Source organism: Rufibacter roseolus, from assembly GCF_017916365.1.
Lineage (GTDB): Bacteria > Bacteroidota > Bacteroidia > Cytophagales > Hymenobacteraceae > Nibribacter > Nibribacter roseolus.
In genome coordinates this window covers 230358-461043 of sequence record NZ_JAFMSU010000003.1, presented here as the reverse complement: position 1 = coordinate 461043, position 230686 = coordinate 230358, and the positions used below count along the sequence as shown (strand labels likewise).

The following is a 230686-nucleotide window of genomic DNA, read 5'->3' as shown; positions in this document are numbered from 1 at the left end:
GGGACTGCTTGTCGAAGTAATCCACGCTCAGGTTCACCATGCCCTGGAACAGCGAGGCGTCCAGCCCTACGTTGGTCTGCTCGGTGGTTTCCCATTTCACATCGGGGTTGCCTAGGCTGATGGGCTGCAACACGCCGTTGGAGGTGGAGTACAGCGTAGCAAACGGGTACAACCCGATTTCTTGGTTGCCCAACTGGCCCCAGCTGGCGCGCAGTTTCAGATCCGGAAGCCAGGTCACGTTCTGCATGAAATTCTCCCGCGCCAAATTCCAACCCACCGATACCGATGGGAAATACCCGGTGCGATTGTTCTCGCTGAAGCGGGAGGAGGCATCGGCGCGGAGGTTGGCGGTTAAGAGGTATTTTTCCTTAAACGCATAAGAAACGCGCCCGAAATAGGACATCAAGGCCCATTCTTCCTCCACGCCGCTGCTGAACTGCTGCCCCAGCCCGAAGTCCAGGTACTGCAGATCCGGGTTGGCATCGGTGCGGTTATCGTAGCCGTTTCGGGCCGCCGAGAGGTAATCCACCTTGAAGGTGACGTACTCGGTGCCCAGGGTGAAACCTACGTCATGGGCCTCGTTGAATTTATGGTTGTAGTTGAGGGTGTTGGTCCAGTTGAGGGTGTAGTACCGGTGCCGGAATTTGTCCAGGGACTTGTCTTTGTCAGTGAGGGTGGTGCGGTCGCCGGGGATCTGGCCGTTGTACTGTTGCTGTTCCTGCAATGAGAAATCAAGGCCGGCATCGGTGCGCAGGCGGAAATCTTCCAGGAACTTGACCTCGACGTAAATGTTGCCCACGGCCCGGTAGCGGTCCAGCGCCCGATTGCGGTAATCAGCGATGGCGAGCGGGTTTTTGGCATCGCCATAGAAAATAGGGTTCTGGTAGAGCGAGGCCGGCGGCAAATCGGTGTAAAATCCGGTAACGGGGTCATAAACGGGAATGGCGTTGGGCCGCAGCAGCGCGTACCGCACCACGCCGGGCAAACTACCGGGCCTGCCGCCATCGCCGGAGGCACCCAGCGCTTTGGTGTAATCATAGGTGAGGTTCAGGTTCTCGCCCACAGTGAGCCATTTGCGCACGGTGCTGCTCACGTTGGACCGGAGGCCGTAACGCTTGAACTCTGAGCTCTGGATGGTGCCTTCCTGGTTCACGTGGTTGCCGGAGAGGTAGTACCGGGTCACGTCATTGCCGCCGGAGAAGCTGAGGTTGTACCGCTGGATGGCGGCGGTCCGGAAAACGGCATCGAGCCAATCGGTGTTGGGGAGCGTGGCGGCGTTGTCATTGTTGCGGGTGGTGGCCCCGTCATTGGTAAAAGCCTCGTTCTGCAGCTCAATAAACTCGGCGGTGCTCACCATGTCTGGCAAGCCGATGGCACTGGCCAGTCCGTAGGCCGCCTCCACAGCAATCTCATTTTTACCGGCCTTGCCGGATTTGGTAGTTACCAGCACTACCCCGTTGGCGGCCCGGGCCCCATAAATGGCCGAGGCGGCGGCGTCTTTCAGCACCTCAATGGATTCTATGTCATTGGGCGAGATGGTGTTCAGACCTCCGGTCACGGGCACCCCGTCTATAATAAAGAGCGGATTGCTGTTGTTGAGCGTACCAATTCCCCTGATTCTGATCACGGCCTCGGTACCGGGCGCGCCGGTTGGGGAGGTGACGTTTACGCCGGAAGCCTGGCCCTGCAGCGCCGTGCTCAAATCCACCGCCTGCGTTTGAGCCAGACTGGTCCCTTTTATGGACGAGATGGCCCCCGTCACCTGGCTTTTCTGCTGCGTGCCGTAGCCCACTACTACTACTTCATCCAAGGCCTGTTGGTCGGTGGCCAGCGTGACATTGATGGTGGAGCGGTCATTGATGGCGACTTCCTGCGTCTGGAACCCAATGTAGGTGAACACCAACGTACCGCTTCCGCTGGGCACATTTAAAGAGTAGCTGCCGTCTGAGTTTGTGGCTGTGGCGGTAGTGGCACCTTTTAGTTGCACTGTAACCCCGGCCAATCCGGTGCCGGTATCATCGCGCACCACGCCGCTTACCGTGAATGTCTGCCCAAAGGCTTGTCCAACCAAAAACAGGCAGAGCAGCAACATTCCTAGGAAGCGCAACTTCCAGCGCCTTGCTCCCGGGAACGTCTTCTGAGGGTGGGGCAGTTGCCCAAAAGTAGATGTTCTATGCATGTTGTCTGTTAGTAAATGGTACATGAATGGGTGTGTTCCTTCCTGGTACTTCTCGCCCAGCAAAGGCCGCCGCAGCGGTTGGAATGTCTCTTCAGGATGGTTGTTGCCCTGTACTTTCCTGCTTCTGCCGGGCTTATGGGAGTTGATTCAAATGTAAAATTTACCTAACCCTGGGCTATGTACTGGAGTCACAATGTGATGTACTATAGTATCAATCGTTGATTTAAGCTGTTTTGAGTTAGTTTTCAGGAACCTGTTGCGCCAAGGATTTCCGTCTATCTGAATCGTTCCTTTTTAAGGTGTATGTTGACTGAAGGCAGAAATCCGGGAAAATCTGTTTTGAGGCCGTTTTCTGAAAAATAGGCCAAAAACAGGATTCCAGGAGTAGGTGTCTGGCTTCGTTCAAAAGAGGCAAGGTCCGGGTGCGTGCCTGATGTTACTCCCAGGTTTTATGAGATTGCGTTTATAGGCTCTTTTTTGAAAAACAGCTTCAAAACGCCGGGTCAGGCCTGGATGCGGTGGTGGGCGCGGTATTCATTGGGAGAGCAATCGTAGCGTTTCCTGAACTCCCGGAAAAAGTAAGATTGGTTGTTGAAGCCGGTTTGGTAGAAGATCTCAGACACGCTCAGGTTGGTGTTCTGCAACAGGGCCGCCGCTTTCTGAAGGCGCACGTGTTTGATGAACTCGGCGGGTGTCATGGCCGAGAGGGCTTTGAGTTTGCGGTAGAGCTGCATTTTGCTCAGCATCAGTTCCTTTTCCAGCAGGGCGGCGTTCAGGTCGGGGTTGTCCAGGTGCGCCTCAATGCGGTTGAGTACATTGGACAGAAATTCCTTGTCGGTGTTTTCCAGTTGGTCCTCTTCTAGCGAAATAGAAAAGCTGTCTTTCTGGAACAATTGGTGCAGCCGGTTCTTGTATTCCAGCAGTTTGCGGACCCGCACCAGCAGATGGGCGGTGTGGAAGGGCTTGGGAATGTAGGCATCGGCTCCGGCGTCATAACCTTCCACTTTCTCCTCCAAGGTGCCCCGGGCGGTGAGCAGCACCACCGGAATGTGGCACGTCTCCGGCGTGTTTTTCACGCGGGAGCAAAGTTCCAGGCCGTCCATCACAGGCATCATGATGTCTGAGATGATCAGATCGGGGAGGGTTTTGGCCAGCAGTTCCAAAGCTTGCTGACCGTTTTCGGCTTCAAAAATCAAAAACTCCTCTTCCAGCAAGTCGCGCAGGAGGTAGCGGATATCGGCCTCGTCTTCCACTAGCAGAATGGCAGGTTTGTGGCTCGGGTCTAAGCTCCGGAGCAGAGCGTGTTTGTTGTTCTCAGAGACGGGCTGCGGATTTTGTTTCTGGGGCGGACGCGTGGCGGCGTGCAGGAGCGGGGAGGGTTTGTCATGCAGCACATTGTCTTTGGTGAGCCCCGTCACGCCCGGAATGGCGGAAATGGGGAGCGATGCAGTAAACGTCACCCAGTCGTCTGTGCTCTGCACGGTAATCTGCCCGTTAAGCAAAGAAACCAGTTCCTGTGTGAAGGCCAGCCCAATCCCGAAACTGAACTTGTATTTTTGCGTCCCGTCCAGCACGAAGAACCGATCGAACAGCTTTTGCAGTTGCTCCGATGATAGGTTACTGCCCGAGTTAGCCACCGTGATCTGCACCTGGTGCGAGGCGGCATCCTCGGTCACGTTCAGGATCACTTCCTGGTTAGGACCGCTGTGCTTGAAGGCATTGGACAGCAGGTTGAAGACAATCTTCTCCAGCTTGTCTTTGTCAGTCCAGCCCAGAATGGCCGGGCTGATGTGGACCGTGAACCTGAGTTTTTTCTGCTCCTGCAGGGGCGAGAACAGTTCGGCGATATTGGCCAGCAGCGCCGAGACGTTCACATAGCTGTAATGCACCTTCAAGTGCCCTTCCTGCGCTTTCCTGAACTCCAGAATCTGGTTCACCAGATAATGCAGCCGCGAGGTGTGCTGCTGCACCAAAGACAGGAAGTAACCACTGTCACCCGACTTTGCCTGCGGTTCCTTTTTCTGGAGATAGCGTTCCAGAGAGCCGGTGATGAGCGTGAGGGGCGTCTGCAATTCATGGGCGATGTTGGTGAAGAAACTCAGCTGTTCTTGGTGCACTTCCTCGTCCTTCAGCCGCAGCCGGTGCTCCAGTTCTAGCTGGTTTTTCATTTCCAGGCGGCTCCGGCGGTAAGATGAATAGGCATAAATGGAGACCACCACCACCACGAAATAGAAGAGGAAGGCCTGCCAGCTAAGCCAAAGGTACTGGTCCACAGTAACCCGAAACAGCACGGCTTCCGGCGTCCATTTGCCTTCGCCATTAGTCCATTTCACCTTGAATGTGTAATTGCCGGGTGCCAGGTTGCGGTACGAGATCCGGCCGTTTGTGTTGGAGTACACCCAGGCCTGGTCCGACCCTTCCAACAGGTAGGCGTACTGTGATTTCTCCGATTTCTGGAAGTCAATGGCCTTTAACCGCACATCAAAGAAGCCTTCGCGGCGAGGCACCGTAAAATTCTCCGCCTTTTGGGATTGACCGGGCCGAAGCACCAGTTGGCCGTAGGCGTTGCGGTAAATCTTGCTACCCAATTGCAGATCAGACACCAGCAGGTTCACCTGGCGATTACTGGCCTGGATCTGGTCTGGGTTCACGTAATTGAACCCGTAAATTCCCCCGAAAAAAAGCATGCCCTGCGCATTCTTCCACACTGCCCCATCGCTGAACTCATTGCCCTGCAAGCCATCCTCGGCTTGGAACCGGTCTACCTGAAGGGAGGTGGGGTTGATGCAGGCCAAACCGTTGTTGGTGCTGACCCAGATGTTACCTTTGCCGTCCTCGGAGATGCCGTGGATGGAGTTGTTAGGCAACCCTTCCTCAGTGGTCAGTTTCCGGAAGATTACTTTTTGTTTGAACGCCTCGTTCTCTTTGACCCAGTTCAATCCATAGCTGGTGCCAATCCAGAGGTGGTTCTGGCGGTCTTTGTACAGGGAAAGGACATCGTTGTGCGACAGGCCCTCGGCCTCAGAGAAAGCCTTGAAGTGCCGGAATTTGCGGGTTGCTTTATTGAATAAGCTCAGCCCTCCGTTGCGGCAGCCCAGCCACAGGTGACCGTTTGCGCCGGGCAGAAGTGAGAAAATGACATTGCTGGCTGGACCAGTGTCATCACCATGGAAAGGAAACCGCTCCAAGTAATGCACTGCCCATTTCCCGGAGCCCTTGGCCCGCAGTTTCAGATGCACCAGCCCGTAGCCGCTGGTCGCCAGCCACACGGAACTGTCTTTTTCTGGCAACACGGCGTATACCGAGGCGAACGCCGGGTGCTGGTGGCTGCCTTCCACTTCCTTCCATTTAATGAATTTTTTGGTGCGGGTATCGTACAGCGTGATTCCGGGACCATCGGTGCCCAGATAAACCAGCCCTTCCTTTCCGGTTTGAGTAGCGTAAACCGCGTTGTTCTCCAATTGCTGGGGAGCCGAGTAGGAGTGAGGCTCCGCTTCCATTTGCTGCCCGTTTGGGCTGTTCTTAAACCGAAAAATCCCGTTCCCCTTGGTGCCTACCCAAATCTCCTGGCCCACCTCGGCAAAGGCCCGCACCGCTTTGAAAGGCGCTCCGTTGGGCAGTTCCGATACGCTGTGGAAGTACCGGTGGTTGGGCGCAATCTTCAGGATGCCGTTGCCATCCGTCCCTACCCAGAGAGTTTGGTCTTTGGAAGTCCAGAAGGAAGTGGCGGAAATGTTGCGCAGGAGTTGGAGCTCTTTGCCCAAGGCTAGAGGTTGAAAGCGGTGATCAAAGCTCCCGACTCCGCCGCTAGCCCAAGCCACCTGAAAACCGGAAGGCACGTGTGCCAGAGCTTTGATTGGCTCTGAAAAACGGGCCACGGCTTTCGATTGCAAGGTTTCAGGAGAGATTTCCCACAAGGTATGCGTGCCGGGTTCCTGGAGAAAGATCTTTTTTCCTAGCACGAAGAGTTTCTCGGCCCGGGGGTTGGCCAAGGTTCGGTCAATTCTCTTGAACGTCTGGCTCTGGAGAGAATAAGCTTCTACCTGGTCTTGGTTCAGGACCCAAAGCCTATCCTGACTGTCAAAAGTAAATTCGGTGACGTGGGATAAGTTGAATGGGAAGCTGAAAGGCTCAAAGGTTTGGGTTTGGGGATTGAAGCATTTTCCGGCTGGTTTTCCTTTTTCCTGCGCTAAACAGAATACCCCGTGCTTCAGGCTGATGGCTAGAACCTGCACCTCTACCTGCCGGCCATCCTCATAAAAGTAGTTGGAAAACTCACCGGTTCGCTTGCTGTAGCGGGATATGCCTTCGCTGGTCTCAATCCAGATGTTTTTGGCGGCGTCCTCGGAAATGTTGGTGATGACGTTGTTCCCAATGCTCTTGCCCTTGCCTTTCTGGTGGTAGTTGAAAATATGGAAACTGGAGCCGTCATAGACATTCAGGCCATCGTACGTGCCTATCCACAGCAGATCGTCACTGTCCTGGTAGATGGCGTTGACGCAACTGTTGGAAAGGCCGTTTCGGCTGTCCAGTTGCTGCACCGCGAGGAACCGGCCTTCCAGATGCTGCCCGACAGCCGGATTCATCCAGTAGAGGAAGGTCAGTAAGAGCGACAGGCAAGACCGCAGCATAATCTATCGTTTTGGCAGGGCAGATCCGAGTTCTGAGTTCTATTCTTCAGGCTAGTTGGCCATAAAGGCCATTGGTAGGATATACTGTTTTAAACGAGGTGTTATTTAATGAGCTATCAAATAGCAACGTGTTAATATGTGTGTCTAATTTAATTATTTTTTATCACGATTGTAAACTGATATCTACTTGAATGGAGCTTCTTAACCAGCAAATATCCGTAGGGGAAAGCGCAATAGCTTTTTTGTGGTCTCAGCTATTTGAGCCTGTTTTCTGAAATAAGGTCCGGAAACTGAATCAGAAATTATAGCCACTTCAGCCCATGTTCATGTTTGAAATATCGTTCTTCAATTCTGAAACAAAGGATTGCAGCAGGCCCGAGGAAAAGCAATCACTTAAGTAAAAACCAGCCCTTCCGTTTTGGGCCTGTTCAAGAGAAAACAGGACCAAAACGGAAGGGCTGGTTCTTCAAAGCAAAACTGGGAAATGTTCAGGGTTTGTATAACCGATACCCGAATAGGAAAATGACGGCGTAGCAGAGGATGGGCAGGTAGTAGGCCTGCGCTACATCCTGGTTTGCGATGAGGCCCATAAGCGGAGGGAACACGGCACCGCCCACCACGCCCATGACTATGAAAGAGGAGGCTTGCTGCGTGTGAGGACCCAGGTCTTTCAGGCCCAAGCTGAAAATAGTGGGAAACATGATGCTGAAGAAGAAATTGAGCATCAGGAGGGCGATAAAAGAGGGCCAGCCCCAGCTTTGGGCGATGATCAGGCACATGCCCATGTTGGCAAGCGCAAAGGTGGCCAACAGTCTATTGGGGGCAATAAACCGCATCAGGTACGTCCCTATGAAGCGGCCCAGCATCATCATGACCATGCTCAGGGAGAAGTAATAAGAGGCGGTCTCATCGGTGAGGCCCATTTTCTCCACGCCGTAGTTGATGAAAAAGGCCCAGGTGGCGCCTTGGGCACCCACGTTGAAGAACTGTGTGATGAACGCCCAAACAAAGTGCCGGTGTTGGAACAGCTTCTTGGGTGCCTTCAGGTCCTGGGGCGTAACGGGAACCTCATAGGCATCCAGGTCAATGGCGTGGGCATCTTTCAAGGCCGGCACTTTCACGAAGGAGAAAGCAATCGCAATAAGGGTAATCAAAACACCGATGCTCAGGTACAGCGTCTTGACAGAGTTCAGTCCTTCCTGGGAATCGCCGCCCACGCGCAAAATAAAGTAGCCTCCAATAAGCGGCCCGATCACCGCTCCCAGACCGTTGAAGCCCTGCGCAAAGTTTAGGCGTTGGTCACTGGTGCGTTCATCGCCCAGTGAAGCGACAAAGGGGTGGGCTACCGCCTCTAACGTCGCCAAGCCACAGGCCAGCACGAACAGGGCAATCCGGAAGAACCCGAACGACTCGGCATTGGCGGCGGGCAGGAACAGGAAAGCGCCGCAGGCGTAAAGCGTGAGGCCCAGCAGAACCCCATTTTTGTACCCGAAGCGCTTCATGAACAATCCGGCCGGGATGCCCATGACAGCATACGCCCCGAAGATGGAGAACTGCACCAAGCCAGATTGGGCCTTAGAGACATTCAACACGTTCTGGAAATGGCGGTTGAGCACATCGCCCATGGTAATGGCAATACCCCAAAGCATGAAAAGCGACACCACGAACGCAAATGTCACAAAGTATCGCCTCTCGGTGAAATTTGCCTTTCCGTGGAGGAGATTGGCGGGTTCTGTGGTAGCTGTCTGTATCATACCTCAATTAGTTAAGGGTAAATACTTCTCTTAGTTAAGGGTAAATACTTCTCTGCATTTAAAGGGTAAACAGTCCCCTGCATTTTGGAACTTCCTGCAGAGATACGTTGCCCAAAACTAATCGGTAGCCTAGCATGACCTATGTACTATAGTAACAAAGTAGTGTAGTGTAGGTCAAGGCGTGGCGCCACAACCTGGCAATGCTTTTTTGCTAGGTTGTAGCCTGTATCAGAGGCCAATCAAAAATTGTTTTTTTCACCTAGAGGCTGGGGAAGAAGGAGCAGGTTGTTCTTCCGGATATAGGCGGTTTGGTCATTCCACTCAATCCGGTACCAGATGTCCTGCTCGCCCAGGATATTCACTTTATGACCCAGGCTTACGGTAGCGATGAGTCCCGCGCCTGCTGAGGGGGCCGCCATGATGGGCACGTTGCTGTTTTGGATGATGCCTTGCTGGTCTAGGCTCAGGAAGTTGGCAAAGTAAAAGACAAACGCCAGGTAGATGAGCACCATGAATTTGGTTTCTGGGCTGATGGATTTCTTCTTAGTCCAGTTTACCAAAAGGAGTGTGATGGCAATAACAGCCACCACCAGCAGCAATTCCAAAATTTGGGTATAGTACTTATAGAACTGCGTTTTAAAGAAGTTCCAGTCGGTGTACTGGTAACCAGACAGATGTTGCTGCAGGCCTACCTCCTCCATTTTGCGCAGGACAGACCGGCTGGGGTGCTTGCTGTAGTAGAGTTGCAGATAATGCATGGATTGGGTGTATTGCTGAAGCCCTTCATGGATGTAGGCCATCTTTAGAAGCATCTGCGGCGAGTAAATCCGCTTTTGGGAGAGCAACTGCTCATAAATCTGGAGGGCTTGGGTATAGCGGTGCTGGTTAAATAAAGAATCTGCTTGGACTAGTTTTTCGCTAGACGATTGAGCCATAACGGGTTGTATCCAAAAGAGGCCCACAGCATAAAAAAGGAGACAGAATTTGCGAAAAATGTTTGGCATTTTCAGAAAGGGGTTATACTTTTGCATCGCAAATGAGGGTAACGCCCTCCCAAGCAAAGGTAGTAAAAAGATTCTGTAGCTCAGCTGGTAGAGCAATACACTTTTAATGTATGGGTCCTGGGTTCGAATCCCAGCGGGATCACAGATTGCCAAAAGCCTTTCCGGCCTTCACGTCGGAAAGGCTTTTTTACCACCTTTTAAGTACCTGATTCTGTAGCTCAGCTGGTAGAGCAATACACTTTTAATGTATGGGTCCTGGGTTCGAATCCCAGCGGGATCACTTGGTTAAGCCTCTCATTTTTAATGAGGGGCTTTTTCTTTTTAATGCCTCAGTGTTCCTGGGTGCGCTCTATAATTCCAGACAGATTGTAGAGGTAAATATTAGAAGGTGCGCTGTCGGGTATGCTTAGCGGTTGTTTAGCTACAAAGCCCTTTTCTAAGGTGAACGTACCAGATTAGGTATCCAATGTTAGGAGTAAGGACTGATGTTTTCTCTTTGATGCCATAGGCTCCGTCAGGTCCAAGTCATTTTTTAGGGGCGGGCCGTGTGTCTTTCATTTGTATGTCTTCCTAAGCCTTTAATTCTTTACTGCTGCTTTGAAGTACTCTTTACTTTGAAGCAAAAGCCCTTCAAGCAGGCTTAAAAGCCGCTGCTAAAAAATAGTACATTGGAATATAAGCCCGAATGGGGAAAGCCTTTCCTTAGATAAGGAAAAGGGTTAGGAGACGTAGCTTGATTTTAATGTTAAAGTTGAAACCTTTTGTATATGCGCCGTTTATAATTGTCTGCAACTTCCTGTTCCTTTGGGTGATAGGATGAGTTTAATCTGTTTGATGAAGCAAGGTCAACGGTGGCTTTGTGTTTGCGCAGTGAAAGAATCAGTCCTTTATTGCCACTTTAATTTACCAAATGGCCTTTTGTTTATTTTAATAATCAACAGGTTAAGGCAATGCTTTAAATAAGCCATTGTTGATTTGTTAATCACATGGTCTTCATTAGCTAAGTAAACGCAATTATTTAAAGCAAAATGCAGGATATCAGATAAACTATCAAAAAGTAGGGAAAAGTATCAAGAAGATTTAATGATGCTATTTATATAAATAAATTTATAAGTATCGTTAAAATGTGTACAAATCAAATAATTAATTCGAATAAAATTTAAAAATAATATGTAAAAACAAAACTTAACTAATAATTTATTGTATATTTGGTTTAGGGAATAAGTAAATGAATTGTTTATGAAGTCTGCTCCAATCATCGTAGAAGAATCTCAGAGCTTGAATGAGTGGCAGTCCTTGCAATTCCCAAGAACTGACAACAATACTTTGTATTCAAAGCATTTAGAAGGAATAGACACGCTTTTTAGAGTTCCGCCTTCGTTCTTAACGACCAGCAATTTCAAGGAATTTATAAAGTCCTTTTTTTCTGCCGTGAAGGAACAGTGGTTTGCTGTGCTGACCCACTCCACTGATAAGCTCTGGAAAAGGAGAATCATGGGTGTTAATGAAACCTTCCCGGTAGGAATGGCTTTCCAGGAGGTTTCTAATTCTAATACCGGTTTTTACGTTTTCAGAGATTATTCCCTACGGCACAATGAAAGGGGAAGTGCCTTTGGTAACCCCACTTCTGTGACTGTGCCAACCCAATATTGCTTCCAGCATTTTGAAGGAGCCCAAACCTTGCCTTTTATTTCTTTCCACAAAAGCTTAAATAGGGGGCAGTTGCAGACTATTGCTCGCCGCAAGCTGAGTCATTTGCAGCAGGTAGGTGCTTTGGGTGCAGAGGTAGGGTCTTTGTTAGAAGCAGGCTTCTGGGAGTATGCACCAGACTCAGGGGCTTTTTCTTGCTCTGAATTTGTATATGAATTATTGAATATTCCAGCTTCCGTTACCTTAGGAGGCTTTGATGCCCTCTTGCCTTTTCTTAGTGAGCAAGGGCAAGCGGATTTGACCAAAGCCTGGGAAAGCCTGGTGACGAATGGTGAGGACCTCAATTGTTTGATGGAGGTGCCCAATAACGCCAAGGCCGCCTGGGTAAGAATAAAAGGCAAGGCGATTGCCAGAAACCAGAGAGGAACCAAAATCATAGGGACCATCCAAGACGTAACCGAGTTTGTCCTTAGGGAGAAAGCCCTGGTCTCTGAAAAAATAGCAGCAGAGCATACTGCCCAGTTGAAAGCAGAGTTCGTTTCCTATATGAGCCATGAGGTCCGGACCCCACTCAATGCCATTATGGGGCTTACCTACCTTCTGTTGCAGGAAGACGGCCTGAAAGAAGAACATAAGGAAAATTTAAATTCCATTCATTTCTCTTCCCAAAGTTTGCTGGCCTTGATCAACAACACCCTTGATTACTCTAAGATAGAAGCAGGGAAGGTTGAGTTGGAGAAGGTGAACTTCCATTTGAAGGACCTGCTGAAAAACACGCACCAGGCGCTTTGCCTGCGGTCTATGGAAAAGAAAATCAGCTTTGACCTTTCTATTGATCCACGCACGCCTTCTGAAGTGGCGGGAGATCCTGTTAGGTTGATGCAGATTCTTAATAATCTATTAGGGAACGCCATTAAATTCACTGACCACGGCTCTGTAAAGTTAGGGGTGGAGGTTATTTACCAGAATAACCAGGAGTGGGTATTGGAATTCTCTGTTACAGACACCGGCATTGGAATCCCCTTAGATAAGCAGGAAAGTATATTCGAAAGCTTTACCCAAGTAAACTCTTCTACCCACAGACAGTATGGTGGTACAGGTTTGGGCTTGTCTATTACCAAGAACCTGGTAGAACTCCATAAAGGCAGTATACAGGTGAAAAGCGTGCCGGGAGAGGGTTCCAAGTTCTCAGTTAGGTTAAGGTTTGTGAAGCCACAGGCCTCTTTGGTGACCTTGCCTAAAACCGGGGGCAGTAAGATTCCATTCTCCAAGCTCAGAGGGGTGAAGATTTTAGTTGTTGATGACAATGTGATGAACAAAACGGTTGCAACTAAACTGCTCACCAACTGGCACGCGGAAGTTGACACCGCAGAAGACGGCTTAGCGGCTTTAGGTAAAATGGATTCTTCCGCTTATGACCTTATCTTGATGGATCTTTACATGCCTAACCTGGATGGTTTCCAGACTGTGTCAAAGCTGCGGAAATTAGGACATCAATTACCGGTGATTGCCTTAACCGCCAACGCAAGTGAAGGTGAACGCAAAAAGATATTTGAGGCAGGAGTGAATGACTACCTCACCAAGCCTTTCGTGCCTCAGGACCTGTTCAACAAGCTGCTCCAACACCTGGACTCAAGTAAAATCCTTAATTAAGGGTTGCGAAGCCTCTCAGGTGAACCGCCGATAGTAGCTACCTGGGCTAGGCGCCCTGGTGTTCGGATTTTCGCCTGCCGCAGTATGGAACGCTTCGGATAGTTTGTCAATCCGTCACCCTACCATGTAAGATGTTCCTATGGTATTACCTGAGTAAAACAACCTTGAGCATGAGGATGCAAGCTTATTCCTCAATACAAGGAACCATCCAGCGCGAGCATTTAAAAACCCGACCCTTCTCTTCCTGCTTAAACCAACCTTTTCTAAGTCCATAGCAAAAATTGCAACCGCTGTTAACTGGGGCAATAGATAAAAGCAGTTGATGGAGCCATATAGATTAAAATAAACGGAATGATGCAATAGTACATGTCGCGGTAAATACGGTTTGTGTAGAGATTTGCCTTAATGAGGATGTATGATGCAAATACAGTTAACTATAATCCAAATTCTTTCTTAAATTGGCATAAGATGGTAGTTAATTGATATTATTCAATGTTTATTCCCAAGCCTCATGTCTAGCCTGCAAAATGACTCTTCAGAAAAGATCTTTGTGCTTGAAGATGATCTCTGGTACTCACAGTTCCTGAGTTATCACCTTTCGGCCAACCCAGATCATAAAGTAGAAGTATTTAATTCAGTGGAGGACTTTCTGAGCCGTTTGACAGAAACGCCTTCCATTATCACGCTTGACTACCATTTGCCCACTGTAACCGGGGAAGAGGTTTTGCTCAAGATCCTGGAAAAGAGCCCTAATTCATACATCATCATCATCTCTGGGCAGGAAGATATCAGAAAGGCGGTAAGCCTGATGAAGTTAGGTGCCTATGATTACATCGTGAAAAACGAAGAAACCAAGGAGCGGCTTTGGAGTATCGTTGAAAAGATAAAACACAACAGAACCCTTAAGCAGGAGATTGAGGTACTCAGGAAGGAAGTAAAACAAAAATATGCCCTGGGGAGTGACCTGGTGGGGTCTTCTGAGGCGATAAAAAAAGTCTACCAGCTCGTTGAAAAAGCAGCAGCCAATAATATCAACGTGACGGTGACCGGAGAAACCGGTACCGGAAAAGAGCTCATCGCCAAAGCAATTCACCTGAATTCGCGCAGAGCTAAAATGCCGTTTGTGGCCGTGAATATTGCCGCACTGCCATCTGAACTACTAGAGAGTGAGTTGTTTGGCCACGAAAAAGGGGCATTCACGGGTGCAACTTCCCGGAGGGTGGGCAAGTTTGAGGAAGCAAACGGTGGTACCCTTTTCCTGGACGAAATTGGGGAAATGAGCTTTAACCTGCAGGCTAAGTTACTGCGCGTTTTGCAGGAAAGGGAAGTTACCCCTGTTGGTTCAAATAAAAGCATCCCGGTGGAAGTAAGGATCATTACGGCTACCCACCGGAACCTGCTGGACGAAGTGAAAAAAGGCAACTTTAGAGAAGACCTTTTCTACCGGTTGCTGGGTATTCAAATCCATTTGCCACCGCTGCGGGAAAGAGGCCATGATATTCTCCTTATTGCCAATAAGGTATTGAAGGATTTCTGCCAGCAAAACGACATGGAAGAAAAATCCTTCAGTTCAGATGCTCAGAAAAAGCTCTTGGGTCACCTTTACCCGGGAAACGTGCGGGAATTAAAAGCTGTAGTAGAGCTGGCTGCCGTACTCTCTGATTCAAAAGTGGTGACTGATGACGATATCCAACTCCAAAAGACAGTCTCGGCGCCTTCTTCAGAGGAAAAAACACTGGATGAGTATATCCATGAGACCGTCCAAAAGTATTTAGATAAGTACAATTACAACGTGGTGTATGTGGCAGATAAGCTTAAAGTTGGGAAGTCCACTATTTACCGGATGATTCAAAAAGGGGATGTCCTTATTCCAGAACAGAAGAAATACTGATTCTGAAAAGAGGATTGATTTAAAGCCAGAGCTATTCGAGGAGCAAAGCTAAAAAGCATTAACGGTTGATCTTAACTACAATAAAATGAGTTGATTTTCAATAAGCATAGAGTACAGCCTGTTTGCCAATCGTTACCATTGTCAACAGGCTTTTTAAGTGAATTCAAAAATGTTTAGGCATAGTTTTTCCGGTTAAGGATTGCTATAAAGAGGGGATGGGGAAATTGTTGTTAAAAAGTTATGCAATTTATTTATCAAGTTTTCCAGGAGAGCCCCAACCCTACCTATATAAAGGATTCAAAAGGGAAAATCATCTGGGCAAACGAAGCGTATGCCCTTTTACACGGTTCCAGTTTACCCCAGATTTTGGAAAAAGGAGCCATAGACTTTGACTTCTCTTATGAAAGGGATTTGGAAGTGCTTGGCTCCAATGAGGTGAATGAAATTGAGGAGTTCTTTAAACTGGAAGACGGAAGGGGCGTTTGGTACCTTACCGTCAAGAAAACAGTTGAACAGGAAAACGGCGACCGCTGTTTATTTTCCACCTCCACAGAAATAACCAATCTTAAAGAGACAATCCAGGTTGCAGAAGACTCATTTGCTGCTAAAGAGAAGTTTTTAGCAGATGTGAATAGAGAACTGGAAGCTCCCATCAATGCCATTATTAGCTTGGTCAGGCTTTTGAAGCAGACTTTTATAAGCAAAGACCAAAAACGGTATCTTAATTCTGTCCTGTCAATCTCAGATTACATTTTAGATGTTCCTAAGGACGTTTTAGAGTACGCCAGGGTAGAGGCGGGAATAGTGGATTTAACCACAGAAGTGGTGGATGTCGTAGCGTTTACCAATGGCATCGTTCAATCACTGATTTCTAAAGCGGCTGAGAAAGACGTAGCCATTAGTTTTGTAGAGCCCTCTACAAAGCTGCCTCCCATTGAGATCAACCCGGTTTATTTGAACCTGGTATTAGTAAAGGTGATCAGGTGTGCCATCAGGTATACTAAGACCAAAGAGGTTGTATTCTCCATTCAGCAGAAACAAAGAATAGAGAATATGCTATATTTGCAATTCTCTATCAGGAACATCGGTTTGGATCAGAATTCCGAGCTATTATCTAAGCTGTTTGACTCAGAAAGCAATTTCTACGGCAACGAAAAATATAAGCGAAGTGGTGTTGACCTAGGGGTTTATACCTGTAAGAAACTAATTGAGCTGCAGGGTGGTAAGGTTTGGTTAGAAAAGGCAACCAACCAGGGCGCCAGCATTGAATTCACGCTTTCTTTCCCCATCGTGCAAAGCCAAGCACAGGCACTAGAGAAAAGCGAGGTCTCTAATCCTGATAGAAGCATTCACCCTGAGCATTCTGTTGAACTTAAGCTGCTTTTGGTGGATGATAACCAAAGTAGCCAAACCTTGGTGAAACACCAAATCCAAAATTGGGACACCAAAATTGACATGGCAAGCACTGGAGAGGAGGGAATAAAACTTGCCTCTGAAACCATTTATGACTTGATATTGATGGATATTGAATTGCCTGGTATAGATGGCTATGAAGCGGTTTCCGTTATCCGGAAATCAGAAGGGCCAAACCAGCATACGCCTATTGTGGCCTTTACCACCAATCCGGGCAACATGGACCTGGAGGAGTTTAAGGCAGTAGGCTTCACAGATTTCCTCAGGAAGCCTTACCATGCCTTTGATTTGTACTTGTGTATCTCCAGGAACACGGGACATTATGCCAGAGAGCAACAAAGGAACACCAAGGAAGAAGGCGAGGAGGAGCAGTTGTTGTATGATTTCTCAGGCCTGGGTAATATGGCAGAAGATGCCGTGTTCATCAAGAAAATGCAGAAGCTTTTCATAGACCTGGTGCCAGGGCAAATCTCAAAGCTATCCCATGCTATTCAACAAAGAGACTGGGACACGGTAGCGCTCCTCGCACACAGCCTTAAATCTACCTACGGCAATATCAAAGTCATGAAAGCTGCTGAGGCGATGAAGAAGATTGAGGAGATTTCTCAATCCAGAACCAATCTATCAGAAATCAACAGGTTAATGGGAGTTGTGAAAGAGACTACCCAGAAAGTGGTGGAAGTCTTTTCCAGAGAGCTTGATATAGCATAACCAAGGTATCAGACCAGCAGATTTCTTTGCTGTTATGAGTACCCCTAACCACACTTAACTGTCCATAGTTCCATTTCAGGGCCGTTTTCTTAAAAACAACCCTGAAATGGGACTTGTGCCCCAGCCAGTAAGCGTTTATGGCCTGCTTCATGGCTAATTTCTAAGTAGAGGTATAGCCTTTACCTTCTTATTTCTTTTCTATAAAAATCCTGAAAAATCAGTTTGTTCCCACTTTGGAACATGTTTTCCCAAAATGGGATGAGAAACTGTGTATGGTTTATCTAATTATACTCTTTTGCTATTTTTTAATACATTATTTAGTTTGGCATGGTAATTTCATAATTAATATAAAAAAGATAAAATGAAACAGTGTATTTTAATTGTGGACGATGAGCCTACTATAGGATTGATACTGGAACATTACTTTTCCAAGGCATACCAGGTGGTGGTTAAATCAAATGGAAAGGAAGCCATGGCCTGGTTAGAAGAAGGGCATCATATAGATGCTATAGTAGCTGACTTTGAAATGCCTTTCATGAATGGCCTTGACTTCATCAGACAGCTTAGGGCCAGTACTCTCTTCAAGGATATTCCATTAATCATGTTGTCTGGCAAAGAAGAGTCCAGAAACAAAATCCTCTGCCTCAAGAGTGGAGCAGATGATTACATGATCAAGCCTTTCAATCCAGAGGAATTGGAGATAAGGATAAAGAATGTTCTAAAAAGAGTAAAAATCTCTTAACACGGCAAAACCATGAGGGTTGTTTATCTTTCACCGGACGTTCAGGAAGCTAATGCATTTGAGTCAGAGTTTGGCCCAGGTATAGAGATAAAGCATTTTGATAACCCTAAGCTTTTCTTAAGATCCCTAGAGAAAGGCGACCGCTACGACCTTATTATCAATGCCGCAACGCCAGGTTCTCCCTTAGGCATCAATTTGCTGAGAACGATCAAGGAAAAGTTTGCTTCCGCAACTCCCGTGATTTGGTTAGCGCACGGCCCCGTTCCTCCCTCTTTGCAAAGAATGCTGATGGCCGCCGGGATCTCAGATATATTCTATCAAAAGCCAGACAAAGAGAAGTTGACCACCAGAATAAACTATCTGGCCAAGGCAAACAAAATGGACGCAAATTCCAGACCTCACAGTGTCTTCGCCTACAAATACCCTTTGGGGAAAAGAGTATTTGATATTGTGGTGGCATCCACGGCTCTGATATGCCTTTCTCCCATTTTGTTATTAATTACCCTGCTCATAAAACTTGAGTCTAAAGGCCCGGCCTTCTACTATTCATACAGGGTAGGAACCGGCTTTAAAATCTTCAAATTCTGGAAGTTCCGGTCTATGCGCCATGATGCAGACCAGATGCTTGACTCCATCAAGGTGTTCAACCAGTACCAGGCTCCCGCGAGTAAGTCTGAGGAGCATCATTTCTCACTCTGTGCCACCTGCGAAAGAGAAAGCACAGAGTGCATAAACAAATTGATAGATGAACAGGGGCAAATCATCTGTGAGCACCAATACATAGAGAGAAAGAAAAACAAAGTAGGGCCCGCATTTATTAAAATAGCCAATGACCCCAGGGTTACCCGCTTAGGCCTGTTTCTCCGGAATACCAGTATTGATGAATTGCCCCAACTATACAATGTGCTGAGAGGGGACATGTCAATAGTCGGGAACCGGCCTCTTCCCATCTACGAAGCGGAGAAAATCACCACCGATGAGTACGCCGCCCGCTTTATTGCTCCTGCCGGCATAACAGGCCTGTGGCAGGTAAGTAAACGCGGCAAAAAAAACATGTCTGAGGAAGAACGGAAGGCCCTGGATATTGAATATGCCCAGAAGTTCTCCCTGAAGAAAGACCTCTACATTCTGCTCAAGACAGTACCGGCTATGTTTCAAAAAGAAAATGTTTAACCAAAATGAATATGAAAAAACTTTCGCTTGCACTTTTATTAACCCTGTATGGCCTGGTAGCTTCTGCTCAGACTGCTCCTGCCAAAGAAGCTGATTGGGAAAAGAAGCTCTTTAATTCTGAATATGCCCTGCCTATTCTAATTGAAACAGCCCTTGCCAACGCCCCAGAGTTAGAGAATGCAGATGCCGCAAGATTGGCCTCCATTGAACAAAGAAAGATTATCCGTAAAAACTTCTATAGTGGTTTCTCCATCAACTCCTCTTACACATACGGCAGTATGAATAACTGGAACACCAACGGCGAGCCAGTGAATTCCTTCAACGCCTTTGATGCCCCGTTACGCGCCAGGTATACCATGGGCTTGTCAATGTCTCTGCCTTTGGGCCAGCTCTTAAGCCGTCACAACACCATCAAGAACCAGGATTTGGCAGTGGTTCAGGCCGAGGGCGGCAAGAAGCTAACTGAAAAGGCGGTAAGAATGCGGGTGATCAACCTGTACCAAAACCTCAAGATGGCCAAAAACCAGCTTGAACTGCAGCAGCAGGCTTACCAGACCGCAGTTGTAAGCCAGGAGATCGCTAAAAAACAATTTAAGAGCGGTGAGATCATGATAGACGCCATGTCTAACGTGCAGCAGGCTTACACCAGCGCTGCCACTGCACTACAAACAGCGAAGGTCAACTATGAGACCCAGCTTTTAATGATGGAAGAAACAATCGGAACTAGACTAATCGACTTAATACAAAGCAAATGAAACCTTCAGAAATCTTTAGACTTATAAATCGGAACTGGTTCCTACTGGTGGCAATCACCACGGTAACAGCGGCTTCTATCTTTTTCTTTACCCAGGACCAGGTAGATGAATATAAATCTGGTACCACCATATACACAGGTATCGCGTCTGGTTACAACATCAGCGACGTTACGGAAAGCAGCACCCAGTACAAGGTCGCGAAGGACGGTTTCGCCAACCTGATTTCTGTTCTGGATTCAAGAGACCTTAGAGATGAATTGGGTTTCCGCCTGCTGGCTTCGCACCTCATGTTAAAGAAACATGATCCAAATATCATTGGGGAAGAAGCCTATAACCAACTGAAAGAACTTGTACCGGCTTCTTTAAGAAGTAAGTTGGTGGGAGCAACTGTAGAGGAAACCGCCAAAAACCTCTCTACCTACTTCAATGCCACACCAAGCAACCCTATTCGGGATGTGATTTACAACAGTGACCTGGGTTACTCTGAGAACGCGCTAAGTTCAATAGAAGCCAAGCGGATGGGCGATAGTGACCTGTTGTCTATCACTTATACTTTCAGAGATCCGGCACAAACGAAACACACCCTGGATATGCTTACCAAGCTGTTGTTTGAAAAGCATAGAACCTTGTTTACTGCTCAATCAGAATCGGTTGTGAAGCATTTCGTGGAGGCCACCAATAAGGCCCAAGAAAGATTGAAGAATGCTGAGGAAAGCCTGCTGCGTTTCCAGCAGACCAATGGGATCATTGATTACAATGTGCAGGTAGGTAGCACCACCACAGAAAAGAACACCTTAATGGCCAAGGCAAATGACCTTGACATTGAATATGCAGGAGCCTCCGCCACCTTGAGATCATTGGAGCAGAGCCTGAAAGACAGAGGGGTGCCCAACCTGTACAGCCAGGAAGTACTTCAGTTGAAAAACAGACTTTCTAAGGTTACCACAGAAATTGTTGAATTAGAACTGTTGAACAAAGGAAACGCAAACGGCGCCCAGGCAGGTAGACTGAACTCTTTGAAAAAGGAAGCCGATGATCTCTCTAAAAAGATGATGGGCTCCGTGGATAAGCACTTCACCAACACCCATACTGTTCAAGGGTTGCCAACGACCAATCTGCTTAACGACTGGGTGAGAGCCACTTTCCTGCTGGAAGAGTTGAAGAGCAAACGCAATCTGGTGAACAAGCAAAGATCTGATTACGCCCAGGAATATGAAAAGCTCATGCCGCTTGGCGATGAAAACAGAAAGCTTACCCGTGAAGTTACCATGGCTGAAAAGGAATACCTTGCCCAGCTGGATGGACTGAACCAAAGTAAACTGAACCAGCAGAACATTGAAATGGCGTCGCAGCTGAAGGTGATTGACCCGCCTTACATGCCAGGAAGCCCAACCAAGCTTACCCGCATCCTGCTGATTCTCTTCGGTTCCATTGGGGTGTTCCTGCTAACCTTCGGGGTGTTGCTGGCGCGTGAATTGTTGGATGATTCTTTGCGGAAACCATCAGTAGCCGTCAAAAAGATAGAATACCCAATCTTCGGGGTACTGCCCGCCACCCACAGCACCAGCCCTAAACAACTGCAACTGGCCCAAAACGCGGAAGACCAACTAGCCAGACAACTGATCCTCAAAATGAAACAGAAGGATACTGCTTACCCATATGTGGTGGGTGTGCTGAGCAGTATGTCTGGAGAAGGTAAAACAGCACTCTGCCGCGCTTTGGCTAATAACCTGATCTCCATGGGAATTGAAACCCAGGTGTTGCACCCGGAAAGCCATAAAGGCATGGTAAGCCCAGATGCCCACAACACATTCTATTCTCCTTTGCAAGGGGTGTTAACGGATGCTACGGTTGCGGATCTGGCCGGCATGGATTACCTGAACAATGCGGTAGTGCTGGTAGAATTCCCGGCAGTGCTGGAAGAAACCTACCCTGTGTCACTGTTCAAGCACCTGGATCTGGTACTGTTGACCGTGAGATCAAACCGGGTTTGGCAACAGTCAGACAAGACCATGTTTGAGAATGTTCAGAAAGTCACTAACGCACCAATTGAAACCGTGCTGAGCGCTGTTCGCCCAGACGATGCCAAGGAAATGGTGGTGGTAAGACCAAGACAGGTGCTTCAGGATCAGAAAGTACTGCCTTCCCACAAAGACTTCCCTGCTTTAGAAACGGTGTAATACCCGCCTCTGAGCCAGCCTTCTCAATGATTTTCAATGGAGTCCTTCTCTCGCTTCTAGTCAAATAGAAGCTGAGAAGGACTCAAAAAAACAGAGCATTGACCTCCTCAGTGCAAATGCGGACAAACATGAGTCAACTTCAGATCTCTTCAGATAGAAAAGCATTCAACCTGCTCATACCTTTCATTGCCTTATTGGCGATTGGTATAGGCTGGTTAACGGCCCAATTCGGGTTTTGGGTGCCGGGCATCATGCTCAGCATTTTACTTGTTCTGCCTTTTGTGTTTTCGGTTTTCCAGCAGCCTAAGGTAGGAGTCGTTTCTTTGATCATCTACTCTTTTATCTTCAACCTGCTTGCCAGGGAGATCGGCCACTTCCCTTACATCTATGTGGTAGAGGGGCTGCTGGTGCTTACCTGGCTAGCCATTATTTTCCATAACAGAAGAGAGTATGACTGGAGCAAGCTCAACAATGAGATAGTGATTTTGGGCGCCCTCTGGACGTTGATTTACATTCTGGAGCTTTTCAACCCGGCCGGTTCCAATATTTTCGGGTGGATGCTGGACTTCAGGTATCCCTTGCTCTGGATTTTGGTGATGCCGCTCTGCCTCATGATCTTCACCACCAGAAAGGACCTTGATTTCTTCCTCATCCTGATCATGGTCATGTCCTTGCTGGCCACCCTGAATGGGGTGAAGCAGGTGAAGTTTGGTCTCTCTGCCGCTGAGCAAACCTGGATGACCACCTCCGGGTACATGACGCACATGATCTTCGGGGAGTTGCGCGCCTTTTCGTTCTACACAGATGCGAGTCAGTTTGGGGCTTCCCAGGCCCACTTATTTGTAATAGCCCTGGTGCTGGCTTTTGGACCATATAAAATCTGGAAACGGTTGTTGTGCGGTTTGGCTGCCATGGCCTTCCTGTACGGGGAGTCTATCTCCGGAACCAGGGGCGCCTTGTTTACCATCTTTATCGGGTTAGGCGTGGTGGTATTCATCACCAAGAACTTCAAGGTAACCACTATTGCGCTGACCGTTCTGGTGGTAGGGTTCTGCTTCCTGAAATTCACTTCCATTGGCCAGGACCACTTTGAGATCAGACGGATGCGCTCTGCCTTAAGACCCCACGATGCCTCCTTCAACGCCCGTCTTACAAACCAGATGAAAATTGAGAAATACCTCAGCGGCCACCCCTTCGGTGGTGGGGTAGGGGCCATTGGGTTTACCGGCCGGAACTACAACAGAGGTACCTATCTGGCCTCTATTCCGCCCGACAGTTACTGGGTGAAGATCTGGGCAGAGATGGGGACCCCGGGCTTCATCATCTGGATCAGCATGATGATGTACATCATCGGGAAAAGTTGCGGGATTGTCTGGAACACGAAGGATAGGGGACTCAAGTTCAAGCTTACGGCCCTGACGGCAGGCTTTACCGGGATTATCATTAGTAGTTACAGTAATGAGATCATGAACATGATGCCTTCTTCCATGATCATTTTCGTGTCCTGGGCCTTCATTTTCCAGGGGCCCAAATTGGATAGAGAACCGCAGCCCGCTGAAGTCCATGCATAAACCTTTGGTATCGGTTATTTCGGTGAATTACAACCAGGCGGCGGTTACCTGTGAGATGGTCTCGTCACTTAGGAAGGTTACCTACCCAAACATTGAGGTGATTGTGGTGGACAATGCCTCGCCCAGTCATGACCCGGGCATCATCAAGGAACTGTACCCGGAGGTGAAACTGATCAGGTCGGCCGTTAACCTTGGATTTGCCGGGGGCAATAACCTGGGCATTGCGCAGGCTCAGGGCGAGTATCTTCTTTTCCTGAACAATGACACCGAGGTAGCGCCTGATTTTCTGGAGCCATTGGTAGCGCTTTTCGAGCGGGATAGCCGCGCCGGGATTGCGTCTCCCAAGATCATCTACTACGGAACGGACCGGATGATTCAGTACGCCGGCTCCAAAGGCATTAATCCCTGGACGGGCCGCAGCATCACCATCGGGCAATATGAGCAGGACAATGGGCAACATGATGTCTCTACCTCAACCGTGCTCGCGGACGGCGCCGCCATGATGGTGCCCATGCGGATCATAAAGGAAGTGGGGCTAATGCCAGAGCTATATTTCCTCTATTATGAAGAACTGGATTGGTGTGAAATGATTAAACGGGCGGGATATACCTGCCATTACGTGGCTTCCTCCGTGATCTATCACAAAGAGTCTGTTTCGGTGGGAAAAGCGTCTGTGCTCAAAACCTATTACATGAACCGGAACCGGCTACTATTCATCAGAAGGAACATCCGGGGATTGGCACTCTGGACCAGCATGCTGATTTTCCTTTTGGCTGCTATTCCCAAAAAAGCCCTCGGATTCGGCCTCCGCATGGAGGGAAAACACCTGAAGGCCTTAGGGCGCGGATTGTGGTGGAACCTGACAGCCCGCCATATCCAGGATAACCGGTTTCCTTCCAGAAGTAAAACTGCGGAACCGGAACTGGCCATGCCATGAGCTAGGCCAAAAACTAACCTGAATAAATGAATCTGGGATGGTCACCGGCCATCCTCTGAAATAAGAGGGCAAGAGTCAGTTGATTTTAGTCCTGTTTTATAAAAACAAGCTTAAAACACTTATGGCTTTTATAGAATCCACAGCGAGTATCATTCTTCTAGTGATTGGGGCTTATCTCCTGTTCAACTGTTGCTACCTGCTGTTTTTCTCTTTGGTAAGCCACAAGAAAGCCAAACCCTTACAGGAACTGCTGCCATTGGACCGGCGGTTTTGCGTTCTTATTCCCACTTACCGGGAGAATGAGGTGATTCTGGAAACGAGTAAAGCCGCCATCAACCACGCTTACTCCGGAGACTTTGATGTGTTCGTAGTTGCCGATGGCTTGAACCCGGAGACCATCCAGGAACTGAAAACCACGGGAGTGGGCGTTTTGGAGGTGTTTTTTGAAAAAAGCACCAAAGGCAAAGCGCTGGCGGCGGCCTTGGAGGCATTGCCTGAGGATGCCTATGACGTGGTGGCCATCCTGGACGTGGATAACATCATGGGTCAGGGATTCCTGCAGGAGGTGAATCGGGCTTTCTCTGCCGGCTATAAGGTGGTGCAGGCCCATAGAACGGCCAAAAACATAGACTCTTCTTTTGCTCTGCTGGATGCCTGCAACGAAGAGATAAACAACTCCATTTACCGGAAAGGACATTATGCCATCGGGATGTCCTCGGCTTTGATCGGGTCTGGGATGGCTTTTGACTTTCTGTACCTAAAAAAACTGTTGACGGGTATTGGTGAGACCGTGGGCGAAGACAAAGAGTTGGATTTCAGGATCGTCAAAGACCAGGAGAAGATCTGCTACCTGGACAACGTGTTCGTTTATGACGAGAAAATAGAGAATGCGAAGGTATTTACCCAGCAGCGCACCCGGTGGATCGCCGCCCAGATTGAGTTTCTGAAGAAGTATGCTTTTGAGGGATTTGTTCAGCTTTTCCGGAGCGGCAATTTCGAGTTCTTCAATAAGGTGGTCCAGGCTTTTCTGGTGCCTCGGATATTGCTCATAGGTGTGCTGGGCTTCTTTTTTCTAGCCTCTTTGGTTTTGCCCGTGGGACCGTCTCCTCTGTTCTGGGCAACGTTGCTGCTGATGTTGAGCGCGGCATTGCTTATTGCCTTGCCAGGGAAGTTTTACCGGAATAGACAGCTGTGGAAAGCGGTGGTCCAGCTTCCTTACGCGCTACTGTGCATGGTGAAAGCCTTGTTCCAGATAAAGAAAGCAAAGAGTTCCTTCATGTCCACGCCCCACACTGCCAAGGCAGTTTCAAATGAAATTTAAAAACTAACCAACAAAAACATGCCATTCGAGATTTTTGCATTCCCCGCCATTGTTTTCCTGGTCATTGGTTTCTTCAGCGGCCTTAATTCCTTCCGGAAGGACCAGTAATCCACTCTAAAACCTATTTGCTATGGATGTTCTGGAAGTGAGCCTTTGGGTAGCGATTGCCATTGTATTTTATACCTATGTAGGGTATGGATTAGTGGCGTGGGCTTGGGCGAAAGCGATTGCCAGGAAAGGCAAACCTACCCTTTTGATGGGCTTTGAGCCAGAGGTGACGCTGGTGGTGCCGGCTTACAACGAAGCCTTCATCCTGGAAGATAAGATTGAGAACTGCCTGGCTTTGTCTTACCCCGAGGATAGGCTGAAGATTGTTTTCATTACCGATGGGTCAACGGATCATACTGCTGAGGTATTAGCTGCCTATCCGCAGATAGTCCACCTTCACTCTCCCGTGAGAGGCGGGAAGGCAATGGCCGAGAACAGAGCCTTGCAGTATGTGGACACTCCGTTTGTCATCTTCACAGACTGTAATTCCTTTCTGAACAAGGAAGCGGTGCGGGAACTGGTGAAACACTACCAAAACCCCGAGGTAGGCGCTGTCTCCGGGGAGAAGAAAGTCATGGCTTTGGAGTCTGCCCCCGGCGCCGGAGAAGGATTGTACTGGAAGTATGAGTCCTTCCTTAAGCGCTGCGATTCTGATATCTACAGCCTGATGGGAGCGGCCGGTGAACTGGTGTCTTTTCGGTCCTCTTTGTTTGAGCCTCTGGAGGAAGACACCATCCTGGATGATTTTGTGCAGTCCCTCAGGATAGTGGAGAAAGGATTCAAGGTGGTTTATGAGCCCTTGGCTTTCGCCTCGGAAACGCCTTCCACTTCCATCCATGAGGAAATGAAACGGAAGGTAAGAATCTGTGCCGGTGGGTGGCAGTCAATGTTCCGCTTGGGTGGGCTTTTGAATCCATTTCACCAACCTATTGTCACGTTTCTCTATGTTTCGCATAGGGTGCTGCGTTGGAGCCTGGCACCTTTGATGCTGGCGATTCTAATCCCACTCTCCTTTGCCTTGGCCTGGCGGGGAAATGGATTTGGCGCCCTACTCTTTGGGTTGCAGGTGCTGTTCTACTTCATGGCCTGGATGGGCTGGCAGGCAGAATCAAGGGGGGAAAAGTCAAAGCTGCTTTTGCTCCCCCTTTATTTTACCATCATGAATGTGGCGGTGTTCCTGGGCTTTTTCCGGTTTGTAAGAAAATCTCAGCCAGCAGCCTGGGAGAAAGCCAGCCGGGCAGAGGCTCCGGCTATCCTGGTTCAGCAGAAAGATGTAAGCGAGGTGATCTGAACGGTTTGGCAGAAAACGAAAGGTGTAAGTACATTATAAAGTCAGAACAAAGTGAGCATCGTACAGAAGATAAAGACAGATCCCCGGCTGAAAGCACTGGCGCTATACCTGCTCATGCCTAAAAACCAGGCAAAACCCCGGTGGTGGGTGCGGCAGTTCATGAATCCTTTTTACCACAAAAAAGAACACGATGCGGTCTTCCAGCCCAAGGCCCGACTGGATGTGCTGCCTTTCAACCAGTTCACGGTGGGTAAAAGCTCCGTGATAGAAGATTACGCAGTCATTAATAACGGAATGGGTCCTGTGCACATCGGGGCGAACACCTTTGTAGGGCTCTTCGATGTGGTGATTGGGCCGGTGACCATTGGGAACCATGTTATCATCGCCCAAAATGTGGTCATTTCGGGTCTTAACCATGGCTACGAAAAGGTAGGTATGCCCATCAAAGATCAGCCTTGTACGGTTGGAGAGATCGTGGTGGAAGATGAATGTTGGATTGGGGCGAATGCGGTCATCACGGCGGGCGTACGAATAGGTAAGCATTCTGTAGTGGCTGCCGGAAGCGTAGTAACCAAAGATGTGCCTCCTTACTCAGTGGTAGGGGGGAATCCCGCGAAAATCCTCAAGCGATATAACTTTGACACGGCCCAATGGGAGAAACAACAGACACTGCAGAAACCAGTACTTATCTAGAACAATGGTTAGAATTAGAACAAGTGGAATTCATTGAAATGGATAACTCTAAACATTATTTTCATGAAGTAACCCTATTAGTGACCCATTACAATAGAAGTAGTTCCCTGGAGCGGCTTCTCAGGTCTTTTCAGGAGCTGAATTGTGTTTTTGAAGACATTGTGGTGTCTGATGACGGCAGCAGGCCAGAGCACTTGGAGCCGTTAAAGCAACTGCAAATGCAATATGGCTTCCAGCTGATTACCAGTCCGGTGAATAAGGGACTAGGCCACAACATGAACAAAGGCCAGAGCGCGGTGAAAACCGCCTACACCTTATATGTGCAGGAAGACTTTGTACCCAAGCCAGCCTTCCCGGCTCATTTCAAAGATGGCCTGAAGATCCTGCAGCAACAGAAGGAAATAGACCTGGTGCGGTTTTACGCTTATTTTAAATATCCGTACCTGAAACCATACAAAAAGGGATTTTCAGAAATGGTGTTCAAGGGGCAACCGTGGTTCTCCAACCATTTGAAATTCTACCAATACAGTGATCACCCGCACTTAAGGCGGAGCAACTTCTTTGAAAAATTCGGGAGGTATGTGGAAGGGAAAAAAGGCGATATCACGGAGTTTAAGATGTGCCTTTCTTTTATTAAGAACGGAGGGAAAGGCGTGTATTTTGAAGATTTCACCTCCCTTTTTGAGCAGAAGAATTCTCCGGAAGAACCCAGTACCATGAAGCGGGTAAACTGGCGGCAGCAACAGGTTCCGGTGGTGCTTTTCCTGAGGTGGTGGTACCTCAAAGGCCGGATTATAAAAAATGACCTTGCCTTGGCTTTTACCCAGAGGTGCTTGAATAACAAGCTCTGAAAAATGCCCTGCTGGTATTTGATGTGCAAGGAAAAGTAGCTTGCAAGTCGCTCCAAAGCAGGAAAAGATCCTGCTCAGAGCCTCTAATATATAAAAGTGTTATATTTTCTGATTATTTATATGCTGAATAAAAGAAAATATTTAAATTTATGGAGATAAAGTTCATCCTGTGAACCAAAAAGAAGTTTCTCATGAGAGTTATCAGCAATCCAGATTGGATAAATCATCTCAAGTTTGATTATGAAAGCTATGAGCAAATTCCTGCCAGGGTATTTGACGAGATAAACGCCGACTTGGATAGGGTACAAAGCAAAAGGCCACTGGTGAGCATTCTTATCTCTGCTTGGAACGAAGAGGTGAACATTCTCAGATGCGTGGCCAGTCTGTCAAAGATGAAAACCAAAATCCCTTTTGAGATCATTGTCATCAACAATAACTCTAAAGACAGAACCCAGGATACGGTAGACAGGCTTCATGTAAGGTCCTTGTTTGAGGCAAAACAGGGTTGCGGCCCGGCCCGGCAAACGGGTCAGAAGAATGCGGCCGGGGAGTATATTCTGTTGGCAGACGCAGATTGCTTTTATCCTTCCTGCTGGGTTGATGAAATGATGAAGGTTCTGGTGAAACAAGATGTGGTTTGTGTTTACGGGCGGTATTCATTTATCAGTGAGCCAGGTTTCCCCAGGTGGAAACTCTATATCCTGGAATCATTGAAAGATGTGATCTCGGAGATCAGGCAGCTTAAACGGCCCTACTACAATGCCTATGGGCTCAGCATGGGGTATGTGAAAGAGTTTGGCTTGAAGGTGGGCTTTATTGAGACAAACTTCTGGGGAGATGATGGCCAGCTTTGCCTGGGTCTCATGAAATACGGGAAGATCAGGCAGGTGAGGTCAAACAAAGCACGTGCCTGGACCAGCCCCCGTACTCTGCAGCGAACCGGTAATTTCTCACAGGCGCTCAATGCCAGGATTATGAAAGAACTGAAGCGCTTCAAAAACCACTTCAACACGCGCATGCCCAAGAATATAAGCATGACGAACAAGTAAATCCCCGGGATTCTGAATAATGAAGTAAGAAATGGGAATTTACAACATACGGTAATAGGCCTTTAGGCGCTGACAGGATTAAGTAAATGCAACGGTAAATGATATGTATACCTTCAAAGAAGTAACTTTATTAATTACCCATTATAATAGAAGTTCTTCTTTAGAACGACTGTTAAAAAGTTTCCGAAGTAATAACTGTGTGTTCGGGGGGGTTGTAGTGTCTGATGACGCAAGCAAGCCAGAACACCTGGCAAAACTTTATGAACTTCGGGAGGAATTCAAATTTAACTTAATCACTACTCCGGTAAATAAGGGCTTAGGTAACAACATCAATAAAGGGCAGGATGCCGTGACCACCCCTTATACCCTTTATGTGCAGGAGGATTTTGAGCCGCAAAAAGGCTTTTTCAGAAAGCTGCAGGAGAGTCTGGAGATAATGGAGGAGGATAAAGGGCTGGATATCATCCGCTATTATTCTTACCTCCTTTATCCTTATTTAAAGCCTTATGGCAATGGTTTTTCAGAGATGTACATTTTCCCGTTTGCCCCTCAATACAAGAAAGTATATTTCTACAGTGACCACCCGCATCTGAGGAGAAGCACTTTCCTTGAGAAGTTTGGAAGGTATAAAGAAGTAGGCAGTATTGACAAATGCGAATACGCCATGTGCGTGTCTTTTATCCGGAAAAAAGGACGAGGCTTATTCTACAATGATTACCAATCATTGTTTGTCCAGAATAACACAGCGCAGGAGCCTAGTACCTTAATCAGAAGTGACTGGACAAAGAGCAAGAACCCCTTAATTGTCTTGGCGAGAGATGTTTACAGGCAGGTGAAATACAATTTTGACCTGCATCTTGCTAGGTAGACTCCTTCTTAAATTATGAAATCTGTGGAGGGATTCCACCCCTTTCTTCTTATAGCCTAATACCTATGAATTTCGTTTTTGTCAGCCTACAGAGAATCAATACAGACAGAGAGTCAACTTCTACTTGTCTGGCTAAAGAATTGGCGAAAAACCATAGGGTTTTGTATGTGAATTCCCCCATTGATAGAAGAGCCACGCTTACTTCGCATAATGATGAGTTTGTGACGGCTCACATTGAGGCGATCAAGAATAAGAAAGAGCCTTTGGTGCAGTTAGACACCAACCTCTGGATGTTGAACCCTTCTCGCATCATTGAGTCCATTAACTGGGTGCCGTTTACCCCGGTGTTCTCTATGTTGAACAGGCTGAACAATGAACGACTGGGAAAAGACATCCAGGAAGCCTTGGATGTGTTGGGCTTTGAGGATTTTGTATTGGTCAACGACAAAGACATTTTCAGGAGCTATTACCTGAAGGAAATTCTGCGGCCTACGAAGTATGTTTATTTAGACAGGGACTATACCCTGGGGCTGGATTACTGGAGAAAACACGGCGCCAGCCTTGAACCTAAACTGATGCAGAAGTCAGACGCGGTGGTGTGTAATTCGCTTGATTTCACAAAAAGGGCCAGGAAATACAACCGCAATAGCTATTACATAGGCAATGGCTTTGATGCGAGCCAGTATACCTCAGAGAAAATAAGAACCATCCCGCAGGATTTGACAGGAATACCCGGACCCATCATCGGGTACGTTGGCGCCCTGATCACGCTGAGGCTAGACTTGCGTTTAATGACCGATTTGGCCAAAGAAAGGCCAAACTGGAGCTTTGTCTTTATTGGAAAAGAAGACGATGAATTCAAGGCCAGTGAGTTGCATGGGCTGCCCAACGTGTACTTCCTAGGCTTGAAACACACCAAGGAAGTGCCAGCCTATCTAGAGGGCTTTGATGTGTGCATTAATCCCCAAATCTTGAACGATATCACCAAAAGCAATTTCCCTTTGAAGGTGGTAGAGTATCTGGCCATGGGCAAACCAGTGGTGGCTACCTCCACCAATACCATGCAGGAGGTGTTTCAGGAGCATACGTACCTGGCTAATGGAAAAGATGAATTCATCACCCAGATAGAAAAGGCCCTCCGGGAAAATACAAGCTCCCAGGAAGAAAGAAGAAAAGACTTTGCGAGAGAATTTACCTGGGAGAACGTGGTTTCCGTTTTTCTGAGATCCATTTACCCTGAGTTGGAAAGCGTGCCGCAGCAAGGTCCAGATGCTGTGATTCATTGAGAGAGTACTGTTGCCTGTTGCTTCCATGAAGCATTTTGCTTCTGGATAACTGACAGAATATTAGATTAAAGTCCCCAATTATTATGACTGGATCTGTTCCAATTTCAATTGTAGTAGTTTCTGATGATCACTATGTGATCTTATTGGCTGCTTTGATCAAGTCTATTGAAGTCAATCATACCTCAAAAGAACCGTTGCATTTCTATGTGATAGAAGATGGGGTGAAAGACAAGACAAAACGGAAGTTGCAGGCCTCTGTGAATACAGAAACCACTACTTTGTTTTGGATTCCCATGGAAGACGCAGCTCCCTCGGGAATAGAGCTGCCGCTAGATAAAAGCTCCTGGCCGTTGAACATCTATATGCGGCTTTTTATTTCCTATTTCCTGCCCCAAAATGTGGAAAGGGCCATTTACTTAGACGTGGACATGATTGTGCAGAAGGACATCAGCCTGCTGTGGAACATAGATATCCAGGATAAGATTATTGCGGCCGTCACCGATTCAAGGATCAGGACCATTGACTGCCGGTGGGGCGGGGTTGTCAATTACAAAGAACTAAACCTGCAAGGCAGTGCGAAGTATTTCAACACCGGCCTGCTCATGATTGATATAAAGAAATGGAAGGACGCAGACATCACTTCCAAGGTGCTGGAGTGCATCAAAGTGAACAAAGACTTTGCGAATTTCCCCGACCAATACGGTTTGAACGTGTTATTGGCCGATCATTGGCTGGAACTGGACGGGCTCTGGAATTACTTTGCCGAAGGCGATCACACAGACCCCAACATCATCCATTTCATGTCTACAAAACCTATCTATAAATCCTATAACTATAACCACCATTACCAGGAGCTGTTCTACCACTATTTGAGCCAAACCCCCTGGAACGGTGAAAACCAGATAAGCTCCTCCAGAATCTATTATGCCAAGGCCAGAAATAAAGTCAGGAAAATCATGAAGAAGTTCTTTGCCAAAAACGTGCTCATTTACCCTGGCCATTAAAGCTTTAATTAAAATATAAATACCCGAAAGGCATTCATTTATGTGCCTATGATCCCGGGAGATGGAAGAAGTTCTCGCTTCTCTTTATCCCTGCAAAAGAAGATATACCATTATGTTTCTATCTGAAAGAATAAAGAGAAGGCTGGCTTTCTCAAAGCCCGCTGAGACCGTATCCAGAGACCTGAATTTCAACCACGTAAAACTCTACTATTGGAAGCCTCTGGATGGCAGCCTCAATTTTGGAGACCACCTGTCTAAGGTGATTGTGTCCAAAATCCTTGCGGATAGAAACCATTTGCTGGACGAGGAAACCAAGCGGCAGCGTACCATGCTGGCGATCGGTTCGGTGCTGCATTTCGCCGGTGACAATGACGTCATCTGGGGTACTGGCGTCAACGGGAAGGTAGATGTAAGCGAACATACCTTTACCAACCTGGATGTGCGGGCGGTGCGCGGACCGCTTACTCGTGAGTTTCTGATAAACCGGGGGATCTCGGTACCGGAAGTATACGGAGACCCGGCCTTGCTACTGCCTCACCTGTTTCCAGGCCGTTTTCAGAAAAATCCGCAGAAACCATATGTGGTGGTACCCAATTTACATGATCTGAAGATTGTGAAGGCCTTGCGCCTGGAGAATGTTATTTCACCTATCTGGGGCTGGAACAAGTGCGTGGAAGAGATCCTGAAGGCCGAGTTTGTGATTGCCAGTTCCTTGCATGGTTTGATCATTGCCGAAGCCTATGGCATACCGGCCTGCTACATCAGGTTCACCGAGACGGAAAACCTGTTCAAGTACAATGATTACCTCATGGGCACCGGCAGGGGTGAAGTTCAATTCGCTACCACCGTGGCCCAGGCGTTGGAAATGGGCGGCATGCCGGCCCCAACCTTTGACGCGGCTAAATTATTAAGTGCATTCCCAATTGACCTTTGGGAGAAATAGGAAGTTAAATGGCCGAGAATTCAGGTAAAACTTTTTTAAAAGGAACAGTTTGGGCTATAATAGATAACTTCTTTCGGCAGGCTATTACTTTGTCGGTATTTGTGGTTTTAGCCAGGCTGCTGGAGCCCGAGATATTTGGCCTGCTCTCCTTTTCCTTTGTTTTCGTCAACATTTTCGTGGCGGTCATCAACGATGGCATTGTCACCGCCATCATAAGAAAAGAGAATCCGGTGGAAGCCGATTATAATACCGGGTTCTGGCTGTGCGTGGGCTGCTCCATTCCGGCGTTCCTGTTCCTGTTCTTTACCGCTGATTTTTTTGAGGACTTGACCTCGTCAAAGGGTTTGGCCATTGTGATGCGGGCCACCAGCTTCATCATCTTAACCACCGGTCTTTCAAGTATCCATGAAGTCTGGCTCCGGCGCCGGATGGACTTCAAAACCATCGCTATCCGGTCTATCATCTCGGTAGGGCTGGGAGGAATGGTAGGGGTCTTTCTGGCGATGAAAGGCTATGGGGTTACGAGCGTGCTGGCCCAGCAATTAACCACTGCCCTCAGCCAATTGCTGATGCTCTGGTTTACTACCGCCTGGCGCCCGGGCCTGAATGTATCCAAAGCCTCTGCGAAGGAAATCTTCCATTTCAGTAAGTACATTGCCTTAACCAACCTCAGCAACGCCGCCAACCAGAACAGTGACGTCTTTTTTGTCACTTATTACCTGGGGCCGGTCTCAACTGGTATCTACACCACTGGCAAACGTATTTCAAGTACGTTGAATACCGTTATTTCCACCGCTTTGCTTCGGGTATCGTTGCCTGCCTTCTCCAAACTGCAGAACAATGACGCAGAGCTTGCCAAAATCTACCTGCAGTCCACTACTTTAACGGCTATGGTGACGGCCCCAATTTTTGCCGGTATTGCGGTTCTGTCAAAGGACATTACCCTGCTGATTTTAGGGGAAAAATGGCTAGAATCAGTGCCTATCATGCAGGTGGTGACCATCATCGGGTTTTTGACCTCCATAGGATACTATAACCAGAGTATTATGGTGGCCAAGAACAAACCCCAGTGGCAAACCAGGCTCACCTTGCTATATGCCATCTCCAACGTGACAGCCTTTGTAGTGTTCACCCGGTTTGGGCTTTTGGCTACGGCTTTGGCTTTTGCCGGACGGGCCTTGTTGCTTTACCCGGTTTCTGTCTGGTGCGCGCTTAAACTTACGGGCCTGAACTGGACGCAGTACGTGAAATCATTGCTGCCGGCGCTATTGGCGGCACTGCTGATGGTGATTGCCTTGGTGGAGGCTACTTCCTTTCTGCTGCAAATTCCCCTGGTATTTAGATTAGTGGTGCTGGTGCTTTTAGGGGCCGGTACCTATTGCTCTTTGCTCTATGTTTTTATGCCCGGAATGTATAGAAAGTATATGGTGGATACCGTGCAGGGCAAGGTATTAAAAAGAAAAAAAGTTTATAATTAATGAAAAGGTTTGGGATACTTGCCTGCCCTGCATGGTCAACTAAAGCTGGGAATCCATACAACTATATTCTGTATAGCAATATGGAAAAACAAGGTTATCCTATCTATGAATTTGATTTTGCGGTAAGAAGCAGTATCAAATATGCCTTGTCAAACAATTACAAGATCTTCCATATTCATTGGCCTTCTAATGTGATCTTTGGGGAGAGTGAAGCTAGGGCTAACCTCAGGCTGAATATTTTCTTTGCTTTTATTAATTTAATTAAGCTTTTTAATAAGAAAATAGTTTGGACCGTCCATAATCTGGAGGATCATGAAGGCAAATTCCCGGCTTTGCAAAAAAAGCTGAATGATTTCATGTACAAGAAAGTGGATGGTTTTATTAGCCTTAACCAATCGGGTTTAGAGCTTATAAAGCAGAAAACAGCCGGAAACCGCCATAAGAAAACCGCGCATATTTACCATCCTCACTATAGAAACTATTACAAGAATGAAATAGGGAAAGCCCTGGCCCGCGAGAAATTAGGGGTGCCCATGGACAAGTTCGTATTCCTGTTTCTAGGGCAAATAAGGGCTTATAAAAATGTAACCGGGCTGGTGGAGGCTTATAAGGCTTTGAATCACCCCAATGCTTTGCTGCTCATTGCAGGTAATGTGCATGAAGATATCAGGGATGAATTACAGAAGCATTTAGAGAATGCAGCGGATATAAAGTTTGTGAATTCCTTTGTGAAAGACGAAGACCTGCAGCTGTATTTTAACTGTGCTGATGTGGTGGTGACACCCTACAATAAAATCTTTAATTCTGGTTCTGCTTTGCTTAATTTAAGTTTCGGGAAACCAACCTTGGCCCCAGATTTGTGGGCTTTAAAAGAACTGAGAAATTTAGTGGGTCCCCAATGGATAAAAACCTACCAGGGCCATATTTCAGCGGAAGTTTTGGAAAAGGGGATGGCAGAAATCAGGCAGGAATCAGTGATTTCTGCTGAAAATGGCCCGGATATTTCTCGCCTGGACCCCGAATCAGTTTCTCGGGAGACCATCGCTTTTTATGAATCTCTTTTAGCTTAAAATATTTACCTGTATTTGAATTTGCTGGGTTTTCTAAAAATCAGGCAGGAAAAAATATGGAGAGCAATCAGTCGAAATTGATAAGAGTTAATTAAGTAGCCACATTGTAGTTTGCTTTTCTGCGCTTTTAAATTGTTTAAAACTGTAAAAGAAAGAATATGAAGAACGTTGTCTTGCTGTGTTATGGTAAAGAAATTGAATTCAAAAGGACGCTTTTTGCTGTTTTAAGTTTTTGGAGCTGGTATGAGAACAGTAAAGGAGATGTGCGGATCATCATCTACACCGATAATCCTGACTACTTTAAGCCCTATCTGGTTGATTTCAATATAACCTATGTTCTGGTTCCTATATCGGAGATTGAGGAGAGCACAAAGAAGTCCGGGCTTATTTACCGTTTTAAAATCTCGGTGATTGACAAGGCCTTACAGCAATTCCCCAATGAGGATGTTCTGTATATTGACACAGACACCTTCTTCATCGCCAATCCGCAGAAACTTTTTAGTGCCTTGGTGCCCGGGCAATGCTTCATGCACCTGCGCGAGCAAACCTATGAGGAGATGGTGGAGGTCTACAAGTGGTTGAACACCGCCACCCTGGATGCCCAGGAGTTTCCCCGCTCTTTTTTACGGTTGATTGAAAGTAAGTCCTTTTCCGTGGGCGGGAAGCAGGAGCAGTTCAACCGTCTGCAACACGTCTGGAACGCAGGCGTCATAGGGCTGCCTAACTCCATGAAAAAGTATATCCCCGATGTATTTGCGCTGTCAGATGAGTTCTTCCTAAATACCAAGTGGCGTATTAGCGAACAATTGGCTTTTACGGCAGTCCTGAACGCGACTTCCAAGATATTGCCCTCAGGCGATGTAATTAATCATTATTGGCACTACAAAGATAGGGTAGACCCCAGGTTGAATGAGCTTTTTACGCTTGGTTTTAAGAAACTAAACAAAAACCGGAAACTGATAGCGGTTAGAAGAATCACGCAAAAACTGGATAAGCTTATCTACCATGAGCAGATGATGACAAATACCAAAAATTATCTGCGGGAAAAAGATTATAAAAACGGCTTTAAATACGCTTTCAAAGCCTTAAAGGGGATGCCCCTGAATGATGACTTTGTGAAGATAATCAAGTACAGATTTTCAAAAGTGGCCTCTTAACCAAAGAGCGTTAACCCTTGCAGGCCAATGCGCCTGGCTTTAATGTAGAAAGAAGTTTAACCTTTTAATGGACCTCCCTGATATGGAATACTTTTATCACTTGAAATCTGGCGTAGTGTTTAAGTTCTTACTGAAGGTATTCCTGTTGCTTTTTGTGGTTAACCTGCTGGTCATTTCCCTGGAGTTTTATCTGGATAACTATACCAGCTCAAACCTTTCCTCAAGGTACACTTTCCAGTACTACGTAACCGGCATGTTTTATTTTGACGGGGAGCGGAACATTCCCACCTACTTTTCAACCCTGAACCTGCTGTTTTGCGCCGGGCTTCTTTTCCTGATCTCCAATTTTGTGAAAAAAAGCAGCACACCACTGTTCCATAGAAAGTGGTATTGGATGGGTTGGGTATTTGTCTGGCTGGCTACAGATGAGTTGTTCGCCCTGCATGAAATCACGGCTAAGCCCATGCGGACCATGCTGCAACATCTGTTTCAGCAGGAAAACATTGGTCTGCTCCATTTTGCCTGGTTTGTGCCTTATGCGATGGTGCTAGCCTTCGTTGGTTTTTACTTCTTGCGGTTTATCTTGTCACTGCCTGGAAAAACCCTGTACCGGTTTATCTTATCTGGTCTTTTATTCCTGGCCGGCGCCGTTGGAATGGAAATGGTAAGTGGCCTGATTGTGAGCAATAACCTCTTATCCATCTATAAACTGATTACTACCCTGGAAGAGTCTTTTGAGATGATAGGCGTTATATTCTTCATCTACTCGCTTATCAAGTACCTTGAAGACCAGAAGGAATTGAATAGGGTGGTGCTGGATGTCATTATTGATAAAACCACACCAACTGAACCTACCAACGCAGTTCCTATGGAAAAGGTGAAGGATCAACAGAAATCAATATTAACTTATTAATCGCTGGAAATTCCCTCCAAAACCATAACCAAGTTATTTTCATTACCAGGAATAAACGGACCGCACATGATTTCATTTATACAGCGAATAGACAAGCAGGAGAAGCTGGCCCAGATGATTAAGTTTGTCCTGGTGGGTGGCCTGTGTGTTGTATTTGACATGCTGGTTTTTGTGGTGCTCTTTGACTTCTACCATGTCAATTACATGGTAGCCAATTTCAGTTCAACCATTCTGGCGATCCTTCTGAACTACTTTATCTCCAAGGTTTGGGTATTCAAGGCAGGCAAGTATTCTTCCAGGGTTGAGTTTCTGGCTTTTATGTTCTTCTCCCTTGCGGGTTTGCTCATCAACCAGGGCCTGTTGTGGCTGTTTGTGGAGAAGATGGCGCTGGAACCTAAATCAGGTAAATTCCTGGCCATTCTTTTGGTAGCCGCTTTTAATTTTATCACCAAAAAAGTATTCGTGTTCAAAGGCTGAGGCCAGAATAAATAACCTTGGTGTAACGGTGAACAACAAAAGAAGAAACCACCTCTTAATCGGAAAGATCCTTTCCAGCATTTCCAATAATTTGCGAAGGAAACTGCTACTATCGTTTCCAACCCGTTTTCCATATATCCAGCCTGAAGAAGGTGAAAGGCTTCAGCAACTTGCCGTTGCTACAATGTAGCCCATCAATAGAACGCAAGTCATCCTACTCAAACAATAAAGCCTTTCCCGGAAACAAACTTTGGGAAAGGCTTCATTGTTTAAGTAGGTCAGTTTCCTGATTAGATCAGATGTGTACTCCTTTCCTTTACAACTGGGGGCGCTACTTTAGCTTTCAGAGCCTTTTTTTTGTTTTCCCTGAAATCAAAGGTGACGGTAATGGAGTCCTGGATTGTTTTTAAGTACTCCAAAAGTGATTTGATGAAGTAGATGATGCCCAGCATCTCAAAAGATTCTTCCAGGTTGGTGGCTATCTTGTAGGGAAGGCTGTATTTGCCATAAGCGCCAATGATAAGCTCTCCAATCATTTCAACACCTAGGGCGCCAAAAACCAGCAGTGACCCAGATATGATGAAGCCGATCATGGTTTTGCCGGGTAAGGCTAGAAACCAGGGCAAAAAGTAAAAGGAGGAAATGATCAAGACCAGAAAGTACGGGATGAAGCCCGTGAACCTCACCAAGGCAATGTCATTCCCCTGGTTAAGATACTTGATCAAGGCTATAAAAGGCAATCCCATGACTTCATGCAGCATCAGCAATTCATCCAGAGCCAGGAACATGAACAGAAAACCCAAGAGATACCATCTTTTGTAAAACCTTGGCTTCTCTGACGCTCTTATTTCTTTACCGATGACAAACAACAAACCCGCGCTGATGGCCAGGTTCAGGAATGAAAAGTAAGTTGGGATGTTCTTTTCTCCGTTGGCGTCAAACATGCCCACCACGTAGGTCCTGAAAGTGTAGCTAGACGCAATGGAGTTGTTGCTGGCGATGTTCTTGAAGTAATGGTCAAGGGATACGGCTACCATACTTAAAGTGATCACCAGCAAGAAAAGCTTAAGAAGAATGGCAAAGACCTTTGAGGGGTTTACGCTGGATGTATGTTCCATTGAAAGCTGGATGTATACTTTACAGTTTAAGGGTGATTTTTGAAAAACAAGCCAATAACGCTTTTAATCGGGGTTTCCAAAAAGGATTTCCTTCTTTCGGACACAAACCCTAAAGGGAGGCAATCCTGGTTGTGAGTTAGGCAAATTGATTTCCTTAGTGGGCGCACTCCTGCATGCCGCTTTTGTTCCAGTATCGGTACATCATCAGTTTCTCCAGGAGGTAGTTGTCTTTCTGGAACAACTCATCACTGGCAGTGGCCTTACTCAGGACAAACGTTTTCAGAACCCCGTTGCGCTTGTAGGTGACAAACTCCGGCCTTTCTGTTCTTACAAACCTCTTGAACTGGAAGAAAGTCATGAGTTTATCTGCCTTGGCCACGTTTTGCAAGTGATATTCAGAGGTAGACACAATCTCCACCACGTCTTTCTGATAGTCAAAGATCTGGGCACTTACCGGAATAATGTAGTGGTTAGAGATGCCGGCCTCGGTTCTTAAGTTGGAGAACATGGCGTAGGAAGACTCAGTTTTGAGTCCCAAGTAGGGGCAGAGACCGTTGAGGAAAACCAAAACCGGGAAGAAGAGAAGCGTGTAATGCGCCACTGAAAAAGCTTTTGGTTCATTGGTTTTGTCCTTCACGTTCATTGACATGATAAAAACCGTGATAAACCCAATGCCATAAGCGGTCCAGACTATGTGCCGGAAATAGTCCTGGAACACTTTGTTGTAGTAGTAGATCAGGAACAGGAAGAACACGATGGATACTGTGAACAGCACAAAGTTGATGATATTGAATTCAAGCAGATGCTTTTTCAGGACCGTTTTCCGCTTGATGAAGTTATTGTACAGAGTGTTTATCTTCTCACTGAAAGCGGTGCTGGTAAACAGGAAGTAAAGCGCAAACACCGCCGAGGAGAAGTCATAGAAACCGTTGATGGGGTTGTAGGCAATTATGAAGTGGAAGACCAGTCCTACCAAAATACCCCAATAGCGGGTTCTCCGGAAACAGATCAGAATTGGGATTATGGCTTCAAAGAACAGCGTCGCGTAGATGTTGAGCGCTAACAGGGCTTTGTCTGAGGGCAGAATATTGTAGTAGTTGTTCTGGGCCAATATGAACCTAACGGCGCAGCTGGAGTCCAAATCAAAAAAGCCGGCGTTCAGTTTATGGAAAACGGCATAGAAATAGAGCACAATCAACTCAATCTTCACCAGTGGCGCAAAGGTGTTGAGGAACTCTACTTTGTCAATGTAAAAGCTTTTCCTTTTGATGATCAGGTAGATGAAAGAATGCAGGATGGTGATGTTGACAAAGGCCGTCAGAATCCAGTGGTTACTAATGCCCGGTAGATCCAGGCATGCCTGGAACATCTGCATGGAAATGAAAATGAGCAACCGGGGAATAGAAGAAGGCTTGGACATGAGCGCGATGGCCGCGCTGGTAAGCAGAAAGAAGGTAAGGTTGAGGGTGAACCCGTTGTAGTTTGCCATGTGGAAGATAGAGGCAATGGGCCACACGCAGCAGAAGATCTTGTATTTCAGAAGAGAGGCTTTATACTTCTCTGGTGAGGTATACTCATTTAAGAAACTGTAATAGTTGATGTCTCTTGCAGTAAAGGCTTGTCTAAAGGAAAGCGAGGGAATGCTCATATGTGCATTGATTATGAGTGTATAATTTCTTCTATATGATAAGTTTTAAATTGCCCTTTTTTGCAGTACTGCCATCAGCAGCTATCATCAGTTTCTCACAGGAGGCATTTGAGTAAAGCATTCCTTACCTTTGGTGTATCCTTTGTGCCTTGGTGACAAGCCCTTTATGCAGCCCGCAATCTTTGCGTCCGCTACACAGTTGCCGGAGGGTAGTAGAAAGAAGAAAATGGGTTGGAGCACGGCATTTTGTAGGATTTATTCACGCCAATGTATTTCACGGTTTTGCTCTCATCCATTTTGTTTATGAAAAAATCTGTGGAGACGATATAATTATGCACCAGCTTTGACAGCAGCCTAGACTCATTGGCGTCAACCCCCAGGTAATAGCAAGACTTCAGGTTGATCTGCGTTTTGAGGCTACTTTGGATATAATGGCCCTTAAAGTAATCGTCCACGAACTGCTCCACGCCTTTCTTATCCAGTTTAAGGTAGCTCAGTTCTTTGGTGATGATGCCAACTGCCGCGTCTTTGATAGAAGTAGACATAAAGCCCAGGCTTGGTAAAGCCACCAGAGCTGCCCCGGCCAGACCGGTTATTCTTAGAAAGTTTCGTCTGTTCATATCGGTAAGTGTTATGCTCTTTGCGCCTTGCTTATTAGTCTTTCAGGGGTATTGAGGTTAAAAGCTTTTATCGGCGGCATGTAAGGACAAGGCCGACAAGGTTAGCGTTGGGTTGGCCGGCGTGTAGGTGGTAAAACTGCCGCTCCCCAACACAAACACGTTGCGGTATTGGTGGTGGATCAGGTGTTTGTCAATGACACCCTCGGCAGCGGTTTTGCTCATCCTGGTGGTACCTAAAATGTGGGCTTCGGATTCAATGAGCGGTGAGTACTCAATCTTCTCCACGGGCAGGCAGGCCAGGATGGAGGGCAACTTGGCTTTCATGTGCTCCACCCCTTTAAGCGTGTACTCAGAAGGTCCTTTGTGGGTAATAGCCGGCTTCATGCGGTCCTGGGACTTGGCCACAAAGTTTCGGGCTTCAGGCAGGTCCTCAAAGATCATCCGGAAGTTGATGAGATGGCGCCATTTTCCGCGCTCCAGCCGAATGTAGGGAGCATTGTTAGACTCCATGAGACAAGCCGCGGAATCCTTGCGGTGGTCGCCGTCATACAGCATGTAGCCGTTGGCGTTCACCCAGGTGCTTCCGCCCACATTCTCCAGGTTGTCCAGGTACACCGATGCCTCCAGCGCCACTTGTTCTCCCAAACCTTTGCCGGTAAAGGCGTTTGTGTCCCCGGAATTCAGCAGAATGTTGGAATTGAAGATAGCATTGGTGCCCAGCGCGAAGATGTCGGCGGCTACATGGTACTCTTTCCCGTCTTTGAAGTAATTCGCTTTCCGGGCTTGGTTCTGCTCCAGGTCCAGGCTGTACACCTGGGCGCCGTACACGGTTTCCACCCTCGGGTCTTCGTACACGCCAATTTTTGAGTTTTCAATAGTAAACTTCGCGTTGACCGGGCAAACATGGCAGACCGTGCTGGCGCAGCAGGCATTGCGGCCGTTTACGGCCACGCTGGCCCGGGCGGTAGGCTGATTGATATACAGGTGCCCGTATTCTTTGTGCAGAATCTTGTCTACCGTAGTAAACAGATGGGGTGGGAGCGGGTACTTGGAGGTTTTAGGGAACGGAGTTATTTCGGGGCCCGAGATAGACATCAATTCCTCCACCTGTGAATAATAGGGATCCAGGTCGTCGTACTGCAGAGGCCAGTCATTGGCAACGCCGTACAGAGACTTCATTTTGAAATCTGATGGCATGAACCGCGGCGTACAGCCGTACCAGCAATTGGAACTGCCCCCAAAGCCTTGCGTAAACATCCACCGCTTCTCCGGAGTGAGGTTCTCATAAGTCTCCTGTGCGTCTGGGTTCAGCTTGGCATAAGCAGTTTTTTCTCCCCTTCTTTCCTTCACTCTCTCTGCATGCGGAAATAAGTGCCCTTTTTCCAAAACCAGAACTTTGGCGTTGGCCGGGGCTTTACTCAGGTACTTATACAAAAAAAACGTTGATGCGAAACCAGTGCCTATTACCACCAGATCGTAAGACGTGTATTTCATCAATTCAAAAGGTTAAGTGCTTTGATCAGTTTCAAAAGGGTATGTAAACCTGGGGCAGTAGCTTGCTAAAAAGACTGTTTCAAGAACCAGTTCAGGGCAGGAATATCAAAGTAAACCAAGGCCATGAGCAACGCAGTGAACAACACCACATAAAGCATGAAAGAGGTTTCTTTGTGTAGCTTCTCAGGGCCTTGCACCACCGAGTCTTTGCGCAATCCAATCTGCAGATACCAGGCAAACAGCAAGGCGAAGAATGGGAAGCTGATCAGGAGCTCAATTTTGTTTTTGATCAGGAAGATACCCAGGAAAAAGGCCGAGGTGATGGCGTAAAAGAACATGGAAATAAGCAGGCTGTTCTCTGTGTAACGTTTGAATGATTTCCGATACAGACCCGCTAATTCCGGGTTGTTGATGTAACGGTACTCAGCAAACCGTTTAGTGGCCATCAGGAAGGCGCCTCCCATCCAATAGGCGACAATGATACTGCTTGGCGGGATAAAGGCCCAAACTGGGTTCAGGATGCTTTCTGGCAGCAGGGCGGTGGGCACGAAAATGAACCATCCCAAGGCGAGCCTGATGGGGTTGTTCACCGATTCAGATAAAACATCCAGGTAAACCCGCTCCTTTGTGCGGAACGGTCTTACGTTGTACATGATGCCCATAAAAAGCAGGAAGGCCTCCAGTGCCAGGAAAGGCATGGAGATGAAATACGAGAGGCTCAGGCCCAAAACCACCAGCAATGCATACTCTGTGTACACGTAGAGCGGGCTCAGTACAGTCACTACCGCAGATCTCTTCTTTTTCTCTGGGTGGAACCGGTCAAACTCGGCATCCAGGTACTCATTGATAGTGTAATTCGCTGAAGCAATCAAGCAAGTGCTCACAATCCCGATGACTATTCTGAGCAGTAGGGTAAGATCCAAGGAAGTGTCATAGACCATAAAGGCGAAGAGCATGCCTGGTAACATAAAGATGTTCTTGAACCAATGGTCAGGCCGGGCAATGGCAACGTACTCCTTAAAGCCTGCGGGCTTTAAAACCACTTCTGGATTGGAGGCTTCTGGTAGGGTAGCAGCTTGTGACATAGTTTCTCTGTATGTTATTGCGTTCTATATAAAATGTTTGAATAAGGATAGTTGCAGTTGAATTGATTGGTCTGGAGAGGGTACTCCATAAGATTATATATTCTTTCATGGTTAAAACCATGCCAAGATTTAATTGAATAAAACTTATAGATTAAATATTTGAATAGGCTTATTTTGGTAATAAATTATACTATTTCGCCCTGGTTTTTGTAATATCTGATGTTAACCTTAATTAAGCAGTATTCCCAAAATGAGAATTATTGTCCCAAACTGAAAAACAGTAATGGCATAGAAGGTATGGCTAATAGTGACCTGCCATTTAAATGCTCTTCTTGTATATGAAAAGGAGTAAACGTGAAGGGAGTCTACTTTCGGTTAGATTGAAGTTGGTTTGATTGTTATATGGCGCTTCATGACCAAGTGCGTGAATCCAAAAGTCTTGTTGGGGCAAGAAGCTGACTAAGTCACCGGTAAATGTGGGCAGGGCTTTGCTTTCCCTACAATCTAAACAAACTCAGGCTTTGCTTTGCTGCTTTGGAGTTTCTTTGTGAGGACATGGTAAAAGTCGAACTCGTTGAAAGGCTTTTTGTCCACGATGAGGTAAGGCATGCCAGCGCTTTTGGCGCACTCTCCGTCCAATTCTTCCCGATCCCCAATAAACAAGCATTCTTCTGGTTTAACGCCCAGTTTTTGGGTAATATATAAAAGACCTTCTGGGTTGGGTTTCAGGCGGTCCACGTCTTTATGGGTGGAGGAAATAACCAGGTCAGCGGCCAAGTCCATGGCATTTAATTTCTCAACCGCTTCATAATCAGAGTAGATTCCAATTCTGATGTTGTTTTCCCGAAGCACTTTGAAGAAGCTTTTCACCCCTGGATACGTACAGGCAGCCAGGTACTTAGTGGGGAACTGAAACATCCAGTGGTTGACTACCTGCCTTATTCTGTCTAAAGAGAAGTTTCCTTTAGCGGCGCACCAATCATACTGTGCCATTTCCAGATTACCGCACGTTGCGCCAGCCATTTTCTCTCTCTCTGCCCTGAAATGATGTAAGATCAGGACGTCTTTCAATTTCCAGGGTCTTATGGCGTAGTAGCGTAGCAGCGCCACTGCCATTTTCTTGCGCAACCTGGACTGGTCATACAAGGTGCCATCAACATCAAAAATGATGGTGGTAATTTTATTTAAATCAATGGTAGAATTACTGTGCATATCAAATAAGCTTATGAATCACGTTTATTTGTTTTACATCTCGTTTTTGGAAAATAGGCCCAAAATGGGAATTGCAGTTGGTGTCTAAAGTAGGTGCATCATTCCTCTTTGATGGCTTATGAAAACTGCAGGACGTATTTGGTAGGATCTTACGTAATGAAGGCCTTACAAATTCCTTCTGTTCCATCCAGTATGCCTCCTTTGTAAATGTATATACTTTCTTATGAGAATAATAATGTAAACTTTATAAATAAAATAAAAGTTATACAGAATTAAATTTTACTGGTATTATTGTTGAATAGTGTTAAATATTTTGGGCAAAGATTCAGCCAATTGAAAGCATAGATTGCTTTTATGGCCCATTTTCCAAAAATATGGCGTAAACCATTCAAGCCAGAAATGAGGCGGAATGCGTGAGGAGAGGGGTTAATTCCTTATAAGATAGTTAGGCAGAATTAATACTGCTTTCAAGAAAAACGCGACTCAATCAGATAAACTAATCAGATTACGTATGACTCTGCCATCCCCTAGCGCTCCCGTGCTCCACCCTGAAGAGGAGCTGGTTCTTCCGTTAACCGGGCGCCGTAGTGCTGCCGAGAGGCTTATTTCTTTATTTACTTCCCTGGTCGTTACAGCCGGTATATTGATAAGGATCTTCCACTTCTTTGATAACCGATCTCTTTGGCGGGATGAGCTTTACCTGGGCATTAGCCTTATCAAAATGAGCTTCTGGGAGTTGGCCACCCAGCCTTTGGCCTATGAACAGAAGGCACCCTTGGGTTTTCTGTGGGCGGAACGCCTGGCAGTAGAGGTCCTGGGCAAAGGGGAGATGGCCCTTCGGCTGTTCCCCTTGCTGTGCGGCATTGCGGCTTTGTTCGCGTTTGTGCCGGTGGCCCGGTACTTCCTCAAACCTTGGGCGGCTATGTTGGCGGTGGCGCTGTTGGCCCTGGCTTCGCCGGTTGTGTATCATTCAGTGGAAGCCAAGCAGTACAGTACTGAGTTGCTGGCTTCGGTTCTGGCGCTGCTCTTGTATGTACGCTTTCACCAAAAGCGCAGTCTGAAGGCCTTGTTTGTGTGGGGATTGGCCGGGGCGTTACTGCTCTGGTTTTCATACTCCGTTATCTTCGTACTGGCCGGGATAGGGATGGCTGTGACCCTGAAAATGCTGCGTCAGGAAGGCTGGAAAGCTCCCCTCCGGTACGTTCCCGCCTTTGGCTTATGGGTATGCAGCTTTGCGGTGACTTATGTGCTGTTCCTGGGCCGCTACCAGGATTCACAGTGGCTTACGGTTTTCTTTGAGAAGTATTGCCAAGCTTATCTGCCGGTATCTTTTTCCCCAACGGCCTTGCCTAAATGGCTTTTCATGAAAGCCAATGAAATAGTGAAGAATCCGCTGGGGCAGACCTTCAAATTCGCGGTGGCTTCTCCGGCCGCTTTTATTGTTGTTCGCTTTTTCCCGTTGGCTTTGCTGGGTGCGGGCATGCTACTATTTGCCAGGAAAAGCTTTTCTAAGTTCAGTGTTTTGGTGTTTCCGCTTTTGCTGGCGCTTTTGGCTTCTGGTCTAAAGCAGTATCCTTTTTATGAGCGCTTGGTCCTGTTTCTGGCACCCATGTTCATCATGTTCATCTGTTACGCTGCCCAGGAGATCCTGGCCCTCTTATTGGGGAGAACCGCGGTAAAGCTTCTGTTAGCCACATTGCTCCTTGCCCCGCCCATGTACAACGCTGTAAGAGAAATAACCAACCCAGACTATTTCCTGAACAAGGAAAAAGGCCGGGAGGCGCTCTTGTATATCAATGACCAATTCAAGCAGGGTGATGCAGTGTACGTCTACTGGAATATGTGGCATGTGTATGACTACTACAAAGAGGCCTACAACCTTAAATTCACTGCCTTGAAAGGAGAGGACCTGAAAACAGTATCTGAAGACGAGGACACGTACCTCCGGAAACTATCTCCAGGCATCAGCCAAGTTAAGGGACACAATCGCTTGTGGTATCTGTACGACTCCTATCTAAGGGTAAACATTGGCGGCTTTGTAGAGCAGCCCGCCTGGTATTTCCATAAAGATTACCTTCCCGGGCAAACCCCCAAGGCGGCATTCTTCAATCTAGGCAAGGAAAGAGAGGAGAAGTTTATGGGGAAAGATGCAGTGGTCTTATCATATCAACTGGCCCCTTGAATTTGCCGATAGGCTGTTTTAAGGCCATTTTCCTGGAATAGGGTATAAAGTACCGGACTTTAAGGCTCTTTGGACACGACTTCTCAACTCAAAAGCGGAAGGCCTTACACCTGTTGTTAAACAGTATAAGATCTTTTGCTTTGTAAGGATGATGGGAGAGAATTAGGGCTGAAGAAAGACGGATTACCTAATCCTTAGAACCAAAGCTGAGCTGAAATGATAAAGCCTCTGGTAGCAGATGGAGCAGGTTCTGGGTTTATCTCAATTAAGACCTAATCTGTATTTTCCTTATTTCCAGAAAAACGGCTAATAATCGGCTGCAATGGTTTTGTGCCTGAGCAAGAGATTAGATCAGTTCTAGGCAGCGGGGCCAGTGAGTAAACTTAGCTTAGCTCTTCCCATCCTGGGAAAGCTAAATGAGGTTATGCTTTAACTCCTGTGGTAGAAAAGCCGATTCACCCTTTGTGGTTGTCTTCAGTCTGAGATTTTCATTTTTGAACTGCAGCAACCGATGGAAGTTCTTCCGCACCTTGAAATATTTCCGGTAGCCCAGCAATCTGGTTTTGTAGCCTAGAAGGAGAAGGCTGTTGATTTTGGCCTGGTCAGAGGCGGGATCAAGGGCGCCTTGCTTCACTACCAGCCTAAGAAGCTCCTGAACGTAGTATAGGAACCCCTTCAAAAAGCGGTAGTTGAAAGCCAGCTCAGACCGACTTCCCTGGTTTACCAGGATATTGTAGGCATCCAGAACCTCAAAGCAAGCCGAGCTTTCCTTCAGGTACCTAAGGTAATAGCCCCAGGTTTGTCTCTCCTTTTTCATGAAATGCTTAAAGGCGAGCCGCTCATCATACCAAATGTCGTAGCCCAGAAGGGCCAGGGCATAGCAGATCTCATAGTCCCCGCCAGAGCTCAAAGCCGAGGCCAGTCTGTCGGTTAGAATGGGTTGGTACCCGATGCGGAAAAGATGGTCATAAGCCGATTTCCTGAGGACACAACCGGCCCCGTAAACAGTGTTCTTGGCCACTTTCCCAGACTCAGGGGCCTGGTGCCCGTTGGCAAACAGCCGGACCTGCGTCGCAAAGTAGGGTGGTTCCTCCTCGTAAACCAAGTCGCCGTACCCACCCAAGACCCCGATTTTGGGATTCTGTTCCATCAGATCAAAGGCCAGGGTCACGTAATCTGGGCTGAGCCAGTTGTCGTCATCGCAGAGGAGAATGTACTCAAATTGCGCATGCGTATATCCCAGCTCCCGAGCAAAGGTCAGGCCGGGTTTAGGTTGGTGCAGTAACGAGAAACGGACCGGAACATCATACTTCTCCCATTCCTCGCGCACTACCGCCGAGGTAGCGTCTGTGGAAGCATTGTCCACGATGATGACCTCCCAGGGCACATCCGGCCGGACCTGCTGCTGGGCAATATGGCGCAGGGTTTCAGGCAGAAGCTTTTCGCCATTGTATGTGCAGATGACAATAGAAACGCCGGCTTTCATGTAATATTAAAGGTCATTTTAAAGTAAACTTTAGCAGTGCCCCAAAGAAGCTGCGGATCAAAATGCATGCCCCAAGCATACCTGATTTGGGCTTTCACTCCCTCCTTGCTCTGCACCGAATGCCAAACCTGGTTAGCCACCCTTATACCGTAATGGGCATAGAATTTCTTTGATTTCTGGAGAATTTCCTTTCTGTGTTCGGGGGGGAGTAGGTCCTGAATCATCGCCATCACTTTAAGCATGTCCTGGGAGTTCTGGCCCGTCAGGAACGTGTTGCTGGAGATGGAACTGAGGTGTTTGCGGTAATCAGCCAGGATGTCGGGGGTGTAGGCTACCGGGAAGTGTTTGGCAATCCTTACCCACATTTCCCAATCCTCGCCGTAGGTTAAGCCATAGAAACTGCCCAGCCTCTCGTAGACCTCACGTTTTACCACGGTGGCCGCGTACTGCGAAGGGTTTCTAACGGCTACCCTGGTCAGCCAATCCTTAAGGATTCCGTCTTCTTCCATTTCAAGGGTCTGGTCATAAAGCCAGCGGCCCTTTTCATCCACGTACCGGAAGCGACAGAGAGCAGCCCCTGCTTGTGGGTATTTCTGGAACAGGGATCCCATTTTCTGGTAAAAACCTGGGAGAACCCGGTCGTCTCCGTGCAAAATATGTACCAGAGTTCCTGTAGCGCGGTTGATACAGGTCTCAAAATTGCGAAGACTCCCTACGTTCTCCGGCTGCCTGAAATACTTGATTCTGCCCTTTCCAATCCTTAGCACCAGATCCTCTACCTGGGCATCGGAGCTGGCATCATCAATTACTTCTATCTGCATCTCCTGCTCCGGCATTGCCTGGTTTATCACACTTTCCAGGGTCTCGGGTAGGTAGGCCGCACAGTTATATACCGGAATCATCACCGACCACAAAGGTCTCGCCCCCCTGGTGGAAACCGGCGGTATAACAGGTGGCGATGATGGAATTCTTGGAAGCACGGCTTGCGTTTGAAGTATAAAAGCAGTTATAAAATCAAAAAGGTCTATCCCGTAGATCCTGGATAAAGCAGAAAGGCGTTTTGCCCTTGTTTTCTCAAAACGGGCCAAAAGACCACCTGACTTTGCAGCAATCAGTTTTCAGTTATTTTATTTTTTAGCACCTATTACCTGTAGTCTTTGCCAAGGTATAAACGACAAAAAGCCGGGCCTGTCTTTGAGCTGGAGGAAAGGCTTTTCTACAAAACGCCAGCTAGCATAGGCCGCTAATACCGTGGTGGCCAGAGAAAGTAGAAATAAGCTGAACAAGCTCAATTCCCTTCCAATGAATAGCATGAACAGTTGCTGGACTGGCCAGGCATACAGATATATTCCGTAAGAAAAATCCCCATGTTTGGTGAATCTCGGAAAGTTGAAACGAGGGAAGTAGGCCAGGTAGAAAATGAGGTACGTTAAGGCAAAAGGAGCCACCAGGTTGAAACCTTTAAACCAAACGCAGGAAATCACCAAGCCCAAAATTGATAACGCCACCAAACCAAAGCTTCTTGCTATCTTCTCCCTGAACAAATAAAAGCAGGCCCCCGCCAGAAAGAAGGCAAAGAACCGGGGCATGTAGAGCGGGTGGCTGATAATTTTACCCTGATAGCTTTCCCAGAGGAATATCCGCGCGAAATCTTGCAGGGCCAGCACCAGGTAAGCCAAGGCGAACAAAGCTAAAGCCACCCACCTTTTCTTGAAAATTCCCACATACGCGAAAAGCGGCACCGCTAAATAGCAGATGAACTCATACTGGATGGTCCACAAAGATTCATTTATCTGGTTGGGTAGCGGGGAGGTCATAAAGCACCTGATAGCAAAAGGCGCTTGCATGGTGAAAAGGTTTAGCAGGAAAAGCTTCTTTCTGATGGAGTGGAAATACAGGAGTAAGTTCCCTTGGGGGTGGTCAACGTCAAAGGTGCCCAAGGGGCCTAAAAGGAGCATGCTGATGATGAAAGCCACGAAGAACCCCGGGTATATTCTGAGTACCCTTTTCTTTAAATAGGCCCAAAAGGAAGAACTATGCTTATAGCTATGTATGATTAGAAAGCCACTGATGATGAAAAAGCCATTTACCGCCACACTGCCTAAATCAATCTGATTCCTAGAGAAAATCATAAAGGGTTCTGTGTCAATGCCCTTTCCGTAATAGATAACAAACCAGTGACTGAAGATCACCGTGACGGCAAGCAGGCATCTGAGTAAATCAAAGTTGTTTACTTTGAGGTCCGGACCGATTAACAATTTATTTTCCAAGGTGTCTGTTTTTTTTACTGGTTCCTAAAGCTTCCTGGCCTTTGGCCTTGCTGCAGAACCATACTGAAGTTAAGGCATGATTTTTTAAAAGGCAGCCAAAACGCTCTTCTGGGCCTGCTGGCTTTGCTATGCCTTAGAAACCAGGACCAGGTGTTTATTTTGAATGACAATGAAGGTTAGAGGTGGTGCGGTTGCGTTTTTGGGTGATCCTTCCTTTTCAAATCCATGCATTCGCGTGGCCGTGGCACCGTCAACTAAGGAAACCTTTGTTTTGCCCAAGGGCGGCAGATTATCCTCAGAGGTTGATAGTATAGATTGTATAGTTACCTATAAATAGGCGTTCAGAACTTCTTTGTTTTTGTTTGTATAAAACTCCTAAAAAATTGCAAGGTTTAAGCCTTGGTTTAAAAATAAGGATGATTATTTAATTTTAACAATAAAAAATTATAAAATTATGGCTTATGGCTAAGAAGTTTAGAGGAAATTAACTGCTTTAGCATCCTCATCTTTCCAAGGCTTAGGAGAAACAAGACTGCTTTGTGTCTGGGAAGTTGCCTTACCAAAGCTGAAACAATAAACCTTTCTTTGTAATAAGCTGCCTCCGCCATGGCCTTTGGGTCAGCGTTGATGTTCTCTTTGGCCAAAATCTTTTGGTTTAGAAAGCGTAGTTCTTTGATGCATTGGTACAGGCTGCTTACCCTTTGTTCCTGCAACAGAGAAGTAAAGTCATGTTGGAGGCACTCCAGGTATTTATCTGGGAGGGTATAATCTTCGCCGGCATAGTACCTGAAATTTCTGAGGAGCTGTTCTTTTTGCGCCTGGTCGTACTCCTGCTTCTTTAAAACCTGGTGCAGGCTTTGGTTGGTGATGCGGTAATCAAGTAAGGCCTCGGGCAGGTTGTGAATCTTATGGTTTCTGGCCAGTTGCCAGAATAGCTCAAAGTCTTCTGAGTAAGCCGCCGTGTACATGCCCACTTCCTGAACGGCGCCTTTCCGGTACATCACCGTGGGGTGATAAATCCAGCAGACAAAGTTGAGGTTGTAGTAGAAGTACCGGCTGTCAAACTGATCCTGCCGCAGGAATTCCCCGGTCTCAGACACCACCCTCACCAAAGAGGAAACCATGGCACAGTCTGGGTTGGCTTGCATGTAGGCGTACTGTTTCTCAAGCCGGGTAGGGTGACAGATATCATCAGCGTCCATGCGCGCGATCAGTTCCGTTCTGGCCAGTGTGATTCCTTTGTTCAGGGTAGGGGAAATGCCCAGGTTCCGCTCGTTGTGCAGGAACCTGATCCTGGGATCTGCATAAGACCGGATGATTTCCTGGCTTTTGTCAGTGGAGCCGTCATCAATGATCAGGAACTCAAAATCATGGAAGGTCTGGTCCAGGATGCTTTCAATGGCCTGTGCCAGGAACCTTTCAGAATTAAACACGGGCATTAAAACAGTGAGCGCAGGCATAGTGTGGGCGGTTATCAGATCTATGCTTTACAATCTGCTCAGCTTCCTGAGAAGCTTACTGGAGAGTAAATGCAAGCGGGGGTATTTGTAAGGGAACAAGGCCCTTTGCAGCAGTGAGTGGGTGGTTTTGTCTGTGATATTTTCTTTCTGGAGGTATTCCTGCAGCCACAGTAGGAAGTAATTGCGCACAGCGTGGTACTTGCCGTCGGCATGCACACTGGAGACAATAGATTCGGGGCGTTGCCGGTACAGGTTGTTGCAGGCCGAGGAGACATACACCTGCTCGTTCAGGTATAACTTGCTCAGGAAAGCCTGGTCTTCATACAGCCCGAATTCCTTTCTGAAGGAGTCTTCGAAGCCACCTAGTTTCTGGAAGGCCGCTTTCTCTATGATCAGGCCAGACGGCACAGGCGCAGCCCCGGTACCCAGTGGGTATAGGTGCTCCATTAATTTAAGGGCCGGGTACACCTGATCCTGCAGGGCGCCCACTAAAATGGTGACGTTCTCTTTTTGCGGGTCTGCCCAATCATACCAATAGACAGAGCCTTCGGCCACCATGGCTACCTCTGGGTGCTGCCGGAAGATGGCTACCTGGTTTGCCAGTTTGCCCGGTAACCACACGTCATCGGCGTCTAAGATGGCAATGTACTGGCCCTGGGCTTTACCCAGCCCGAAATTCCTGCTCGCGCTCAGTCCTTTGTTCCCGTGGCCTTCGTGCTCAAGGTAAAAGACCTTGCCTGGGTATCGGCTGGCGAAATCTTTGGCAATGCCGGTGCTACGGTCTGTGGATCCATCGTCTATCAGGAGCAATTCCCAATGGGTATATTCCTGCCGAAGTACGCTTTCTATGGCCTGGGGCAGAAAACGCTCCTCGTTTAAAAAGGCGATAATGACAGAAACCAAGGGTAAGGAAGCGGTACTCATGTGAATAGGTTCAATATTGGAATTACCATGGATGAAAGGTGGAACTCAATTCCTGGAAAGGCAGATTCTTCACCTGGTATCTACCCAGCCGGTACCGGTTAGCCTGTTTCTGAATGCGGTTCTCCTCGGTGGTGAAGGCAGCTTTGAATTTGAGGCTTGCCACCGAGGAGAGGGTTTCCTCATTGTAATTGCCATAGGGGTAAGCTAACAAACTCACTTCCTGGCCGGTTACCTCCTGCAGAAAGGTGCGGTTCTGCGTTAGTTCCCGTCTCTGGTAATCTGCGGTGTGAAACGCCAGGGCTGGATGCGACACCGTGTGAGCCCCTATGGTAAAGAGGGCGTTTTGCCCAAGGTCCTTTAGTTGCTCCAGCGTCATGCTTTTTAGCTCCGGCTTGGTCTCCCCGGTAAAGCCTGCCCATTCCCTTATCCGCTGCATGTGTTCTTGTTGTTCTGCATAGGTAAGAGGTTTCAGTTGCTGCCAGAGTTTAAAAAACAACTTGGCCCGCAAGGTGGGTGGTTTCTCTTCACAGGCTCTCCAAGAGGTGTGCTTATGCCGCAAAGTACTGGAGAGGAACTGCACCTCTTTCAGGTCTATTTCGCTCTGACCTTCTAAAGTGAAAGTCTGGGGCAAGCGCACCGTGAACAAGATCAGTTGCTCCAGTTCATCCCACCAAAAAGGCGTTTCCTGCCCAATATTCCCGGAAGAGACAAAAAACGTGGCGGGCAGGCCGTACTTCTCCAGCAGGGGTTTGGCCTGCAGGTAATTGTCGGCGTATCCATCGTCAAAAGTGATGGCAATGCTGTTCCTTTTTATTTTGTTCGCGGCCAATCTGTCCACCATTTCCTGCAGCGGAATGACGTGGTGATGCGCTTTCAGGTATTGGAGTTGCTGCTCAAAGTTGGCGGGGCTCACGGCTATTTCCCAGATATCTGCCTCCGGATCACAGATACGGTGGTACATTAAGACTGCCGCCTTGGGCGCCAGATACCTGCGGACCGCTGAAACCAACCTTCTCATTACTCAACCGCTGCTTTGGTGGCCTTTACCGTGATAATAACCTGAAAATGGGGATCGTGGTGGTCTAACTGATGCTTGGGTACTTCGGGTAGGCCCATGCCGTACAGAAAGGCGGTGGCCACGTAAACATTGCCGTACGTATTCACTTGTATTTCTCCTTTAGGAAAGGCTTCGGCCATGAGGCGGGTCATGGCCTTGTCGGTGAAGGACCAATACCAGATGTCTTTCCACTCGCCGTGGTCAATAGGCGTGATGCCGGGAACGGTCAACAGTAAAGTGCCGCCGGGTTTTAAGATGCGGTGGATGGTCTGGAGCGCTCCCTTGAAGTCATAGATCAGGTGCAGGGTCTGCGTCAGGACAATACAGTCAAAGGTATTGTCAGGCAGCTGCGGGGCATTGCTGATGTCGCCAATGAAGGTAGCCTTGGGGTTGGTTTCATCTATGTGCAGGACATCGGCTTGGGTCACCTTGGCGCCGCCAAAGCCTAAAGTATACTCATTGTCGCCAATCTCCAGGGCCCGGCCTTTGATCACGCCGGCTTCGGCGCGCAGAAAGTTTTCTATGTAATAGCGGTCTACGGGGCCCCCGCGGTCATAGCCAAACTGGGTGCTGAAAGGCCTTACCTGCCCAAAGTCGCCGGGTACCACCTTGTTCACTTCGGGGATGTAGTTTTTCAGGAACCCGTTTCTCTGCAAGAATCTGAGGCCGAACGCAGGGGTATACTTTTTAATCTGTGATTTCATGACACTAAACTTTTAACTATAAACTTCAGCAATAGAATGGGCCTGTATTGGAGCAGGGTTCGGGTGGCCTTCACGGAAGCAGGGGCTTTTCCCGTGATCAGGCTTTTGTAAAGCTCATCGCAGTAATATTCTTTCCAGATCTCATGACCCCTACTAAAGGCCTCTTTTTCCTGGTGGGTCTTTAAACAGGTTTGTTGCCGGTCCAGGACATCCAGAGTGGTGGACAGCATGCCCGGAATGTTGCCCGACATGTTAGTGGTATGGAGCCGGTAAGCCGCTATTTTGCCGGTATGGTGCAGGACCGGATGTTTTCTGGCAATGCGGAGGTACAGGTCATAATCCTCGCAGCGTTTGAGCGAGGTGTCATACGTCATCTCCTCAAAAACCCACCGGCGGTACATGACTGTGGCGTGCATGCCTATGTAATTGCCTTGTAGCAGATGCAGGTAATGGTTTGCGGTGACCTGGGTAACCTCTTCTTTCGTAATGCCTTCTTCCTCAAACACCTTGTCGTGCCCACCGGAAACAAAGGCCAGTTTATGGTCCTGCTTCAGCAGTCGCACGTTCATTTCCAGGGCACCGGGCAGAAGCCAGTCATCGGCATCCAGAAACACCAGGAACTCGCCGTGGCTGTGCCTGATTCCAGTGTTCCGGGCGGAGGACAGGCCCTGGTTTTCCTGGTACACATAGATAACGCCGGGCAGGGCTTCCGCAACCTGGCGGGTATTGTCTACTGAACCGTCATCCACCACAATAATCTCGGTGGCCGGATACCCTTGCCTCCAGATGCTCTCCACCGCCTCCTGCAGGTATTTGCCATGGTTGAAACAAGGAATCACCACCGAAACCAGGGGCATAGCAGGCTGCGGCTGCCCTTGGGGGCTGCGCTTGGTCTCTGTCTCCGGTTGAAAGGTAATTTCCATGGTTTTTGGGAAAGGCAATTTCAGTTATCAGGTCGTGAGTTCTTGTTCCGGTTGCAGTTTAGGGGCAGGTTCTTCGCGGCGGAATTGCGTTTCAGGGTCGTTTTTCCGGTTTTTGAGGTAAAACGCGTAGCCCGAAAGAATGCCTGTGATCTCTTCCCAAAGGGTTCTGTTCCGGAAGCGGTAGCGGGGGAAGCCCCTGGTCACCAACCTGAGGTAATGTTTGGGGTACTGCCTGAACAAACGGTTCCTGTAGTTGGCAGGAGGGTAGTGGTCTTGCTGCACCAGAACCGCCATGGTAAACCCACGCATATAGGCGAAAATCTGCTTTCTAAGGCTGCGCAAGTCTTTTCTGTGGGCATGGAATACCGCAGCTTTGGGGTAGTAGAGAATACTGTGTTTATGCAGCAGAATCCGGTACCATACCTCCGAGTCCTCACTGCAACCAGAGGCTCCGGCCCCTAACCGCACGTCAAACAAGCCTATTTCTTCAAAGATCTCTTTCCTGAATGCCATATTAGCCCCAGCCCCGATCTCCCAGACCGGAGGACCTAAGGGCAGGTTCTTGTTGAAATAGTTTTCATCAAAAAGGATGTTCACGTATCCCCGGTTAAAGCTCCAGCACCGCTCAAAAATGAGCTGGGTTTCGGTCTGAAGCTCGGCCGCCAATACCAGGCCGGCCATGGCCGCTACCTTGTGCTCGGTAAAGGCTTCCCATACCCTGAAAACCCATTCCGGATGCACAATGACGTCGTCATCCGTGAAGGCGATGATGGAGTTGGAGGCTTTTTTGACGCCGGTGTTCCTGGCATGGGAAAGCCCAGGCACGGGTTCCTGGAAGTATTTAACGCCGGCAAAGGTTTCCACCAGCTTCTCAGTATGGTCGTTCTCCCGGGCATTCTCAATAATGATGATCTCCGCTGGCTGGCAAACCGATTGGCGCAAGGACTCCAGGCATAGTTTCAGGGCGGCAGGTCGGTTACGGGTGCAGATCACTACCGAGACCGGAACCCTGGCGGGAATAACCCGGGAGGTGCTCTCGGAGAATAAAGAATCCATGGCCTTCCTGAACCCTGGGAAATCCCGCAATTGCAGCAGTTTCTGAAAATCAGGAATCTTTTGCCCCGAGGCATAGAAGTCTAGCGCGGGTTTTATAGCCTGGCCAAGTTTGAGGTAATACTGCTCTTCAGTGACTTTCTCATGCGGTTCCACATACAATTCTCCCAGGGCAATGGAGTGCCACCAGAAAACGAGGTAGTTTCCCTGGTTTTTCTGATTCAGCGTTGGCATCTGCAGGAATTCATGCAGGTGAACGTGGGTAATATGATAGGGGCTAAATTCCTTCATAACAAGCTGACCTTACTTTGGGGGCTATACAAGCTCCAGTTCTTTTTGCTCCAATCTGAAAGGAAACGAGGGGCGTACGGCCCCCATCCACTTGCCAAACCATTTGATATCACCCCGGTAGTCTTCAATCTCAAAAGACAGGCACTCTTCATAGTAGAACAGGTCAACCGAGGTGTTTTTTACCACGATGAGCGAAATGTAATAGGAGCCATCATTCAGGAAGTTGCCCGGAATGGTACACTCGCCTTCCACAAGGCCTTTTTTGCATTGGAAGGAGGGAGAAGGGACATCAAAGATGCATTCGCCGCCATAAGAGAACAGATGCAGCCCTATGCTCAGGTCCTGGTCTTCTACCAGGTTCCAGAACTCAAACTCCAGGGTTAGGGGAGTACGAATGTCAAGCGGGGCATCTGGCTCACTAAACCGGGGCGTGAGCCGGATGCTTTTGAACCGGACGAATTCGTTACCTGGGGCCTCTACCAGGTTGTCCCAGGTGCGGTGCAGCTGTGATTTCTTGACTCCTTTGATGTAATTGTTGATAACGGTGGTGGCTTTGCCAGCCTCCATGAGCCTGCCTTTCTGGAGCCAAAGCGCATGGTTGCATAAATTGCTAACCGCCTGCATGCTGTGGCTCACAAAAAGAATGGTGCGGCCCTCGCTTCTGGATACGTCCTTTACTTTGCCCAGACATTTCTTCTGGAATTCAGCGTCTCCCACAGACAGCACCTCGTCCAGGATGAGGATATCGGGTTCCAGGTGAGCGGCTACCGCAAAAGCCAGGCGTACGTACATGCCCGAGGAGTAGCGTTTCACGGGCGTATCCAGGAATTTCTCAATCCCGGAGAAATCTACAATCTCGTCAAACTTGGCGGTTATTTCCTGTTTGGTCATGCCCAGGATATAACCGCTCATGAAGATGTTCTCGCGGCCGGTAAGCTCCTGGTTGAAGCCGGTGCCCACCTCCAGAAGACTGCTGATCTTGCCTTTGCCCCGCACCACGCCCTTGGTGGGTTTTACAATGCGGGAAATGATTTTAAGCAACGTTGACTTGCCCGCCCCGTTGTTACCGATGACGCCCCACACCTCGCCCTGCTTTATCTCAAAGGAGAGGTCCTGCAGAGCCCAGAAAGCCTTCTGGTTCTTGTCCATCGGTTCCTGGTTCTCAGAGAGCTGCGGATAGTAGAAAGGATCGTCTTTCTTGAGTACAGACGTATTCCACCACCGCGCCAGATCCTGCCTTAAAGATCCGGAGCCAATGGTGCCCAGCCGGTAAACTTTGGACAACTCCTCTACTTGGATAACTACGTCTCCCATAAGCTTACACTACGTCTATGAGTTTGTCACCCTGCTTGTTGAAAATACCAATGGAGATGACCAGGAGGATTAAAGTAAATACCAGGCTATATCCCAGGCTCTCCGGAGAGATGACACCTTGCCCAAGCAGGGCCCGCCGGAATAACTCAAAATAGGAGGTGAGCGGATTGAACTGAACAACCCACCGTACATTCTCCGGTACGTAGTTGACCGGGTATAGGACTGGCGTAAGAAACATGAGCAGCCGCACCCCAAAAGTCACCAGGTTGATGATATCACGGTATTTAGCAGTCACCACTGAGAAAATAAGCCCCAGGGAAAGGCCGGTCAGGCCCACCAGGATAATGACCAGCGGGAGGGTAACCGCCAAAAAACTAGTGGGCAAGGTGTAGTTCTTAAACAGGGCATAAAAGGCCAGCATGGCCAACAGAAGGGTAAACTGAATACCGAACCGGAAAATCTGGGTGCCCATCTGGGAGATAGGAATGATTAACCGGGGAAAGTATACTTTACTGAAGAGCTGGGCATTTTCCCTAAAAATGAAGGAAGTGCCCATAAAAGTATCATTGAAGAAATTCCAGAGGACAATACCAGAGAGGTAAAACAACACTGGCGGTAAGCTGCCGGTAGAAACCCCTATCAATTTATTGAATACCAGCACATAGGTGCCCAGGGTTAGAATAGGTTGTACCAGCAGCCAGAAGGGGCCCAAGACCGTTTGCTGGTAGTTTAACAGGAAATCTCTCCGAACTAAACTCAGGGATAAATGGCGGTAATGCCATAACTCATGAAGGTTTAACCCCCAATACCGGGTTCGTCCGTTAATCTCCCACTCCCAATGGTTGGTAACCTCCTTACTTTCAAGCATACTTTTAAAGCGTATTGGTAAAGTTATATTATAAAGCTAATAAATTTTATTAGGGGAGGTTGTATTGAACTTTATATTGTTTCAATATACATAATCTAATTATGTAAACATAATTTTTTGCGGGTTAATCATAGGTGACTTTCAGATTGTCTGATTTAAGAGGCTTAAAGGCCCGCTGGTAAAAGTGTCTATTTTTCCTGACCTAAAAACTGCCCGCCCCAAGGTTTAGATCTCTACTTCACTTGCCTCTTTTCTTCCAAAGCACAACTTAAATAAAAGTCAATTTTGAGGCTTACCAGATGAACCCTCGGTAAGCCTTGGGAAAGGGCACCTGCCTTCCCCTCACCACCGCGGTTGATGACGAAAGCATCTGCTATAGAGAGTAAGTACTTATCTCATTGGAGGAATGGATGGGTAGTGTGCTAAGCCAGCTTTGCGTTTGATTTTTGGATGGAGCAGGGCCTTTGCCACAATTAAAGTGGGGGTAGAATAAGCGGAAGGTGCACAGCGGAATGGACACGGCTAGCTGCAGAGTGCCCTCTTAAGAAGGTTACAGCAAGAGGGTAAAATCTGCAAAAAGTAGGAGAGGATAATCGTGGAGACATTCCTGCTTTACCTGCCAATTCAGAAGAACAGGCTGGAAATGCTATAGGTGGCAAAAACGGCAAGTCTGCGCTGAGCGCGGGTATAACCAAGGACAGGCAGGAAACAGTACCCGTTTGGAGTTTGTTTAGCGGATGTTTTTACAAGGTAGTGCTTAAAACAAGCTCCTACCTACGGGGTAGAACCTCCGGGGCAGAGGATTCCCTGCTCCAAGACTCAGTTGGGGTATATACAAGATATTGGCTCTTTTTTGCCCAAAGGTTCTTTTGCTAAAACGTAAGGCGCACCGTTTAAAAAGCCTGAAGCCGTAAGGGCCTTACTCATCCTGTTGCTCTGTTCTGACCACCTTCGCCGATTGGTTTACCTGCAAGTTCATCTTTTGGGTTAGCTCGGCTACCTTCTGCTCCAGTTTCTCGTTTTCCTTCTTTAAGTCTTCTACTAGCTTTCTATGGGCTTGGCGCTGCTTGAGTTCTTCCACGGCAGACTCCATGATATTCTTTAGGTTCTCTTTGTCCCAAGGTTTTAGGATATACCGGTAAATCTTGCCACTGTTAATGGCATCCAAAATAGAGGCGGTATCTGAGTGGCCAGTCAGGATGATCTTGATCAGGTCTTTGTCTTCCGGCAGGCTCTTCAGAAACTGAACGCCGGTGATTTTAGGCATCCGTTGATCAGTGATAACCAGGGAGATGGGCTCATTGGACAGAATCCTTAATCCTTCCTCACCAGACATAGCCGTGAATACCTTAAAATATTTTCTGAAGGTAGACTTGAATACAACCAGATTGTCTTCTTCATTATCAATGTAAAGGATACTTGGCTTTTCAGCTGCTTCTTCTGAAGGGTGAGTGGTATGGGTAGGAGTGGTGTAATCCATGCCTTTTGTGCTGATTATATTGCGTGTTTGTGTCGTATAGGTTGTACTTTCTCGCGTGCGCTTGATAAGGTCAAAGAGGCTATCCTGCTGCTTTAAGGTTTCATCCCAAGCCCAGGGCCTTTTAAGTTCAGTTTTATTCCAGAAGTGCCTCCCGCCGGTGATCCGCCAATTAGCCTGTAAAAGGTTTTCTAAGCTTTCAGAAAAGACGTTGGGCTTTTTGTTTCAGGTAACCTAAAGCCAGGGGCCGGACCATAAAAACTGCCTTTCTGATGTTTAAACGTATTATCCTTCTTTATTCTTACAGGAATAACTGACAAAATTGAGGAGCCTTAGCCCCTGCTTTCATTATGGCTAATATGGTATACTGATGTTTTATTATATATAAAGGTAACAGTAAAAAACTTAATGTTGTAATAAAGTTGTGCAAAATATTATAAAATTTATTCAATTATATAAATAAAGCTGATCATTTTTAATCATTTGTCAGCATCCGGAGAGAAGAAAACCCATTCCTAAGCCAAGCCGCTTAGCTATAACTGAATAGTGGCCATATGGTTTAGGAGTCTTTTATAAAGATATCAGGTCTTTTAAAATTGAGCAGTAGGCTGATGAATAGACCATCCTCCTCTTCCAGGTTAGAAGTACGTGCAAAGGTCCTGCGCAACTAAAAGAGTTTTCCATAATTTTTGCCTTTTTCAGAAAATAAGCCCTGAAACAGAGATTTTTAATTCTGTAAGAATTTGATTTGAAGTGAGTTGGTGGCTGAGTTATGGTCAGGGAAAGAGGGTTGCTGATTTTTGGCATGTGGTTTGAATAAGAGGAAGAAACCTAGCCTTACAAGCCAAGGCTTAGGCAAAAGAAGAAAACCCTTTATAAGAGAAGAGAGATGAAAAAGATATTTGTGATGCTTTCCCTGGGATTACTGTTAACCGGAACCACCTTTGCGCAGGAAAAAACCAGCCAAGAGAGAAAGCCCAGAACTGAGCGGGTAGGCAAAGACGGCGTGAAAAAACAAACCAGAACTCCGGAGGAAAAAGCCGCTCAGAAAGCCCAGAAGCTGACGGAGAAATACAGCCTCACCCAGGCCCAGCAAACCAGATTGCAGACGCTGTTCCTGAGACAGGCAACTGAAACCTCAGCTCTCAAAGCCCAAAGCCGCGCGGCCGAAGGTGCCAAACCACAGGAGCGGGAAGCTTATAAAGCCCGAAAGGCACAGTATGAGGCTGAGCTGAAAAGCATTCTAACCCCAGAGCAGTATGCCCAGTATCAGGCAGACCGAAAGGAAAAGGCCAGCCACCAGGATGGGAAATCAGGTAAGAAAGCCCACCCCTTAAAGACCAAAGAGCAAAAGAAATTGCAGAACAGCTAAGGCTTCTGCTTCACTTTAGGAGACCCGTAACGCGGGTCTCCTTTTTTGTGCCTTATCTGTAATGAAAGTAACCCAAGAACCTCACACCAACGCTCTGGCCACTTACCCATCCAAACCATTTTAGGGTTGTTTTATAGAAATCAGGGCAAAAATGGGGGGGCTTTAAAGTGAATTCCTGACCAATCAGCCGGTTACCATTCCTGCTTCTTCTCCGCCGTGCGGGCTCTCAGGCGCTGGGTCATGACGGGCGAAACGCCGCGCAGCAAATGAACAGTAGTACCCTGTTCCCGTGCGAACCTGGTTTCTATGGCCCCAATCCGGGTGACAGAGTTGAAAAAATGTTTCTCTTCTTCTTGGAGAGGCTCCTCTCCGGCGCTTTTGATGAGAATGATGTTCCGGATGTCCATCTCCATGGGGTACCAGTACACGTAATCGGCGTTGAAGGAAACGGCGGGAGGCAGGGTTTTGCTTCCGTAGAAATTGAGGGCGCCGGCCTGTCCGTAGTTATCGCAGATCAGGAGCGTGTGGGGTTTCTCGGCCTCAGGGATCTGCTGGTAGGCCTGCTGCACTTTATCTGTGAGTTCCTGCCAGCCCAGCATATCCGCGAAATCCTGGGGGAGCGGGTGGTCTTTGCCGTCTTCCCATTTCAGGAGGTTGAATTTCTTGAATTTGGCGGCTTTGGCCTGGATCTCGGCCGGGGAAAGGAGCGGGAAAACCACGTTCACCAACGGCAGAAATAAACCAATGTTCAACAGGATCCACAAGGGGCGGAGGTAACGGTTCCAGCCCGTCCTGAACAAGTGCTCCCAGTACACGCTGCCAAACGCCAACAGCACCGGGTACAGCCCCAGGGTGTAATAGCTTTTCGCCCGCAGGTAAGTGAACACGGCCATGGTGAATAGGTAGCCCAAGCCTATAAACCGGTACTCCTTAAAAGGCGCATATACCGCAAAAGCCACCAACGCCCCGATGATGAGGTACACGGACCCGAAGAAGAACAGGAATTGGTCTAGCCAGAAATCAGCGGGGTTCACATTCACCAGTTGGGTGGCCTGCAGTTCCTCCATGTGGTGGATTACCGGGAGCCCGTGTGATAACTGCCAGACCACGTTAGGTGACACCAACAAGGCCGCCAGCAAAACCGCCAGATAGAAGTTCCGGTCCCGGAAAATCCTGCCGTGCCCCGTGAGCAGCAAGGCCGGCAGCAACCCGATAAGCAGAAACAGGATGTTGTATTTGTTAAGAAAACCCAAGGCCACTACCAGGCCCAGGTAAAGCAAATTCCGGCCGTTTTGCGTCTTCAGGTAGCGAATAAGGAAGTAGTAGGTGAGGGTCCAGCTCAGGATGTCAAAAGAGTTAGGCTGGAAGAGCATGTTCACGCGAAGCAGCGCCGAGACCAGTACCGCCATGCCGGCCAGGATTTTGGCGTAAAGCCCACCGCCCAGCTCCTCCACCATCTTCCAGGTTACCAGCAGCGTCAACGCCCCGAACAGCGCCGGGAAAAACCTCACCCAGAATACTGAGTTCCCCAGCAGTTTAATAACCCAGGCCACCCAGGACGTAAACGGCGGCACCGACAGGTAACCGGGAGCAAGATGGTTTGCCTGGTCCAGGTGCAGGTACTCGTCCCGGTGCAAGTCATACGCCGGGTCAACCAGCACATAGTGCAGCAGGATCTTGAGAAAAATCAGGAGACCTAAAAAAAGCAGATCGGGGTTTCTGGTAAGAGATGGGCGCATTGCTGGTCTTCTGGATTGGCGCCTCAAAGTAAAGATTTTACCTGAAAAAATATCAAGCCCTAGAGGCTTCCTCGGTGTAGTAGAAAGGCACCTTCTGCTCCCTGAGCGTTCATCAGCCCCATCTTCTTTTCTTTAACACGGTGAAAACATTTACAAGCCGATTTTGCAAAATCGGCCCCTAAACACTCGGTTCTTGATATTCTTGTCAGGAAATGAACTGAAAGATGAGGAGCAGAAGTAAAATGAGGGCCGCGATGATGATGTGTGGGATATAGGTAATATTGCCTTCGTAAGCGAGCCGCGCCACCGTGTCACGCTCGTTGTCTTCCTCTTCCAGGGCCTGGTTTACTTTGGCCTCGGCCTGCCGCAGGTAAAGCCAATTTCCCAGAAAACCCACCAGCAAACTCCAAAACAAGGTGGAGAGATTGTTCAGCAGTTTGGCGTTACCGTCAGAGATTTTGTAGTACTCAATGGCCATGCCCAGCAGGTAAGACTCCAGGGTGAGGGCTATGATTACCATTATACCCGCTATGTACAGCTTGCGGTAGAGCATCCAGAATATCCCAAAGAAGAAGGCCCCAATGTTAAAGGTGATTTTGGTGCCGGCCCGGTACTGCGCCAGTTTGCGGAGGTAATAGTCGGCGTCAACCCCGAAGTAAGCGCGGTAATAGGCTTCCTGGTGATCAGTCTCTGGAGATTCTGGTGATTCTGGAGAGGGTAACATAGGGGTTGTTTCAAGTGACTCGGTAGGCAATGCGCTGTAAAGGTACAAGAAAGACCTGGCTTCTTTAGGCTGATCCAGCTTAACGGCTACCCGGCAATACAACCATCATGGAGCGTGCCGGTTGTTTTATAGATCTTTGATAAAGCCTGGCTTTTCTGTTTCTGCGGTGTTTCCGAGAAAACGGCTGTGAAACCTCTGGTGCCTGGCAGCATAGTTTCGTATTACAGAACAGAAAGGGCGGAAAGAATGAGGAAGCTTAATTTAAGCTTTGGGGAGGGGAAACCAGTTACTTTCTGGTTATGTGCGTAGAAGGTTGCGGATTAAGTCTTTTGCTGTGGAACAAACCGCTAAAAATAGGTCGAAAAGGAAGAAGTACCTGGTAGGGGGCGCCTCGGTGCTGCTGGTGGTTATGGTGCTGCTGCTGGTGGTATCCCGCAACCTCAACTCCTGGGCCGAGCAGAAGCTGCAGAAGCAGATCGCCACGCAATCTAAAGGGCTGTATTCCCTGGAACTGGACAAGCTGGAGGTGTCGCTGCTGGCGGGATCTGCCCGGTTGGATTCCCTGCGCCTGGTGCCGCACGAGGCCGTCTGGAAACAGCTGCAAAAGTCTTCCCCAGCCCAGGCTCCGGCCAGCATCTCAGACCTCACCGCCCATCGGGTGCAGGTGCAGGGCATCAGTTACATAAAACTATTGTTTGGCGGGGCATTCAGCCTGAGTTCAATCCAGCTGGACCATCCGCAATGGGTTTTGCGGCAAATGAAAGAAGACACCACCTCGCAGCCGCTACACAAAACCGTAGGTGAGCAGTTCCGGAAGATGGGCATAAACGAGATTAGGGTTAAAGACGGGGCGTTCCGGTTCAAAAACAAACCTGGCAGTCAGGCCGAGCTTTTCTCCGTGTCTGGGGTGGAGTTGGAAGCTGAGGGTATCAAGCTGGACAGTGCCGCTTTCCAGGATACCGCCCGCGCGTTTTACAGCAAAAATATCACAGCCAAGGTGAAGGAGGCCTCGTTTTGGCTGCCCAACGGAAACTACAAACTCAAAGTCGGTCCCTTGCAGGCCTCTACCCAAAAGCGGGAATTTACTTTAACCCGCCTGAAGCTAATCCCTTTGGCCAGCGCCGCCCAGATGTCCAGGAAAGCCGGGGCGGCCGTTACTAGGTTCAGCGTGCAGGTACCGGAGTTGAGGTTGAGTAACGTAGACTTCGGGACTTTATCGCGGAACTCCAACGTGTACATCGGGTCTCTGGTAGCTTATAAGCCCCAGGTGAATGCCTACAAAGACGGGAAGAACTATCCAGCCAAAGGCTCGGGCCTCATGCCCCATGACCTGGTGCAGAAACTCACCTTCGGGGTGAACATCCGCACGGCCAAAGTGCGCGACATGTACGTGCGCTACGAGGAACTGGCCGAGAAAGCCTTTAAAACCGGTTATGTCACAGGCAGCAACATAGACCTCACGCTCACCAACCTCACCAATGACAAAAACCTCATCTCTAAGAAGCACCCGGCGGTGTTGAAGGGCAGCGGGTTGCTCATGGGCAAGGCCCCCATGCAGGCCACCATACGGCTGGCTTTGCTGGACCCCAACGGCTATCATTCCATGGAAGGCACCATTGGGAAGGGTTATCCGGCCATCCTGAACCCCATGATGGAGCCCAGCATGTTTGTGCGCGTAAAAAGCGGAGTTCTGCAGCGGGGCACGTTCAAGGTAGAACTAACCAAGACCTCGGCGCAAGGCTCCATGCAACTGCAGTACGATGACTTCAAGATTGACCTTCTGAACAAGAAAGAGGAAAAGAAGAAGCAGGGACTAGGGAATAAACTAAAGTCATTGGTGGCGAATACGGTGGTCTTGAAATCTGAGAGTGAGGAAGACGGCAAAGCCCCGCGTGAGGGCAAGATCCAGGTCAAACGCCGCAGCGAGCGCTCTTTTCTCACCTACTGGAAAGACTGTCTGGCCAACGGTGTGCTCTCCATCATAGGGGCACCAATGTAGCAGAGGTGAATCAGATATTAAAGGCACATATTAAAGGCACAAAAAAATCGGCCCCTTACAGTTTTACCTGCAAAGGGCCGATTGGTATTCAGCTAGAAGAAGGCCTTTGTTTTTGCCTTCTTTTGATGAAAATGGCTTACAAACTCACCGGAGTCAGACCACGCTTCTTGAGCAAAGGCTGGATGCTGGGCTCAGCGCCTCTGAACTTCTTGTAGAGTTCCATTGGATCTGCAGTGCCGCCTTTCTCCAGAATGTTCTTTCTGAAGGACTGGGCATTCTCTTTGTTGAACAGACCATTTTCCTTGAAGACCTGGAAGGCATCGGTGTCCAGCACGCCAGACCAGATGTAGCTGTAGTAGCCCGCTGAGTATCCGCCGGAGAAGATGTGGCTGAAGTAGGTGCTTCTGTAACGCGGAATGATCTGCTCAGGCAAACCAACTTTGCTCATAGAGGATTTCTCAAACTGGTTGATGTCATCGGTCAGGTTCTGGGTTTGGGTGTGGTAGGCCAAATCCAGCAAAGAAGCCGCCAGGTACTCCGTGGTCTCGAAGCCTTGGTTAAAAGTACCTGCTTTCTTCATTTTCTCAATCAGCTCATTGGAGATCAGTTGACCGGTTTTGTAGTGCGTGCCGTACATTTTCAGGACCTCGGGCTCGGCGGCCCAGTTCTCCATGATCTGCGAAGGCAGTTCCACAAAATCGCGCGGAACGGAGGTACCGGCCATGCTCTCGTAGGTCACGTTAGACAACAGGCCGTGCAGGGCGTGGCCGAACTCATGGAAGTAGGTGGTTACCTCGTCAAAGGTCAACAGGGCAGGAGCATCGCCGGTTGGTTTGGTGAAGTTGCAGACAATAGACACCACCGGGGCCAGGCGTTTGCCTTTCTCGGTTTTCTGGCTGCGGTAAGAAGTCATCCAGGCACCGCTTCTTTTGGAGGCGCGCGGGAAGAAGTCCATATAGATCACACCTACCAACGTTCCATCCGCCTCAGATACCTCGTAGGCGGTTACGTCCTGGTGGTATTTAGGCAGGTTGGGCAGCTCTTTGAACTTGAGGCCGTAGAGTTTCTCCGTCACAGTGAAAACGCCCTTGCGGATGTTCTCCAGGCTGAAGTACGGTTTCAGTTCCTGCTCATCCAGGTCAAAGCGCTCCTTCCGGATTTTCTCGGTGTAATAACGCCAGTCGTACGGTGCCACTTTGAACTTGGCGCCGGAGGCATCAATCATTTTCTGGATGTCGCGCTCTTCCTGCTTGGCTACCGCCAGGGCTGGGGCCCACAGTTGGTCCAGCAGTTTGTTCACGTTCTCCGGAGACTTGGCCATGGTTTCCTCCAGCACGTAGTGCGCGTGGGTTTTGTAGCCCAGCAATTGCGCTTTCTCGCGGCGCAGGTTCACAATCTTGCGCAGGGTTTCTTTGTTGTCGTTGGCGTTGTTGTTATTGCCCCGGAGGGAATACGCCTCCCAGATCTGCTTGCGCAGTTCACGGTTATCGGCGTACTGAAGGAACGGCATCACGCTGGGGTTGTGCAGGGTGAAAACCCACTTGCCCGGTTTGCCGGCTTGTTTGGCGGCATCAGAGGCGGCGGCAACTAAACCTTCCGGCAAGCCGGCCAAGTCTTTCTTGTCGTCAATCACCAGTTGGTAGGCGTTCGTCTCGGCCAGGATGTTCTGCCCGTACTGCAGGCTCAAAAGCGACAATTCGCCGTTGATTTTCTTCAGCTTATCCTTGTCGGCATCGTTCAGGTTGGCGCCGCTGCGCACAAATGACTTGTAAGTCTCTTCTAACAGCTTCTGCTGCTCTGCGGTCAGTTTCAGGTCCTTTTTGTTATTCCAGACCGTTTTCACCCGCTCAAACAATTTCTTGTTCAGGATGATGTTGTCGCTGTGCGCCGATAGCTCAGGGGCAATCTCGCGGGCTATTTTCTGGATCTCCTCGTTGGTGTTAGCCGAGTTGAGGTTGTAGAAAACCGTTGACACGCGGCCCAACAGCTGGCCGGCGTTTTCCATGGCCACAATGGTATTCTCAAACGTGGGTGCCTTGGGATTGTTGACGATGGCGTCAATTTCCTGCTGGTTTACCCTGATGCCTTCCTGCAGAGCGGGTTTGAAGTGCTCATTCTTGATCAGGTGGAAAGGCGGTACCTGGTAGGGGGTGCTGTACTTCTGTAAAAGGGGGTTGTTCTTGTCTTTGGCCTGACCCGCCGCTTGTTCACTGGCCAGTAGTCCTATAGCCATAGTTGCGAGAACGCAGAGTGTTTTTGTAATCATTTTACTTTTTAAATACTTAAAATAAAGCCTCCTTCCTTGATTGGGGAGAAAGGAAGCTCAAAATTAAGCATTTAACGCGGGAGGGTAAGTTTTCTGTATACTTTAATCTGCCTTTGGGCAGGCTTTTGCAGTTTAGTTCAGGTACTTACAGGCATCGGGCCAGCCAGGAAGTGGAGTTTGCCCTGACTGGCCCGTTGCTGCTCACGCGACGTGTGGACGGCGAGGAAGAGTGAATGTAGCCGGCACAGACAATTGCGCCAAGGCGTAGGCACCCACGGCCATCACTAGGTCCCGCACAGCCACATCCAGGTAGTGTCCAGTCATAATCAGATTCAGGGCGATGGCAATAAGCCAGCCCATGACCAAATAGCCGCCAATATGAGGCCGGATAAAGACCAGCAGACCGGCTACAATCTCAATGATGCCCACAATGGACATAAAGGTGCCGGCAGAAAAGGGCAGCAGATCAGTAACGAACGGGCTGAGGTAATGGGTCCAGTTGGTGAGCAGGTTGGTGAATTTGTCCAGCCCGGCAATGATGGGCACCAGGCCATAGGTATAGGTCAGGACCTGCTGAACCCTGGAGGTGTGTTGCATACTTGCTTCCATGGCTTTTTTCGTTTTTAGGTTGTAAACATAAAATGGTTTTTCGCGCGCTGTACCCATTAGATAGGCAGAGGGTCAGGAGGTTACAAAAAAAATAGCGGGTTCTTTTTGTAACCTTTGGCCGCCTGGAACCTCCAATACATAGACGAGCAGATTAGATGGAAACAAGAGAAACATTGGTAGCCAGCGCCATCCCAGACCAGGAGATCATTACCCGGGTGCTGCACGGCGAAAAAGACCTCTACGCTATTCTGGTGCGCCGGAACAACCAGCGGCTTTACCGGGTGGGCATGAGTATCCTGGACGATGAAGAGGAAGTGGAGGAGATGATGCAAACGGCCTTCGTGAAAGCCTATGAGCATCTGCCTACGTTCGGGTTCAAGTCGGCTTTCTCTACCTGGCTCACCCGCATTCTCATCAATGAATGTCTGCTGCGGGCGAAGAAACGAAAACTGGCGTGTGCGATGAGCGATGAGAAAGTAGACCAAGAAGTAAACCTGAGATCAGAGGAGCACATTCCTACGCCTTTGACCAAACTGCTGTCCTCAGAACTGCAGGTGGTGCTGGAAGAGGCCATCCGGCAACTCCCCGAGAAGTACCGCACCGTCTTTGTGATGCGCGAAATTGAGGGGATGAACGTAGCCGAGACCACGCATTGCCTCTCCATCAGTGAGGCCAACGTGAAAGTAAGGCTGAACCGGGCCAAGGCCTTATTGCGGAAATCCCTGAGCCATCTCTACAAAAAAGAAGACATCCTGCAATTCCACCTCAGCAAGTGCGACCGGATCACCGAGCACGTGATGCGGCAGATTGGAGCCAGGTGATTTCGGCTCGTTTTATTTCGGCTCGTTTTTAGGAAAAAAGCCCTAAAACAGCCCGTGAATTGCGGAAGTAATCCAGAGAGAAAACCAATCTCCAGATAACTTTTAGCTTTCTACTCATGCTTTTTGGCTGCTGCAGGTTTTCTCTGCGCCCACTCTTCCGAGGTCATCTCAAACTTGATTTCGCCTTTGCCGTGGGTACCCACTTCGCGCCAGCCGGCGGTACGGTAGAAGGCCGCAGCCCGGGTGTTGAGGGTCGTGCCTAACCAGACTTTCTCCCCAGTCTGCCCGAAATACCAGTCCAGCATCAGGTCATGCAGCTTTCTCCCGATGCCCATTTTTTCATAGGCGGGGTCTATAAACAGCGCCCAGATGCTGTGCTCCTGCAGATCTGCGATGGAGAAGCCCACTACCTGGTTTTCTACCTCGGCTACCCAGCCTTTTCCCCGTTTGGTGATGTATTCCTCCACCGCAGCATCAGTGACCAGGGCGGGGTTGGAAAGTACGTTCTCTTTCACGGCGTGGCGTACTACCTGCATCTGCGGGATGTCTGCCACGATGGCTTCTCTAAAGGTGGGAATCATCAGTCGGGTTTTGGGTGCGTTTTCCTGAAAGTAAGCCCAAAATAGCCTTTCCTCCAACAACTGAGCGGCAAAAAGAGGACAGGGCACAAAGCAAAATCAGCCGGAGATCTGCATCTCCCGGCTGATTCTTGCCTCGTTTTTAGTAAAACGGCCCTGAAACAAAAACCTATTGTGAGGCATCGGTGTCCTGGCTATTTCCTGATCACGTACCAGAGATTCTGGATGTCATGGGGCAGTTTATGGGTCTGGATGTTGGTGAAGCCAGCGCGGTTGAGGTAATCCATGGTCACCTCCTCGCCCCACATGGCGCCCAGGCCTTCGCCGTGCTGCGCGAGCGATACGGTCATGCAGTGCATAGTGGAAATGGTGTACAGAAACGGGGCGATGGGGTGTTTCATGTCTTCTTCCAGGTGACTGGTGCCCCCAATTTCCTGCATGAGGTACACGCCGTCTTTCTTGAGTGCTTTGTGAATGCCTCGCAGCACGTTGAGCGGTTGTCCCTGGTCATGGATGGCGTCAAAGGTGGTGATAAGGTCATATTTCTCCTCCGGCGCATCGTGGTGGAAATCAGATAGGTCTTTAAGCTTGAAATGGACGTTCTCCAGGCCCAGAGCGGCAGTCTGGGCGTTGGCATCAGCGATGGCGTCTGAGGAGAAGTCAATGCCGGTGAAATGGGACCGGTGGAACATGGAGGCCAAGCGGTTGATGATTTTACCCGAGCCGCAGCCCACGTCCAGCACGTGAATGCCTTTCTCCAGTTTCTCCCGCAGGTCCGGCACCAGCGGCAGGATATGGCTCTCCAGAGAAGCCAGCACCGACTGCCCGCTGTCCTCGGCCATGACCTCATGGAACCGGTGGAATTCTGCATAAGGCACGCCGCCGCCGTGTTTGAAGCATTCCACTATTTGGTTTTCAACCTGGCCCATCACGGCGCTGTACTGTGCAAACACCGCCAGGTTATCAGATCCGGCCTGGCGGGTAAGGTAAGCGGCATGCTCTGGGGGCAGGTAATAGGTGCGGGTTTCGGGGGCGTAGATGACAATGCCGCCGGTGACCATGGCGCCCAGCCACTCCCGCACGTAGCGCTCATCCAGGCGGGCCCGCTCGGCAATGTCCATGGAACTGGCAAAATCCATCTGGCTCATGATGTCAAACAAACCTACCCGGTGCCCGATGGAGATCATGAAGGAGAGGGCGCTTTTGTTCATGGTGTCTACCAGGGCATTCTCAAACGCCTGGGCCCGGGAAGTATCAAATTCCTGATCTACTCTCATAATGGTACGCTTAAATGATGCTACATCCACCAGGTCAAAGTCAGCAGCCCTGTCTTACGGTTGTAAAGGAGGGAATGGGAATTCTTTCGGGCTGTTCTAAGGGAGCGTACGTGGTTGGTATTCTATTAAGTAGTTATACGCTTTTTACCGATTTGGGTAACTCAAAAGAAAAGGCGTTTAAGGTCCGTTTTTCAGAATCAGCCTTGAAAGAGGGGAAAGAACAGGCCAAGGGTTCAGGGCTTTAAAGAGAGCTAGCTAAATAGCGATCTTTTAGGTTGGTGATATTGTAAGTGACTGATAAGCAATAATTAGACTGTTTGATAAGATGAAATTTTTAACCCTTGAACTAGAAAATCTGTCAGCCGCATACACCAAACGATTAGGGGCTGTTTTTTTGAAAACAGCCCCTAATCGTTTCTATCTGAAAAGAGAATTGAACTTGTTGTACAACAGAAGCTGGCTAAGTGCCTGCTGCAAGTGGCGGCTCAGAAATGGCCCGTGAAACGTGTGTGCCTCGCCTGGGTTTACATCCTCGTGCCAATGCCCGCCACTCTTCCCCTGGGTAGCATTCCTGCCAGAAAGATGACAATCCCCAAGGCCACATGCAGGTAATTATCGGCGCCGTTCACAGGTAAGAAACCCAGCAGCCTGGTCATACCGGAATCCCCGATGGTAAGGAACCCGATCACCCCTAACAATAGGTAAACTACCCCAAATACTTTCATAAAGGTTGCAGCCTGGCCGGGTGCGGCAAGGGCCACCAGAATAAACAATACCCCGCTTATGATGTGCACCATGTTATGCACCGCATCGGCGTGGAAAATGGCACTGTGGGTATCACCCACTATGGGATTGGGTACGAAACCCAATAGGCCCACCGCCAGGAAAGTGAATCCAATGAGGAGAGAAGCAGTTTTTGTGGTCATAGTGCATGAAGTGGTTGGTTTATAAGTATCTACGGAATTTTCATAATTTTAGATGGTATTGTTATAAAATGATTTTTCCTATTTTAAGAAATCGCCTCCCTTTAATTTATTGCAAGCTAAGAACCTAGTGCAGCACCTGAACTGGGGTTTTCTAATAAACAACAGAAGCCCATTCTACCTAAAAGGCAAGATGGGCTTCTGCTGTTTTGAGGCTGTTTTCTGAAAATCAGTCCCGGAACAGGAAGTTGCTGAAATGGAGTAGCATAAGCAGCTTCAATTGTTCAGCAGGCCAGGATATTTATTTCCACCGGGTAATTGCCCAGGCTTTTTGCTGATCTGGGGAGAGGAAAGTCCAGGCGACAAGACGGCTGGTTTTGTTCCCCTGGCTCATGGTAATGGTTTTCACGTCTACCGCTTGGGCTTGCCGCAGGGCTTTGTAGGCGCCTTTTAGGTTGGCGCTTTTAGAGACCAGCGTGGTGAACCAAAGACAGGATTGGGCAAATTGTCGGCTCTGCCTGATCATATCCCCGATGAAGCGTTCTTCGCCGCCCTCGCACCACAATTCATTCTTCTGCCCGCCGAAGTTGAGGGTAGGCTTCACGGCCTTCTGTTGTTTCAGGTTCCTGAGTTTGCGCACGGTGCCGGCCTGCGCGTCTGCCGCCGAGGCGTGGAAGGGCGGATTGCAAAGGGTCAGGTCGAAGCGCTCATCTGGTTGGATAATGCCCCTGAAAATGTCTTTGGGGTTTGACTGCAGCCGGCATTCTATACCGCCTTGCAGCGAGGGGTTCTTCTCAATGATCTGGTTCGCAGACTGAATGGAAACCGGGTCAATATCCGCGCCTACAAAAGCCCAGCCGTACTCCTGGTGCCCGATGATGGGATAAACGCAGTTGGCGCCCACGCCAATGTCCAGACACTTGATGCGGTTGCCTTTGGGTACTTTGTTCCCTTTAGGGTTCAGGCTGGCCAGCAGATCCGCAATGTGGTGGATGTAATCTGCCCTGCCGGGAATAGGCGGACACAGGTAGTTCTTGGGGATGTCCCAGTAACTGATGCCGTAGAAATGCTTCAGCAGCGCTTTGTTCAGCGTTTTCACCGCCTCGGGGTTAAAGAAATCAATTGATTCATCCTTGAAGTCATTCACCCGCACAAAAGGGCGCAACTCGGGGCAACTCGCGATCAGCTTCTTGAAATCATAGCGCTCACGGTGCTTGTTGCGGGGGTGTAAACCCGCTTTCTCTTTGGGGTGCTCTTTCTTTTTCGGAAGCATGAAACGGTAAAATCAAAAACAGTGCTGTCGCCTGGGGCAAAGTTACCACAAATGGGCACGCCATAGGGCAACAGCACTGTTTTCCTTTATTTCAACCAATCTGGTTTGGTGGTGTTGATCCTGGCTCTGAGTTGGTTGAGCAGGCTGTACAAGCCAAAATAGGTTCTGTTCACAAAAAGACCGTGCCTGGAGCCGCGGGCCTGCCTGGATTGCCTGAACATCTTGTCCCTGGCCACTCTGTCGCCTAGCGCGTAAATCTGATTGAAGTAAGCCTCATCCGCGAAATCAAATGTTTCAGAGTGGAAAGGCCGGCCCAGCAATACCATCATTTCCTTGAAAACACCCTTGAAATAGGCTTGCTCTGCCGGGGAGTCCTGGTCGCTGAGGAAATCCAGCTGGAAGAAGATCTGGTTTAGTTCCGCCTCGTTCAGATGCGCGTTTCTCTTCAATAGCGAGAAGTAACCCCGGTAGAAATCCTCCGGAATCTCTTTCACGCACCCGAAATCAATGACACCCAAGGTCTCCTTTTCCTGGACAATGAAGTTACCCGGGTGCGGATCGGCGTGGACCTGTTTGAGGTTGTGCACCTGGTGGTGGTAGAAATCCCACAATGCCTGCCCAATCTGGTTCCGGGCTTCTTGCGAGGGGTTCGTCTGGAGCCATTCCTTCAGGTGATCGCCTTCCAGCCAGTCCATGGTGATGATGCGCTCACTGCTGAATTCTGGGTAATACACCGGGAAGTTCAGGTGCGGAATATGACGGCAAGCCTGCGAGATCTCGGTGGACCGTTTTACCTCCAGTTTGTAGTCGGTTTCCTCCAGCAGTTTCTCTTCTACCTCTTCCATGTAGTGGCTTATTTCCTTTTCGTTCATGTTCAACAACCGGTGGGCAAACGGCTTCACCATGCGCAGGTCTGAGGTAACGCTATCGGCCACGCCGGGGTACTGCACCTTCACTGCGAACGTTTTGCCGTTTTTGGTGGCTTTGTGTACCTGCCCGATGGACGCGGCATTCACCGCCGAAGTAGTGAACGTATCAAACATCGCCTCTGGTGCTTTCCCAAAGGACTTCTGGAAGGTTCTCACCACCAAGGGGTAGGAGAGCGGTGGCGCGCTATACTGCGCCATGGTGAACTTATCCTGGTACGCCCGGGGTAGGATGTTCTTGTCCATAGATATCATCTGGGCCACTTTGAGGGCGCTGCCTTTCAGCTCGCTTAGGGAAGCGTAGATGTCCTCGGCGTTGCTGGTGTGTAGTTCCTCTTTGCTCAGAGATGGGTTCACCATCTTCTTGGCGTAATGCTTTATGTAGTTCCCGCCCACTTTGGCGCCGGTACCAATGAACTTGGTGGCCCGTTGTACTTTGGAGGTAGGGATATGGTTTTGCTCTGGTTGGGTACTGCTCATGAAGGTTATTTAGACTGGTAAAGGAATTTGGCCAGATCAACGAATGAGTCCACGGCGGTTCTCCCAATCAGGTCGAAGGCCAGCCGTACGGATTTCTCAATGGCCACATCGGTTTTCTCGAAGGAGACGGAGTTGTCTCTGAGCCAGAACTGGAAGATGAACAGCGTCTCCAGCCACAGGGCTTCGTCATACTTGTCAGAGAGGTACTTGCGGTCCACGATCTCACCTTCGGCTTTGCCTTCCTGGATGATACCTTTGGCGAAGGTTTTGAATTTGTCTCGGAAGCTTCTCACCTCCTGGGGCGTTACCTTCTTGAAGTCTGCGTGGCTTTCATATAAGGCGAGCAGGTAGCTTCGATTCTTCTTCAGGACCTCTACCCAGGTGTAATAGAAAGCCAACAACTTCTCTCTGGCCGAGTAAGATTGGTATACCTCCTGGGCGCGCATGGTGGCGTAGGTTTCGTCAAAGATGCGGTCCCACACCGCGCCTTTCACCCCTTGAAACGAGGTGAAGTAGTTGTAGAACTCCTCCTCCGGAATACCCAGGCTCTGGGCAAACTTGTACACCGATACCGGCTGTTTCCCGGTCTCCAGCACATGCTCTATGAAGGCGTCAATGATTCTGTTTCTGGTCTCAGCCTGCTGATTTGTATTGAAATCTGTGTTTTCCATCTTCTTCTGCTTGTCTATTATTCAAACAAACGGAAGCGGGTAGAGGTTTAGTAAATCCAGAATATTTCACAAGTTTCTGAAAATAAAAGCACAGCTTCGGGGCCACTGTTGGAGGCAATCTTTTTGGGTGAAGCTTTCCTAGTAGCTGAACTTGATTTCATAGATGTTAGGCCACAATTTGCCAGTTACATACACTTTGCCAGCGGTACTGTCATAGGCAATTCCGTTCAGCTCAAGGGCATCCGGTTTCTTGGATTTGGCGTCCTGCTCCAGAGAGGTCAGGTCCAGTTTCCCGATTATTTTTCCAGAACTAGGATCAATCTTGAGGATGGTGTTGGTGGTGTACACATTGGCGTACAGGAAGCCTTTAATGTATTCTAACTCATTGATGTTTTCCACTTGACCGTTTTGGTCATGAACGGCAATGGTTCTCTCAACTTTGAAGGTGGTAGGGTTGAGGTACGTTATTTTGCTGGTGCCATCACTCATGATCAGGTGGGTACCGTCTGTGGTCATGCCCCAGCCTTCTTTGCTCTTAAAAGTGAATTCACCCGTCCGCTTGAAAGTATTCACGTCATACACAAACCCGACCTTGCTTAAATAGGTGAGCTGGTATAATCTGTCCTTCAGGATAGCGATTCCCTCCCCGAAGTACTTGTTTCGGTCTAGCTCTACTTTTACATCCATCTTCCCCGTGGCTAAATCCACTACGCCAATGAGTGATTTAGTTTGGGTAAGATCTGCCGGAGAACCCGTGCTTTCATAAAGTTTGCCTTCGTGCACCAGAAACCCCTCAGTGAAAGCAGTGGTGTCATGCGGGTAAGCTTTTACCACGCCGTAATTGATGAGGGCAGGTTCAGAAGCGTTACTATTCTGGGCGTTCTTCTGGGCACCGGTTTCTGTTTTGGCATTGCCACATCCTGAAACATTTAGAAGCAGGGCAAAGGATAGAAGAATCTTGTTCTTATTTCTAAAAGTCAGTCTCAAGGTTCTAAAAGTATTAATTTCCTCCCACTTATTCAGAAGGCTCTAGGGAAGGTAGAAAATACTTATATGTTTTGCCCCTGTTTTTGTGAAAAGACGCTAGAAACAAGGTCTGTTCCTAAGCAGTTTTAGAAGTCCGGTTCATGGCCAGAATTGCGGAGAAAGCTGCAAGAATTAGGGTGATGGGGGTGAAGATGAGCTTCTCCAGTTGACTGTTTGAAAACAGGTTGCCCACGGTGTTCAGCAGGAAAATCCCGAACATGACCCAAAGCACAGCGGTTAATATTCTAGAGGGTACCCTCAGGTGCAGATAACCCGCCTGCACCAGGGCAATGAACAGGAAGAAGATGTTCAGCAGCAGGGCCGTTGTCTCCAGTTGGTACATCTCCGTTTGGCTTGTGATCCTGCCGCCACCTACAATGGTAAACGGAATCACCGAGGTGAGAACCAGCAGGTGGAAAATAACAATGGCAGCAAAAATGAGGACCATGCCTTTAGCTGCAATCCTGCTCATACGGGTTGTTGAGGTTAAGTTGGAATTGAAACAAGGGGGCTCCGAAAATAGTCAATCCATGCAATATTAGCAAAGGGCTATATCGGTGGCGGCGGAAGACTACAAAACCAAAATGGCCATGCATTCTGGCAGATGGTTGTAACGCAACCTACCAAAAAGCACGGCCATTTTAGGCATTCTAAGCTGTTAAAGTTTGAAGCTCACCTTGAAGGTACTTCCTTTTCCTTTTTCGCTTTCCACTTCAATTTTTCCGCCGCTGTTGTCTATGATCTTCTTCACGATGTACAGTCCAATTCCCGTGCCTTCCACGTGGTCATGCAGGCGCTGGAACATGGCGAACAACTTGTCTTGCTGAGAGGCATCAATTCCTAAGCCGTTATCTTCTACGGTTAAAACGCAGAAATCCCCTTCTTTTCTGGACATGATCCTGATCAAAGGAGTACGCTGCGACGAGCGGTACTTAATGGCGTTGGAGATAAAGTTGTAAAGAACGCTTCTGAGGTTCTTTCTGGAAAACTGCAGTTCAGGGTGTTGGCTGAAGTCAATTTCCAGAGTGGCCCCGGATTGTTGGATGGGGTCTTTCAGGTCCTGGCAAATTTCGTCTAACACTTCCTGAAACGGTACTGTGCTCACATCTTCGCTGCTTTGGCGCTGCAGCTTGGTTAGCTCAGTGAGGTCATTGATGGTGTTTTTGAATCTGCAGATGGAATCCCCGATAAGCGAAATGATGGGCGCTATCTCAGGTGTTTCCAGGATGTCATGGGGCAGGTCCATGACCAGGGTATTCACCAGGCCCTCAATGTTGGTGATGGGCGCTTTCAGGTCATGAGAGGCGGTGTAGATGAAGTTGTCCAGGTCGTTGTTCGTGCGCTGGAGTTCTTCGTTTCTCCGCTTCAGGGTTTCCTCGGCCTGTTTACGGTCTGTGATGTCCCGGGCCACGGCAAACATGTGGGGCTGACCGTCCAGTGTAATGCCGCCCATGCTTACCTCTACCGGATAGATGGTGCCATCCTTGCGTTTGTGAAGGGTTTCAAAAGTAGGAATAGCGCCTTGTTCCTGCGCCTGGGCGAAAGTGGCGTTAAACAGCTCTTCCTGGTAGATTGGGTCTACATCAGGTACTCTCAGAGAGGCTGCTTCTTCCTGGGTATAACCCCAGCGTTTCAGGGCCAGATCATTGAGGTAGGCAAAAGTGCCGTCTTTCCGCATGAGAATGAAGGCGTCAAAGGCATAGTCACTGATGATCTTGAACTTGCTTAACTCGCCTTCGGCTTTCTTCTGCTCTGTAATGTCTGTGTTGGTGCCAATCCAGCGGACAACGTTGCCGGCTGCATCTTTGACCGGAACGCCCCGGGTCAGGAACCACCGGTACTCGCCATTGCTACCTTTCAAAGGCAGGGTCATTTCCCAGGTTTCCTTTGTGGCCCAGGCCTCTTCCACGAATTTTACCACCCAGCCATGATGGTCTGGATGCTGGATCTTTTCCCAGCCCCAGCCCTGCATTTCTTCAAAGTTGGTGCCGGTGAAATCATACCAGCGTTGGTTGTACCAGGTAATCCAGCCATCGGGGTTGGCCACCCAGGCCAGGTTCTGGATGTTGTTGGCAAACGTTTTAAACCACTCTTCCCTTTCCTCCAGGGCTTCCTGGTTTTTCTTGCTCTCGGTTACGTCTACGCAGGAGCTGATGTACCCGGCAAAGGTACCATCTGGGCCAAACCTGGGCGATACCACGGCATATTGCCAGCGGTATTCCCCTTCTTTGTTCAGAAGCCGGAATTCGCGCTGCAAAACTTCCCTTTTGGCAAAGGCATGCTGGTACGCCTCTATAAAGCCCGCGCGATCATCTGGGTGGAAGAACTCGCCCCAACCGTAGTTGAGGAGTTCCTCAGGGGTACGGCCGGTAAGGTTCATCCATTCCTGGTTGAAGTAGATGGCGTTTCCCTCCAGATCGGTTTGGGCAATGAGCAGGCCAGAGGCCTCGGCCATGGTCCGGAAGCGCTCTTCGCTTTCCGTTAAAGCAGCCTCTGCCCGCTTGCGGTCTGTGATGTCTGGGCTTACGGTGGCAATGCCCAACACCTCTCCGGTTTCGGGGTCTTTTACTGCAAACTGGTTATAATCTACTTCAATGTGCTGGCCTGTTTTGAAGTGACGGAACCGGAATTCGCCTTTCCAGAAGCCAGCTGTGTTCTGGGCTGGTAAAATCACCTCCTGCACAAAAGGTTTGTCTTCGTCAGAAAAGTAATCTGTGACCTGGGTCTGTTGGGCTTCCTCCAGGCTGTCCAGGCCTACCATCCTTCGGCCGGTGGGGTTCACGTAAAGAACTTTCCCTTTTTGGTCAGCTATGCCTATGAAATTGGTAGAGTTCTCGCTCATGGCCAGGAAAAGCTTCTGGTGTTTTTCGGCCATTTTCCTTTCAGTTATCTCGTGGCAAACGGCAACCACAAAGGAGGGGCCCCCGCTTGAGTTCTTTGCCACCGAGACATTGTTGTGCACCCAAACCTCAGTGCCATCTGGTTTGACATAGCGTTTTTCAATGTCAAAGGGTGTTCCGTTTTTGATGGCTTCCTTGAACAGCACCGTATTGTGCGGAAGGTCTTCCTGGTGGCTGATGTCCTGCATGCGCATCTGGTAAAGCTCCTCTTTGGAACGACCCACCATCTCACTAAACCGGTCGTTCACCAAGATGAATTTTCCGGTGAAATCACATTCTGCTATGCCCACAGACTTCTGGTTGAACACCCCGCCCAGCCGCTCTTCGTGCTCAATCAAGGCCTGGTCGGCTTTAACTTTTCCGGTTATCTCATTGGTGATAATCAAGGTGCCAGCCGGAAGGCCATTATCCCCCAGGATAGGGCTGCAATCCAGGTCCAGCCAGATGTCTTCGGCGGTGTTGTTCCTGAAAACCGTGAAAGGCAGTTTCCGGTAAGTAAGGGCTTTGCCTTGTAGCGTCCTGGAGATTACCTCTGTCACAAAATCAGCGGTTTCGGGCCAGCTCTCAGAGAACCTGATTCCCAGCATGTCCGGGTGCCTTTGTCCGGCCAGGGCGCGGTAAGCATCGTTGTAGAGCACCGTGCCGTCCTGGCCCCATAGCATCACCATGGGGGTAGGGGACTGCAGGATAAGGTTTACGGCCATGCGCAGGCTTAGACTCCATTCCGCAATGGGGCCCAGGAGCGTGGAAGCCCAATCATGCCTCCGGATAAGGTCTCCTAATTCGCCTCCCCCAATAATAGACAGGATCGGAGCTTGGGGCTCGTCCTGAATGGGGTGTATGATATCTTCCATGTATCGTTTGTGAAATTGGGGTAAACAAGCACTTGCTTTCGCAAGCGAGCCGGGTCATTTAAGCTGTCGTTTGCGGGGGAGCTTAAGCGAAAGCAAATTTAACTTTTTTTCGTTTGCAGGAATATAGAAGCACGTTAGCCTGCGCGGGTAACGGTTTCCGTGGATTTAAGTTTTTAAATATTGGAAGATTTGCCTTTAGTCAGTTTTCCCGTTGTGGTACTTCCTGCACAAAAAGCCCCTTTTCAGAATTGGGCATATTTTCTAAAAAGGGGCCGTAAAAAGGAAATGGCTGGCAAGCAGACGAACCTTTAACTAGTTGATTTAAAAAGAACAACCTTAGGTTCTGTAGCCATAAAGGCTTGTGTTTGACTTGAGGATCAAAACCGACCGAGAGCTGGTTCTGGAAGGCTTTATTTTTTCTTCTGTTGGGCCATCTTGTTGCCCACGTGCATCAGCAACTGCCTGTACTCTTCCTGAGGGCTGAAGTCAATAAACTTGGCGTCTTTTAAAACCACACCAGTATGGGGAGCTGGCCAGTAAAAGACCTCACCCTGGTTGACTGTTTCCTCATGACCATCGGCGTACTTAATCCTGATGGAGCCTTCCAGAAGGTAGCCCCAATGCGGCGAAGGACACATGTTTTGCGGCAATCCCTCAAGAAGCGGGCTGAAGTCTGTGCCAGCGGGTACTTCCACATAGCCCGCGTGCATGCCGCCCAGCCCGCCCTGGTGCCGGAAGGAGGTTTTCTCGTCTACCGGCAAGTTTTCTTTTCGCTGGTGGAAGGATACAGCCTGTGCCTGATTACTTTCTTTTGGCTGATCATAAGAAGAGGTCAGAATCACGTTGGCATGCACTATTTTCCACTGGTCGTCTACTTTTCTGAGGGTGCGCGATTCTTTCTTCTTCTGGCCTTCAGTTCCTCCCCAGTTATCATACTGGTCAAAACTCACAAAGGCCACTTTGTCTCCTATGGTGTAATGGTAATTGTCGCGTTTTAGGTTGAGCTTAAACGGTCTGGCCCCTCTTCTGAAATTAGCATTAATGCTGTCCCAACCGTTGAGTTGCCATATACCCCGTACCGAGGTCATGATAAACTGGGCTTCATCTGTGTTAACCCAGCATTTGGCCCAGTTCACAGTATCTGCGGCTGCAATAAAGTAACTTTCGTCATCAATGAGTTTGGTGATGGTGGTTTTTTGGTTCTCCATGCTCATGGGCCTGGTACAGGCAGCGCAGAACAGAATCAGAAGGTAAAGGTAGTTTTTCATGGTAATCATAGGTTTGGTGCATTACTTCTCCTGGAGAGGCTTGGTGTGCCCTCACTGCCAAATCAAAAGGACTGCTTCTGGGGTAAGTTCCGGAACCTGGATGATGAATGTCCATGGGGTTGCCTTTCCCAGGCTGTCCTTCTCCGTGAATCGTTTCAAGAATGTATTCTGAGTCCAATATATGTCCGTGGAGGAGGGTGCCGCAGCAAGAGAATGGGTGCTCTGCTTATGGCCCACGAGAAGGGTCGCAGGGGGGAAGGCGATCAGCAAGGGGCTGGGAGGAAAACCAGGCAGGCTGTTTCCTGTAGGATGCCAGGGAAACGGTGTTTTCGTTACCGTTTATTTAAGATAATCATTTCAAAAGAAAGATAGAAGGTTTGAGGGCTGTTTTCTCCAAAAGAGGCCCTAAACGCAAATCTCGGGCGGGAACCCTCCCGTTCACTGAAAACCCAGAAAGAAATCGCACCTTTGCAGAAGGTTTTGGCTTGTGCTTCGTACAAGGAGAAACCGCTTTTCTTATCGGCCGAGGCCGAAACATCCGCGATCATGAAATTCGAAGATTACCATATCAACCCCGCCATCAAGAAAGCCCTGGACAAACTGGGCTTCAAGAAACCCACCGATATCCAGTTCAAGGCCATTCCGCCTATCTTGAGAGGAGAGGATGTGCTGGCCATTGCGCAGACGGGTACCGGTAAGACGGCGGCCTTTGCCATTCCGGTGCTGCACATGCTGCACGAGCGCAAGCAGTACGCTCGCCAGGACGGTATCAAATGCCTGGTGATGGTGCCCACCCGCGAGCTGGCCATCCAGATCACCGAGGTGTTTCATACCCTGGGCAAGCACACCCGCGTGGAGACCATGACCGTTTTTGGGGGCGTGGAGCAGGCGCCTCAGATCACCAAACTGGAAGACGGCATTGATGTGCTGGTAGCTACCCCGGGCCGGATGTTTGACCTGGTGAGCCAGGGCCACATCAGGCTGGAACGCGTAGAGATTTTGATCCTGGACGAGGCCGACCACATGCTGGACCTGGGCTTCATCAAAGACATAAGAGACGTGTTGCGCCACCTGCCCCGCAAGCGGCAGACGCTGTTCTTCTCAGCGACCATCAACGAGAAAATCAAAGACCTGGCCTACTCGCTGGTGACTAAACCTATCCGCATCCAGATCTCGCCCAAAGACCCGGTTTCCAAGAACGTAGACCACTCGGTGGCCTACATCGGCATGGATGACAAGCGGTTCTTCCTGGAGCGCGTGATCAAGGAAAACGAGGGCAGTAAAATCCTGGTGTTCGTGCGCACGAAAGTGCGGGCCGAGCGGGTGCACGCCGCCATGGAGCGCGTGGGCATCAAAGCCGATACCCTGCACGGCGACAAAGATCAGAAAGACCGCTTGGCCGCGTTGAACCGCTTCAAGAAGGGTGAGGTGAAAGTGCTCATCGCCACTGATGTGAGCTCGCGCGGGATTGACATCCCCAGCGTGGAGTACGTGGTGAACTATGACCTGCCCGATGTGCCTGAGAACTACGTGCACCGCGTGGGCCGTACCGGCCGGGGTACCCAGAAAGGAAAATCCGTGTCTTTCTGCAGCCCTGAAGAAAAAGAAATCCTGAATGAGATTGAAGGCTATCTGGGCAAGCCCATCAAGGTACTGGACATTGAGAAACAGGATTACACCGCCACCATTGACTTCTCCGCAGAGGTAAAACCCGACCTGAAATCCCTGTTGAAAGAGGTGCAGGATTTTGAGGAAGCATCAAAGAAAAAGAAGAAGCCTAAGGGCAAAAAGTAATCAGTTAGAGCTTCGTCTATACTCAAAGAAACTCTGTCAGATAAGTGGGAAACCCCTGTGGAAAGGATGTTTTTCTGAAAACATCCTTTCCACAGGGGTTTCCTTTTTCCTGGCTACTTAGAAAAATGTCCCTGCTTGTTCTGTTTAGGGCCTACTTTTCAGAAAGAAAGGGAAAACGGCAGCGAAGCTGAAAGTATCTGATTAATAACCGCTTCATATTCATTTTAATACCCTTACACCCCGTATATACATAAATGATGGATTTCCAATTTCCCGAAGGATCAACCGTGTACGCAAATGCTAAACCTACTCAGAAATTAGTAGTTAGAAGGTATGCGAAACGCGTCTATTATTGTACCGTCCCAGAAAACCCTTCCCAAAAGGATTTGGTGTTCTACGGACGAGAGCTGAGTTCTGGCCCAGAAAAACTAGGTTAGTAAAAAGTAGTAGTTTAAAACAAAGAAAGCCGCGGTTCCATCCGCGGCTTTCTTTGTTTTATAGAGTTTGGGGTAGCTACGCTTTTGCTTTCGTTAACTTACAAGCTGCAGGGTTTTGGTCTGGTCCTGATAAGCCTCTTTGCCCAGCTTTCTTAAGATGCGGTAATGGGACAGCAAGGCCGCTTTGAAGCTCTCAATCTCAATGTACGGTAAGTCAAACTCTGCTGCGGTCTGTTTGATGATTTTGGAGATGGCCGGGTAATGCACGTGGCACACCTTCGGGAAAAGGTGATGCTCAATCTGCCGGTTCAGGCCGCCCAGGAAGAAACTTGCTACGGCGCTTTTAGGGGCGAAATTAGCGGTGGTGCGCATCTGGTGGTTTGCCCATGCCTCTTCCATGCTGCCCTGCTCGTTGGGTACCGGAAAATCAGTGCCTTCCACCACGTGGGCCAACTGGAAAACCAGGCCCATCACCGTGCCCTCAGCTAAATGCATGATTAAAAAGCCAAGCGCCGCCTGCCACCAGGTAAGGTCCAGTACCAGCAAAGGCACCCCTATAAACAGGAAATAGTGGACCAGCTTGAAGAAGAACAGGTTGAAGTACTCGCGCTTGGGATGCTGGTTTCTGTGCTGCCCAATCTGTTTCTGGAAGAACTTCACATAGTCTTTCCGCAGGGCCCAGGAGAGAGACGCCAGACCGTAGAGCCAAAAGGCGTACAGGTGCTGAAAGCGTTGGATCTTGTTCACTTTTTCGCTCTCGTCCAGCCGGATCAAGCCTGGGGCAACCTCAATGTCCTCGTCATGGCCGGGAATGTTGGTATAGGTGTGGTGCACCACGTTGTGCGAGATGTTCCACAGGTAGGGGTTCGCCCCAATGATGTAGAAGAGGTAGCTAAGGCTTTTGTTTACCTTGCTGCTTTTAGAAAACGAGCCATGAATGGCATCGTGGCAAATGTTAAACCCGATGAAAGCCCCGAAGGCCCCTAATGCCAGGGTCAGGCCTATGAGCGGCAAGGTGCCAAAATTTCCGGAAAGGATCAGCAGATAAAGCGAGACATACCCCACCAGAAAGAAAGCCGTTTTGCTCCACATAAGCCAGTTGGCGTTTCTGGAGATTCCCTGTTCCTGAAAATAGATGTCTACCATCTTGCGGGCAGTGGAGAAAAAGGCAGATTGGTTTGTATTGATGAATTTTAACTTCTGTGACATAAACGCTTGATGGGCTTGAGATTAACTTCTTGATTTAGTAATCCCAGGCAATAAGCGCTGCAAAAACAGATATCAGAAATGAATGCGAGGATTGCTGTAGTTCAGATTTAAGAGAAGCAATCCCCTTTTGAAAATTTGGGGCAGAAAAGGTGTCCTGCCTAAGTAACGAAACTTACGGTATGAATAGTGCCACAACCATGCCACCTTTACGATGAAAGCGTTTTGACATGATAGTGGCACCACTTAAAACTGGTGAATACCTTCTTTCATTGAGGCGGAGAAATTACTTGCTTTTCTTTTTGGAGGCGCCTTTCTCTTTTAGAGATTTCCGGTAGAAGTAAAAACCTGCCAGGGCGGTAGCCCCGAAGAAAGCCGCCGAGGATAGCTTCTTGAACCGGTTAAAGGAAGAAGGTTTGTCCTGCATCTTGGAGAGGTCTAAGTAAGCCGGGCCTTCCAGTACCTGTCCGTCAATATCAAAGCGGCTGCCGTGGCAGGGGCAGTCCCAGCTTTTCTCGGCTTGGTTAAAGTGCACCAGGCAAGCCATGTGCGTACACACCGCCGAGACCACGTGCAGCTTGCCGGTTTCATCGCGGTAGGCGCCGTAGTTCTTACCGTCCATTTCAATGTTTTTCCCTTCACCCGCGGAGATGTCGGCCAATTTTTCTACCTGGCTGCGGTAGGGCAGGTCCTTGAGGTATTGTGCCATCACGTCTACATTCTCCTTGATGAACTTGCCGGCCGCTTTCTTAGGGTTGTGGCGGGTTGGGGCGTACATCTCGGCGTAAGGGTTTTCGCGGCCCAGAATGAGGTCGCTGATGATCATGGCCGCCAGGGTACCGAAGGTGAGGCCGTCTGCCTCGTACCCGGTGCCCACGTAAATCTCCGAGCCTTTGTCGCGGCGACCGATGTAGGGAAGGCTATCGGCGGGTTTGTAGTGTTGGGCGGCCCAGCGGTATTCCACGGCTTTCACATCGAAGCGTTCGCGCGCAAATTGCTCCAGCTTCTGGAAAGCTTCTTCGTTGTTTTCCTTGTGGCCTACTTTATGCGGCTCGCCCAAAATGAGCAGGAACGGTTCTCCCTGGTCGTTGACGTAAGTGCGCATGGAGTGGTGGTGCATGGCGCTGTAGTCCCAGAACGTGCCTTCGGGGTAAGCCGAGTTCAAAGACACCGCTAAGGCGTATTCGCGATACGGACCCAGCAGGGTATGCAGGAACCAGATGCCTTTTGGGGTGTGAGTGGCGTGTACTACCCGGTTGGCGCGTACCTTGCCCTGTTCTGTATGCACCACGTGGGTCTTGCCTTCTTTTACATAAGTTACCTGGCTGTTCTCAAAAATCTGGCAATTGGGGCCGGCGATTTGCGCAGCCAATCCCTTTACGTACGCCATAGGGTTGAACTGAGCCTGGTTTTCCAGGCGCATGGCTGAGGAAACCGGATAAGGCATTGGCGTTCTGGATTCATCCAGGTAAGCGGGCAAGCCTACTCTTTGGGCGGTCTCCGTTTCGGCCTGGATGAAAGCGTTTTCTGCCTCGTTCTCGGTGAGCAGGTACCAGGGCACCCGTTTGAAATGGCAATCAATATTGAATTGTTGGGTAAGGCGTTCAATCAAGTCAACGGCGGTGGTTCTGGAGGCGGTTAAGGCCCGAACGGTCTCCTGGTCGTACTTTTTCTCCAGCACGTTCAGGTAAGAGCCCACGGGTGCATACAGGTTACCGGTGGAGTAACCGGTAGTGCTCTCGGCTACTTTCAGGGCTTCCAGCACCACTACCCGCTTTCCTTCGGAGGCCAGCAGATGCGCCGTGGTAATGCCGGTGATGCCGCCGCCAATGATAACCACATCCGCTTCTATTTCTCCCTCCAGCCTGGGATAATTACTTATTTGGGCATCTTGCCGCCAGATAGACGTTTTTTTCATAGTTTATAGCTTACTTTTAGATAATAAACTTTGCCTGTATTGCTGTTCTAACGCGGCATATGAAAAAAGGTAGGCATAATTGTACCTCTGTTCTACAATTGTGAGAACAGAACCGGTCTGCCTTCTTGATTTCACGCGTTTCTCCGGCAGCCCTTATTCCCAGCTACCATGCAGAATTACTTTACCTCCAAAATCATCCTGATCACCGGCGGCGCCCAAGGCATTGGCCGGGGACTGGCGCAGGCATTCGCACTGGAGAAAGCCCACGTGGTGATTACCGATATTGATTGGGAAGCAGGCGCTGATGCCATGGCGTGGCTGGGGAAACAGAACCTCACCATTGACTTTATGCCCTGCGACGTAAGCAAAAAGCAGCAGGTGCAGCAACTCATGAACAAGGTGCGGCAAGTGTACGGCCGCCTGGATGTGCTCATCAACAACGCCGGCATCGCGGCCCCGGTAAGAAGGTCTTTGGCCCAGTTGCCCGTGGAGGAGTTTGACGAGGTGCTTTCCGTGAATTTGCGGGGTCCGTTCCTGTGCGCCAAATACGCCATGCCGCTGCTGGAGAAAGGCATTAACCCCACCATCCTGAACATCACTTCCACCCGCGCCTTTATGTCTGAGCCCGATACCTTTGGGTATACCGCGGCAAAAGGCGGACTGGAGTCGCTTACCCATTCCTTGGCCATCAGCCTGGCACCCCAGCGCATCAGGGTCAACGCCATTAGCCCGGGCTGGATTGAGACCGGACCCTGGCAGAAAGACGGCAAAAAAGTAGAGCCGCACCACAGCAAAGAAGACAAAGAGCAGCACCCCGTAGGCCGGGTAGGCACCCCCGAGGACATCGCCGAAGCGGCCCTCTTTCTCTGTTCAGACAAAGCCGGTTTTATCACGGGCCAGAGCCTGACCATTGATGGTGGCATGACCGTGAAAATGATTTACCACGAATAGCGGTTAGAGGCTGTTTTACTAAAATCTACCCCTAAATACCGGACACTTATACGGATTGCCGCAGGTCTAAAATCAAGGTCAGGACAAACCTTTGAGGCTAGGTTAACGGTAAACAGAGAGAAACCAAGGAAGAATACCTATGTCCATGCTCCCCGAAAATCCACTCCTGCTGTACGTCACTGATCCTATGTGCGCCTGGTGTTACGGGTTCACGCCAGTGATCAGAAGATTAAGGGCCCTTTGGTTTGGCCGGCTCTCGGTGCAGGTGATGGTAGGAGGGCTCCATCCGTACGTCCAGGATCCGTTGACCTCGGCGGAGAAAGACAAACTGGCCGTGAGCTGGCACCGGGCCCAGGGGAAATCAAACCTGCCCTTTGACTACAGCTTCTTCCTGCAGAAAGAGGCCGTTTATGATACTGAACCCGCTTGCCGCGCCCTCTTAACTGTGCGTCACCTGAGGCCCGGGCTCACCCTGGAAGTCCTCCGCGCCCTTCACTCGGCCTTCTACGCCGATGGCTGGGACATCACTGATACCCAGGTGCTAGTAGAAGTGCTGCGTCCGTTCGGGATACCGGAGAACCTGTTCCTGGCCGTCTTCGAGACCGATGAAATCTACCAGCAAACCCAGGACGAGTTTAAAATGGTAGAGGAAATGGGCGTCAGTACCCTGCCCAGCGTTTACCTGGAGCACCCCATGGGCCCCCGCCTCATCTCCCGCGGCTTCTGCGAACTCCCCGAACTGGAAGAACGACTGTTACAAGCCATGCAGATTCCTTATTAGGGAGTTTTTGGAGATTTGTAATTTTAAAGATGTGGAGATTAGGAAATATGATAATTTGGAAAGGGAAGGTTCTTTGCTGCCCTTGTAGGTGTTAAGAGGACTTCTCAGTTCAATGCCGTTGTTGGTTTTATCACCAACAGCTCCATTTCCCACCATAGTATTCTTACCGCATTCACCTGTTTTATTCAATACCCGTTTATAGCTAATTTTCTGTAAAAGGCACTAGAAACGCTGTTGTGGTTGTTGGTGATAACACCAACAACGGCATCTGAGGTGGGCTTTGAGGGTGTTTCAAATGGCACACTCAGTGGGTGGCACACTAAGTTGGCTTTGAGCCCAAAATTCCTAAAGCGGGGCTCAAACGAGTAACCTGAATCTACCCTTTCCAAATTATCATATTTCCAAATTTCCCAATCCTCACATCTCCAAATCTTCAAATCTTCAAATCTTCAAATCCTCATTCCTTCATTCCCCCAATTCCCTCATAGTGCCGCAGGAACAACTCCTCCAGTCTTTTTGCCTCAGGGAGGTTGGCGGTTTGGGCGGCCCGAGCTAGGTTCTGTAGACCAAACAAATTCAGCTGCCTTTCCCGGTCAAAGTAGGGTAGTTGGGTTCGATAGTAATTCAGTTGGGCATCAAAGCGGTTGAAAAGCAGTTTGGTGAGCGCCTGGGCTTCTTTGGTGAGGCCAGCCTGGGCTAAGGGCAGCACCAAATTCGCGCTTTCAAAGTTGTGCGGGGCTCCTGCATCCGGCATCAGGGTTAAGCAGGCCTGCAACACCTTTCTAGCTTGTGATATGTCTCCGGCCTGCAGGTGGGCCGTGGCCAGTTCTGCAAAGTTATGACGGTACAAGGGCACGATCTGCGTCGTGAAATTCTCTTCATATGGCTGGTCTGGATTGGTGAGGCCGGTGTAGCGGAACTTTTCCAGTAAACTCTGCTGGGTCCGCTGGCGGTCTACGTAGGCCTCTGCCTGGGCATCTGGGTTGCGGGCCGGCACCAGGCGCAGGGCCTGACCTTCCAACTGGAGAAACGGTTGTAAACCAAGTTCCGAGGACTCACCCCCGGTGCTGGAGAAGTAGATAGGTCGTTGCCAGTTGTTGGTGGCGATCACGTCCAGCATGAACAGGTGCTTTTTCTCCAGGGCCGAGGTTTGCAATTCCCATGACATGGTAGAAGCTACTTGGCTGACGCGCTCCGGGGAGATGGTGCCGTTTTGCAGGACCGCATTTCTGTCTACGGTTAATTGCAGTCGTTTGGTGGGCAAGGCGCTCAAGGTGCGGCCGTCCTGTGTCTGAACCTGTAGCGCGGGGTGGTTCTGTTTGAGCAGTTGGAGGTACTGGTTCAGGTCCATGCCGCTGTCCTGCACGCTGGGGTTGGGCACGTAAGGCAGGTAGTTATTCGTGCTGAAGGTGTACTGAGTTAGCGGCAAGGTGCCGGGCAGCGGGGCGGAGGCATTTACTTGACGACGGGCCTGTTCAATATACCAATCAGTGTTTAGGTAGGTCATGACTAGCACGCGCACATCGGTTCTGTAGCCTTCAACTTCCTGGGCGTACCACAGCGGGAAAGTGTCATTGTCGCCGTTGGTGAACAGGATGGCGTTGGGGGCCACGGAGCTCAGCAGGTTCTTGGCCGAGTCTAGGGCGTGGTACCGGTCTGAGCGGTCGTGGTCATCCCAGCCCTGGGCCAGCAGCACCAAGGGAGCAGACAACGCGAGAACGGTGGCCATAATTGCAACTGGGAGCTCGGCTTTTACCAGGCGGCGCAGGAAGTCACCTAAGGCCAGTACGCCCAGGCCCAGCCAGATACTGAAAGCGTAGTAAGAACCGGCGAAGGTGTAGTCGCGCTCGCGGGGTTCTACCGGTGGTTGGTTCAGGTACACCACAATGGCCACGCCCGTGAAAAGGAACAGCAGCAGGACTGTCCAGCCATCCTTGTTTTGGCGCCGGAATTGGAAAATCAGCCCTAAAACACCCAGGAGCAGCGGCAGCATGTAGAACTGGTTGCGGGCTTTGCTCTGGGCGATAGGCGAGGGCGCCTCGGATTTCTTTTCCCAGGGCCACAGCACGCCGGCGCCCTGCACCTCGCTCTCCCGTCCCACAAAGTTCCACCCGAAGTACCGCCAGTACATGTGGTTCAACTGGTAGTTCCACAGGAAACCCAGGTTCTGCCCGAAGCTTGGTTTCTGGCCCTGTTGCACGTTTTCCCAGTACTGGTAGGCCCGCAGGTGCAGCGGCGTATCTGAGTAAAGGCGCGGGAGCAGGGTTTTGTCTTTATCGGCGTAGGCCACCTCATATTTGTAATCCACTACCGCATATTTGCCGTTTTGGGGCGCGTAAATGGGACTGCCTTTCTCAAAGCTCTGGGCCTCGGCGTTGAACTGCGGACCGTACAGCAACGGCCGGCTACCGTACTGCTCACGCTTGAGGTAACTCACAAAGAAAAGCAGGTTCTCGGGGTTATTCTCGTCAATGGGCGGGTTGTAGCCACTCCGGATGGGCACCATGAGGTAAGACGAGTAACCCACCAGCACCAACACTAAAGCCACCAGCGCGTGGTGCCACAGCACCCGGTCCGTTTTCCTGGCCCAGCGGAGTCCGTACCAGATGGCCGTCGTGAGTCCCAGCAAAAAGATAACGGCCCCCGCGCCGTACGGCAACCCGATGCTGTTCACGAAGAACACTTCCATGGCTCCGGCCACCGAGGGCAGGCCCGTAATCACGCCTTCCATCACCACCAGCACCAATGCCACACCCATCATCAACGCAAGCAAAACGCCCCACTTGGTAGGCTTGTACTTCTGGAAATACACCAGCAGCGCGATAGCCGGCAAAGCCACCAGGTTGAGCAAATGCACCCCAATGGAAAGCCCCACCAGGTAAGCCAGAAACAAAAGCCAGCGACCGGCCTCCGGGGAGTTGGCCTCGGCCTGCCACTTGAGAGCTGCCCACACCACAATAGCCGTGAAGAACGAGGACATGCCGTAGACCTCGGCCTCCACGGCGCTGAACCAGAAAGAATCGGTGAATGCAAAGGCCAGGGCGCCTACGGCACCGCTACCCAGTAGCAGCACTCGTTGGGCGGGGGAGGGGCCATCAGGTGATAAAGGCAACAGCCGTTGGGCCAGCAGCGAAATGCTCCAGAACAGGAACAGCACCGTGGCCGCGCTGCTCACCGCCGAGAGAAAGTTCATCCACCAGGCCACCTGCGTCACCTCCCCGAAGCTCAACAGCGTAAACAGCCTTCCGATAAGCAGAAACAGCGGCGCCCCTGGCGGATGCGGTACCTGCAACTTGTAGGCCGCCGCAATGAACTCGCCGGTATCCCAGAAACTGGTGGTAGGCTCCAGCGTCCGCACGTACACTCCTAAGGCCACCAAGGCAGAAACCCAACCCAACACCGTATTCCACCTCCGGAAAGTGCGCCAAGCGGGGGAGACTTCCACAACCGTTTTATGGCTGTTTTCCCGGAAGATGCCCCAAATCGGGAGCACCAAACCTAATACCACCAGCAGCGGTCCCAGCGTGAGCCCCTGGAAGCCGTAGCCCTGCGGGGCAGAATCAGTGGCCATAAGCAGAAAGCCGATTGCTATAGTTCCCATGCCTGCCAGCAACGGGATGAACTGCCGTTTAGTGAACAGAATAGGCGCTTGCACGATTGACTGAACAGGTGCTTTGATGGTGGTACTCATAATTGGTTCTTTATGGTTTGTCTCTTTGCAGGTTCCTTAAATCTTCTCTCTTTGCAGGTGCCTCAAATCTTCTCTTTACAGGTGCCATAAATCTTACCTGGTTCAAGTTTTCAACTTGGACCCATAATGGGCTGAAGTTTGCAACTTCAGTGAGGCGATAGCCTCAAATGACACATTTGCGATCCTTAAACACATTCAGCTACTGTTAGCATGAATCAGTGTTATTTCATCTAAGGCAAAGCAGAATTATTTTATCCTAGGTTTATTTATTGCAGCAGTATTTCAGTCTTTGAATGCTCCTTTTGAGGCTTTTGCCTCACTGAAGTTGAAAACTTCAGTTCATAGTAGGTCCAAGTTAAAAACTTGAACCAGAGAAAATTTAGAATGAAACCGACTTCTCATCCTGGACCTTCAAAGGGGACGGAATGCACCACTTTTGCCCCTTGAAAACTCTCTTCTTCCGTCGTGAATTCTTCTCTTTTTACTCATGTATTTACTCCTCTGCAAACATACCGGCTACCGAAATGCACCCAGGTTAATGGTTTGTAAAAAGATGTTAATGAGATGTTAATGCGGTTGAAGAGCGCCGGAAATTCTGTACTTTAGAGCCATGAGCCGAGTGAAAATCCAAATAATTCTGGTGCTGGCCTGCGTGGCGCTGGTGGCCTTGTTATCGGTGCAGTTGGTGTGGCTGAACAAAGCCTACAGTGCCCAGGAACGGGCTTTCAACCACAGCGTGCAGGTGGCGCTCACCAGTGTATCTGATCAGTTGCTGGCCCAGAGCGGCAAAGAAGTGACCTCGGCGAAGCCGGTGCAGCAGGTAGCCTCCAACTTCTTTCTGGCGGAACTGAACGCGCCCGTGGATCCGGCCCAGGCCAGTAAGATCCTGCGGCAGGAACTGGCCAAACGGAAGTTGCAGGAGCGCTATGAGTTTGGTTTTTATAACAGCCTGGATGACACGCTCATGTTTGGGCAGTATGTGCCGGCCTCCCAGCGGGTGAGCAATACGGCTCCAGAACCGGTGGTTCGGCATGAGCAGGCAGGGGCAACGCCTTTGTACAACCTGGCGGTGGTGTTTCCGGGCAAAACCTCGTTTATTCTGCGGGAAATGGAATTCTGGTGGTACTCCACAGGCGCACTGCTGCTGGTAGTGCTGTTCTTCGCCTATACCATGGTGCAGATCCTGCGCGAGAAACGCCTCTCAGAGCTCAAAACTGATTTTATCAACAACCTCACCCACGAGCTTCAAACCCCTATTACCAACATCGGGTTGGCCAGCGAGGTCCTGCGCAAACGTTCCGAGACCTTGTCCCCGGACCGGCTCACCCGCTACCATGACCTGATCCACTCCGAGAACGAGCGCCTGCGTGCCCAGGTAGAGCGGGTGCTGCAGATGGCCACCATGGAAAGCCGCGAACTGGCCCTGAAAAAAGAGACCGTGGATTTGCACGCGCTGCTGCAGCAGACTGGCGAGAACCTGGCCCCGAGGCTGCAGCAACGTTCCGGATATCTTCGGCTTGATCTCCAGGCCACCAATGCCCTGGTTCACGCCGATAGTCTGCACGTAGCCAATGCTTTCTATAGCCTCCTGGACAACGCGGAGAAGTACTCCAATCAGGCGCCGGAGATTGAGGTGAGCACCCGCGACACCGAGCAGGGCATCTTGATCAGCATCTGTGACCGCGGCATTGGCATAAAGCAGGAGTTCCAGAAATTTCTGTTTGATAAGTTCTACCGCGTGCCCAACGGCAACGTGCACAACGTGAAAGGCTTCGGGTTGGGGCTGAGTTATGTTAAAGCCATCATGGAGGCGCACCAGGGACAAGTCACCGTGGAGAGCACAGAGCAGCAGGGCACCTGTTTCCGGTTGGTGCTGCCCGTGAACTAAGAATGGTGTTTTGAGGCCTTTTTGGTAAAAACAGGCGGTTTTCGCAGGACCTCCAGCAACTTGTCTGAGACTTTGCTTACTTCTTTAGGCGAGTGCTGGGGAAAATAGTCTATGGCGCAGATGGATTTCTGAAGATCCAGCCGCCGGGCGAAATGGAAGGCCAGCACATGGTCCTGCTCGGTGCAGTAGAACTCCAGCGGTTGGTTTCCGGTGGCCACACCCAGGCGCTCCAGCCGTTCGCACATCAGGGTCTGGACCTCTGTAAGGTAACCGCCCGTAACTACTTTCACTTTCAGCATCAGCGGCTCCAGGTCTGTCAGCAGGGTGTTCAGTGCTATCTCCTTCATAATCCTGTGATTAAGAAAGTAATTTACACTTTCCCTGTGAGGAGAATGTGAAGACAATGTTATGCTTGCGGCGCTAATGTTAACTTATTGTTACCAAAAACTGAATCGAAGACCCTCCACTGAAGAAGCAAACCAGTTTATTTGAAGGTTAAAAAGAAAATATTGTGTTTTAATTGAAAATATTAATTAATACCTTGACTATCAGGTGGGAAGTAAAGAGGCGGATTAGTTTAGCTTAATAGAAAGGGATATGAAAAAGAGCCTGAAAAAGTTTAGCTGGGTAGTGCTGGCTTTATTTGTCTTTAGCGGTTGCGATTTCTCCGATGATGAAGATCCGAAACCCCAGGATGGTGATTACTTCGTGTCGGCTACCTCGCTGGGCGTAGTTCCCAAGGTAGCGCTGCAGGCTTATGCCGTGACAGCGGGGTACGGGAATTTTGTTTCATTCATTGACTATGACATTGAGTTCTTCAGGTTCATTTACAATACCACCTACAAAGGATCCAGGATCCAGGCCTCGGGCTTACTGTGCGTTCCGCAGAACACGCCTGGTGCCCCGGCGCTGGTGAGTGCCCAGCACGGCACCATTTTCCGGGATAACGATGCCCCTTCCAGTTTTCCCCAGAGTTTCACCGGTTTTGAGCTCTTTGCGGCGGTGGGCTACGTCACCGTGATCCCCGATTTTATTGGCTACGGCACCTCCAAAGACCTGGTCCACCCTTATTACGATGAGGAACATTCTGCCGCCGCGGTGGTGGACATGCTGCGGGCCGCGGAGTTTTACCTGGACCGCGAACAGATCGCCACGAATGACAACCTGTTTCTGGTGGGATATTCTGAGGGAGGCTATGTGACGCTGGCCGCCCAGAAAGAGATAGAATCCAACCCCGACCTGGATCTGGACCTGACTGCCGTGGCGGCCGGCGCCGGGGGCTATGACCTCAATACCATGCTCTCCACTATTGCCACCGTGCAAAACTACGCAGCCCCTTCCTTCCTGGCCCAGATCCTGAATGGCTACAACGTGACCTATGGCTGGAACCGCCCGTTCTCAGATTTCTTCCAGCAGCCGTACGCCGACCGGCTTCCGGGTTTATTGGACGGCACCAAAAGCCGGGAAGACATAGATGCGCAGCTCACCACTTCCACCACGGCGCTTTTTAACCCTACTTTCTACGCGAACCTGAGCAATCCATCGGGGGAGACCACCCTGAAACAGGCCCTTGCCAACAACAGCCTCCTGGACTGGAAACCCACCACGCCCACCCGCCTGTACCACGGCACCGACGATGAGGCGGTTTTCTACCAGACCACCGTAACCACCTATAACCAGTTTGTGGCGGCCGGGGCTACCAATGTCACTTTTACTCCCATCCAGGGCGGTACCCACCGCACCAGCATTGAACCCATGATGCTGGATGTGCTGCAATGGTTTGAGTCTTTGAACCAGTAATGAAACCAAAAACCAATGTGGGCCTAGGCAAGGAGTAAGATTCGCGTTTTTCAGGGCTTTTCCTGAAATTAGCCCCCAAACGCCTCAACCTCTGCCCATGCCCGCGCTCCTGAAAGACGTCTATTCGCCCCAGTTCTATGACCAGTTCGGTCAGGTGTTGAAAACTATCTTGCCTCAGTTTGATCAGGAGCAGTTCAGGCAGTTGATTTTCGCGGAGGGTTGGGAAGCGAAAGAACTGAAGGAGCGCATGCGGCACACCGCCCGCACGCTGCACCATTTTCTGCCCTCTAATTTTCCCGAGGCGGTAGGGGTGATTCTGCAAACCATCCAACGGCTACGCGATAGTCAGTTTCCTGTGCAGCACGTGGAATTCATGTTCTTCCCAGATTATGTGGAACTGTACGGCCTGGAGGACCTGGAAACTTCCGTCTGGGCCATGGAGCAGATCACGCAGTTCATTAGCTGTGAGTTCGCAGTTCGTCCGTTCCTTCTGAAATATCCCGAGCGTATGATGGCGCAGATGCTAGCCTGGTCCACGCACGATCACCACGCGGTCAGGCGGTTTTCCTCCGAAGGTTGTCGTCCCCGGTTGCCTTGGGCCATGGCGCTGCCCTTCCTCAAACGCGATCCGTCGCCCATTTTGCCCATCCTGGAGAACCTCAAAGCAGATGCTTCTGAGTTCGTGCGCCGGAGCGTGGCCAATAACCTCAACGACATTTCCAAGGATAACCCCGAGCTGGTGCTGGAACTGCTGGCCCAATGGAAAGGCCAAACCAAAGAATCCGATTGGGTAGTGAAACACGGCTGCCGCACGTTGCTCAAGCAAGGCCATACCGAGGTGCTCCAGTATTTCGGGTTTAACGGAGCGGCCCATCTGGAGGTCTCCGGCTTCAAAGTGTTAACCCCCCAGGTGGCGCTGGGGCAGGATCTGCTTTTCGCCTTTTCCCTGAAAAACACCTCTGAAACGCCCCAGAAAGTACGACTGGAATACGGCGTGTATTATAAAAAAGCAAAAAACTCCCTGGCCCGGAAGGTGTTCAAGATCAGCGAGCGCGAATTTGCCCCAATTGAGGAAACCACCGTTACCCGCAGGCAGAGCTTCAGGTTCATCACCACGCGCAGGTACTATCCGGGAGAGCACCGCGTGTCGGTGATCGTGAATGGTCAGGAAAAGGTTATCGCTGACTTTCTAGTAGTCAACTGAGTTATGGCGCACATCCTGATCGTGGAGGACGACCCTAGTTTGGGTTTCCTGTTGCAAGACAGCCTGGAGACGGCGGGGTACCAGGTCACCCTCTGCCCGGACGGTGAAGCCGGATTATCGGCGCTGGCCCAGGAGACCTTTGACCTTTGCGTACTGGACGTGATGTTGCCCAAGCGCGATGGATTCTCAGTGGCGGAGGAAATCAGGCAGCGCAACCTGCCGGTACCGTTCATGTTCCTGACCGCCAAAGCCCTCAAGGCCGATCGTCTGCAAGGCTTTGAGCTGGGTGCCGACGATTACCTGACCAAGCCCTTCGGACTGGAGGAATTGGTGTACCGCGTGAAAGCCATTCTGCGTCGCACGGCTCCTAAAACTACGCCACCTGACCAGGCAAAACTTGCCGCCACAGACGTCATCTCTTTTGGTACTTCTTCATTGGAGTTCAAGAACCTGTTGCTGCACGTGGGCGGCCAAACCCACACCCTCACCGATAGGGAAGCCGAACTGCTCCGCCTTTTCGCCCAGCACCCGCACCAGCTATTACGCCGCGAGGAGATCCTGCAGCGCCTCTGGCAAGACGACGGTTACTTTGTGGGCCGCAGCCTGGATGTGTTCATTTCGCGTCTCCGTAAATACCTGCAGCCAGACTCTTCGGTGAAAATCACTACCGTGCATGGCCGGGGCTATAAGTTGGAGGTGGCGGAATAAGCTGCGTTTTACGCCTGATTTCATCAAACTACCCTTAAAACTAGAAACCGCAAGAGCCGCTACCAGGCAGCCCTTGCGGTCTTTAGTTTGGGTTGCTGGCTTAGAGGCCCACCTCCAGGGTGAGGGAGAAGGTGCGGGCTCTTGGGTAATGCACCGTGCCGTTTCCGTAGGCCACCTCAGGGTCCTGGCCGGAGTAGCCGGTGATGACAAAAGCATTTTGCACGGTGGCAATGAGATTGAGCCGGGCCTTGTCCTGCAGGATTTTCCCGAAATCATAGCCTGCGCTGAGGTACTCCATCCGGAGGAAAGAGGCGTTCTCCACGTAATAGTCTGAGAAAGGCTGCGGGAGGTTGAAGTTGGTTTCCAGCACGCTGGAAGACTGGTTCTGGAGCCAGGCCGAACTTCTGAAGCTGTTGTAATAACCGGTTTCTGCCGCATGGCGGTTGTAGGCATACGCTCCCAATTGTGCCCTGGCCATGAAGCCCAGACTCCACCGTTTGTACGTGCCCTGCGAGGTGAAGCCTAACAAGCTTTTGGGTCTTGCGCTATGGTAGATTCTCTGGTCTTCCGGTCCGAAGGTGCCGTTGTTGTTTACGTCCTCGTACTGCCCTTCCAGCGGCGAACCGTTGTTGTATTTCTGCACGTAAACCGAGTAGGCATCCAGTTCATGCCCGGGTGCGTTGACGGACCGGGGATTGGTAAAAGCCAGCAGAAAGGTTCTGGCCCCGTAAGCCCCCATGGGTCCGGAGACCAGTTTATTAGATGTATAAGAGGCATTCAAAGCCACTACCCATTTGGTGTTGTCTGAGTCTAGTGCCAGGTATCGGAGAGATACTTCGCCGCCTTTGGTCTGCACCTCGCCGCCATTGGCCATGACGTAGGAAAAGCCGTTGTTGGTGTTCGGGAGGGCTCTGTAGGTTAGCAGATCATCGGTTTTCTTTAAAAACAAATCAAGGCTGGCGTTGAAACGGGTACCCCAAAGCCCAACATCTGCCCCCAGGTTAAAGGAAGTGGTTTTCTCCCAGGTTAAATCTGGATTGGGAAAAGCGCTGGAGGTGGTGCCGCTATTGAAAGGGTTGAAGGCGGGAAACAAAGGGGTGTTGCCCTGCACGCCGTAGCTGGCCCTTACTTTCAGGTAGGAGAGAAGGTCCTGGTCTTTGAGAAACGCTTCCTCAGAAAGAAGCCAGGCAAGGCCTACCGCTTTGGAGGTGAAATCTCTGTTTTGCTCGGCAAAATACGGGCTTTGGTCCTGGCGAGCCGAGGCGGTCAGGAAGTAACGTCCTTTGAACCCATACTGCAAGCTCCCGAAGAATGCTTTTTTAGTAGTGTTTGTCTCATAGCTGTAACCAGACCTTAGATTGCCCTCCGGCTCAGAAACAGAATTCAGGAAGAATTTATTTAGGGTTTTCTGGGCCGAATAGCCGGCCGTAAAGTCTAACTGGCTTTTAAGCTTCTCCAGCGGCGCAGCGTAGGTAAGGTAATACTCCTGAAGCCGGTTCTTACGGGTGTGGCCAAACTGGGCTACGGTTAAAAGGTAATCAGTTGGAGTGGCTGAAATGTTGTTGTTGTCCCTGCCATTGGCGTTGTGATGGTCATAGCCCAGGTTGATATGGGCGGTAAGGGCCGGCAGAAAATGAAAGCGGTACGCCAGGTGCGCGTTGCCAAACTTTCTTTCTGATTCCTGGCCTGAGGTGGAGCGCTCCAGAAGGCCCAGCGGGTTCAAGGGGGCAAATGCCTCGGGCTTGCCTTCCGCATCACGCCATTCAAAGTAATCTCCGTTGGAGGCATACACCGGCTGCGTAGGGTTGAAGTTCACCGCGGCATTTATCAGCCGTTGGTTTGGTGACCGGGTCTCGCCCTTAGTGCCTTTAAGGCTGATATCCAGCTTCAGGTGGTCCTCAAAAAAAGAGGGGTTCAGGGTAAGGGCTGCGGATTTGCGTTTAAAATAGCTGTTGGTGAGAATGCCGTTCTGGTGCAGGTAACCCACCCCCACCCGGTAGGGAAGGAAACCCACGGTACCACCCAGGCTCAAATTCTGGTCATGGCTGACGGCGTTTTCATACACCTCCTCCTGCCAATCTGTGCTGGCCTGTCCCAGCCTGGCTTTTTGTTCCTGGTTGCCTCGTTGCGTAACCACCTGCCTGAATTCATCACCGGAAAGCACCTCCACTTTTCTGGGCAGGGTAGAAAGGGCTATCTGTGACCGGAAATCCACCTGGAGCTTCTTGTTTTCTGCCCCGCGTTTGGAGGTTAAAAGCAGCACCCCGTTCACTCCGCGGGAGCCATACATACCGGTAGCAGCGGCGTCTTTCAGCAAGGTAATAGAGGCAAGATCTTGCGGATTGAGGAGCGCCAGCGCGGACACCAGTTCTTCCTCTGCCTCGCTCTCCAGAATAACGTCGTCCAGAACAACCAAAGGAGCACTTCTGCCCGCCAGGGTAGCATTTCTGAGCTGCTGCACCAGGAAACCTGCGCCGGGTGCCCCTGTTAAACCCATAACCTGTAAACCCGCTATTTGCCCGGAGATAAGCTGCTCTGGTGAAACCACCAGGCCCTGATTGAACTGCTTGGCGGTAACGGTCTGCAAGGCACCGGTGGTTTGTTGCCTTTTCTTTAAACCATAGCCCACCTGCACCGAGTCTGAGGGGGCCTGCAAGGGTTCTTGCCTGGCCAAAGAAGCCTGCGGAACACAAAAGGCAGCAAGCGTGAAGGCTGCCGAGGGAAAGAATATGCTTTTGCGAAAACGATTGAAGTAGACGTTTGGCATAGGGTGGTGGATTCAAGAATTTGCAAAGCAAAATACGCTTTTGTCCTTAAACTTTTATGCCACCAGATGCAGAACAGTTTATGCCCTGTTTTTCTGGGAAAAGCCCCAAGGCGCGGCTATCTGGTTTCTTTCTTCTTTTCTTTGCGCTGCTCTTTGGCTTCTTTCTTTTCTTCTTTCTCGTCTTTCTTCTCGGCCTTTTTGGTTTCCTTTATTTTCTTGAGCTGCTGCACCACGTTGATCTTACCGGTCTTCACGGCATCCATGTGAATAGTGCCCACCACGTCGCTTTTGGGCTCCAGCACCATGTAGGTTTTCATGTTGTAGTTCCAAACGTGGTCGCCCAAAAGGGTCTTGAAGGTGGTCTTCAGGGGTTTCTTCACGTCAGACACGGCCTGAATTTGGATGGGGGTCACGCTTTGGGCCTTCACCAGGTAGTCTTTCACCGTGCCGCCCACGGAGCTCATCTTGTCTGGGAAGTTCAGTGTCATCTTCATATCCCGGATGTAGAAATCAAACTCATTGGGGTTGTCCAGGCTCATGGTCATGACCATCTCCATCTCGTCCAGCCCGAAATCGGTGATCTTGAGGTTGGTGACCTCGGCGCCGGGCACCGCCGGAATCACCATGTCCAGGGATTCGTCTATGTCAAACTTGCGCCGGCCCAGCAGCGGGATATCGGTGAAAGCCTGAATGTAAGCCCTTACTTTTTCGCCCTCCCTTACCTGGCGCCGCACCAGTTCCCTGGTTTTGTTGTGGTCCATGGTCATCGGGAATTTGATGGTCTGCTTTTTCTGTTTGGCATCGCGCTCAAAACTCTTCTGTCCCTGCGCCACGCTTTTGTTGTACAGTTTGAATTTATAGGAAATACTGTCCACGAAGCTGGATACCAGCGAAGGCTCCACATCCATGAGCACGTTCATGGTGGCGGTTTTCTCCCCAATTTTGGTATCGGTGATCCGGATGTTGTCAATCTTAGGCGCGAGAAAGGAAATGAGCTTTTTGGTAGGCGTGGTGGCGATGACAACCCCAGCGGCCACTACCAGGGCCAGAAGTATCAGGAAAGCGATTGTGAATCCTTTTTTCATATCATGCTAATTATCAGGGGCTATTATCCAGGGTGTGGGCGTATTGGCTACGCTTCTATAGGGGGATAGTTGGATATAACCTGATAATTAGGTGTTTATTCGGGCCGCAGAGGTTTTACCCGATGGTAGGGTTTTTCGGTCATGAAAATCTGAAATCTTACCCAAAAGAGAAAAGCCGTTTAAGGGCTGATTTCTTTTAAACAACCCTTAAACGGCGCTGCAATTCTCTGGCCAGGAAGAGGCCCGGGCGCGTTCGGCAATTGAGAGGAGAATCACGAAACCATTTTCTGGAGCTGGTGGAGGCGGAGCCGTTCTACGTGCTTTGCTTTGATAGTGGTGTTGTTCACCACGGCGGCACTGGAAACCAGCAACACTAGTTTTATGACTTCCAGCCCTATGTACAGGTAATGCAGGTTACTTCCCGGTGCTGTGTTTCCGGCAATAACGGCCAGCGTCCGTACGTCCAGGGTAGGCAGCAGCCAGAACGTCTGCAGCAAGAGAATACTGGTCAAAGAGCCAAGCAGAGTCCATTCTTTTCTAGTGCCATGGTTGAAAAGCAGGCCCAGCAGCGCCACGGTGCAGAGCGCGATCTCCACCTTGTTCAGCACGCCAAATACCAGCCGCCCAATGCCCAGGCCTAGTGCCAGGGTAATGCCAGGCGCGGTGAATTTCACAGGGGCTTCAATAAAGGAGATGCCAATGACCATCCCGGCCCAGAGGAGCAAGGCGGCAATCGTGACGAAGTTTAGGGTATGGGAGCGCATGGTGTTGAGTAATTCTGAGGCCTGAATATAATTAGCTTCAACCACGGAAAGAACGGGTTTTCTCCCTGTTTTCAGAAATTTGGGATGGAAATACCGTTGCCTTTGTTTTAACCCTAGTGTATTTGTTTTTACGCAAAATAAGCCCGCAGGAAAGACGAAAACTTTAAAGCAATTTCCTGGAAAGAAGCTTACCCCACCCTAAGTTCTTTCCTGAAGCTGAGATTAATTTGCCACAACAGCTTAAAATATCCGCTAAGCAGGCTGAGTCTGAGGAAGCGGCGTTCCGGCCTAGGTTTTGCCGCCGTTTTCATAGAATAGCCCCTAAACGGAATCTTACAAATTCACTGGTTCTCAAATTTCTAAAAGAGATCTGTCACCTAAGCTAACTCTGTAAAATAATGGAAGGGATGAATCAGGGAGAGAGCAGGGGATTGAAGAACAGGGAGATACGCAGGGGTGGGGAATTAGAGCATTCTGACCAGGATTCTCCGGAAAGGAATTTAGATGCTTCCTTTTAAAACCAACCTGGCCGGGCATTAACCAATCTGGCGTGGAGTGCGTAATAACAGCAATTCGGGTAAATTGTTTTAGTCCTATATAGCAATAGACTGAAAATATCGCCCAGTTTTCTCCCTTAACCTTAAATAACCTACGCATGCATAGCAGTGGCTATTTTATCTTTTACCTGTTTTGCGTTCTCCTGCTGGCCACCAGTTGCCAAGACTTTCCCAAAGACCCGGAGAAAACGCTGGAGCAGGTCAGCAACGGAACCCTCAAAGTGGGGTACTCAGAGAACCCGCCCTGGGTGGTGAAAGGCCCAGATGGCCCCACCGGCATTGAGGCAGATCTGGTGAAAGCCTTCGCTAAAAGTATCAACGCACAAGTAGAGTGGCAGAATGACTCTGAGCAGAACCTGCTGGAGGATCTGGAGAAAAATGAACTGCATTTAGTAATTGCCGGGCTCACAGATGACTCGCCCTGGAAAAGCAAAATCTCTTTTACCCGGCCGTTTGTAGAGGTGGAGAAAAAGAAACACGTCATGGCGGTGATCATGGGAGAGAATGCCTTCACCGTGAAACTGGAAAGCTTTCTGAACCAGCAGAAATCCGTCATCCAAAACCGGGTACAGCCATGAAACAGGTCAGCAGATTTGAATATCCAGAGGAACTGCAGCCGGTTTTCAAAAAAGCCAAAAAGCTGGAATGGATCACGGTAGGCTACCTGATCACTACCTCCATTGTGGTGTTCCTCACCATGGGCAACTCCCAGGCCATGAAAACCGCCTGGTTTGAGGATATCCTGAGCCTTACGCCCTCCATTTCATTCCTGATCGCCTCGCGGGTGTTCCACAAGAAACCGAACAAGAATTTTCCGTACGGGTACCACCGGGTGGTGAGTATTGCGTATCTGTGCAGCGCGCTGGCTTTGTTCTCAGTGGGGGGCTTTCTCATCTATGATTCGGTGCACACCTTGCTCAAGCAGGAGCACCCCACCATCGGGATCAAAGTCATTTTCGGGCACGAGATCTGGCTGGGCTATCTCATGATTGCGGCCATGCTCTACAGCACCATACCGGCCATGATCCTGGGCCGCATGAAGCTGCCCCTGGCCAAGCAACTCCACGAAAAGAACCTCTACACCGATGCCGACATGAACAAAGCCGACTGGATGACGGGGGCGGCGGCGATTCCGGGTATAATAGGTATTGGAATGGGCTGGTGGTGGGCCGATTCGGTGGCGGCGCTCCTCATCTCCCTGGACATCATCAAAGACGGCTACACCAACCTGAAGCAGGCTGTTTTCGATCTCATGGACCAAATCCCCAAGACCGTGGATGACCAGGAAACCGATCCTTTGCTCAACCAGATAGAGCATAAACTCAAAGGCCAGTCCTGGATTAAGGAACACGCGTTCAGGATGCGCGAGGAAGGCCATATTTACTCTGGCGAGGCGTTTTTGGTGCCCCATGACCAAAACGGGCAGCTTACCCAGCAGATAGAGAAATTGCTCCAGGAAGTAAGGGACCTGGACTGGCGCATCCAGGAATTCACGATCATGCCCGTTCGGAAATTGCCGCAAAACGGAGCGGAGGAGAACTGATCCTCTTACACTGGATAGAAATTCGCCCACAAAAAAAGCCTTCCTGAACTTCAGGAAGGCTTTTTTTGTGGGCGAATTTCTATCCAGGTTAGTCAATCTTCTCGTCTACCTTTTTCACGCCTTTTTTGGTGGTGTTCTTCACGGCTTTGCCGGCTTTCTTAGCGCCTTTGGCCGTAGCCTTGGCGCCGCTTACCGCCAGGTTCTTGGTGCCTTTGCCCACTGACTTGGCGCCGTGGCCTACCTGGTTAACCCCGGTTTTTGCCCGCTCTTTGTTAGTGGTTTTCACCTGGGTGGTATCTTGTACCGGGTGGTCAGAGGCTTGGGCAGTATTCAGTTGCAGGCCGGCAGCCAGAAACAAAGCCGCTAAAAATGTTACCTTTTTCATATCCTTTAGAGTTAAGTTCTACATCAATTGCAGCCTTATAAAACGGATTGAAAACCGGATGGTTGCTCGGTCTTAATTCTTACGGCTTGCCATCCTGCCTGCAGAAAGCCAATTTAGGGCCGTTTTCCAATAACAAACAGAAAGCATGCAGCCCTTCTGGCCGATGCCCAGTTGTAACCTTTTCGTTTAGAAGGTGTTTTTGTTAAACTGGCGCTGAAACAGACTTTGCGGTAAAGGAACTATCAGGCAATCCTGGCGCCAGAACCATAATCAACTACAGAATGACCAACCACGATTTTATTACCCTGCAAGTAACCGATGGTACGCCCATGGAGGCTTACGTGGCGCTGCCCGAGGGAGCGGGCCCATTCCCGGCCATCATTGTTTTACAGGAGGCTTTCGGGGTGAATGGCCACATCAGAAGTATTGCGGATAGGCTTTGCGGGGAAGGGTACGCCGTCATCGCCCCTGATCTGTTTCACCGCACCGCCAGACGGGTGGAGATCAGCTACTCTGATTTCGCCTCGGCCATGCCGCACTACCAGGCCATCACCAAAGAAGGCCTGGCCGCCGATTTACAGGCTTCGTTTGACTGGCTCCAACAGCAACCTACTGTGCAGCCGGACAAGATTGGCAGCATTGGGTTTTGCCTGGGCGGACGGGTGTCTTTCATCGCCAATACGGTGCTGCCCCTGGCGGCGGCGGTGTCTTACTACGGCGGCGGGCTGGATACACTGGCGGGCGAGGCTAGTAAGCTGCATGGGCCGCACCTGTTTTTCTGGGGTGGTAGAGACGCCCACATTCCGCAGGAGAAGATTGACACCATCATCAACGCAGTGAAGGAAGCCGGCAAAGACTACATCAATACTGTGATCTCGTACGCAGACCATGGGTTCCACTGCGATGAACGCGCCAGTTACCACCCGCTGGCCGCCAAAGAAGCCTGGGCCACCACCCTTGCCTTTTTCGCCAATCGGCTGAAAGCCTGATATCCCCGGAGAAACCACTGTGAAATGGATTGGCGATGTACGCAGGCGTAAACCTTCAACTTGTAACCTTACCTTTACCCCATGGAGTTAAGACAAAGAATCATGAAATGGCTGTACCCGTTGATTATGCGGCTGTCCAAGTCAACCAAAAACGGGAAGATACTGGAGAACAGGCAGCAGGTGCCCGCAGCCCAGCCTTTCTATGGGTTGCAAGCCACGCTCAACAACGGCAGCGCGCTGGATTTCAGTCAGTTCAGAAACAAGAAGGTCTTGCTGGTGAACACGGCCTCCAACTGCGGGTACACCGGCCAGTACGAGGAATTGCAGCAGTTGCATGAAGAACAGAAAGATAATCTGGTCATTATCGGGTTCCCGGCCAATGATTTCAAGGAGCAGGAGAAAGACAATGATGCCGCCATCTCGCAGTTCTGTCAGGTGAACTTCGGGGTGACGTTTCCGCTGGCCAAGAAGAGCGTGGTGGTGAAGAATCCGGGGCAGAACCCGGTATATGACTGGCTGTCACACGCCCAGAAAAACGGCTGGAACGAGCACCAACCCGACTGGAATTTCAGCAAATACCTAATAGATGAGCAGGGCAACCTCACGCATTACTTCGGGCCGGCGGTGTCTCCGGTAGGCGAGGAGATCAAGGCCGCGCTCCGGCAGCAGCCAAAGAGCTAGATTGTAGCCTGGTTTATAGAAAACGCCCCCAAAACGCGAGAACATTGTGTATTAGGGGCGTTTTTCTTGAAAGTGCCTTATTGTGGGACTTCAGATCTGGTCGGTGTTGAATTTCTGGGCGGTTTCCTGCACTTGCTTCAGCACGTTGGTGAGCACGGGGCTGGTGTCTTCGCGGCGCCAGGTCACGTACAGGTTGGCTTTGTGCGGCAGGTTGATGAACCTTACATCGGGCGGCGCCCCGAAGGAATAAGAACTGGGCAAGATGGTGACGCCCAAACCACGGGCTACCAGGCTCAGAATCATGCCCCCGAAATCAGATTCAATGTACACGTTGGGCGTGAAGCCGTACTCCTTAAAAATCTGCCGCAGGCCTTTGACATACAAGGTCTGGTGGTGCAGGCCCGAGAGGATGAACTTCTCGTCTTTCACCTCCTGCAGCCCCTTGAAATTGTCCTGCCGCAACCGGTGGATCTGGGGCACCGCCAGGGCGAAATGCTCTGAATACAGGCTGATGGACTGCAGGGCGGGGTTCTCGGCGGGGTCTCTCCTGAAGGCCAGGTCCATCTGGTAATTGAGCAGCAGCTGTTCAAAGCTGATGTCGGTGGGCTCTACCAGTTCCACCTTCAGCTCGGGCAAGGTCTGCGCAATGCTGGAGATGAACTCGGGCAGGAAACCGTACGCCACTGATCCCGGGTACCCGATGGAGATAGACCCGTAGGCGCCCTCGTGAATCTTGCGGGCCTGCCGGTGCATGCGGTTGATCTCCTCCAGCAGGGGCAGCCACCGGTCGCGCAGGAAAACGCCGGCCTGGGTGAGCTTCACGTTCCGCTTGCTGCGCTCAAAAAGCTGCACGCCCAAATCCTCCTCCAGAGCCTTGATCTGCCGGCTCAGCGCCGACTGCGTGATGAACATTTTCTCGGCGGTATTCCAGAAATGGAGCTCCTGCGCCAGGGCCAGAAAATACTTTATTTGTTGCAGCTCCATGGCCCCTGATTTGGTTTATGCATTAGTCAACCCGATATTGGCATTTTTAGAACGGGGTGCCCGCCTTTCCTTTGCCTTAAAAACAAAGATAAGATGGTAACGCTCCCAAAATACATACAAGAAGCCATTGGTTGGACCGGGGCGCTTTTTTCCCTGTCGGCCTTTAGCCTCAATAGCCTCAACGTCATTGGCAGCCAGTCTGTGGAATATTTGTCCATGAACATGATTGGTTGCTTTTTCTTGATTATCTATGCGGTAAACAAGAACGCGCACGCCAGTTGGGTCTTGAACTCCATCTGGCTGCTCATGACGGCGGTGGCCCTGGTGAAAGCATATTTATCCTGATTTTGGGTAGGAGGCCAGAAAAGGAGATTCCTTTTTGCCTGCCTGAGAGGAGGGGACCCAGACCGCTTCTGTTTCCGCAGAAAGTGGTTTTAGATTTTTTTACGTAGATTAAGAGAATTTCTGACTCATTTTCATGGCCAGGGCATGAATCAGGAAATCAAAAAGGATGACTTACGAAGACTTAGTTGCAAGTGCCTGTAAATGGATTCTGACGGAGGGCAGTTGTGCCGCCGTTTTTAAAGAGTTTGCCGATGGAGAGGAAACCGGGCCGCGCCCGGATGTGATTGGGATTGGCTCTTTTGGCCGGAGTATTCTCCTGAAGGCCTACGTTTCAAGGGCAGATTTTGAAAAAGACGTGCAAAACAAAGCCTGGCAAACGCCCGGGCAAGAGATGGGCAGATACCGTTTCCTGTGTGTTCCCTTTAATGAAATACAGGAAACCGAGGTGCCGGCCAACTGGGGGCTCATCTATGTGAACGAAGCCAAACAGGCCACCTGCGTCCTGAATCCTTACAACCCCAATAACGGCGATTTCTGGCGCAACGGCTTTGAAGACCACCTGCTCTACGACCTCCTTACCCAGAATGACCAATTGTACGCCTCCTGCCGCCGGCTCCGCTACAAAGCGGTGATCCATTTTCAATAAGCAGTAGCTCCGCAAGCCTGGGCTGTCTTCCAAAGGAGATTAATTACCAGTTAATGGCGCCTTATGGGAATAAATAGGAACTAAACACACATTTAGAATAATTGAAAAAAGGACTTATTGCCGTAGGGTTATTAGCCACTCTGTCGCTACTCTTTGTATATGTTTTTAGGGCTAAAAGTCAGGATAATACCATAAACATAATTTCTGCAGAAGAGATAATATCAGCCCCATCATTAGACCCTTCAATAGTTGCGGTCTCTGATGAAGATGGAAACCTGGAGTATACCCGACAAGACACTGCAAGGGAGACCACAAAACAGGTAAACACTTCATTGAATGGGGTGGTATTCTACAAATTAGCACACGGCAAAAACAAAGGATACGTAAAGACAGAAGTTTTTAAGTATGATTACAGGAAGGAGAATTTTTATGTCACCTTCAGTAACGATACGGTATCTGCTTCAACACCATTTGTGGCATCTATAAATCTAAGTACAGTTGAAGGAGATAGTGCTTACGTAAGGATTAGTCATCCAGAAGAGTATAGTGTTGAAAAAGAGGAAGGCGAATTTGGGGTGAAGTTTGTATACAAGGCTAAATTGCCGCAACGTGGGGTTAATACTTTCGAGGGAAAAATAATCCTGCAAGAAAAGCCGTACCCAATTAGGTTCAATTACTATTTCAAATAGGAGTTGAGAACAAAGTAGTGCTAAAAACACCCATTAGGTAGCTTCGCCAGTGCTTACACTTACTTACCGGTATTTTAAGGTCCACGCTTCTAAAAAAGTCTTCCTATGGATACTAGTACAGCCTCCGGCATCAACGTGATCATCACCGGGGTAACCGGAATGGTAGGCGAAGGCGTGCTTTTTGAGTGCCTGCAGGAACCAGAGGTAGCGCAGGTGTTGGTGGTGAACAGGCGACCTTGCGGTGTAGTCCATCCCAAGCTGAAAGAGATCATCCACCAAAATTTTTTTGACCTTTCGCCCATTGAAAACCAGTTGGCCGGCTACCATGCATGTTTCTTCTGTTTGGGCGTATCATCTGTGGGAATGAAAGAAGCGGAGTACCGGCACCTTACCTATGACCTGACCCTGCATGCGGCGCAAACCCTGGCCCGGCAGAATCCCCAGATGGTTTTCTGCTACGTTTCAGGGGCGGGTACAGACAGCTCAGAAAAGGGAAGGTCCATGTGGGCCCGGGTCAAAGGAAAAACGGAGAACGACCTGCTAAAGCTGCCTTTCAAAAGCGTCTATAACTTCCGGCCTGCCTTTCTGGAGCCTACCCCGGGCATGAAAAACACTAGCAAATACTACAAATACATTGGCTGGCTGGCGCCGGCGGTAAGGGTCTTGGCACCCCATTACATTTCCACCCTCCGGGACCTGGGCAAAGCCATGATCTATGTAGCCACCAATGGCTACCAAAAACAAATCCTGGAGGTGATAGACATCAAGGTGCTGGCCAAAGCGTAAAAGGCCCGCTGACCGGCCGCATCTCCTCAAAAGTTTTCGCCTGTTTCTTCGCCTGGGCTGGGGTAATACTATCCAAATCTTTTACCTTTCATAAGCCGTAGTTGTCTTAACTTCCTTGATCTCCCTGAAAGATAAAATATAGGGCCGCAAGTTGTCCATCTGGCTGCGAAACACGTATAGCGGACATCTTCACCCGTTACCCCCTGGCGTTTGATACATGAATAACCAAACCTCCTCTGTTGCAGAGGGCACAGCCAAAGAACAAAGTCTGCCTTTTCGCCAGATTTTTGAGTCCCAGCCTGGGTTGCTTTTGATTCTTTCGCCTGACCTGCGGGTGCAGGCCGCCACAGACGTTTACCTGCGCGAAACGCTCACGGTAAGGGAAGAGATTATAGACAAGCATGTATTTGACGTTTTCCCGGATAACCCGGAGGTAACAGAGGCCTCATCTACCCAGAGCCTGAAAGCCTCCTTTGCGCAGGTGTTTGCGACGGGCAAGGCCCACAAAATGGACGTTTTCCGGTACGATATCCCAGACCCTGAGCACGAGGGCAAATTCCTGGAGCGCTACTGGCACACAGTCAACTCGGCGGTGCTGGATGACCAGGGCAACATCACCTGCATTATCCACGAGACCTTCAATGTAACAGAAAGGGAGAAGGCCAGGCTGCAACTAAAGGAAAGCCAGGAAAGGGAACAGCACGCCCTGGCCCACGCAGAGCTTCAGCGCACCCGGTTGGAGCGTCTGTTTGAGCAGGCACCCGCCGCACTGGCTATGCTGGAAGGCCCCGATCTTGTGTTCAAAGTATTCAATGAAAGCTACCAGCAGCTGTTTCCGGGCCGTAAACTCATGAACCTGCCTCTGTTTGAGGCCCTTCCCGAGCTGAAAGACCAACCCATTGAAGCCATTATCCGGCACGTGTATGACACCGGCGAGACGTTTGAAGGAAAGGAGGTGCTCATTCCGGTGGCGCGCTTCGCCGATAAGGAACCCGAAGATATTTACTGGGATTTCATTTACCAGGCGCTGTATGATGCCCAGGGAAAGATAAACGGCGTGCTGATCTTCGCGCTGGACATGACGGAGGTGGTTCTCTCAAGGCGGCAATTGGAGAAGAACGCAGAGGCCTTGCAGGCCCTGAACCAGGAACTGGAGGCCCGCGTAGAGCGGCGCACCAAAGCCCTGCAAATAGCCCAGTCAATAGCCGAGAAGCAGAAACAACGCCTGGAGCGCCTCTTCACCGATGCCCCGGCGGCCATCTGCATTCTGGAAGGGCCTGAGCTGGTGTTTGAACTGGTGAACCCCATCTATCAGCAACTGTTTCCCGGCCGAGAGCTTCTGGGCAAGTCCATTCTGGAGGCTTTGCCAGAGATTGAGCACAATGATGTATATCGGACCCTCCGCGAGGTGTATGAAACCGGCAAAACCCACGAGGAAGAGGGAATGCACATACCGCTGGCCCGACCCGGCGACGGCGTTCTGGAGGACAGGTACTTTAAATACATCCAGCAGGCGCGCTACAATGAGCACGGCCTCATAGACGGCATTCTGGTGCTGGCCTTTGAGGTGACTGAGCAGATTGAAGCCCGCCGGGCAGTGGAGGCCGGCGCCCGGCAACTGCAGCTCATCACAGATTCATTGCCGGTGCTCATTGGGTACCTTGACAAGGACCAGGTCTATCGCTTTACAAACAAGGCCTATGAAACCTGGTTCCCTAATAAACCGGGGGGCTTTCTGGGGCGCAGTGTTTTAGAGGTGATTGGCGAAAAAGCCTACCAAAACGTGAAAGGCTACATTGATAGAGCCCTGGCCGGTGAGCGGCTGGACTTTGAGGCCGAAATGCCTTACCGCAACGATTTCACGAAACACATCCAGACCAGTTACGTGCCGGATATCCGGGATGGGGTGGTCCAAGGTTTCTATACCCTGGTCACCGACGTCACCGAGCGGGTGGAAGCCCGCCGGGCGCTGGAGAAAAGCGAGCAGGAAGCCAAAGCCATCGCCGAGGAACTGGCCACCGCCAACGAAGACCTGCAGGCCACAAACCAGCAGCTGCTCCACACCAACTCAGACCTGGACAACTTCATCTACACGGCCTCCCATGACCTGCGGGCACCTATCTCCAACATTGAGATGCTTATGGGCGAGTTGCTGCTGGAATTGCCACCTGAAAGCCTGGAGCTGGAAGAGGTAGGCAACATTCTGGGCATGATGAAAGGGTCCATTGAACGCTTCAAGAAAACCATCAATAACCTCACCGAGATCACCCGGCTGCAGAAAGACCATATCACAGAGGCCAAAGTGGTGAACCTGGAGGACTTGGTGAAGGAAGTTATCCTGGACCTGGACCAGAATATCCAGAAAGCAGGGGCGCAGATCCAAACCTCGGTAATAAGCTGCACCCACGTTACTTTCTCAGAGAAGAACCTGCGCAGCATCATCTATAACCTGCTCTCCAACGCCATTAAATACCGCCACCCAGACCGCATTCCCCAGGTGATGGTAAGCTGCCATCTAACGGCTGAATACATGGTGCTTAAGGTGCAGGACAACGGCTTGGGCCTGGGACCTGCCCAGCAAAAGCAGCTGTTCTCCATGTTCCGCCGTTTCCATGACCACGTGGAAGGCTCTGGTGTGGGGCTGTACATGGTGAAACGCATTGTGGACAATGCCGGTGGCAAGATTGAGGTGGAAAGCAACTTGGGCGAGGGCACTACCTTCAAAGTCTACCTCAAGAATCCGCTTTACAGGAAGTAGGTTTTACCCGCGGCAGCCTGTTTGGGGCTTATTTTTACAATAATAGGCCCTAAATACGTTTTCAGAGGAAAAAACACAACTTTCAGGAAGGCTGAGCGGTAATGAGTACCTTGCGGCATACTGAAGGACCAGCGCCGCTGGAGATTTTTTACTTATGGATTTTTCAAACATTAAGCTGGTGGCCACCGACATGGACGGCACCCTGCTAGACCCCCATCATAACCTTAGCGAGGATTTTTACCCGGTTTACCAAGCCCTGAAAGAAAAGGGCATTCTGTTCGCCGCCGCCAGCGGCCGGCAGTACTACAACCTGGTGAACCTGTTTACCCCCATCAAAGACGAAATCATTTTCCTGGCTGAGAATGGCAGTTACGTAGTGTACCAGGGCCAGGAACTGCTGGTGCAGGCCATGGACCACGGCATCACCAAACAGCTTCTGCAAAAAGCCAGAACCATTCCCGGCGTGTACATCGTGCTCTGCGGAAAGAAATCTGCCTACGTGGAAAACACCAGTCCTGAGTTCATGGACCAGGTGAACCTGTACTATGATGCCGTAGAAGTGGTGGAAGACCTGCTGGCCGTGGAAGATGACCAGTTCCTGAAGATCGCGCTTTGTGACCTGGCCGGGGCCGAGGGCAACAGCAACACGTATTTCCAGGAGGAAAGGGCCCATCTGCAGGTCACCGTCTCCGGTAAGATCTGGCTGGACATCTGCGACAAACAAGCGAACAAAGGCCGCGGCATGGAGGTGATTCAGCAGAAGTACAACATCACGCCGGAGCAAACCATGGTCTTCGGGGATTACCTCAACGACCTGAAGATGATGGAGAAAGCCTATTTCAGCTACGCCATGGAGAACGCCCACCCAGAGATAAAGGAAGTATCAAGGTTCAGGGCTAAAAGCAACAGCCAGAACGGGGTGGTTGAGGTCCTGCAGCAACTGGTGGGCGCCACCGTGTAAACCAGGGTTTGTCTACAGGGAAAAAGAGGAAAGTGCTTATTGCTTCCTTTTTCGCCTCGTTTTTGTGAAAACAGCCGTAAAATACCTTAGTGACTTACCTTAATTTTTAGTGTGATGGCAAATACCATGGATGAACCCTTGATGCAAGCGGTTGAAGAGGCGGTTTCTAAACGGAAATTCCTGAAGATCCAGTACCGCACCGACCTGAACGAATACCTGTCTGTTACCTCTATGATCAAGAAAGTGGAGGAAAAGAACGGAGCCCAGTATCTGGAGCTGGTCAACGGGGAGGAAATCAGGTTTGACAATCTGGTGAAAGTGGGCGACGTGGCCTCAGACGAGTACAACAGCCGTGATTTCACCTGTGACTGTTAAGCCCGTGATTTGAAATCCAGCATTGAGATTCTGCAGTTTTTTAACCCAATTCCAGTTCAGGGGCGTTTCCTGCAAAATGGCCTTAAAATAAAAAAGGAGGTGCCAGAACTGGTGCCTCCTTTTTCTTTCTCATCAGATTGTTGCGCACTTTAGCGGGTCAAGGGTGACCGGATGTACCCTCTTCTGCTGTTATCCACGCTCCATACCCCGGAGCCTGCCGCGGCAATGTACAGGAACACGAAACAGTACAGAACCGCTAGCTCGCCTTGGTTAACGATAGGCAAAGGGTTTTGGGCCGCATGGGCCATGAAATAGGCCACCGCCATGAGACCGGCGGCAATGAAAGCGGCCCAGCTGGTGAGTAAACCAATCGCGATCATAATGCCCGCCACCAGTTCAATAATACCGGCCACGCCCATCATAGAGGCAATATCCGCAGCAGGTTTGTCGCCCGGAAAACCGAATAGCTTTTGCGTTCCGTGCATCGCAAACATGAGCCCGGCCACAATGCGCAGGAGCGCATAGGCCTGAGGTGCGTATCTTCCTATTGTTCTGTCCATAGCTTGTTAACTCTTAATAAATGCGCTTTTATGTAAAATATTGATAAACAGCCCAGATACTTAGGTTTACGAGCTTCGACTAACATAGTTTTGGAGGAATATAACGGCCTGTCCCTAACGGAATGTGGGTAGAAAGAGGCTCCTTTTTATTTTTGTTTTAGGTCCAAGAGCTGTCACTGGCAACTTGTAAAAATTTAGGTGTTATTCCCTGGAAAACCTCGGTTACAGATGGGTCTGCAGGTGCCCAAGGATAGAAAAAGGTCAATCTGCCATGGGCTGAAAAAGGAAAATCCTGACGCTGACCATTCATAGCTTTTGAAGGCATTTTCAGGCCGGAATCAGAATTTTAGTAGAAGTCAAATCAGTGCGCAGGGCTACTCAGGAATGGTGACTTCTTTGCTTTCCCTAATGTCTTCCGAGGAGCTGCCCACCATGATCTTGAACGTGCCCGGCTCCACGGTCCACTTCAAGCCTGTTTTCTGTAAAACGGGCCCAATTCGATTTTAGGTGAGAGAAGCTGAATGACCAGAAAAATCACTCGGTTACTTTCTTTACAATGATGTGTCCCTCCAGGTGCGCGATATGCAGGCAGGGAACATAATCATGGCTGTGCTGTGGTTTACCGGCTGCATTATAATGGGAACAGGGAATTTGGTCCTGGCCATGGGCGCTGTGCGTGCAATCCACATTTTCGCGGACAAAAGAGGAGAGATAGTAAAAGTGCTGCTCCAGGGCGTTGATTCTGTCTTTGCGGGACAGGTGCTGCAGGTCTTCCTTTTCGGTGTTTTTGAGGTAGTGCAGCATGGCCAGCACAATGGATTTGTCTTGCTCATACAGCGTCTCAACGGCGTATAGGTCTGCCCCGGTTTCCATGTCCTGGTTCAGTTGCAGCATATTCAAATGGTCTTGGTGGCGCAGCTTCTTTTTGTTCACGTGGTTGCGGTAGATGTGCCCGTACTCATGGGCCTGGAAGTAAGCGGTCACAAATGGTCCCACTTCTATGGCCAACTCGGGGTTGTATTCAATCACATAAGATTTCAGGCTGTCACTGTAATTAGCCATGGCCAGGTCCTTGAGCTTAGGATTGGGAATCAGCGGTACGGGCGGCATCCAGTGCTGTGCGAAGGCACTCTCAAGAGATAAAAATAACAGAAAACCGAGGCAAAGGAGAAAGTAGGGGAACTTCATATATTCAATTTTTTATATAGAAATAAGCTTATCCTTGAACATAACCAAAAAGTAGTAGAACTCAAATATGCATCGGGTGACCCCACTGCCAAACTGCCCAAAATATAAGTGTGATTCACCTCTGAAATTTTGGGCGCGTCTTCTGAAATTAAGGCTATAAACAAGGCAGGTGGCGCAACGGCCCCAACTATTTCAATACTTATTTAACAAAAACTGCTCAGAATTTAGCAAATCTTCCGGGTTAGCATACTTTCAATTATATTAATGGATTAAAAGAATTCTGATAGAGTAGACTCCTTAGGAGGATAGTTAAAATAAATATTTATGAACAGGCGTACTGTTGTCAAAGGTTTGCTGCTGTTTACGGGAGGGCTGGTGCTGGCACCGTCCTGCGTGATGGAGACCAGCAAAGCCTCTATCCGGTTGAGAAACCTGGATATCTCCGGCGAGGACGAGAAACTGATGGGCGAACTGGTGGAAACCATCCTGCCCACTACTGATACGCCCGGCGGCAAAACCCTGGGCCTGCACCGCTTCACCCTGAAGATGGTAGATGACCTGAGAGGCGAGAAGGACCAGAAGGCCTTCATGGCCGGGCTGGACGGTTTCAAGAAACTGGCCAAAAAGCAGGTAGGGAGTTCTTTTGTGGAGGCCAGCCCCCAAAAACGCCAGGAACTGGTCTCGGCCGTGAACGCCGGAAAAGCCCCCGAGGACGTAGTCGCTTTCTACAGAATGGTCAAAGACCACACCATTACCGGCTACCTCAACTCAGAACTGGTCATGACCAAACTGCGGGTCTATGAACTGGTGCCGGGCCGGTACAACGCATATTTCCCAGTAAAGACAAAACAGCAAAGCTAACCATGGCCAATCTGAATGTAGACAGTGTAAAGCAGCGCACCTTTGACGCCATCGTGATCGGGTCTGGGATGAGCGGCGGATGGGCGGCGAAGGAATTCACCGGCAAGGGCCTGAAAACGCTGGTGCTGGAGCGCGGCCGCGATGTGAAGCACATCAAGGATTACCCCACCACCAACATGATGCCCTACGAATTTGAGCACCGGGGGGAGCTGACCGCTGAAATGAGGGAAAAGAACCCGGTGGTGAGCCGCTGCTACGCGTTCCGCGAAGACGCCATGCACTTCTTCGTGAAAGACACGGAGCAGCCATACGTGCAGGAAAAGCCCTTTGACTGGATCAGGGGCCAGCAGGTGGGCGGCAAGTCACTGTTGTGGGCCCGGCAGACGCAGCGCTGGAGCGACCTTGATTTTGAAGGTCCCGCCCGCGACGGTTATGCCGTGGACTGGCCTATCCGCTACAAAGACCTGGCGCCGTGGTACAGCTACGTGGAGAAATTCGCGGGTATCTCCGGCAATAACGATGGCCTGGCGGAACTGCCCGACGGCGAGTTTCTGCCCGCCTATCCGCTGAACAGCGTGGAAGACTACTTCAAAAAGCAACTCAAAAGCCATTACGGCAACCGCCACGTGATCAGTGCCCGCTGTGCGCATCTGTCCAAGCCCAACCAGATCCATCTGGACCAGGGCCGGGCGCAGTGCATGAACCGGGTGATATGCCAGCGCGGCTGTCCTTTTGGGGGGTACTTCAGCAGCAATTCCTCCACTATTCCGTGGGCCGAGCGCACGGGGCTCATGACCCTGCTGCCGCACTCAGTAGTGCAGGAGGTAATTTATGACGATAAGGCGGGTAAAGCCACCGGCGTGCGTGTGATCAATGCCCAGACGAAGGAAACCACCGAGTATTACGCACCGGTGATTTTCGTGAATGCCTCGGCGTTTAGCACAAACCAGATACTGTTGAACTCCACCTCAGATCGGTTCCCCAACGGGCTGGGCAACGACAGCGGGTTGCTGGGCAAGTACGTGGCCTTCCATAACTACCGCGCCAGGATCACCGCCGAGTACGAAGGCTTCCAAGAGTACGCCACCGATGGCCGTAACCCTGCGGGCGGCGGCTACATCCCGCGCTTCCGGAACCTGCACAAGCAAGAAACCGACTTCCTGCGCGGATATGCCGCCGGTTTCCGGGCCGACCGTGGGCAGGAATCAGATACGTCTGGTTTCGGGGTAGATTTGAAAAAACAGCTTCTAAACCCTTCCTGGGGCATCTGGAAAGTAGGCTCTCACATGATGGGCGAAACCATTCCCAAAGCCGAAAGCCAGTTGAGCCTGAGCAAGACCCGGAAAGACGACTGGGGCATCCCGCTCCTGAACATCAACCTGGACTACGATGCCAACGACAACAAAATGGTAGCCGATTACCATGCCCAGATGGAGGAGATGTTCACCAAAGCCGGCTTCACCAACATCAAGAAAACCGATTCGCACCAGGCCCCGGGACTAGACATCCACGAGATGGGCGGCGTACGCATGGGCCACGACCCTAAGACCTCGTTGCTGAACAGATACAACCAACTGCATGCCTGTCCCAACGTCTACGTAACCGATGGCGCCTGCATGACTTCCACCTCTACCCAAAACCCATCGCTCACCTACATGGCCCTCACCGCCCGCGCCGTGGATCATGCCGTAAGTGAAATGAAAAAGCAGAATATCTAACCTGCTAAAGGAGGGCTAATGCTTAAACTGAATCGGCCCTGTTTTCTCAAAACAGGGCCGATTCAGTTTAGCAGGTAAGGGGACCGTTACGGTGCTTGGACCATTTTACTGTTTAATGGTACCTCAAAACCCCACCCTCAATAGTGGAGCTGTTATTTCGCTTTTACAGTGTCCCTATTTACGACAAATGCTTTTGCTACTTCTTCTTTTTAAAACCACGTTTCTTTAAAAGAGAGCCACTTACGGCTTGAGATCGTTTGTGTCCTAAGTGATAGAGGCCTTTAAGAGAAAAGGAGAGAAGCTGGTCATTGGTTTTTAACAGATTATTGCCACTGGGCCGATTGTCCAGGTAATCTGAAAAAGGCATGGTGAGGACCGCCTCAGTGGCCAAGCTTATCTGGTCTGTGAGCCGCAGCCTGAGGCCGCCCCCCAGAGGTACAACCAAAGTGAGATCGGGGTATTCAGTGGCCGGATCCGCTGATTGTTCATCATTGTAAGAACTGGCTTGGTAACTCATAAAGCCCACGCCGCCTCTCAGGTAAGGAACTAGGATAATGCCTCTCCTGAAAGACTTGGAATATAGCCTGGCCAGCGACGCTCTTGTGGCCAGAAGCATTACCCCAGAAAGGGAAGTGGTTACCATCTCAGAGCAAAAAGAGCAGCCTTCCTGAGGCCTTTTGCCTCTCACCGAAATGTAGTCTAAGCTTAACAGGCCACCTACGTAAGGTGTAAACTGGTACATGCCCCCAACGCTACCGCTATAACCGTACCCATTGATCTTTATCTTTTCAATCAAGCCCACCTTTCCGGCCTCGTAATCACTGTCCATGAGGGTGATTCCACCGCCCGCAATAAGGGAGAATTTCTTGGCCTCTCTGAAAACGTGCTTCATGTTCTGTTTGAGCACCGGAACATCAGACGGCTGGCCCTGGGCCATGAGCGGACCCGCGTGGAAAAGGTAGAGAACGGCCATCAGGAGTAGGACCCGGCCATGGAAATCTGTTAGGGAGTTGGTTGCCCGCTGAAAGAGGGTTGCCCTATGATTTGAGGCATGCCTTGTTTTGGATAGTCGCCGAAGAAACGGAACATAGGCCCTGATCGAAATTTTGATCATGTAGAAGCATAAAAGCGCTTTTTATCTCACCACTGCCACTAGTTGCCCGGCATCCCAAAGAGCACGTCAACTCAGAAGCATCCACCAATTGCATGTTTGTAGACCCTGAAAATGAGTCTACACTGCGGAAGCGCCAATTCCCGGGAGAGCTTTGCCCAAGGAGGAAACTGGTTAATTGTATTCGTTTGCATTTTGCTTATAAATTACTAAAATTATTTTATATAGTATAACCAAAAGCTAAACCTGCCCAGGGATACACATGCTTGGGGTTAATAGAGTTATAATCTTTTTTGAAGGCGATCAGCGGGGTGAAGCCTGCTTTGAAAAACAAGCCGCCGCCGCTTTTCTGGTATCTGTAGCCTATTCGGGCAGTGGGAGCAACAGAAGACCAGTTGTCCTTGCCAGACTCCTCCTGGTAATCCTTGTAGAATGGGGTTGCCCCAGCTCCTATTTCTAACTTGTGGTTGCTCTTGCCAACCAGCAAAGACAACTCCAGCGGAACAGCGTAGAAGTGGTTGTCTGTGTTCTCAAACACTCCGGTGTCACGTAAGTAGGAGCCCCCAATGCGTCCGGCCAAGCCCCAGTTTGGTTTCTTGACCAGAAGCCGGTCATAGTTGAGGGAGTATAGGAAGCTGTTTCCCCCAATTTCAAAAAAGATGGTGTTTTTCCTGATCGGGTTGGGGGTGTCCTGCGCATAAACAGAATTCCCAGCAAGGAGAAGGAGGAGGGCTAAAATGTTTTTCATGTATGATGGTTTGGTCAGGTAATCCCTGGCGGTACAGGTCCCTTTGATAGCTGGGAATTTTGGTTTGAGGCTGATTTTTGAAATAATGCACCTAAACGCCCATAGAATATCTCTCTGGGTGAAGAACCTGCCTAAATAAATGCAGCAGGACCGTTCCTAGGATTGCCCGTAAGCAGCCTAAGAACGCCTGCGCAGTTTTCTTTTATTTTATGGTGTGGAACAGGCGGTTCCACCGAATTTTATCTGTGAAATTGGCGCTGGAATCTGATGACATCCAGACCAGGACGGCTTTGCCCACCACGTATTCCTCGGGAACGAAGCCCCAGAACCGGGAGTCGAGGGAGTTGTGGCGGTTGTCGCCCATCATGAAGTAGTAGTTCTGTTTGAAGGTGTAGTGGGTGAGTTCTTTCCCGTTCTGGTAAGCCCGTCCGCCTTTAATCTCTAAGCCTGGGTTGTGCTCGTAGACCCGCATGATTTTCTCATACAGCGGAAGCGTCTGCGGGGTGATGGGCACGGTAGCGCCGGCTTTGGGAATGTACAGCGGCCCGAAATTATCCTGGTTCCAGGCGTAGGTGGCCGGAGCCTGGGGGAAAACCGAAGGGTCTGTTACCTCCGGCGGCGTCTCCAGCGAGGTCACCTCCTTGATGAAATCAAAGGAGCGGAGTTCCTGGGCGGTTTGGGGCAAGGTATGAACCACGTAGCCACCCTGCGCCGGGTATACATCCGTGATGCCGTGTTTCCTGAAAAACTTCTCCTGCACATACCCATCGGTTTTAAGGAAGTAGCTGAACTGCAGTTTGCCAGGGATATGGGTAAGCTTGCCATTGAGGTACACCTGCTTTTGCTTCATCTGGAGGGTATCTCCGGCCACCCCTATGCAGCGTTTGATAAGGTAGGTTTTCAGGTCTACGGGGCGTTCCACTTCCTCCGGATGGTTGAATACCACAGGGTCATTGTGTTTGATATGGGTAAAGCCGGGCAAACGGTAATAAGGCAGTTGCACCAGGTCTGAGAAGGAATTGAGATTGGTGCCCCAGATGGTTTGGTGGGTCAGGGGCACCTGCAGCGGCGTCATGGGCGCGCGCGAGCCGTAGTGCAGCTTACTCACAAAAAGGTAATCGCCGGTGAGCAGCGACTGTTCCATGGACGAGCTGGGGATGGCAAAGGCCTCAAAGGTGAGCCACCTGATGAGCGTGGCGCATACCACCGCGAACATGGCCGCATCGGCCCATTCACGCAAGAACGATTTTTTCTTTTTGGGCGAAGAGGGTTTCTCCTTCTTTCCCCAGAATTTAACAGCCATAGAGCAAAGTGGTTACCTGGAAACCAGAATATAGAATAAAACTATGTTTCCTTGGTTTTATTGTGTTCCTTCTTACCTAAATCCTAGCTTTGCAGAGGGCCGATTAAACAGAATCCCTTTGGGGAATAGCAGCCAAAGACTGATTTTTCTGCTGTTTTTACCAAATCAGCAGAAAAGCCGCTTTGTGGATCTGGCTTCGGTTCCCAAGGCCTGTGTTTCTCTTGGATTCCGGAGACGTCATTGCTTTGTGCTTTCCATCCTAAAATAATCTCTCGTTATGAAGACAACCGTATTCCTGCTTTTCTTTCTGGTGGCTTTCTCGTGCTCAGATAAGACCGGGGCAGAAGAAGATAAGGCCCAACTGTTGAAACTGCATGCCCAGCAACGCCAGGCCCACTTTGCCAAAGACGCCAAGGCCATGTTCGCTAGGTCTTCCCCGGATATGATCAGTGTAAATGCCGGTAAAATCCACATGAGCTCTGGCCAATCAGATACAGAAGTCTTCCAGAACTACTTCAACTCAGTGGAGTTCAAGAAATGGGACGATGTGAAGCCGCCCATCATCCGGTTTTCTGAGGACCGTTCGCTGGCCTATGCCGTAGTGGACAAACTGGTGGTCCTGACCACGAAAGACAGTACGGGCCGGAACATTGAGGAAACCACCCACTATGCCTGGGTCTCTATTTACCGGAAGCAGAAAAACGGTGATTGGAAACTGGAGTGCATAGCCTCTACCAATGAGCCGGAGAAAGTGGTTCCATTATAGACTAAGGTTTAGGCCTGTTTATAAAATAGGAGCCTCAAAACAACCGCTTCTTTTATTAAGGCATCGGCTGCTTTGAGGCTTTGATGGGGTTTATTTGGAGGCTTGCGAAAGCGCTAATAGGCTGAGCTGCTGTTCCAAATATCTTTCTGGATTTTCCATTCGCCGGACTCTTTTTTCCAGACTACCATGTTTTTCCCTTCGTCCATGATACGTCCGCCGTCGCCTTGCAGGGTGAAATGGCCCAGTTCAATGGCGGTATTGTCTAGCAGTTCCACGTCAATGGTTTCCAGGTGGCACTCTTTCATGCCGGCATCCATGGCGCCTTGCCAATACTGCCTGATAGCATCCTGGCCCCGCACAATGTCGCTGCCGGAGGGGAGCAGCATACCGTCCTGGGTGTAGAGGGCGGCCACCCCCGCGGCGTCTCCTTTGGCGAAGGCACTCTCAAAATCTCGGCACAGGGTTTTAATCTCATCGGTGATGTCTGGGTGGACTGTTTGCATAGATTTCCGTTTTTTTGTGGTAAAATGAACTTAGAGGCAATCATCCGGGAGTTGCGCAGAGGCCACGTGGTCTGAACCTAGCCTTGTCTTACTCCCCGCCGGGGTGTCCAGAGATACTTGTAAACGGTTCCCGGCAGCCAGGTGGAAGTAGCAGCTACCGTGGAAGGAAAGTGAAATACGGTAAGCAGTTGTTGACGCAAGCGCCCGGGGTGCCCTCTGTTTCTAATCTGTTTTACCAGAAATACCCTAGAAACAGAACCTCGGGTCGCCTAAAGGCACAAACCTTTATCTACTCCCCAGGGTTAGAGAAACGCTAAATCCTTTGGAAAAAGGAAGATATAAATAATAAATCAGGTAACAAGGTATACGGCACTGGTATGAAACTTAGGCACCAGATTCATGAAAGAAGATAATTTTCTGAATAGTCTCCTTAGTGTTTAGGGCCTGGTTTTAGAAAAACAGGGCGTAAATACCCCAGCTCCCGCAGCGCACTATGCCTCTGGCCTGTAATTTTCCTCAAGAAGGATTGAGGTTTCTACAGGTAGGAGGCATGGTGCGCTTGCGCAGACTTCTGCTCTGCAACCAGGCGGGTGGCCCAAGAAGATTCCAAGCCTAAGCCAGTACCTCAAAGAAGCTTCGTTTCCCAATCTTGATCTTGAGCGGGAGACTTTCAGGTCCAAGGAGATTATGCGAATCAGTGGCTTTTTCACCGTTCACGGTCACGCTGCCCGCCTCAATCAACCGCCGGAGGTTAGTCTTGCTTTCCTCGGGTCTCAGTTCCTTACACACTTCCAGCAAACTGAAGCTGTCCAGGCTTTTGAGCGGGAGCGCGGCCAGCGAAACCTGGATGAATTCCTTTTCCTCGAAGCGCTTGTTCTGAAACTGGTTATGGAAAAAGGCCAGGGCCTGCTCTGCGGCCTCGGCGCTATGGTATTGCTGTACCACGTTCACCCCAATCTTCTTTTTCAGCACCATAGGGTTTTCGCCCTGCTTCAATTGGGAGAGTAACTGCTGCTTTTGGGCCGGGCTGAAATCCGTGACCAGGTGCAGGTACTCGGGCAAGAGGGCATCGGGGATGGACATGATCTTCCCGAACATCTCCTGCGGCGCGTCTGTCAACCCGATGATGTTGTGATCTGATTTGCTCATCTTAGCCGAGCCGTCTACGCCTTTGAGCAGCGGCATGCATAACACCGCCTGCCCAGGACCTCCCACACTTTCTTGTAACTGACGACCCATGGAGCAATTGAACAGCTGGTCGGTGCCGCCCATCTCAATATCGGCGTGGATCTGGGTAGAGTCAAATCCCTGCAAAAGCGGGTACGCCAACTCATGCAGCGAGATAGGCAGACCTTTCTCAAAGCGGTTGTTGAAATCGGTGCGCTGCATGATCTGGGCCAGGGTCACCTGCGAGAGCAGTTGGATGGTGTGGGTCATGTCCATGGTGCCCAGCCACTCAGAGTTGTAGCGGATCTGGCATTTGCTTACGTCCAGTATTTTAGACAACTGGTTCACGTAAGTCTGGGCATTACGCTGTACCTGCTCGGCACTCAGCGGCGGGCGCGACTTGTTCTTGCCCGTGGGATCCCCTATGCGGGCAGTAAAGTCCCCGATGATGATGACGATGGTATGCTCCAGGTCCTGAAACTGCCGCAACTTCTTTAAAACCACGGCGTGGCCCAGGTGCAGGTCTGGCGCGGTAGGGTCAAAGCCCAGCTTGATAATGAGTTTGCGGTTCTCTTTCTGGGCCAAAGCCAGCTTTTCTTCCAGGGCATGGTCTGGCAAGAAGATCTCTACGTTTTCTTTTAACAGGGATAATTGGTCTACAGTGGTCATGTGCTTTATAGTTTTAAGTGAAAAATTGGTAGCGCACAGGGCCGGACCGGGCAGGGTAAAAAACAAAAAAGCCCAGGTCCGTGAACCTGGGCTTTTGTATGATTAGGTAAATCTGTTCCAAATCAAGAATAGCAATCCCAGGCTACGACTATTGGGTAATAGGTAGAATAGGCTGCGTAAGGGTAGAAAGATTGCTGGTGAAGCGTCATTTCTGTATTCTGAATTTCCGGTAAAGGAAAAAGCTTTTGGCCGGAATCGCAAATTTTGTTTTGGGGCTTTTTTTGAGAAAAGAGGTTTAAAGTTCTAACTCTGTAAATATGCCAGCAGCAGGAAGATGCCGTATATCCAGCTGTTGTACAAAAAGGTATATACTAACCCGTACCGCACGCTTTTAAAGAAATGGCCTCTGGTCTGGGGGCTGTGCCGAAACACCAATCGGAGGGCGCGGTAGAAAATCCAGTACAACATGGCCATGAACATGCCCACTGCCACTAGTAGTACTTCGCCAAAGAACCAAAGCACAAAAGCGAGCACTAAGCCGGCCACGCTCCAAGCTAATATGCCAAGCAGAATTGCCCCGCAGCCTTCTGCCTCGCCCAGATCTCCCAATTCAAAACCTCCACAGCTGCTTGAAGCGTCAGAAGGAATACTGCTTGAAGCGTTAGAACCACCGCTGCTAGGGAAGGAGGTGAAGATGTCTGTTCCTTCTATAAAACTGCTGTTCCCTTGGTCCTTGCCTTTTTTAGCCCGGAAGGGGAGTTTATCAGCTAGACTGCCCATGGTATTTCTGAGTTTCACACCCCGGTACAGGCCCGTGGTTACAAACGCAAAGAACCCGATAGACAGCAGCGTGGTAGACCAAAGCGAGTTTTGGAAAAACGTGTGATGCCTGCCCAGGCCAAAGGTATAGACCCCTAGGATAGTTAAGCCTAACACCCAAACGGTAAGAACTAAGACAGTGCCAGATTGGAGAAGCGGGCGAGTGGCCATGGTCTGTTTATGGAATTTTGTTATTGGTTTTCTTCTCCCTTTTCCGCGTCCTGTTCATACGCCAGGCGCATGTAGTGTAACACTTCCTCATTGATGTCTTCTGGCTGATAAAGTCTTAACCAGTGATTGGTTAGCTTTTCGCCTATATGTCCAATTTTATGGAAGCACAGCGTATCAGCATAAACCTTGTTAAGCGGAATGTAAATGTCTATAAAGTTTCTACCCAGTTTGTAAATCATACAGAAGCGGGTGTTCTTGGCCAGCGAGATCATGGTCTTGGCCGGGTGAATCTTAAAATCCCCGATGGTGCGGTACTGTGCCAGAAAATGGTGGTACAGCCCTACGGTCACGGCAGACTTACCGCGCAGGAAATCGGCCTCGGTTTTGTCCAGACAGGAGTGGGTCTGGTTGGCGCGCAGTAAAGACTGGGTGCAGGTGGGGCAGGTCCACATAGAAGAAAGACGTTTGAGCCCCAATTACCGGAAAACAGGCCGGAAACACAACGATCAGTTAATTGATTACTATGGCGGGCTTTGAAAGCGCAAGACCATAAGAACGGTTTTAGCCTTATTTTCTAAAAGCAACGTTCAAACGGATAACTCTGCTGATACAGGAAAGCAATTAAAGTTGAATGTTCATTAGTGGCAGGGTCAGTCCGTAAACCGGGCCTGAACCAGGGAAGCATCGAGAGTTGGGCAGAAATGCCGTTCTAGGTTTTGGGCCTTTTTTTAGAAAGAAAGCCTTAAAACAGCAGCCTCCAGAGTTTTCAGGAAGGTTTGCTGTTTCAAGGCTTTCATGAAGTATTATGGTGAAGTTTGCGCCGGTGCTAAGAGGCCGGATTGCTGTTCCATATGTCTTTCTGGAGCTTCCAGTCGCCCGCTTCTTTTTTCCAGACCACCAGGTATTTGCCTCGGTCAAGCGCTTGGCTGCCATCTCCCAGTAAGGTGTAGTAGCCCATCTCTATGGCGGTATTGTCCACTTGTTCTACATCAAAGGTATCCAGACGGCATGCTTTTATACCCGCATCTATGGCGCCTTGCCAGAACTGCCTGATGCCTTCTTTGCCCCGTACTATGTCGCTGCCCGAAGGTAGTATCACGCCATTTTGGGTATAGAGGGAGGCTATGCCGGCGGCGTCTCCTCTGGCAAAGGCGTTTTCAAATTCACGACATTGGGTTTTGATCTCATCGGTGATGGTTGATTCAGCTGTTTGCATAAGTTTCTGGTTTTTGAGGATGGTGAGAAAACTTAGAATCAGTAATCCGGGAGCAGCGCAGAGCCCGCCTGTCTTGTGGCCGATGCAATACTCCCCACCGGGGTGTTCTGGGTGAGCCTGAGAGATTACCGACAGCTGCGGGAAAGTGATAGCCGCCGTTGTGGGGAATGAGAATGCAGAAACAGTACTTGCCAGAAGCGTCATAGAAGCAGTGCGTTTCCGGGCAGATTTGAGGAAAACAGGCCTGAAATACAGCCCATATCCGCTGCATGGGCACCAGTTGTCATTTGTCTGGCAGTGGTAAATTGTTCTTCTACAGGAAGGTATAAATAAATCGGGTAATAAGGAAAGGTCAATGACCTGAAAGAAGATGGAAAAAGGAAATACCCTAGCGTACGCTCGTGCATTTCCTTTTAGTTTGTTGCCTGATAAAAATTATATGGCATTTGCTAATTGTTATGTTTTTTAATGTAGGTTTTACATTGTGAAAGAAATTATCTACCTTTTGTAATATTAAACCTATTTAATACTAAAATTTTATACAATTATGGATTTTCAAGATGTAATAAAAACGCTGGGCGAGAAGGTATCTCGTATGCAGGATTCTATTCAGACAGAAGAAGCTACTAAAATGGCTTTTGTGATGCCCTTTATTTCTGCTTTAGGGTATGACGTTTTTAACCCAATGGAAGTAGTGCCCGAGTTCATTGCTGATTTGGGAATTAAGAAAGGGGAGAAGGTTGATTATTGCATTTTCAAAGATGGCGCTCCTTCTATTATCATTGAATGTAAGCACTGGAAAGAAAAATTAGATGTACATAACTCTCAGCTTCATCGGTATTTCCATGTCACAGCAGCCCGTTTTGGGGTTCTCACAAATGGGATTACCTACAGGTTTTATACAGACTTGGTTGAGGCTAATAAGATGGATGATAAACCTTTTTGGGAATTCAATATTACCGAAGTAAATGAGCATACCTTGTTTGAGCTCAAAAAGTACCACAAGTCTCACTTCAGCCTAGAGAACATCCTGAGTTCAGCCACTGAACTCAAATATGCGAAGGAGATTAAACGAATCATGCTTGAAGAGATGGCAAGCCCTTCTGATGCCTTCGTTAAGCACTTTACTAAACAAATTGTATCAGGCGCAATTACTGCGAAAGTTTTAGAACAATTTACCGGTTTGGTTAAGAAGTCCATTAATGGTTTAGTCACAGAAATGATAAGTGACAGGCTGAAATCTGCTTTAGCATCTGAAGAGGATAGAGGCTTCGTGCATGCCAGAGTGGAAGAAGAAACCACCGTTCAGCCGGTGAACAATGAGCCAATCAACAAAGTAATTACCACAGAAATGGAGAAGGAAGCTTTCTATATTGTTCGGTCTATTTTGAGAGGGAAAGTAGATGCAAACAGGGTATTTCATAGAGATACCCAAAGCTATTTTGGCATATTGTTAGATGATAATAACCGCCGTCCTATTTGCCGTTTGAATTTAGAAGGTGCTAAAAAAACGATTGTGCTTTTTGATGAATCTAAAAAAGAGTCCAGACATGAATTGCAAGGCCTTGATGATATTTATGCTCATGCCGACCAATTAATTAACACAGCATTAAGCTATGATTTGAAAACTGTTTCCGCTAACTAAAGTTTGACTCTAATTCCTTAAAGTCAGCCCAACTAAAACTAATTGGGCTGACTTTTTTTATGAATCTACCTTCTATTGTATGGGAGATACTTTCATGCTTTATACATTTTCTACCATTTTATACATCAATCAGGCCGTTATTGGACCCAATGTGTATTTCTTTCCAGTGGCAACTATTATCTAAAGTGTACCCGTTGTATTTAAGATTCGCGGATTGCAGTAGTCCAAAAATACCTTTTAGGCAAACGGATTTAGGCTTGTTCACAGGAAATAGTTTGTAAACAGGAGTCCACAAGTTTACCCTGTGATTTTTAGTTGGAAAGGTAGACTACTGCTTTTTACAAAGCCGAGGTCACCCACCAGGTATTTTCGAAGGGGTCTTTGACGCCTCCACTGCGACCATAGGGTTGGTCAGCGGGTTCCATCAGGGAGGTGGCTCCCTGGGCTAAGGCAGTGCGGTAAGTATCGTCGGCGTTCGCGACGTGGATGTAGAGGCCTGCGGGCTGCGCCGACCATTCCTTGGTGGCTTCGGCTAGCATGAGGGTGCTGTCTCCAATGATCATTTCTGCATGCATGATGCTACCGTTTTCGCGCGCAGTTCTGAATTTTTCCTCAGCCTGGAAAACCTTTTGCAGAAAATCCATGAACTGGGCGGCATTGGGTACAATGAGGTACGGCATCACGGTTTGATAGCCTTCGGGCACAGATACTTTTTCCATAGTGCTAAGTTTTACCTTAAGATAGGAAAATACCCGGTCCATAGGTGCAGCCGTTTGTGTCTTAACCCAAACAAGCGGTAAAAAAATAAAAAACCGTTTAAGCCCTGCTTTACTAAAAAAGGCCCTAAACGACAAGTAAGAATGCGGTGCTTATTTTTTCCGGGGCGGGTAAGACATAGGTTTGCGGGCAGGCGCCGGAGTAGCCGTTGGTTTCTTTTCCTCGGGAGTGCCGCGCATGTGAATCACCAAACCATTGAGGAAGTTGCGCAGTAGCTGGTCGCCGCAAGGCTTGTAGTTAGGATGGTCCTCTTTCCGGAAAATGGCGCCTAATTCGCTCTTGGTCACCTTGAAATCAACCAGACCCAGGATATCGATAATGTCATCATCCCGGAGCTGAAGCGCCACGCGCAGTTTCTTCATGATATCATTGTTGGTCATAGTCTCTCGTATTTATCTGTCCGCGAAAGTACATATACGCAGCAGAAAAGGAAGCATGTATCCCAAAGGTTAAATTAATTTGGTCCCTAAAAACGATGGAGGATTTGCCTTAGACAACCAGATAGTAGCGTCTTAATGATGCGGTGCAAGCCTTTTTCATACCCAAAGTATGAAGGATGTGGTGTCCACGCCTAATTAAAGAGGGTGATTAACTAAACGAGGGTGATTAACTAAACCGTAATTCTATTTCTTGGTGACAACACAAATAATAGCGAATAAGATTGGTGGGAGAAAAACTAGATCATGTAGGGGCACCTCTTGTGAGTGTCCTTGCAGGTAGTCGCCGGTTAGTGCGGATAACCCGCTGGAGACAAGGCGGTGCCTGGTCTCTATATTCTGCAATCAATTATTATAAGACAACCACGCTAGCGTTCCACCCGTCCGAAGGACGCTGCAGGCATTGCAGCGGCTCTAAGGCAAGGCAGGCACATGCAGAGAGGCGGAGGTTGGGCGCTTGCGTAACCCAACCTCCGCCGAGCGCAATTAGTGGCTCTGCAATTGGCAGTAGCGTAAGTAAGCTATGCAACAGAGGACATTGGCGAGGTGTCACAGAGAATGAAGAAAAGACTGTTTGAGCGTCAGCGAGTTTCTTTTCTTCTTGATTCTTTTGGTTACTTTTCTCATCAAGGAGAAAAGTGACAAACGCGGGCAGGGAGCGACTCCAGCCAAGAGGCTTGGTAAGGGAGAAATTGAGAGGTAGCTGCGGTTAGTGAATTTTATGGTAGTTGATGTCGTTGGTGAGAACACCTATAGCGGGGATATACTGCCAACTGGAACCTCTGCCAATTCGCCAATCAGGAGATTGGCTGTCCGGGAAGTGCGGAGAGCGCCGTCGCTAACTCTCCGCACAACGCAAGCGAAATCCGAGTTTAAGGCTAGCGCCTCACTGCAGTTGCAAACTGCAGGCCATAGTAGGTCCAAGTCACAGACTTGAACCAGCAACATGAGAGAAGAAAAATCCTGAATTATCCTTTCTTCTTTCCTTCCCCTCCGGTAAACTTCTCCAAAGCCTTATCCCGTTTAAACTCCATTTTCCCGAAACGGTAGTTAAAACTCACCCGCACTACGCGGTTGTAGTTGTTATTGAGGTTGAAATTGCTGGAGTTGGTGTTGGTGACCGTAGTCCGGATGGAGTTGTTGCTGAACAGGAAGTTCTCTACGTTAAGGCTCACGCCACCTTTCCGCTTCCAGAACTCTTTACGCAGGCCCAGGCTGTAGGAGTAATTGTAGGTGCTGCGGCTCTGCAGGGAAAGCCGGGGCGAGTTGAAGGAACCGGCCGTTTGCACACTCAAGTCGTTCACGAAGCGGTAAGAGGCGTTGCCGCCCAGGTTGTACATAAAGCCCGAGCGTTGGATCAGGTTGCGGCCCACAAAGCTGGTGAGGTCATTGTAGAACAGGTTCAGGTTCACGCCAATCTGGCCCTTTTCTTTGAAACGGGTAGTGGCGTTAAGGCTGGTACCATAGGTGGCGTTCTTGCCCAGGTTGGCGAAGGTGGTGTTCAGGGTGTCGTTGTTTTCCCGAATGGGAAACTGGTACTGGTTGATGTCATTGTTTGTCTGCCGCCAGTACATGGAGGCATTGAAGCTGGTGGTTTTCAGGAGCCAGCTGTAGTTCAGCTCGGTGTTATGGGTGATCTCGGCTTCCAGGTTGGGATTGCCGTACCGGATGTTGAGTTGGTTGCTTTCGTTGCGGTAAGGGTTCAACTGGTTCATGCCCGGCCGCTGGATGCGGGTGGCGTAGCTCAGGCGCAGGCGCTGGTCTTTGCTGAAGCGCCGCATCAGCATCAGGTTGGGCATGAAGTTGTGGAAAGGCCGGTCCAGGTTGGTTTCTATGTTGTTCGTGGCGAACTCTCCCGTCACCGAAGTGTATTCATAGCGGCCGCCCACGCGCAGGGTGTACAGGTTCTTCCATCTTAAGGTATAGGAGAGGTAAGACGAGTATACATCCTGATCGTAGCTGAACAGGTTGGAACGTGCCGGGTCCTCGGTCAAAGGTGCATCAGCCGCGCGGGAGAAAAGGAAATTATAGTCACTGCCCGAGTTGCGGAGTACCGCCCTTATGCCGCCTTCCAGCCGCCCCAGTTTCTCAAACGGATGCGCGTAATCGGCCTGGAATGTGAACTCCTGGCCGGTGCTGTGGTTATCGCTCTGCTCCAGGCGAGTAATTTGGGCGGTGCGGTTTTCTTCCGTCAGGCTGTAGTCGCTGTAGCTGGCGTTGCTGTTGAAGATGGCCATTACATCCAGTTCCTGGTCTTTCCGCTTGAACCGCTTTTTGTAGTGCAGGTTGGTCTCCACGCCGTTGTTGCGGTTAAGGTTGTCAATGTCCCGGAACCGGTAATTCTCTGTCTGCTCTTCACCCGATGGGGTGAACTGCGCGGTGGAGAGCGTGCGGTCACTCAGGTTCCGGGAGCGGTTCACCCTGATGCTGGCACTAAGGTTGTTGTGCTCGTTAAAGTCATAGTCGGCGCCCAGTTGCGAGAAGAACGAGCGGCCGTTGTTCTCAAAGGCGCTGCTCTGCTGGATAAGCTTGGTAGGCGTCTGGATGAGGTTCTCCTCCCGGAAATACACCTGATCAGACTCAGAATCACCCAGTCGGTCATTGAAGTTGCCGCCCACGCTGGCCCGCAGGCCCAGTTTCTTTTTGCGCACGTTCAGGTTGGTGTTCAGGTTGTTGCTGCGGTTTCCGGCGGTGGCAGTCACCTGGCCGGTCATGCCTTCAATAGAGCTTTGCTTGGTGATGATGTTTACCACTCCGGCGGTGCCCTCCGCGTCATACTTCGCCGAGGGGCTGGTAATCACCTCCACGCTTTTGATCATATCCGCCGGAATCTGCTGCAGGGCCTCGGCCAGGTTATCGGCGAGCATGGTAGAGGGTTTGCCGTTGATCAGGATCTTGATTTTGTTACTGCCCCGCATCTCCACGTTGCCATCCATGTCCATAGACAGCGAAGGCACCTTTTTAAGTACGTCGGCGGCGGTGCCCCCGATGTTGGTGATGTCGTTCTCGGCGTTGTACACCATGCCGTCATCGGTTTCCTGGATGAGGTTTTTCTCGCCGGTCACCACCACTTCCTCCAGGGCCTTGCTGTCAGTATCCAGTAAAATTTGCCCTAATTGAATGGGCGCCGTTCCGCCCGAGACCTGAATAGGATGTATTTTGGTTCTGTACCCGATGAAACTGATAACCAGGTTATAGTCGCCAGGGGCCACTTTGGGGAAGGTGAATTTGCCGTTCTGGTCGCAGGGTACCCCGGTGATGAGTGTACCGCTTTTTTCCTGCAGCGCTACCGTGGCAAAATCCACGGGCGCCTTGGTTACGGCACTCACCACCGTCCCTGAAACCGGAACCCCATTGGTTTGCCAAATGGACGCCCTTGCAGGTGCCGCCTTCATAGGAGAGGGGCCAAGGACTGCCAGCATAGCCAGCAAGCCAATAATGGTTTGGAGAAGAAGCTGTTTTACGTTGGCCATACAGACAGAACGGGCAAAGGGGGATTAAAGCAACAGGAAAGATCCTCCACCAGCGACTTCACTTCTCCACTACTTCTTATTCACTGGCTTGGCGGAGTTCCTTTGACACAATTTCCAGCCTTTGGTTTAAACGAGCAGGAGACAAATCTGCTCCAAATGTCTCTGCTTAAGAGCCATTTTCTGCAAAACAGCCCCGAAACGAGCAGGACAGTCAATAGAATATGATGCTTTCTTTCTCATTGCCTTTTTTTGCTGATCGGGACAAGCTGGATAGGTAATCCAGAGTCAACTTCTATCTGAGAGTAATGCTTTCCTGCTCGCTTCTGATAACTCAATAAATCTGCAGGCGAGCATTTAGATTAGCCCAGGTTTGACACGGATTTTCGTCGTCATGAAACATGGTTTGGGTATTTTCTGTACCTTCAAAGCCAGAACTAACGCTAATTCTCGTGCCACAATACCTTATCACCGCCTTTGATTACACCGATGCCCAAGCCCTTGACCGCCGAATGGCTACCCGCCCGGATCACTTGGAAATGGTAAAGAAACTGAAAGCCTCTGGAAACTTTGTTTTAGGGGGCGCCATGCTCAGCCCCGAAGAGAAGATGATCGGTTCTACCCTGGTTGTTGAGTTTGAGAACGAAGCTGCCCTGCAAGCCTACCTGGACCAGGAGCCTTATCTCCTTCAGAAAGTTTGGGAGAAAGTAGACATCAAGCCATTCAGAGTAGCTGTAGTCTAGTCACCCAAAGCGTGCCTCAACATGCAAAAGGAGCTTCGGGGCTGTTTTTTAGAAAACAGCCCCGAAGCTCCTTTTATTTTAAGCGTATCGTCCCCCTTTGAAGGGGGGAGGGGGATGATTGCTCGTGCTGATCACACGCATTCCCGAAGCGTAGGGGCAATCCCTTGCGGTTGTCCTTGATTGAAGAGCTACATTGAAGCCTTCGCCCTTTAGTAAAGCAACTTGGTTCTTCATACTGCCTTGTCATCCCCCTACCCCCTTCAAAGGGGGACGGAATGCGTGGCAATACCCTTAGGCAGATACTTGCCTTTTACTTACAGTTCAGTTAACAATAGGTGAAGCGGCTATGCCGGTAAAGACCACACTTTGTTCGGGACAAGGGAAAGAAAGATCGTGTCGCCTTTTTTGAAGTTCCCTTGTCCTGTTCTGACCAGAACCTCGCCGGAGGATAAGGTTACTTGCAATTCATAGTGGCTCCCGAAGAACGTAATGGAATTGACTTTTCCCTTCACTGTACCATTTCCTTCTGCTCCAATCTGGAAACTCTCCGGCCGGATCAGCACGCTTTTTCCGTTGAGGCTGACTGTTGAACCTTCAAGAAAGGCCTGGACTTGTTCGGTTGTGAGCAAGTTGTATTTCCCGAACAGCCCGGCGATGTACTCATTGGCGGGTCTCTGGTAAATCTCTTGCGGGGTGCCTTTCTGCAAAACTGTGCCGGCTTGCATCACCAGGATTTCATCGGCCCAGGAGAGGCTGTCCAGCGGGTCATGGGAGATAAGGATGCAGGTGATGTCTAGTTGCTCGCTGATGTTCTGGATGATGGTTTTCAGGAGGTTTTTGTGGGTGGTGTCCAGGTTGGAGAAAGGCTCATCGAGCAGGAGTAGTTTGGGCGAGGTGAGCAGCAGCCGGGCCAGGGCAATGCGCTGGCGCTCGCCACCCGAGAGCTGATCGGTTCTGCGGCTGAGCAGGTGATTGATGTGGCACACGGCATACAGTTCCTCAGCGTCTTCCTGCGGCAGCGAGTTGGCATAGCGCAACACCTGCTCCACACGCAAAAACTCGGGCAACTCATACTGCTGGGAAAGGTAGGCGATGCCGGGGTGACCGGCCACCAGTTTCTCAGCGGGGCCTTTCACGCGGTCGCCCTCAAACGTGACGGTGCCGGCATCGGGCTGGATGAGGCCAGCGATGATCTTGAGCAAAGTGCTTTTCCCTGAGCCCGTTTCCCCGGCGATGGCAATCTTCTGGAACTCCTGCTGGCTAAAGCTGATGTCCTTGAGGACCTCCTCTTTTTCGCCCTGCTTGGAAATGCCGGCTACTTGTAAAAACGTCATAAAAATGGAAAAGAGTCTTCTGTTAGGAAGCCTCGGTGGAGACCGGCGTCAGTTGTAGTTCCTCGGCATGGGGTTGCAGGGCCTGGATAATGAAGTCAATGTGGGCGGTTAAGTCTACTTGGAGCAGCTCGGCACCCAAACGCACCTCACCACGGTCTACCGATGCCGCAAAGCTGGCCTGTTTCAGTTTCTTCAGCACCGATTTGGCCTCCAAGCCTGAGAGGCGCTGTGGGCGCACCTGGGCGCAGGCCACCACAAAACCGGTGATCTCATCGCAACCCAGCAGGGCTTTGTCCAGGAGGCTATTGTGTGGTACGCCCCAGTGGCTGTAGTGCCCCGAGATGGCATAGGCCATTTCTTCCTCGCCGCGCTCGTGCAGGAGATCCACCACTACGTGCGGGTGACGATCGGGGAAAGCTTCGTAATCAGCATCGTGTAGGAGGCCGGTGTTGCCCCAGAGTTCGGGGTCCTGGTTTAACTTTTGAGCGTAGGCGCGCATCACCAACTCAACGGTGCGGGCGTGGCGTAGAAGGCTGTCTCCTTTGGTATATTGGTGTAAGATCTGTGAGGCTTCTTCTCTGGTCATCTTAAATGGAATTTAAACGAGTAAGTTAGCCCGGTTGCCGCAGATGCACAAGAATTGCCTACTGCCCGGGCCTGTTTAGAGCCTGCTTTTTTATAAACGGGCTTTAAAGCAAAAGGAAGGCCACCTCATGGTTTGACCTTCCTTTCGTAAAAATGGGCATGAATCCCGGTGCTGATTATTAACGAAATAAATAGCTTAGTAGGTGAGCCGTAATGCCAGGAAGTCATCATCAGATCTTCTCTTAGGGGATCAAAAGTACCCACCCAATTCTCTCATGCACTCCTTCAGTCATTCTCTCATTAATGATGGTGGTGGTGATGATGGTGGTCATCGTCCTCGGGTTTGTGCCGCAGGTTTTGGATAGACCCAAACACGAAGAGCGCTCCCCAGCAAAGGTACAGGTAGTTGAAGGAATCTACTTCCTTGCCCCACAGGTGCATGAGAATATGCGCCACCGCAGACATCACCAATCCCGTCACCGCAATGAACTGGAAAGAATTCATGGCTTTGGGGTTATATATTTTAAACCATTCCATAGGCAAAAAGAGTTAAGGCCTTTCCTGCTTGCGGCAAAGACCTGGGTTCTTCAAATTACTTGTATACGTGTAAAAGCGGGCAGGAAGACAATCACTAACCGGTGGTGCAAAACAGTCAAGGCCCATCTGGGGGATTGCGGGCGTAAAGGTAGCTTTTTCTTCATTGGGTCTTGCCTTGGCTGGTGATTTCTCTAAACAAGAAGAGGGCCCTCAACTTGGGGCCCTCTTCCTGTTCAGGAGGATATGATGTCTTACTTCTTGGCCTTGGGAGAAACCTGCTCAACCAAAGACAGGAAATTAGCTTCTGGTTTGGCTTTAAATGCGGCGTAGGCCTCTAATTGGCGGCTATTCAAGATGGTGAAAAGCTTGTTTTCAAATTCTTCTTCAATCTCGCGCAAAGAAGCCTCCAGGCTAGAACCATCGCTGGCGTATTTTCTGGAAGCCTCAGCGGCCTTAGCCAAACGTTCCTGGTTTAAGTTCCTGATCTGGATATACTCCACTTCATTCATCCCCATGGACTGAACCATTAACCGGCTGATGGAGGCCGCCGTCTTCTCAACGGATTCGTTCTGGGGTGCCACTTGCGCGGAGGCAGAAAAAGCCAGGGCAAATACGAAGCAAAGGGAAAGAGTAAAGTTTTTCATGGGTTGTGAAATTAGAAGGTAAGTGGAGTATGTTTTGAGTTGGATAATCTTAGTAATGTCTTACTTTGGTCTTTGGTTGATTTTACGGAGAAGTGAAAACCATGTTTTAGCAGAAATGCCGTAAACAGCCGCTTATTAGATTATTTAAGCGATAAAGTTTTTAAAGTACAATTATTGACAGGTGGAGAAAGCCTCCTGGGTAAAACTGATGTATGAAAAGTATAGTCCCTGAATCCAATCCCGGAAGTCAGATGATTGCACCCATGTTAAAGTGCGGAGAAGAATTTGAAAGCTAAAGTCCTTAAAGCTAAAGTCCTTAAGGCATGGAAACAGGGAAGCCTTTGGTTGGTGACTACCTTTTGGCCACTTATAAATCCTTCCTTACCGGCTGGGTTTTAAGTCTGGTTTTAGGCAAAAGGCAGTAAAATGAAGAAGCCCGCTTTACGCCTCTTTTGAAGAAAAGAGGCGTAAAGCGGGCTTCTTATGGAAGGGTATTTTCCTAATCTACCAGAGCCACTCAGGGCAAAGCATCCGGGCTTTGTTCCGGAGCTTGATGCCCACAATCAGCTCGTGGCTGCCGGCGCTGGCGGCGTTCAGGCCCGAGGTGGTCAGGTCATAGGAGTAACCCACGTCCAGAATGTGGTTCACGTTCATGCCTGCCAGCGCCGCTACCGCATCGCCGTGGCGGTAAGACATGCCGGCCCAAATACGGTTCGCGTACGTGGCCTTGAAGTTCACATCCACCGACAAAGGGCTGGGGCTGGCCAGTTTCAGCATCACCGAAGGCTCCAGCGAGAAGTCATACCTGATTCTGATGCGGTACCCGCCGGTCAGGAAGAAGTGCGGCTGCAGCTTCTGCTCGGGGTCGTTGGTGCCTTCGTTCTGGTTTGAGAACGTGTTCGTCAGGAGCTGGGCCGCCGAGGCGCCTACGTAGAAGTAGTCAGAATAAATCCAGGTTCCCAGGCCCAGGTCAAAGTTGGTCCGGCCCATGGTGTTAGGCCGCACGGTGGGGTCGTTCTGGTTGATCAGGTGCAGCTCGTTCCCGTTCAGACGCGTCTGTATCATACCGCCCGCCAGCCCCACCGACATGTTCACCTTCCGGGTGATGGGGTGGTGGTAGGCGTAAGTCAGGTTCAGGTTGGTGGTGCTCAGCGGACCGGTTTTATCTACCTGCGCCACCGCGCCAAACCCGTGGTGCGGCCTTGATTTGTGGTACTTGGTAGAACGCGGGTTCTTGGACGGCAGCTTGGGGATAAACCCTCTGCCGGCACCTGGGCCCACCGGGGCATTCCGGTCACTCATCCCAAAAGAAGAGTGCCCGCTGATGTAATAGGTAACCGGAGCTCCGTCCACGCCCACCCACTGGCGGCGCGTACCCATGCGCACATCGGTGTAGCTCTCAATCCCGGATAAGGCCGGGTTGAGCAGGAAGTTGTTGAACAGGTACTGGCTGTACTGGGCTTTCTGCTGCGCCATGGCCGGAGACAGAACACCCAAGAATAGAACTATGATGGCAAGCTTTTTCATATGGGCTTACTTGATAATGGTTACGTTTCCGGTGATAGGTGCTTGTTTTCCGCCCAGGCGGATGATGTAGTAATAAGTGGCGGCTGGCAGCGACTGCCCGTTCAGGCGGCCTTCCCATGGTTTCTCGTAGCCTTTTGACTCAAAGACCTTGTTGCCCCAGCGGTTGAACACCTCTACCTGGCAATCTGGGTAGCTCTTGAGGTTAGGCAGTTCCCAGTTGTCATTGATGCCGTCGCCGTTTGGCGTGAAACCGTTGGGCACTTCCACTGGTCTCAGCACGGTAATGGTCACCTGGTCAGAAGAGGTACAGCCGTCCTGCGTGGTGACCGTCACGGTGTAGGTAGTCGTCTCGGTTGGTTTGGCCACTGGATTCGCGATCTGAGAGTTGTTCAACCCGGTGCTTGGTGACCATCTGTAAGTTAAGCCGCCTTTCGCCTCCAGGGTAGCATAGTTCCCCAGCACGATGTTCTGGTCAGGGCCGGCATCGGCGGTTGGCGCCGGGATGCTCACTTGTACCGGTATCCGCACGCTGGCGCAGTTCTGAGTCACAGACCGCACGTAGAAAGTGGTGGTCTCCTTCAGAATAGGCGTGGTGAAAGTCAGGCCTGAACCCATCAGTCGGCCGCCTTCCGGCTGGTCAAACCACTCGATCACCGTTGAACTGACAGCAGGAACCGCGGTCAAAGTAGCGGTGGTGCCGGCGCAGATGGATGCTTCGGTTACACTTGGCGGCTGCGGCGCGGTCACGGTTACCTGTACCACGTTGCTCAAGTTGTCTGAGCAGCTGCCTGATACTACTTTCCGGCGGAACCAGGTGGTGCGCTGCAGGGCACCCGGGGTGTAATTCTGCTCCGTGCTGTTGCCAAAGGCCGTCCCGAAACCAGAAGTAGGGCCGCTGGTGCTGCTTTCCCACACGTAAGCGTATGAGTTGCTGCCTCCGGCCGGAAGGGTCCCCGTAAGGCGCGCAGGCGCTGAGCCGATACAAACCGTCTGGTCGGTGGAGATGGTGTTTCTGGTCACCGCCGAGAAGACCGTCACTTTCACGGCATCGGAGATGGAGGTAACCCCACCCGAGGTTACTTTTCTCCGGAACCAGGTGGTCTGGGTAAGGGCCGGGGCGTTATAGGTTTTGCTAGTGGCATTACCGGAGGCGGTCACAAACCCGGAGGTAGCACCGCTGGTGCTCATTTCCCACAGGTAACTAAAAGTACCGTCGCCGCCTATCGGGTCGGTGCCAGACAAGGTCAAAGGAGCCGTGCCCGTACAGATGTTCTGGTCCTCGTAGATGGTGTTCTCCGTAATGGCAGAGTTAACCGATACTTTCACCACATTACTGATCACCTGGCAGCCGCCTGATTCAACTACTCTTCTGAACCAGGTAGTCTGGCTTAAAGCACCTGAGGTGTAGGTCTTGCCTGTAGCGCCGGCAATGGCCGTGTAGGTTTTCCCATCCAGGCTGCTTTCCCACTGGTAACGGTACGTGCCGGTGCCGCCCGTTGGCGAGGTGCCGGTAAAGGCCGCCGGAACGGTGTTGATGAAGATAACCTGATTGTCCTGGATGAAGTTGTTGATGATAGACTCACTCACCGTCACTTTAATGGCAGCGCTCACGTGCGGCACGCAAGTCCCGGATTTCACGACTCTGCGGTACCAGGTGGTCTGGTACATGGTGCCCGGCGAGTAGCTCTCAGTCTGGCTTGCCCCGGCGATGTTGTAGAATGAAATTCCGTCGGTGCTGCTTTGCCACTGGTAGGTGTAGGTGCCGGTGCCGCCGGTTGGCTGGGTACCGGTAAGCGTTGTGGTGCCGGTGCCGGCGCAGACTTCCTGCGTGCCAGAAAGCACGTTGTTACCCACTGGGTCCTGCACCGTCACAACTACGGCTGTTCTAGGACCGGCGCAGCCGCCTGCCAAAGCCTGTACATAGTAAGTAGTGGCCTGGGTAAGCGAAGCCGTGGTGTAAGATGGTCCTCTGAACAGGGCCGTACCGCCGGTAGAAGCTGCAAACCACTCATAGGTGATGTCGGTACCCGGGTTCTTTACGCTGATCACGGCTTTTTCTGAGTGGCACACCGTGGTGGCAATCGCCTCCGGCGCGGCGGGTAGCGGGGTCACCGTTACCTTCACTTCTACCCGCGTTGGAGCCATACAGCCATTGGCCGAAAGGGCCTGGGCAAAGTAAGAAGTATTGGCTTGTAGAACCGGCGTGGTGAAAGTGTTGCCTTCGGCCAGCAGGTTGCCACCAGTAGCCGCATCAAACCACTGGATTTTCTGCCCGGAAGAAGCCGGCGTGGCTGTTAAGGTTGCAGTGGCGTTCTGGCAGGTCACTACGTCTTTGGCGATAGGGAGGGCCGGTAACGGCAGTACCGTCACTTTCACCGCTGCACTCACAATCTGGCAGCTTCCTGAGTAAGTGATTCTCCTGAACCAGGCAGTGGCGCGCAGAATGCCCGGGGCGTAGGTAGCTTCTTCAAAAGCACCGGTGGCGGTGGTGAACCCTGCGGTAGCGCTGGTGATACTTTTCTCCCACTTATAGGTGTAGGTGCCGTTTCCGCCGGTGGCCGCTGGCACCTGGATGATGGGCGAGGAGGAATTGTCGCACACCGTCAGATCAGCAGGCATGGTAACCGGGTTGAGAACCGGCGTCACGTCCACTTTAACCGCAGGGGAATAATCCACACATGGACCCATGGTCACTTTGCGGCGGAACCAGGTAGGTTGGGTTAAGGCACCTGGCGTGTAGTTCTGGTTTGTGTTGGTGCCAGCGGCGGCGGCGAAGCTGGAGCCGTTCACGCTGCTTTCCCAGGTATATACCGGGGTGTCGTTTCCGCCCGATGGTTTTGACCCGGTCAGGGCCGCAGGAACACTGCCCTGGCAGACTACCTGTTCCCCGGCAATGGTGTTGTTGGAGATCACCGGCAATACCGTCACTTTCACCTCGGTGCGCGCCTCTGAGCAGTTGCCAATAGCCCGGCTTTGCACAAAGTAAGAAGTATTAGAAGTAAGGGCTGGGGTGGTGTATTGGTCGCCGGTAAAGAACGGAGTGCCTCCGGTGGCGCTGGTGTACCACTCGTAAGGTCCGCCGGGAGCGGTGGCCGTGAGGGTGGCCGTGCCGCCGTTGCAGATGGTGGCATTAGCTACCGTTGGCGGGAAGGAGAAAGTATTGATAGACACCAAAACCGCCGCAGAAGACTGGGTGCAACCGTCAATGGTCACTTTCCTACGGAACCAGGTATCTGCCTTAAGCGCGCCGGTAACATAAGACTGACCAGTATTGGCGCCTTCGGCAGCTTTGAACCCTGCTGGGTCGCTGGTGGTACTCATTTCCCAGAGATAAACCGGGGTGCCGCCGTTTCCGCCGGCTGGAATAGAACCGTTTAAAGTGGTAGTGAAGCCGTAGCAAACTATTTCCGGAGCGGCCGCAAAGGTATTGTTAGTTATGGCGGGTACTACCGTGATCTGGATTGGCTCAGAGATATTGGTACAGCTACCGGAGGTAACCACTCGTCTGAACCAGGTGGTCTGCGTAAGGGCGCCTGGATTATAGGTAGCCGTGTTGCTAGTGCCGGCCGCTTTGGCGAACGTCGTGTTTTGGGTTCTGCTTTCCCAGACAAAGGTATAAGTACCGGAGCCGCCTTTAGGAGTAGTACCGGTAAGCGTAGCGGCAGACTCGCCAAGGCAAAGGGTTTGCGGGGCACTGATCGTGTTGTCTGTTACCACGGGCTGTACTGTCACCTTTACGGCTTTTCTAGTCGAGGAAAAACATCCTTGCGCAGATACAGTGGCGGCGTAATATGTGGTGGTGGCGCTCAGGGCGGGGGTGGTGAAAGTAGTACCGGTAGCCAGGGTATCGCCGCTGGTGGCGGTAGCGTACCAGTAAACTTTGTTCCCCGCCGCCACGGTGGCTTTTATAGTGGCGCTGCTGCCCAAGCAGGTCGTCACATCCGGCGCCGCCGGAAGGGCTGGAAGCGGGATAACGGTAACGGTGACTGGAACCCGCGTTGGGTTAGCGCAACCGCTGCTGTTCAGGGCAGCCTCCACAAAGTAAGTGGTGTTGGCTTTCAGAAGAGGCGTGGTGAAAGTGGCGCCGGTAGCCAAAGGTGTGGTGGCCGTAGCCGAGGCATACCATTTAAACATAGGGGCATCGCCTTGCGCTTTGAGGGTGGCGGTGGTGTTATAGCAAATGGTAGCGGGAGAGGCGGTAGGCGCAGAAGGGATATCACGCACTTCCACCACCTTGATAATGGAGTCGCCCTGGCAGGTGGTGCTGGTACCCGTTGGCGTTACCGCTAAGGAGATTCTGTAGGTGCCGTTCTGGGTGAAGCGTATAGAAGGGCTGGTAGACGAAGCGTTGGTGGAATTGGTGAACTCCCAACCCACGTTGGGCAAGATAGTCCATAGCCGGCGGTAGCCGCTCGTGTTCCCGCCTACGTTGTTTCCGTTAAAGCCTCCTTTGGTTTGGTCATTCAGGGTTACTACCTGGTTCGCGCAGAAAGGGCTCTCCGGAGTCATGCTGAAGGCCGGGATTGGTTTGGCCGATATGATGATTCCGCTTACTTCGGCCTGCTTAGGGATACAGCCGTAGGCCACGGCGTACATGGTGAAACCTTTGGGTTTTCCCTCAGAAGATTTGGTGAAAGCGTGGGTAATGGTAGAGGGAAGGGTGGCCTGGGTGTAGCGGAGGGTGTCGGTACCGTCGTCGAACCAGATGGCGTAGGTGGTGTTGGGGGCGTTGCCCTGGGTCCCGGTGATCCCGAAGGTAAAGGCGGCCGGGGCGCAGTCTGAAGTGTTGTTGGGGCTCTGGATACCAATCCCGGGCGTGCTGCCGTTGAAAACCGAGTAAATTCTGCTGTCAGAGCAACCGTTCTGGTTGGTGATGGTGAATTTCAGGTTGAAACTACCCTGGGTTTTGTAGACGTGGCTGGCGTTGGTAAAAGAAGCCGGATACGTGTTAGAGGTTCCGTCGCCCCACTCTATGGTGTACTCTTTGTTTTTGGAGGCAGTGGTGGAGATGTTGGAGACCACCAGGTTGTACTCAACAGATCCGCCTACCGAACTACATCGGGTGAAGTTCTCCTCGTTGGCATCAGCCAGGGAGACATCAGGCTTGTCGGGGCAATTTTGGGCATAGGAGACAAAGCTCAACAGGAACAGGAAGCCCAGTGATTGAAAGAACTTTTTTAAAGGCGCCATGGTGCCAGAAAAGAATAAGAATGGTTATTAGGAGAATATAGGACACGCAAAAGCAGGCCCAGGGCACCTAGTGCCAAGTGTCATGATTTTTGCGCTGAGCGAGTAATTACACCAGTTGGGGTGAGGTCTGCCCAATCACTATCTGAGAAGGGTTCTTCTCTGGGAAACCAAAATTATTTTTCTGCTGTGGCTTGCTGATGAAAGCAGAGGATTGAAGGGGAGAGAGAATGTATAGTTGTTTCATATATAGTATTTTTAAATTGTACTAAGGAGGAATTTTTGTCTTTGTCTGTGCTTGGGTTTAAAAAGTATTTAGTCTAAAAAAATCATGTTGTATGTCAGGTTTATGGGGGCCTAACAAACTTATTGTAACCTTTAGTTCAATAATTCCGTCAAAGATAAATTTTTTGCACTCAATATTGTAATATAATTATTTTAACAAAGTGATAGGAAGTAAACTAGGATGTGCTTTTATTTCCTAATTTAGACACGTTATCTCCTAAAAGGGGAGAGAAAAAGAAGGGTGAAAGAGGTGAATTGAAGGATTCTGAGTCAGAAAAAAACTGAAAAAAACTTTCAACCCTGAAAAGGGCAGGTTTAACCGGAAAAACGGGCCGCTCACCGAATTCCAGTAGCAGGGCGAAAAAAACCTATTACCTTTGACACAGTTAAAACAACAAAGACAGTTTGTTGATCACAACATTGAAGATATAAAGGGGCGGCGGAGCACTTCTGCATTGCAGGGGCGTCAAAAGTTCTGGTGCTTATTGGGGGATATGCTACAGACGCTGATGACATATGAACCGCCTGCCCCTTCTTTTTCAGCCTCTTCTTCCTTACGGAAGGAGAGGCTTTTTTATTTTACCCCCTTCCGGTTTCCTTCCCGCTGAGAGCCATTCTCTTATTCTTTCCCTTTTTCTCAGATTTCAGGCCCAAAACAGGTTGGTTGTTTTTTATCATCAGCCACGGTTCTTTTCATTTCAATCAACTTGCCTTTCGGGGAAAGCATGGTTGGCAGTCTGCCAGGCATGTTTTTGCGGCGATTTTCAAAAAACAGGTCCAAAACTTCCCTTGTTACTGCTGGCTAGGAAGGCTCCTCTTTGTATTGGACATCTGCCAAAGGTCAAAGGGAGGCATGAAGGGTTTTGCTGCGGCCTCTTTCTGTTAAAAAGAACTTAAGAAAGAAGTCAGCCAGAATGTTGTTGCCAATGAGCAGGCTAAGTGGGTACGGATGCTTTTTGTATCTTTGGGTAAATAAGCATCAGGATCCATCACATGAAGCAGCATATCACGGAAAACGAGAGAGAAGTCATCAAGCTCATCACTTTCTTCAAAAAGCGGGGCGAGCGGTTGGCTGCGGAAGGCACCTTAACAGAGGAGCACCAGGAGTTGAATGCCGCCTGTGAACGGCTCACCGAAAAAATTTACAGCCACGCCGATTTCAGGCAGCAGGTGATGGACAAGCACGAGACCCTCAAAGGCATCATAGAGGATCATGCGCAGTGCCCTACCTGCAGCAAAGCCGATATGCTCAAGAAAACCAGCGTGGCCACGAATGAACTGGGCTGGAAATCTAACCGCTACAAATGCCGCCGCTGTAATATTGAGTTCACCTGGAACCGCCCCAACAACCCCTGGGACATGATCCCCTTCCTGGAGGTCTGCTTGCAGGAACTGGATACCAACATTGCCGCCCTCCAGTCTGAGGACGAACTGCGCGCCCGCGCCCAGGAAGCCCGCGACCACATGGCCGTGAGCCTGGAGCAGCTCCGCACCGCCATCCACTCCGCCGACGCCGAGAAGCACCAGATGGAGGAGCAGGACAAGGAGATGGCCCGCATGCTGCACGAGTTCAAGAAGTACCTTATGATTGAGAAGATCAAGATGGAGCCCTTCAGCGAAAACTAAAGAAAGTCAGCTATTTAAAAGAGGCCCGTTTTGGGTTGTTTTCTGTAAAACAGCCTCAAAACGGGCTTCTTCATGATTTGGTACCAAACATTTTCAGTTGGGAGCGTACAAATAAAATAGAGGTAGCCGCAGTGGCTGCTTTCATTTACAGACCCAACCTATGCCTATCCAAAACGACAACATCACCAATTCTGACGAGAGCAAACGCTTGCCAGATGAAAACCCCGTTCCGGTAAAAGGAAGCAAGACGGAGGATGATGAGACCGCCAAGCCAGACCTGGGCGGCAGCCGCCTGCAGGCCATTGAGGCAGACTTTCTGGACCATGAGCCCGAAGGCCGCTTCTCTGAGGGGAACGTGGCCGCCGAGGACGAGGAAGACACCACTGAGCTGGACGGCAGCAACGCGAACAACCTGCGCACCAAATAGCGCGGAACTGGAGGCGACCCGGTTTTAAGCCCGCTTTCTGAAAACGGGCCTAAAACCGGATCGCCTTTCTTGCCGTTTACATAAGCTGTTTGTTACACCAAAAGTCTAACACCATGAACAGAAACCATAGACCAGATGACCGTGGTCATCACCGTTCAGATAATCGGCGCGCCGATGAAGACCAGTACCGCGGATCTTACCGCCTGGACAATGACCGCGACCGGGACTACGACCGCCTGGACCGCCGGAACAACTTCAATGACCGCGATATCAGCAATGATTACCGCAGCAACCAGTACCAGGGCTCCAATGAGGACCGCCGCCGGGAAAGAGACCACGAGCTGCCCCGTGACTATGGCCGGGACCCCAACCGCCGCGGAGAGCGCTTTGATAACATGGGCGCTCACGAAGACAACAACGGTCTGGAACACTCCACCCGCAACTTCGGAAACATGGGCAGCTACGGCGGAGCCCAGGGCTTCGGGTCTTCCAGAGGCGGCTCGCATAACCAGAATTCAGGAGACGGTTCCCGCTGGAGCAGTGGCCACGGCCGCGAAGAAGACCGCCACGTAAACCGCCAGGTTTACGGCGCCTACCGCGACCACAACAGCTTTGCCCCCGGCGAGCGCGAGCAGTACGATGGCTCCGGCCGTCCGGGTAGCCGCGGCGCAGACAACACCAGAGGCTGGGAACCCTCAGACCGGGCCGGCTCAAGAGGCGGTGTGAGAGACATCGGGACGAATGATATCTCCCGCCGAGGCGATGACAGCCGCTACGAGATCTATGACGATTCACAATCCCACTACAACCGGGGCGAGTATGAGCGCGGCCGGCAGCTGGGCCAATTGAGCAGCGGCTTTGACCGCAGAACCCAGGCCGAGGGCGGCGCTAACTTTGACTACAACAGACCGCACCGGGAACACCACAACCAACAAGGCGAGGGTGGCAGAAGCGAGAACTACGGCAACATGGCCGGCTCCCTGAGCTGGGGTAACGACCGCGACTACCGCTCAGAAGAAGGCCAGGACCGCCGCTACGACCCAAGCAGCGGCCACGTGAGAGGCCAGGGAACGCAACCCCCTTCCCGCGAAGACTTCAGCTGGTAATTAGAAACCACTGAACAAAGAGCGGCTGCCCACCAGGCAGCCGCTCTTTGTTTTATATAAGTTTGTTTTATATAAGTGTGATTTGTGATCTTTCTGTTTCAGCGCTCATTTAGTGAAAACAGGCCCAAAACCAAGTGCCTGTTTTTTGTAGAGGACAGGCACCGCTTTGTCTCTCATGATACCTGATATTTTTTGAACATGTAGGGACAATCCCTTGTGGTTGCCCTTATTGAATAAAGTAACTGCGCTGGCGCAAGCCGCTGGCTCGTGTCCACATGTATTGCAGAGCCCCTTTTCCTCTTCAGCAAGGCAATGTTGAGGAATGCGTGCGGACACGAGCCAGCGGCTCGCGCCAGCGGAGATTGCCCTTGCAATTTTCTGCTGTTGTTGGTGTTATCGCCAACAACCTAAACTTTGCTCGCCAACATCAAGGGCAACCACAGGGGATTGCCCCTGCTTTTACATAAACAGCCCTGAAACAGGATGGTTCTAAAACAGAATCCTTGATAATCTACCGGAAAGCAGTGCGTTCTATGGGTGTAGCATCTACCTTTGCACCTGAAAATGTATTCCTATATGAAGACTTCACGGCTTCCGCTGTTTTTCCTGGCTTTGGTTTTGGCGTCCTGCGCGCCTTCGCCGGAAAAGAAAGTAGAGGTGTTGCAAACAGAGGTGCTGGCGCTCCATGACTCAGCCATGGCCAAAATGGGCGACCTGTATTCCCGCCGCAAGGAACTTGCCTACCTGAAAGACTCGGTGGTGGTGCAGGATACGCTGGCCCGCCGAAGCCTCACAAACGGGATCTCTGATCTGGTGCGCGCCGATGAGCGCATGATGCAGTGGATGCATGGGTACAAGTCGCCGGAAGGAAAAGTGCCAGATGAGGCCCTGTCTTACCTGCAGCAGGAAAAAGTTAAAATAGAAGAGGTGCGCCGCGCCATTGCCCAAAGCCTACGGTCCGCCGATTCCCTGAATTCCCTTTACAGAACTTCTAAATGAAAAATACCCTTTTAGCGCTTGGGCTGGGAGTGGTGCTGGCCACGGCCTGTACCTCGGCCCCGGAAAACAAGCAGTTACCCATCCTGGGTCCGCGCGAGCCCAAAGTAACCATGGTAGACGGTAAACCAAGCGTAGACACCATATACCATTCCATTCCTGATTTCGCCTTCCTGGACCAGGACAGCCAGATGGTGACCCAGCAAACGGTAGCCAACAAGATCTACGTGGCGGATTTCTTTTTCACCTCTTGTCCGTCTATCTGTCCTAAGATGAAAAGCCAGTTGCTGCGGGTGTATGAGAAGTACAAAGACAACCCGCGGGTAACCTTGCTCTCGCACTCCATTGACCCCACCCATGACACCGTGGCCGTGCTCCGTGACTACGCCGATAGACTGGGGGTGAAAAGCAATACCTGGCATTTCCTGACCGGCGACCGCGACACCATCCTGGACATGGCTCAGAAATACTACTTCACCAGCGCCATGGTGGACAAGACCGTGCCCGGCGGATTTGAGCACAGCGGCGCTTTCCTGCTGGTAGACGAGCAACGTCGCCTGCGCGGTCACTATGACGGCACCAACGCCCAGGACGTAGACAAACTGATGCGGGACATGGATGTGCTGCTCGCAGAAAAGAAGTAGCGGTATGGGTTACAGTGCAAAGTACCTGCTGTTTTTCCTTTTCCTGGGCGTCTTGCTTTCAAGCTGTTTTACGGAAAGGGGCCAGGAAGGAGAGTTGCTCTATGGGCGTCACTGTGCCAGTTGCCACCTGGAGAACGGGGAGGGGCTCAGGGGAGTCATCCCGCCGCTGGTAAACTCAGACTATATAGAGAAGAACCGCGATATTCTGGCCTGTCTCCTGCGCAAAGGCATAAAAGGCCCTATCATGGTCAATGGTCGGCAATACAACCAGCCTATGCCAGGTAATGCAAAGTTGTCTGAGGCAGACCTTACCAATATCATCAATTACATGCAGAAAGAATTCAAATCACCGTCCCGGCGGGTTTCTTTTGGGGAAATCAGGGAGCAGGTGAAGAATTGCCCGTAAGAAAAGATGCCTTTAAAAGAAAAAAGCGCAGATGGTTGAAGAACCACATGCGCTTTTTTGCTTTTCAGGCAATACGTTAAAGCCAGAATCTGGCTGGGGTATTAACGGCCTGTAGTACCGGCAGTAGTACCTGTTGTTCCGGTTGTACCAGTAGTACCGGCAGTAGTGCCTGTTGTTCCGGTTGTACCAGTAGTACCTGTTGTTCCGGTGGTACCAGTGGTTCCGGCAGTTGTACCAGTAGTACCAGTGGTTCCGGTAGTACCGCCGGTTGACCCGGTAGTGCCTGTGGTACCGGTTGTACCAGTGGTCCCGGTTGTGGTTCCGGTGGTAGTGCCCATGGTATCTGAGCTCATGTCAGTGGTAGTGCTGGTACCATCATCCATGGTGTTGCTGTCCACTGTACTGTTGTCTGTAGTGGTGCCGTTTGCCTGGTCTTCTTTGTTTCCGCCACTGCAAGACGAGAAAGCCATCATGGCTGCCAGAGCGCAAGCCGCACCCCAATTCAATGCGTTAATTTTCATAGCTAAGTGAAAGGTTAAGTTTGACTTTGTTCACATGAATCTTCCTACGTGATTGCAATTTATTTAGTCTGGACTTAATTAAAATAATCTCAGAAATTGTAGAAAAATACGTATTTATCCCTACGAGCTATTAGGGTAAAAACCCTGAATGAATTATGTCTCAGACCGGGCCCTGAAAAGGGAGCAGGCATTTACCGTAGAAGTTCCCAAGCCAAAACAATCGGTTTGACCCAAAAAGTGTAAGGCTAAAAATAATGGTATTATTTGGGAATGACGTCAAAAGCTAATAATTTTAGTTATGGAAAATGACGCTTCTAAAGGGAGAAAAGAGGGCCGGCCTTTTCAGGACCAAGGCCTCAGGAAGGGAAGAGGTGCCCAGTACAACCCCACTAATCCGTTCCTGAAAAACGACTACGTGGTGGAGCATCTGGAAGGGATAGATGAGCCCTGGGAGCAAAAAGCCGCCACTCAGTTTTTCAAGGAATTCCCTAAAACCATAGTAAACGAAATCAACTCCCCGGACCTGGGGCAGGGCTATTCCATGAACCCGTACCAAGGCTGTGAACATGGATGTATCTACTGCTACGCCCGCAACACGCATGCCTATTGGGGGCTGGGAGCCGGGGTGGATTTCGAGCAAAAAATCATTGTAAAGGAAAACGCCCCCGAGGTGCTACGGGCCCAGTTGGAACACCCGAAGTGGGTGGTAAAGCCCATCATGCTGGCCGGTAATACAGACTGCTACCAACCCATTGAAGCCAAAAAGAAGATCACCCGCCGTTTGCTGGAAGTGTTGCTGCAGTACCGCCACCCGGTGAGCCTGATCACCAAAAATGCCTTGGTATTACGCGACCTTGACTTGCTCTCTGCCCTGCACCGGCACCGGCTGTTACACGTCAATATTTCCATCACCACCCTGGACGAAGAGCTGCGCCTGAAACTGGAGCCGCGCACTTCCACCGGGGCCAAACGCCTGCAGGTGGTACGGCAATTGTCTGAGGCGGGCCTGCCCGTGAACGTGATGGTAGCACCCATTATCCCGGGCTTGAACGACCATGAAGTGCCCGCTATCCTGGAAGCCTCGGCGGCGGCGGGAGCCCTATCGGCGGCTTACACCATTGTGCGGCTGAACGGCGCGGTGGGAGAAACTTTTGAAGACTGGATCTATAAAGCCTACCCAGACCGGGCCAATAAGGTGCTGAACCAAATCAAAGCCTGCCACGGCGGTACCCTCAACGACAGCCAATTTGGGCGGCGGATGGCAGGGGAGGGGAGATGGGCCGAGACCATTCAGGCGCTCTTCAAGGTTTCCAAACACAAATATTTTCAGGGCCGATCTATGCCCCCTTATGACCTTACTGCCTTCACTCCGCGAACAGGAAAGCAGCTTTCTATGTTTTAAATGAAACCCTGCCAAGTGATTTCTCCTTTTTCCTGGTAGACCTGCAAAAGCTATCTTTTGGGCTTGAAGTTTTGGTTTGGCAAGCGCTAGGTAAAAGGCTGGGTTTACTAGAGAAACGTAGATGTTGTGACAGCCTGTCAGGGAGGTGTCTCAGCCGAAATAGGGTAAAGCAAAGGCTATTATCTAGTTTGGGAGGCTACAGGAAGAAAGGTCTGCTTCAAGCCACAGGGAGTATTTAGGAGTGGTTTGAGGGTTAAAACCCCATGCAGCGGGAACTTTAGGAATTAAAGGCCCTAAACCGGTGTTCCACGGTTAATTATAAGAAGAATGTAATTGAGGATATTTGATTTTAATCCAGTTGCTTAAGTTGGTTTATTTATATTTTAGGTTTAATAGGTCAAAAAGAAACAAGCCTGAAATAAATAAGCAGCCAGAAAAGATATTTGATGCTATTACGTTACCATTAAGAAGTGAGTTGCCGGGTAAGCGCACCAGGGGTGCCCTCCTCTGCTTCTTTATGAATATAACTTTTTCTAAAAAGAGAGGGTCTTTGTATCTTTAGCCATGGGGAATACCCTTACGCAAGCAAGCACTGTGGCTGGAAGGAGAATCAGACGAAGTTTCCTGTTTAAACTCATTGTGTTTTTAAACATAGGGGCAGCGGCGTTGTTAATTCTCTCTCATGTGGCCTCCTATATTAGCCCCGGAATTTTCTGGGTAGCTAGCCTTGTGGCCTTGGCATACCCGGGCCTGCTCCTGGTGAACCTGCTCTTCATCCTGTACTGGCTCCTGGTCAAAAGCCGGGCCTTGTTCATCTCCCTCTTTGCCTTGCTTATCGGGTTTGATAACCTCCGGAACCAGATCCAGTTGAACCTGTTCCAGACCGAGGTTCCGGCCCAAGCTCAGAAGCTGCGGGTGCTAAGTTTCAACGCTCGGCTGTTCGATCTCTATGAGTGGACCGGCAACCCCCTCACCCGAGACAAGATCTTCAAGATGGTGCAGGACGAGACCCCAGACATCATCTGCTTCCAGGAGTTCTACACCTCCTCTAAAGCCGGAAGAAACAACCTTGACACCCTGCTGCGTTTACAGAAGGCCAGGAACCACCATGTGGCCTACACCGAGACCATGCGCAACAGCGACCACTGGGGAATAGCCACCTTCAGCACGTACCCGGTTGTGAACAAGGGCAGCATCTTTTTCAATGAGCAAACCAATAACCTGTGCATTTTCACAGACCTGAAGGTTGGCCAGGATACCGTGCGGGTATACAACGTCCATTTCCAGTCTAACCGGTTCAAGCGCGAAGACTATGAGTTCCTGGGCAACCCCAATGCCAAGCCCTCCAATGATGAGAAAATTATCGCCTCCCGCAACATCATCCGGCGGCTGCAGGTAGGCGCCGTGAAGCGCGCGCGCCAGGTCAAAGTAGTTGCGGATCACATTGAAAGTTCCCCCTACCCGGTCATCGTCTGCGGTGATTTCAATGACCCGCCGGCCTCGTTCACGTATAATAAAATTAGCAAAGGCCTGAAAGATTCCTTCGGGGAAAGCGGCTGGGGTTTGGGCAACACCTACAACGGACTCTTCTCCATCCTGCGCATTGACTACCTCCTGCACGACCCGCGCATGGTAGGCTCGGGTTATAAAACCATCCGTCAGAACCTCTCTGATCACTATGCCATCGTGAGTGATTTATGGCTGAAACCAGCCTCTGCTGGTTCCAAAGAATAGTATATTCTGGGGATACCCTTTTCTTTATAGTTTTGATCTGTTTTCTGGAAAACGCACTGTTTACAAACGAGCTTTTGTTTGGCCGTTTGTGGGAAGGTGGTTTGTTGGCAGTCCGATAGTGGGGTTTGAGAAGTATACTTTTTCCTATTCTCTTGCTTTGCTTCTATCTTGCGGCCGTGGGTGTTTTCAGCTGTGTGGTTCTTCTTTCTGTTAGACCAGACTGTGCTTCCTTCATATCTCTTTCCTGGTTCAAGTGGATTGTCCTTGCAGATAGATGGCTGCGCTCCCGTTTGGCTTGTCCCCCTTTGAAGGGGGTAGGGGGATGACTTCTTCTGCTGCTCCTTCCCTCTTTTCCTAATTCAAATCTGTGACTTGGACCTACCATGGCCTGCAGTTTGCAACTGCAGTGAGGTGTTGCATCAAACTCGGATTTCGCTTGCGTTGTGCGGAGAGTTAACGGCAGCGCTCTCCGCACTTCCCGGACAGCCAATCTCCTGATTGGCGAATTGGAAGAGGTTCCAGTTGGTAGTATATATCGTCGTTGTTGGTGTTCTCACCAGTTACTTCAACTGCCTCTCCCGTAAGATTTCTGCTTTTACTCTCCAATCCCTTCCTACCAAGCCTCAAGGCTGCAGCCGCGGTCTGCGGGCGTTTGTCACTTTTCTCCTTGATGAGAAAAGTAACCAAAAGAATCAAGAAGAAAAGAAACTCGCTGACGCTCAAACAGTCTTTTCTTCAGTAAGGGTGACACCTGGCAAAAGCCTTTTGTTTCATGGTGAACTTACGCCACTGCCGATTGAGGAGCCACTGCCTGCGCTCGTCGGAGGTTGGGTTGCGCACGCGCCCAACCTCCGCCTCCCCGCATATGCCTGCCTTGGTTTTAGAGCCGCTGCAATGCCTGCATCGTCCTTTCGGACGGATGGAAAATGCAGCTGTTCTCGTCTTGTTATCCTTGGTTGAAAAATGTAGAGACAAGGCATGTCTTGTCTCCAACGGTTCTGGCGCAATAAACAACAGCTCCTGGAAATAACCGGAAGCAACCGGAAAGGGCACCCACAAGAGGTGCCCCTACATTCTTGCCCCTGCTGGAAAAGAGACCTTATCATTTGAGCCTTGCTATTTAAGAACGCGTTCTCAACTTCGCCTACCGTTCAACCTCGCCAACCGTTGTTGGTGTTATCACCAACAACTAAGACGGCCGTTTAACTACTTTCTGAAGAATCGTAGGGCTTTCCACTTGGAAAGAAGTCATGCGTTTTGGAGCTGCTTTCTATAAATCAGATGGCAAACTATCAAGGCATGTCTCGTTTTAAATCTAGCCCGTCTGTTGGACTGAGTGCATAGGCAAGAAAAAAGGAGCTGTTTTAAAGGCTGTTCTTCTGAAAACAGGCTTTAAACAGCTCCTACCTTTAGGCACCTCCCGGCTTAAAGGTTAAAACCAGCAAACAGCGTAAATGAAGTAAGTGGTTATTTAATGTAAGGCGTGCTTTTCGTTTTCGCTTACGTTGGCCAGGGTCCATTCTACGCGGCCAACGAAGGCATGCTCCCGGACGTGGCAGTCAGATTTGGTGCAGAGGCAACAGCTGGCGGGGGGAAGGCAGGGATCCAGGTGTACGAAGAGTTCTACTACATCGCCCATCTCCTCGGAGATCATGTCCTGGAGCAGCTCTACTTCTTTGTGGGCTTCCTGCAGGTTGAAGTACCAGGGCAGGGTGAGGTGGCAGTCTATGTGCAGCTGGCTGCCGTACTTGATGACCCGCATGTTGTGGAGGTCAATCCAGTTCTCGCGGCGGCTTTGGTTCAGGACGGTGATAATGCGGTCCATAAGCTCATGGTCGGCCTCATCCATGACCCCGGAGATGGAGTTGCGCACAATGCCGTAGCCGGTGTAGGTAATAAAGGACCCGAAGATGATGGCCACCACCGAGTCCAGCCACAGGATGTTGGTGAAGTAAATGCAGCCCAGGCCTATGACCAGACCCAGGCTGGAGTATGCGTCTGAGAGCAGGTGCTTGCCGTTGGCGATGATGGTGAGGGAATGGTGCTTTGTGCCCCGCTTAATGAGGTAGCGGCCGGCCAAGTAATTGACCAACCCAGTAGCCAGGGTAAGAAAGATACCCACGTCCATGGCATGGATGGGTTGCGGGTAGAGAAGGTTATAGACAGACTTGACAATGATAGCCACGCCCGCCAGCGTGATAAGTGATCCTTCCAAGCCAGAGGAAATGAATTCAATTTTGCCGTGTCCGTAGGGGTGGTCTTTGTCTTTGGGTTTGGCCGCCAGGTACACACTGTACAACGCTACGCCGCCCGCCACAAAGTTGATGATAGACTCCAGGGCATCGGTTAAGATGGCGTTGGAGTTGGTGAGAAAAAAGGCCCCAAACTTAACGCTGAGCAGCACCAGCGCCAGCACCAGCATAAGGGCCATGATACGGATAGAAGAAACCGCCGGTGAGGTGGAGGGCATAGACTTGCAGGTTAAAAAAGATACTTTCGCCTTACAAACGAGAAGAGCGGCAAAAGGGGGTGCAAAAGTACGGCTTTTTTTAACCCGCCGGCAAGCAGCAGACAAGAAGAAATACTGGAAACCTGGAAAGGGATCGCTGTGGGTAAACAGGGCAGAGGTGGCCCGATGAACTAAGGCTTAGCTAAACAGGAAAGACAGAAGCCAGGAAACAAAGGAGGCAAGCAGACCCAGAAAGAAAAACAGGAACCCCAGTATTGGATGCATTTTGGTAGGTGTTAAGTTGAGTAAAGATAAAAATTTAAAATAAATGCCGCAAATGCAAAATTAATGCAACAAAATCCTTAGTTGTTTCATATAAGTACTATTGTATGAACAAACCCCATAGCATAAATTCGCTGTTTGTACATGAATTTACTTTTACCTGTTGGCGAGATCTTATGAACTCCTCTGTTAAAAAAGCTGTGGTGGGCAAGCCCATTGAAAAGATTTTGAAAAACAGCATGTTGTTGCCCGTAGACACCGGCAGCATCAATGATTCCTTGGCCAGGTTGCAGGATCTGCGCCAGAAGTACATCCAGACCCAGGGAACTGGGAAAAATGTTCTTCGGCTACCCGCGTTGAAAAAGTAAATACTTCCCCAACCCGAGATCTATTCTATTGATAAAAGGTCAGGCTTTGCTGCAAAACGGCAAGGCCTTTTCTGTTTTCGCCGGCTTCTAAGGTAAGGTGCGCTGCTATAAGAGAACAAACCTGTTTACTGGCTGTTTTTACCAAAATGACCTTAAAAGGAGTTTTACGGATTGGCTTATGAAAGTAGGTAGGAACCTTTCCGGCGATAGTCGGCAGACAATCTTGTCCCTGCTTTTAGGAAAAGGCAGAGTTTGCACAGGGTGCCCTAGTTTTTAAGAAAGATAGGTGCCGTTGAGGTAAATAAAAGCGGGCACTTCTGTTTCCGGGTTGTTTCCTTGCAAGGAGCCCTGAAACGGAAGTGCCTGTTTAACTTTTGGTTTAGTGCCTTTAGTCTATAAGACCTTCCTGAATGGCGTACTTGATTAAAGTGGCGGTGTTGCGGGCTTTGGTCTTCTCAATCAGGTGCTGGCGGTGAGACTCAATGGTGCGCTTACTGGCGAAGAGTTTATCAGCGATCTCGGCGTTGGTATAACCTTCGGCAATAAGTTTAAGAACTTCCATCTCGCGTTTGGAGAGCTCTGGGTTGTTCTTTGATTTAGTGGTAGCGGATGCCCCTTCTGGGTTGTTTGCTTTGTTCAAAAGGTTAAGGGCCACCTCAGAAGAAATAAAGGAGTTGTCATTGGCCACGGTTTTAATGGCGTGCACCAGCTCATCTCGTCCGGCCGTTTTGAGTACGTAACCCATAGCGCCTGAGGAGCGCACCTTGTGCACGTAACTTTCCTGGTCCAGCATGGTTAGGATGAGCACCTTTACGTTAGGATGCTTCTGCTGCAGGTGCTGTAAGGTTTCAAAGCCATCCATCACAGGCATGTTCAAGTCTAACATAATCACGTCTGGGGTGGTGGTTTCCAGAAGGTCCAAAAGTTGCTGTCCGTTCTCTGCCTCACCAATTATTTGTATAGTTCTTTCAGATTTAAGTAAAGACTTCAACCCATCTCTGATCAGCGTATGATCATCTACTAGAATTACTTTTATCATCACCTTTTAAGTGTTATTTGACTGAGATGTTAAATAAATCAAGAATTTCTTTTTTAAGCTAATTTAAGTGGGGATCCTTTAATAAAAGAGTTGATATTTAGTATTAATACGGAGATGCTTATATTTTGTCTCTCCTCTCAAAGAATTTATGCTATTAAAGTAGAGAACTACGTATTAATACGTATACCTAAATTGCGGTATTAATGACGTTTTAAAGGGGATTTTATCGGGGTATATTTGTGAACTGTCATGCTGTTGTGTCTATCTAACATATAGTTGAGCGTTTACAGAAGACCATGGAAATCTCTACCCAATTTACAAGCGCAGGTTTACTGGTCTCGTTGAAAGGGGCTTTAGATGGTCTTTCTGAGGAGAAAGTAAAGAGCCAGCTAAAGATTGTCTTGCAACAGAATAGGAAGTTTATGTTCCTGGATTTTTCTGGCGTGACAGATGTAACCCCCACCGGATTGCGTAATCTGCTGCCTTATGTGCAGCAGGTGCAACAGCAAAAAAAAGAGCTTATTTTATTTAACCTGAAGGATAATATCCATGGGTTAATAAATTCTTCTGGCTTTGATTCTTTGGTGAAAGTGGTTGATTCTTTGGATACTGCAATTAAGTATGTTCATGCCAAAAAATCGGCTTAAAATTTACTTTTAATTAATATGGATTATAAGAAAAAAATTCTTTACTTTATATAAAAAAAGAGGATGACCATAGCAATTGAAGAAGAGGCTAACATCTACATCCTGCGCTTGAACGGTGAACTGGATGCTTCTACTTGCCTGGAGGTGGATAAGGAAATTGAGCTGGCGCTTTGCAAGCCCATTGAACAGCTATGGATTGACTGCGAAGAACTAAAGTACATTTCATCTGCAGGGCTGGGCGTGCTTATTTCTCATTTGGGTACCCTTGAAGCCCGAAACATAAACCTAGTGCTGTACGGGATGAGTGCGCATGTGAAGAACGTATTTGAGCTCTTGGGCCTGCATCTGATCATGACCATTGTGCCTTCCAAAAAAGAGGCCCTGCTGCAGGAAAAATAATTCATGCAGCTAATCTGGTAATATCTTCTGTGCCAGCCATTACGGACTGGTTTTTTTGCAGGTAGAGCGCTTTCAAGCTGCCTCTCCAAACCACGCCTGGCATCATTCCTTATTTTTGACAATTCCCGTGCTTCCTGGTTTTATATAGGGCTTTGCCTATGGCGTGCTTTGCCAAAAGCCTTGGGAGCAAACCTACCCCTTTTGCGCCATCTCCAGATCAAAGGGTGCTTAACCCTTGCCTGTACCATGCCAGAACTAGTCAGTTTCTGGACCATTCAGGTAACTGCTTTCTATTCTTTTAAGCTTGTGGCTGCCTTTGCTTTCTATGAGCAGCCCTCCGTCATTTACCTTATAGTTGGGTCTAATGGGGTATTCCGTAAAGGTGCCAGATGGGCAAGAACGGCTTTGCTATTACTAACCCAGACGTTGCCTGCCTTCAGAGGCAATTAGAATAAAATAACACCTTCTTTAGGAGCCCCTTTTTCAGGGGTATGTTTTAATTCTTGCATTTTTTTGATCAGGAATAAAGCATATAAAGCATCGCTCCAAAACCAATGCCTTAAGATAATGCTGTTCTGTTTTTGCTATTGGTTCCAAGAGAATCAACAGAATAAAACAGTCAAGACTTTACAACTAAAAAGGCAGCGTTCTTGCGGGAGCGCTGCCTTTTTAGGGTAAAGTTCTGCAGAAGGTGAGGTGTGCAAGCGGCGGGGTTTTAAGGTTGTTTTTTAAAAAACTGCCCTAAAACCCGTTTGCCTTTAATGCGGAATATCAATGGTGATACAGGTGCCCTCACCGGGCGAGGAGTCAATGACCATGGTGCCTTGCAGGAGTTTCACGCGGTTACGGATAGTGGTGAGGCCTATGCCTTTAGATACCGCTTTTTCTGGGTTGTTCTGGGGCATGCCTTTGCCGTTGTCCTGCACGCGCACGCGCACCGCTTTGCCTTTGTCCACCACCTGCACCAGGGCCTCAGAGGCCTCGGCGTGTTTCATGATGTTGTTGAGGAGTTCCTGCACAAACCGAAACAGGTGGGTTTCCAGGCCATAGTCGGTGGGGTGGTCAAAGCCAGTGATCACGCACTGCACGCAGAAGGAATTGGTGGAGAGGCGCGTGGCTAGGTCTTTGAGGGCAGACTTCAGCCCGAAGTCTACCAGTACCCGCGGGATGAGTTCATGGGCCAGGGTACGGGTTTCCTTGATGGCCTCTTCCAGGAAGCCGGCCACTTTCTTAAACGAAGTCTCTTGCTGGCCAGCCTCCTGCCTTTCAGACTCTATTTCCTCAAGGTTCAGTTTGGCGGCGTACAGCAGCTGGGCCAGGCTGTTGTGCAGGGCCTCGGCAATGCGCTTGCGCTCTTCGTTCTGGGTGGTGAGAATGGCGTCCATTACCACTTTCTGCTGATCTAGGCGGAACTGGGTTTCTTCTTTCTGCCGGCGCTTCTGGGTGGTGGTGTCGCGCACAATGCCCAGGATGCCGGTTACCTCGCGGTTAGCGTTGTAGAGCGGGGTAAGGGTAATCTCAAAAGACCGTTCCTCGGGTAGAAAAGGCAAATGGGTAAGAGTGGCTTGTTCGCCTTGCAGCACTTTGTCCAGTTTCTTCTGGAGCCTGGATTTGGCCCGCGCCGGAAAAATGGAACTCACCGGTTTGCCCAATACTTGTTTACGGGTTAGGGAAGACATTTGCTCCATGGCGTGGTTCCAGGTAGAGATCATGAAATCGCGGTCAAGGGCAATTATGCCGTGCAAATGCGTTTCCAGCAGGTTCTCAGAAAACTCTTTTTCAAGGGTAAGCTGGTTCTGTACTTCCTGCAGGTTGGTGATGTCAATGCCAAAGGCAATAGCTTTCTGGTGGTGTTTGTCCAGAAAGCCGTAATTCTGGAAATACACGTTTTTGCCCTGGTGCTCAAAGGCGGCGGTAAAGCTTTTGACTTCGCCCGTAAGGATATCCTCAATGTTGCCGCGCAACTGGGGGAATACATTGTAGATGCTTTTCCCCAGCATGGTATTGTCTTCTATGCCCACCCTGCGCAGGCCGTGGCCTTTTATTTCTATATAGTTCCCGTCCAGGTCCAGCACGGCCAGCACCAGGGGCAGGTTCTGGAGCAGCTGGTCCAGGAGCATGGTGCGGTAGCGGGCTTCCTCTTCGGCGTGTTTCTGGTCTGTCACGTCCAGGCAAAAACCAATGGCTTCCTCTGTGTGGATGTCCTGGAAGAGGAACACCTGCTTGTACACCTTCTCTCCGGCCACTTCAAACTCCACCACCGTGGAAATCTTTTGCCCCTGCAGGGCCTGTTGTATCTGCAGGTGCAGTTCTGGGTGAACCGCCTCAAAGGTGTTGCCTACCAGGCCGTTCTCAGCAAAGCCCAGGCCTCTGAGCCCAGACCCTTTTGATTCCAGCACGTGGCCATCTTTGTCAATGCGCCAGAGAGTGACGGGCAGGTTTTGCAGAATAGCCGTTACGGTTTCATTCAGTTGCCGTAACTCCTGTTCTTTCTGGTGACGCTCCGTGATGTCCACGGCCACGCCCACCAGTTGAATGGGTTTGCCTGAGGTGCCGCGTTTGAAGACCGTCTCCCGGAACATGATGTGGCGCCAGTCGCCGTCTTTGGCCTGGACCCGTACCTCATAGGTGAGGCATTCGCCTTTGGGCACTTCCTCAAACCGGGTGGCCCGGGTGTGAATGAGGTGCGCATCATCTGGGTGGTAGAGGGTGTCCAGTAAATCGCGCGGGTGGGCGTTGATGTCTTCTTTGGTATAGCCCAGATACGCCAGAAAATCACGGTTGTTGTAGATGTTACGGCCCAGGGTGAGGTCTTCCACGTACAGGAAATCGGGCATGGCCTCAGCGGTCTTTTTCACCAGTAGCTGGCTTTCCTGCAGCTTTTCATTGGCAATGCGCTGTTGGGTGACATCTTCAAAAGTGAGCACAAAACCATCATTTAGCTTCACGGCTACGCAGTTAAGCCACCGTTCTGGCCCGTTTTCTTTAAAATGGGCCGTAAACGTGGCCGTCCGCCCGTTTTCCACCACCTCAAGAAAAGTGATATAGTGGCCGTCTGTGAGCAGGGAGGGCAGCACCTCAGTAAGGCGGCGGCGGCGCAGTTGCGCCAGGGTGGAGTTAAGGAAAAGCTCGGCGGTACGGTTGAGCAGAAGCCACTCAAAGTCAAGGATGTTGCCCTCGCTGTTGCGGATGGCTTTGAACACCTGGATGGCATCAAGGGAAGAGTTGAGCACCGCAGAGATTATCTCTTCTTTCTGGGCAAGCTCCAGGTGGGCCGTTTTTCGCTCGGTAACGTCTACAAAGGCAATTCGGCACTGGTCTGGGGCATTCTCGCGGCGCAAAAGCATGCCCTCCAGTTGGGCGTAGAAAACGGTTCCGTTGTTGGAGACCACCTGCAGCTCTACTGTTTGGATGGTGTCTGAGAAAAGCACTTTTTTGAAAAAGCCATAGAAGGCGTCCAGGCTGTCTGGGTGCACAAACTGACTGAAACGCCGGGCTACCAGAAGGTCGCGGGTGGCCGCCAGCAGTTGTATGCTCTTGGCATTTGCTTCTTCTATGACCCCGCTTTTGTCCAGGGTCACATACCCAAACGGCGACCGCTGGTAGAGGTCCTGGTACTTGGCGGTAGCTGCCTCCAGTTCCTGGGTGGTTATTTGAAGCTGGTGGTTCTGCATCTCCAGTTCTACCTGGTGAATCTGAAGTTCCTGGATGAGGCGCTGTATTTCATGCGGGGGCATGTTCTCCACGTCAGCGGCCGTTACGGGCCGCTGAAGTTTCTCAGCCTCACGCCTTAGCAGGGTAAAGTCATGGGGCTCGCCATTGAGGGAATCTTTCCGCTTGTTATTCATAAAAGATGCGTTCTGGGTCTGGAACACCAACTGGGCAATAAGCTATTTCTCAAAAACCTCAATGGCCAACAGAATCTTAAACGGTTTGTCTTCTGTCTGCTCTACCCGCCGGGTGTTAAGGATCATTCTACGGTACCCCACGGCCGGGAACTCATGCTCCAGCACCACATTCTGTAATTCAGTGCCCTGGTTGAGCAGCTTGTTCATGCGCTCGCGCAGCTCGGGAATGTCCCACTGGCCGTTGCCCAGGTGGTAGAGCCACTGGCCTTTGAGCTGCTCCGGAATAAGCTGGAAAGCCTGGGCGAAGGCGTTGCTGGCGCTCTCTACCCGCAGTTGCCCATCCAGTACCACCAGCGGCTGCTGGATAAGGTCTATGATGTTGGCGGCGTACAGGGTGGTGGCCGCCACGCTGGCTTCCAGTTGTTTGTAACTGGTGATGTTGGTGAACGTGACCACCGCGCCGTCAATGAAATTGTCTGCCGTGCGGTAAGGGAGCACCCGCATGGAGTACCAATGCTGGTGGTCAAGGGTCTGCAGGTGCACCTCTTTGCTCTGGAGCCGGTCCAGCACCTCGCGCACATCGTCATCAATGTGCTGGTACTTGAGGTTGGAGGCAATGTGCGTGATGGGGCGGCCCACATCTGACCTGATCAGCTTGAAAATATGGGTGACCTGCGGGGTGAAGTTCCTGATGCGGAGTTCGTTGTCCAGGAAGATGGTGGCAATCTCAGTGCTATCCAACAGGTTCTTCATGTCATTGTTGGAATTGGTGAGCTCCTCGGTCTTGGTCTGGTACTGAAGGTTAATGGTCATGAGCTCCTCGTTCAAAGACTGCATCTCCTCTTTGTTGGTCATGAACTCCTCATTGGTGCTTTGCAACTCCTCGTTGGCGCTCTGCAGCTCCTCATTGGTGGACTTGAGCTCCTCCAGCGAGGAGTTCATCTCCTCCAGGGTGGTCTGCAGGCGCTGTTTGGTGTACACCAGCTCCTTCTCCAGTTCTGCAATGCGGGCATCTTTGCCCGATGCCTCTTCAGAGCTTTCTTTGCGGCTTCTGCGTGATTTGGGCTTGGGCATGTCTTCCAGCACCACCATGATCAGGCCCCGCAACTGGTCTGGTTCCTCCAGGGGCGTGACCGTGAGTTTTATGTGCTGCACGCCGTGGTCGGTTTTTATCTGAATGTTCTCTGCCCGGGCTGTTTCCTTGAGCATGGAGGCCCGGTTTACCAGGTTGTTCAGCTCAAAGGTGAGGCCCTCGCGGGCCATGTCAAAGATGTTAAGCGTGGCCTGGCCCTGGGCAGGCTCCAGGTATTTGCCCGTGCGCCCGTGAATGTAGAAGATGTCACCGGCAGGGTTTACAATGAGGGTAGGAGGGGCAAAATGGTTCAGCATGAGGCGCTGAACCACCTGACCCAGGCCCGTTTCTCTCTTCACGGCTGCTTGCGGTTCTGTTTGCGATTTCACGGTTTCTATAGTTTTATAGGTAAAGGGAAACTCCACCAGGCGCGCCAGGGGAATGGACGCTTCGTCACGGCGGGAGATTTTCCATTTAGTATCCAGGGCGGTAAACATATCCGGGAAGCCGGAGAGGGTCTCTGAGGAACCCAAAAACAGCAACCCGCCGGGGTTAAGCGAGTAATGGAAAACCGAGATCAGCTTTTTCTGCAGCTCTGAGGAAAGATAGATGAGGATGTTGCGGCAGGTGAGCAGGTCCAGTTTGGTGAAGGGCGCATCACGGTTAATGTCATGCACGGCAAACACCACTGTTTCACGCAGCTCTTTCTTAACTATGTAGTTATTGTCTGATTTGATAAAATAGCGCCTTAAACGCTCCGGGGATACATCTGCCGAGATGCTCTCCAGGTAGGTGGCCGCCCGGGCGCGGGCAATAGCCTCAGGGTCAATGTCAGTGGCAAAGATCTGCACCTTCAGGTTCAGTTTCAGTTTCTCCATGGTTTCCTGCAGCATAATGGCTATGGAGTAGGCTTCTTCGCCGGTAGAGCAGGCCGCCACCCACACGCGTACATAGTCTCCTTCTTGCTTTTTCCGGAGCAGGTCTGGCAGGTATCTCTCCTGCAGAATGGCAAAGGCCTCAGAATCCCTGAAAAACTTGGTCACGCCAATAAGCAGTTCTTTGAAAAGCTGCTCTACCTCGTGCGGGTTTTCCTGCAGAAACTGCACGTACTCAGAGAACAGCACCATCTGGTGGCTGTTCATGCGGCGTTCAATGCGCCGGAAAATGGTGTTGCGTTTGTAGAGCGAGAAGTCATGGCCCGTTTTGTTGCGGATGAGCGTGAAGATCTTCTGCAACATAATGGTAGACTTGTGGGCCTCTACCATGTTCTTGGTTTTGATGGAGGGCATATTGGCGTATGTCACCAGTTTCCTGGGCATTTCCTCCACCGGCAGTACGTAGTCTACAAACTCGGTCTTGATGGCGTTGCGGGGCATGGCGTCAAAGCGGGCGGTGTTGGGGTCCTGCACCATGACCATGCCAAAGTTCTCCATGATCATCTTTACGCCCAGCGTACCGTCTGACCCCATGCCCGAGAGGATGGCCCCGATGGCGTGCTCCCGGCGGTTCTGGGCCAGGCTCTGGAAAAAGAAGTCAATGGGCATGCGCTGGCCGTTAGGCAGCTCTGGGTCATGCAACCTGAAAGTCCCTCTTTCCAGGGAGGTCTCTTTGTTGGGCGGTACCACGTACACGTGCTCGGGCTCTATCGGCATGCCGTCTTCTATCTGCAGCACCGGCAGAGAGGTATAGCGCTTTATAATATCGGTCATCATGCCTTTCTGGGTGGGATCCAGGTGGGGGATCACCACAAAGGCCATGTTGGTGCCGCGGGGCAAATGCTGGAAGAAAATCTCAAACCCTTCTAAAGACCCCGCTGAGCCTCCCAGGCCCACCACCTGGAACTCCGGGGCAGGGTTGGCAGGCTTCACCACGCCCTTCCGTGCCTTGGGGCTGGAGGGCTCTGGCTTGGGTGGAGTAGGAGCGGTAGGGTTCTCAGTTTCTGTGTTGTCCATAAATTTGTGTACGTAAAAGGGGAGACCTGCTTTTCTGCAGGTGGGCGATTTATTTCCAGAACCAATCATGTGGAATTTCCCAGGCGCCCGCCAGCCAAGGTGTTGCTGGCCTTCAATATAACCCTCCAAGGTACTATTTATACCGCACAAACAAGCCTGGTGGCCTTCCATGCCCTAAAGAAACCGCATTAATGCGTAGGTGCTGGGTAGGTACTTGCCGCGGGCAAAGCGCGGTTTACACATAAGAATCAGAAATCTGGCTTTTTTCAGGCTGCGTGCGTACTTACTATTGAACAAGACAACCCCAACCTATGACTCTTCCGCGCCATGACATCATTGTGATTGGTACTTCCGCCGGGGGTATGAACGCGCTTTGCGCCTTGCTGGAGCAACTGCCCACAGACCTGCCGGCTTCCGTTTTCATTGTGCAGCACCTGTCCAGAAACTCCAATGCCGAAGTGCTGGTGAACCGCCTTAACAAGACCTCAGGGTTGGAGTGTTTTGTGGCCCAGAATGAACAGGTCATTGAAACCGGCAAAGTGTACTTTGTGCCCCAGGACAACCACATGCTGCTGCAGAAGGGTAGGATTCTCGTCACCAAAGGCCCGCGGGAGAACCTGTTCCGGCCCGCCATTGACCCTTTGTTCCGGTCTGCCGCCGCCGCCTACGGCCCCCGGGTTATTGGCATTGTGCTCACGGGCATGCTGCAAGACGGTACCGTGGGCATGGAAATGATCAAGCGCAGCGGCGGTATTACCATGGTGCAGAAGCCCGAAGACGCCGAGTACCCAGACATGCCCCAAAGCGTCTTGAACGAGATAGAGGTAGACTACGTGGTGCCGGTCTCGGCCATGGGCGAACTGCTGCAAGAACTGGTGTTTGTGCCCGCCTCCTCCTCGGCCGAGGTGCCGGAGGATATCACCTATGAAGCCTCCATTGCCGAGCGCCTGATGGTAGATACCGGGGAGATTGAAGATACAGAACTCATGGGCCCGCGCTCTCCGTACTCCTGCCCCACGTGCGGGGGGGCGCTCTGGGAGGTAAACCAGGGCCACGTGAAGCATTTCCGGTGCCACGCTGGCCACGCCTTTACCCCAGAGGCCTTTCTCAACGCCAACGTGGAGTCTATTGAAGAAACCCTCTGGATTGCCCTGCGCATGCTGGAGGAACGCCGCACCCTGCTCAACGCCATGGCCGAGCAGGACCGCCGCAAAGGCCACAGCCATTGGGCCGAGACCCAGCAAGAGCGCGCCCAGGAGCTTAAAGAGCACATTGCCCGCATCCGGCACCTGCTCATGGCCAACGCCAATGCCAAAAACCGCTTTGAGTCTGAGGAGGATTCTGATGAAAAGGAAGCCAGTTGATACCTCCTTTGGGATTTCGGCTTGTTTTCCGGAAAAAAGGCTTAAAGCAGAATTACTCTTTCTGCTGTACTCCCCTGATGTTTATTATGGCCCCGCTTGGCCTTGCCTGAGCGGGCTGGTTTCATGAAAGTAAAGCGCCGCCCGGGCAGTAGCCTTGAGTATACCCCGGTCTGCGCCTTTGATGGAATGATTCCCCCTAGCTTTGATGTTGTTTTCATGCCCGGGGAACCCTGAACCAGACCTTCTTTTGTCCTGAAAATTGGTAACATTAGAAAAAAAGCAAAGGTATACCTGATGAACAGGGCAACACAGAAAGCTTTTCATCCCCTTTTGAATTTAGAATGGAAAATACCTTCGGGATACCTATCATCCCCGACAATGAAGACGAGCGGTTGGCCAAGTTGCGCAGCTTTAATATCCTGGACACCCACCGCGAAGAGGGGCCTTTCAAACACATCGCGAGCATGGCCGCGCGCATGTTCAACGTGCCCATTGCGTTGGTGAACCTGGTGGAAGATGAGTACGTGCACACCAAAGGCAATGAAGGCCTGGACGTAACTGAGCCAGTACCCCGGGGTACCAGCCTCTGCTCATTGGCGGTGCTCAGGCAAGAAGCCACTGTGTTTGAGAATGCGCTGCAGGAGCCCTGCCTGTTGGCCAACCCTATGGTGACGGGTGGCATGGGGCTGCGGTTCTACGCGGCTGCCCCGCTCACTACCAGCGATGGGTACAACATAGGGGCACTCTGCATTGTGGACACAGAGCCCCGGGAGTTTTCTGAAGCAGAGCGGAAGGTACTGGAGAACCTGGCCTCTGTGGTCATGGATAACATTGAGCGCGGTACCACCTAAAAGCATTCACCATACCAACGCAGCTATGCACGGAAAACAACTGGCCCAAGAATCATATATCACCATCCGGTATGACCTGATCAACGACACCCTCTCCGCTGACTGGAAAGGGGAGCAGACCCAGGAAACCGTGCGGGATGGCTGCGAGAAGATTCTCCGGTTCATGACCGTGTACCGTTGCGCTAAACTGCTCAATGACAACACCCACGTGACAGGCATGTGGTCAGACTCAGCGGAGTGGGTAGCCCTTGACTGGGTACCCCGCATGGAAAAGGCCGGATGCCGTTTTCTGGCCCACGTTTACTCGCCTGACATCTACGCCAGGTTGTCTGTAGAAAAGACTATAGATTTCGGTATAAAGGGTATCCTGGTCACCACTTTCAATGGAAGGGCCGCCGCCGAGGAATGGCTCTGTGCTGTTTAGCTTTTTGTAGGGCAGGTGCAAAATCCAGGATGGTGCTCCTTTCAAATTTATAAGAACTACCAATTACTGCAAGGGGCTTGAAGCCCCTTTTGCTTTTTATCGCAAAGTCTTCATTCAGCCCCGCTAAACACCTGCCGGCTTCTTGTTACCTAAGCTGGATTGCCAGTTTATACCTGGTTTCTGAAGAATACCGTATTTACTCCAATAAAAGTACGTATTATTACAACCTGCTTGTAAAATACTCGTTAACAGGTAGAATAATCAGAAAGGAGAAGGTATGAGAGTGGAAGAGAAGATTCTGAAAACCGTATTTAGTTTAGTCAAAGGAGATCCGTCGCCGGTGCACTTGCCGGTTTCCCCCGTAACAATGAGCCAGGCCACTGATTTGCCCCTGGAGCAAGTAAAGGCCTGCTGTAAAGCCCTGGAAAGCCACGGATACCTCATCAGCACCCAAGGTCTTGCCGAGCCGGTTTATTACATCACCAAAACGGGCGTTAACGAAGCCCTCAACCCTACAATGCCCTTGTATATTTATTCTTCGTCAAACCCCCAGCCCAGAAACAGAGTGTAACGCTCCTGTCACCATCCTAAAAACAAAACCAAACTCCCGTTTAAAGCCCGTTTCCCTGAAAACAAGCCCTAAACGGGAGTTCGTATTTTCTGCCGGTTTGAGTTACTATGGCAGCTAGGGCAAAGGTTGTATGGCTCGCCTCTTTTTTAAGGTTGATTTTATTTCTTGTTACCAGGTTTAAGTAGGTTCAAGCTCTGGCTCACCTGTTTTCAGTTGTGTAACGGGGCACCTGAAACTGGCCTGAAAATTCACCTTGATCAACACCAACCGGCTCCTACTCAATAGCAAGAGCAACTCCCGAAAACCAAAATCCTCTCCCGGGAGGGGTAGGTATCTCCGTTTGAGTTTTGGCCGCCGAGATGTGAAAACAGCCTTATTTTAAAAGCTTATTCTTGTTCCCACTCGCCGGTGTCATCTTTCCAGATGGCCAGGTAGGTTGGGTCATGGTTCTTTTTGCAGGCCCTGAACATGAGGGCGGTCTCAAAGCTGAACTCCACGTTGCCCTGCGGGTCCAGTGCGATGAAGTTGCGGTCGCCCTCAATGCGGTCTTTGTACACGTTCATGGCTTCCTGGGCGGCTTCCTTCAAAGGCAGCTTTTTATATTTCATGAGGGCGTACAGTTCATGGGCCACGTTGGCGCGCATGATGCCCTCGCCGTCGCCGGTGCAGGAAACGGCTACCACCTCGTTATTGGCGTAGGTGCCGGAGCCAATGATGGGCGAGTCACCTACCCGGCCGGGGTACTGGTTTTCCAGGCCTCCGGTAGAAGTGGCCGCAGCCAGGTTGCCGTCCATGTCCAGGGCCACGGCGCCTACGGTGTCTTTCAGGAGCTCATCCTTCTCTTTCTTCTTCGCCTTCCTCAGAGACTTTATCTTTTCCTCGGTTTTGAAGTAGTCATCGCCTTTCATTTCCAGTTCCTGTTCCATGGCAAAGTTCTCGGCTCCAATGCTGGTGAGCAGAACGTGCGGGGAACGCTGCATAATGGTTTTGGCCAGGGTGATAGGGTGTTTCACGTGCTTGACCCCAGACACGGCGCCCGCCTTCATGTTTTTGCCGTCCATGATGGCGGCATCAAACTCAATGCTTTCGTCTTTGGCCAGGCTTCCGCCACGGCCGGCATTAAAAAGTTGGTTATTTTCCATGCTTTTCACGGCGGCTTCTACGGCATCAATGGCGCTGCCTCCCTGCTCCAGAATATGCCAGCCGGCCATCAGGGCGTTTTCCAGGCCCTGTTGATAGGCGGCCTCTTTGGCCTCGCCCAATTCTTCGCGGCTTTGGTTCTCGGCTCCTCCATGGATTGCAATGACGAAGTTTTTCTTCATAACGGTAGTGTCTTTTAGTTGTATGGCACGTGCCGGGTTCTGTACCGGTGTTTGAGTGTACGGCCGGCAAGGGACGCAGTTGGTCCGTTAAATACTGAAATGGAGTAGGGAATTTACTGATGAGCCGTTTTTAGCTCTGTTTTCCAGATTCTGGAGCAAAATAGAGTTGAGAGGTATAAACCGTCCTTAATAAAGTCAAAGTCTGCAGCCGGTAGGGTGGTGTTTTATAAAATTCCGTGTTTTCTCTGGCTATTTGCCGTGTTTGTTCCGGCACTTTCCAGGGGGCGTAGCGCGTATGCATAGAATCTAAGGGGAGTTCTAAATATAAATTTTACCTGTTCTGTTTAGGTCTCTCCAATCTCTACCCTGCAATAGAAAACCTATGACCTTTCATCCCAAATACAGGAAAACCTGGCTCAAGTCACCAGATAAAGGGAAGAAATGGCTGCGCCGAAAAGAGGGTGGTGCCCCAGCCGGAAGCCATTCCCTTGCCAGGCCGCAGGATGAAAACCTTACCCAAATGCCTTTTACATCAACCGAAGAGTAATCAAATGAGACGGAAAGCCATGCAGAGGATCATCACAGAAAAGATAGGCGAAAAAGTAATTATTGTATTGCAGCAAGACCTTGATGCGTCTGACCAGCGTCTGTTACGCCGGCTGCAGGGTACGCGCCAGGGCGGACAGGTAAATATCTGGGTAGACTGCGCCAGCCTGGAATGCATTAAATCGCTGGGATTCTGTCACTTTGTGAACCAATTGCTTTTGTTAAAGGTCTATGAGGTAAATATTGCCCTGCTGAATCTTAGCCGACAGCAGCGGCAAATTTTGCAACTCCTGCGGGTGGAACCATTTTTCAGCGTAGTGCCGGATTTTGAGGAAGCCTACCATTTGGTACAGGCTTCTTAGAAAAGTCAGGCTGTTTGATCTATCCGGCAGAAGGGTTGGGCTACACAGAAAAGTTTGAGGTCTTGTAAGGGCTTCAAGAAAAGCACGAGGAGGTAGAAACAGCATGAGGCTGGAAGAATTCAAAGACATGAAGGAGGGGCTGGCCTATTTAAACCAGCAAGGATATTCCCATAACTTTCAATACAGCCCACAGGGATGGCTTTGCGCGGAGACCCAGGAGGTTTTCGCCCCGGAAGAAGTACAGGTAGATGCCTACCATCGGTTTCAGCAATTCAGAGGCGTCCATAGCGTGGCGGTCCTGTACGCGGTACAGACAAAGAATGGTCTCAAAGGCTTCATCATTGACAACTGCTCTACCTATGACAATGCCCAGTTTGGCGAGTTTTTGGTACGCATGAAGCTCAACCAAATCCAACCAGGCAGCCCTAAACCCACCGATCAGTAACCTGGCTGTATCCGTTTACCGGAATCGCTCCATTTCTTTCCACAGCTGGTTGAATTCACCTGAATAACCTGCCACCACGTGGGCGTCTGAAGTGACCAGAACATTCTCATGGTTGTACAGGGCAGCGCTTCTGGTCCAGTTATAGGAGCCGGTGAGCACCTGCGTGTGGTCCATGATGGCAAACTTGTGGTGCATGTGGTTAGGCGTGTTGTCTATCTTAACAGCGATCCCCGTCTGCGCCAACTGCCTGATGTCTGAGCCCTTATCAAAAAGCTTCTCATTATCCGTGAGCAACTGGATGTCTATCCCTTTCCGGTGCGCTGCCAGAATAGCGTTGGTGATACGGTCATCTGAGATGGTGAACACGCAGATCTTAAGCGAAGACGTAGCCGCCCCGATAAACTCCAGAATGGCCATCAGACAATCCTCGCCCGGGCTGAAGTATGCGGCGTTTTTTACTTTAGGGGCACTCTTGAACAACGAAAGGACAGATTTCACAGAGGAAAGATTAAGGGTTCTGGCGCGTAAGATACAAACTAACCAGATACAGGGTTGCTAAACCCAGCCTAAACTCTAAGCTACACCCGCTTTTTACCTGTTTTCCAAAAAGTAGCCCTGAAAAAGAAAACTCGTAGAAATGCTCCTGTAGAGGCAGCTTGACCTTCCTGATTACCTAAAACCTAACTCCTTAGTAATTTCAAACTGAAGCTATTCTTCCATGCATGACACGCACTCCGTCCCCCATTGAAGGCCCGGGATGACAACTCATGCTGGTCGACAACACATGCTGATTACAACCATTCAGGATCTGTAGGGGCAATCCCTTGTGGTTGCCCTTGCGCCGGCCACCGCAGATTTAGTTGTTGGTGATAACACCAACAACGGTTAACACACTACTAGCGGTCACTTCCCGAATACTCACTTTTTAGAAACGATGCTCGTATGTCCCCCTTTGAAGGGGGTAGGGGGATGAACAATTGGCTTGAAGGACCGTCGAACCTCTGCTAAGTGCAAGGGCAACCACAAGGGATTGCCCGTACAATATTGGGAATGCTATCCTCAGCAGAAGAAATCATTCCATACCCCTCAAAGGTGGACGGTATGCTTGCTAATCTTAAAGTGGAGGTGGGTAGCAGCTTGAGACTTGTTATTCTCAGAATTCTCTTCCACAGTGGACTTTCCAATGGGTATTTGATACAATAAGATTTATTTGAATTATAAATAGTAGAAGCGGTTATTTATTTCTGCTTTGTTGGATTATTTGTATTTAGTCTGAGTGCTAAGGAAAACTTGGAAAAATTATTTTCTGCAAAAAGGTTGTTTTTGTAAAAGTTGTGCCCTTACCTTTAGGGCATCTTTATTGGAGATTTATAAAGAAGAGGCGAGAGAGCAGGCTCCAGGACCCTCTAGCAACCTTCGGCCCCGCCGAAAAGGTGCTAACACCTGCCCATTTTTGGGAACTATAAATTAATGACCATGCACTTACAGCGTTTGAACACCCGCCTTACTACTAACAACCATCCTGCGTCCCGGCAGATCCTGCTTATGCAGGCTTGTTGTTGCTGTTAGAGCTGGCATCACCTCCATCTTTCCTGGCGTAGCCTTGTTCACCCTGCGGTGATGCGCGCTTTTGTCTTCTTTTTTTCAAACTCAGTTCATTATGGACCATTCTTTACCCTTCTCTTCCCCGGAGAACTATGTTCCCGCCGGAACATCCTTCCACACTTATTCCGCTGCCCTAGCCATGGGTGCCATGCCCACCTTCGCCCGAATGTGCTGTTGTTGATACAGGATTCGAGGCATTAAAATCCTCTTTTTACTTCTGTTAAAAGAATCACCGGTGTCGTCCTGAGGCCGTGTAAGAATCATCTTGTCTTTATTATTTTATACAAATGCAAACATATATAAGTAGTACTCTAAAAAGTCTAGTAAGTCTAGGGGTATTATTAGCAATATTGCTGACCCATGCTGCTTTTGCCCAGGGCCAATCGGTATCCGGGCAGGTGAGCGGCACCAAAGGAAATGAGGCCCTGGCCGGCGTAAGCGTGGTCCTGAAAGGCACTACCAGCGGCACCTTCACCAACGCCGAGGGGCGTTATTCTATCCCTGCAAAACAAGGCCAGACCCTGGTGTTTTCCAGCATCGGGTGTACATCCGCAGAGATTGTGGTGAACGGAACCACCGTAAATGTGGTGCTCAAAGAAGACACCAAAAGCCTGGACGAGATTGTGGTGGTGGGTTACGGAACTCAGTCGCAGCGGGCGGTTTCCAGCTCGGTGAGTACCGTGAACGTGGAAGACCTGCGGGGTTTGCCGGTTACTTCTCCGGACCAACTGATTCAGGGAAAAGCCGCCGGGGTGCAGATTTCCTCGGCTAGCGGCGCGCCGGGAGGTGGTATCAGCGTGAGTGTGCGCGGGGCCACCTCCATCAATGCCAGCAACTCTCCTTTATATGTGATTGACGGCGTGTTCATCAACAACCAGTCATTGAGCAACCTTGGCCTGGGTGGGCAGACCTTCAACCCGCTGGCGGATCTGAACCCCGCGGATATTGAGAGCATCCAGGTGCTGAAAGACGCCAACGCCACGGCCATTTACGGGTCCAGGGGAGCGAACGGGGTGGTGCTCATCACCACGAAGCGCGGCAAACTGAATGCGGGTTCCAAGATCAGTTTCCAGACGTACTTCGGCTGGGCCAAGGCGCCTAAGCTTTATGAAACGGTGAATGCCCAGCAGGAAGCCGAACTCATCAACGAGGCCTTCCTGAACGATGGCGGCGCTTTCGCGGCGCGTCCGTTCCGCCCGAAAGCTGAAGGAGGCCGCGGCTTACCCGAGGAGCAGACCACCTATTCCCGCATCCCGGATGTATTCCAGACCGCCAAAACCCAGAGCTATGACTTGTCGGCCTCGGGTGGGTCAGACAAAAGCCGGTACTTTATTGGGGGCAGTTATTTCTCACAGGAGGGGATTGTGAAACCTGCCCAGTTTGAGCGCTTCAGCGGTCGGTTCAACTTTGACCATAACCTGAGCGAGAAACTGACGGTGGGCATCAGTGCCTCGGGGGCGTACAGCCACCGAAATGTGAGCCGCAACGATAACAGCGCGCAGGGCGTGATCAACTCGTCTTTGTACGTGCAGACGTTTCTGCCCGTGTTCAACGAGGACGGCAGCTACGCCCGCCACAGCATCTTTGACAACCATTTGGCGCTTATTGAGAACCTGAACATCCAGGGGCACAGCAACCGCCTCATCGGGAACCTGTACGCCGAGTACGAGATCCTGCCGGGTTTGTCGTTCAAATCCAGCTGGAGCCTGGACTACAACAGCTACATTGACAAAGTCTACAACAACACCCAGATCAGTGTAGGTCTTCCGGCCGGGAACGGCAGCAACACGCAATCCAGCTTGGTGACTTTGATTAACGAGCAGGTCTTGACCTACAACAAAGCCTTGGGAGATGACCACCGTTTGAACCTAATTTTGGGAAATACCCTCCAAAGCACCAAATACAACTTCCTGACTCTCTCGGGCCAGAAGTTTCCGAGCGATAATTTCCAGGAAATAGCTTCTTCTTCCATCCAGACGGGTAGCACTTCTTCGAGCCAGAACGGCTTGGTGTCTTTCTTCGGAAGGGCCAGCTACACGTTCAGAGACAAATACAGCCTGGACGGGAGCCTACGCGCCGACGGTTCCTCTAAGTTTGCCGCGGGTAACAAATGGGGCTACTTCCCATCAGTAGGAGCGTCCTGGATTGTCTCAGAGGAGGCGTTCGCGAAAGACCTGCCGTTTGACCAGATCAAGCTGCGCGCCAACATCGGGTTGTCTGGTAACCAGAACGGCATCAGCGATTTCCCTTCGCAGAGCCTGTGGAGAGCCGGTAGAAACTACCAGAACAACCCCGGCATCAGCCCGAGCCAGTTAGGCAACCCCGATCTGACCTGGGAAACCACCCGCCAGTGGAACGTGGGCTTGGACCTAGCGTTCCTGCAGAACCGCATTAAAGTGGAGGCCAACTACTACAGCAAATACACCAAAGACCTGCTCATTCAAGTGCCGGTGCCTTCCAAGCTGGGCTACTCCAGCGTGTATGAGAACCTGGGCGAAGTGAGCAACAAAGGGGTGGAGCTGAGCATTTCCTCGGTGAACATCCAGAAAGACGATTTCCAGTGGTCCACTGATTTCAACATCGCCAGAAACAAGAACCGCATCGAGAAACTGCCTACACCTATTACCGCCCACTCCCGCGACTGGGTGCGCATGGAACAGGGCAACTCGCTCTTCGCTTTCTGGGTGTATGACCAGCTGTATGTAGACCCGCAGACCGGCGATGCCGTGTACGATGACGTAGACAAAAACGGCACCATCACCACCGCCGACCGCAAGATTCTGGGCAACGGCGCACCGGATTTCTTCGGGAGCTTGAACAACACCGTGCGCTTCAAACGGTTCGATCTGGGGGCACTTTTGTATTTTCAGGCCGGAAACGACATCATCAACCTGAACCGCTTTTTTATGGAACACGGCGGTACCCAGAGCGGCATCACCTTCTTCCCAAATCAGCTGAACCGTTGGCAGAAACCCGGCGATATCACCGATGTGCCGCGCCTGACCAAACGAGGCAACAACTACACCCTGCCTAGCAGCCGCTACCTGGAAGACGGGTCTTTCCTGCGCCTGCGCTCCATCACGCTGGGCTACAACGTGCCTACCGAGCTGGTGAACCGTTTCAAAATCTCTAACCTGCGCCTGTACGCCCTGGCCACCAACCTCTGGACGCTCACCAACTACAGCGGCCTTGACCCTGAGGTGAACGTGGCCGCGAACAACCAGAACGTGCTGGGAATTGACCACGCCGTGGTGCCGCAGCCCAGAAGTTTCCAGATAGGTGCCAATGTTACTTTCTAAGAAAACCAGCCATGAAAAATATTCTAACTTCCTATAAAACCTTTGTCTTAGCCGCCGCCGTTCTGTTCTCCAGTTGCGATTTGCTGGAGCCGGACCCGGCCACCGAAGTCTTGTCTTCCACCGCCTTGGTAGATGCCCGCGGTGCGCAGGCCGCCCTGTTAGGCACGTACAGCGAGCTTCAAAGCAACAACTACTACGGCTTGGATTACCCGGCTTTGTCTTACCTGTCCTCAGACGAGGCGGAGTCCATCGGGTCTTTTGACTTCTACCGGCAGTTTGACCGCAACGGCATCCAGTCAGAGAACAGCTCCATCCTGAGTACCTGGCGTCAGATTTACCGCGTGATCAACCTGGCTAACAACCTCATTGCCAAAGTACCGGCCATCAAGGACCCAGCCTTAACCGAGAACCTGCGGAAAAGCACACTGGCGGAAGCCCACTTCCTGCGCGGCCTTGCCTACTTTGACATTGCCCGGGCCTGGGGCGGTGCCCAACTGGTTCTCACGCCCACGGAATCTAAACTGGACGGACAAGGCATCGGCCGCTCCACGAAAGCCGAAACCTACGCCCAGGTGCTGTCTGATCTGAACCAGGCCGAACAACTTTTCACCGCGGTGGAGAACGGCGCCGTCGGCGCTTCCTACACTACACCCGCCCGCGCTTCTTTGCTGGCTGTGTGGGCCCTGAAAGCCCGCTTCTACCTCTACCAGGAGAACTGGACTGAGGCCGAGAACTACGCCACCAAGGTGATTGACGCGAAGAAGGCCCAGCTGGTGTATCCATATGAGCAAACCATCCAGGGCCTGCTCACCCCCGAAAGCATTCTGGAACTGGCCTACACCACTGCCAACGGCAACAGCCACGCCTCTTACTGGCTGCCCAGCTCCAGCGGTGGCCGTTTGGAATGGATTCCTGGTCAGACCATCACCAGCGAATTGCGCAATCCGGCCGTGGGCGGCGCCCGCAGCATCCTCATCGGGACCTCCGGCACCATTGTCTACGGCAAAAAATACTTCCGTAATGGCACCAGCGATGACCCAGCGTTTCTTCTGCGGATCTCTGAGCAGTACCTCATCCGTGCCGAGGCCCGCGTGAAGAAAGCCGCTCCAAACCTGGTAGGTGCCCTAGCCGATGTGAACGCCATTCGGGAGAGAGCCCGCGTTGAGAAACTGACCTTGCTGAATGCTCCTGGGTTGTTGCTGGCCATTGAGCAGGAACGCAAACTGGAACTCGCCTTTGAAGGCCACCGCTGGTTTGACCTCATCCGCACCGGCCGTGCCCAAGCCGTCCTGGGCATCACGGACCCCAACAAGTTCCTGTACCCCATCCCCAACGCTGACATCGTCGCAGACCCAGACTTGGGACCAGAAGACCAGAACCCCGGGTATTAATTGTAATTTTTCCTTTGCATGTGAAAAGGAGTACCGCAGAAGCGGTACTCCTTTTCTTTTTTGTTGATGTTTTGAGGTTGTTTTTGGGAAAATGGGCTTAAAAGGGGAGGGATTGTTATTTTATCAGTTGTCTGGTTTGAGGCTTGCGCCTCACTGAAGTTGCAAACTTCAGGTCATGGTAGGTCCAAGTTGAAAACTTGAACCATAGGGAGGGATATAGAAATAGGTAATAAAATTAGCACGCATTCCGTCCCCCTTTGAAGGGGGTAGGGGGATGATTACTCGTGCTGATTATGTCATTCCTAAACTGTAGGGGCAATCCCTTGTGGTTGCCCTTTCTGAGTAGGAGATGACTTTCTGCCCTGTCGCCTTTCTGTAGCAAGAGCAGTTGACACAAGAACCGCCTTGTCATCCCCCTACCCCTTCAACGGGGGACGGAATACGTGAAAAAGGAATGATGAATGCTGTACAATCTTTTATCATCAGAACAGCAATAAAAAAGCGGCTACCTTTTGGTAGCCGCTTTCATTTAAGATAGAAGTACAAACCAATTCCCCTTCTGTTATCCTGAAAGGGTCTTATGGCAAGCTAGAGAGGCGATTAGTAAGCATTATTGCCGTTCGCTACCAAAATCCTTTCAGGAATACAAGGGAGATACAGTGCATTATTCCTCTTCCTCCGCACCAGCAGGCACACCGCCAACGGTTTTAATGATGTTGCCGAAGAACAGGGCGTTGAAGAACAGGCGATTGGTGCCGTACCAGCTTCCCCGGAAGTTGGGGTTATCCGCGAAGAGGACCACTGTGCCCTGGCCTTGGTTCTGCGCTAAGAGCGAAGCGGAGTTGGCGATTTTCTTCAGGTTGGCTTTGGACACGTAGCCACTTTGCAAAGGATTGGCGGTGTATTGGGCCACGGTCTCATACGAGCTTTTGCTGGGTGCCAGGAACACGTTGCTGTTGCGGTACACGCTCAGTTTGCGGGAGGTGTAGCCGAAGGCCAGCGGGTGCGTGATGTCCAGGTCGGTCTCGTAAATAGAGCCGCCTACCGATTTGGCGCCTTCGAGTTCGCGGGCGTTGATGTAATCCTGGCGCACGGTTTTAGCGGCGGTATCAGCAGGGGAGAGAAGGCGGGCATTCGCGATGCCTTGTTTGATGGCCCACTCAGAGGCGGTTTTGAAGGTGATTAATGTGCCGCCCTCGGTAACCCAGCGCTTCAGTTTGTCCACAGTGTTTTTGTCCAGGCTGTTGTAGGCGCCGCTTACCAGCACGATGGTATTGTAACGGGCCAAAGACAGGCGCGGGAAAGAACTCAACTCGGCTTTGGTGATGGGCATCTTCAGCTGAGAATCCAGCAAGAACCACACCTCGCCAGCCTCCGGACCTTGCACGCCGGTGCCTACCAGCATCAGAGCCTCGGGTTTCCGGATGGTCTGGATGTTGCTGCTACCCAGGTCAATGCCTTTGGCGCTGAAACCGCTGTTCACCGCGGTGATGTTGATTTGGCGGTCTGCGACAACTTTCTGGATGGCTTTGTACAGCGAGTCAGACGAGATTTTCTGCGAGGCCACCGGAATGGTGATGGCGCCGGGCAAGTAGTCTTTGGCGCCCGCTGTGGTGTTGGCCGTGAAAGGCTTCAAGGCGGTTTGAGCGGTTACGCCTAAGGATTGCAGTTGGTACAAGGCGCCGGCGGTGTTGTAATCCGTCCAGTCCAGGAGGTAGGCGTAGTTGCTTTTGGGCGGAGCAGTGGCGGAAAGGGAAGGCAGGGCCGTTACTTTGTTTCCGCGGTTCACGGGTTTAGTGGCGCCCACGTGCGGCAGACCATATGCCAGGGCCAGGGTCCAGGTGGAGGCATCGTAGAACACACTGTCGGGTAAGTTTGTGTTTTTGGCAAAGATAGACTCTACCAAGCGGTATTGCGGCTGCTCAGTGGGCACTACAAAGGATTTCCCTTTCTCGAAGGCGGTGCCGTTGATGGTCTGGTTGCCGGGCAGTTCATATACCTCAATTTTGTGGGCCAGCAGCAGTTCGGTGAAATTCCGCAGGCGCGTGGCATCGTATTTCTCGCCGTACACATAGGCTTTCACCGGATTCTTGCGGCCATCGGCGATGCCGGATTTATAGAACTCGCGCTGGTGTTTGAGGAAGGTCTCGCGGTTCTCCACGGCTCCTTTCACTGTAGCTAGCCCCGTGCTCAGGTGGTTCCGGATTCCGAAGGCGAAGGTCAGCACGCCGGTGGAATTCTCCTGGCGGTTACCGCGCGAGCTGGCCTGCTCGGTGGTGATGCCCACGCCCCCCTGGAAATCGGGGTAGGTGGAGCCGTAACCGGGGTAAATGTTATCGTACTGCTCTTTGGTGAAATAAAGAGACCCGATCTCGTCCAGCGCGGCGGCGTGGTACTTGGCGATGATCACGTTCAGGTTGTCATAGGTGCTGCGGGGCACCAGGTAGTTCTCGGAGCCGTAGGGTTTGCTGGGCTCAAAGTAGTAGGTGGAGTTGGTGCCCATCTCGTGGAAATCAATGACCACGTTGGGGAGCCACTCATGGTAGAATTTGAGGCGGTTTCTGCTTTCCACGTGCGCGATGGGCAACCAGTCGCGGTTCAGGTCAAACCAGTAGTGGTTGCCGCGGCCGCCGGGCCATACCTCGTTGTGTTCCCAATCGGCGGGGTCTGCTACTGAAGGGTCGCTCTGGTGGACATTGATCCAGTTGGCGTGCCGGTCGCGGCCATCGGGGTTATGGGCAGGATCGAGCAAAATCACCGCTTCTTTCAAAGCGCGCTGGGTTTCTGTGTCCTGGTTGGCGGTGTAGTAGTAGGCCGTTAGGAGGGAGGCTTCCAGGCTGGAGGCCTCGTTGCCGTGCACGCTGTAGCCCAGGTTCACGAACACCGGTGCGTTGGCCAGGTTGGGCAGTGGTTTAGAGACATCGGCTAGCTGCAGGTGCTCTTTCCGGATGTCTTCCAGGCGGGCGTGGTTCTCGGGCGAGGTGATAATGGCCACCACCTGCGGGCGCAGTTCATAGGTAAACCCGATGGTCTGCACTTTCACTTTGTCGGAGAGTCGGTCCAACTCTTTGAGGTAAGCCACCGATTGTTCATAGCGACTGTGGCGCTCGCCTATGCCGTAGCCCAGGAACTGCTCAGGCGTGGGAATAGCGGCGTCAAAGTTCTTCGTCTTCGGGAAATAATAGCTGCTTTGCGCCAGGGCCGGAACAAGGGTCAGGACCCAGGCGGCCAGGACCAGAAGCGCCCTGTGTAATTGTAAGGATGATTTCATGGTGTTTTAAGGGTGATTTTCAAAAAATGGGTTAAAAGCGTAGCGGCGAGGAATAATGATGCCGCAACAGCAAAGAGAGAGGAAGCGACAAAGCGCCGCCAGGGTAGAGGAGAGGCAGGCGTGCAAAGAAGTACCCCAGGCAAACGCCGGTTTCTTTGCCCTTGCCTGCGCAAGTGCCGTGTACATAAAGAGTAAAACTGAAAAAGTAGCTAGAAAACAGAAGAGCGCTGCGTCAGCGCAGAAGGATAGATGCCCGGGAGCCCGGAATGTCTAAGGAACCTAACAGCAACAACAAGAGTGCATACAGGCAACGGAATAGCCTGAAGCAGTAGATAACGAAAGAAGATTTGCGTTGGAAAGGTGGTGGCTGCTGAGCATGGTCTGAAAACTTATATTTCCCATTTGGCTGGGCAGGAGTTAGCACCTTTTTAACTTGGTTAACGGTTGCTAGAGGTTCTCAGAGCCTGCTCTCTCCCCTCTTCGGTATAATTTCAGGGCTAAGGTAGAAATCAGGTCCTTATATAGCAAAAGAAATATAGGTTATTTACAGCCAGGGATACGAGGACAGTAGATCCGGCAGCTATCACCGGTGTTTGGCTTTAGATTTAGAGAGCATTTTTGGGGCTTTTATTACAAAATAGCCCTTAATCGGATTTAGTAACTCCGAAGGCTTACTGCACAAGAGTCAAGAAGGCTTTCATTTTTTCTAGCCGGATAGTAGTCGCAGGCGCCGGGAGGTACTTTGGAAAACTCATTTAGAAGCTTTTTAAGCGAGTTTTGAGCTGAATGCCAGGCCTGTATAATTCTGTCCGGGTGTACTGCGATGTGGGTATCTGCTTTCTTCTTTAAGCCGTAAAATACGAGTACTTTTAGCCCGCGAAAATGGGCGATAAAGCTCCTGTGCCCCTTTTTAACCTAAAATATCCCTGGAACCCGTGCTGACTCCGAAGAAAGGCTCACCAGAAGAGCCAACCAGACTGTTTGATTGCCTGGCATACCAATTGAAGAATATGCCCTTGGAAGACATGCTCAGCGCCAAAGAAAATGGTGCCTGGCGCAAGTACTCCACCCAGGAAGTGGTAGATACCGTGAACCAATTAAGCGTGGGGCTCTTGGCGCAGGGAATATCTTCCGGAGACGGCACCGCCGAAGGTCGGGACAAGATCGCCATCATCAGTGCCAACCGGCCCGAGTGGATTCTGGTGGATCTGGCTATTCAGCAAATCGGGGCTATCTCCGTGCCCATCTACCCTACCATCAATGATGAGGAGCTGAAATTCGTCTTACAGGATGCCGCCGTAAAAATGGTTTTTGTGGGCGACAAGAACCTTTATATAAAGGTGCAAAACGTGAAGGGAGATCTGCCGGCGCTGCAGAAAATCTACACCTTTAGCCCCGTGCCGGAAGCCCTGCATTGGAAGGAACTCCTTTTTGAGGTTTCCAGTGATCTGGAACGGCAACTGGCCCAGAATAAAAATAGTATCCAGCCAGAGGATTTGGCCACCATCCTCTATACCTCGGGTACTACTGGTACGCCCAAAGGCGTCATGCTCTCGCACCGGAACATCCTGAGCAACATGTTCAACAGTACCGAGGTGATTGATGAGGTGGGCGTGCGCGGGAAACGAGCCATCAGCTTCCTGCCCCTGAACCACGCCTTTGAGCGCATGGCCACCTATTGCTACATCTATGCGAGCGTCTCAATATACTATGCCGAGAGCATGGAGTCTATTGCCGAAAACCTACGTGAAATAAAGCCCACTATTTTCACTACTGTGCCCCGCCTGCTGGAGAAAGTGTACGAGACTATTGTGCGGAAAGGAAGTGAGCTCACCGGGGTGAAGAAATCTTTGTTTGACTGGGCCCTCCGCTTGGCCGAGCGGTTTGAAATCAACACGCCCCTCCCAATAACTTACAAAATGCAACTAGCCCTGGCCAACAAGCTGGTGTTCAGTAAATGGCGCGAGGCGATGGGCGGCGAGGTGAAATCTATCATTACGGGGGCGGCGGCTTGCCAGGTGCGGTTGCTTAAAGTCTTTACCGCCGCAGAGATTGTAATCCAGGAAGGCTACGGTCTTACCGAGGCATCGCCCATCATCAGCGGCAATCGGTATCCTGAGGAGAACCGCATGTTTGGCACCGTGGGTCCGCTGCTAAGGGATGTGGAGGTGAAGATTGCTGAGGACGGGGAAATCCTCTGCAAAGGCCCCAACGTGATGATGGGCTACTACAAGCGCCCCGACCTCACCGCCGAGGTACTGCGAGACGGCTGGCTCCACACCGGGGACATAGGCACCCTGGTCAACGGCAAATTCCTCAAGATCACTGATCGCAAGAAAGAGCTTTTCAAGACCAGTGGAGGCAAGTACGTAGCGCCGCAGCCCATTGAAAACAAAATGGTGGAAAGCCCCTGGATTGAGCAGATCATGGTGGTGGGCGAGTCGCAGAAATTTGTGGGCGCCCTGATTGTGCCTGCTTTCAAGGCACTGCAGGAATGGTACGCAAGCCAGGGCCTCCCATACCCCGGAAACTTGGCCGCCGTCGCCGATAAACGCGTGCGCACCCTTATCTCCGAGGCTGTAAAGAAATACAACCACAACTTCAATCCTGTGGAGCAACTCAAAAAGTTTGCCCTCTTACCCCAGGAATGGACCGTTGCCGGCGGTGAGCTCACGCCCACCCTTAAACTAAAGCGTAAGGTCCTGTTTGAGAAATATCAGAACTTCATCCAGGAAATCTACACCTGATCATAAAAGCAAAAGCGGCTTCTACTAAAGTAGGAGCCGCTTTTGCTTTATATGGTGACCAGTTTTGCATGCGTTCCGTCCCCCTTTGAAGGAGGTGGGGGAATGACTTTTTACATCTCTCTGGTTCAAGTTTCCAACTTGGACCCACAATGGGCTGAAGTTTTCAACTTCAGTGAAGCGAGAGCCACCAATTGAGCGGTTCGCAGGACCTATTAGGGCAACCACAAAGGAGTAGCCCCTACATATTATAATGCGTGTGATCAGCACGAGTAATCATCCCCCTACCCCCTTCAAAGGGGGACATTTTGCAGGTCGATGCTGTATTCTTTTTAAGATGCTCTATTGGTTCCAACTACGTTTTTCCAAAAACAGCTTTAAACTAAATTTGAGATCGACTACCTAATCAAACAACATCCTTGCCCAAGACTCACTCACTCACTCACTCACTCACTCACTCACTCACCCGTCAGTTTCCGCACCAGGGCCTCCAAACGGGTTAATCTCTCTTCCAGCGAGGATGGTGATTTGAGATAGGTGCTGTACACGCCGTCTACGTGCCAAAGCTCGGTCACCTCTGCTATTGGAATGGAGAGATGGTCATAGTCCGGGTTGTCTGCTTTAAGGAGGAGAGCGCCGTCCTCTGTGAGGCCCTGGTAGCGGCGGGCGACTAGTTTGTTCTGGGTGAGGACCACGTAGACTTCATTGGGTTTGAGTTGGGAGGTATCTACGGTCAACGCCGAGCAGTACAGGATATCGCCGTGGCGCAGGCCGTGCTGTTGGTACTGCATCTCGGAGCCGGTATGCTCAAAGGCCCGGTGCAGGATCTGTACCTCGCCGGGTAAGATAAGGGACGGAAGTCCATCTATAAACTGCTTTTCCTGCCGATGGGTGAAATAAGCCGTTTGCTCCACCGCCATGACCAAAGCTGTGCGGTAAGCCGGTGCTTTAGCAGCGTCTGCTACTTTTATGAGCAGGTGCTCAGGATTTAAATCCCGCTTGAAGATATCGAATCCATATAAATCATTGACGGTGAGTTCTTTGGTGATTAACAGGTCCAAACTGATTCCGAAGTGCCTTGCAATCTGCACCAGCGTGTCAATCTTGGGTTCTGACCTGCCTTCTTCGTAGGCACCCACGCTAGGGCGCGCCAGGTCAAAGAGTTGCGCAAAGGCGGCTTGGCTCAAATTTTTGACCGTCCTGATTTTCTTGATGTTCTTCCCGATGCACGACATAAAAAATATTTTAAAAATAATCCTGCTACAATTTTGAGCGTATCTATTTTTTGTAGTATAATTGCCTTCGAAATCATGACAAGATAAGGACTAATTTTCAATGTTGCTACAATTAAGAGCATAAACAAGGCTGGTCTTTCCAGGTTGGGCAAGCTCGGAAGAGAAAAGACTCGGGAGAAAAGGTCAGGATTATGAGCAATCCAGGAACGCAGTAGGGAAGGACAGGCAGAAAGCCTTTCTTTGGGTGATTGGTAAAAACAGGCTTAAAACGCTTTTTCAGGCCTAAGGCAAAAGCAGAGATTACACATAAACTTAAAAGATGGAAAACAACTACTTCAAGAAAGTGAAAGAATATCTGGTGGAACTGGATTTCCGCATCACCCACGAAGATCCCAGGGATTGCGTGTTGGTGGTGGAAAAGGAAAGCCTGGGCATCAAGAACTTGGTCATTGGCTGTACAGATCCGCTCCTGATTATGGAGCAGTACATCCTGGAACTACCCAAGGTAACGGTGGAGATCTGCCAGAGCCTGCTTCAGAAAAACCGTGACATCATCCACGGTGCCTTCGTGCTGGATGAATCGGGTCGGCGGCTTATTTTCCGGGATACCCTGCAGATGAGCAAACTGGACCTGCACGAACTGGAGGCCTCGCTGAATTCGCTGGCCCTGCTGCTGAGTGAGTACGGGGAGCAACTGATCCAATTCTCTAAAAACCAATCTCGCTGATATGACCATTCTGCAACACATTTTCAATATAGGCACCTCTGAGGCGCACCCCTCGGTGGAGGAGCTCAAGGAGCCCATCCGGAAAGCGGAGCAAGCCATCAGGGACATGCGGCTGGAGCTGGAGAAGAGCGTTCGTGTCCTGGAAAACCTGGGGAAAGAGGAAGCCAACGCTGGTTCAATCTCAGAAGGACCGGATAGCGGGAAACAAAGTCAAACCCGGGCAGAGCTGGAGCAGAACATCAAAGCGCTGAAAACCAATCTCCGGAAAAATGAGATGCAGCTGCGCGTGCTCAAGTCACGGGTGACGGTAAGCAGTGCCACCAAAACCATTAACCGGCAGATGGCCCAGCTCAACTCTCCCGGCTCTCTCACCCTGCTAGAAAATCTGCGGAGAGAAGGAACTGCGGACTCATCTCAGGCCCAGAGTTCAAGTGAAAATGGACCCGAGACCCAAGACCAGACCACTGCGCCCGAAAAACCGCAGGATGCCTCCACTGCCCAGGCCTTTACCCAAAAGGCAGATGCTTTAAATGAGAAATTAGGCCTCGCGCCTTCTACAGACGCCCCCATTACCCAACCCTAGAGAACAGCCGTTTCGGGGCTGTTTTCCAGAAATCAGGCCCGAAGCAGAATTTACTTCCTGCCCACCTCTCCTTCATCAAAGGAATCTTAGCACCCTTGTTCGTTTACGGCCCGGTTTTTCAAATTCGAGCTAAAAAACGCAGCCGCTTACCAGACTCAGGACTTAGAACGCTAGACTCAGCACTTAAATAAAATGGGACAATTAGGATTTATCTTTTGCGCCGCCGTGAGTTTCTGGCTGGTGAAAGATGGGGTGGAAGAGGTGGGCCAGTTTGCCCAGGCCGCGGCACCTTTCCTGGCAGAAATCACCCCGTCCTGGCAGGAATTACAGGCGATGGCCTGGCACGCGGTTAGCCTTGAAATATTGCCATCGGGTTCCCTCTTCTAAGAAGATGGCTTTGGAATTGAAAAATTTCTTTTCCGGACTACACTTATTCGTTGTGATGAACCTAGAATTTGTACTTTTAGAAAAGCGTCATCATTTATGCAAGAACTTCTGCAAGCCTCCTTTTCCAGTGCCAACGTGTTCGCCTCGGGGTTGCTCATTTTTGTGCTGCTCTATTGGCTCACGGTGCTGGTGGGCGTGCTGGACCTGAGTTCCCTGGACCTTGACTTAGACGCTGATCTGGACACAGATGCCTCGCTGGACGGCCTGGAAGGCGTGCTCGTGTTCTTCAACCTGGGGCGGGTGCCGCTCATGATTTTCCTGTCCTTTTTCGCGCTGCCGTACTGGGCAGTCTCCGTGGGGGTGAACTACGCGCTGGGGACGACCTCCAGTTGGGTGGGCCTGCTGCTCATGTTGCCCCTCATGGTTTTCTGCCTGTTCGTGGCCAAGTTCCTGACCTATCCGTTCGTGAAATTGTTCCAGGCCATGGAAAAGGAAGAAGCACCTAATGCTGCTTTGATAGGGCAGGTGTGTACGGTGCTGCTGCCCGCCAACAACGCCCAGATTGGGCAAGCTGCCGTGAAAACCAAAGGCGCCCCCGTGCTCCTGAACGTGAAAACCTCTCAGGAAAGCCTCATCCTCAAAGGGGATACCGCCGTAGTTATTGACTATTTGCCAGAAACCAACCTTCATTTAATAGAACCTTACCAAACCCTTTAACTTTTTATCCTACATTCTATGTTTCAATCCCTTACTTTCGCAACCACCATCATGCTGGCGGTCATTGTCTTCGGGGTGCTGTTGGTCATCATCAAGATGTACCGCAAGGCTATCCAGGGCGAGGCCATGGTACGCACCGGCATGGGCGACACCAAAGTATCCTTCTCCGGCATCTTCGTGGTGCCCATCATCCACAAGCTGGAGGTCATGGACATCACCCTCAAGACCATTGTGATCGCCCGCACCGGGGCCGAGGGATTGATCTGCAAGGACAACCTGCGCGCCGACATCAAGGTGAATTTCTTTCTGCGGGTAAACAAAACGCAGGAAGACGTGGTGCAGGTGGCACAGTCCATCGGGTGTAAGCGGGCCTCTGACCCGGGTGCGCTGGAGAGCCTTTTCGATGCCAAATTCTCAGAGGCACTCAAAACCGTGGGCAAGCACTTTGATTTCGTGGAATTGTACCAAAGCCGCGATGACTTCAAGCGCCAGATCCTGCAGACCATCGGTACTGATCTGAACGGCTACATCCTGGACGATTGCGCCATTGACTATCTGGAGCAGACCCCATTGAGCAACCTGAACGAGAACAACATCCTGGACGCCGAGGGGATCAAGAAAATCATTGACCTGACCGCCCGCCAGAAAGTGCAGGCCAACTTGATTGAGCGGGAGCGCGAGAAAACCATCAAGAAACAGAACGTAGAGGCACAGGAAACCATTCTGGAACTGGAAAAGCAACTCGCTGAGAACCAGGAAAAACAACGCCGTGAGATTGCCAGCATCAAGGCCAGGGAATCGGCGGAGATTGAGAAAGTAACCCAGGAGCAGCGCATGGTCTCTGAACGGGCCCGCATTGCCACAGACGAAGAGGTCATGATCTCTGAGCAGAACCGCGACCGCCAGGTATTGGTGGCCGAACGCAGCAAGCAGCGCACCGATGCCGTGGAAACCGTGCGCGTGGAGCAGGCTAAATTGCTGGAGCAGAATGAAATGCAGCGCATTGTGGCCCTGGCCGAGATTGAGAAGGAGAAAGCCATTGAAGAAGAGCGCAAGAACATTCAGGGCATCATCAAAGAGCGCATCTCCGTGGAGAAAGCGGTGGTGCTGGAAGAAGAGAAAATCAAGGACACCCGCGCCCTGGCCGAGGCCGAGCGTCTGAAGCAGGTGGCCGTGACCAAGGCCCAGCAGCAGAACGACGAAGCCACCATCACCCTGGTAGGTGCCGCTGAGATGGAAAGGCAAGCCGCCGAGTTCCGGGCCAAGCAGACCATCATTGACGCCGAAGCGGAGAAAGCATCCGCCGATAATAAAGCCCAGGCCATCAAACTCTTAGCTGAGGCCGAGGCTAGCAAAGCCGCCGCTGTTGGTTTAGCTGAAGCCAAAGTAATGGAAGCCAAAGCCCAGGCCCGCACCAAGGAAGGCCAGAGCGAAGCCACCGTGCTGGAAATGCAGTCCGTGGCCGAAGCCAAAGCCATTCAGGCCAAAGCCGAAGCGCAGGCCCAGGCGAACGAAACATTGGGCGTGGTCGCCGCCAAAGTAGCCAAGGAGCAAGGCTTGGCCCAGGCTGCCGTGATTCAGGTGACCGCCGAAGCCGAGCAGCAGAAAGGCTTAGCCGAAGCCCGCGTGAACGAGGAGAAATTCACCGTGGACGCCAAAGGCATTGAGGCCAAAGCCGAGGCCATGAAGAAACTGGACGGGGTGGGCAAAGAGCACGAGGAGTTCAAACTGCGCCTGGAGAAAGACAAAGCCATTGAACTGGCCAACATCGACATCCAGAAAGACATCGCCGCGTCTCAGGCCTCTGTGATTGCCGAAGCCCTGAAAGCTGCCAAAATTGACATTGTGGGCGGAGAGACCATGTTCTTCGATCAGATCATCGGGTCCATCACCAAGGGCAAGCAGGTAGACCGCCTGGTCACCAACAGCGAGGTGCTGGGCACGGTGAAGGACGCCTTCTTCCAGAAAGACAGCAACGGCCACATTGACTTTAAAGCCAACCTGCAGCGGTTCATCACCCAGTTTGGGATGAACACCGATGACGTGCGCAACCTGAGCGTTTCGGCCTTGCTTTTGAAAATGATGCAGCAGAAGACCCTGGACGAAGCCACCACCAACACCCTGAAGGAACTGACCTCCACGGCCTCGGCGCTGGGCCTGGGCGATAAACCAGTGTACACCCTGAACTAACCCCTCCAGAAGTCCCCTCTCCTGAACACCAGGAGAGGGGACTCGGAAAGGGAACAGACCGGCTGGAAAGACACTTGGAAATGGCCGCAAATAGGCTGTTGTTTTAAGGCTTATTTTCTGAAAAGAGGCTGAAGATGAGGAAGAAGGCCCTTTTTTGACTTGGTCTTATACTGGAACGCTGCCTTGCTCGTTTGCCCAAACTCTTTGTCATTAACTTTCTCCCTTGGCTAGAAATCAGTAATTTTAGTTCCACAGGTAAAATTATTGACATTAAATTATCCCCGTATGAAAGCTATATCCCTTTCTCTGTTCCTAGGTGTTTTGGTGGTAACCTCGGGCCAAGCCCAAACGGCAGCCCCGGCTCAAAACAGAGCAACCTACAACCTGCAGCAGCAGTTCAGCTCGTTGAAATTTCGCTCTTCCACTGAGATGAAGTATAACCAACCGCACAAAGTGGTGAAACAGGCTAGTTTGGATGCTTTCTTCAAAAACGTGCAGGATACGCTCAGAGCGAGGCAACAGAGCATCAAGAACGCCGGTAAGGAAACAGCAGTAGCCCTAGCCAAAACCCAGAAAGAACTCGCCGATCAGAAAGCCCAGGTGCAGGCCCTGCAGGAGGTGAACGCCCAAAAGGAAAAGCAGATCCAACAGGGCGCGCATGACGTGGCCAGCCTGACGGTGCTGGGTATTGACATGGATAAACAGGTATACGTATGGCTCAGCCTGGCCATTATCGCGGTCCTGGGCATTATAGCCGCCATCTTCGCCTCCATGTACAAGAACAGCAACCGGGTGACTGAGGAGAAAATTAGGGCTTACGACGAACTCACCGAGGAATTCAAAGCCCACAAGCAGCTGGCCCGCGAAAAAGAAATCAAACTTAAGCGCGAACAGCAATCAGAAGCCAACAAAGTAGAAGAACTGAAACAGCAACTCGCCCAGCTTAGACACTAAGAGCAGGTGAGGTGGTTTGCGGGTTTGGTGTCCGAGAGTTTATAGTGTAAAAATTCTTCTTTTTAAGTGACAGACCTCGTAGCGTCCGAAGTACCTGTGAGCGTCTTTATCAACCCCGTTTCAGGCCTGTTTTCCCAAAAACAAACCTGAAACATAATACTCCATTGCCCACATCACCCAGCCTCAGCTTAAACCATCATGGCCCAAGAACCTGTCATCTCCAACCCTCCGGCGTCACCAAGTGTGCAACTGGAAGGCGGCACCTATGAAATCCTCCGCAACCGCCTGAGCAAAAGCGGCGGCGAGCTGCACGGACTGCTGGACCAACTGAACCAGGAACGGAAAGAAGTTTTCGGGGCGATTGAGACGAAGCTGTTGGCCACCGAGCGGGTAACTACCGAGCACAACTGCGTGCCTTGGGACATGGTGCCGGTGGGCGAGCAAATGCTTTTTGGCTATAATGTGCATTTGGGGCTGAAAACGGAGGTAGAGCTGAGCGATGTGTTCAGCGTCTATGCGTACCAAAACCATACTTTTCAGCAGCAGGGACTGGAACTGATCAATCACGGGGAGTTCCGAGACGAGTTCCAGAAGCTGTATAAGTACTACAAGAACACGCAGTTTGTGAAGTTCGCGGTGCAGGGCGTGCACCTGTTTATGGTGTTCCGCATCGGTAAGGGCGTGAATGACATCAAGACCTTCAAGTGGGCCATTCAGGGCGCAACGCTCACGTATCTGGACAACCGCTCCGACCACGAATACACTTTCCCCAACCAGCACGATTTCACCTGGAAGCGTGTCACCCGCGAGGCGCACCGCAAAGGCAAGCACCCGCACATCTCCATCGAGGACAAGGTGTTTGTGGAGACCATCGGCGGCGACCTCACTATCAAGGTAGAAGATAACACCGAGACTGGGCAGGGCATCTATTCTGAGCCGGTGGAGGATAAAGACCAGACACTGGATGATTCGGAGCTGTACTACGCCTTTATCGGCAACCTGATTCTGCTCAAAATCAGGCCGTACCGCGAGAGTAACTACCGCTACATCGTCTATAACGCCAAGTTAAAGGAGGCGCGCCGCATTGACGCCATTCAGGATTGCTGCGTGTTCTTGCCCGAGAACCAGGGCATCATCTACGCCTACGGCTACTACCTGCAGACCGGTGAGTTCAAGAGTTTTGACAACGGTTTGCAAGAGATGCTGTTTGAGAAGCGCATCGCCTCGCCCAACGGCGAGGATTTCCTGTACGTCTTCTACAATAAGCAGAGCGGTGTGTACCTGTTGTTGAGCTACAACCTGATTACTCAGAAAATAGAAAGCCCCATCATCTGCCACGGCTACGCCATCTACGAGAACGGGGAACTGTGTTATTTCCGGGCAGATGAGGAGCCCAAAAAGCACCACGCCCTCCAAATCTGGCAGACGCCCTACATCGGGAGCAACTTCACCATTCCGGTCACCAAAGAAAGCTACCTGTACAAGATAGGGAACAAGGAGATTGTGCAGGCCATGGCCGGGTGTACCGAGATCCTGACTTTATTGAACAAAGAGGACTCCTACGACAACCTCTACCTGGACCTCATCAAGGGCACCACCGATCTGCTTGACGGCTACTATTGGCTCTCCAACCAAGAGACCTTTGAACTGGCGCAGCCCATTACGGCCATTCGGCAGACGGCCTCCGCAGCCGTAGAGGAGTACGAGAAAGTCATCAGCATCCGGAAAAGCACGCAGGCCCAGATTGACCAGGTTCTCGGCGTAGCCGATGCTTTGCTTTCCCAGCTCAAACTCCAGAGCAACGGCCACATCAATGACTTCGTGAAAGCGCTGGCCGATTTGCGGTCAGTGCGCGGTGAGGTAATTTCCTTAAAAGAACTGCGCTACGCGGATGTTGCCCGTATTGAAACGTACGAGACGCAACTGCAGAACTTCAGCCAGGAACTGGCGAATCAAACGGTGGACTTCCTGCTGAAGCCCGATGCACTGGTGCCCTATGAACAACGCGTGGCCCAAATCACGACGGGCATAGATAAGATTGGCAAAGTGGTGGAGGCCGATGCTACCGAGAAGGAAATCTCGGGCGTGAGTGCGGAGCTGGAGATGCTGATTGAGATTGTGAGTAACCTCAAGATTGAAGACGCCACCCAGACCACGCGCATCGTTGACGCCATTTCTACTATTTACGCCTCGTTCAACAAGACCAAGGCTACCCTCAAACGCAAGCGGCAGGAGCTGTTGAGCGCCGAGGGGCAGGCCGAGTTCAATGCCCAGATCAAACTCATCGGGCAGAGCGTCATCAACTTCCTGGACGTCTGCGACACGCCCCAGAAATGCGAGGAGTACCTCACCAAACTCATGGTGCAGCTGGAAGAACTGGAAGGTCGCTTCTCGGAGTTTGACACGTTTTTAGAAATCATAGCCGATAAACAAGAGGAGATTTACTCTGCGTTTGAGAGCAAGAAAGTAGCGCTGCAGGAAGCGAGGAACAAACGTGCCACCACCCTGCAGCAAGCCGCCGACCGCATCCTGAAAGCCGTACAAAGTCGCCTGAGCAAGCTTGAAACCGTCGCCGAAATCAACGGCTACTTCGCCTCAGACTTAATGATGGAGAAGGTGCGCACCACCGTGGACGAGCTCCTGGCCATGGGCGACACCGTGAAAGCTGATGCCATCCAGAGTCGCCTGAAAACGCTTCGCGAAGACGCCGTGCGCCAGCTCAAAGACAAGAGCGAGCTGTTCGTGGACGGGCAGAACGTGCTCAAGTTTGGCATGCACCACTTCACCGTGAACACCCAACCGCTGGAGCTCAGCATTGTGCACCGCGAGGACGCCATGTACTACCATCTCACCGGCACCAGCTTCTTCGAGAAAATCACCGATGAGCGTTTCCTGAGTTTCCGCCCCGTTTGGGAGCAATCGCTCATTTCAGAGAACAACCAAGTTTACCGCGCCGAGTACCTGGCGTTCCAAATCCTGCAAGCGGCACAAGCAGCCAAAAATACTTCTGCCACAGCCGAAGCGCAGGAGGAGAGCTTGCAACTCCTGACGTTGGACCAACTGCACGAATTATCCCAACCCGAATTGGTGGAGTACGTGCAGAAATTCATGGCCGTGCGTTTCAACGAGGGCTACCTCAAAGGCGTGCACGACCATGACGCGGCGCTGATTCTGAGCTCCCTGGTGCGCCTGTTCAAGACCGCAGATTTGCTCCGCTACACGGCTGTGGACCGCGCGGCTGCCCGTTGTTTTTGGGCAGTTTTCGGGAAAGAAGACCAAAAACAGCTGTTCCATCACCAACTCAAAGGCGTGGGCGCCATTCTGCAGGTCTTTCCCGAGACGCACCAGTTTGACAACCTCAAAGCCGATCTGCAACGCGAACTGCAGGCATTCCAGAAGGAGACAGGCTTGTTCCCAGAGGCAAATTCCGGAGCGGCAGGCGAGTACCTGTTCTATGAACTCACCCGCGGCGAACAGTTCATTTCCAGCGCTCAGGCCGCTGAGTTGGTACAAAACTTCCACCAGTACCTCACGGATAAAAAAGCGTTGAGTATGTTCGAAGCATCGGTGCAGGCGCTGGATGAAAACAAAGTAGCGCAGTTGGAGCTATTGCAGCATTGGCTCAGGGCCTATTTGTCACAGACCAACTTAGCCCAGGATGCAGAGTACGGGCCTGAAGCCGCGTTGCTGCTACTGTTGCAGGAACTGAAGCCGAAGCAAATAGTACACGCGAACCTGCGCGAGACGCTGGCGGGGATGCAGGGCACGCACCCGCTGGTGCAGAATCAGCAGTATCCGCTGCACTTCCACGGATTCCAGCAAAAGCTTAACAGCTATGAAAAGCAGGTGGTGCAGCAATTCAAACAGTTCCACGAATTGAAGCACCAGATGACCGCCGCGTTTGAGGAGGAGTTGCGCCTACAGGAGTTCAAGCCGCGGGTGATGTCTTCGTTCGTGCGGAACAGGTTGATTGACCAGGTGTATCTGCCGCTCATCGGGGCGAACCTGGCCAAGCAGATGGGCACCGCCGGCGAGACCAAGCGCACCGATTTGATGGGCATGTTGCTGTTGTTGTCGCCGCCGGGTTATGGCAAAACCACGCTCATGGAGTATATCGCCAACCGTTTGGGTATTATCTTCATGAAAATCAACGGTCCGGCAATCGGTCACCAGGTCACCGCGCTGGACCCCACGGAGGCCCCGAACGCCGCCGCCCGCGAGGAACTGGAGAAGCTGAACCTATCCTTTGAGATGGGCGACAACGTCATGATTTACCTGGACGATATCCAGCACTGCAACCCCGAGTTCCTGCAGAAGTTCATCTCGCTCTGTGATGCCCAGCGTAAGATTGAAGGCGTATACAAAGGCCGCAGCCGCACCTATGATTTCCGGGGCAAGAAAGTTTGTGTGGTCATGGCCGGGAACCCCTACACCGAGACGGGCGAGAAATTCCGCATCCCCGACATGCTCGCCAACCGTGCTGATATCTACAACCTGGGCGACATCATCGGCGACACCGAAGACGTGTTCAAGCTGAGTTACTTGGAGAACTCCCTTACCTCTAACGCGGTGCTGGCCAAGCTAGCTGCTAAGAGCCAGAAGGACGTGTACGCGCTGGTAAAACTCGCTGAAACAGGCGGCAATGAGGGCATGGAACTGGAAGCCAACCACACTGCCGCCGAGATCAGCGAGTACGTGGCCGTCCTAAAAAAGCTCCTGCACGTGCGTGACGTTATCCTGAAGGTGAACCTGGAGTACATCCGCTCCGCCGCCCAAGCCGACGAGTACCGTACCGAGCCGCCGTTCAAAATGCAGGGCTCGTACCGTAACATGAACAAGCTCGCGGAGAAGGTAATGCCCATCATGAACGACCAGGAACTCCAAATGCTCATCCAGTCGCATTACCAGTCTGAGTCCCAGACTTTGACTACCGGTGCCGAGGCCAACATGCTCAAGTTCAAGCAGCTCATCGGCCTAGCTACCCCAGAAGAAACCCAGCGCTGGGAAGACATCAAAGCGACCTTCATGCGGAACAACAAACTCAAAGGCTTCGGGGACGGTAATCAGGTAGGACAGGTGCTGGCCCAGATGGAAAGTATTTCAGAGGGTTTGTCCGGGATTAAGCAGGTGTTGGGAGAGTTGAAGCCGGAGACAAAGCTGGTGATTGGAGAGAATTAATCTTTAACCTTACTTTATGCGGTTAAACATCTGCCAGGAAGGGCAAGATTACTGTTTCTATAAGAATGATGAGGAGGAACCCTATCTAAATGCGAGAGTTGGTTGGGTACCTTCCAATAAAGCAATAGCCAGTATTTATAAATTTTGGGATAAGCCTGTAGCAATCATAAGGCAAGGTAAGGGTCAAAAGTTTTGGGAAAAGGGAAAGGTAACCTATTTGCTTCAACTAATGGAAGGAACGGTTGAGGTAATCATTGAAAGCGCCTGGAAAGGCCATTGGTCTTTTGATTATAAAGGCTTTCAATACAACTTCTACATGCACAATGGCTACAAGAAATCCTTATTTAAGGCTGGAGAACAAGTCGCGAAGTTTGATGCGCGAGAATATTATCCATTGCCTCTTAAAAAGGCCTTCATAGTAGCCAACAATGATGAAGATGATATTTTGCTGCTTTCTTTATTCCTACTATATGACAAAGAATCAGCTTTAGATTCTGAGCTGCCAAGGAACAGCGCTTTTCTAGGAAGAGGTGTGCGAGAAAGTGATCAATACTGGTTTCCCAAAAGATAGGTCACAAAGCGGTGGTGTTAACCTCCGGCAAAACTTGGGTGTGCGTAGAGTTAGCGCAGCGCTCTACGCACTTAAGGACAGCCAATCTCCCGATTGGCGTAAATAGCAATCCATAACTACTCAATCAGCACAATCGGTACCAGCCCCTGCGTGCCTGCATAATCTCTAGCACTGCTGTAAAGGTAATGTTCGGGCTCTTCCACCCAGCCGTCTTTCACCGGATTCTGATGTATGTACTGAAGTTTTTGGTCCATGAATGTATTGCTGTGCAATTCCTCGGCATGGTTGCTTTGCTGCCAGAACTGGTAGCTGGTGTTCCGGTTGTTGCTTTTGGCGGCAAAGGCGAACTTATCCAGAAGCCATTCTCTTCTGCTCTCAGGGCTATTTTCAATTTCTCTAATGATTTGCTGTGCAGTATACTTCTTTAAGTCTCTGATGACATCGGATAACTGTGTTTTGTCAGGGTCTTTGGAAGAAATGATAAGGTGCGCATGGCTTGTTATGAGGCACCAGGCATGTACTTGCAATCCTTTGTTGGTGATGCAAAACCTTAAGCTTTCCACGAAAATTTCTTTGTACCTGGCCCTGATGAACACGTCTATCCAAAATACCACAGAGAAGGTGACGAAGTACATGCCTTCGGGATTTTTCATGTGATAGGGGCGGGGAGATAGGTTCATGGTGAGCGGATTTGAGTGGAGTTGTTTACGTGGAACGCAGATTTAGGTGTAACGCCAATCGGGAGATTGGCTGTCCGGGAAGTGCGTAGAGCGCTGTGCTAACTCTACGCACAACAACAACAACAACAACAACAACAACAACAACAACAACAACAACAACAACAACAACAATCTTGCTCCAAAGACCTCGTAGCGTCCGGAGGACCTGCGAGCGTCTGCGCTATAACCGTTTCAAGCCTCTTTCCTCAATATCAGCCCTAAACAGAAATCCCCTTGGCTGCTCTAAATCCCGCCGCAAACCATTAACTTGTCAGGTCAATAACTGAAACTATTTTCCGTTTATCACCTGATATGGATTTAACTGAACCGAGGATTCCGGAGGCGCCCGTGGCCCCAGCGGCGACAGGGCACCCCAAACAACTCTACATGCTCTTCTTCACCGAGATGTGGGAGCGTTTCTCTTTCTATGGCATGAAGGCCCTGCTGCTGGCTTACATGATCTCTGAACTCAAGTTTGATGAACCAAAAGGCTACGCCATCCTGGGATCGTACGCAGCGCTGGTGTATACCATGCCCATGTTCGGGGGGATGATGTCTGACCGGTTCCTGGGTGGGCGCAAGGCGGTGATGTACGGCGGTATTCTCATGGCCATCGGGCATTTGGTTCTGGCGCTGCCGGAGGACTGGAGCTTCTTCTATGGCATGGCCTTCATTATCTGCGGGAACGGGTTCTTCAAGCCCAATATCTCCAGTCTGGTGGGTACGCTGTACTCAGACAATGACCCGAGGAAAGACAGTGCGTTCTCCATTTTCTACATGGGCATCAACATAGGGGCGGCGCTGGGCGGCTTGCTTTGCGGTTACGTGGGGCAGCAGATCAACTGGCATTACGGCTTCGGGTTGGCGGGGCTGTTCATGATTTTGGGGCTGGTGGTGTTCTCCATCGGGAAGAAATCTTTGGGCAACAATGGCCTGCCGCCGCATCCCGAGGATCTGAAAAAGCCGGTGTTCGCAGGCATCAGCAAGGAAGTTGTGATTTATGTGGCTACGCTGGCGGTGATTCCGGTGATTGTGGCGCTGTTCAACCGCTACGAGATCATGGACTTCATCATGTTCGGGCTGGGAGCGTTGTCAATTCTGTACATTCTGTTCATTGCGTTCAGGATGGAAGCGGCAGCGCGCTACAAGCTGTTTGCGGCGCTGGTGCTTATTGTGTTTTCGGCCTTATTCTGGTCTTTCTATGAGCAGAACGCCGGGTCGCTGAACCTGTTTGCCATGCGTAACGTGGACATGCACGTGATGGGTGTAGAGCTGCCGGCACTGGCGGTGAACAACTTTCTGCCGCCGGGCTGGGTGGTGGTTCTTAGCTTCTTCTTCGCCTGGCTCTGGCCCACGTTGAACCGCAAAGGGATTGAACCTAACACTCCCACCAAGTTCGGGTTGTCGTTTGTACTGGTGGGGCTGGGCTTTTACGTGTTCTACCTGGGCTGCGTCACCAGCCAGGGCAGCGGCCTTATTCCGCTGTTCACCTTCATTGCCGGTTACTTCTTCATCATTTGCGGTGAGATGTGTATCTCACCCATCGGGTTGTCTATGATCACCAAACTGTCGCCGGCCCGCATTGTGGCCATGATGATGGGGATCTGGTTTTTCGCGAGCGCGGTAGGGGAGTTCCTGGCCAGCAAGATCGGAGCACTCATGAGCGTGCCGCAGAATGTGGTAGACAACCCGGTACTTTCTTTGCCTTACTATGCCCAGATCCTGAACCAGATCGGGCTCTGGTCTTTGGGTATTGGGGTGGTGCTGATTCTGTTCAGCCGGGTTATCCGGAAGTGGATGGGCGATGTGCGCTAATTTCCTGAAAATGACTTGAAAACGGGAGCCGGAATTTTTTTCGGCTCCCGTTCTTTTTTCTAACTTACCGCTACCTACCTCACCAAACCACGAACGAACTATGGAATTGAACCAGAAGCTACTGCGGCAGTTTGAACACGAGGCCGCCAATACCAGAAAGATGTTGGAACGCGTACCGGAGGAGCATTTTGACTGGCGGCCGCACCCCAAAAGCATGACTTTGCAGCGACTAGCCAGCCACATTGCCGAGTTGCCGGGGCTGTTCATTGCCTCTGTGCTGAAGTCTGATGAGCTGAATCTCACACCGGAGACCTACAAGCGTTTCGCCGGTACTACCCACCAGGAGTTAATGGCCCATTTTGAGGAAAACTACCAGAAAGCGGCCAAGGCCCTGAACGATACCAATGTGGTGGAGATAGGCAAAACCTGGACCCTGCGCAGTGGCGATCGGGTGATTGTGTCCATGCCTAAGCAGGTGGTCATCAGGAACCTGGCCATGAACCATCTCATCCATCACCGGGGGCAATTAAGTGTGTACCTGCGCCTGCTGGATGTACCGGTGCCCGGTATGTACGGCCCCACCGCCGATGAGCAATTCGCCGGATAACTCCTTTTTAACTCCGATTTCCCAACGTGTCAAACCTCCTGTTTCGGGGCTGATTTACCTAAATCGGCCTGAAAACAGGAGGCACTTTCCTGTAAACTTCAAGAAGATGAAAAAGCTACTGGCCCTGCTGCTGCTGGCAGGCGTGACCTACCGTGTCGCCGCCCAAACCAAACCCACCGTGATTCCGCTGTACGATGGCAAGATTCCCAATGAAGTGCCCGGGCCAGACCAGGAGAAACGCGAGGTGAACCAGGATAAAGTGGAGATAGTCTCCCTGGTGCGCACGCCCACCCTTAGCGTTTACCTTCCGGCCAAAGGTAAGGCGAACGGTACCGCGGTGGTCATCTGTCCCGGCGGAGGATACTGGATACTGGCCTCGGGGCACGAAGGGGCAGACGTAGCCCGTAAGTTCGCGGAGCAGGGGGTGACCGCCTTCGTGCTGAAGTACCGCCTACCGGACCCCGCCATTACTTCGCAGCCCGAGATCACGCCGCTCCAGGATGCCCAGCGGGCGCTGTACCTGGTGCGTAAGCGGGCGAAGGAATGGAACGTGAATCCGCAGCGCGTAGGCATTTTGGGCTTCTCGGCGGGCGGGCACCTGGCCTCCACTGCAGGCACGCACTTCAACCAGTCACAAATCCAGAATCCTGAGAACCTATCTCTGCGGCCCGATTTCATGGTCTTGATTTACCCGGTCATCAGCAGCGATCCTACCATTTGGCACCAGGGCTCTTTTGAGCGGCTTTTGGGAAAAGGAGCCTCAAAAGGCAAACTGCAGGCTTACTCCAACGAGCAGCAGGTAACGGCCCAAACGCCGCCTACCTTCCTGGTGCACGCCTCAGATGACGAGTTAGTGCCGGTGCAAAACAGTATAGTCTTCTACCAGGCCCTGCGCCAACACAAGATTCCCGGTGAGCTGCATGTCTACCAGGGCGGGGGCCATGGTTTTGGGATGATCAACCCCACCACCAAAGACCTGTGGTTTGAAAGATGCGTGAATTGGCTGGCCAGCAACAAGTTAATGACTAAGTAGCCGTAGTTGGATTATAGATAGACAGAGCTTTATTTACCCATCCTTACATCTTATTTTCTCAGTCCAGGCTGTATAGATTTGAAAATAAACCTACTGTTTTGGATGAATGTGAATTAATACGTACAAATAAAGCGTTACCTTTCAAAGATGTTATGGATTTGATTGACGATTTTCCGTTGAGATAGCTCTGTAGCCTATTTTCAACTAAATCGTCCTTCATGGCTACTCCTAAATTCATTGCCCCTTCCAATTCGTTTTACTCCGAGCTTAAACGGCGCACCAACGCCTATTTTGAGGAGAAAGGCAGTCACCCTACCGGGAATTACAAATTGTACATAAAAGCCGCGGTGCTGCTCTCCAGCCTGGTGTTTCTATACATCCACCTTGTGTTTTTCACGCCGCCGGTTTGGTTGGCCTTGCTGGAATGTATTCTCATTGGCGGGGTAACCGCTGCTATTGGGTTCAACGTGATGCACGATGGCGGGCACGGCAGTTTCAGCCGGAAGAAGTGGGTGAATGAACTGGCCGGCCTTTCCCTGAACGTGCTGGGTGCCAACATCCACATGTGGACCACCAAGCACAACATCATCCACCACACCTACACCAACATTGACGGCGTAGACGATGACCTGGATGCCAAACCCTTCCTGCGCCTCTGCGAAAACCAGGAGCACCTCAAACTGCACAAGTACCAGCATTATTACTTCTGGGGTGCCTACGCCATGCTCTACATCTACTGGATCTTCTTCACCGATTACGTGAAGTATTTCACCCAAAAGGTAGGCGATATTCCCATCAAGAAAATGAGCGGCAAAGACCATTTCACTTTCTGGGGATTCAAAGCAATGCACTTTGCCTTATTTGTGGTAGTGCCTATTTACACCGTCGGGTTTCTGCCCTGGCTGGTTGGTTTCCTGGTGTACGGTATGTTCACGGGGTTGGTATTGAGCATTGTGTTCCAATTGGCCCATACCGTTGAGCACGCGCATTTCCCAATTCCTACCGAGTCTACGAACCGCATTGAGGACGAGTGGGCGTTGCACCAGCTCAAAACCACCGCCAACTTCGCCACCAAAAACAAGATTGTGTCCTGGTTAACGGGCGGCCTGAACTTCCAGATTGAGCACCACCTGTTCCCCCGGATTTCACACGTGCATTACCCGGCCATCAGTAAGATTATCAAGGAAGCCTGCGCCGAGTTTGGTGTGACTTACCATGAATACCCCAAAACCAGAACAGCCATCATGTCACACATCTCGCATCTGAAGCAACTGGCGCTTCAGCCCGTTATGGTGCAACGGTAAAACAAATCTCAGGCTTGGGGGTTTTCTCTTTAGCTTACTGTTTAAAATAAGAATCCCGCCCTGGTCTCCAGGGCGGGATTCTTATTTTAGGGATGTTTTGGTAAAAACGGGTAGTAAACGTATTAAGCTTATTTACGCATTTCGTCCCCTTTGCAGGCCAGGGAGATGATTACTCTTCCTAATCGTGGCGTTCCCATGTAGGGGCAAGCCCTTGTGGTTGCCCATGGGTGAGGAGCACCATCAAAGCTTCTACCCTGTAGCAAACCAACCTAATTCTTGATGCGGCCTTATCATCCCCCTACCCCCTTCAAAGGGGGACGGAATGCGTGGTTATAATTGCCTCGGTTGTTGGTGTTATCACCAATAACCGAGGCAATTATAACCACCAGTAGAGATTGGCCCTACTTTTTTACTTGGCCTGCTGATTGGCCTGCAGGTACCGTTCGAAGAACTCGTAGGTGCGGAGCATCTGGTCTATGCGTTGGCGGTTGTTGCCGGCACGGGTGATCTCGTGGGTGGCGCCGGGGTGACGGACGTACTCCACGGGGCGGTTCAGGACTTTGAGGCTTTTGTAGAGCATTTCGCTTTGGATAACACCGGTACGCAGGTCATTCTCGCCGTGGAAGATGATGAGCGGGGTGGTGATGTTCTGCACGTAGGTCAGCGGGGATTCGCTCTGGATGATGGCTTTATGAGCCTCTTCCCACGGATAACCGCCGAAGTAATTAGGAACCAGACGCCAAGCGTTGCCTTCCCCGAAGAACGTACTCAAGTCATACACGCCGCGTTGCGAGCAGGCTGCTTTGAACCGTTTGTCATGGCCCAGAATCCAGGAAACCAGGTAGCCGCCGTAAGAACCACCCGTGATGGCCAGGCGCGAAGTATCGGCCCAGCCTTGGGCCACGGTTTTATCAAGGGCGGTAAGCACATCGCTGGCTGGACCAGCACCCCAGTCTTTGATATTGGCGCGCATGAACTCTTCGCCGTATCCGCCGGAGCCACGTGGGTTAGCGTACACCACCCCGTAGCCTCTGGAAGCGAAGTACTGGTACTCATGCCACATGCTGTTCTCGCCGGGACCCCACATGGCGGTTGGGCCACCGTGAATCTCCAGCAGCAGCGGGTATTTCTGACCTTCCGTAAAGTTGGTGGGCTTCATCACCCAGTACTCTACGGTCTGCCCTTTGTCATTGGTGAAGGTGAATTTCTCGGGTTTGCTCAGTTTCTTTTGGCTCACCCAATCCTGGTTAAAGGAAGTAAGCCGGTGCGGTTTCTTGCCATCAGCGGATGCTGCGTACAGTTCATTTGGGTTGGCGATCTCGGTGAGCACGTAAGCCATATGGCCCTTCTTCACATCAAAGGAACCCACGCCTTTGGTGATATCGGTGAGCGATTCAACTTTGCGTTTCTTCACATCGGCGCGGTTCAGAAGCACGCCGCCGTTGGAGGGGGAGGTGAAGTAGACGTATTTCTCCTGGTCATCCCAGGTAAGATTGCTTTTGTTGCGGTCATAGGCGATGGTTACCAGATCAGTGGCTTTTCCGCCTACTGGCAGCAGTCCCAGGGCCGGGATGTTAACCTGGTTGGATGAGCTGTACTGGAAAGCAATCCATTTGCCCGAGGGCGATACGGTAGCACCGGAATAGGACATGCCTTTTTTGCCCAGGAGCAGTTTCAGGCCGGTTCCGTCTGTGTTCACTTGGTAAATGGAGTTTTCCTGCGAACGGGTGGGGTTCTCAGTTTCATCGGCATCGGCGTCAAAGATGACCTGTTTACCGTTGGGCAGGAAGTTGGCGTTGCTGCTGGACACGAAGCCCGGCGTAAGGTCTTTGGGCGTGGCACCGGGTTTGGCGTCTATGATAAAGATGTGCGATAGGTTGAGCGCCGAGGACGTGGTTGACTCTTCCTGGAAGCGCAGTTGGTTGATGACCTTGGCTTTCTGGTCTTTCTCGTTCTGGTCCAGATACCCCCTGATCTCCGCCAAGGTGCCGTCTGGGTTAGGCTTGGCGGTGTTGCTGCGCAGGTTCTCGTTCTGAAAGAAGCCCGGTTTTTCATAAGACCACTTGGGCAATTCGCGCGAAGGATTGAGGGTGGAATCGGTGAGGAGCTCATTGAGGGCAATGCCCGAGGTGAAGAGCAACTGCTGTCCGTTAGGACTCCACCGCGGCTGACTGGCGCCATACTTAAACTTGGTCAGCTGCAGGGGCTCGCCGCCTGCGAAAGAAAGCAGAAAGATCTGCGGCTTGCTATCTACCACGCGCACAAAAGCCAGCTGCTTGCCATCGGGGCTCCAGGTGGGCTGGGTGGCATTGCTGTTGCCGTAGGTTAACTGGCGGGCCTGCTGGCTCCCGTTCGTGGGCTGCAGGTGTAGCTGGGTGTTGTAGCGGAAGTCGTTTTTCTTCTCGGGGTCTGGTTCAATTGAGGTCACGGTAAAGGCCACCTGCTTGCCATCAGGTGAGAGCGCCACCGCACCTACCTGTTTGATTTTAAGGAGATCGGTGACCTGAACCAGGTCTTTGTTTTGCTGGGCCTGCACCCAGGCAATGCTCGCCCACCAGAAAAGCAGGAAAGCCGTAAGTTGTTTGTTCATAAGCGTGGTGAAAGGAATGGGAATAGCATTGAAACAGTTAAGTCACTGCCTTAAAGCTAAAAATTTATTCCTTCATGCCCGCAGGGATTTTGCGGTAAGCTTATTCAATGGAGTTTTTTGGTGTAATGGGGAGCCGTTTTAAGGCTGATTTCTTGGTTTTGAGGTGAATATTTGAAAGTTCACAACTTAAATGTTTGGGCTCTTGCAATTCCAATTATCACATATTTCGTCCCCCTTTGAAGGGGGTAGGGGGATGACAACTCTTGCTGATCCGTTTTTCCCTCTCCTCTGGTTCAAGTTTTCAACTTGGACCTACCATGGTCTGCAGTTTGCAACTGCAGTGAGGCGACAGCCTCAAAGTTCTGTACTTGACTGGTATTTCACAGCTTCTTCCTTTCACTTTCCCTTATCCGGGATTCTCCCCTTGAGGGGAGATAAAGAGGGGTGTTTACATCTGCCGGTCATGGCGTTCCCATTGGTTCCTTGCTTGCAGTTACTTTCTATTTCCTTCCTTGCCAAGCCTCAAGGCTGTAGCCGCGATCTGCGGGCGTTTGTCACTTTTCTCCTTGATGAGAAAAGTAACCAAAAGAATCAAGAAGCCTTAAACTCGCTGACGCTCGGACAGTGAGGCTTCAGTAAAGGTACCACCCCGCCAGCGTCCTCTGTTGCATAGTACACGCAGGCCATTACAGCTTGAACTGTCCCGCTTGCGGCGGGCCTGACCTCGGCCTCACTGTAGGCCTACGCCCCGTCCCGCCGCAGGATGCAGATGGTTATGGTGACTGCTCGGATTATCTGATTATGTAGAGACAAGGCATGCCTTGTCTCCAACGGGTCCTCCGCAAAAACCGGCAGCTATTGGAAATAACTGTCACTACCTGAAAGGGCACCCACAAGAGGTGCCCCTACATTTCTTTCCGTTCTCTCGCAACCTCGCCTGTCGTTATTGGTGTTATCACCAACAACCAAAACTACACCTCAACTGCATCCTAATGCATTCCAGAATTCCCCTCCTCGGAGGTAAAGTGGTGGGTTAACATTTCCCCATGCATTTTTAGTGTTTTCACCAACAACCCAGACTGTGGTGAAAAGCGCAAGGGCAACCACAAGGGATTGCCCCTACAATCACAAACAGTAGGGTTTACCGCTCCTGGGCTATCTTCTGCAGGATCTCTTCGTCTGAGGTGGCTTCCAGCCAGTTGCTGGGCAGGTCCAGCCGCACGGTTTGGGCCTGGCCGCTGGGGGTGCAGACTACGGTGACGGTGCCTTCTTCGGATTCTGAGAGTTCAGTTGCTTTTTCGGCGGCATCGCCTTGTAAACCGGCGTAGGCCTGTACGCAGGTCCAGGTGAGGTTGTCTTGATCGGTTACTTCCCGTTGTGTCATGTCAATGAGATTTATGAATGGATTTGGGATGTAACGGATGCGGTTACTAAAGGATCATGCTTTTCTGGTTTTCGGGCTAATTTTATGAAAACACCGCTGAAACGGGTTCCTTTTGCATTGTTGCCTCCTTTGTATATTCTTCGGCCAAACGGTTGATTACACTTTCCATCTGCTGCAGGAACAGGTGCACGTGGTAGCCATCGGCGAGGGCGTGGTGCAGGGAAACACTCATGGGGAGCGTTACTTTGCCCGGTTGTACCTCTAACTGCCCGAAAGCGATTTTTGGAACTCCGGTTTCCTGGGGATTTACCGAGTAGGCGTGTTCTATGCCGGCAGATTTAAACCAGGGCAGGGTAGTGAGGTGCAGCAGATCTGGGCCCTGGTGGCCGATGAAGAGTTGCTTTCCAGCCTGGGCGGCTAAAATGAGGGCCCGGGAGTGGGTGCAGAACTCCGGCAGGGTGGACTGGTGGGGCAAACTCACGAAGGAGATGGAGTGGTCGTGCCGGAGGACGGTGGTTGACAGGTCCAGGCCCTCGTAGAGTACCACGTCATCGTTCTCCAGGCGCAGCCGGAAACTCTCGGTGGCGCGGGCGGCTTCCAGGGTGGCGTACAGGTAACCCAGAAACACGGAGAGGTTCTGTTCCTTGCACAGGTGATACAGGTGGGTAATGTCTACCTGGGTGTGTACGTTGAAAAACGGTTGGGTAAAGGTTTTGAAGAAGCGGAACTGCTCTTCGCGGGCCCAGCCCTCTACCGGGAAGGGTTGTTTATTATATTTCGAAGTCATAGGTTTCAATTCTCTTTTCTATTTTCTGACGGTCTATGGAGGCTACCAGGGTGCCTTTCACCTGGATGAGGTTTTCTTCCTCCAGCTGGCGTAGCAAGCGGTTCAGGTTTCTTTGGGAGGTGCCCAGCAGCTCGGTGAGCAGTGGTTTGGAGATCTGTAGTTCATTGAGCCGGGAAAGCTCGCGTAGTACAATGAGCAGGGTAAAGTACAGCCGGTTGGTGTTCTGGATGGAGCTCTGCAGCGAGGTGTTGAGCATTTTGGAGGCCATGGAGCGGTGCATGAGCAGGTTGAATTCCTCTTCCCGGGCCAGCATCTTCAGGAACACATCACTGTTGATATGGTAAAACCGGCACGCAGTAAGTGCCTGCACCGTGCAGAAATGGGGCATGTGCATGAGTGCCTCCACATCGCCCTCCACCTCGCCGGGGCCAAATACGCCAAGGGTGAATACCTGGCCGGCGGCTGTGGTTCTGGTCACTTTTACCAATCCCGAGGTTAAAATGTAAACCCCTTTGGGGGCGGTGCCCTGTTTCAAAAGAACATCCTGCGCCGCAAGTTGAACTTCCCTGATCTGGTATTGCGCCAGCAACGCTCCGTTCCCATGCAGGAACGAGGTGATCTTGGTGCGGTATTCGGTATAGAAATGCTCTTCCATGTCACAAACCTACGGCCTTCTGGCAACGCAGGAAAGGACATTTGTCTCCAATAGAAATCCTGTGCAAAATGAATTCTGAGATTTACCTGAGTAACCAAGTGTTCGGGCCAACTCTGAAAAAGAAAAATGCCGAAATCAAACGATTCCGGCATTTGCAGGTGAGGTCTGTTTTACCTTCGTTTTTATGAAATCAGGATCAAAACAGCTGATGCTTCATCTTGATGCTATTACTCGGCAGAAGGCTGAGCGGCGCAGGTGCCGTCCCCGAAGTTAATGGTGCTTTTCTGGCCGGTGGTCATCTGGATCAACACCTTGCCTTGCACCGGTCTCATATTAGCCGGCGCGGCGCAGGATCTCTTAAGTAAAACGGGGGCCAGGAGTGAAGCCTGGAAAGCACCGTCTTGTTTGAGGCAGCTGTATTCGGCATCATAGAGTTCCACCACATCGTCTGAGTAGTCATGTACGCTTCCGGCGCCTTCTTTCAGGTGCGTCACGCGGTTGAAGGAGTAGCTGAAGGACTTGCCGGAGGCGGGAATTACCTGGGCGTTGCTGCTCACCAAACGGAGGGCAGCAGCTTTGCCGGGTACCTGTATCACCTGGAAGGCGAAGGCTCCTTCCAATGTTGTGCCGTTCACCTTATAATCGTCCAGGAAAATGACGCCCTCCAAATTGGTTTTGTTGCTGGTGAACATTGAAATCTTGCCGGTTCGGGTTTTTCCGTCCACACAGGTTGAACCGGAGAATGTGAAGGTAGTTTCCAGCCCATCGGGGTCAGTTTCGTTCTGCACCTGGGAACACGATAGAAAATTGCTGCCGTTCGCATGAGTGCCTCGGGCCAGCAGTTCCACTTCTGAGGCAATCTGTTCTATCTGTAGCATAGACTGGCCCCATTCGTCAATGGTCTTGCCGGGTTGGGGCTGGGGTTGCTCGGGGTTATCCTCTGAGCACGAAAAGGTAAACAGGGCCAGGGCCAGGAAAGCAAGGGATTTTGCAAGCGTTTTCATAAGAGTAGATTGTTTTACAGTCTTTGGTGAATGACACCCCATCTGTTGGGTATCTGAATTTTCTACTCTAGACAGGCGCTTGCAGGCCTGCCCCTATGAGGAAATTGGTTTTCCGGCTGTAAGGAGATTTCTCTGGAGTAAAGCCGGAAAAAGCCGCGCCCAAACAGAACAGCCTTGCAGGCAACTGTTTGGGCGCAGTTAGACTTCTTAATAGATTGAAAATGATCTGTTTACCGGAAGGTCAGAGATCTTTAGACAGTTAGATCTGACAAGGGAATAAAGAGAATCCTCGTTTAGGAACTGTTTCAGGGAAATCAGCTTTAAAAGAGAATAAGGACTTTAGGTTTCTTCCGGAGGCACAGATGAAGTCAGGCTTTGAGCCAGGCCACGGCGGTACGTTCATCGGTGAATTCCTGGTACTGCACTGAGTAGGTTAATTCATGGATCAGTTCCTCGCTGAGCAGGTGGGTGCGCCTTTCTTTCTCGCGGTCCATGGAAGCCAGGCGCGCTACTTTCTTTACCCGGGTTTGCCTTAGATCAAGGCTGAACTGGTGGGCCACCTGCTTTTGCTCTTTCTCTGTGACTTCCACTTTGTTTTGCCGGCCGTCTATCAGAAGTTTCTTGATGTCATAGTGCTTGAGGGTGTCTATGACCTTCTTGAGGGAGTGGTTTATCTCTGATAAGGCAAAGCCGTTCAGGTCGGGCCAAGCCATGGAGAGGATATCCGTGGTTACGTCATAATGTAACTCAACCAAACTATCTTTGAGGACCAACATACGCTTACGATTTGGAACGCCCGGAACTACTTACTAAATATAATTAATTTTCGGGGCAAAGTCCAGTTCAGGTGCCTAAATCCATTGTCTTAGAAACATGATCACTATCTACCACAACAATCGCTGCAGCAAAAGCCGCCAGGCCCTGGAACTGCTACAGAACACCGGCCAGGAAATAAAAGTGGTTCCTTACCTCTCAGAAACGCCCACGGTGGAAGAACTTCGGGCAATTTTGGCCAAGCTCCAGGCCGGGCCCGAGGATATTATCCGAAAAGGAGAGAAGCTCTACAAAGAGGTTTATGCCGGCCAGCATCTCACCCAGGAAGAGTGGCTACAGGTGCTGACAGAGAACCCGGTGCTCATAGAACGCCCCATTGTGGTGAACGGAGACAAAGCCGTAGTAGGCCGCCCGCCCGAGAACGTGCTGACTATTCTGTAAGCCCCGGGGCAATGGCCGGGGCTTCATCGGTGGCCGGAATCAGCGTTTGCGGCCCCGTGCCCGGCGAAACCTGTAGGTCATGGCGCGACAGGGACCGCACGGCCAGAATCACACTGACCACGGTGAACACAGCACCGGTCAGGAAAGGTGCGCCGGGGAAGTACACCGGGGCTTGCCGGCTGGTGAAGTAGGCGAAAAGATTCGTCATGAGGGGTGGGCCCACAATGGAGGTGGCACTCACCAGGCTGGTAAGACCGCCCTGCAGCTCGCCCTGCTCATTGGGCGGCACCTGCGTGGAGATGATCCCCTGGATGGCCGGACCCGCAATTCCGCCCAGGCAGTACGGCACCAGAAAGGCAAACATCATCCATTCCTGGGTGGCGAAGGCCAGCAGCAGAAAGCCCAGGGCATACAAGGCCAGCCCGTAGTACACCGATTTCTTAGGTCCCAGCGCCGGATTGATGTACCTGATGAGCCCGCCCTGCACAATGGCCACCATGAGGCCCACAAAGCCCAGGGAGTAACCCACCCAGGCCTCGTTCCACTTGAATTTCTCCATGGTGTAGTAAGACCAGGTGCTCTGGGTGGCGTGCGCCGCGATGTACACAAAAATGAGGGAACCCACCAAGCCGGCGATAATAGGGTAGCGCTTTAGCTGCAGGAGAGAGCCCACCGGGTTGGCGCGCTTCAATTCAAACGGCCGGCGGTGCTCCTGCGCCAGCGATTCTGGCAAGATAAAGAAACCATACAGCCAGTTCAGCAGCGTAATGGCCGCCGCGGCGTAGAACGGCACCCGCGCGCCAAACTGCCCCAACACCCCACCAATCACAGGCCCAATGATAAAGCCCAACCCAAAGGCCGCGCCCACCATGCCAAAGTTTTGGGCCCTTTTCTCAGGCGTACTGATGTCTGCGATGTAGGCGGTGGCGGTGGTCATGCTGGCACCGGTAATGCCCGCAATAATCCGGCCCACGAAAAGCCAGCCTATGTTGGGGGCCAAGGCCAACAGAATATAGTCTATCCCAAACCCGAACAGTGAGAACAGCAGCACCGGTCTCCGGCCGAACCTATCAGAAAGGTTACCCAATACTGGCGAGAACAGGAACTGCGTGATGGAGTAGGCAAACATGAGCCATCCGCCGTAGAGCGAGGCCTCACTCAGGCTCCCGTGGATCAATTCACTGATCAGCTTGGGCAGCACCGGAATGATAATCCCGAACCCGATGACATCAATAAGCAATGTCACAAAGATGAACCCTAGAGCTGCTTTGCGTTGACCTTTCATTTTGAAGCTGTTTTTTAGAAATGGCGCCAAAGATATGATTTTACACCTTCACAGGGAAATGATCTTGGTAATGCATGTAAACCGGCCTTCTACAGATAATTGATAAATATGATTTAACGACGAAATAAATACATTTATCTTCTTTTAAGGGGTGTTTGGCTAAAATGGTAAGTGTCAATGAATTAAACCGCCATCTTTGGTGCTGTATACAAAATATTATAAAAAATAATAGAATATGAAAAAGATTTACGCCACCCTGCTCTTAACATTCACTCTCCTGGGAAGCACTGTTGCCGGAACCATGCCTTCAACAGCAAGCAACACTGCTCGTGATATCGCTAATGCTTTGAATTTGAATGAGTACCACTACCTGAAAATCAGGAACTTGGAGCTTTCCCGTATACAGGAAGTGTCTGCCCCCAATGCTGATGTGGCGGCCATTAACAAAAAGTACGCGGCGGCCCTGTTAGAAGTCTTAGGCACCAATAAGCAGAAGGCTTTTGAGGCCTTCGGGAAAGATCACCCTTCGGTGCAGATTGCCCAGGTGCAGTAGAAGTTTTTCGCCTCTTTTTCCAGACCTGCTCCAAAAGAGCAGGTCTTTTTTTGCCATGCAGGGACTATCCTGAGGATTAGAGGAATTCCTGGTTGGGTTGAAAGTTTGTCTTTTAATTGGACTGCAGAAGCCACTGCAGGGCGTAAGGCTCAGAATGGAAAGTCTCCAGCACAAAGGAAGCCGCTAATTCCTGCTTTAACTCAGCTGTCATGTTTGCCGACCTTATCTCGTGCGAAGTGGTTTGCGTGCCCACCCGCGCAATTCTTTGCAGCCTTGATTTATTCAGATCGGTGAAGAACTGGGCTACCAAGTCGCGGTAAATGGTATCATCCATGTCATGGAGAAGAGTGTTGCTGCTGTTGAGCAGAAGCTTCTTCACATCATAGCTCAGGATGTAAGAGGCAATGGTATCAAGGGAGCGCTTGAGTTCAGTAACGCCAATATGATGTGCGTCTGGCAGTGTGACATGCAGCACATCGGTGGCAGGGTTGTAGTCTAATTGAATCAGACCATTCTGATATAAGATCATGGAAGCAATTTGGGGCAGCAAAGTTACTGGAATCTACCGCAAAATGATAAGCTTCTTACCCTTAAAATCACTATGAAATTGGAACGGACCAGAGGTAGGGAGTGAGGTAAATTTTTGCCTATTTCCTGGTCCAAGCGTTTAAGGCCTTGTTTTGCGAAAAGGGACATAAAAGAGAAATCAGCTATGCCTGTAAACGCAAAATCCCCGCTCTACCGGACAGGCCGAGCAAGGGACTTTTTACATTGCTGCAATGTTTAGAGAGAGTCAATCCATGATTTAAGCTCATGTTTGGCTTTCCCTATCTTTTGCTGGAGCTTGCCCAGCCACTCATCTTCCTGACCTTCGTCATAAGTGAGATCGTCATCGGAAAGATCGCCATAGGCTTGTTTCATTTTACCTTTGACCTCATTCCAGTTACCTCGGGTTCTATATTCAGCTTCGTGCATGGTCCTCAGTATTTAAATGGTTACATATAGGTATGTAAGTATATACGCGAATTACCAGGTCAGGGTTGATGTAGCTACCTTAATATAGGTTGATGATGGCTCCTTTTGAGGTGCTTTTCTGAAAATAGCCTCGAAACAGAAGAACTTGGGTTTGGATTGTTTCAGGAGAATTTTGCTACAATCCTTTCAGAAACTCCCGTAATGAGGCCGGAGACTTGAAATCTGTGAGGGCGTAGTCAAGGTGCTGGATTTCTTCCCGAAGTCCCTTTTTGGCACTCCTGAACTTGGCCTCCATCTGCTTGGGCGTACCGCCGAACTCTTTGTAGAGCTGCGCGTCTGCCCCCATGTAGTAGTTGCTGTGCTCGTCTTCCATCTCCTGAATCTGCTCCTGCAGCAGGTGCACGTAATAGGTGAGTTGGTCTTCGGGAACCTGGGCCAGCAATTGTTCCTGCTCGTGCATGAATTCCATCTGCAGCCGCAGCAGTTCAAAGAAATCATCCTGGTGGTAGGCGATGGTCACCTTTTTCATGGCCTCTTCTTTCCAGACGCGGGCGGCGGCATCGCGTTCCCGGTCTGGGTGAAGCAGTTTGGCCAAGGTAGTATACAGGCGGCGGCTGGCCTTGCTGATACTTTCCAATTGCGCCTTCAGCTTGGCTTCCTTGGCCTGCTGCGCCTTTGATTTCTGCCGATGGCTGCGCTGGGCCTCGCGTCTTTCCTGCTCTTCCTGCATCTGCTGGTCTAGCCGGGCCTGGAACGCCTCCAGGTTGGAAAGGTCCTCCAGGTTCACGTCCAGCCCCAGCACATTCTTAAGCAGGTTCTGGGTTTCTGCTTGGGTGACGTTGGCGTCTTTCTCTGGGGTAGTTATGGGTGTGGTGTAACGCTGCAGCAACTCGGCCAACTCCTGCGCGTCATAGTGGTGTACCAGCGTAGAAGCCTGTTCTATAATAAAGGTGGCCAGCTTTTCCTTTTCCAGCTGCGGAAAATTCTCCTGGTGGTATGCCTCGTCCAGCAACTGCACCAAAGCCACCCGCCGCTGCACCATTTCCCGCATCAAGGGCTGAATCTCTTTCTGCACCCGCGCCCGCGCCACTTCTGTAATCCTGGCCCTTTCTGCCAACTGGGCTTTCAGTTGGTCAATGGTCTGGATGCTGGCGTTAAACTGTTGCTGCAGCTGGGAGAGGGAGACTTTTTCCTGCGGGGTGAATTGGGGGAGGTGGTCAGGTGTGGACATGGGGTTTGTAAACGATGCTGAAGTGATAGTAGATTGATGTTTTGTTTACGGAAGGTTGATGCAGGGGCTTTTGCCTTTCTTATACGCGTAGTCTGTTTGTGCTGGCGTGGCGCCGCTGTTTGCGTGGGTTCATAAACTGAATTGTTGCATTGCTGGGCTCCGTGCGCTCACGGCCGCGAGGCCCCGCCTTCCGGCCTCGCGCTACGCCAGCTTCCTTTGCTCCCTGGCGGTCGCAATGCCTTCGGCACCGGACCTGACAAGGCGCTCCACCGAAAGGCTGGAATAGGGAATGCCCCAGCTGAAACGCCCCAGACCTCACAGGTTTTCAAAACCTGTGAGGTCTTCTCTGCACAGGACGGTCTCCCTTGTAGAGATGCAATAAATTGCGTCATCACCCATTGCTGAAGAGATTCTCCCCTTAAGGATTGCCCAAACAAGAGTTTGAGGCAGCGAGCGCAGCTCTGATGAAGGGTGTTTACACCTGCCGGTCACGGGTGTTCCAGAGCCATCAACGTAGACACTCGCAGGTCTTCCGGACGCTACGAGGTCATTGGAGCGCGGAATAGAGGCAAAAACTCCCCTCCTGATTTAGGAGGGGTGCCCGGAGAGCGGGGTGGTGCAAAGAACTTACGCCTTCACCGGTATTTGCTTCAGAGTCTCCAGCAGGAAACGCCAGTATTTCTGTACGGAGCTGATCTGGACTTTCTCGTCGGGGGAGTGGGCGCCGGTGATGTTGGGGCCGAAGGAGATCATTTCCATTTGTGGGTAATGGGTGCCTAGGATACCGCATTCCAGGCCGGCGTGGCAGGCGTTCACGTGGGGTTGCTCCTGGAACAGCTCCTGGTACAGGTGGGTCATGGTCTTCACAATGGTGGCCTCGGGGTTAGGGGTCCAGCCGGGGTAAGAGCCCTTCTGGGTTACGCTGGCGCCGGCCAGTTCAAAGGTGCTCTGGATGGCCTGTGCCAAGTCGGTTTTCTCGGTGTCCACAGAGGAACGGGTGAGGCACTGGATAGAGTACGAACCGTCTTTTACCAGCACGCGGGCCAGGTTATTGGAGGTCTGCACCAAACCCTGTATAGCCGGACTCATGCGGTAAATGCCGTTGGGGCAGGCGTACAGTGCGCGGAGCAACTGGTTCTGGAAATCGTAGGAAATTGCGAAAGAGGGCAGGTCAATAGGCTCGGCCTGAACCAGCAGGTTAGGATCAGTAAGGGTGTATTCTTCCTGCAGGATTTCGGCCTGTTTTAAAATAAACTGCTCAAAAACCTCGGCTTTGGCTTCTGGTACGGCCACCTCGGAGAATGACTCGCGGGGGATGGCGTTACGCAGGCTTCCGCCGTCAATGCTGTATACCCGGGCGTTGAATTTAGCCGCCGCCTGGTACAAAATGCGGTTCATCAATTTATTGGCGTTGCCACGGCCCAGGTGGATGTCCATACCCGAGTGGCCGCCGGTAAGGCCTGTGATGCTGATGCGGTACGCCGCGAAGTCAAACGGAATGTGCTCCTCGTTGTAAGAGCCGGTGGCAGTTACATCCACCCCGCCCGCGCAGCCGATGGTGAGTTCGCGATCATCCTCGGTGTCCAGGTTGAGCAGGATAGAGCCGGTGAGCAGTCCGCCCTTCAGGCCCATGGCGCCGGTCATGCCAGTTTCCTCGTCAATGGTGAACAAGCATTCCAGCGGCGGGTGTGCAATATTCCTGGAAGTAAGCAGCGCCATGAGCGTGGCAACCCCAATGCCGTTATCGGCACCCAGGGTGGTGCCTTTGGCTTTGACCCAATCGCCGTCTACGTACATGTCAATGCCCTGGCTGTTGAAATCAAACTCTGTATCAGCGTTTTTCTGGTGCACCATGTCCAGATGGCTTTGCAACACCACGGTCTGGCGGTCTTCCATGCCCGGCGAGGCCGGTTTACGGATGATGACGTTGCCTACCTCATCGGTGATGGTGTCAAATCCCTGGCTGTTCCCGAAGTCTTGGATGAACTTGATCACACGCTCTTCTTTTTTTGACGGACGGGGAACGGCGTTCAGCGCCGCAAAATGCTGCCACAGGGCTTTAGGTTCTAAAGATTCTATCTGGGTGCTCATAAATTAATCATTGATGATTATCCCCGAGGGAAGTATGGAAGCTTCGGCGGGTAGAGGTTGGGGTTCTTGTCTGTAGGGTAAAGGTAATAAACTGAACGGACTACAGACAAGGCAGGTTTTGCCTAACTGCGGCTTATTTATAGGCAGTTTTTGGGAAAATGCGCTTAAAACAGACCGTATAAGTCCTCGGCCACTAGGGCCAGATTCTTCTTTTGCGGGAACAAGTTGGCCTTTCAGGAGTAAAACACAGTTTGTATTTGTGTGAAAATTAACCTAAAGTGCCATGGCAAGACAAATGAAGGCGGCATTCTACGAGGCGTTTGGCGGCCCCGAAAAAATAAAAGTAGAAGAATTGGAAATACCAGAGTTAAAAGAGGGCGAAGTGCTGGTGCGCGTAAAGGCCGCCGCTGTGAACCCCGTTGACAACGCCGTGATGGCCGGCTGGCTGAGCAGTTTTTTACCCGTGCAATTTCCGGCTATCCCGGGTTGGGATGTGGCCGGCGTGGTGGAAGACCGCGCATACAGTGCCCGCCGGTTCAACGTGGGTGATGAGGTGTACGCCTACGCCCGGCGGCCCGTGGTGCAGCAGGGTACCTTCGCGGAGTACATCGTGATACCCGAGAGTTACCTGGCTCGCAAACCCAAAAGCCTGAGTTTTGAGGAAGCCGCCGGGATTCCGCTGGTGGGGTTAACGGCTTACCAATCCATGTTTGACGCCGGAAACCTGCAGGCTGGACAGACTGTGCTCATCCTGGGCGCCTCCGGCGGAATCGGGAACCTGGGTATTCAACTGGCCAAGTGGAAAGGCGCCACCGTCATTGGCGTAGCCAGCCAGAAAAACCACCCGTTCATGCAGGAACTTGGCGCCGACCATACCATCAATTATAATGGCACGCACGTAGGAGAAGCCGTGAAAGAACTCTTCCCAGACGGGGTGGACCTCATCTTTGATGCCGCTAGCGGCGACACTCTTCAACAAAGTCTCATCGCTCTGAAACCCGGCGGCAAGCTGGTTTCCATCCTGAACAGGGGCGAAAACCTGGACAAGAGCATTGATTTCCAGTACCTCTTCGTGGAACCCAACTCCGCCCAACTGGAGCACCTTCGGGAACTAGCTGATGCCGGGCACCTGAAAGTACATGTGAGCGAAACCTATTCCCTGGACCAGGCTGGGGAGGCACTGCAGAAGATTGCCAACCACCACACCACCGGTAAAATAGTAGTGGTGCCGTAATTGATGTTTGCTTTAGGCCTGTTTTGGATAAATTGGGCCCAAAGCAGCACCAAAGCCCAAATGCTTTTTTGAAGATTCTTCCCTCATGGGGAGAATCTTCTCTTAGGAACTGCCTGCCGGGTTCCATTCCCTAAACCATCAATTGTTCACCAAGCGGTACTGCTCTGGGTTGTAGCGTTCGCCCACGTGCGGGTACTGTTTCAGGAGGTCTTCCAGGGCTTTGATGTCTGAAATGGTGAGTTGCACATCTACGGCGGCGGCGTTTTCCTCCAGGTATTTTCTGCGCTTGGTGCCAGGGATAGGGATGATGGCCTCGCTTTGCGCCAGGACCCAGGCCAGCGCCAGTTGGGCCGGGGTACAGTTCTTGCCCGCTGCGAATTCCGCAAAGGCTTGGGCCAGTTTCTGGTTGTTGTCCCAGTTGTCCTGGTTCTTGAAGCGGGGCAGGGACTTGCGCATGTCACCCTCGGGAAGGCTTCCCACATCCACGGTATTGGTCACCAGGCCGCGTACCAACGGACTGAAGGGTACAAACGCAATATCCAGTTCCTGGCACAGCGGGATGATCTCCTGCTCAGCGTCGCGGGTGAGGAGCGAGTACTCAGACTGCACGGCCGCGATGGGGTGTACCGCATGCGCCTTCCGGATGGAGGTCGACGAGGCTTCGGACAATCCCAGGTAGCGCACTTTCCCGGCCTGCACCAGTTCGGCCATGGCGCCTACCATTTCCTCCACGGGCACGTTGGGGTCCACCCGGTGGGCGTAGTATAGGTCAATGACGTCTACCTTCAGGCGTTTGAGGCTGCCTTCCACGGCGGTGCGCATGTAGGCCGGCGAGCCGTCAAAGGTGGTGCTGCCATCTTCGTGGTTCCGGAACCCGAATTTGGTGGCGATGAATACCTTGTCGCGGTTGGGCACCAGCACTTTGGAAATGAGCTTCTCGTTGTGGTGCGGACCATAGACATCGGCGGTGTCCCAGAAGTTGATGCCCAGTTCCAGCGCCCGGTGCAGGGTGGCAATTGATTCGTCATCATCGCGGGTTCCGTAGGCCTGGCTCATGCCCATGCAACCCAACCCGATTGCCGACAATCTTTCTCCGGTGTTACCTAATCCTCTATAAACCATAACAGTGCTGTTTTAAGCTTGAAATTAGAAAATCTTGTGTACGCCCTTGGTGCCAATTTGGCCAACCGAAATCCCGATTAAGAAGGTTGCTTTGTGCTCTGCTCAGGGATATCGGTTCTGAAAGGCCACTCGCGGTTCAGTTTCGCCTTGATGAAGTACACCACCGTGCCCAGTGAGATCACCACAAGCCCCGAGATGACCATGGTGGTACCCGTGGAAAGCAGAATGGCCGCCCACATGAGCAGGGCAATGATCACCGGCAGCGGGAACAGCGGCATCTTGTAAGGGAAATCCTCTTTGGGGCGGTTTTTCCTCAGCAGCAACAAGCCCACGCCCTGCCCAATAAACTGAATGAGAATCCGCATGGCCAGGATTGCGCTGATGACATCGCTCAACCGGAACAGCATGCTGAACACAAACGCCACGGCGCCCAGGAACAGCAAAGAGACGTGCGGAAAATGCTTGGTGGGATGCAGTCGCGCAAAGACCTTGAAGAAAGCGCCATCGGCCGCGGCCGCGTACGGAATACGCGTGTAGCCCAAGGTAGCAGAGAAAACCGAGGCGAAGGCCACCCACAGAATTAGGATGGTAACCACGGTGGCGGCGGTGTTCCCGGCAAGGCGCTGGATGAAAAGGCTTACCACAAACTCACTTTCCTTCGCTTCCTGCCACGGCACCACGCTCACCACACTGATGTTCATGAGCAGGTACAGCGCCGCGATGCCCGCAATGGAATAGAACATGCTGCGCGGGATGTTTTTGACCGGATCTTTGATTTCGGCACCTAAATGGCAGATATTGTAGTAGCCCAGGTAACTGTACACCGTCTTCACGCTCGCAAACCCAATGGCCGCCACAAAGCCGTAGTTCACCGTAAGGCCCGCGTTCATGTCTCGCAAAGGCTGCAGGAAATTGCCGCTCGTGAGCCCGCCCAGGATAATCCAGCCCATGGTGAGCAGCACGCCCACCCACAGCAGCACGCTGATCTTGCCAATAGCCTCGATCTTCCGGTAGAGCAGCACCACAATGAGCACCACCACCGCCCCGCTCACCAGTTTGGAAGTGATGTCCGTTAACGGCACTAGGTACGAGAAATAAGACGCAAACCCGATGGCCGCCGAGGCAATCACCAGCGGCGCCTGGATCATGGTCTGCCACACAAACAGGAAACTCATAAATCGGCCCGCACCCCGCTCGCCGTAAGCCTCCTTCAGGAAATTATAGCTGCCGCCTGCCCGCGGGAAGGCCGCCCCTAGCTCACTCCAGATCATGGCATCCACAATGGAGAGCACCGCCCCAGCCACCCAGGCATACAGAAAGTATGGGCCGTTCATCATGCCGATGACCATGGGCAGCGTGATAAACGGCCCAATGCCCACCATGTCAATCATGTTAATGGCGGTGGCCTGTGCCAGCCCCAGGCGGCGTTCTAAGTGAGGTGCAGACATGTAAACGTAGAATCAGGTAAGAGGAATTCAGGTGCCTAAAGATGCACATTTTACGGGCCACCCGCACAGTTTGTCTGGTTTCTGGCAGGAAAGCATGTTGTGTTTAGAGGCTGATTTTTGGGAAATGACCTTTAAACAAAATCCACCTGCCGCAAGTTTGCCCCCACCTGCCGCAAGTTTGAGTGCAGCGGTAACTTGTGGCTTTACATGGCAGCCAGTTTGTAACTGGCGTTTTCCAAAAGCCGATGTTGAAAGGCCAGTTGCAAACTGGCACCAAAGTTCCCACAAGTTACCGCTGCGCTCAAACTTGCGGGAGAGGAGTGAAATAGAAAGGGCTGAAACGCTTCCTGTTTTAAGGCTGATTTTCAGAAAACGAGCCTAAAACGGAAGACAGCTTTGCGCTTTCTGAAACTCCCTTATCTTTGAGAACCTAATCAGTACTAAAACGCTTTAGCAACTTCCGCCACCAACATGAGAAAACCTTTGCTTCTGGCTTTTTTGCTCTGCCAGTTCACTGCCTTCGCCCAAAAGCCCAGATTTGATTTGGTCCAGTGGGTGAACCCCATCATCGGGACGCACAAGATGGGCCACACGTATCCCGGGGCTACGGCGCCCTTCGGGATGGTGCAGCTCTCGCCCGATACCGATACCATTCCCTACGAGGTGAACGGCGGCTACAACAAAGACGTGTACAAGTACTGCGCCGGCTACCAGTACGATGACCCTACCATTGTGGGCTTCAGCCACACGCACTTCAGCGGCACCGGCCACTCAGACCTCGGCGATTTCCTCCTCATGCCCACCACCGGCAAACTGCAGCTGAACCCTGGCACCGAGGCCAAACCGGAGAGCGGCTATCGGTCCAAATTCTCGCACAACAACGAGCGCGCAGAAGCCGCTTATTACAGCGTGAAACTGGACGACCACAACATCAGGGCGGAGCTCACTGCCACGAACCGCGTGGGCATGCACCAGTACACGTTCCCCAAATCAGACGAGGCGCACATCATCCTGGACCTGATGCACGGCATCTACAACTACGAAGACAAAAACGCCTGGACCTTCCTGAGGATAGAAAACGATACGCTCATCACCGGTTACCGCCAGACGAACGGCTGGGCCCGCACGCGCACAGTGTATTTCGCCATGTCGTTTTCGAAGCCTTTTACCCAATACGGCAACAAAGACTACAGCAAAGCCCAGGTGTACCGCGGCTTCTGGCGAAAGTTTGACCAAAGCAAGAACTTCCCCGAGATGGCCGGCAAACAGCTCCGTGCCTATTTCGATTTCAAGACCACCGAAGGGGAGAAGATTAAGGTGAAATTCGCGCTCTCGCCGGTGAGTACCGAGGGCGCCCTCGCCAACATGCGCGCCGAGATTCCGCACTGGGATTTTGACCGCGTGAAAGATGAAAGCCAGGCCCAGTGGAACCAGGAACTGGGCAAAGTGCGCGCCACCCTCGCCACCAAAGACGACTACATCAACTTCTACACCGCACTGTACCACACGTTCCTGGGACCCACCACATACATGGACGTGAACGGCCAGTACCGCGGCCTGGACCAGAACAACCACCAAGCGAAGAACTTCACCAACTACACCACTTTTTCGCTCTGGGATACCTACCGCGCCCTGCACCCCTGGTTCAACGTGGTGCAACCCAAACGCAACGCCGATATGGTGGAGTCCATGCTGGCGCACTATGACCAGAGCGTGCACAACATGCTGCCCGTGTGGTCGCATCACGCCAACGAAAACTGGTGCATGATTGGCTACCACAGCGTCTCCGTAATCTCAGATGCGATTATGAAAGGCACCTACACCGGCGATGCCAACCGCGCGCTGGATGCCTGCGTGGCCACCGCCCGCCAAGGGTATTACGATGGCCTGAACTTCTACATGCAACTGGGCTACGTGCCCGAAGACAAGAACAGCTCCTCGGTTTCCAAGACGCTGGAGTACGCTTATGACGATTGGTGCATCGCGCAGATTGCGCATAAACTGAACCGTCAGGACATTTACCAGGAATTCAGCAAACGCGCCCAGAACTGGAAGAACGTGTATGACAAGAGCATCGGGTACATGCGGCCCAAGTTGAGCAACGGCACCTTCAAGAAGGAGTTTGATGTGCTGAGCACCCACAACCAGGGCTTTATTGAAGGCAACGCCTGGAACTACAGCCTTTACGTGCCGCAAGCTCCCGCTGAGATGATTCAAACCATGGGTGGCAACGCCAAATTCGTGCCCCACCTGGACTCGCTCTTCACCATGCACTTACCGGATGAGTTTTTCAAAGACACCGAGGACATTACCCGCGAAGGCATCATAGGCAACTACGTGCACGGCAACGAGCCTGCCCACCACGTAGCCTACCTCTACAACTGGACGAACCAACCCTGGAAAACCCAAGAACGTGTGCGCATGATCCTGAAAAAGCAGTACCAGGCAGCCCCCGATGGTCTGGGCGGCAACGATGACTGCGGCCAGATGAGCGCCTGGTACCTGTTCAGCTCACTAGGGTTCTACCCGGTAGCACCTGGTTCTGAGCAGTATTCTTTGGGAAGCCCGGCCGTGAAAGATGCCACCATTCAACTGGAAAACGGCAAGACTTTCCAGATAGAGGCCAAAAACCAGAGCGAGAAGAACGTCTACGTGCAGAAAGTAGAGCTGAACGGCAAAACTTTATCCCAACCTGTTTTGAACCACTCAGACCTGGTGAAAGGCGGTAAGCTAACGTTCTACATGAGCAGCAAGCCAAAGAAGTAAGGAACCTTCTTTTAATAAGAATTTTCTGAAATCTGTTTAGGGCCTGTTTCCTGGAATACAGGCCCTAAACAGATTTTTTTACTTACAGACCGCCTGTTTTCTTTTATAAGGATAAATAAAAAGAACAGAAAAGTTTTGTTTTGATACCGATTGGTATAAATTTGCATCCATTAGTGTAGGGATTATGAGCAAGGCAGAGAGAACACGGCAATTTATCATAGAGAAAACAGCACCTATTTTCAATACCAAAGGGTATGCGGGCACCTCTATCGCTGATCTGACCAATGCCACGGGTTTAACCAAAGGCAGTATCTATGGCAACTTCACGAACAAAGACGAGGTAGCCCTGGCAGCTTTTGACTTCAACCTGCAGCAAGTACAAACCATTTTGAGGTCTGAAATACAGAAACAGGCTACCGCAAAAGAAAAATTGCTGGCCTACGTGCAGGTTTATAGCAATTTTCTAAAGTATCCTTTTCCTGCGGGTGGTTGTCCCATCCTGAACACCGCCATTGAAGCAGATGATACGCACGAGGCTTTAAGGAAAAAGGCCGCCGGGGCTATTAACGACTGGAAGGATAGCATCATTAAAGTGGTAAGCCAGGGAGTGGAGCAGCAGGAATTCAGCCCCTCGATAAATCCAGAGCAGGTTGCCCTGACCATCATCGCCATGATTGAAGGGGCCATGATGATCACCAAACTAACCGGCAAAACCAACTTCCGGAACGCCATCATGCAATCCGTTGAAAAATTAATTGAGGATCTTAAGTGATATTTTTTTGACCTTAAAAATACCAATCGGTATTATTTTGATGAGAAACGAAGCACTGGCCAAAGAGCAAATCCCCTCGGCAATAGGAGAACCGCTATCAGGGTTAGACTATTTCAAAGCTATTGCAGAGGGTGAAATCCCGTATCCGCCGCTGTTGGAAACCCTGCATTTCAGAGCGGTTTCCATACAGGAAAGGGAGGCCATCTTTGAGTTTCAGCCGCAGGTTTTTCATTACAACTCCATTGGAACAGTGCATGGCGGGGTGGTCTCTGCCCTCCTTGATACGGCAATGGGTGCCACGTTGCACACCATGCTTCCTGCCCACTTAAGCTACACTACCCTGGAGCTTAAAACCAACTTCTTGAAGGCCGTCACACTGGAGAGCGGCGTGCTGCGCGCAGTGGGGAAAATCATTCACAAAGGAAAAACCACCTCCTTCATCCAGGCTCAATTGCTCAATAAACAGGGTGAGGTCTTTGCCCATGGCGTGGGTACCTGTCTTATCATTAACCTTTAACAGAACCAATCATTATGAGAACTACCCAGAACACCGTTTTAATTACTGGCGGAAGCGCAGGCATCGGGTTTGAAATAGCCAAGCTGCTCAGCCAATCCGGCAACAAAGTCATTATCACGGGGCGGGATGAAAACCGCCTTCGGCTTGCCCACCAGGCGCTCCCAACCGTGGTGCCTATTCAATCTGATGTGAGTAAGGAGGCAGATGTGCAGGCACTGGTGGACCAGCTAAAGACCGAGTTCCCCCAGCTGAACATGGTGATCAATAACGCGGGCCGTGCGCTGGTGTATGATATCACCGAGGCCAACGGGGATGCCTACGGGAAAGCCTCTGAAGAAATGCACACCAATTACCTGTCGGTGGTGCGGTTAAACGAGCTGTTGCTGCCGGTTCTGAAAAAACAATCTGAAGCCGCCATTGTGAATGTGTCTTCCATTGTGGCATTTGTGCCAGGGCAACTGGTGGGGTATTCGGCTAGTAAGGCGGCCTTGCACTCCTATACCCAGGCGCTGCGTATCGCACTGGAAGGTAACTCGGCCATTAAGGTGTTTGAATTGATGCCGCCCCTGGTGAACACCGAGTTCTCGCAGGCAATTGGCGGGCACTTGGGCATCTCACCCGCCGCAGTGGCCCAGAATTTACTTCAAGCCATGGAGCAGGACCGCTTTGAAATAAGGGTGGGAGATACCGAGCAAATCTATCAACTCTACCTCTCCTCACCTGAAAGTGCCCTCCAAGCCATGAACAGCAGCAGAAAGGTACCTCAGCCTGCCGTCAACTAAGCATTCTCACCCATCCACCCAAACAAAAATTGATGCTTTGCCTGAGGTAGGCAGAACTGCATCATTTAACAATCACCCTTACACCAATTGAGGTAAAACATGAAGCGAGTTGTAGTTACGGGCCTGGGGGCGGTCACCCCTTTGGGAAATTCTGTGCAGGAGTTCTGGGCAAACCTATTGGCCGGTAAAAGCGGGGCCGGACTTATCACCAGGTTTGATGCGGCTAAGTTCAAGACCCGCTTCGCCTGCGAGGTAAAAGGGTTTGAGGCCGAGGCCTTCCTGGAGAAAAAGGAAAGCAGGAAATATGATTTGTTTACCCAGTATGCCATTGCCGCCAGCGACGAGGCCATTCTGGATGCCGGGCTGGATTTCAAAAAGATGTCTCAGGAGGAGCGGCACGAGGTAGGAGTGATCTGGGGATCGGGTAACGGGGGCATTGGTACGTTTGAGGAACAGCTTCAAGGGTACCACACCGGCGACGGTACGCCCCGGTTCAATCCCTTTTTCATCCCCAAGATGATTGTAGACATCGCTGCCGGTGTTATTTCCATCCGGAACCAGCTGTACGGGCCCAATTACTGCACGGTATCGGCCTGCGCTTCTTCCAATACGGCCATCATCAACGCATTTGACACCATCCGGATGGGCAAGGCCACGATCATGATTGCCGGAGGATCAGAGGCCGCCATCACCGCCTCCAGTGTAGGAGGCTTCAGCGCGGCACAGGCGTTGTCTAAGCGGAATGATGACCCTACCACTGCCTCCCGCCCCTTTGACCAGGACAGAGATGGATTTGTGGTGGGCGAAGGGGCCGGGGCCCTGGTATTGGAGGAATGGGAACACGCCGTCCGGAGAAACGCGCCTATTTATGCCGAACTAGTGGGAGGTGGCATGGCCGGTGATGCCTATCATTTAACTGGCACCTCACCCGACGGATTAGGGGCGGTTCTGGGGATGGAGCGGGCGTTGAAAGATGCCCAGGTTAGGCCCGAGCAGATAGATTACATCAACGCCCACGCTACCTCTACCGGCATTGGCGACCTGAGTGAGTTGCAGGGCATCAAGACCGTCTTTGGGGATCGGCCGGTAGCCATCAGCGCCACAAAGTCTATGACGGGCCATTTGCTGGGGGCGGCAGGTGCCATTGAAAGCATCATCTGTGTGCTCTCGGTGAAACATGATGTGATCCCGCCTACCATCAACACGCAGCAGGTAGATGAACAGGTTCCAGCTGGTTTAAACCTGGTGTTGGGGGAGGCAGTGCCGCAGAAAGTTGCGTACGCCCTCAACAATACCTTTGGCTTTGGGGGCCACACGGCCAGCTCTATTTTCAAGAAATACGCGGAGTAAGGCAGGCCTGATTGACTCCTTCCATTTAGGACCTGTTTTCCCAAAAATTGGCCCGAAACAAACGGTTGTGCTCTATCCATGGTTTACTGTAACCGGTTTTGTATCTTCCAAGAAACAAACCTAACCTATGGACCAGCGCATCATCAACCTTTTTGACGAGTACACCCACGCTCCGCTTACCCGTAAAGAGTTTCTCACCAGACTGGCCAAGCTGACGGGCAGCCTTACGCTGGCCATGTCGCTGTTGCCCATGCTGGAGAACAACTATGCCCAGGCCGCTACCGTGGATGACAAAGACCTCCTCCCTGAAGAAATCACCTATCCCGGGGCCGAGGGAGTGACCATGAGGGGTTTCCAGGTGCAGCCGAAAGGCAAGAAGAAGCTGGGCACGGTGATGGTGATCCATGAGAACCGGGGCCTGAATCCGCACATCAGGGATGTAACCATGCGGGTGGCGCAGGCAGGGTACCTGGCCCTGGCCCCGGATGCGTTGTCGCCGTACGGAGGTACGCCCGCCAACGAGGACGAGGCCCGTGCGTTGTTCTCCAAACTGGATACCCAGCAGAACCTCACCAATTTCCTGAAAGGGCTGGAGTACCTGCAGAAACATAAAAACGGCAACGGAAAAACCGGGGCCGTGGGCTTCTGCTGGGGCGGCGCTTTAGTGGGGCAGTTGGCCGTGCACTCTCCGGAACTGGATGCTGCGGTAGCCTACTATGGCCGTCAGCCGGAGGCCGTGGATGTACCTAAGATCAAAGCGGAGATGCTGCTGCACTACGGCGGACTGGACGAACGGGTGAACGCGGGCATCCCGGCGTTTGAGCAGGCCCTGAAAGCCGCCAACGTGAAGTATCAACTGAACGTGTACGAGGGAGCCAACCACGCTTTCAATAACAACACCTCACCAGCCCGCTACAACGAGGCCGCTGCCAAACTCGCCTGGGACCGTACGCTGGAGCTGTTCAATCGAAGGCTAAAATAGATCTATAGAATTCCTTCCAACAAAGAAAAGGGCGAAGCAGTAATCATCTGCTTCGCCCTTTTCTTTGTTGGGTTTTAAGTCTGTAAAACTTTAAATTTCAAGCCTGTAAAACTCTAAAGTAGAGTAAACCAGAAGGGTTCGTTTAGCTAATAAACCAGAGTAATTCAATCAGCTTTTCTTCCCTAAATCATAGTTGAACCCGATGGAGAGGGAACGCAGTGCCTTTTCTCCCCAGCCTTGTCCCCAATAATGGTCAAAAGTACGGCCAGTAAGGTTTCTTCTGAAAAGAAGGAAATCTGCTTTTCCGCTGAAACGCCTCCATATTCTGTAATTGAACCCAAATCCGGCCATGGCAAACACATCCATACCTTCATCCTGCACATCAAACTCAGTGGAAGTTTCATTGTTTACCGTCCGTTTTCTGTAATACCTGGTGGTACCGTAGGCAGGCATGACCGAGGCTGTCACGTAAATGGGTAAGCTCTTGTTGGCATTGATTAGGATGAGTTTGCTTGTTAGCAGCAATGCAATTACATGGGTGCGGGATTTGTCTTCATCTTCTGCCATCTCCCCACTTATAAGCTTGCTTGGTGGAAATTTATAATGATATCCACTTCCTCCATAAGCAATGCCGCCCTCCATAATTACCCTTTTGTTTAACCTGTATCCTAAATGGAGGCTTTTGGGAACAAAACTGGCATGCTGTAACAACGAGGGATTTTTTGGATGGTCATAAAAGAGATAGTACATGGTGAGGGGGAGCCCTACACCTATGTAGAATTTGTAATTCTTTGTTTTGGCAGAGTCAACTTCCTGGGCAGATAAGTTTAGTCCAGAAAGGAATAGCCATACTACTCCCATGTACTTGGCGTACTTCTTCATAGTTTTTCCTTGTATTATTTAATATTGGATAGATTATGAAGTAAGTACGCCAGTTATAGTATTTTATTGTTTGAAATAAACCTTAAAAGTTGAGCCTTGGCCTTCTTCGCTTTCCACGGTGATGTGGTCGCCGGAATTGTCCAGGATCTTTTTGACCAGGTACAAGCCTACGCCGGTACCCTCCACGTGGTCATGCACGCGTTTAAACATCCCAAAGATCTTGGTGAACTGACCGGGCGGAATACCCAACCCATTGTCTGACACCGACAGCACGTGCTCGCCGGTTTCTGAAAAATAGGTTTTGATGGTAACCTGCGGTGTTTTCTTAGGGTCTGCGTATTTAATGGCGTTAGAAACCAGGTTGTGCAGAATGCTCCGCAGGTTCTTGCGCGAGTAATGCAGATGGTCAAAGGCCAGGTCATCGGCGGTGATCTGGGCGTTGGTGGCTTTGATCAGTTGGCGGAGGTTCTCTTTCACCTCGGCAACCAAGCCCTGGATCTGAACGCTCTCTGATTGCTGCTTGCCCAGTTGCAGCCTGGTGACATCGGCCAGGTCAGAAATCACTTTTTTGAGGGTGCCAATGGAACCTTGCATGAGCGAAATAATCTGGCTGTGGTTCTCCACCTCAGAACCTAAATCTTCCTGCAGCGCGGTCAACAGGCCTTCCAGGTTGGCGATAGGGGACTTCAGGTCATGGGAGGCGGAATACACAAAGTTGTCCAGGTCATTGTTGATTCTCACCAGGTCCTTGTTTTTCTGCATCAGCTCCTCATTGCGGCGGCGCTCGGTCAGGTCACGGGTGATCTTGGCGTAACCCAGCAACCGTTTCTCTGAGTTGAAAATAGGCGTGAGCACCACGTTGGCCCAGAAAGCAGTACCATCTTTCCTGATGCGCCAGCCTTCGTCCTCAAACCGGCCGTTCTGCAGGGCCTGGGTCAACTCAAATTTAGGAAAGCCGTTTTCAATGGCCTCGCGGGTGTAGAACGTGGAGAAATGCTTGCCAATGATCTCGTCTGGTTTGTAGCCTTTGATGCGCTCAGCCCCCGTATTCCAGCTCATGATGATTCCTTCGGTGTTGAGCATGAGAATGGCGTAGTCCTGCACGCTGTCTATTAACAGGCGGGTTTTTTCCTCAGACTCCAGCAAATCGGCGTGCGTCTGGAAGAGCTGCTGTTCCAGTTGTTTTTTCTCGGTGAGGTCGCGGGTGATTTTTGAGAACCCCAGGAGCTCTTTCTTGCTGTTGTAAATGGCCGTGATGATCACGTTGGCCCAGAACGCCGAGCCGCCTTTACGGTAGCGCCAGCCTTCGTCCTCAAAGCGGCCGTGCTCGCGAGCCATCTTCAGCTCATATGCCGGAAAACCCTCCTCCAAAGCTTGCCGCGAGTAGAACTTACCGAAATACTTCCCGATGATCTCCTGGGCATTGTAGCCTTTGATTTTCTGCGCGCCCTGGTTCCAAGTGGCCACGTGTCCGGCGGGGTTCAGCATGAAAATAGCGTAATCTGCTACGCCCTCCACCAGCAGGCGGTATCTTTCCTCACTGTTTTTAAGTTCTTCGTAGACCCTGAACAAATCATCCTCGGCTTTTTTCCTTTCGGTTAAATCACGGGTGATTTTGGAAAAACCCAGTAGTTCCTTGTCCTGGTTGTAGATGGGGGAGATGATGACGTTGGCCCAAA

182 protein-coding genes, 2 tRNA genes and 2 riboswitches (2 of these 186 only partly in view) are annotated in these 230686 nt (G+C 50.9%); of the genes, 94 read left to right on the top strand and 90 right to left on the bottom strand.

Annotation, left to right across the window (positions count from 1 at the left end; genetic code table 11):
* From J3P35_RS17730 to J3P35_RS17715, 4 genes are all read right to left on the bottom strand, one after another.
* On the bottom strand, positions 1 to 2179 hold the 5' portion of the coding sequence (locus tag J3P35_RS17730) for a SusC/RagA family TonB-linked outer membrane protein (RefSeq protein ID WP_210466011.1). Its footprint begins 956 nt before the window's first position; 2179 of the gene's 3135 nt are visible here — the first part of the coding sequence; its start codon is at positions 2177 to 2179; its stop codon lies beyond the left edge, outside the window.
* Positions 2180 to 2682: 503 nt separating this feature from the next.
* On the bottom strand, positions 2683 to 6810 hold the full coding sequence (locus tag J3P35_RS17725) for a hybrid sensor histidine kinase/response regulator transcription factor (protein ID WP_210466010.1): 4128 nt from the start codon (positions 6808 to 6810) through the stop codon (positions 2683 to 2685).
* A 488-nt stretch (positions 6811 to 7298) separates the two neighbouring features.
* A complete protein-coding gene (gene fucP, locus J3P35_RS17720) occupies positions 7299 to 8564 on the bottom strand; it encodes an L-fucose:H+ symporter permease (RefSeq protein ID WP_210466009.1) in 1266 nt (421 codons plus the stop codon).
* Between the two features lie 239 nt (positions 8565 to 8803).
* Positions 8804 to 9499 carry an SH3 domain-containing protein gene (locus tag J3P35_RS17715; RefSeq protein WP_210466008.1) on the bottom strand — a complete coding sequence of 232 codons (696 nt, stop codon included), beginning with the start codon at positions 9497 to 9499 and terminating at the stop codon, positions 8804 to 8806.
* Between the two features lie 138 nt (positions 9500 to 9637).
* Here J3P35_RS17715 and J3P35_RS17710 point away from each other — a divergent pair.
* The 25 genes from J3P35_RS17710 to J3P35_RS17590 all read left to right on the top strand — a co-directional run bounded on the left by J3P35_RS17710 (position 9638) and on the right by J3P35_RS17590 (position 38693).
* Positions 9638 to 9710: transfer RNA gene (locus J3P35_RS17710), tRNA-Lys, on the top strand.
* Positions 9711 to 9775: 65 nt separating this feature from the next.
* Positions 9776 to 9848: transfer RNA gene (locus tag J3P35_RS17705), tRNA-Lys, on the top strand.
* 1442 nt (positions 9849 to 11290) lie between these two features.
* On the top strand, positions 11291 to 12871 hold the full coding sequence (locus tag J3P35_RS17700; protein WP_210466007.1) for an ATP-binding protein: 1581 nt from the start codon (positions 11291 to 11293) through the stop codon (positions 12869 to 12871).
* A 511-nt stretch (positions 12872 to 13382) separates the two neighbouring features.
* The gene (locus J3P35_RS17695) at positions 13383 to 14762 is read left to right on the top strand and encodes a sigma-54-dependent transcriptional regulator (RefSeq protein WP_210466006.1); all 1380 of its coding nucleotides are present in this window, start codon (positions 13383 to 13385) and stop codon (positions 14760 to 14762) included.
* Positions 14763 to 15002: 240 nt separating this feature from the next.
* Positions 15003 to 16886 carry an ATP-binding response regulator gene (locus tag J3P35_RS17690; RefSeq protein WP_210466004.1) on the top strand — a complete coding sequence of 628 codons (1884 nt, stop codon included), beginning with the start codon at positions 15003 to 15005 and terminating at the stop codon, positions 16884 to 16886.
* Between the two features lie 361 nt (positions 16887 to 17247).
* Positions 17248 to 17628, top strand: coding sequence for a response regulator transcription factor (locus J3P35_RS17685; RefSeq protein WP_149092703.1), 381 nt, complete (start codon positions 17248 to 17250; stop codon positions 17626 to 17628).
* 12 nt (positions 17629 to 17640) lie between these two features.
* The gene (locus J3P35_RS17680; protein WP_210466002.1) at positions 17641 to 18801 is read left to right on the top strand and encodes a sugar transferase; all 1161 of its coding nucleotides are present in this window, start codon (positions 17641 to 17643) and stop codon (positions 18799 to 18801) included.
* Positions 18802 to 18812: 11 nt separating this feature from the next.
* Complete coding sequence (locus J3P35_RS17675) at positions 18813 to 19556, top strand: TolC family protein (protein WP_210466001.1); 744 nt, start codon at positions 18813 to 18815, stop codon at positions 19554 to 19556.
* On the top strand, positions 19553 to 21736 hold the full coding sequence (locus J3P35_RS17670) for a GumC family protein (protein ID WP_210466000.1): 2184 nt from the start codon (positions 19553 to 19555) through the stop codon (positions 21734 to 21736). The genes J3P35_RS17675 and J3P35_RS17670 overlap by 4 nt, the downstream gene beginning before the upstream one ends.
* A 128-nt stretch (positions 21737 to 21864) precedes the next feature.
* Positions 21865 to 23307: an O-antigen ligase family protein gene (locus J3P35_RS17665; RefSeq protein WP_210465999.1), complete on the top strand. Its 1443-nt coding sequence runs from the start codon at positions 21865 to 21867 to the stop codon at positions 23305 to 23307.
* Positions 23300 to 24244 (top strand): glycosyltransferase family 2 protein, encoded by a 945-nt coding sequence (locus tag J3P35_RS17660; protein WP_210465998.1) that lies wholly within the window; start codon positions 23300 to 23302, stop codon positions 24242 to 24244. Before J3P35_RS17665 ends, J3P35_RS17660 begins: the two co-directional genes overlap by 8 nt.
* 121 nt (positions 24245 to 24365) lie before the next feature.
* Entirely contained in the window at positions 24366 to 25565 is a 1200-nt protein-coding gene (locus tag J3P35_RS17655) for a glycosyltransferase (RefSeq protein WP_210465997.1), read from the top strand.
* A 130-nt stretch (positions 25566 to 25695) separates the two neighbouring features.
* Positions 25696 to 26904 carry a glycosyltransferase family 2 protein gene (locus J3P35_RS17650; RefSeq protein ID WP_246850345.1) on the top strand — a complete coding sequence of 403 codons (1209 nt, stop codon included), beginning with the start codon at positions 25696 to 25698 and terminating at the stop codon, positions 26902 to 26904.
* A 51-nt stretch (positions 26905 to 26955) separates the two neighbouring features.
* Positions 26956 to 27597, top strand: a complete 642-nt coding sequence (locus J3P35_RS17645; protein ID WP_317195401.1) for an acyltransferase — start codon at positions 26956 to 26958, stop codon at positions 27595 to 27597.
* 38 nt (positions 27598 to 27635) lie between these two features.
* A complete protein-coding gene (locus J3P35_RS17640; RefSeq protein ID WP_210465996.1) occupies positions 27636 to 28448 on the top strand; it encodes a glycosyltransferase family 2 protein in 813 nt (270 codons plus the stop codon).
* Between the two features lie 191 nt (positions 28449 to 28639).
* On the top strand, positions 28640 to 29497 hold the full coding sequence (locus J3P35_RS17635; RefSeq protein WP_210465995.1) for a glycosyltransferase family 2 protein: 858 nt from the start codon (positions 28640 to 28642) through the stop codon (positions 29495 to 29497).
* 103 nt (positions 29498 to 29600) lie between these two features.
* Positions 29601 to 30365 carry a glycosyltransferase gene (locus J3P35_RS17630; protein WP_210465994.1) on the top strand — a complete coding sequence of 255 codons (765 nt, stop codon included), beginning with the start codon at positions 29601 to 29603 and terminating at the stop codon, positions 30363 to 30365.
* 167 nt (positions 30366 to 30532) lie between these two features.
* Positions 30533 to 31651 carry a glycosyltransferase gene (locus J3P35_RS22225; RefSeq protein ID WP_210465993.1) on the top strand — a complete coding sequence of 373 codons (1119 nt, stop codon included), beginning with the start codon at positions 30533 to 30535 and terminating at the stop codon, positions 31649 to 31651.
* 83 nt (positions 31652 to 31734) lie between these two features.
* A complete protein-coding gene (locus tag J3P35_RS17620; RefSeq protein WP_210465992.1) occupies positions 31735 to 32655 on the top strand; it encodes a glycosyltransferase family 8 protein in 921 nt (306 codons plus the stop codon).
* Positions 32656 to 32767: 112 nt separating this feature from the next.
* Complete coding sequence (locus J3P35_RS17615) at positions 32768 to 33598, top strand: polysaccharide pyruvyl transferase family protein (protein ID WP_210465991.1); 831 nt, start codon at positions 32768 to 32770, stop codon at positions 33596 to 33598.
* 8 nt (positions 33599 to 33606) lie between these two features.
* Positions 33607 to 35076, top strand: a complete 1470-nt coding sequence (locus J3P35_RS17610) for a lipopolysaccharide biosynthesis protein (RefSeq protein ID WP_262897572.1) — start codon at positions 33607 to 33609, stop codon at positions 35074 to 35076.
* An 80-nt stretch (positions 35077 to 35156) separates the two neighbouring features.
* Positions 35157 to 36146, top strand: coding sequence for a glycosyltransferase (locus J3P35_RS17605; RefSeq protein ID WP_210465989.1), 990 nt, complete (start codon positions 35157 to 35159; stop codon positions 36144 to 36146).
* 158 nt (positions 36147 to 36304) lie between these two features.
* A complete protein-coding gene (locus J3P35_RS17600; RefSeq protein ID WP_210465988.1) occupies positions 36305 to 37303 on the top strand; it encodes a hypothetical protein in 999 nt (332 codons plus the stop codon).
* 82 nt (positions 37304 to 37385) lie between these two features.
* A complete protein-coding gene (locus J3P35_RS17595; protein ID WP_210465987.1) occupies positions 37386 to 38216 on the top strand; it encodes a hypothetical protein in 831 nt (276 codons plus the stop codon).
* 66 nt (positions 38217 to 38282) lie between these two features.
* Positions 38283 to 38693, top strand: a complete 411-nt coding sequence (locus J3P35_RS17590; protein WP_210465986.1) for a GtrA family protein — start codon at positions 38283 to 38285, stop codon at positions 38691 to 38693.
* 290 nt (positions 38694 to 38983) lie between these two features.
* On the opposite strand, the gene J3P35_RS17585 is transcribed toward J3P35_RS17590, so the two are convergent.
* The 6 genes from J3P35_RS17585 to J3P35_RS17560 all read right to left on the bottom strand — a co-directional run bounded on the left by J3P35_RS17585 (position 38984) and on the right by J3P35_RS17560 (position 45870).
* Complete coding sequence (locus J3P35_RS17585; protein ID WP_210465985.1) at positions 38984 to 39811, bottom strand: hypothetical protein; 828 nt, start codon at positions 39809 to 39811, stop codon at positions 38984 to 38986.
* A 154-nt stretch (positions 39812 to 39965) separates the two neighbouring features.
* A complete protein-coding gene (locus J3P35_RS17580; RefSeq protein WP_210465984.1) occupies positions 39966 to 41459 on the bottom strand; it encodes a hypothetical protein in 1494 nt (497 codons plus the stop codon).
* A gap of 191 nt (positions 41460 to 41650) precedes the next feature.
* Positions 41651 to 42079 carry a twin-arginine translocation signal domain-containing protein gene (locus tag J3P35_RS17575; protein WP_210465983.1) on the bottom strand — a complete coding sequence of 143 codons (429 nt, stop codon included), beginning with the start codon at positions 42077 to 42079 and terminating at the stop codon, positions 41651 to 41653.
* Positions 42080 to 42136: 57 nt separating this feature from the next.
* The gene (locus J3P35_RS17570) at positions 42137 to 43573 is read right to left on the bottom strand and encodes a GMC oxidoreductase (protein WP_210465982.1); all 1437 of its coding nucleotides are present in this window, start codon (positions 43571 to 43573) and stop codon (positions 42137 to 42139) included.
* A gap of 65 nt (positions 43574 to 43638) precedes the next feature.
* Complete coding sequence (locus J3P35_RS17565) at positions 43639 to 44658, bottom strand: UbiA family prenyltransferase (RefSeq protein ID WP_210465981.1); 1020 nt, start codon at positions 44656 to 44658, stop codon at positions 43639 to 43641.
* A 504-nt stretch (positions 44659 to 45162) separates the two neighbouring features.
* Entirely contained in the window at positions 45163 to 45870 is a 708-nt protein-coding gene (locus J3P35_RS17560; protein WP_210465980.1) for an HAD family hydrolase, read from the bottom strand.
* A gap of 643 nt (positions 45871 to 46513) precedes the next feature.
* On the opposite strand from J3P35_RS17560, the gene J3P35_RS17555 reads away from it, so the two are divergent.
* Positions 46514 to 48052, top strand: a complete 1539-nt coding sequence (locus J3P35_RS17555; protein ID WP_210465979.1) for an ArnT family glycosyltransferase — start codon at positions 46514 to 46516, stop codon at positions 48050 to 48052.
* Positions 48053 to 48464: 412 nt separating this feature from the next.
* On the opposite strand, the gene J3P35_RS17550 is transcribed toward J3P35_RS17555, so the two are convergent.
* From J3P35_RS17550 to J3P35_RS17495, 12 genes are all read right to left on the bottom strand, one after another.
* Positions 48465 to 49538 carry a glycosyltransferase gene (locus tag J3P35_RS17550; protein ID WP_210465978.1) on the bottom strand — a complete coding sequence of 358 codons (1074 nt, stop codon included), beginning with the start codon at positions 49536 to 49538 and terminating at the stop codon, positions 48465 to 48467.
* A complete protein-coding gene (locus tag J3P35_RS17545; protein WP_317195400.1) occupies positions 49535 to 50518 on the bottom strand; it encodes a glycosyltransferase family 2 protein in 984 nt (327 codons plus the stop codon). Before J3P35_RS17545 ends, J3P35_RS17550 begins: the two co-directional genes overlap by 4 nt.
* Before the next feature lie 147 nt (positions 50519 to 50665).
* Positions 50666 to 51796 (bottom strand): acyltransferase family protein, encoded by a 1131-nt coding sequence (locus J3P35_RS17540; RefSeq protein ID WP_246850424.1) that lies wholly within the window; start codon positions 51794 to 51796, stop codon positions 50666 to 50668.
* Positions 51797 to 52260: 464 nt separating this feature from the next.
* Positions 52261 to 53268 (bottom strand): glycosyltransferase family 2 protein, encoded by a 1008-nt coding sequence (locus J3P35_RS17535; RefSeq protein WP_210465976.1) that lies wholly within the window; start codon positions 53266 to 53268, stop codon positions 52261 to 52263.
* Between the two features lie 27 nt (positions 53269 to 53295).
* Positions 53296 to 54192 (bottom strand): glycosyltransferase family 2 protein, encoded by an 897-nt coding sequence (locus tag J3P35_RS17530; protein ID WP_210465975.1) that lies wholly within the window; start codon positions 54190 to 54192, stop codon positions 53296 to 53298.
* 22 nt (positions 54193 to 54214) lie between these two features.
* On the bottom strand, positions 54215 to 55210 hold the full coding sequence (locus J3P35_RS17525) for a polysaccharide deacetylase family protein (RefSeq protein ID WP_210465974.1): 996 nt from the start codon (positions 55208 to 55210) through the stop codon (positions 54215 to 54217).
* Positions 55210 to 55953, bottom strand: a complete 744-nt coding sequence (locus tag J3P35_RS17520; protein ID WP_210465973.1) for a class I SAM-dependent methyltransferase — start codon at positions 55951 to 55953, stop codon at positions 55210 to 55212. Before J3P35_RS17520 ends, J3P35_RS17525 begins: the two co-directional genes overlap by 1 nt.
* Entirely contained in the window at positions 55950 to 56876 is a 927-nt protein-coding gene (locus tag J3P35_RS17515; RefSeq protein WP_210465972.1) for a glycosyltransferase family 2 protein, read from the bottom strand. The genes J3P35_RS17520 and J3P35_RS17515 overlap by 4 nt, the downstream gene beginning before the upstream one ends.
* Before the next feature lie 27 nt (positions 56877 to 56903).
* Entirely contained in the window at positions 56904 to 58220 is a 1317-nt protein-coding gene (locus J3P35_RS17510) for a glycosyltransferase family 2 protein (RefSeq protein ID WP_210465971.1), read from the bottom strand.
* Between the two features lie 24 nt (positions 58221 to 58244).
* Positions 58245 to 59534, bottom strand: coding sequence for an ABC transporter ATP-binding protein (locus J3P35_RS17505; RefSeq protein WP_210465970.1), 1290 nt, complete (start codon positions 59532 to 59534; stop codon positions 58245 to 58247).
* A 4-nt stretch (positions 59535 to 59538) separates the two neighbouring features.
* Positions 59539 to 60402 carry an ABC transporter permease gene (locus J3P35_RS17500; protein WP_210465969.1) on the bottom strand — a complete coding sequence of 288 codons (864 nt, stop codon included), beginning with the start codon at positions 60400 to 60402 and terminating at the stop codon, positions 59539 to 59541.
* Positions 60403 to 61321: 919 nt separating this feature from the next.
* Entirely contained in the window at positions 61322 to 61882 is a 561-nt protein-coding gene (locus tag J3P35_RS17495) for a response regulator (RefSeq protein WP_210465968.1), read from the bottom strand.
* Positions 61883 to 62768: 886 nt separating this feature from the next.
* On the opposite strand from J3P35_RS17495, the gene J3P35_RS17490 reads away from it, so the two are divergent.
* The gene (locus tag J3P35_RS17490; protein ID WP_210465967.1) at positions 62769 to 63251 is read left to right on the top strand and encodes a hypothetical protein; all 483 of its coding nucleotides are present in this window, start codon (positions 62769 to 62771) and stop codon (positions 63249 to 63251) included.
* 191 nt (positions 63252 to 63442) lie between these two features.
* On the opposite strand, the gene J3P35_RS17485 is transcribed toward J3P35_RS17490, so the two are convergent.
* Together J3P35_RS17485 and J3P35_RS17480 are read right to left on the bottom strand one after the other, a co-directional pair.
* Positions 63443 to 64990 (bottom strand): glycosyltransferase family 39 protein, encoded by a 1548-nt coding sequence (locus J3P35_RS17485; RefSeq protein ID WP_210465966.1) that lies wholly within the window; start codon positions 64988 to 64990, stop codon positions 63443 to 63445.
* Between the two features lie 205 nt (positions 64991 to 65195).
* The gene (locus J3P35_RS17480) at positions 65196 to 65714 is read right to left on the bottom strand and encodes a DUF2628 domain-containing protein (RefSeq protein WP_210465965.1); all 519 of its coding nucleotides are present in this window, start codon (positions 65712 to 65714) and stop codon (positions 65196 to 65198) included.
* A 334-nt stretch (positions 65715 to 66048) separates the two neighbouring features.
* Between J3P35_RS17480 and J3P35_RS17475 the strand changes: the two genes are divergently transcribed.
* The gene (locus J3P35_RS17475) at positions 66049 to 67713 is read left to right on the top strand and encodes a hypothetical protein (RefSeq protein ID WP_210465964.1); all 1665 of its coding nucleotides are present in this window, start codon (positions 66049 to 66051) and stop codon (positions 67711 to 67713) included.
* A 136-nt stretch (positions 67714 to 67849) separates the two neighbouring features.
* Here J3P35_RS17475 and J3P35_RS17470 read toward each other — a convergent pair whose 3' ends face one another.
* Entirely contained in the window at positions 67850 to 69946 is a 2097-nt protein-coding gene (locus J3P35_RS17470) for a M3 family metallopeptidase (RefSeq protein WP_210465963.1), read from the bottom strand.
* Positions 69947 to 70180: 234 nt separating this feature from the next.
* Positions 70181 to 70588 carry a tRNA (5-methylaminomethyl-2-thiouridylate)-methyltransferase gene (locus J3P35_RS17465; protein ID WP_210465962.1) on the bottom strand — a complete coding sequence of 136 codons (408 nt, stop codon included), beginning with the start codon at positions 70586 to 70588 and terminating at the stop codon, positions 70181 to 70183.
* A gap of 155 nt (positions 70589 to 70743) precedes the next feature.
* Here J3P35_RS17465 and J3P35_RS17460 point away from each other — a divergent pair, with 155 nt between their 5' ends.
* Entirely contained in the window at positions 70744 to 71409 is a 666-nt protein-coding gene (locus J3P35_RS17460; protein WP_210465961.1) for an RNA polymerase sigma factor, read from the top strand.
* 110 nt (positions 71410 to 71519) lie between these two features.
* On the opposite strand, the gene J3P35_RS17455 is transcribed toward J3P35_RS17460, so the two are convergent.
* From J3P35_RS17455 to J3P35_RS17410, 10 genes are all read right to left on the bottom strand, one after another.
* Positions 71520 to 71990 carry a GNAT family N-acetyltransferase gene (locus J3P35_RS17455; protein ID WP_210465960.1) on the bottom strand — a complete coding sequence of 157 codons (471 nt, stop codon included), beginning with the start codon at positions 71988 to 71990 and terminating at the stop codon, positions 71520 to 71522.
* Positions 71991 to 72181: 191 nt separating this feature from the next.
* A complete protein-coding gene (locus J3P35_RS17450) occupies positions 72182 to 73264 on the bottom strand; it encodes a class I SAM-dependent methyltransferase (RefSeq protein WP_210465959.1) in 1083 nt (360 codons plus the stop codon).
* Positions 73265 to 73788: 524 nt separating this feature from the next.
* Positions 73789 to 74190 carry a DUF4383 domain-containing protein gene (locus J3P35_RS17445; RefSeq protein WP_210465958.1) on the bottom strand — a complete coding sequence of 134 codons (402 nt, stop codon included), beginning with the start codon at positions 74188 to 74190 and terminating at the stop codon, positions 73789 to 73791.
* 298 nt (positions 74191 to 74488) lie between these two features.
* Positions 74489 to 75460: a 23S rRNA (adenine(1618)-N(6))-methyltransferase RlmF gene (gene rlmF, locus J3P35_RS17440; protein WP_210465957.1), complete on the bottom strand. Its 972-nt coding sequence runs from the start codon at positions 75458 to 75460 to the stop codon at positions 74489 to 74491.
* Between the two features lie 86 nt (positions 75461 to 75546).
* Entirely contained in the window at positions 75547 to 76866 is a 1320-nt protein-coding gene (locus tag J3P35_RS17435; RefSeq protein ID WP_210465956.1) for an ABC1 kinase family protein, read from the bottom strand.
* Positions 76867 to 76871: 5 nt separating this feature from the next.
* Complete coding sequence (locus J3P35_RS17430; protein WP_210465955.1) at positions 76872 to 77537, bottom strand: TetR/AcrR family transcriptional regulator; 666 nt, start codon at positions 77535 to 77537, stop codon at positions 76872 to 76874.
* A 138-nt stretch (positions 77538 to 77675) separates the two neighbouring features.
* Positions 77676 to 78524 (bottom strand): glutaminyl-peptide cyclotransferase, encoded by an 849-nt coding sequence (locus J3P35_RS17425; RefSeq protein ID WP_210465954.1) that lies wholly within the window; start codon positions 78522 to 78524, stop codon positions 77676 to 77678.
* 115 nt (positions 78525 to 78639) lie between these two features.
* The gene (locus J3P35_RS17420; protein ID WP_210465953.1) at positions 78640 to 79035 is read right to left on the bottom strand and encodes a hypothetical protein; all 396 of its coding nucleotides are present in this window, start codon (positions 79033 to 79035) and stop codon (positions 78640 to 78642) included.
* Between the two features lie 186 nt (positions 79036 to 79221).
* Complete coding sequence (locus tag J3P35_RS17415; RefSeq protein ID WP_210465952.1) at positions 79222 to 82317, bottom strand: PAS domain-containing sensor histidine kinase; 3096 nt, start codon at positions 82315 to 82317, stop codon at positions 79222 to 79224.
* 410 nt (positions 82318 to 82727) lie between these two features.
* Positions 82728 to 83594: a cupin domain-containing protein gene (locus tag J3P35_RS17410; RefSeq protein ID WP_210465951.1), complete on the bottom strand. Its 867-nt coding sequence runs from the start codon at positions 83592 to 83594 to the stop codon at positions 82728 to 82730.
* A gap of 537 nt (positions 83595 to 84131) precedes the next feature.
* Between J3P35_RS17410 and J3P35_RS17405 the strand changes: the two genes are divergently transcribed.
* Positions 84132 to 85379 (top strand): DEAD/DEAH box helicase, encoded by a 1248-nt coding sequence (locus tag J3P35_RS17405; RefSeq protein ID WP_210465950.1) that lies wholly within the window; start codon positions 84132 to 84134, stop codon positions 85377 to 85379.
* Between the two features lie 530 nt (positions 85380 to 85909).
* Here J3P35_RS17405 and J3P35_RS17400 read toward each other — a convergent pair.
* Both J3P35_RS17400 and J3P35_RS17395 read right to left on the bottom strand, forming a co-directional pair.
* Entirely contained in the window at positions 85910 to 87025 is a 1116-nt protein-coding gene (locus J3P35_RS17400; RefSeq protein ID WP_210465949.1) for a fatty acid desaturase family protein, read from the bottom strand.
* A gap of 283 nt (positions 87026 to 87308) precedes the next feature.
* Complete coding sequence (locus tag J3P35_RS17395; RefSeq protein ID WP_210465948.1) at positions 87309 to 88940, bottom strand: FAD-dependent oxidoreductase; 1632 nt, start codon at positions 88938 to 88940, stop codon at positions 87309 to 87311.
* Positions 88941 to 89108: 168 nt separating this feature from the next.
* On the opposite strand from J3P35_RS17395, the gene J3P35_RS17390 reads away from it, so the two are divergent.
* Positions 89109 to 89891 (top strand): SDR family NAD(P)-dependent oxidoreductase, encoded by a 783-nt coding sequence (locus J3P35_RS17390; protein ID WP_210465947.1) that lies wholly within the window; start codon positions 89109 to 89111, stop codon positions 89889 to 89891.
* 145 nt (positions 89892 to 90036) lie between these two features.
* On the top strand, positions 90037 to 90672 hold the full coding sequence (locus tag J3P35_RS17385; protein ID WP_246850343.1) for a DsbA family protein: 636 nt from the start codon (positions 90037 to 90039) through the stop codon (positions 90670 to 90672).
* Positions 90673 to 91129: 457 nt separating this feature from the next.
* On the opposite strand, the gene J3P35_RS17380 is transcribed toward J3P35_RS17385, so the two are convergent.
* Entirely contained in the window at positions 91130 to 94363 is a 3234-nt protein-coding gene (locus J3P35_RS17380) for a DUF3098 domain-containing protein (protein WP_246850341.1), read from the bottom strand.
* A gap of 610 nt (positions 94364 to 94973) precedes the next feature.
* On the opposite strand from J3P35_RS17380, the gene J3P35_RS17375 reads away from it, so the two are divergent.
* On the top strand, positions 94974 to 96251 hold the full coding sequence (locus J3P35_RS17375; protein WP_210465945.1) for a sensor histidine kinase: 1278 nt from the start codon (positions 94974 to 94976) through the stop codon (positions 96249 to 96251).
* Here the strand turns inward: J3P35_RS17375 and J3P35_RS17370 are convergent.
* Positions 96248 to 96598, bottom strand: coding sequence for a hypothetical protein (locus J3P35_RS17370; RefSeq protein WP_210465944.1), 351 nt, complete (start codon positions 96596 to 96598; stop codon positions 96248 to 96250). The genes J3P35_RS17375 and J3P35_RS17370 overlap by 4 nt on opposite strands.
* Positions 96599 to 96848: 250 nt before the next feature.
* Between J3P35_RS17370 and J3P35_RS17365 the strand changes: the two genes are divergently transcribed.
* From J3P35_RS17365 to J3P35_RS17355, 3 genes are all read left to right on the top strand, one after another.
* Positions 96849 to 98051: an alpha/beta hydrolase family protein gene (locus tag J3P35_RS17365; protein ID WP_210465943.1), complete on the top strand. Its 1203-nt coding sequence runs from the start codon at positions 96849 to 96851 to the stop codon at positions 98049 to 98051.
* 97 nt (positions 98052 to 98148) lie between these two features.
* Positions 98149 to 99255: a DNA alkylation repair protein gene (locus tag J3P35_RS17360; protein ID WP_210465942.1), complete on the top strand. Its 1107-nt coding sequence runs from the start codon at positions 98149 to 98151 to the stop codon at positions 99253 to 99255.
* A gap of 3 nt (positions 99256 to 99258) precedes the next feature.
* Positions 99259 to 99963, top strand: coding sequence for a response regulator transcription factor (locus tag J3P35_RS17355; RefSeq protein ID WP_210465941.1), 705 nt, complete (start codon positions 99259 to 99261; stop codon positions 99961 to 99963).
* 100 nt (positions 99964 to 100063) lie between these two features.
* Here J3P35_RS17355 and J3P35_RS17350 read toward each other — a convergent pair whose 3' ends face one another.
* The 3 genes from J3P35_RS17350 to J3P35_RS17340 all read right to left on the bottom strand — a co-directional run bounded on the left by J3P35_RS17350 (position 100064) and on the right by J3P35_RS17340 (position 104624).
* Complete coding sequence (locus tag J3P35_RS17350) at positions 100064 to 102619, bottom strand: SusC/RagA family TonB-linked outer membrane protein (RefSeq protein WP_210465940.1); 2556 nt, start codon at positions 102617 to 102619, stop codon at positions 100064 to 100066.
* Positions 102620 to 102846: 227 nt separating this feature from the next.
* Positions 102847 to 103815: a hypothetical protein gene (locus tag J3P35_RS17345; protein WP_210465939.1), complete on the bottom strand. Its 969-nt coding sequence runs from the start codon at positions 103813 to 103815 to the stop codon at positions 102847 to 102849.
* 272 nt (positions 103816 to 104087) lie between these two features.
* Entirely contained in the window at positions 104088 to 104624 is a 537-nt protein-coding gene (locus J3P35_RS17340) for a hypothetical protein (RefSeq protein WP_210465938.1), read from the bottom strand.
* A 610-nt stretch (positions 104625 to 105234) separates the two neighbouring features.
* On the opposite strand from J3P35_RS17340, the gene J3P35_RS17335 reads away from it, so the two are divergent.
* Positions 105235 to 105714, top strand: a complete 480-nt coding sequence (locus J3P35_RS17335; RefSeq protein ID WP_210465937.1) for a transporter substrate-binding domain-containing protein — start codon at positions 105235 to 105237, stop codon at positions 105712 to 105714.
* Positions 105711 to 106679 carry a cation transporter gene (locus J3P35_RS17330; RefSeq protein ID WP_210465936.1) on the top strand — a complete coding sequence of 323 codons (969 nt, stop codon included), beginning with the start codon at positions 105711 to 105713 and terminating at the stop codon, positions 106677 to 106679. Before J3P35_RS17335 ends, J3P35_RS17330 begins: the two co-directional genes overlap by 4 nt.
* Before the next feature lie 88 nt (positions 106680 to 106767).
* Here J3P35_RS17330 and J3P35_RS17325 read toward each other — a convergent pair whose 3' ends face one another.
* The gene (locus J3P35_RS17325) at positions 106768 to 107064 is read right to left on the bottom strand and encodes a hypothetical protein (RefSeq protein ID WP_210465935.1); all 297 of its coding nucleotides are present in this window, start codon (positions 107062 to 107064) and stop codon (positions 106768 to 106770) included.
* Positions 107065 to 107345: 281 nt separating this feature from the next.
* Between J3P35_RS17325 and J3P35_RS17320 the strand changes: the two genes are divergently transcribed.
* The gene (locus tag J3P35_RS17320) at positions 107346 to 108053 is read left to right on the top strand and encodes a dienelactone hydrolase family protein (protein ID WP_210465934.1); all 708 of its coding nucleotides are present in this window, start codon (positions 107346 to 107348) and stop codon (positions 108051 to 108053) included.
* Between the two features lie 81 nt (positions 108054 to 108134).
* A complete protein-coding gene (locus tag J3P35_RS17315; protein ID WP_210465933.1) occupies positions 108135 to 108734 on the top strand; it encodes a glutathione peroxidase in 600 nt (199 codons plus the stop codon).
* A gap of 90 nt (positions 108735 to 108824) precedes the next feature.
* Here the strand turns inward: J3P35_RS17315 and J3P35_RS17310 are convergent, their stop codons facing one another.
* Positions 108825 to 109718 (bottom strand): LysR family transcriptional regulator, encoded by an 894-nt coding sequence (locus tag J3P35_RS17310; protein WP_210465932.1) that lies wholly within the window; start codon positions 109716 to 109718, stop codon positions 108825 to 108827.
* A 93-nt stretch (positions 109719 to 109811) separates the two neighbouring features.
* Here J3P35_RS17310 and J3P35_RS17305 point away from each other — a divergent pair, with 93 nt between their 5' ends.
* From J3P35_RS17305 to J3P35_RS17275, 7 genes are all read left to right on the top strand, one after another.
* Positions 109812 to 110063 (top strand): CBU_0592 family membrane protein, encoded by a 252-nt coding sequence (locus tag J3P35_RS17305; RefSeq protein WP_210465931.1) that lies wholly within the window; start codon positions 109812 to 109814, stop codon positions 110061 to 110063.
* 166 nt (positions 110064 to 110229) lie between these two features.
* On the top strand, positions 110230 to 110709 hold the full coding sequence (locus J3P35_RS17300) for a hypothetical protein (RefSeq protein WP_210465930.1): 480 nt from the start codon (positions 110230 to 110232) through the stop codon (positions 110707 to 110709).
* Positions 110710 to 110810: 101 nt separating this feature from the next.
* Positions 110811 to 111398: a hypothetical protein gene (locus tag J3P35_RS17295; RefSeq protein ID WP_210465929.1), complete on the top strand. Its 588-nt coding sequence runs from the start codon at positions 110811 to 110813 to the stop codon at positions 111396 to 111398.
* A 105-nt stretch (positions 111399 to 111503) separates the two neighbouring features.
* Positions 111504 to 112184 (top strand): Rossmann-fold NAD(P)-binding domain-containing protein, encoded by a 681-nt coding sequence (locus tag J3P35_RS17290; protein WP_210465928.1) that lies wholly within the window; start codon positions 111504 to 111506, stop codon positions 112182 to 112184.
* Between the two features lie 217 nt (positions 112185 to 112401).
* Positions 112402 to 114942, top strand: coding sequence for a PAS domain-containing sensor histidine kinase (locus tag J3P35_RS17285; protein ID WP_210465927.1), 2541 nt, complete (start codon positions 112402 to 112404; stop codon positions 114940 to 114942).
* Positions 114943 to 115096: 154 nt separating this feature from the next.
* Complete coding sequence (locus J3P35_RS17280; RefSeq protein WP_210465926.1) at positions 115097 to 115903, top strand: Cof-type HAD-IIB family hydrolase; 807 nt, start codon at positions 115097 to 115099, stop codon at positions 115901 to 115903.
* Between the two features lie 126 nt (positions 115904 to 116029).
* Positions 116030 to 116278: a hypothetical protein gene (locus J3P35_RS17275; RefSeq protein WP_210465925.1), complete on the top strand. Its 249-nt coding sequence runs from the start codon at positions 116030 to 116032 to the stop codon at positions 116276 to 116278.
* A 149-nt stretch (positions 116279 to 116427) separates the two neighbouring features.
* Here J3P35_RS17275 and J3P35_RS17270 read toward each other — a convergent pair whose 3' ends face one another.
* Together J3P35_RS17270 and J3P35_RS17265 are read right to left on the bottom strand one after the other, a co-directional pair.
* Positions 116428 to 116838, bottom strand: coding sequence for a DoxX family protein (locus J3P35_RS17270; RefSeq protein WP_210465924.1), 411 nt, complete (start codon positions 116836 to 116838; stop codon positions 116428 to 116430).
* A 534-nt stretch (positions 116839 to 117372) separates the two neighbouring features.
* Positions 117373 to 118026 (bottom strand): M48 family metalloprotease, encoded by a 654-nt coding sequence (locus J3P35_RS17265; protein ID WP_210465923.1) that lies wholly within the window; start codon positions 118024 to 118026, stop codon positions 117373 to 117375.
* A 324-nt stretch (positions 118027 to 118350) separates the two neighbouring features.
* Here J3P35_RS17265 and J3P35_RS17260 point away from each other — a divergent pair, with 324 nt between their 5' ends.
* Both J3P35_RS17260 and J3P35_RS17255 read left to right on the top strand, forming a co-directional pair.
* Positions 118351 to 118887, top strand: a complete 537-nt coding sequence (locus tag J3P35_RS17260) for a gluconate 2-dehydrogenase subunit 3 family protein (protein ID WP_210465922.1) — start codon at positions 118351 to 118353, stop codon at positions 118885 to 118887.
* Between the two features lie 2 nt (positions 118888 to 118889).
* Positions 118890 to 120605: a GMC oxidoreductase gene (locus J3P35_RS17255; RefSeq protein WP_210465921.1), complete on the top strand. Its 1716-nt coding sequence runs from the start codon at positions 118890 to 118892 to the stop codon at positions 120603 to 120605.
* A 196-nt stretch (positions 120606 to 120801) separates the two neighbouring features.
* Here the strand turns inward: J3P35_RS17255 and J3P35_RS17250 are convergent, their stop codons facing one another.
* From J3P35_RS17250 to lepB, 3 genes are all read right to left on the bottom strand, one after another.
* Positions 120802 to 121578: a DUF6089 family protein gene (locus J3P35_RS17250; protein WP_210465920.1), complete on the bottom strand. Its 777-nt coding sequence runs from the start codon at positions 121576 to 121578 to the stop codon at positions 120802 to 120804.
* A gap of 358 nt (positions 121579 to 121936) precedes the next feature.
* A complete protein-coding gene (locus J3P35_RS17245; protein ID WP_210465919.1) occupies positions 121937 to 122464 on the bottom strand; it encodes a hypothetical protein in 528 nt (175 codons plus the stop codon).
* Between the two features lie 202 nt (positions 122465 to 122666).
* Positions 122667 to 123767, bottom strand: coding sequence for a signal peptidase I (lepB, locus tag J3P35_RS17240; protein WP_210465918.1), 1101 nt, complete (start codon positions 123765 to 123767; stop codon positions 122667 to 122669).
* Between the two features lie 277 nt (positions 123768 to 124044).
* On the opposite strand from lepB, the gene J3P35_RS17235 reads away from it, so the two are divergent.
* Entirely contained in the window at positions 124045 to 124533 is a 489-nt protein-coding gene (locus J3P35_RS17235; protein WP_210465917.1) for a YybH family protein, read from the top strand.
* Between the two features lie 113 nt (positions 124534 to 124646).
* Here J3P35_RS17235 and J3P35_RS17230 read toward each other — a convergent pair whose 3' ends face one another.
* The 5 genes from J3P35_RS17230 to J3P35_RS17210 all read right to left on the bottom strand — a co-directional run bounded on the left by J3P35_RS17230 (position 124647) and on the right by J3P35_RS17210 (position 129078).
* On the bottom strand, positions 124647 to 125036 hold the full coding sequence (locus J3P35_RS17230) for a YybH family protein (protein ID WP_210465916.1): 390 nt from the start codon (positions 125034 to 125036) through the stop codon (positions 124647 to 124649).
* Positions 125037 to 125648: 612 nt separating this feature from the next.
* The gene (gene tyrS, locus J3P35_RS17225) at positions 125649 to 126872 is read right to left on the bottom strand and encodes a tyrosine--tRNA ligase (RefSeq protein WP_210465915.1); all 1224 of its coding nucleotides are present in this window, start codon (positions 126870 to 126872) and stop codon (positions 125649 to 125651) included.
* 303 nt (positions 126873 to 127175) lie between these two features.
* Positions 127176 to 127862 carry a hypothetical protein gene (locus J3P35_RS17220; RefSeq protein WP_210465914.1) on the bottom strand — a complete coding sequence of 229 codons (687 nt, stop codon included), beginning with the start codon at positions 127860 to 127862 and terminating at the stop codon, positions 127176 to 127178.
* 20 nt (positions 127863 to 127882) lie between these two features.
* Positions 127883 to 128314: a DUF5655 domain-containing protein gene (locus J3P35_RS17215; RefSeq protein WP_210465913.1), complete on the bottom strand. Its 432-nt coding sequence runs from the start codon at positions 128312 to 128314 to the stop codon at positions 127883 to 127885.
* A 374-nt stretch (positions 128315 to 128688) separates the two neighbouring features.
* A complete protein-coding gene (locus J3P35_RS17210; RefSeq protein ID WP_210465912.1) occupies positions 128689 to 129078 on the bottom strand; it encodes a YybH family protein in 390 nt (129 codons plus the stop codon).
* Positions 129079 to 129625: 547 nt separating this feature from the next.
* Between J3P35_RS17210 and J3P35_RS17205 the strand changes: the two genes are divergently transcribed.
* Positions 129626 to 130723, top strand: a complete 1098-nt coding sequence (locus J3P35_RS17205; protein ID WP_210465911.1) for a type I restriction endonuclease — start codon at positions 129626 to 129628, stop codon at positions 130721 to 130723.
* A gap of 338 nt (positions 130724 to 131061) precedes the next feature.
* On the opposite strand, the gene J3P35_RS17200 is transcribed toward J3P35_RS17205, so the two are convergent.
* The 3 genes from J3P35_RS17200 to J3P35_RS17190 all read right to left on the bottom strand — a co-directional run bounded on the left by J3P35_RS17200 (position 131062) and on the right by J3P35_RS17190 (position 135410).
* Positions 131062 to 131442 (bottom strand): VOC family protein, encoded by a 381-nt coding sequence (locus J3P35_RS17200; RefSeq protein ID WP_210465910.1) that lies wholly within the window; start codon positions 131440 to 131442, stop codon positions 131062 to 131064.
* A 150-nt stretch (positions 131443 to 131592) separates the two neighbouring features.
* Entirely contained in the window at positions 131593 to 131880 is a 288-nt protein-coding gene (locus J3P35_RS17195) for a DUF1456 family protein (protein WP_210465909.1), read from the bottom strand.
* A gap of 1025 nt (positions 131881 to 132905) precedes the next feature.
* Positions 132906 to 135410, bottom strand: coding sequence for an outer membrane beta-barrel family protein (locus J3P35_RS17190; RefSeq protein ID WP_210465908.1), 2505 nt, complete (start codon positions 135408 to 135410; stop codon positions 132906 to 132908).
* A gap of 449 nt (positions 135411 to 135859) precedes the next feature.
* Between J3P35_RS17190 and J3P35_RS17185 the strand changes: the two genes are divergently transcribed.
* Positions 135860 to 136150 (top strand): YciI family protein, encoded by a 291-nt coding sequence (locus tag J3P35_RS17185; protein ID WP_317195399.1) that lies wholly within the window; start codon positions 135860 to 135862, stop codon positions 136148 to 136150.
* A 344-nt stretch (positions 136151 to 136494) separates the two neighbouring features.
* On the opposite strand, the gene J3P35_RS17180 is transcribed toward J3P35_RS17185, so the two are convergent.
* The 7 genes from J3P35_RS17180 to J3P35_RS17150 form a co-directional block, all read right to left on the bottom strand.
* Complete coding sequence (locus J3P35_RS17180) at positions 136495 to 137484, bottom strand: ABC transporter ATP-binding protein (protein ID WP_210465906.1); 990 nt, start codon at positions 137482 to 137484, stop codon at positions 136495 to 136497.
* A 22-nt stretch (positions 137485 to 137506) separates the two neighbouring features.
* On the bottom strand, positions 137507 to 138070 hold the full coding sequence (locus tag J3P35_RS17175) for an HD domain-containing protein (protein ID WP_210465905.1): 564 nt from the start codon (positions 138068 to 138070) through the stop codon (positions 137507 to 137509).
* 299 nt (positions 138071 to 138369) lie between these two features.
* Positions 138370 to 138573 (bottom strand): hypothetical protein, encoded by a 204-nt coding sequence (locus J3P35_RS17170; RefSeq protein WP_246850340.1) that lies wholly within the window; start codon positions 138571 to 138573, stop codon positions 138370 to 138372.
* A gap of 284 nt (positions 138574 to 138857) precedes the next feature.
* Positions 138858 to 139250, bottom strand: coding sequence for a hypothetical protein (locus J3P35_RS17165; RefSeq protein ID WP_210465903.1), 393 nt, complete (start codon positions 139248 to 139250; stop codon positions 138858 to 138860).
* A 504-nt stretch (positions 139251 to 139754) separates the two neighbouring features.
* On the bottom strand, positions 139755 to 140777 hold the full coding sequence (locus J3P35_RS17160; protein WP_210465902.1) for a PorP/SprF family type IX secretion system membrane protein: 1023 nt from the start codon (positions 140775 to 140777) through the stop codon (positions 139755 to 139757).
* A 6-nt stretch (positions 140778 to 140783) separates the two neighbouring features.
* Positions 140784 to 145967, bottom strand: coding sequence for a gliding motility-associated C-terminal domain-containing protein (locus tag J3P35_RS17155; protein ID WP_210465901.1), 5184 nt, complete (start codon positions 145965 to 145967; stop codon positions 140784 to 140786).
* A gap of 106 nt (positions 145968 to 146073) precedes the next feature.
* Entirely contained in the window at positions 146074 to 146211 is a 138-nt protein-coding gene (locus tag J3P35_RS17150) for a hypothetical protein (RefSeq protein ID WP_210465900.1), read from the bottom strand.
* A 1031-nt stretch (positions 146212 to 147242) separates the two neighbouring features.
* Between J3P35_RS17150 and J3P35_RS17145 the strand changes: the two genes are divergently transcribed.
* The 6 genes from J3P35_RS17145 to J3P35_RS17120 all read left to right on the top strand — a co-directional run bounded on the left by J3P35_RS17145 (position 147243) and on the right by J3P35_RS17120 (position 151454).
* Entirely contained in the window at positions 147243 to 147875 is a 633-nt protein-coding gene (locus J3P35_RS17145) for a hypothetical protein (RefSeq protein ID WP_210465899.1), read from the top strand.
* Between the two features lie 160 nt (positions 147876 to 148035).
* Positions 148036 to 148302: a hypothetical protein gene (locus J3P35_RS17140; RefSeq protein WP_210465898.1), complete on the top strand. Its 267-nt coding sequence runs from the start codon at positions 148036 to 148038 to the stop codon at positions 148300 to 148302.
* Between the two features lie 113 nt (positions 148303 to 148415).
* Entirely contained in the window at positions 148416 to 149408 is a 993-nt protein-coding gene (locus J3P35_RS17135; RefSeq protein WP_210465897.1) for a hypothetical protein, read from the top strand.
* Positions 149409 to 149984: 576 nt separating this feature from the next.
* Complete coding sequence (locus J3P35_RS17130) at positions 149985 to 150407, top strand: hypothetical protein (protein WP_210465896.1); 423 nt, start codon at positions 149985 to 149987, stop codon at positions 150405 to 150407.
* Positions 150404 to 151048 carry an SCO family protein gene (locus tag J3P35_RS17125; RefSeq protein ID WP_210465895.1) on the top strand — a complete coding sequence of 215 codons (645 nt, stop codon included), beginning with the start codon at positions 150404 to 150406 and terminating at the stop codon, positions 151046 to 151048. The genes J3P35_RS17130 and J3P35_RS17125 overlap by 4 nt, the downstream gene beginning before the upstream one ends.
* Before the next feature lie 4 nt (positions 151049 to 151052).
* Positions 151053 to 151454 (top strand): c-type cytochrome, encoded by a 402-nt coding sequence (locus J3P35_RS17120; RefSeq protein WP_210465894.1) that lies wholly within the window; start codon positions 151053 to 151055, stop codon positions 151452 to 151454.
* A 101-nt stretch (positions 151455 to 151555) separates the two neighbouring features.
* On the opposite strand, the gene J3P35_RS17115 is transcribed toward J3P35_RS17120, so the two are convergent.
* Positions 151556 to 151975 carry a hypothetical protein gene (locus J3P35_RS17115; RefSeq protein WP_210465893.1) on the bottom strand — a complete coding sequence of 140 codons (420 nt, stop codon included), beginning with the start codon at positions 151973 to 151975 and terminating at the stop codon, positions 151556 to 151558.
* Positions 151976 to 152273: 298 nt separating this feature from the next.
* Between J3P35_RS17115 and J3P35_RS17110 the strand changes: the two genes are divergently transcribed.
* Entirely contained in the window at positions 152274 to 153377 is a 1104-nt protein-coding gene (locus tag J3P35_RS17110) for a PA0069 family radical SAM protein (RefSeq protein WP_210465892.1), read from the top strand.
* A gap of 729 nt (positions 153378 to 154106) precedes the next feature.
* Positions 154107 to 155111 (top strand): endonuclease/exonuclease/phosphatase family protein, encoded by a 1005-nt coding sequence (locus tag J3P35_RS17105; protein WP_210465891.1) that lies wholly within the window; start codon positions 154107 to 154109, stop codon positions 155109 to 155111.
* Between the two features lie 1471 nt (positions 155112 to 156582).
* Here J3P35_RS17105 and J3P35_RS17100 read toward each other — a convergent pair.
* Positions 156583 to 157581 (bottom strand): cation diffusion facilitator family transporter, encoded by a 999-nt coding sequence (locus J3P35_RS17100; RefSeq protein ID WP_210465890.1) that lies wholly within the window; start codon positions 157579 to 157581, stop codon positions 156583 to 156585.
* Between the two features lie 437 nt (positions 157582 to 158018).
* Between J3P35_RS17100 and J3P35_RS17095 the strand changes: the two genes are divergently transcribed.
* The gene (locus tag J3P35_RS17095; protein ID WP_210465889.1) at positions 158019 to 158210 is read left to right on the top strand and encodes a hypothetical protein; all 192 of its coding nucleotides are present in this window, start codon (positions 158019 to 158021) and stop codon (positions 158208 to 158210) included.
* A 388-nt stretch (positions 158211 to 158598) separates the two neighbouring features.
* On the opposite strand, the gene J3P35_RS17090 is transcribed toward J3P35_RS17095, so the two are convergent.
* The gene (locus tag J3P35_RS17090) at positions 158599 to 159249 is read right to left on the bottom strand and encodes a response regulator (protein ID WP_210465888.1); all 651 of its coding nucleotides are present in this window, start codon (positions 159247 to 159249) and stop codon (positions 158599 to 158601) included.
* Positions 159250 to 159545: 296 nt separating this feature from the next.
* On the opposite strand from J3P35_RS17090, the gene J3P35_RS17085 reads away from it, so the two are divergent.
* Together J3P35_RS17085 and J3P35_RS17080 are read left to right on the top strand one after the other, a co-directional pair.
* Positions 159546 to 159896, top strand: a complete 351-nt coding sequence (locus J3P35_RS17085; RefSeq protein WP_210465887.1) for an STAS domain-containing protein — start codon at positions 159546 to 159548, stop codon at positions 159894 to 159896.
* A gap of 63 nt (positions 159897 to 159959) precedes the next feature.
* Positions 159960 to 160295 carry an STAS domain-containing protein gene (locus J3P35_RS17080; protein WP_210465886.1) on the top strand — a complete coding sequence of 112 codons (336 nt, stop codon included), beginning with the start codon at positions 159960 to 159962 and terminating at the stop codon, positions 160293 to 160295.
* Positions 160296 to 161053: 758 nt separating this feature from the next.
* Here the strand turns inward: J3P35_RS17080 and J3P35_RS17075 are convergent.
* Positions 161054 to 164143 carry a PAS domain-containing sensor histidine kinase gene (locus J3P35_RS17075; RefSeq protein ID WP_210465885.1) on the bottom strand — a complete coding sequence of 1030 codons (3090 nt, stop codon included), beginning with the start codon at positions 164141 to 164143 and terminating at the stop codon, positions 161054 to 161056.
* A 42-nt stretch (positions 164144 to 164185) separates the two neighbouring features.
* Positions 164186 to 167167, bottom strand: coding sequence for a CheR family methyltransferase (locus tag J3P35_RS17070; protein WP_210465884.1), 2982 nt, complete (start codon positions 167165 to 167167; stop codon positions 164186 to 164188).
* Between the two features lie 311 nt (positions 167168 to 167478).
* On the opposite strand from J3P35_RS17070, the gene J3P35_RS17065 reads away from it, so the two are divergent.
* The 4 genes from J3P35_RS17065 to J3P35_RS17050 all read left to right on the top strand — a co-directional run bounded on the left by J3P35_RS17065 (position 167479) and on the right by J3P35_RS17050 (position 170377).
* On the top strand, positions 167479 to 168531 hold the full coding sequence (locus J3P35_RS17065) for a chemotaxis protein CheB (RefSeq protein ID WP_210465883.1): 1053 nt from the start codon (positions 167479 to 167481) through the stop codon (positions 168529 to 168531).
* Positions 168532 to 168872: 341 nt separating this feature from the next.
* The gene (locus J3P35_RS17060; protein ID WP_210465882.1) at positions 168873 to 169382 is read left to right on the top strand and encodes a GAF domain-containing protein; all 510 of its coding nucleotides are present in this window, start codon (positions 168873 to 168875) and stop codon (positions 169380 to 169382) included.
* 25 nt (positions 169383 to 169407) lie between these two features.
* Positions 169408 to 169806: a hypothetical protein gene (locus J3P35_RS17055; protein ID WP_210465881.1), complete on the top strand. Its 399-nt coding sequence runs from the start codon at positions 169408 to 169410 to the stop codon at positions 169804 to 169806.
* Positions 169807 to 170083: 277 nt separating this feature from the next.
* Positions 170084 to 170377, top strand: coding sequence for a hypothetical protein (locus J3P35_RS17050; protein ID WP_210465880.1), 294 nt, complete (start codon positions 170084 to 170086; stop codon positions 170375 to 170377).
* Between the two features lie 386 nt (positions 170378 to 170763).
* On the opposite strand, the gene J3P35_RS17045 is transcribed toward J3P35_RS17050, so the two are convergent.
* The gene (locus tag J3P35_RS17045) at positions 170764 to 171699 is read right to left on the bottom strand and encodes an isoaspartyl peptidase/L-asparaginase family protein (protein ID WP_210465879.1); all 936 of its coding nucleotides are present in this window, start codon (positions 171697 to 171699) and stop codon (positions 170764 to 170766) included.
* A gap of 382 nt (positions 171700 to 172081) precedes the next feature.
* On the opposite strand from J3P35_RS17045, the gene J3P35_RS17040 reads away from it, so the two are divergent.
* From J3P35_RS17040 to J3P35_RS17030, 3 genes are all read left to right on the top strand, one after another.
* A complete protein-coding gene (locus J3P35_RS17040; protein WP_210465878.1) occupies positions 172082 to 172246 on the top strand; it encodes a hypothetical protein in 165 nt (54 codons plus the stop codon).
* Positions 172247 to 172265: 19 nt separating this feature from the next.
* Positions 172266 to 172607: an anti-sigma factor antagonist gene (locus J3P35_RS17035; protein ID WP_210465877.1), complete on the top strand. Its 342-nt coding sequence runs from the start codon at positions 172266 to 172268 to the stop codon at positions 172605 to 172607.
* Between the two features lie 103 nt (positions 172608 to 172710).
* Positions 172711 to 173052, top strand: a complete 342-nt coding sequence (locus J3P35_RS17030) for a hypothetical protein (RefSeq protein ID WP_210465876.1) — start codon at positions 172711 to 172713, stop codon at positions 173050 to 173052.
* A gap of 15 nt (positions 173053 to 173067) precedes the next feature.
* Here J3P35_RS17030 and J3P35_RS17025 read toward each other — a convergent pair whose 3' ends face one another.
* Positions 173068 to 173550: a phospholipase D-like domain-containing protein gene (locus J3P35_RS17025; RefSeq protein ID WP_210465875.1), complete on the bottom strand. Its 483-nt coding sequence runs from the start codon at positions 173548 to 173550 to the stop codon at positions 173068 to 173070.
* A gap of 867 nt (positions 173551 to 174417) precedes the next feature.
* A riboswitch (SAM riboswitch) is annotated at positions 174418 to 174521 on the top strand.
* Positions 174522 to 175007: 486 nt separating this feature from the next.
* On the opposite strand from J3P35_RS17025, the gene J3P35_RS17020 reads away from it, so the two are divergent.
* Together J3P35_RS17020 and J3P35_RS17015 are read left to right on the top strand one after the other, a co-directional pair.
* A complete protein-coding gene (locus J3P35_RS17020; protein WP_246850339.1) occupies positions 175008 to 177956 on the top strand; it encodes a SusC/RagA family TonB-linked outer membrane protein in 2949 nt (982 codons plus the stop codon).
* A gap of 11 nt (positions 177957 to 177967) precedes the next feature.
* The gene (locus J3P35_RS17015; RefSeq protein WP_210465873.1) at positions 177968 to 179347 is read left to right on the top strand and encodes a RagB/SusD family nutrient uptake outer membrane protein; all 1380 of its coding nucleotides are present in this window, start codon (positions 177968 to 177970) and stop codon (positions 179345 to 179347) included.
* A 664-nt stretch (positions 179348 to 180011) separates the two neighbouring features.
* Here the strand turns inward: J3P35_RS17015 and J3P35_RS17010 are convergent.
* The gene (locus tag J3P35_RS17010) at positions 180012 to 182618 is read right to left on the bottom strand and encodes a M14 family metallopeptidase (RefSeq protein WP_210465872.1); all 2607 of its coding nucleotides are present in this window, start codon (positions 182616 to 182618) and stop codon (positions 180012 to 180014) included.
* 386 nt (positions 182619 to 183004) lie between these two features.
* Positions 183005 to 183110: riboswitch (SAM riboswitch) on the bottom strand.
* Positions 183111 to 183628: 518 nt separating this feature from the next.
* Between J3P35_RS17010 and J3P35_RS17005 the strand changes: the two genes are divergently transcribed.
* Positions 183629 to 185365, top strand: coding sequence for an AMP-dependent synthetase/ligase (locus J3P35_RS17005; RefSeq protein WP_210465871.1), 1737 nt, complete (start codon positions 183629 to 183631; stop codon positions 185363 to 185365).
* 455 nt (positions 185366 to 185820) lie between these two features.
* Here J3P35_RS17005 and J3P35_RS17000 read toward each other — a convergent pair whose 3' ends face one another.
* Positions 185821 to 186597 carry an XRE family transcriptional regulator gene (locus tag J3P35_RS17000; protein ID WP_210465870.1) on the bottom strand — a complete coding sequence of 259 codons (777 nt, stop codon included), beginning with the start codon at positions 186595 to 186597 and terminating at the stop codon, positions 185821 to 185823.
* 319 nt (positions 186598 to 186916) lie between these two features.
* Here J3P35_RS17000 and J3P35_RS16995 point away from each other — a divergent pair, with 319 nt between their 5' ends.
* From J3P35_RS16995 to J3P35_RS16960, 8 genes are all read left to right on the top strand, one after another.
* Complete coding sequence (locus tag J3P35_RS16995; protein ID WP_210465869.1) at positions 186917 to 187324, top strand: YbjN domain-containing protein; 408 nt, start codon at positions 186917 to 186919, stop codon at positions 187322 to 187324.
* A 1-nt stretch (position 187325) separates the two neighbouring features.
* Positions 187326 to 187907: a hypothetical protein gene (locus J3P35_RS16990; protein WP_210465868.1), complete on the top strand. Its 582-nt coding sequence runs from the start codon at positions 187326 to 187328 to the stop codon at positions 187905 to 187907.
* Positions 187908 to 188099: 192 nt separating this feature from the next.
* Positions 188100 to 188294: a hypothetical protein gene (locus tag J3P35_RS16985; protein WP_210465867.1), complete on the top strand. Its 195-nt coding sequence runs from the start codon at positions 188100 to 188102 to the stop codon at positions 188292 to 188294.
* 96 nt (positions 188295 to 188390) lie between these two features.
* Positions 188391 to 189011: an OB-fold-containig protein gene (locus J3P35_RS16980; protein WP_210465866.1), complete on the top strand. Its 621-nt coding sequence runs from the start codon at positions 188391 to 188393 to the stop codon at positions 189009 to 189011.
* 18 nt (positions 189012 to 189029) lie between these two features.
* Entirely contained in the window at positions 189030 to 191201 is a 2172-nt protein-coding gene (locus tag J3P35_RS16975; protein ID WP_210465865.1) for a flotillin family protein, read from the top strand.
* Between the two features lie 285 nt (positions 191202 to 191486).
* Positions 191487 to 192155 carry a hypothetical protein gene (locus J3P35_RS16970; protein WP_210465864.1) on the top strand — a complete coding sequence of 223 codons (669 nt, stop codon included), beginning with the start codon at positions 191487 to 191489 and terminating at the stop codon, positions 192153 to 192155.
* Positions 192156 to 192353: 198 nt separating this feature from the next.
* Positions 192354 to 197333 (top strand): DNA repair ATPase, encoded by a 4980-nt coding sequence (locus J3P35_RS16965; RefSeq protein ID WP_210465863.1) that lies wholly within the window; start codon positions 192354 to 192356, stop codon positions 197331 to 197333.
* Between the two features lie 16 nt (positions 197334 to 197349).
* Positions 197350 to 197904, top strand: a complete 555-nt coding sequence (locus J3P35_RS16960) for a hypothetical protein (protein ID WP_210465862.1) — start codon at positions 197350 to 197352, stop codon at positions 197902 to 197904.
* A gap of 116 nt (positions 197905 to 198020) precedes the next feature.
* On the opposite strand, the gene J3P35_RS16955 is transcribed toward J3P35_RS16960, so the two are convergent.
* Complete coding sequence (locus tag J3P35_RS16955) at positions 198021 to 198557, bottom strand: REP-associated tyrosine transposase (RefSeq protein ID WP_210465861.1); 537 nt, start codon at positions 198555 to 198557, stop codon at positions 198021 to 198023.
* A gap of 378 nt (positions 198558 to 198935) precedes the next feature.
* On the opposite strand from J3P35_RS16955, the gene J3P35_RS16950 reads away from it, so the two are divergent.
* From J3P35_RS16950 to J3P35_RS16935, 4 genes are all read left to right on the top strand, one after another.
* Positions 198936 to 200438 (top strand): peptide MFS transporter, encoded by a 1503-nt coding sequence (locus J3P35_RS16950; RefSeq protein ID WP_210465860.1) that lies wholly within the window; start codon positions 198936 to 198938, stop codon positions 200436 to 200438.
* A 100-nt stretch (positions 200439 to 200538) separates the two neighbouring features.
* Positions 200539 to 201045, top strand: coding sequence for a DinB family protein (locus J3P35_RS16945; protein ID WP_210465859.1), 507 nt, complete (start codon positions 200539 to 200541; stop codon positions 201043 to 201045).
* A 106-nt stretch (positions 201046 to 201151) separates the two neighbouring features.
* Positions 201152 to 202078 (top strand): alpha/beta hydrolase, encoded by a 927-nt coding sequence (locus J3P35_RS16940; RefSeq protein ID WP_210465858.1) that lies wholly within the window; start codon positions 201152 to 201154, stop codon positions 202076 to 202078.
* Positions 202079 to 202296: 218 nt separating this feature from the next.
* The gene (locus J3P35_RS16935) at positions 202297 to 203382 is read left to right on the top strand and encodes a fatty acid desaturase family protein (RefSeq protein WP_210465857.1); all 1086 of its coding nucleotides are present in this window, start codon (positions 202297 to 202299) and stop codon (positions 203380 to 203382) included.
* A 409-nt stretch (positions 203383 to 203791) separates the two neighbouring features.
* On the opposite strand, the gene J3P35_RS16930 is transcribed toward J3P35_RS16935, so the two are convergent.
* From J3P35_RS16930 to J3P35_RS16905, 6 genes are all read right to left on the bottom strand, one after another.
* A complete protein-coding gene (locus J3P35_RS16930) occupies positions 203792 to 205972 on the bottom strand; it encodes a S9 family peptidase (RefSeq protein ID WP_210465856.1) in 2181 nt (726 codons plus the stop codon).
* A gap of 1141 nt (positions 205973 to 207113) precedes the next feature.
* On the bottom strand, positions 207114 to 207356 hold the full coding sequence (locus J3P35_RS16925; RefSeq protein WP_210465855.1) for a hypothetical protein: 243 nt from the start codon (positions 207354 to 207356) through the stop codon (positions 207114 to 207116).
* Positions 207357 to 207438: 82 nt separating this feature from the next.
* Positions 207439 to 208143 carry a CatA-like O-acetyltransferase gene (locus tag J3P35_RS16920; RefSeq protein ID WP_210465854.1) on the bottom strand — a complete coding sequence of 235 codons (705 nt, stop codon included), beginning with the start codon at positions 208141 to 208143 and terminating at the stop codon, positions 207439 to 207441.
* Positions 208127 to 208798, bottom strand: coding sequence for a Crp/Fnr family transcriptional regulator (locus tag J3P35_RS16915; RefSeq protein WP_210465853.1), 672 nt, complete (start codon positions 208796 to 208798; stop codon positions 208127 to 208129). The genes J3P35_RS16920 and J3P35_RS16915 overlap by 17 nt, the downstream gene beginning before the upstream one ends.
* Positions 208799 to 209025: 227 nt before the next feature.
* A complete protein-coding gene (locus J3P35_RS16910; protein ID WP_210465852.1) occupies positions 209026 to 209802 on the bottom strand; it encodes a hypothetical protein in 777 nt (258 codons plus the stop codon).
* A gap of 368 nt (positions 209803 to 210170) precedes the next feature.
* On the bottom strand, positions 210171 to 210578 hold the full coding sequence (locus J3P35_RS16905; protein ID WP_210465851.1) for a hypothetical protein: 408 nt from the start codon (positions 210576 to 210578) through the stop codon (positions 210171 to 210173).
* A 97-nt stretch (positions 210579 to 210675) separates the two neighbouring features.
* Here J3P35_RS16905 and arsC point away from each other — a divergent pair, with 97 nt between their 5' ends.
* Positions 210676 to 211017, top strand: a complete 342-nt coding sequence (arsC, locus tag J3P35_RS16900) for an arsenate reductase (glutaredoxin) (RefSeq protein WP_210465850.1) — start codon at positions 210676 to 210678, stop codon at positions 211015 to 211017.
* Here the strand turns inward: arsC and J3P35_RS16895 are convergent.
* Positions 211007 to 212302 (bottom strand): TCR/Tet family MFS transporter, encoded by a 1296-nt coding sequence (locus tag J3P35_RS16895; RefSeq protein WP_210465849.1) that lies wholly within the window; start codon positions 212300 to 212302, stop codon positions 211007 to 211009. The two genes, arsC and J3P35_RS16895, sit on opposite strands and share 11 nt — an antisense overlap.
* 235 nt (positions 212303 to 212537) lie before the next feature.
* Here J3P35_RS16895 and J3P35_RS16890 point away from each other — a divergent pair, with 235 nt between their 5' ends.
* The gene (locus J3P35_RS16890; protein ID WP_210465848.1) at positions 212538 to 212855 is read left to right on the top strand and encodes a hypothetical protein; all 318 of its coding nucleotides are present in this window, start codon (positions 212538 to 212540) and stop codon (positions 212853 to 212855) included.
* Positions 212856 to 212967: 112 nt separating this feature from the next.
* Here J3P35_RS16890 and J3P35_RS16885 read toward each other — a convergent pair whose 3' ends face one another.
* The 4 genes from J3P35_RS16885 to J3P35_RS16870 all read right to left on the bottom strand — a co-directional run bounded on the left by J3P35_RS16885 (position 212968) and on the right by J3P35_RS16870 (position 217152).
* Positions 212968 to 213384: a hypothetical protein gene (locus J3P35_RS16885; protein WP_210465847.1), complete on the bottom strand. Its 417-nt coding sequence runs from the start codon at positions 213382 to 213384 to the stop codon at positions 212968 to 212970.
* Positions 213385 to 213638: 254 nt separating this feature from the next.
* Positions 213639 to 213830: a CsbD family protein gene (locus J3P35_RS16880; RefSeq protein ID WP_210465846.1), complete on the bottom strand. Its 192-nt coding sequence runs from the start codon at positions 213828 to 213830 to the stop codon at positions 213639 to 213641.
* Positions 213831 to 214005: 175 nt separating this feature from the next.
* Entirely contained in the window at positions 214006 to 215061 is a 1056-nt protein-coding gene (locus tag J3P35_RS16875) for a J domain-containing protein (protein ID WP_210465845.1), read from the bottom strand.
* A 627-nt stretch (positions 215062 to 215688) separates the two neighbouring features.
* Positions 215689 to 217152: an aminoacyl-histidine dipeptidase gene (locus tag J3P35_RS16870; RefSeq protein ID WP_210465844.1), complete on the bottom strand. Its 1464-nt coding sequence runs from the start codon at positions 217150 to 217152 to the stop codon at positions 215689 to 215691.
* A gap of 283 nt (positions 217153 to 217435) precedes the next feature.
* Between J3P35_RS16870 and J3P35_RS16865 the strand changes: the two genes are divergently transcribed.
* A complete protein-coding gene (locus J3P35_RS16865; protein WP_210465843.1) occupies positions 217436 to 218386 on the top strand; it encodes an NADP-dependent oxidoreductase in 951 nt (316 codons plus the stop codon).
* Between the two features lie 138 nt (positions 218387 to 218524).
* Here J3P35_RS16865 and J3P35_RS16860 read toward each other — a convergent pair whose 3' ends face one another.
* Both J3P35_RS16860 and J3P35_RS16855 read right to left on the bottom strand, forming a co-directional pair.
* Positions 218525 to 219508, bottom strand: a complete 984-nt coding sequence (locus tag J3P35_RS16860) for an aldo/keto reductase (protein ID WP_210465842.1) — start codon at positions 219506 to 219508, stop codon at positions 218525 to 218527.
* A 77-nt stretch (positions 219509 to 219585) separates the two neighbouring features.
* Positions 219586 to 220956, bottom strand: a complete 1371-nt coding sequence (locus J3P35_RS16855) for an APC family permease (RefSeq protein ID WP_210465841.1) — start codon at positions 220954 to 220956, stop codon at positions 219586 to 219588.
* 471 nt (positions 220957 to 221427) lie between these two features.
* Here J3P35_RS16855 and J3P35_RS16850 point away from each other — a divergent pair, with 471 nt between their 5' ends.
* From J3P35_RS16850 to J3P35_RS16825, 6 genes are all read left to right on the top strand, one after another.
* Entirely contained in the window at positions 221428 to 223722 is a 2295-nt protein-coding gene (locus J3P35_RS16850) for a GH92 family glycosyl hydrolase (protein WP_210465840.1), read from the top strand.
* Positions 223723 to 223906: 184 nt separating this feature from the next.
* Entirely contained in the window at positions 223907 to 224494 is a 588-nt protein-coding gene (locus tag J3P35_RS16845; protein WP_210465839.1) for a TetR/AcrR family transcriptional regulator, read from the top strand.
* 40 nt (positions 224495 to 224534) lie between these two features.
* Entirely contained in the window at positions 224535 to 225011 is a 477-nt protein-coding gene (locus J3P35_RS16840; protein WP_210465838.1) for a PaaI family thioesterase, read from the top strand.
* Positions 225012 to 225025: 14 nt separating this feature from the next.
* Positions 225026 to 225793, top strand: a complete 768-nt coding sequence (locus J3P35_RS16835; RefSeq protein ID WP_210465837.1) for an SDR family oxidoreductase — start codon at positions 225026 to 225028, stop codon at positions 225791 to 225793.
* 99 nt (positions 225794 to 225892) lie between these two features.
* Positions 225893 to 227143: a beta-ketoacyl-ACP synthase II gene (gene fabF / locus J3P35_RS16830; protein WP_210465836.1), complete on the top strand. Its 1251-nt coding sequence runs from the start codon at positions 225893 to 225895 to the stop codon at positions 227141 to 227143.
* A gap of 127 nt (positions 227144 to 227270) precedes the next feature.
* A complete protein-coding gene (locus tag J3P35_RS16825) occupies positions 227271 to 228125 on the top strand; it encodes a dienelactone hydrolase family protein (protein WP_210465835.1) in 855 nt (284 codons plus the stop codon).
* Between the two features lie 168 nt (positions 228126 to 228293).
* On the opposite strand, the gene J3P35_RS16820 is transcribed toward J3P35_RS16825, so the two are convergent.
* Both J3P35_RS16820 and J3P35_RS16815 read right to left on the bottom strand, forming a co-directional pair.
* Positions 228294 to 229007, bottom strand: coding sequence for an outer membrane beta-barrel protein (locus tag J3P35_RS16820; protein ID WP_210465834.1), 714 nt, complete (start codon positions 229005 to 229007; stop codon positions 228294 to 228296).
* Between the two features lie 63 nt (positions 229008 to 229070).
* Positions 229071 to 230686, bottom strand: partial view of a PAS domain-containing sensor histidine kinase gene (locus J3P35_RS16815; protein ID WP_210465833.1) — the 3' portion only. 316 nt of this gene lie beyond the right edge of the window; 1616 of the gene's 1932 nt are visible here — the last part of the coding sequence; its start codon lies beyond the right edge, outside the window — the gene reads right to left on this strand; it ends in the stop codon at positions 229071 to 229073.

Bases quoted from the DNA above. Each gene is read 5' to 3' on its own strand.
- J3P35_RS17725 (WP_210466010.1), bottom strand. From the start codon at position 6,810: ATGCTGCGGTCTTGCCTGTCGCTCTTACTGACCTTCCTCTACTGGATG.
- fucP (WP_210466009.1), bottom strand. From the start codon at position 8,564: ATGATACAGACAGCTACCACAGAACCCGCCAATCTCCTCCACGGAAAG.
- J3P35_RS17715 (WP_210466008.1), bottom strand. From the start codon at position 9,499: ATGGCTCAATCGTCTAGCGAAAAACTAGTCCAAGCAGATTCTTTATTT.
- J3P35_RS17695 (WP_210466006.1), top strand. From the start codon at position 13,383: ATGTCTAGCCTGCAAAATGACTCTTCAGAAAAGATCTTTGTGCTTGAA.
- J3P35_RS17690 (WP_210466004.1), top strand. From the start codon at position 15,003: ATGCAATTTATTTATCAAGTTTTCCAGGAGAGCCCCAACCCTACCTAT.
- J3P35_RS17685 (WP_149092703.1), top strand. From the start codon at position 17,248: ATGAAACAGTGTATTTTAATTGTGGACGATGAGCCTACTATAGGATTG.
- J3P35_RS17680 (WP_210466002.1), top strand. From the start codon at position 17,641: ATGAGGGTTGTTTATCTTTCACCGGACGTTCAGGAAGCTAATGCATTT.
- J3P35_RS17675 (WP_210466001.1), top strand. From the start codon at position 18,813: ATGAAAAAACTTTCGCTTGCACTTTTATTAACCCTGTATGGCCTGGTA.
- J3P35_RS17670 (WP_210466000.1), top strand. From the start codon at position 19,553: ATGAAACCTTCAGAAATCTTTAGACTTATAAATCGGAACTGGTTCCTA.
- J3P35_RS17665 (WP_210465999.1), top strand. From the start codon at position 21,865: ATGAGTCAACTTCAGATCTCTTCAGATAGAAAAGCATTCAACCTGCTC.
- J3P35_RS17660 (WP_210465998.1), top strand. From the start codon at position 23,300: ATGCATAAACCTTTGGTATCGGTTATTTCGGTGAATTACAACCAGGCG.
- J3P35_RS17655 (WP_210465997.1), top strand. From the start codon at position 24,366: ATGGCTTTTATAGAATCCACAGCGAGTATCATTCTTCTAGTGATTGGG.
- J3P35_RS17650 (WP_246850345.1), top strand. From the start codon at position 25,696: ATGGATGTTCTGGAAGTGAGCCTTTGGGTAGCGATTGCCATTGTATTT.
- J3P35_RS17640 (WP_210465996.1), top strand. From the start codon at position 27,636: ATGGATAACTCTAAACATTATTTTCATGAAGTAACCCTATTAGTGACC.
- J3P35_RS17635 (WP_210465995.1), top strand. From the start codon at position 28,640: ATGAGAGTTATCAGCAATCCAGATTGGATAAATCATCTCAAGTTTGAT.
- J3P35_RS17630 (WP_210465994.1), top strand. From the start codon at position 29,601: ATGTATACCTTCAAAGAAGTAACTTTATTAATTACCCATTATAATAGA.
- J3P35_RS17620 (WP_210465992.1), top strand. From the start codon at position 31,735: ATGACTGGATCTGTTCCAATTTCAATTGTAGTAGTTTCTGATGATCAC.
- J3P35_RS17615 (WP_210465991.1), top strand. From the start codon at position 32,768: ATGTTTCTATCTGAAAGAATAAAGAGAAGGCTGGCTTTCTCAAAGCCC.
- J3P35_RS17610 (WP_262897572.1), top strand. From the start codon at position 33,607: ATGGCCGAGAATTCAGGTAAAACTTTTTTAAAAGGAACAGTTTGGGCT.
- J3P35_RS17605 (WP_210465989.1), top strand. From the start codon at position 35,157: ATGGAAAAACAAGGTTATCCTATCTATGAATTTGATTTTGCGGTAAGA.
- J3P35_RS17600 (WP_210465988.1), top strand. From the start codon at position 36,305: ATGAAGAACGTTGTCTTGCTGTGTTATGGTAAAGAAATTGAATTCAAA.
- J3P35_RS17595 (WP_210465987.1), top strand. From the start codon at position 37,386: ATGGAATACTTTTATCACTTGAAATCTGGCGTAGTGTTTAAGTTCTTA.
- J3P35_RS17590 (WP_210465986.1), top strand. From the start codon at position 38,283: ATGATTTCATTTATACAGCGAATAGACAAGCAGGAGAAGCTGGCCCAG.
- J3P35_RS17585 (WP_210465985.1), bottom strand. From the start codon at position 39,811: ATGGAACATACATCCAGCGTAAACCCCTCAAAGGTCTTTGCCATTCTT.
- J3P35_RS17580 (WP_210465984.1), bottom strand. From the start codon at position 41,459: ATGAGCATTCCCTCGCTTTCCTTTAGACAAGCCTTTACTGCAAGAGAC.
- J3P35_RS17575 (WP_210465983.1), bottom strand. From the start codon at position 42,079: ATGAACAGACGAAACTTTCTAAGAATAACCGGTCTGGCCGGGGCAGCT.
- J3P35_RS17570 (WP_210465982.1), bottom strand. From the start codon at position 43,573: ATGAAATACACGTCTTACGATCTGGTGGTAATAGGCACTGGTTTCGCA.
- J3P35_RS17565 (WP_210465981.1), bottom strand. From the start codon at position 44,658: ATGTCACAAGCTGCTACCCTACCAGAAGCCTCCAATCCAGAAGTGGTT.
- J3P35_RS17560 (WP_210465980.1), bottom strand. From the start codon at position 45,870: ATGCACAGTAATTCTACCATTGATTTAAATAAAATTACCACCATCATT.
- J3P35_RS17550 (WP_210465978.1), bottom strand. From the start codon at position 49,538: ATGAAAGCCGGCGTTTCTATTGTCATCTGCACATACAATGGCGAAAAG.
- J3P35_RS17535 (WP_210465976.1), bottom strand. From the start codon at position 53,268: ATGCCTGCGCTCACTGTTTTAATGCCCGTGTTTAATTCTGAAAGGTTC.
- J3P35_RS17530 (WP_210465975.1), bottom strand. From the start codon at position 54,192: ATGAGTACCGCTTCCTTACCCTTGGTTTCTGTCATTATCGCCTTTTTA.
- J3P35_RS17525 (WP_210465974.1), bottom strand. From the start codon at position 55,210: ATGAGAAGGTTGGTTTCAGCGGTCCGCAGGTATCTGGCGCCCAAGGCG.
- J3P35_RS17520 (WP_210465973.1), bottom strand. From the start codon at position 55,953: ATGAAATCACAGATTAAAAAGTATACCCCTGCGTTCGGCCTCAGATTC.
- J3P35_RS17515 (WP_210465972.1), bottom strand. From the start codon at position 56,876: ATGGAAATTACCTTTCAACCGGAGACAGAGACCAAGCGCAGCCCCCAA.
- J3P35_RS17510 (WP_210465971.1), bottom strand. From the start codon at position 58,220: ATGAAGGAATTTAGCCCCTATCATATTACCCACGTTCACCTGCATGAA.
- J3P35_RS17505 (WP_210465970.1), bottom strand. From the start codon at position 59,534: ATGGGAGACGTAGTTATCCAAGTAGAGGAGTTGTCCAAAGTTTACCGG.
- J3P35_RS17500 (WP_210465969.1), bottom strand. From the start codon at position 60,402: ATGCTTGAAAGTAAGGAGGTTACCAACCATTGGGAGTGGGAGATTAAC.
- J3P35_RS17495 (WP_210465968.1), bottom strand. From the start codon at position 61,882: ATGGATTACACCACTCCTACCCATACCACTCACCCTTCAGAAGAAGCA.
- J3P35_RS17490 (WP_210465967.1), top strand. From the start codon at position 62,769: ATGAAAAAGATATTTGTGATGCTTTCCCTGGGATTACTGTTAACCGGA.
- J3P35_RS17485 (WP_210465966.1), bottom strand. From the start codon at position 64,990: ATGCGCCCATCTCTTACCAGAAACCCCGATCTGCTTTTTTTAGGTCTC.
- J3P35_RS17480 (WP_210465965.1), bottom strand. From the start codon at position 65,714: ATGTTACCCTCTCCAGAATCACCAGAATCTCCAGAGACTGATCACCAG.
- J3P35_RS17470 (WP_210465963.1), bottom strand. From the start codon at position 69,946: ATGGCTATAGGACTACTGGCCAGTGAACAAGCGGCGGGTCAGGCCAAA.
- J3P35_RS17465 (WP_210465962.1), bottom strand. From the start codon at position 70,588: ATGGAAGCAAGTATGCAACACACCTCCAGGGTTCAGCAGGTCCTGACC.
- J3P35_RS17460 (WP_210465961.1), top strand. From the start codon at position 70,744: ATGGAAACAAGAGAAACATTGGTAGCCAGCGCCATCCCAGACCAGGAG.
- J3P35_RS17455 (WP_210465960.1), bottom strand. From the start codon at position 71,990: ATGATTCCCACCTTTAGAGAAGCCATCGTGGCAGACATCCCGCAGATG.
- J3P35_RS17450 (WP_210465959.1), bottom strand. From the start codon at position 73,264: ATGAGAGTAGATCAGGAATTTGATACTTCCCGGGCCCAGGCGTTTGAG.
- J3P35_RS17445 (WP_210465958.1), bottom strand. From the start codon at position 74,190: ATGACCACAAAAACTGCTTCTCTCCTCATTGGATTCACTTTCCTGGCG.
- rlmF (WP_210465957.1), bottom strand. From the start codon at position 75,460: ATGCTTCCGAAAAAGAAAGAGCACCCCAAAGAGAAAGCGGGTTTACAC.
- J3P35_RS17435 (WP_210465956.1), bottom strand. From the start codon at position 76,866: ATGAGCAGTACCCAACCAGAGCAAAACCATATCCCTACCTCCAAAGTA.
- J3P35_RS17430 (WP_210465955.1), bottom strand. From the start codon at position 77,537: ATGGAAAACACAGATTTCAATACAAATCAGCAGGCTGAGACCAGAAAC.
- J3P35_RS17420 (WP_210465953.1), bottom strand. From the start codon at position 79,035: ATGAGCAGGATTGCAGCTAAAGGCATGGTCCTCATTTTTGCTGCCATT.
- J3P35_RS17415 (WP_210465952.1), bottom strand. From the start codon at position 82,317: ATGGAAGATATCATACACCCCATTCAGGACGAGCCCCAAGCTCCGATC.
- J3P35_RS17410 (WP_210465951.1), bottom strand. From the start codon at position 83,594: ATGATTACCATGAAAAACTACCTTTACCTTCTGATTCTGTTCTGCGCT.
- J3P35_RS17405 (WP_210465950.1), top strand. From the start codon at position 84,132: ATGAAATTCGAAGATTACCATATCAACCCCGCCATCAAGAAAGCCCTG.
- J3P35_RS17400 (WP_210465949.1), bottom strand. From the start codon at position 87,025: ATGTCACAGAAGTTAAAATTCATCAATACAAACCAATCTGCCTTTTTC.
- J3P35_RS17395 (WP_210465948.1), bottom strand. From the start codon at position 88,940: ATGAAAAAAACGTCTATCTGGCGGCAAGATGCCCAAATAAGTAATTAT.
- J3P35_RS17390 (WP_210465947.1), top strand. From the start codon at position 89,109: ATGCAGAATTACTTTACCTCCAAAATCATCCTGATCACCGGCGGCGCC.
- J3P35_RS17385 (WP_246850343.1), top strand. From the start codon at position 90,037: ATGCTCCCCGAAAATCCACTCCTGCTGTACGTCACTGATCCTATGTGC.
- J3P35_RS17380 (WP_246850341.1), bottom strand. From the start codon at position 94,363: ATGAGTACCACCATCAAAGCACCTGTTCAGTCAATCGTGCAAGCGCCT.
- J3P35_RS17375 (WP_210465945.1), top strand. From the start codon at position 94,974: ATGAGCCGAGTGAAAATCCAAATAATTCTGGTGCTGGCCTGCGTGGCG.
- J3P35_RS17370 (WP_210465944.1), bottom strand. From the start codon at position 96,598: ATGAAGGAGATAGCACTGAACACCCTGCTGACAGACCTGGAGCCGCTG.
- J3P35_RS17365 (WP_210465943.1), top strand. From the start codon at position 96,849: ATGAAAAAGAGCCTGAAAAAGTTTAGCTGGGTAGTGCTGGCTTTATTT.
- J3P35_RS17360 (WP_210465942.1), top strand. From the start codon at position 98,149: ATGCCCGCGCTCCTGAAAGACGTCTATTCGCCCCAGTTCTATGACCAG.
- J3P35_RS17355 (WP_210465941.1), top strand. From the start codon at position 99,259: ATGGCGCACATCCTGATCGTGGAGGACGACCCTAGTTTGGGTTTCCTG.
- J3P35_RS17345 (WP_210465939.1), bottom strand. From the start codon at position 103,815: ATGAAAAAAGGATTCACAATCGCTTTCCTGATACTTCTGGCCCTGGTA.
- J3P35_RS17335 (WP_210465937.1), top strand. From the start codon at position 105,235: ATGCATAGCAGTGGCTATTTTATCTTTTACCTGTTTTGCGTTCTCCTG.
- J3P35_RS17330 (WP_210465936.1), top strand. From the start codon at position 105,711: ATGAAACAGGTCAGCAGATTTGAATATCCAGAGGAACTGCAGCCGGTT.
- J3P35_RS17325 (WP_210465935.1), bottom strand. From the start codon at position 107,064: ATGAAAAAGGTAACATTTTTAGCGGCTTTGTTTCTGGCTGCCGGCCTG.
- J3P35_RS17320 (WP_210465934.1), top strand. From the start codon at position 107,346: ATGACCAACCACGATTTTATTACCCTGCAAGTAACCGATGGTACGCCC.
- J3P35_RS17315 (WP_210465933.1), top strand. From the start codon at position 108,135: ATGGAGTTAAGACAAAGAATCATGAAATGGCTGTACCCGTTGATTATG.
- J3P35_RS17310 (WP_210465932.1), bottom strand. From the start codon at position 109,718: ATGGAGCTGCAACAAATAAAGTATTTTCTGGCCCTGGCGCAGGAGCTC.
- J3P35_RS17305 (WP_210465931.1), top strand. From the start codon at position 109,812: ATGGTAACGCTCCCAAAATACATACAAGAAGCCATTGGTTGGACCGGG.
- J3P35_RS17300 (WP_210465930.1), top strand. From the start codon at position 110,230: ATGACTTACGAAGACTTAGTTGCAAGTGCCTGTAAATGGATTCTGACG.
- J3P35_RS17290 (WP_210465928.1), top strand. From the start codon at position 111,504: ATGGATACTAGTACAGCCTCCGGCATCAACGTGATCATCACCGGGGTA.
- J3P35_RS17285 (WP_210465927.1), top strand. From the start codon at position 112,402: ATGAATAACCAAACCTCCTCTGTTGCAGAGGGCACAGCCAAAGAACAA.
- J3P35_RS17280 (WP_210465926.1), top strand. From the start codon at position 115,097: ATGGATTTTTCAAACATTAAGCTGGTGGCCACCGACATGGACGGCACC.
- J3P35_RS17275 (WP_210465925.1), top strand. From the start codon at position 116,030: ATGGATGAACCCTTGATGCAAGCGGTTGAAGAGGCGGTTTCTAAACGG.
- J3P35_RS17270 (WP_210465924.1), bottom strand. From the start codon at position 116,838: ATGGACAGAACAATAGGAAGATACGCACCTCAGGCCTATGCGCTCCTG.
- J3P35_RS17265 (WP_210465923.1), bottom strand. From the start codon at position 118,026: ATGAAGTTCCCCTACTTTCTCCTTTGCCTCGGTTTTCTGTTATTTTTA.
- J3P35_RS17260 (WP_210465922.1), top strand. From the start codon at position 118,351: ATGAACAGGCGTACTGTTGTCAAAGGTTTGCTGCTGTTTACGGGAGGG.
- J3P35_RS17255 (WP_210465921.1), top strand. From the start codon at position 118,890: ATGGCCAATCTGAATGTAGACAGTGTAAAGCAGCGCACCTTTGACGCC.
- J3P35_RS17250 (WP_210465920.1), bottom strand. From the start codon at position 121,578: ATGGCCGTTCTCTACCTTTTCCACGCGGGTCCGCTCATGGCCCAGGGC.
- J3P35_RS17245 (WP_210465919.1), bottom strand. From the start codon at position 122,464: ATGAAAAACATTTTAGCCCTCCTCCTTCTCCTTGCTGGGAATTCTGTT.
- lepB (WP_210465918.1), bottom strand. From the start codon at position 123,767: ATGGCTGTTAAATTCTGGGGAAAGAAGGAGAAACCCTCTTCGCCCAAA.
- J3P35_RS17235 (WP_210465917.1), top strand. From the start codon at position 124,045: ATGAAGACAACCGTATTCCTGCTTTTCTTTCTGGTGGCTTTCTCGTGC.
- J3P35_RS17230 (WP_210465916.1), bottom strand. From the start codon at position 125,036: ATGCAAACAGTCCACCCAGACATCACCGATGAGATTAAAACCCTGTGC.
- tyrS (WP_210465915.1), bottom strand. From the start codon at position 126,872: ATGACCACTGTAGACCAATTATCCCTGTTAAAAGAAAACGTAGAGATC.
- J3P35_RS17220 (WP_210465914.1), bottom strand. From the start codon at position 127,862: ATGGCCACTCGCCCGCTTCTCCAATCTGGCACTGTCTTAGTTCTTACC.
- J3P35_RS17215 (WP_210465913.1), bottom strand. From the start codon at position 128,314: ATGTGGACCTGCCCCACCTGCACCCAGTCTTTACTGCGCGCCAACCAG.
- J3P35_RS17210 (WP_210465912.1), bottom strand. From the start codon at position 129,078: ATGCAAACAGCTGAATCAACCATCACCGATGAGATCAAAACCCAATGT.
- J3P35_RS17205 (WP_210465911.1), top strand. From the start codon at position 129,626: ATGGATTTTCAAGATGTAATAAAAACGCTGGGCGAGAAGGTATCTCGT.
- J3P35_RS17200 (WP_210465910.1), bottom strand. From the start codon at position 131,442: ATGGAAAAAGTATCTGTGCCCGAAGGCTATCAAACCGTGATGCCGTAC.
- J3P35_RS17195 (WP_210465909.1), bottom strand. From the start codon at position 131,880: ATGACCAACAATGATATCATGAAGAAACTGCGCGTGGCGCTTCAGCTC.
- J3P35_RS17190 (WP_210465908.1), bottom strand. From the start codon at position 135,410: ATGGCCAACGTAAAACAGCTTCTTCTCCAAACCATTATTGGCTTGCTG.
- J3P35_RS17180 (WP_210465906.1), bottom strand. From the start codon at position 137,484: ATGACGTTTTTACAAGTAGCCGGCATTTCCAAGCAGGGCGAAAAAGAG.
- J3P35_RS17175 (WP_210465905.1), bottom strand. From the start codon at position 138,070: ATGACCAGAGAAGAAGCCTCACAGATCTTACACCAATATACCAAAGGA.
- J3P35_RS17170 (WP_246850340.1), bottom strand. From the start codon at position 138,573: ATGAATTCTTTCCAGTTCATTGCGGTGACGGGATTGGTGATGTCTGCG.
- J3P35_RS17165 (WP_210465903.1), bottom strand. From the start codon at position 139,250: ATGAAAAACTTTACTCTTTCCCTTTGCTTCGTATTTGCCCTGGCTTTT.
- J3P35_RS17160 (WP_210465902.1), bottom strand. From the start codon at position 140,777: ATGAAAAAGCTTGCCATCATAGTTCTATTCTTGGGTGTTCTGTCTCCG.
- J3P35_RS17155 (WP_210465901.1), bottom strand. From the start codon at position 145,967: ATGGCGCCTTTAAAAAAGTTCTTTCAATCACTGGGCTTCCTGTTCCTG.
- J3P35_RS17150 (WP_210465900.1), bottom strand. From the start codon at position 146,211: ATGAAACAACTATACATTCTCTCTCCCCTTCAATCCTCTGCTTTCATC.
- J3P35_RS17145 (WP_210465899.1), top strand. From the start codon at position 147,243: ATGAAGCAGCATATCACGGAAAACGAGAGAGAAGTCATCAAGCTCATC.
- J3P35_RS17140 (WP_210465898.1), top strand. From the start codon at position 148,036: ATGCCTATCCAAAACGACAACATCACCAATTCTGACGAGAGCAAACGC.
- J3P35_RS17135 (WP_210465897.1), top strand. From the start codon at position 148,416: ATGAACAGAAACCATAGACCAGATGACCGTGGTCATCACCGTTCAGAT.
- J3P35_RS17130 (WP_210465896.1), top strand. From the start codon at position 149,985: ATGAAGACTTCACGGCTTCCGCTGTTTTTCCTGGCTTTGGTTTTGGCG.
- J3P35_RS17125 (WP_210465895.1), top strand. From the start codon at position 150,404: ATGAAAAATACCCTTTTAGCGCTTGGGCTGGGAGTGGTGCTGGCCACG.
- J3P35_RS17120 (WP_210465894.1), top strand. From the start codon at position 151,053: ATGGGTTACAGTGCAAAGTACCTGCTGTTTTTCCTTTTCCTGGGCGTC.
- J3P35_RS17115 (WP_210465893.1), bottom strand. From the start codon at position 151,975: ATGAAAATTAACGCATTGAATTGGGGTGCGGCTTGCGCTCTGGCAGCC.
- J3P35_RS17110 (WP_210465892.1), top strand. From the start codon at position 152,274: ATGGAAAATGACGCTTCTAAAGGGAGAAAAGAGGGCCGGCCTTTTCAG.
- J3P35_RS17100 (WP_210465890.1), bottom strand. From the start codon at position 157,581: ATGCCCTCCACCTCACCGGCGGTTTCTTCTATCCGTATCATGGCCCTT.
- J3P35_RS17095 (WP_210465889.1), top strand. From the start codon at position 158,019: ATGAACTCCTCTGTTAAAAAAGCTGTGGTGGGCAAGCCCATTGAAAAG.
- J3P35_RS17090 (WP_210465888.1), bottom strand. From the start codon at position 159,249: ATGATAAAAGTAATTCTAGTAGATGATCATACGCTGATCAGAGATGGG.
- J3P35_RS17085 (WP_210465887.1), top strand. From the start codon at position 159,546: ATGGAAATCTCTACCCAATTTACAAGCGCAGGTTTACTGGTCTCGTTG.
- J3P35_RS17080 (WP_210465886.1), top strand. From the start codon at position 159,960: ATGACCATAGCAATTGAAGAAGAGGCTAACATCTACATCCTGCGCTTG.
- J3P35_RS17075 (WP_210465885.1), bottom strand. From the start codon at position 164,143: ATGAATAACAAGCGGAAAGATTCCCTCAATGGCGAGCCCCATGACTTT.
- J3P35_RS17070 (WP_210465884.1), bottom strand. From the start codon at position 167,167: ATGGACAACACAGAAACTGAGAACCCTACCGCTCCTACTCCACCCAAG.
- J3P35_RS17065 (WP_210465883.1), top strand. From the start codon at position 167,479: ATGACTCTTCCGCGCCATGACATCATTGTGATTGGTACTTCCGCCGGG.
- J3P35_RS17060 (WP_210465882.1), top strand. From the start codon at position 168,873: ATGGAAAATACCTTCGGGATACCTATCATCCCCGACAATGAAGACGAG.
- J3P35_RS17055 (WP_210465881.1), top strand. From the start codon at position 169,408: ATGCACGGAAAACAACTGGCCCAAGAATCATATATCACCATCCGGTAT.
- J3P35_RS17050 (WP_210465880.1), top strand. From the start codon at position 170,084: ATGAGAGTGGAAGAGAAGATTCTGAAAACCGTATTTAGTTTAGTCAAA.
- J3P35_RS17045 (WP_210465879.1), bottom strand. From the start codon at position 171,699: ATGAAGAAAAACTTCGTCATTGCAATCCATGGAGGAGCCGAGAACCAA.
- J3P35_RS17040 (WP_210465878.1), top strand. From the start codon at position 172,082: ATGACCTTTCATCCCAAATACAGGAAAACCTGGCTCAAGTCACCAGAT.
- J3P35_RS17035 (WP_210465877.1), top strand. From the start codon at position 172,266: ATGCAGAGGATCATCACAGAAAAGATAGGCGAAAAAGTAATTATTGTA.
- J3P35_RS17030 (WP_210465876.1), top strand. From the start codon at position 172,711: ATGAGGCTGGAAGAATTCAAAGACATGAAGGAGGGGCTGGCCTATTTA.
- J3P35_RS17015 (WP_210465873.1), top strand. From the start codon at position 177,968: ATGAAAAATATTCTAACTTCCTATAAAACCTTTGTCTTAGCCGCCGCC.
- J3P35_RS17010 (WP_210465872.1), bottom strand. From the start codon at position 182,618: ATGAAATCATCCTTACAATTACACAGGGCGCTTCTGGTCCTGGCCGCC.
- J3P35_RS17005 (WP_210465871.1), top strand. From the start codon at position 183,629: ATGCCCTTGGAAGACATGCTCAGCGCCAAAGAAAATGGTGCCTGGCGC.
- J3P35_RS17000 (WP_210465870.1), bottom strand. From the start codon at position 186,597: ATGTCGTGCATCGGGAAGAACATCAAGAAAATCAGGACGGTCAAAAAT.
- J3P35_RS16995 (WP_210465869.1), top strand. From the start codon at position 186,917: ATGGAAAACAACTACTTCAAGAAAGTGAAAGAATATCTGGTGGAACTG.
- J3P35_RS16990 (WP_210465868.1), top strand. From the start codon at position 187,326: ATGACCATTCTGCAACACATTTTCAATATAGGCACCTCTGAGGCGCAC.
- J3P35_RS16985 (WP_210465867.1), top strand. From the start codon at position 188,100: ATGGGACAATTAGGATTTATCTTTTGCGCCGCCGTGAGTTTCTGGCTG.
- J3P35_RS16980 (WP_210465866.1), top strand. From the start codon at position 188,391: ATGCAAGAACTTCTGCAAGCCTCCTTTTCCAGTGCCAACGTGTTCGCC.
- J3P35_RS16975 (WP_210465865.1), top strand. From the start codon at position 189,030: ATGTTTCAATCCCTTACTTTCGCAACCACCATCATGCTGGCGGTCATT.
- J3P35_RS16970 (WP_210465864.1), top strand. From the start codon at position 191,487: ATGAAAGCTATATCCCTTTCTCTGTTCCTAGGTGTTTTGGTGGTAACC.
- J3P35_RS16965 (WP_210465863.1), top strand. From the start codon at position 192,354: ATGGCCCAAGAACCTGTCATCTCCAACCCTCCGGCGTCACCAAGTGTG.
- J3P35_RS16960 (WP_210465862.1), top strand. From the start codon at position 197,350: ATGCGGTTAAACATCTGCCAGGAAGGGCAAGATTACTGTTTCTATAAG.
- J3P35_RS16955 (WP_210465861.1), bottom strand. From the start codon at position 198,557: ATGAAAAATCCCGAAGGCATGTACTTCGTCACCTTCTCTGTGGTATTT.
- J3P35_RS16950 (WP_210465860.1), top strand. From the start codon at position 198,936: ATGGATTTAACTGAACCGAGGATTCCGGAGGCGCCCGTGGCCCCAGCG.
- J3P35_RS16945 (WP_210465859.1), top strand. From the start codon at position 200,539: ATGGAATTGAACCAGAAGCTACTGCGGCAGTTTGAACACGAGGCCGCC.
- J3P35_RS16940 (WP_210465858.1), top strand. From the start codon at position 201,152: ATGAAAAAGCTACTGGCCCTGCTGCTGCTGGCAGGCGTGACCTACCGT.
- J3P35_RS16935 (WP_210465857.1), top strand. From the start codon at position 202,297: ATGGCTACTCCTAAATTCATTGCCCCTTCCAATTCGTTTTACTCCGAG.
- J3P35_RS16930 (WP_210465856.1), bottom strand. From the start codon at position 205,972: ATGAACAAACAACTTACGGCTTTCCTGCTTTTCTGGTGGGCGAGCATT.
- J3P35_RS16925 (WP_210465855.1), bottom strand. From the start codon at position 207,356: ATGACACAACGGGAAGTAACCGATCAAGACAACCTCACCTGGACCTGC.
- J3P35_RS16920 (WP_210465854.1), bottom strand. From the start codon at position 208,143: ATGACTTCGAAATATAATAAACAACCCTTCCCGGTAGAGGGCTGGGCC.
- J3P35_RS16915 (WP_210465853.1), bottom strand. From the start codon at position 208,798: ATGGAAGAGCATTTCTATACCGAATACCGCACCAAGATCACCTCGTTC.
- J3P35_RS16910 (WP_210465852.1), bottom strand. From the start codon at position 209,802: ATGAAAACGCTTGCAAAATCCCTTGCTTTCCTGGCCCTGGCCCTGTTT.
- J3P35_RS16905 (WP_210465851.1), bottom strand. From the start codon at position 210,578: ATGTTGGTCCTCAAAGATAGTTTGGTTGAGTTACATTATGACGTAACC.
- arsC (WP_210465850.1), top strand. From the start codon at position 210,676: ATGATCACTATCTACCACAACAATCGCTGCAGCAAAAGCCGCCAGGCC.
- J3P35_RS16895 (WP_210465849.1), bottom strand. From the start codon at position 212,302: ATGAAAGGTCAACGCAAAGCAGCTCTAGGGTTCATCTTTGTGACATTG.
- J3P35_RS16890 (WP_210465848.1), top strand. From the start codon at position 212,538: ATGAAAAAGATTTACGCCACCCTGCTCTTAACATTCACTCTCCTGGGA.
- J3P35_RS16885 (WP_210465847.1), bottom strand. From the start codon at position 213,384: ATGATCTTATATCAGAATGGTCTGATTCAATTAGACTACAACCCTGCC.
- J3P35_RS16880 (WP_210465846.1), bottom strand. From the start codon at position 213,830: ATGCACGAAGCTGAATATAGAACCCGAGGTAACTGGAATGAGGTCAAA.
- J3P35_RS16875 (WP_210465845.1), bottom strand. From the start codon at position 215,061: ATGTCCACACCTGACCACCTCCCCCAATTCACCCCGCAGGAAAAAGTC.
- J3P35_RS16870 (WP_210465844.1), bottom strand. From the start codon at position 217,152: ATGAGCACCCAGATAGAATCTTTAGAACCTAAAGCCCTGTGGCAGCAT.
- J3P35_RS16865 (WP_210465843.1), top strand. From the start codon at position 217,436: ATGGCAAGACAAATGAAGGCGGCATTCTACGAGGCGTTTGGCGGCCCC.
- J3P35_RS16860 (WP_210465842.1), bottom strand. From the start codon at position 219,508: ATGGTTTATAGAGGATTAGGTAACACCGGAGAAAGATTGTCGGCAATC.
- J3P35_RS16855 (WP_210465841.1), bottom strand. From the start codon at position 220,956: ATGTCTGCACCTCACTTAGAACGCCGCCTGGGGCTGGCACAGGCCACC.
- J3P35_RS16850 (WP_210465840.1), top strand. From the start codon at position 221,428: ATGAGAAAACCTTTGCTTCTGGCTTTTTTGCTCTGCCAGTTCACTGCC.
- J3P35_RS16845 (WP_210465839.1), top strand. From the start codon at position 223,907: ATGAGCAAGGCAGAGAGAACACGGCAATTTATCATAGAGAAAACAGCA.
- J3P35_RS16840 (WP_210465838.1), top strand. From the start codon at position 224,535: ATGAGAAACGAAGCACTGGCCAAAGAGCAAATCCCCTCGGCAATAGGA.
- J3P35_RS16835 (WP_210465837.1), top strand. From the start codon at position 225,026: ATGAGAACTACCCAGAACACCGTTTTAATTACTGGCGGAAGCGCAGGC.
- fabF (WP_210465836.1), top strand. From the start codon at position 225,893: ATGAAGCGAGTTGTAGTTACGGGCCTGGGGGCGGTCACCCCTTTGGGA.
- J3P35_RS16825 (WP_210465835.1), top strand. From the start codon at position 227,271: ATGGACCAGCGCATCATCAACCTTTTTGACGAGTACACCCACGCTCCG.
- J3P35_RS16820 (WP_210465834.1), bottom strand. From the start codon at position 229,007: ATGAAGAAGTACGCCAAGTACATGGGAGTAGTATGGCTATTCCTTTCT.